The organism is Variovorax sp. V116 (assembly GCF_041154435.1).
Taxonomy (GTDB): Bacteria; Pseudomonadota; Gammaproteobacteria; order Burkholderiales; family Burkholderiaceae_C; genus Variovorax; species Variovorax paradoxus.
The window spans coordinates 3,966,448-4,191,546 of sequence record NZ_AP028661.1; the positions used below are offsets into that span (position 1 = coordinate 3,966,448).

Annotated in this window: 203 protein-coding genes, 1 tRNA gene and 1 pseudogene (2 of these 205 cut by a window edge); 100 read left to right on the forward strand and 105 right to left on the reverse strand. The window is 68.0% G+C overall.

Translation table 11 applies throughout. The features are described from left to right. From ACAM58_RS18840 to ACAM58_RS18870, 7 genes are all read left to right on the forward strand, one after another. A protein-coding gene (locus ACAM58_RS18840) for a PLP-dependent aminotransferase family protein (RefSeq protein WP_369663287.1) crosses the window boundary here: on the forward strand, positions 1-324 show its end. The gene continues 1,152 nt to the left of window position 1, outside the view; the window shows 324 of its 1,476 coding nt (coding positions 1,153-1,476); its start codon lies off the left edge, out of view; the stop codon is at positions 322-324. A gap of 341 nt (positions 325-665) precedes the next feature. Further along, positions 666-3,041 carry a type VI secretion system Vgr family protein gene (locus ACAM58_RS18845; RefSeq protein ID WP_369663288.1) on the forward strand — a complete coding sequence of 792 codons (2,376 nt, stop codon included), beginning with the start codon at positions 666-668 and terminating at the stop codon, positions 3,039-3,041. Then, positions 3,041-4,207, forward strand: a complete 1,167-nt coding sequence (locus ACAM58_RS18850; protein ID WP_369663289.1) for a DUF4123 domain-containing protein — start codon at positions 3,041-3,043, stop codon at positions 4,205-4,207. Before ACAM58_RS18845 ends, ACAM58_RS18850 begins: the two co-directional genes overlap by 1 nt. Positions 4,208-4,212: 5 nt before the next feature. Next, complete coding sequence (locus ACAM58_RS18855; protein ID WP_369663290.1) at positions 4,213-7,095, forward strand: T6SS effector BTH_I2691 family protein; 2,883 nt, start codon at positions 4,213-4,215, stop codon at positions 7,093-7,095. An 8-nt stretch (positions 7,096-7,103) separates the two neighbouring features. Beyond that, positions 7,104-8,225: an MFS transporter gene (locus ACAM58_RS18860; RefSeq protein WP_018907421.1), complete on the forward strand. Its 1,122-nt coding sequence runs from the start codon at positions 7,104-7,106 to the stop codon at positions 8,223-8,225. A gap of 274 nt (positions 8,226-8,499) precedes the next feature. Further along, a complete protein-coding gene (locus ACAM58_RS18865) occupies positions 8,500-9,396 on the forward strand; it encodes an MFS transporter (protein ID WP_369664501.1) in 897 nt (298 codons plus the stop codon). Between the two features lie 169 nt (positions 9,397-9,565). Further along, positions 9,566-9,856: a hypothetical protein gene (locus ACAM58_RS18870; protein WP_062365968.1), complete on the forward strand. Its 291-nt coding sequence runs from the start codon at positions 9,566-9,568 to the stop codon at positions 9,854-9,856. A gap of 43 nt (positions 9,857-9,899) precedes the next feature. On the opposite strand, the gene ACAM58_RS18875 is transcribed toward ACAM58_RS18870, so the two are convergent. The 8 genes from ACAM58_RS18875 to ACAM58_RS18910 all read right to left on the reverse strand — a co-directional run bounded on the left by ACAM58_RS18875 (position 9,900) and on the right by ACAM58_RS18910 (position 18,081). Then, positions 9,900-10,865 (reverse strand): ABC transporter substrate-binding protein, encoded by a 966-nt coding sequence (locus ACAM58_RS18875; RefSeq protein ID WP_369663291.1) that lies wholly within the window; start codon positions 10,863-10,865, stop codon positions 9,900-9,902. A 29-nt stretch (positions 10,866-10,894) separates the two neighbouring features. Next, positions 10,895-12,067 carry a cytochrome c gene (locus ACAM58_RS18880; RefSeq protein WP_369663292.1) on the reverse strand — a complete coding sequence of 391 codons (1,173 nt, stop codon included), beginning with the start codon at positions 12,065-12,067 and terminating at the stop codon, positions 10,895-10,897. A 1-nt stretch (position 12,068) separates the two neighbouring features. Next, positions 12,069-12,863, reverse strand: coding sequence for an ABC transporter ATP-binding protein (locus ACAM58_RS18885; RefSeq protein WP_369663293.1), 795 nt, complete (start codon positions 12,861-12,863; stop codon positions 12,069-12,071). Further along, complete coding sequence (locus ACAM58_RS18890; RefSeq protein WP_369663294.1) at positions 12,857-13,939, reverse strand: ABC transporter permease; 1,083 nt, start codon at positions 13,937-13,939, stop codon at positions 12,857-12,859. Before ACAM58_RS18890 ends, ACAM58_RS18885 begins: the two co-directional genes overlap by 7 nt. Next, positions 13,936-14,949, reverse strand: a complete 1,014-nt coding sequence (locus ACAM58_RS18895) for an ABC transporter substrate-binding protein (protein ID WP_369663295.1) — start codon at positions 14,947-14,949, stop codon at positions 13,936-13,938. Before ACAM58_RS18895 ends, ACAM58_RS18890 begins: the two co-directional genes overlap by 4 nt. Positions 14,950-14,971: 22 nt before the next feature. Continuing rightward, positions 14,972-15,796 (reverse strand): class II aldolase/adducin family protein, encoded by an 825-nt coding sequence (locus tag ACAM58_RS18900; protein ID WP_015866646.1) that lies wholly within the window; start codon positions 15,794-15,796, stop codon positions 14,972-14,974. Between the two features lie 149 nt (positions 15,797-15,945). Then, complete coding sequence (locus ACAM58_RS18905; RefSeq protein WP_015866647.1) at positions 15,946-17,055, reverse strand: LLM class flavin-dependent oxidoreductase; 1,110 nt, start codon at positions 17,053-17,055, stop codon at positions 15,946-15,948. A 36-nt stretch (positions 17,056-17,091) separates the two neighbouring features. Beyond that, positions 17,092-18,081 (reverse strand): ABC transporter substrate-binding protein, encoded by a 990-nt coding sequence (locus ACAM58_RS18910; RefSeq protein WP_015866648.1) that lies wholly within the window; start codon positions 18,079-18,081, stop codon positions 17,092-17,094. Between the two features lie 109 nt (positions 18,082-18,190). On the opposite strand from ACAM58_RS18910, the gene ACAM58_RS18915 reads away from it, so the two are divergent. From ACAM58_RS18915 to ACAM58_RS18935, 5 genes are all read left to right on the forward strand, one after another. After that, complete coding sequence (locus ACAM58_RS18915; RefSeq protein ID WP_015866649.1) at positions 18,191-19,426, forward strand: acyl-CoA dehydrogenase family protein; 1,236 nt, start codon at positions 18,191-18,193, stop codon at positions 19,424-19,426. Beyond that, complete coding sequence (locus ACAM58_RS18920) at positions 19,423-20,403, forward strand: ABC transporter substrate-binding protein (RefSeq protein ID WP_015866650.1); 981 nt, start codon at positions 19,423-19,425, stop codon at positions 20,401-20,403. Before ACAM58_RS18915 ends, ACAM58_RS18920 begins: the two co-directional genes overlap by 4 nt. Then, the gene (locus ACAM58_RS18925; RefSeq protein WP_015866651.1) at positions 20,400-21,023 is read left to right on the forward strand and encodes a cysteine dioxygenase; all 624 of its coding nucleotides are present in this window, start codon (positions 20,400-20,402) and stop codon (positions 21,021-21,023) included. The genes ACAM58_RS18920 and ACAM58_RS18925 overlap by 4 nt, the downstream gene beginning before the upstream one ends. After that, positions 21,020-22,645: a rhodanese-related sulfurtransferase gene (locus tag ACAM58_RS18930; RefSeq protein WP_015866652.1), complete on the forward strand. Its 1,626-nt coding sequence runs from the start codon at positions 21,020-21,022 to the stop codon at positions 22,643-22,645. Before ACAM58_RS18925 ends, ACAM58_RS18930 begins: the two co-directional genes overlap by 4 nt. A 128-nt stretch (positions 22,646-22,773) precedes the next feature. After that, complete coding sequence (locus tag ACAM58_RS18935) at positions 22,774-22,995, forward strand: hypothetical protein (protein WP_015866653.1); 222 nt, start codon at positions 22,774-22,776, stop codon at positions 22,993-22,995. A 15-nt stretch (positions 22,996-23,010) separates the two neighbouring features. Here the strand turns inward: ACAM58_RS18935 and ACAM58_RS18940 are convergent, their stop codons facing one another. The 8 genes from ACAM58_RS18940 to ACAM58_RS18975 all read right to left on the reverse strand — a co-directional run bounded on the left by ACAM58_RS18940 (position 23,011) and on the right by ACAM58_RS18975 (position 33,296). Continuing rightward, the gene (locus tag ACAM58_RS18940) at positions 23,011-24,471 is read right to left on the reverse strand and encodes a DEAD/DEAH box helicase (protein WP_015866654.1); all 1,461 of its coding nucleotides are present in this window, start codon (positions 24,469-24,471) and stop codon (positions 23,011-23,013) included. A gap of 131 nt (positions 24,472-24,602) precedes the next feature. Further along, on the reverse strand, positions 24,603-25,490 hold the full coding sequence (locus ACAM58_RS18945) for a neutral zinc metallopeptidase (RefSeq protein WP_015866655.1): 888 nt from the start codon (positions 25,488-25,490) through the stop codon (positions 24,603-24,605). Positions 25,491-25,589: 99 nt separating this feature from the next. Further along, complete coding sequence (dcd, locus tag ACAM58_RS18950; protein ID WP_015866656.1) at positions 25,590-26,156, reverse strand: dCTP deaminase; 567 nt, start codon at positions 26,154-26,156, stop codon at positions 25,590-25,592. A gap of 82 nt (positions 26,157-26,238) precedes the next feature. Beyond that, on the reverse strand, positions 26,239-27,525 hold the full coding sequence (guaD, locus tag ACAM58_RS18955) for a guanine deaminase (RefSeq protein WP_015866657.1): 1,287 nt from the start codon (positions 27,523-27,525) through the stop codon (positions 26,239-26,241). 96 nt (positions 27,526-27,621) lie between these two features. After that, on the reverse strand, positions 27,622-28,722 hold the full coding sequence (locus tag ACAM58_RS18960; RefSeq protein ID WP_015866658.1) for a BMP family ABC transporter substrate-binding protein: 1,101 nt from the start codon (positions 28,720-28,722) through the stop codon (positions 27,622-27,624). 108 nt (positions 28,723-28,830) lie between these two features. After that, entirely contained in the window at positions 28,831-31,359 is a 2,529-nt protein-coding gene (locus ACAM58_RS18965) for a penicillin acylase family protein (RefSeq protein WP_369663296.1), read from the reverse strand. 95 nt (positions 31,360-31,454) lie between these two features. Next, the gene (locus ACAM58_RS18970; RefSeq protein ID WP_015866660.1) at positions 31,455-32,261 is read right to left on the reverse strand and encodes a helix-turn-helix domain-containing protein; all 807 of its coding nucleotides are present in this window, start codon (positions 32,259-32,261) and stop codon (positions 31,455-31,457) included. An 87-nt stretch (positions 32,262-32,348) separates the two neighbouring features. Then, complete coding sequence (locus tag ACAM58_RS18975) at positions 32,349-33,296, reverse strand: LysR substrate-binding domain-containing protein (RefSeq protein WP_015866661.1); 948 nt, start codon at positions 33,294-33,296, stop codon at positions 32,349-32,351. A 97-nt stretch (positions 33,297-33,393) separates the two neighbouring features. Here ACAM58_RS18975 and ACAM58_RS18980 point away from each other — a divergent pair, with 97 nt between their 5' ends. Continuing rightward, on the forward strand, positions 33,394-34,707 hold the full coding sequence (locus tag ACAM58_RS18980) for an MFS transporter (protein ID WP_015866662.1): 1,314 nt from the start codon (positions 33,394-33,396) through the stop codon (positions 34,705-34,707). On the opposite strand, the gene ACAM58_RS18985 is transcribed toward ACAM58_RS18980, so the two are convergent. Next, the gene (locus tag ACAM58_RS18985; RefSeq protein WP_174545091.1) at positions 34,668-35,729 is read right to left on the reverse strand and encodes an adenosine deaminase; all 1,062 of its coding nucleotides are present in this window, start codon (positions 35,727-35,729) and stop codon (positions 34,668-34,670) included. The genes ACAM58_RS18980 and ACAM58_RS18985 overlap by 40 nt on opposite strands. Positions 35,730-35,885: 156 nt before the next feature. Here ACAM58_RS18985 and ACAM58_RS18990 point away from each other — a divergent pair, with 156 nt between their 5' ends. Further along, the gene (locus ACAM58_RS18990) at positions 35,886-36,173 is read left to right on the forward strand and encodes a c-type cytochrome (protein WP_015866664.1); all 288 of its coding nucleotides are present in this window, start codon (positions 35,886-35,888) and stop codon (positions 36,171-36,173) included. 21 nt (positions 36,174-36,194) lie between these two features. Here ACAM58_RS18990 and ACAM58_RS18995 read toward each other — a convergent pair whose 3' ends face one another. Continuing rightward, positions 36,195-37,097: a LysR family transcriptional regulator gene (locus ACAM58_RS18995; RefSeq protein WP_015866665.1), complete on the reverse strand. Its 903-nt coding sequence runs from the start codon at positions 37,095-37,097 to the stop codon at positions 36,195-36,197. A gap of 138 nt (positions 37,098-37,235) precedes the next feature. Between ACAM58_RS18995 and ACAM58_RS19000 the strand changes: the two genes are divergently transcribed. Then, a complete protein-coding gene (locus ACAM58_RS19000; protein WP_015866666.1) occupies positions 37,236-38,249 on the forward strand; it encodes a zinc-dependent alcohol dehydrogenase family protein in 1,014 nt (337 codons plus the stop codon). Positions 38,250-38,273: 24 nt separating this feature from the next. On the opposite strand, the gene ACAM58_RS19005 is transcribed toward ACAM58_RS19000, so the two are convergent. Together ACAM58_RS19005 and ACAM58_RS19010 are read right to left on the reverse strand one after the other, a co-directional pair. Beyond that, on the reverse strand, positions 38,274-39,458 hold the full coding sequence (locus ACAM58_RS19005; RefSeq protein WP_015866667.1) for a glycoside hydrolase 100 family protein: 1,185 nt from the start codon (positions 39,456-39,458) through the stop codon (positions 38,274-38,276). After that, positions 39,445-40,443, reverse strand: a complete 999-nt coding sequence (locus tag ACAM58_RS19010; RefSeq protein WP_015866668.1) for a DJ-1/PfpI family protein — start codon at positions 40,441-40,443, stop codon at positions 39,445-39,447. The genes ACAM58_RS19005 and ACAM58_RS19010 overlap by 14 nt, the downstream gene beginning before the upstream one ends. A gap of 41 nt (positions 40,444-40,484) precedes the next feature. Here ACAM58_RS19010 and ACAM58_RS19015 point away from each other — a divergent pair, with 41 nt between their 5' ends. Continuing rightward, a complete protein-coding gene (locus ACAM58_RS19015; protein ID WP_150106795.1) occupies positions 40,485-41,648 on the forward strand; it encodes a DJ-1/PfpI family protein in 1,164 nt (387 codons plus the stop codon). A 25-nt stretch (positions 41,649-41,673) separates the two neighbouring features. Here the strand turns inward: ACAM58_RS19015 and ACAM58_RS19020 are convergent, their stop codons facing one another. The 5 genes from ACAM58_RS19020 to ACAM58_RS19040 are packed head-to-tail and all read right to left on the reverse strand — an operon-like array spanning position 41,674 to position 46,664. Next, positions 41,674-42,648 (reverse strand): Bug family tripartite tricarboxylate transporter substrate binding protein, encoded by a 975-nt coding sequence (locus ACAM58_RS19020; protein WP_369663297.1) that lies wholly within the window; start codon positions 42,646-42,648, stop codon positions 41,674-41,676. Next, positions 42,645-43,538 carry an amidohydrolase gene (locus tag ACAM58_RS19025; protein WP_369663298.1) on the reverse strand — a complete coding sequence of 298 codons (894 nt, stop codon included), beginning with the start codon at positions 43,536-43,538 and terminating at the stop codon, positions 42,645-42,647. The genes ACAM58_RS19020 and ACAM58_RS19025 overlap by 4 nt, the downstream gene beginning before the upstream one ends. A gap of 9 nt (positions 43,539-43,547) precedes the next feature. Then, positions 43,548-44,741: a CoA transferase gene (locus ACAM58_RS19030; protein ID WP_015866672.1), complete on the reverse strand. Its 1,194-nt coding sequence runs from the start codon at positions 44,739-44,741 to the stop codon at positions 43,548-43,550. Between the two features lie 18 nt (positions 44,742-44,759). Continuing rightward, positions 44,760-45,758, reverse strand: a complete 999-nt coding sequence (locus tag ACAM58_RS19035; RefSeq protein ID WP_015866673.1) for a tripartite tricarboxylate transporter substrate binding protein — start codon at positions 45,756-45,758, stop codon at positions 44,760-44,762. Between the two features lie 33 nt (positions 45,759-45,791). After that, positions 45,792-46,664: a CoA ester lyase gene (locus tag ACAM58_RS19040; protein WP_015866674.1), complete on the reverse strand. Its 873-nt coding sequence runs from the start codon at positions 46,662-46,664 to the stop codon at positions 45,792-45,794. Between the two features lie 77 nt (positions 46,665-46,741). Here ACAM58_RS19040 and ACAM58_RS19045 point away from each other — a divergent pair, with 77 nt between their 5' ends. Next, positions 46,742-47,638, forward strand: coding sequence for a LysR substrate-binding domain-containing protein (locus ACAM58_RS19045; protein ID WP_041945545.1), 897 nt, complete (start codon positions 46,742-46,744; stop codon positions 47,636-47,638). A 48-nt stretch (positions 47,639-47,686) separates the two neighbouring features. Here the strand turns inward: ACAM58_RS19045 and ACAM58_RS19050 are convergent, their stop codons facing one another. The 13 genes from ACAM58_RS19050 to ACAM58_RS19110 all read right to left on the reverse strand — a co-directional run bounded on the left by ACAM58_RS19050 (position 47,687) and on the right by ACAM58_RS19110 (position 71,353). Then, positions 47,687-48,859, reverse strand: coding sequence for a BMP family ABC transporter substrate-binding protein (locus tag ACAM58_RS19050; protein WP_015866676.1), 1,173 nt, complete (start codon positions 48,857-48,859; stop codon positions 47,687-47,689). A 49-nt stretch (positions 48,860-48,908) separates the two neighbouring features. Further along, positions 48,909-49,829 (reverse strand): ABC transporter permease, encoded by a 921-nt coding sequence (locus tag ACAM58_RS19055; protein WP_015866677.1) that lies wholly within the window; start codon positions 49,827-49,829, stop codon positions 48,909-48,911. 193 nt (positions 49,830-50,022) lie between these two features. Next, a complete protein-coding gene (locus ACAM58_RS19060) occupies positions 50,023-51,174 on the reverse strand; it encodes an ABC transporter permease (protein WP_278879305.1) in 1,152 nt (383 codons plus the stop codon). Then, positions 51,167-52,702, reverse strand: a complete 1,536-nt coding sequence (locus ACAM58_RS19065) for an ABC transporter ATP-binding protein (RefSeq protein ID WP_062365911.1) — start codon at positions 52,700-52,702, stop codon at positions 51,167-51,169. Before ACAM58_RS19065 ends, ACAM58_RS19060 begins: the two co-directional genes overlap by 8 nt. Positions 52,703-52,802: 100 nt before the next feature. Further along, entirely contained in the window at positions 52,803-54,182 is a 1,380-nt protein-coding gene (locus ACAM58_RS19070; protein ID WP_369663299.1) for an NCS2 family permease, read from the reverse strand. Positions 54,183-54,265: 83 nt separating this feature from the next. Continuing rightward, positions 54,266-55,249: a LysR family transcriptional regulator gene (locus tag ACAM58_RS19075; protein WP_015866681.1), complete on the reverse strand. Its 984-nt coding sequence runs from the start codon at positions 55,247-55,249 to the stop codon at positions 54,266-54,268. A gap of 126 nt (positions 55,250-55,375) precedes the next feature. Continuing rightward, on the reverse strand, positions 55,376-57,826 hold the full coding sequence (gene xdhB, locus ACAM58_RS19080) for a xanthine dehydrogenase molybdopterin binding subunit (protein ID WP_369663300.1): 2,451 nt from the start codon (positions 57,824-57,826) through the stop codon (positions 55,376-55,378). A 2-nt stretch (positions 57,827-57,828) separates the two neighbouring features. Continuing rightward, on the reverse strand, positions 57,829-59,454 hold the full coding sequence (xdhA, locus tag ACAM58_RS19085) for a xanthine dehydrogenase small subunit (protein ID WP_369663301.1): 1,626 nt from the start codon (positions 59,452-59,454) through the stop codon (positions 57,829-57,831). A gap of 196 nt (positions 59,455-59,650) precedes the next feature. Beyond that, positions 59,651-59,860, reverse strand: a complete 210-nt coding sequence (locus tag ACAM58_RS19090) for an MbtH family protein (RefSeq protein ID WP_018905360.1) — start codon at positions 59,858-59,860, stop codon at positions 59,651-59,653. Positions 59,861-59,877: 17 nt separating this feature from the next. Beyond that, entirely contained in the window at positions 59,878-61,203 is a 1,326-nt protein-coding gene (locus ACAM58_RS19095) for a glycosyltransferase (protein WP_369663302.1), read from the reverse strand. Between the two features lie 17 nt (positions 61,204-61,220). Next, positions 61,221-68,720 (reverse strand): amino acid adenylation domain-containing protein, encoded by a 7,500-nt coding sequence (locus tag ACAM58_RS19100; protein WP_369663303.1) that lies wholly within the window; start codon positions 68,718-68,720, stop codon positions 61,221-61,223. A 366-nt stretch (positions 68,721-69,086) separates the two neighbouring features. Beyond that, on the reverse strand, positions 69,087-70,340 hold the full coding sequence (locus ACAM58_RS19105) for an Nramp family divalent metal transporter (protein WP_369663304.1): 1,254 nt from the start codon (positions 70,338-70,340) through the stop codon (positions 69,087-69,089). 92 nt (positions 70,341-70,432) lie between these two features. Continuing rightward, positions 70,433-71,353, reverse strand: coding sequence for a LysR family transcriptional regulator (locus ACAM58_RS19110; protein WP_278877382.1), 921 nt, complete (start codon positions 71,351-71,353; stop codon positions 70,433-70,435). A 78-nt stretch (positions 71,354-71,431) separates the two neighbouring features. On the opposite strand from ACAM58_RS19110, the gene ACAM58_RS19115 reads away from it, so the two are divergent. From ACAM58_RS19115 to mgtA, 10 genes and pseudogenes are all read left to right on the forward strand, one after another. Further along, the gene (locus ACAM58_RS19115) at positions 71,432-73,591 is read left to right on the forward strand and encodes a thiamine pyrophosphate-dependent enzyme (RefSeq protein ID WP_369663305.1); all 2,160 of its coding nucleotides are present in this window, start codon (positions 71,432-71,434) and stop codon (positions 73,589-73,591) included. 11 nt (positions 73,592-73,602) lie between these two features. Beyond that, positions 73,603-75,219 carry an indolepyruvate oxidoreductase subunit beta family protein gene (locus ACAM58_RS19120; RefSeq protein WP_369663306.1) on the forward strand — a complete coding sequence of 539 codons (1,617 nt, stop codon included), beginning with the start codon at positions 73,603-73,605 and terminating at the stop codon, positions 75,217-75,219. A 16-nt stretch (positions 75,220-75,235) separates the two neighbouring features. Then, a pseudogene (locus ACAM58_RS19125) lies at positions 75,236-76,446 on the forward strand (alpha-hydroxy acid oxidase). Positions 76,447-76,484: 38 nt separating this feature from the next. Further along, positions 76,485-77,540, forward strand: coding sequence for a TRAP transporter substrate-binding protein (locus ACAM58_RS19130; RefSeq protein WP_015866689.1), 1,056 nt, complete (start codon positions 76,485-76,487; stop codon positions 77,538-77,540). 3 nt (positions 77,541-77,543) lie between these two features. Continuing rightward, on the forward strand, positions 77,544-78,068 hold the full coding sequence (locus tag ACAM58_RS19135; protein WP_015866690.1) for a TRAP transporter small permease: 525 nt from the start codon (positions 77,544-77,546) through the stop codon (positions 78,066-78,068). Next, positions 78,065-79,366 (forward strand): TRAP transporter large permease, encoded by a 1,302-nt coding sequence (locus tag ACAM58_RS19140; protein WP_369663307.1) that lies wholly within the window; start codon positions 78,065-78,067, stop codon positions 79,364-79,366. The genes ACAM58_RS19135 and ACAM58_RS19140 overlap by 4 nt, the downstream gene beginning before the upstream one ends. Then, positions 79,366-79,797, forward strand: coding sequence for a thioesterase family protein (locus ACAM58_RS19145; RefSeq protein WP_015866692.1), 432 nt, complete (start codon positions 79,366-79,368; stop codon positions 79,795-79,797). The genes ACAM58_RS19140 and ACAM58_RS19145 overlap by 1 nt, the downstream gene beginning before the upstream one ends. A gap of 9 nt (positions 79,798-79,806) precedes the next feature. After that, positions 79,807-80,010, forward strand: a complete 204-nt coding sequence (locus ACAM58_RS19150) for a hypothetical protein (protein WP_018905350.1) — start codon at positions 79,807-79,809, stop codon at positions 80,008-80,010. Between the two features lie 350 nt (positions 80,011-80,360). Continuing rightward, positions 80,361-80,567, forward strand: a complete 207-nt coding sequence (locus ACAM58_RS19155) for a hypothetical protein (protein WP_015866694.1) — start codon at positions 80,361-80,363, stop codon at positions 80,565-80,567. Between the two features lie 209 nt (positions 80,568-80,776). After that, on the forward strand, positions 80,777-83,509 hold the full coding sequence (gene mgtA / locus ACAM58_RS19160; protein ID WP_369663308.1) for a magnesium-translocating P-type ATPase: 2,733 nt from the start codon (positions 80,777-80,779) through the stop codon (positions 83,507-83,509). A 361-nt stretch (positions 83,510-83,870) separates the two neighbouring features. Here mgtA and ACAM58_RS19165 read toward each other — a convergent pair whose 3' ends face one another. The 4 genes from ACAM58_RS19165 to xdhC form a co-directional block, all read right to left on the reverse strand. Further along, positions 83,871-85,313 carry an NAD-dependent succinate-semialdehyde dehydrogenase gene (locus ACAM58_RS19165; RefSeq protein WP_369663309.1) on the reverse strand — a complete coding sequence of 481 codons (1,443 nt, stop codon included), beginning with the start codon at positions 85,311-85,313 and terminating at the stop codon, positions 83,871-83,873. A gap of 188 nt (positions 85,314-85,501) precedes the next feature. Beyond that, positions 85,502-86,842, reverse strand: coding sequence for a glycerate kinase (locus tag ACAM58_RS19170; RefSeq protein WP_369663310.1), 1,341 nt, complete (start codon positions 86,840-86,842; stop codon positions 85,502-85,504). 78 nt (positions 86,843-86,920) lie between these two features. Further along, complete coding sequence (locus tag ACAM58_RS19175) at positions 86,921-88,126, reverse strand: urate hydroxylase PuuD (RefSeq protein WP_369663311.1); 1,206 nt, start codon at positions 88,124-88,126, stop codon at positions 86,921-86,923. Between the two features lie 224 nt (positions 88,127-88,350). Further along, positions 88,351-89,157, reverse strand: a complete 807-nt coding sequence (gene xdhC, locus ACAM58_RS19180) for a xanthine dehydrogenase accessory protein XdhC (protein ID WP_369663312.1) — start codon at positions 89,155-89,157, stop codon at positions 88,351-88,353. A gap of 53 nt (positions 89,158-89,210) precedes the next feature. On the opposite strand from xdhC, the gene ACAM58_RS19185 reads away from it, so the two are divergent. Then, complete coding sequence (locus ACAM58_RS19185) at positions 89,211-89,723, forward strand: hypothetical protein (RefSeq protein ID WP_278875260.1); 513 nt, start codon at positions 89,211-89,213, stop codon at positions 89,721-89,723. 4 nt (positions 89,724-89,727) lie between these two features. Here the strand turns inward: ACAM58_RS19185 and uraH are convergent, their stop codons facing one another. Beyond that, complete coding sequence (gene uraH / locus ACAM58_RS19190) at positions 89,728-90,078, reverse strand: hydroxyisourate hydrolase (RefSeq protein WP_369663313.1); 351 nt, start codon at positions 90,076-90,078, stop codon at positions 89,728-89,730. A 90-nt stretch (positions 90,079-90,168) separates the two neighbouring features. Here uraH and ACAM58_RS19195 point away from each other — a divergent pair, with 90 nt between their 5' ends. The 5 genes from ACAM58_RS19195 (at position 90,169) to ACAM58_RS19215 (ending at position 95,847) form a co-directional block, all read left to right on the forward strand. After that, positions 90,169-90,834 carry a GntR family transcriptional regulator gene (locus ACAM58_RS19195; RefSeq protein ID WP_230537845.1) on the forward strand — a complete coding sequence of 222 codons (666 nt, stop codon included), beginning with the start codon at positions 90,169-90,171 and terminating at the stop codon, positions 90,832-90,834. 10 nt (positions 90,835-90,844) lie between these two features. Continuing rightward, positions 90,845-91,816: an allantoinase PuuE gene (gene puuE, locus ACAM58_RS19200; RefSeq protein WP_369663314.1), complete on the forward strand. Its 972-nt coding sequence runs from the start codon at positions 90,845-90,847 to the stop codon at positions 91,814-91,816. Next, positions 91,813-93,591: a 2-oxo-4-hydroxy-4-carboxy-5-ureidoimidazoline decarboxylase gene (gene uraD, locus ACAM58_RS19205; protein WP_369663315.1), complete on the forward strand. Its 1,779-nt coding sequence runs from the start codon at positions 91,813-91,815 to the stop codon at positions 93,589-93,591. The genes puuE and uraD overlap by 4 nt, the downstream gene beginning before the upstream one ends. A gap of 11 nt (positions 93,592-93,602) precedes the next feature. Continuing rightward, on the forward strand, positions 93,603-94,838 hold the full coding sequence (locus tag ACAM58_RS19210) for an ArgE/DapE family deacylase (RefSeq protein ID WP_369663316.1): 1,236 nt from the start codon (positions 93,603-93,605) through the stop codon (positions 94,836-94,838). A gap of 97 nt (positions 94,839-94,935) precedes the next feature. After that, on the forward strand, positions 94,936-95,847 hold the full coding sequence (locus ACAM58_RS19215) for an alpha/beta fold hydrolase (RefSeq protein ID WP_369663317.1): 912 nt from the start codon (positions 94,936-94,938) through the stop codon (positions 95,845-95,847). Here the strand turns inward: ACAM58_RS19215 and ACAM58_RS19220 are convergent. Both ACAM58_RS19220 and ACAM58_RS19225 read right to left on the reverse strand, forming a co-directional pair. Further along, positions 95,810-97,126, reverse strand: coding sequence for an aminotransferase class V-fold PLP-dependent enzyme (locus ACAM58_RS19220; protein ID WP_369663318.1), 1,317 nt, complete (start codon positions 97,124-97,126; stop codon positions 95,810-95,812). The genes ACAM58_RS19215 and ACAM58_RS19220 overlap by 38 nt on opposite strands. A gap of 2 nt (positions 97,127-97,128) precedes the next feature. Further along, a complete protein-coding gene (locus ACAM58_RS19225; RefSeq protein WP_015866708.1) occupies positions 97,129-98,022 on the reverse strand; it encodes an amino acid ABC transporter substrate-binding protein in 894 nt (297 codons plus the stop codon). 142 nt (positions 98,023-98,164) lie between these two features. Between ACAM58_RS19225 and ACAM58_RS19230 the strand changes: the two genes are divergently transcribed. The 5 genes from ACAM58_RS19230 to ACAM58_RS19250 all read left to right on the forward strand — a co-directional run bounded on the left by ACAM58_RS19230 (position 98,165) and on the right by ACAM58_RS19250 (position 102,823). Then, positions 98,165-99,085: a LysR family transcriptional regulator gene (locus ACAM58_RS19230; RefSeq protein WP_062365868.1), complete on the forward strand. Its 921-nt coding sequence runs from the start codon at positions 98,165-98,167 to the stop codon at positions 99,083-99,085. Continuing rightward, complete coding sequence (locus ACAM58_RS19235; protein ID WP_015866710.1) at positions 99,082-99,561, forward strand: SET domain-containing protein; 480 nt, start codon at positions 99,082-99,084, stop codon at positions 99,559-99,561. The genes ACAM58_RS19230 and ACAM58_RS19235 overlap by 4 nt, the downstream gene beginning before the upstream one ends. A gap of 195 nt (positions 99,562-99,756) precedes the next feature. After that, positions 99,757-101,250 carry an NCS1 family nucleobase:cation symporter-1 gene (locus ACAM58_RS19240; protein WP_018905335.1) on the forward strand — a complete coding sequence of 498 codons (1,494 nt, stop codon included), beginning with the start codon at positions 99,757-99,759 and terminating at the stop codon, positions 101,248-101,250. A gap of 30 nt (positions 101,251-101,280) precedes the next feature. After that, complete coding sequence (locus tag ACAM58_RS19245; RefSeq protein ID WP_369663319.1) at positions 101,281-102,018, forward strand: aspartate/glutamate racemase family protein; 738 nt, start codon at positions 101,281-101,283, stop codon at positions 102,016-102,018. Positions 102,019-102,067: 49 nt separating this feature from the next. After that, entirely contained in the window at positions 102,068-102,823 is a 756-nt protein-coding gene (locus ACAM58_RS19250) for a GntR family transcriptional regulator (protein WP_015866713.1), read from the forward strand. A gap of 18 nt (positions 102,824-102,841) precedes the next feature. On the opposite strand, the gene ACAM58_RS19255 is transcribed toward ACAM58_RS19250, so the two are convergent. After that, positions 102,842-103,537: a TetR/AcrR family transcriptional regulator gene (locus ACAM58_RS19255; RefSeq protein ID WP_015866714.1), complete on the reverse strand. Its 696-nt coding sequence runs from the start codon at positions 103,535-103,537 to the stop codon at positions 102,842-102,844. Between the two features lie 119 nt (positions 103,538-103,656). Between ACAM58_RS19255 and ACAM58_RS19260 the strand changes: the two genes are divergently transcribed. The 3 genes from ACAM58_RS19260 (at position 103,657) to ACAM58_RS19270 (ending at position 107,602) form a co-directional block, all read left to right on the forward strand. Beyond that, entirely contained in the window at positions 103,657-104,715 is a 1,059-nt protein-coding gene (locus ACAM58_RS19260) for an SDR family oxidoreductase (protein ID WP_278881327.1), read from the forward strand. A gap of 17 nt (positions 104,716-104,732) precedes the next feature. Then, complete coding sequence (locus tag ACAM58_RS19265; RefSeq protein WP_369663320.1) at positions 104,733-105,989, forward strand: alpha/beta hydrolase; 1,257 nt, start codon at positions 104,733-104,735, stop codon at positions 105,987-105,989. Positions 105,990-106,114: 125 nt separating this feature from the next. Next, complete coding sequence (locus ACAM58_RS19270) at positions 106,115-107,602, forward strand: nucleobase:cation symporter-2 family protein (protein WP_369663321.1); 1,488 nt, start codon at positions 106,115-106,117, stop codon at positions 107,600-107,602. Positions 107,603-107,609: 7 nt separating this feature from the next. Here ACAM58_RS19270 and ACAM58_RS19275 read toward each other — a convergent pair whose 3' ends face one another. Then, positions 107,610-108,467 carry an aldo/keto reductase gene (locus tag ACAM58_RS19275; protein WP_369663322.1) on the reverse strand — a complete coding sequence of 286 codons (858 nt, stop codon included), beginning with the start codon at positions 108,465-108,467 and terminating at the stop codon, positions 107,610-107,612. 85 nt (positions 108,468-108,552) lie between these two features. On the opposite strand from ACAM58_RS19275, the gene ACAM58_RS19280 reads away from it, so the two are divergent. From ACAM58_RS19280 to ACAM58_RS19290, 3 genes are all read left to right on the forward strand, one after another. Further along, positions 108,553-110,733 carry a PAS domain S-box protein gene (locus tag ACAM58_RS19280; protein WP_369663323.1) on the forward strand — a complete coding sequence of 727 codons (2,181 nt, stop codon included), beginning with the start codon at positions 108,553-108,555 and terminating at the stop codon, positions 110,731-110,733. Then, on the forward strand, positions 110,730-111,344 hold the full coding sequence (locus ACAM58_RS19285; protein WP_369663324.1) for a response regulator transcription factor: 615 nt from the start codon (positions 110,730-110,732) through the stop codon (positions 111,342-111,344). Before ACAM58_RS19280 ends, ACAM58_RS19285 begins: the two co-directional genes overlap by 4 nt. Positions 111,345-111,491: 147 nt before the next feature. Further along, a complete protein-coding gene (locus ACAM58_RS19290) occupies positions 111,492-112,844 on the forward strand; it encodes an MFS family transporter (protein ID WP_018905325.1) in 1,353 nt (450 codons plus the stop codon). Between the two features lie 21 nt (positions 112,845-112,865). Here ACAM58_RS19290 and ACAM58_RS19295 read toward each other — a convergent pair whose 3' ends face one another. Beyond that, complete coding sequence (locus ACAM58_RS19295; RefSeq protein ID WP_244883722.1) at positions 112,866-113,717, reverse strand: hypothetical protein; 852 nt, start codon at positions 113,715-113,717, stop codon at positions 112,866-112,868. A gap of 101 nt (positions 113,718-113,818) precedes the next feature. Further along, on the reverse strand, positions 113,819-115,156 hold the full coding sequence (locus tag ACAM58_RS19300) for a glycosyltransferase family 2 protein (RefSeq protein WP_369663325.1): 1,338 nt from the start codon (positions 115,154-115,156) through the stop codon (positions 113,819-113,821). A 230-nt stretch (positions 115,157-115,386) separates the two neighbouring features. Between ACAM58_RS19300 and ACAM58_RS19305 the strand changes: the two genes are divergently transcribed. From ACAM58_RS19305 to ACAM58_RS19325, 5 genes are all read left to right on the forward strand, one after another. Continuing rightward, positions 115,387-116,715: a C4-dicarboxylate transporter DctA gene (locus ACAM58_RS19305; protein WP_369663326.1), complete on the forward strand. Its 1,329-nt coding sequence runs from the start codon at positions 115,387-115,389 to the stop codon at positions 116,713-116,715. Between the two features lie 9 nt (positions 116,716-116,724). Next, positions 116,725-117,429, forward strand: coding sequence for a GntR family transcriptional regulator (locus tag ACAM58_RS19310; RefSeq protein ID WP_018905322.1), 705 nt, complete (start codon positions 116,725-116,727; stop codon positions 117,427-117,429). Positions 117,430-117,516: 87 nt separating this feature from the next. After that, complete coding sequence (locus ACAM58_RS19315; protein WP_015866726.1) at positions 117,517-118,599, forward strand: AI-2E family transporter; 1,083 nt, start codon at positions 117,517-117,519, stop codon at positions 118,597-118,599. Between the two features lie 167 nt (positions 118,600-118,766). Then, the gene (locus tag ACAM58_RS19320) at positions 118,767-119,198 is read left to right on the forward strand and encodes a DUF2141 domain-containing protein (RefSeq protein ID WP_369663327.1); all 432 of its coding nucleotides are present in this window, start codon (positions 118,767-118,769) and stop codon (positions 119,196-119,198) included. A gap of 13 nt (positions 119,199-119,211) precedes the next feature. Further along, on the forward strand, positions 119,212-120,711 hold the full coding sequence (locus ACAM58_RS19325) for a carotenoid oxygenase family protein (RefSeq protein ID WP_369663328.1): 1,500 nt from the start codon (positions 119,212-119,214) through the stop codon (positions 120,709-120,711). Positions 120,712-120,724: 13 nt separating this feature from the next. Here ACAM58_RS19325 and ACAM58_RS19330 read toward each other — a convergent pair whose 3' ends face one another. Next, a complete protein-coding gene (locus ACAM58_RS19330; protein WP_278875855.1) occupies positions 120,725-121,627 on the reverse strand; it encodes a LysR family transcriptional regulator in 903 nt (300 codons plus the stop codon). A gap of 112 nt (positions 121,628-121,739) precedes the next feature. Here ACAM58_RS19330 and gcl point away from each other — a divergent pair, with 112 nt between their 5' ends. The 3 genes from gcl to ACAM58_RS19345 are packed head-to-tail and all read left to right on the forward strand — an operon-like array spanning position 121,740 to position 125,266. After that, a complete protein-coding gene (gene gcl / locus ACAM58_RS19335; protein ID WP_018905317.1) occupies positions 121,740-123,533 on the forward strand; it encodes a glyoxylate carboligase in 1,794 nt (597 codons plus the stop codon). Between the two features lie 16 nt (positions 123,534-123,549). Next, positions 123,550-124,329, forward strand: a complete 780-nt coding sequence (gene hyi / locus ACAM58_RS19340) for a hydroxypyruvate isomerase (protein ID WP_018905316.1) — start codon at positions 123,550-123,552, stop codon at positions 124,327-124,329. A gap of 28 nt (positions 124,330-124,357) precedes the next feature. After that, entirely contained in the window at positions 124,358-125,266 is a 909-nt protein-coding gene (locus ACAM58_RS19345) for a 2-hydroxy-3-oxopropionate reductase (protein ID WP_027730731.1), read from the forward strand. A gap of 3 nt (positions 125,267-125,269) precedes the next feature. Here the strand turns inward: ACAM58_RS19345 and ACAM58_RS19350 are convergent, their stop codons facing one another. Further along, complete coding sequence (locus ACAM58_RS19350; protein WP_369663329.1) at positions 125,270-126,604, reverse strand: NAD(P)/FAD-dependent oxidoreductase; 1,335 nt, start codon at positions 126,602-126,604, stop codon at positions 125,270-125,272. A 219-nt stretch (positions 126,605-126,823) separates the two neighbouring features. On the opposite strand from ACAM58_RS19350, the gene ACAM58_RS19355 reads away from it, so the two are divergent. The 8 genes from ACAM58_RS19355 to ACAM58_RS19390 all read left to right on the forward strand — a co-directional run bounded on the left by ACAM58_RS19355 (position 126,824) and on the right by ACAM58_RS19390 (position 135,585). Further along, on the forward strand, positions 126,824-129,127 hold the full coding sequence (locus ACAM58_RS19355; RefSeq protein ID WP_369663330.1) for an NADP-dependent malic enzyme: 2,304 nt from the start codon (positions 126,824-126,826) through the stop codon (positions 129,125-129,127). Between the two features lie 262 nt (positions 129,128-129,389). Further along, on the forward strand, positions 129,390-129,989 hold the full coding sequence (locus ACAM58_RS19360) for a TRAP transporter small permease subunit (RefSeq protein ID WP_018905313.1): 600 nt from the start codon (positions 129,390-129,392) through the stop codon (positions 129,987-129,989). Position 129,990: 1 nt separating this feature from the next. Further along, complete coding sequence (locus tag ACAM58_RS19365; protein WP_369663331.1) at positions 129,991-131,256, forward strand: TRAP transporter large permease; 1,266 nt, start codon at positions 129,991-129,993, stop codon at positions 131,254-131,256. 42 nt (positions 131,257-131,298) lie between these two features. Continuing rightward, positions 131,299-132,300, forward strand: coding sequence for a TRAP transporter substrate-binding protein (locus ACAM58_RS19370; RefSeq protein ID WP_018905311.1), 1,002 nt, complete (start codon positions 131,299-131,301; stop codon positions 132,298-132,300). Between the two features lie 123 nt (positions 132,301-132,423). Continuing rightward, a complete protein-coding gene (locus tag ACAM58_RS19375) occupies positions 132,424-133,458 on the forward strand; it encodes an ABC transporter substrate-binding protein (RefSeq protein WP_278875841.1) in 1,035 nt (344 codons plus the stop codon). Beyond that, on the forward strand, positions 133,458-134,315 hold the full coding sequence (locus tag ACAM58_RS19380) for an ABC transporter ATP-binding protein (protein WP_369663332.1): 858 nt from the start codon (positions 133,458-133,460) through the stop codon (positions 134,313-134,315). The genes ACAM58_RS19375 and ACAM58_RS19380 overlap by 1 nt, the downstream gene beginning before the upstream one ends. 12 nt (positions 134,316-134,327) lie before the next feature. Further along, positions 134,328-135,098: an ABC transporter permease gene (locus ACAM58_RS19385; RefSeq protein ID WP_015866737.1), complete on the forward strand. Its 771-nt coding sequence runs from the start codon at positions 134,328-134,330 to the stop codon at positions 135,096-135,098. Between the two features lie 10 nt (positions 135,099-135,108). Then, entirely contained in the window at positions 135,109-135,585 is a 477-nt protein-coding gene (locus ACAM58_RS19390; RefSeq protein WP_369663333.1) for a nucleoside deaminase, read from the forward strand. Between the two features lie 6 nt (positions 135,586-135,591). Here the strand turns inward: ACAM58_RS19390 and ACAM58_RS19395 are convergent, their stop codons facing one another. Genes ACAM58_RS19395 through ACAM58_RS19405 form a run of 3 tightly spaced genes read right to left on the reverse strand, consistent with a single transcriptional unit; the run spans position 135,592 to position 137,879 of the window. After that, positions 135,592-135,816: an oxidoreductase-like domain-containing protein gene (locus ACAM58_RS19395; RefSeq protein WP_369663334.1), complete on the reverse strand. Its 225-nt coding sequence runs from the start codon at positions 135,814-135,816 to the stop codon at positions 135,592-135,594. 48 nt (positions 135,817-135,864) lie between these two features. Then, on the reverse strand, positions 135,865-136,941 hold the full coding sequence (locus ACAM58_RS19400) for a low specificity L-threonine aldolase (RefSeq protein WP_369663335.1): 1,077 nt from the start codon (positions 136,939-136,941) through the stop codon (positions 135,865-135,867). Further along, positions 136,938-137,879 carry a Bug family tripartite tricarboxylate transporter substrate binding protein gene (locus tag ACAM58_RS19405; RefSeq protein WP_369663336.1) on the reverse strand — a complete coding sequence of 314 codons (942 nt, stop codon included), beginning with the start codon at positions 137,877-137,879 and terminating at the stop codon, positions 136,938-136,940. Before ACAM58_RS19405 ends, ACAM58_RS19400 begins: the two co-directional genes overlap by 4 nt. 175 nt (positions 137,880-138,054) lie before the next feature. On the opposite strand from ACAM58_RS19405, the gene ACAM58_RS19410 reads away from it, so the two are divergent. Further along, positions 138,055-138,939 carry a LysR family transcriptional regulator gene (locus tag ACAM58_RS19410; protein ID WP_369663337.1) on the forward strand — a complete coding sequence of 295 codons (885 nt, stop codon included), beginning with the start codon at positions 138,055-138,057 and terminating at the stop codon, positions 138,937-138,939. 13 nt (positions 138,940-138,952) lie between these two features. On the opposite strand, the gene lpxO is transcribed toward ACAM58_RS19410, so the two are convergent. Both lpxO and ACAM58_RS19420 read right to left on the reverse strand, forming a co-directional pair. Next, on the reverse strand, positions 138,953-139,849 hold the full coding sequence (gene lpxO, locus ACAM58_RS19415; protein WP_369663338.1) for a lipid A hydroxylase LpxO: 897 nt from the start codon (positions 139,847-139,849) through the stop codon (positions 138,953-138,955). A 71-nt stretch (positions 139,850-139,920) separates the two neighbouring features. After that, a complete protein-coding gene (locus ACAM58_RS19420; protein WP_369663339.1) occupies positions 139,921-140,793 on the reverse strand; it encodes an NAD(P)-dependent oxidoreductase in 873 nt (290 codons plus the stop codon). A gap of 127 nt (positions 140,794-140,920) precedes the next feature. Between ACAM58_RS19420 and ACAM58_RS19425 the strand changes: the two genes are divergently transcribed. Continuing rightward, positions 140,921-141,253, forward strand: coding sequence for a winged helix-turn-helix transcriptional regulator (locus ACAM58_RS19425; RefSeq protein WP_369663340.1), 333 nt, complete (start codon positions 140,921-140,923; stop codon positions 141,251-141,253). A gap of 13 nt (positions 141,254-141,266) precedes the next feature. Here ACAM58_RS19425 and ACAM58_RS19430 read toward each other — a convergent pair whose 3' ends face one another. Together ACAM58_RS19430 and ACAM58_RS19435 are read right to left on the reverse strand one after the other, a co-directional pair. After that, complete coding sequence (locus ACAM58_RS19430; protein ID WP_369663341.1) at positions 141,267-141,665, reverse strand: OsmC family protein; 399 nt, start codon at positions 141,663-141,665, stop codon at positions 141,267-141,269. A gap of 55 nt (positions 141,666-141,720) precedes the next feature. Continuing rightward, positions 141,721-142,188, reverse strand: coding sequence for a winged helix-turn-helix transcriptional regulator (locus ACAM58_RS19435; protein ID WP_015866742.1), 468 nt, complete (start codon positions 142,186-142,188; stop codon positions 141,721-141,723). Between the two features lie 129 nt (positions 142,189-142,317). On the opposite strand from ACAM58_RS19435, the gene ACAM58_RS19440 reads away from it, so the two are divergent. After that, complete coding sequence (locus tag ACAM58_RS19440; RefSeq protein ID WP_369663342.1) at positions 142,318-143,619, forward strand: D-amino acid dehydrogenase; 1,302 nt, start codon at positions 142,318-142,320, stop codon at positions 143,617-143,619. Between the two features lie 298 nt (positions 143,620-143,917). Here ACAM58_RS19440 and ACAM58_RS19445 read toward each other — a convergent pair whose 3' ends face one another. Next, positions 143,918-145,000: a Rieske 2Fe-2S domain-containing protein gene (locus ACAM58_RS19445; RefSeq protein ID WP_369663343.1), complete on the reverse strand. Its 1,083-nt coding sequence runs from the start codon at positions 144,998-145,000 to the stop codon at positions 143,918-143,920. 296 nt (positions 145,001-145,296) lie between these two features. Between ACAM58_RS19445 and ACAM58_RS19450 the strand changes: the two genes are divergently transcribed. The 3 genes from ACAM58_RS19450 to ACAM58_RS19460 are packed head-to-tail and all read left to right on the forward strand — an operon-like array spanning position 145,297 to position 147,733. Continuing rightward, positions 145,297-146,337: an ABC transporter substrate-binding protein gene (locus tag ACAM58_RS19450; protein WP_062365825.1), complete on the forward strand. Its 1,041-nt coding sequence runs from the start codon at positions 145,297-145,299 to the stop codon at positions 146,335-146,337. Further along, a complete protein-coding gene (locus ACAM58_RS19455; protein ID WP_369663344.1) occupies positions 146,334-146,864 on the forward strand; it encodes a nucleoside deaminase in 531 nt (176 codons plus the stop codon). Before ACAM58_RS19450 ends, ACAM58_RS19455 begins: the two co-directional genes overlap by 4 nt. Positions 146,865-146,902: 38 nt before the next feature. Beyond that, the gene (locus tag ACAM58_RS19460) at positions 146,903-147,733 is read left to right on the forward strand and encodes an urease accessory protein UreD (protein WP_369663345.1); all 831 of its coding nucleotides are present in this window, start codon (positions 146,903-146,905) and stop codon (positions 147,731-147,733) included. A 4-nt stretch (positions 147,734-147,737) separates the two neighbouring features. Here ACAM58_RS19460 and ACAM58_RS19465 read toward each other — a convergent pair whose 3' ends face one another. Then, positions 147,738-148,610: a LysR substrate-binding domain-containing protein gene (locus ACAM58_RS19465; RefSeq protein ID WP_369663346.1), complete on the reverse strand. Its 873-nt coding sequence runs from the start codon at positions 148,608-148,610 to the stop codon at positions 147,738-147,740. Between the two features lie 108 nt (positions 148,611-148,718). On the opposite strand from ACAM58_RS19465, the gene ACAM58_RS19470 reads away from it, so the two are divergent. The 4 genes from ACAM58_RS19470 to metC all read left to right on the forward strand — a co-directional run bounded on the left by ACAM58_RS19470 (position 148,719) and on the right by metC (position 153,293). Next, on the forward strand, positions 148,719-149,309 hold the full coding sequence (locus tag ACAM58_RS19470; protein WP_369663347.1) for a mercaptosuccinate dioxygenase: 591 nt from the start codon (positions 148,719-148,721) through the stop codon (positions 149,307-149,309). Positions 149,310-149,398: 89 nt separating this feature from the next. Continuing rightward, the gene (locus ACAM58_RS19475) at positions 149,399-150,985 is read left to right on the forward strand and encodes a rhodanese-like domain-containing protein (RefSeq protein ID WP_369663348.1); all 1,587 of its coding nucleotides are present in this window, start codon (positions 149,399-149,401) and stop codon (positions 150,983-150,985) included. A gap of 59 nt (positions 150,986-151,044) precedes the next feature. Continuing rightward, on the forward strand, positions 151,045-152,055 hold the full coding sequence (locus ACAM58_RS19480) for a Bug family tripartite tricarboxylate transporter substrate binding protein (protein ID WP_369663349.1): 1,011 nt from the start codon (positions 151,045-151,047) through the stop codon (positions 152,053-152,055). Between the two features lie 35 nt (positions 152,056-152,090). Further along, positions 152,091-153,293: a cystathionine beta-lyase gene (gene metC / locus ACAM58_RS19485; protein WP_369663350.1), complete on the forward strand. Its 1,203-nt coding sequence runs from the start codon at positions 152,091-152,093 to the stop codon at positions 153,291-153,293. Between the two features lie 18 nt (positions 153,294-153,311). Here metC and ACAM58_RS19490 read toward each other — a convergent pair whose 3' ends face one another. The 9 genes from ACAM58_RS19490 to ACAM58_RS19530 all read right to left on the reverse strand — a co-directional run bounded on the left by ACAM58_RS19490 (position 153,312) and on the right by ACAM58_RS19530 (position 161,463). Continuing rightward, positions 153,312-154,148 carry an alpha/beta hydrolase gene (locus tag ACAM58_RS19490; protein ID WP_369663351.1) on the reverse strand — a complete coding sequence of 279 codons (837 nt, stop codon included), beginning with the start codon at positions 154,146-154,148 and terminating at the stop codon, positions 153,312-153,314. A 14-nt stretch (positions 154,149-154,162) separates the two neighbouring features. Further along, positions 154,163-154,495, reverse strand: coding sequence for a DUF1161 domain-containing protein (locus ACAM58_RS19495; RefSeq protein WP_015866754.1), 333 nt, complete (start codon positions 154,493-154,495; stop codon positions 154,163-154,165). 124 nt (positions 154,496-154,619) lie between these two features. Then, the gene (locus ACAM58_RS19500; RefSeq protein ID WP_015866755.1) at positions 154,620-155,039 is read right to left on the reverse strand and encodes a hypothetical protein; all 420 of its coding nucleotides are present in this window, start codon (positions 155,037-155,039) and stop codon (positions 154,620-154,622) included. 122 nt (positions 155,040-155,161) lie between these two features. Further along, positions 155,162-157,321 (reverse strand): TonB-dependent receptor, encoded by a 2,160-nt coding sequence (locus ACAM58_RS19505; RefSeq protein WP_369663352.1) that lies wholly within the window; start codon positions 157,319-157,321, stop codon positions 155,162-155,164. A 234-nt stretch (positions 157,322-157,555) separates the two neighbouring features. After that, positions 157,556-157,762: a YbdD/YjiX family protein gene (locus tag ACAM58_RS19510; protein WP_015866757.1), complete on the reverse strand. Its 207-nt coding sequence runs from the start codon at positions 157,760-157,762 to the stop codon at positions 157,556-157,558. A gap of 13 nt (positions 157,763-157,775) precedes the next feature. Then, complete coding sequence (locus ACAM58_RS19515) at positions 157,776-159,842, reverse strand: carbon starvation CstA family protein (RefSeq protein WP_369663353.1); 2,067 nt, start codon at positions 159,840-159,842, stop codon at positions 157,776-157,778. Between the two features lie 126 nt (positions 159,843-159,968). Then, positions 159,969-160,373 carry a hypothetical protein gene (locus tag ACAM58_RS19520; RefSeq protein WP_015866759.1) on the reverse strand — a complete coding sequence of 135 codons (405 nt, stop codon included), beginning with the start codon at positions 160,371-160,373 and terminating at the stop codon, positions 159,969-159,971. 136 nt (positions 160,374-160,509) lie between these two features. Continuing rightward, positions 160,510-161,031 (reverse strand): C40 family peptidase, encoded by a 522-nt coding sequence (locus tag ACAM58_RS19525; protein WP_369663354.1) that lies wholly within the window; start codon positions 161,029-161,031, stop codon positions 160,510-160,512. Positions 161,032-161,040: 9 nt separating this feature from the next. Beyond that, positions 161,041-161,463, reverse strand: coding sequence for a DUF1801 domain-containing protein (locus ACAM58_RS19530; RefSeq protein ID WP_015866761.1), 423 nt, complete (start codon positions 161,461-161,463; stop codon positions 161,041-161,043). A gap of 116 nt (positions 161,464-161,579) precedes the next feature. Here ACAM58_RS19530 and ACAM58_RS19535 point away from each other — a divergent pair, with 116 nt between their 5' ends. Genes ACAM58_RS19535 through ACAM58_RS19545 form a run of 3 tightly spaced genes read left to right on the forward strand, consistent with a single transcriptional unit; the run spans position 161,580 to position 164,124 of the window. Beyond that, on the forward strand, positions 161,580-162,140 hold the full coding sequence (locus ACAM58_RS19535; RefSeq protein ID WP_015866762.1) for a hypothetical protein: 561 nt from the start codon (positions 161,580-161,582) through the stop codon (positions 162,138-162,140). Further along, positions 162,137-163,330, forward strand: a complete 1,194-nt coding sequence (locus ACAM58_RS19540) for a PrsW family intramembrane metalloprotease (RefSeq protein ID WP_018905292.1) — start codon at positions 162,137-162,139, stop codon at positions 163,328-163,330. The genes ACAM58_RS19535 and ACAM58_RS19540 overlap by 4 nt, the downstream gene beginning before the upstream one ends. An 11-nt stretch (positions 163,331-163,341) precedes the next feature. Then, the gene (locus ACAM58_RS19545; RefSeq protein ID WP_369663355.1) at positions 163,342-164,124 is read left to right on the forward strand and encodes an extensin family protein; all 783 of its coding nucleotides are present in this window, start codon (positions 163,342-163,344) and stop codon (positions 164,122-164,124) included. Positions 164,125-164,142: 18 nt separating this feature from the next. Here ACAM58_RS19545 and ACAM58_RS19550 read toward each other — a convergent pair whose 3' ends face one another. Both ACAM58_RS19550 and ACAM58_RS19555 read right to left on the reverse strand, forming a co-directional pair. Continuing rightward, a complete protein-coding gene (locus ACAM58_RS19550) occupies positions 164,143-164,538 on the reverse strand; it encodes a hypothetical protein (RefSeq protein WP_369663356.1) in 396 nt (131 codons plus the stop codon). Further along, a complete protein-coding gene (locus ACAM58_RS19555; RefSeq protein WP_369663357.1) occupies positions 164,538-165,089 on the reverse strand; it encodes a type VI secretion system amidase effector protein Tae4 in 552 nt (183 codons plus the stop codon). The genes ACAM58_RS19550 and ACAM58_RS19555 overlap by 1 nt, the downstream gene beginning before the upstream one ends. Positions 165,090-165,430: 341 nt before the next feature. Between ACAM58_RS19555 and ACAM58_RS19560 the strand changes: the two genes are divergently transcribed. Further along, entirely contained in the window at positions 165,431-167,014 is a 1,584-nt protein-coding gene (locus ACAM58_RS19560; RefSeq protein WP_369663358.1) for a serine hydrolase domain-containing protein, read from the forward strand. A 2-nt stretch (positions 167,015-167,016) separates the two neighbouring features. Here the strand turns inward: ACAM58_RS19560 and ACAM58_RS19565 are convergent, their stop codons facing one another. From ACAM58_RS19565 to ACAM58_RS19575, 3 genes are read right to left on the reverse strand one after another with little or no spacing between them, the layout of a single operon-like run. Further along, on the reverse strand, positions 167,017-167,640 hold the full coding sequence (locus tag ACAM58_RS19565) for a DUF938 domain-containing protein (protein WP_369663359.1): 624 nt from the start codon (positions 167,638-167,640) through the stop codon (positions 167,017-167,019). Positions 167,641-167,690: 50 nt separating this feature from the next. Continuing rightward, entirely contained in the window at positions 167,691-168,335 is a 645-nt protein-coding gene (locus ACAM58_RS19570) for a response regulator transcription factor (RefSeq protein WP_027730758.1), read from the reverse strand. Continuing rightward, the gene (locus ACAM58_RS19575; RefSeq protein ID WP_369663360.1) at positions 168,332-169,702 is read right to left on the reverse strand and encodes a cache domain-containing protein; all 1,371 of its coding nucleotides are present in this window, start codon (positions 169,700-169,702) and stop codon (positions 168,332-168,334) included. Before ACAM58_RS19575 ends, ACAM58_RS19570 begins: the two co-directional genes overlap by 4 nt. A gap of 84 nt (positions 169,703-169,786) precedes the next feature. Between ACAM58_RS19575 and ACAM58_RS19580 the strand changes: the two genes are divergently transcribed. Further along, on the forward strand, positions 169,787-170,203 hold the full coding sequence (locus ACAM58_RS19580; protein WP_369663361.1) for a hypothetical protein: 417 nt from the start codon (positions 169,787-169,789) through the stop codon (positions 170,201-170,203). Between the two features lie 16 nt (positions 170,204-170,219). On the opposite strand, the gene ACAM58_RS19585 is transcribed toward ACAM58_RS19580, so the two are convergent. The 8 genes from ACAM58_RS19585 to ACAM58_RS19620 all read right to left on the reverse strand — a co-directional run bounded on the left by ACAM58_RS19585 (position 170,220) and on the right by ACAM58_RS19620 (position 179,198). Continuing rightward, positions 170,220-171,158, reverse strand: a complete 939-nt coding sequence (locus ACAM58_RS19585) for a VTT domain-containing protein (RefSeq protein ID WP_015866771.1) — start codon at positions 171,156-171,158, stop codon at positions 170,220-170,222. A 40-nt stretch (positions 171,159-171,198) separates the two neighbouring features. Continuing rightward, complete coding sequence (locus tag ACAM58_RS19590; RefSeq protein ID WP_015866772.1) at positions 171,199-172,209, reverse strand: aldo/keto reductase; 1,011 nt, start codon at positions 172,207-172,209, stop codon at positions 171,199-171,201. A 68-nt stretch (positions 172,210-172,277) separates the two neighbouring features. Next, positions 172,278-173,819, reverse strand: coding sequence for an alkaline phosphatase (locus ACAM58_RS19595; RefSeq protein WP_369663362.1), 1,542 nt, complete (start codon positions 173,817-173,819; stop codon positions 172,278-172,280). Beyond that, positions 173,816-174,586: a glycerophosphodiester phosphodiesterase family protein gene (locus ACAM58_RS19600; protein ID WP_369663363.1), complete on the reverse strand. Its 771-nt coding sequence runs from the start codon at positions 174,584-174,586 to the stop codon at positions 173,816-173,818. The genes ACAM58_RS19595 and ACAM58_RS19600 overlap by 4 nt, the downstream gene beginning before the upstream one ends. An 18-nt stretch (positions 174,587-174,604) precedes the next feature. Continuing rightward, positions 174,605-175,525 (reverse strand): ABC transporter permease subunit, encoded by a 921-nt coding sequence (locus tag ACAM58_RS19605; RefSeq protein WP_369663364.1) that lies wholly within the window; start codon positions 175,523-175,525, stop codon positions 174,605-174,607. A gap of 24 nt (positions 175,526-175,549) precedes the next feature. After that, complete coding sequence (locus ACAM58_RS19610; RefSeq protein ID WP_369663365.1) at positions 175,550-176,458, reverse strand: ABC transporter permease subunit; 909 nt, start codon at positions 176,456-176,458, stop codon at positions 175,550-175,552. Positions 176,459-176,471: 13 nt separating this feature from the next. Then, positions 176,472-177,800, reverse strand: a complete 1,329-nt coding sequence (locus ACAM58_RS19615) for an extracellular solute-binding protein (RefSeq protein WP_369663366.1) — start codon at positions 177,798-177,800, stop codon at positions 176,472-176,474. Positions 177,801-177,845: 45 nt separating this feature from the next. Beyond that, on the reverse strand, positions 177,846-179,198 hold the full coding sequence (locus ACAM58_RS19620) for an iron-containing alcohol dehydrogenase (protein WP_369663367.1): 1,353 nt from the start codon (positions 179,196-179,198) through the stop codon (positions 177,846-177,848). Positions 179,199-179,372: 174 nt separating this feature from the next. On the opposite strand from ACAM58_RS19620, the gene ACAM58_RS19625 reads away from it, so the two are divergent. After that, entirely contained in the window at positions 179,373-180,332 is a 960-nt protein-coding gene (locus ACAM58_RS19625) for a sugar-binding transcriptional regulator (protein WP_369663368.1), read from the forward strand. Positions 180,333-180,340: 8 nt separating this feature from the next. On the opposite strand, the gene ACAM58_RS19630 is transcribed toward ACAM58_RS19625, so the two are convergent. After that, positions 180,341-181,597 carry a plastocyanin/azurin family copper-binding protein gene (locus ACAM58_RS19630; protein ID WP_369663369.1) on the reverse strand — a complete coding sequence of 419 codons (1,257 nt, stop codon included), beginning with the start codon at positions 181,595-181,597 and terminating at the stop codon, positions 180,341-180,343. A gap of 136 nt (positions 181,598-181,733) precedes the next feature. Here ACAM58_RS19630 and ACAM58_RS19635 point away from each other — a divergent pair, with 136 nt between their 5' ends. Both ACAM58_RS19635 and ACAM58_RS19640 read left to right on the forward strand, forming a co-directional pair. Next, the gene (locus tag ACAM58_RS19635) at positions 181,734-182,297 is read left to right on the forward strand and encodes a sigma-70 family RNA polymerase sigma factor (protein ID WP_062365801.1); all 564 of its coding nucleotides are present in this window, start codon (positions 181,734-181,736) and stop codon (positions 182,295-182,297) included. Continuing rightward, positions 182,284-182,949 (forward strand): anti-sigma factor, encoded by a 666-nt coding sequence (locus ACAM58_RS19640; protein WP_369663370.1) that lies wholly within the window; start codon positions 182,284-182,286, stop codon positions 182,947-182,949. Before ACAM58_RS19635 ends, ACAM58_RS19640 begins: the two co-directional genes overlap by 14 nt. A 5-nt stretch (positions 182,950-182,954) precedes the next feature. On the opposite strand, the gene ACAM58_RS19645 is transcribed toward ACAM58_RS19640, so the two are convergent. The 8 genes from ACAM58_RS19645 to ACAM58_RS19680 form a co-directional block, all read right to left on the reverse strand. Further along, positions 182,955-184,214 carry an MFS transporter gene (locus tag ACAM58_RS19645; RefSeq protein WP_369663371.1) on the reverse strand — a complete coding sequence of 420 codons (1,260 nt, stop codon included), beginning with the start codon at positions 184,212-184,214 and terminating at the stop codon, positions 182,955-182,957. 126 nt (positions 184,215-184,340) lie between these two features. After that, entirely contained in the window at positions 184,341-185,033 is a 693-nt protein-coding gene (gene urtE / locus ACAM58_RS19650; protein ID WP_369663372.1) for an urea ABC transporter ATP-binding subunit UrtE, read from the reverse strand. A 522-nt stretch (positions 185,034-185,555) separates the two neighbouring features. Next, positions 185,556-186,434, reverse strand: a complete 879-nt coding sequence (urtD, locus tag ACAM58_RS19655; protein ID WP_015866785.1) for an urea ABC transporter ATP-binding protein UrtD — start codon at positions 186,432-186,434, stop codon at positions 185,556-185,558. A 175-nt stretch (positions 186,435-186,609) separates the two neighbouring features. Beyond that, complete coding sequence (gene urtC, locus ACAM58_RS19660) at positions 186,610-187,827, reverse strand: urea ABC transporter permease subunit UrtC (protein WP_369663373.1); 1,218 nt, start codon at positions 187,825-187,827, stop codon at positions 186,610-186,612. Continuing rightward, on the reverse strand, positions 187,824-189,371 hold the full coding sequence (urtB, locus tag ACAM58_RS19665; protein ID WP_369663374.1) for an urea ABC transporter permease subunit UrtB: 1,548 nt from the start codon (positions 189,369-189,371) through the stop codon (positions 187,824-187,826). The genes urtC and urtB overlap by 4 nt, the downstream gene beginning before the upstream one ends. A 196-nt stretch (positions 189,372-189,567) precedes the next feature. Then, positions 189,568-190,836, reverse strand: coding sequence for an urea ABC transporter substrate-binding protein (gene urtA, locus ACAM58_RS19670; RefSeq protein ID WP_015866788.1), 1,269 nt, complete (start codon positions 190,834-190,836; stop codon positions 189,568-189,570). 118 nt (positions 190,837-190,954) lie between these two features. Then, entirely contained in the window at positions 190,955-192,427 is a 1,473-nt protein-coding gene (locus tag ACAM58_RS19675; RefSeq protein ID WP_369663375.1) for an MFS transporter, read from the reverse strand. 76 nt (positions 192,428-192,503) lie between these two features. After that, positions 192,504-192,890 (reverse strand): hypothetical protein, encoded by a 387-nt coding sequence (locus ACAM58_RS19680; RefSeq protein WP_015866792.1) that lies wholly within the window; start codon positions 192,888-192,890, stop codon positions 192,504-192,506. 114 nt (positions 192,891-193,004) lie between these two features. Between ACAM58_RS19680 and ACAM58_RS19685 the strand changes: the two genes are divergently transcribed. Beyond that, positions 193,005-193,931 carry an AraC family transcriptional regulator gene (locus tag ACAM58_RS19685; RefSeq protein WP_015866793.1) on the forward strand — a complete coding sequence of 309 codons (927 nt, stop codon included), beginning with the start codon at positions 193,005-193,007 and terminating at the stop codon, positions 193,929-193,931. Here ACAM58_RS19685 and ACAM58_RS19690 read toward each other — a convergent pair. Both ACAM58_RS19690 and ppk2 read right to left on the reverse strand, forming a co-directional pair. After that, positions 193,928-194,995: a PHB depolymerase family esterase gene (locus ACAM58_RS19690; protein WP_369663376.1), complete on the reverse strand. Its 1,068-nt coding sequence runs from the start codon at positions 194,993-194,995 to the stop codon at positions 193,928-193,930. The genes ACAM58_RS19685 and ACAM58_RS19690 overlap by 4 nt on opposite strands. A gap of 48 nt (positions 194,996-195,043) precedes the next feature. Next, positions 195,044-195,961 carry a polyphosphate kinase 2 gene (gene ppk2, locus ACAM58_RS19695; protein WP_369664502.1) on the reverse strand — a complete coding sequence of 306 codons (918 nt, stop codon included), beginning with the start codon at positions 195,959-195,961 and terminating at the stop codon, positions 195,044-195,046. 152 nt (positions 195,962-196,113) lie between these two features. Here ppk2 and ACAM58_RS19700 point away from each other — a divergent pair, with 152 nt between their 5' ends. The 7 genes from ACAM58_RS19700 to ACAM58_RS19730 all read left to right on the forward strand — a co-directional run bounded on the left by ACAM58_RS19700 (position 196,114) and on the right by ACAM58_RS19730 (position 202,466). After that, positions 196,114-197,148, forward strand: a complete 1,035-nt coding sequence (locus ACAM58_RS19700) for a transporter (protein ID WP_015866796.1) — start codon at positions 196,114-196,116, stop codon at positions 197,146-197,148. Positions 197,149-197,245: 97 nt separating this feature from the next. Then, complete coding sequence (locus ACAM58_RS19705; protein ID WP_062365789.1) at positions 197,246-198,103, forward strand: 3',5'-nucleoside bisphosphate phosphatase; 858 nt, start codon at positions 197,246-197,248, stop codon at positions 198,101-198,103. After that, complete coding sequence (locus tag ACAM58_RS19710; protein ID WP_369663377.1) at positions 198,100-199,077, forward strand: DMT family transporter; 978 nt, start codon at positions 198,100-198,102, stop codon at positions 199,075-199,077. The genes ACAM58_RS19705 and ACAM58_RS19710 overlap by 4 nt, the downstream gene beginning before the upstream one ends. A 15-nt stretch (positions 199,078-199,092) precedes the next feature. After that, complete coding sequence (locus ACAM58_RS19715; RefSeq protein WP_015866799.1) at positions 199,093-199,728, forward strand: L-threonylcarbamoyladenylate synthase; 636 nt, start codon at positions 199,093-199,095, stop codon at positions 199,726-199,728. A gap of 43 nt (positions 199,729-199,771) precedes the next feature. Beyond that, positions 199,772-200,443 (forward strand): site-2 protease family protein, encoded by a 672-nt coding sequence (locus tag ACAM58_RS19720; RefSeq protein ID WP_015866800.1) that lies wholly within the window; start codon positions 199,772-199,774, stop codon positions 200,441-200,443. A gap of 16 nt (positions 200,444-200,459) precedes the next feature. Then, complete coding sequence (locus tag ACAM58_RS19725; RefSeq protein ID WP_062365786.1) at positions 200,460-201,791, forward strand: tryptophan--tRNA ligase; 1,332 nt, start codon at positions 200,460-200,462, stop codon at positions 201,789-201,791. Positions 201,792-201,863: 72 nt separating this feature from the next. After that, positions 201,864-202,466 (forward strand): LuxR C-terminal-related transcriptional regulator, encoded by a 603-nt coding sequence (locus ACAM58_RS19730; protein WP_015866802.1) that lies wholly within the window; start codon positions 201,864-201,866, stop codon positions 202,464-202,466. Between the two features lie 140 nt (positions 202,467-202,606). Here ACAM58_RS19730 and ACAM58_RS19735 read toward each other — a convergent pair whose 3' ends face one another. From ACAM58_RS19735 to serS, 3 genes are all read right to left on the reverse strand, one after another. After that, complete coding sequence (locus ACAM58_RS19735) at positions 202,607-204,022, reverse strand: HAMP domain-containing sensor histidine kinase (RefSeq protein ID WP_015866803.1); 1,416 nt, start codon at positions 204,020-204,022, stop codon at positions 202,607-202,609. A 236-nt stretch (positions 204,023-204,258) separates the two neighbouring features. Continuing rightward, a tRNA-Ser gene (locus tag ACAM58_RS19740) sits at positions 204,259-204,348 on the reverse strand. A 58-nt stretch (positions 204,349-204,406) separates the two neighbouring features. Next, a complete protein-coding gene (gene serS, locus ACAM58_RS19745) occupies positions 204,407-205,738 on the reverse strand; it encodes a serine--tRNA ligase (protein ID WP_018905263.1) in 1,332 nt (443 codons plus the stop codon). A gap of 61 nt (positions 205,739-205,799) precedes the next feature. Here serS and ACAM58_RS19750 point away from each other — a divergent pair, with 61 nt between their 5' ends. Beyond that, entirely contained in the window at positions 205,800-206,201 is a 402-nt protein-coding gene (locus tag ACAM58_RS19750; RefSeq protein ID WP_015866805.1) for a VOC family protein, read from the forward strand. A gap of 112 nt (positions 206,202-206,313) precedes the next feature. On the opposite strand, the gene ACAM58_RS19755 is transcribed toward ACAM58_RS19750, so the two are convergent. The 3 genes from ACAM58_RS19755 to ACAM58_RS19765 are packed head-to-tail and all read right to left on the reverse strand — an operon-like array spanning position 206,314 to position 208,719. Further along, on the reverse strand, positions 206,314-207,276 hold the full coding sequence (locus ACAM58_RS19755; RefSeq protein ID WP_369663378.1) for a threonine/serine dehydratase: 963 nt from the start codon (positions 207,274-207,276) through the stop codon (positions 206,314-206,316). After that, positions 207,273-208,241 carry a 4-hydroxy-3-methylbut-2-enyl diphosphate reductase gene (ispH, locus tag ACAM58_RS19760; protein ID WP_015866807.1) on the reverse strand — a complete coding sequence of 323 codons (969 nt, stop codon included), beginning with the start codon at positions 208,239-208,241 and terminating at the stop codon, positions 207,273-207,275. The genes ACAM58_RS19755 and ispH overlap by 4 nt, the downstream gene beginning before the upstream one ends. A 34-nt stretch (positions 208,242-208,275) precedes the next feature. Next, positions 208,276-208,719, reverse strand: coding sequence for a peptidylprolyl isomerase (locus ACAM58_RS19765; RefSeq protein WP_015866808.1), 444 nt, complete (start codon positions 208,717-208,719; stop codon positions 208,276-208,278). 109 nt (positions 208,720-208,828) lie between these two features. Between ACAM58_RS19765 and radC the strand changes: the two genes are divergently transcribed. Further along, positions 208,829-209,506, forward strand: coding sequence for a DNA repair protein RadC (gene radC / locus ACAM58_RS19770; RefSeq protein WP_015866809.1), 678 nt, complete (start codon positions 208,829-208,831; stop codon positions 209,504-209,506). Beyond that, positions 209,506-210,162, forward strand: coding sequence for a Smr/MutS family protein (locus ACAM58_RS19775; RefSeq protein ID WP_015866810.1), 657 nt, complete (start codon positions 209,506-209,508; stop codon positions 210,160-210,162). The genes radC and ACAM58_RS19775 overlap by 1 nt, the downstream gene beginning before the upstream one ends. Positions 210,163-210,175: 13 nt before the next feature. Here ACAM58_RS19775 and ACAM58_RS19780 read toward each other — a convergent pair whose 3' ends face one another. From ACAM58_RS19780 to fabV, 3 genes are read right to left on the reverse strand one after another with little or no spacing between them, the layout of a single operon-like run. Further along, positions 210,176-211,399, reverse strand: a complete 1,224-nt coding sequence (locus ACAM58_RS19780; protein ID WP_369663379.1) for an NAD(P)/FAD-dependent oxidoreductase — start codon at positions 211,397-211,399, stop codon at positions 210,176-210,178. 29 nt (positions 211,400-211,428) lie between these two features. Next, positions 211,429-211,848: a group II truncated hemoglobin gene (locus ACAM58_RS19785; protein WP_015866812.1), complete on the reverse strand. Its 420-nt coding sequence runs from the start codon at positions 211,846-211,848 to the stop codon at positions 211,429-211,431. Between the two features lie 26 nt (positions 211,849-211,874). Continuing rightward, a complete protein-coding gene (gene fabV, locus ACAM58_RS19790; protein WP_369663380.1) occupies positions 211,875-213,071 on the reverse strand; it encodes an enoyl-ACP reductase FabV in 1,197 nt (398 codons plus the stop codon). Positions 213,072-213,258: 187 nt separating this feature from the next. Between fabV and ACAM58_RS19795 the strand changes: the two genes are divergently transcribed. From ACAM58_RS19795 to ACAM58_RS19815, 5 genes are all read left to right on the forward strand, one after another. Continuing rightward, positions 213,259-214,086: an ABC transporter substrate-binding protein gene (locus ACAM58_RS19795; RefSeq protein WP_015866814.1), complete on the forward strand. Its 828-nt coding sequence runs from the start codon at positions 213,259-213,261 to the stop codon at positions 214,084-214,086. Between the two features lie 90 nt (positions 214,087-214,176). Next, positions 214,177-214,872 carry an amino acid ABC transporter permease gene (locus ACAM58_RS19800; RefSeq protein WP_369663381.1) on the forward strand — a complete coding sequence of 232 codons (696 nt, stop codon included), beginning with the start codon at positions 214,177-214,179 and terminating at the stop codon, positions 214,870-214,872. A 13-nt stretch (positions 214,873-214,885) separates the two neighbouring features. Further along, complete coding sequence (locus ACAM58_RS19805) at positions 214,886-215,608, forward strand: amino acid ABC transporter permease (protein ID WP_278877261.1); 723 nt, start codon at positions 214,886-214,888, stop codon at positions 215,606-215,608. Further along, a complete protein-coding gene (locus ACAM58_RS19810) occupies positions 215,605-216,348 on the forward strand; it encodes an amino acid ABC transporter ATP-binding protein (protein ID WP_062365771.1) in 744 nt (247 codons plus the stop codon). Before ACAM58_RS19805 ends, ACAM58_RS19810 begins: the two co-directional genes overlap by 4 nt. A gap of 16 nt (positions 216,349-216,364) precedes the next feature. Then, positions 216,365-217,369 carry an isopenicillin N synthase family dioxygenase gene (locus ACAM58_RS19815; RefSeq protein WP_369663382.1) on the forward strand — a complete coding sequence of 335 codons (1,005 nt, stop codon included), beginning with the start codon at positions 216,365-216,367 and terminating at the stop codon, positions 217,367-217,369. Here ACAM58_RS19815 and ACAM58_RS19820 read toward each other — a convergent pair. From ACAM58_RS19820 to ACAM58_RS19830, 3 genes are all read right to left on the reverse strand, one after another. Further along, positions 217,312-217,647 (reverse strand): hypothetical protein, encoded by a 336-nt coding sequence (locus ACAM58_RS19820; RefSeq protein WP_015866819.1) that lies wholly within the window; start codon positions 217,645-217,647, stop codon positions 217,312-217,314. The two genes, ACAM58_RS19815 and ACAM58_RS19820, sit on opposite strands and share 58 nt — an antisense overlap. Further along, positions 217,644-218,330: an HAD-IA family hydrolase gene (locus tag ACAM58_RS19825; protein WP_027729935.1), complete on the reverse strand. Its 687-nt coding sequence runs from the start codon at positions 218,328-218,330 to the stop codon at positions 217,644-217,646. Before ACAM58_RS19825 ends, ACAM58_RS19820 begins: the two co-directional genes overlap by 4 nt. A gap of 82 nt (positions 218,331-218,412) precedes the next feature. After that, complete coding sequence (locus ACAM58_RS19830) at positions 218,413-219,753, reverse strand: MFS transporter (RefSeq protein ID WP_015866821.1); 1,341 nt, start codon at positions 219,751-219,753, stop codon at positions 218,413-218,415. A gap of 175 nt (positions 219,754-219,928) precedes the next feature. On the opposite strand from ACAM58_RS19830, the gene cyoA reads away from it, so the two are divergent. The 6 genes in view from cyoA to ACAM58_RS19860 are tightly spaced (at most 2 nt apart) and all read left to right on the forward strand, a layout consistent with a single transcriptional unit that may run on beyond the window. Further along, positions 219,929-220,957, forward strand: a complete 1,029-nt coding sequence (gene cyoA, locus ACAM58_RS19835) for a ubiquinol oxidase subunit II (protein ID WP_015866822.1) — start codon at positions 219,929-219,931, stop codon at positions 220,955-220,957. 2 nt (positions 220,958-220,959) lie between these two features. Beyond that, positions 220,960-222,966, forward strand: coding sequence for a cytochrome o ubiquinol oxidase subunit I (gene cyoB, locus ACAM58_RS19840; RefSeq protein WP_369663383.1), 2,007 nt, complete (start codon positions 220,960-220,962; stop codon positions 222,964-222,966). Next, positions 222,959-223,624 (forward strand): cytochrome o ubiquinol oxidase subunit III, encoded by a 666-nt coding sequence (cyoC, locus tag ACAM58_RS19845; RefSeq protein WP_015866824.1) that lies wholly within the window; start codon positions 222,959-222,961, stop codon positions 223,622-223,624. Before cyoB ends, cyoC begins: the two co-directional genes overlap by 8 nt. After that, positions 223,621-224,010 carry a cytochrome o ubiquinol oxidase subunit IV gene (gene cyoD, locus ACAM58_RS19850; RefSeq protein WP_015866825.1) on the forward strand — a complete coding sequence of 130 codons (390 nt, stop codon included), beginning with the start codon at positions 223,621-223,623 and terminating at the stop codon, positions 224,008-224,010. The genes cyoC and cyoD overlap by 4 nt, the downstream gene beginning before the upstream one ends. Continuing rightward, positions 224,007-224,864 carry an SURF1 family protein gene (locus tag ACAM58_RS19855; protein ID WP_369663384.1) on the forward strand — a complete coding sequence of 286 codons (858 nt, stop codon included), beginning with the start codon at positions 224,007-224,009 and terminating at the stop codon, positions 224,862-224,864. Before cyoD ends, ACAM58_RS19855 begins: the two co-directional genes overlap by 4 nt. Then, a protein-coding gene (locus ACAM58_RS19860; RefSeq protein WP_369663385.1) for an ATP-binding protein crosses the window boundary here: on the forward strand, positions 224,848-225,099 show its beginning. It continues 1,140 nt past the right edge of the window; 252 of the gene's 1,392 nt are visible here — the first part of the coding sequence; it begins with the start codon at positions 224,848-224,850; its stop codon lies off the right edge, out of view. The genes ACAM58_RS19855 and ACAM58_RS19860 overlap by 17 nt, the downstream gene beginning before the upstream one ends.

Here is a 225,099-nt window from a genome sequence, read left to right on the forward strand (position 1 = left end):
GGCCGCATGCGGCGCCTCTACCGCGAGCGGCAACAGGCGCTGCGGCTGGCGCTCGCACGGCACTTCAAGGTGCCGCACGAGATCGACGGCGGCCACTGCGGACTGCACCTCACGGTGCGGCTGCCGCCGAGCTTCGACGACCGACGCATTGCGGCCGATGCGCTGCGCCACCGGCTCGCGCCCACCGCGCTGTCGAGCTTTGCGATGCGGCCGCGGCCTTCGGACAACGGATTGGTGCTGGGCTATGGCAACACATCGGCGGAGCTCTTCGAGCCGCTGGTCAAAAGACTGTCGCAGCTGGCGCGTGCGGCGGAACGCAATTAAGAGTTCTTTTGTTTGAATAAAAACCGGATCGCGAATTCATTGACTACATACGTCGTATGAGTGCGTTTTTCCGGCAATTCAAATCGCTGCTGCAACTGCAACAAAATCCCCCAAATCGAAAGAGAACTTGCGCCTCGCCGCGCATTGAAATCGCATAATCGCGATCGCTTGAAACGTCTTGTCGCAGCGTACGACAACGACGCATCCAGAGCGGCCACGTCGCTCTCTTAAGCAAAAAGTAATCAACAAAAGCGACTGCAGGGAGTCCGCGTGAAACACGCCATTGCGACATCATCCGTCGCGTCCCCGGCGATCTTGCCGATCGCGTGGAGGCGCCATCCATGAAGCGCCGCGTCACCATCCAGACGCCGCTGGGCGAGGCACTGCAATTCCATCGGCTGGCGGGGCGCGAGGCGCTCAGCCAGGCCTACGCCTTCGACCTGGAATTGCTGGGTAGCAGCAATGCGCTGGACCCCAAGTCCATCCTGGGCAAGCCCGCCACCGTCGTGATGGAGACCGAGAGCGGCGCCCCGCGCCACCTGGCTGGCCTCGTCACCCGCTTCGGCCTGTCGCACGAAGACGACCGCCAAGCCTTCTACAGGATGCGGCTGCGCCCGTGGCTGTGGCTCGCCACGCGCCGAAGCGACTTCCGCATCTTCCAGGACCAGACCGTGCCCGAGATCGTCGCGGCCGTGCTGGGCCGCTACGGCCATCCGATGGAGCAGAAGCTCAGCCGCAGCTACCGCCCGTGGACCTACTGCGTGCAGTACCACGAGGACGACTTTTCCTTCGTGTCCCGCCTATGCGAGCACGAAGGCATCTATTACTACTTCCGCCACGAAGCCGAGCAGCACGTGCTGGTCTTCGCCGATGACATCGCCAGTTCGCACGCCCCGCTGCCCGACGGGGAGACCGTGCGCTACCACCCGCACGAGAAGGCTGGCATGACCGGCGGTATGGAGGCCAGCGAGCGCATCTACGAATGGGCGTCGTCGGATGAAGTGCGCCCTGGCCATTACCTCAACGACGACTACGACTTCGAGAAGCCAAGGGCCGACCTCACGAGCCTGCGGCAGATGCCGCCCGGGCACGACCACGACGACTTCGAAGGCTACGAATGGCCGGGCGGCTTCACCCAGCATGACGATGGCGAGACCTACGCGCGCATCCGCACCGAGGAACAGCTGAGTGAACGCAGCCGGGTCACAGGCCGCGCCAACCGGCGCGATCTGGCCCCGGGCTGCACCTTCACCCTCACCCACCATCCGCGCGAGGACCAGAACAGGGAACACTTGCTGCTCAGCGTGGCGTACGAACTGCAGGAGAACCTGCAGGCCAGCGAAGGCGCGGATGCTTCCGAAGGCTCCGTGCAGCGCTTCGCCTTCGAGGCCCAGCCCACCAGCTACGCCTGGCGTCCTCCGCGCACCACAGCCAAGCCGTGGACCGAGGGTCCGCAGACCGCATTGGTGGTCGGCCCGGCCGGCGAAGAAATCTGGGCAGACCAATATGGCCGCATCAAAGTGCAGTTCTTCTGGGATCGCATTGGCGAGCGCAACGAGAACTCGAGCTGCTGGGTGCGTGTGTCCACCGCCTGGGCCGGCGCCACCTTCGGCGCGGCCGCACTGCCGCGCATCGGCCAGGAAGTCATTGTCGACTTCCTCAACGGCGACCCCGACCACCCGATCGTCACCGGCCGGGTGCACAACGCCGACGAAATGCCCGCGTGGGAACTGCCGCATCAGAAGCACCTGTCAGGCCTGCGCAGCCGCGAGCTCGGTGGTGGCAAAAGCAACCACCTGGCTCTCGATGATTCGAGCGGCAAGGTGCAGGCCCAGCTCAAGAGCGACCACCAGAGCACCAGCCTGAGCCTGGGCCACGTCGGACGCATCGACGATGTCTCCGGCCGCCGGGACGACCGGGGCCAGGGCGCCGAACTGCGCACCGATGGCCACGGCGCCCTGCGGGCCGGCCAGGGCCTGCTGCTGAGCACCGAGGCGCGCCCCAACGCCCAGGCCCACATCACCGACATGCCCGAGACGGTCGCCCGGCTCACAGAGGGGCGCGATCTGCACGAAAGCCTGAGCCAGGCCGCGCAGGCGGCCAAGGCCCACGAGCCCGGCGACCAGGACGAAGTGACCAAGGCGCTGAAGGCGCAGAACGACGCCATCAAGGGCAGCGGCGGAGACAAGGCGCATGGCCTCTTCCCCGAATTCCAGGAGCCGCACCTCACGCTGGCCAGCCCCGTGGGCATCCAGACGACCGCGCAGGGCTCGACCCACATCGTGAGCGGCGAGCACACCGCCATCACCAGCGGCGCGCACACCAGCGTGGCCACCGGCAACAGCTTCCTGGTCAGCGCCAAAAATGCAGTGCGCCTGTCCGCGGCCAACGCCGGCATCCGCGTGACCGCCGCGAAGGACGACATCGACATCACGGCCATGAAAGCCAGCATCAACGCGCTGGCCAAGCTCAACATCAAGCTGGAGGCCAACCGCATCACCATCACGGCCAGGGACGAGGTGCTGATCAACGGCGGCTCCAGCTACACCCGGTGGAATGCGAATGGCATCGAGAGCGGCACCAATGGGCAGTGGCGCGCGCATGCGGCTTCGCATTCGATGGTGGGACCGAAGAGCCTGCCGACCTCCAAGGGCTACGAGGCCAAGTGCGACCTGCAGGACAGCGGCGCCGCGGGCGGCGCATCGGCCTCCCGTTAATGAACAGCGCGCTGCCCGTGCACCCGGATGCCTCGCTTCTGCTGCGCAGTCTGCAAAAGGGCTTTGCCAGGGCGCGGACGCAGGCGTCGCCTGCGCATACCTCCGTCGCCCGACCGTTGTCGGCCTTCCTGGTGCTCGAACGCTGGCGAGACAACCCGCTCGCCGAGCACCTGCAGGAGCACCATCCGCTGCTGGCCGACGAACGTGTCGACGTGCCCGACGAGATCTACCGCGGACGCCCCGAAGCAGCGCCCACCCTCGTGCCGCTGCCCGAAGACTGGGCGGTCGATGCGCCCGGTGCCAGCACCCAGGCTGTCCTGCACACGATGGCGCTCGCGCTGGCCGCGGCACGGCTGCAGAGCGAGCGCCGCCTGGTAGACCAGATGTTTTGCGCCGTCGTCTTCAGTCCGGCAACGCCTGCGAGCATTGCAGCCCACTGGACCCGCCTCGGCTTTCAGACCTCGCCCGCTGATGGGAAAGACAAACTGTTCCGCTACCAGGATGCACGCGTCATGCAGCGCGTGTGGCCACTGCTCGACGACGCGCAGCGTTTGCAGTGGCTCGGGCCGGTGACGGAATGGTGGGCGTTGAGCCAACCCTGGCAGCCTTGGCCATACGCTGAAGCATTCGCCACGGGTGGAGAAGCACCTGCCGGCAGTGGCGAAGATGCGCCCGAATGGTTCATTGCCACCCGGCCGGTCTTGTCCCAGGCTGCGGCTCCAGAACCACGGCACGAAACCATGCGCCATCTTCTGCGCCTCGATCAATGGCATGCGGCACACGGCGCAACGACGGGTACACGGCTGTGGCTGAGCATGGCTTCGCGACGAATCCCCGTTCAACGCCAACCCGATGGAGAGACGATGACCCGGCTCCTTCGCCAAGGGGTTGAATTGGGATTGAGCCAGGAATCGGATCTGTCCGAATTCGTGGACGCGTCATGGCGGGCGCATCACTACGATGACCGACTCATCGTGCGCGACTGGTCGACACCCCGGGACGCGGCCGTGTTGCGGCAGACGCTCGCCCTGATGCATCCGATGCGCGATCGCATGGGCCAGCCGGGCAACAGCCACGTTGCTTCACCTGGCTTTGCCAGCGCGCTGCATGAAGCCGAGCAAGCCCTCTCGATCTCGACCAAACCAAACACTCCGCGGAGAGACTGAAGCCCATGCCTTGCGCCACCCCCTGCCGAAACTGCGATCGCAAGGGCCTGCCGATCCTGTTCACCCGCTATGCCGCCGCCTTCAGCGCGCAGGAGCAGGGGCTCGCTGCGCTCAAGCAGTTGCAGCCCACGGGGAATTTCCAGGCCCAGCCCGGCGGCGTGGCCATGCGCACGGCCCTCTACGGCGTGCGCATGCTGCGGCCAGGCTATCTGTATGTGCGGATTCAGAACGTGTGCAAGGCCCACCCCGAGTGGCTTGCCTACATCGTGCACCCCCACGGCTACCTGGCGCAGTTCGACGTCGGGTTTCCGGAGGCCGCCAAGTCGAACCCCGCCTGTGAAATGGAAGTGCGCGGCGCCAATGCCTCCATGGTGTGGGTGGCGGACGCCAAGAACGTCACCGAGCTGCACTACATGTTCCACCCGGACCCCATCGTGCCCAAGCACCTGTTCGAGCACATCGAGCCCCAGCGCGACACCTACATGCAGAAGTTCGATGTCGCAGGATGGCTGGGCGGCAACACGAGCCAGAAAGACACCTGCCAACCCGGACAGCTCAACAGCCAGGTGATGGAATTTTCGGCACTGAAGGACACCGCCGTACAGACCGTGGGCAGCGAACAGCACTACGGCCTCATGGGCGTACACGGCGCTGAGCGCGAGTGGGGCACCTACGAGGAGGCGCGCACCGGCCGGCATTTCGAAAAGGTGCGCAACGAGACGCGCCGCGCCGACGGCAGCGTGGCCGTCACCGACACGAGCCCTGTCACCGGCATGGCGATTGGCCCCTACATCGCACGCATCACCGGCCCGCTCTACAAGGACGCGCATGGCCCCCGGCTGCGGAAGATGGCCGAGTTCCTGACGCAGCACAATGGTGCCGTCGTTGCATGCGACGACCCCATCGGCATTGCCCAGGAACTCAGCCTGCACCATCTCACCGCGGCCATGCCGTATGTGCAGTGGCTCAAGGAGGTCGATGCCTCGGACCCCGGCAACGCGACCGTGACGAATGCATGGAAGCACGCCGCCAGCGAGAGCATCAAGACCGTGCGCGGAGCCCTCTACAAGAAGGCCATGGGCTTGTACGACGCCGAAACGGACCGCCTGAAGAGCGTGCACGACGTCCTGGGCCAGCGGCGCGCCTACCCCGTGAGCACGACGATGGTTCGGCAAAAAGACGGGACCTATGCCGAGATGTCCGTCGAGGCGATGCGGGCGCAGCGCCGGGAAGCGCTGGAGGGAGAAATTGCCGCGCGTGAATCGGACCGGCGGCTCATCAGCGATGCGGAGTCCAAGGCCGCCCTCGAGACGACGCTTGCGCATGTCGATGAAGCCCGGCTCAACAAGTTCGACGCCGATCACATGGCGCAGATCGAGAAACGCGACAAGTGCATGGACAAGATCAGCGAAGACCTGATCGCCTGGCTCCAATGCGATGCCCTCCTGGTCAAGACACTCGGGCGATACGACCGCAAGCCGAGCGGCATCGAAACCCGCGATGGTGCGCGCTGCGCGGGCCAGTTGTGCGCCATTCTGGAAACCATGGACAGCAGCCCACGCGGGCGCAAGTGGTATGCCGATCTCCAGTTGTTCAAGGACGACCCGAAGAACCTCGTGTGGCGCATGGCGACGCTGAACAACGAGGCGATCTCGCAGGAGTTGACGCGCGTGCTGGACACACTGAAGGACACGCTGCCGCCGGCCACTGAGGTGACGGATGCTGAAACGGCCGAAGAGAGCGCGCGGCAGCAGCGCGCCTGGGCCGCGATGGCGGCAGCGCTGGAGAAGATCCCGAAGACGCTTGAGGGCAGCCAGACGCTGATCAAGGAGGCCAAGAAGCTCGGCGACCGCGGATCGAGCACGCTGGCAAGAGTTCAGTCGCTGCAGAAGATCGCCGAAACGGCGATGAAGAATGTTCACTCGGTATGGGGTATCGCAGTGGTGCAGGCAGCCCGGAATCTGGGGGCCTCGGCGTTGGAGTTGAACTTGGCAAAAGCGCAGATTGTGTTGCTGTCACACGGCCTGGGTGACAACGCCATCGAGTTCGTACGCCAGGAGAAACGTCTGCTGAACGAGAAGTTGGAGGCCGATGGAAAACGCGTCGCGTACAGCAACAAGCACAACCCCCAGCCAGGTGGTCGAACATGGAATCGGCGCTACGACCACAAGGCCGAGAAGCTACAGGCGCGTGTGGATCGGGCGCTGACCCTGGGCACGGAGAAAGCGGTGCAGAACATGCGCATTCCCTCGGTGATCGGTGGTCTCGAAATCTTCGGCCTGATTCCAACTCTGGGGCGAGCGAGCGAACGCAGCGATGATCCGAGGGCGGGCAGCCAGGGGGCTGGGGCAATCGTCAGTGCGATGGGAACCTGGAGTAGCTGGCGCTCCGATTACTACGAAAAGAACGTCTACGAAGCGATCAAGGCCGATATGCCACTGAAGGCACGCGAGAACCTGATGAAGGCGCTTGACCACGAATTGCGCATGCTGAAAATTGGCGCGGCCCATTGGGTGGCATCCGCAGCCGTGGTGGGGGTGATCTGGGATGTGATCGATGGCGTAACCGCGCATCGCGAGGAGAATCGCCTCTTGATGGCGGCCTATGTCGGACGCGCTTTCGCAGGTGGTGTCACTATCGGCACGGCGCTCACAGGCGCTTATTTCCACGATGTGGTCAAGATCGTCCGTATTTGCACGCGAATCAACCTTCTTGCGGGCGCCCTCACACTGGTTGCCAGCTATGCGATTGAAAAGCTCAAGGAAAAGGAATGGATCGACTGGCTCCAGGCCGAACCATTCCGAAAGTTGGACAGCAAGAAAACCCCGCACACCAGCGAGCGGCTCATGCTCAGTCAGCTGGCAAATGCGATTGCGGATATGGAGTGAGTTGAAGCATGTTTATCTCGGAGAATAGCTACAACAACGAGCGTCGCAGCGAGGGTGCTTCCAGGGCGGTGGCGTACTACGCCGACATCAACCAGCATACGCGGCTGTACAGTATCGACGAAGGCGCGCGCCCTCGCCAGGAGCAAGAGCCCAAGCCTTCGAGAAAGGAAAGGCTCAAGCAACAGGAAATCGCCCAGCCCCGGCTGTCTGGCATGCGGACCTTGTTGGACTTCAACGAACATTTCGTTGAATTGAGTAATGCGGGAGAGGAGAAGCGCTCACTCGGATTCATGCTTTTCGTGCTGTTCGGCTTGATCGCCCTGATGCCGGCCTACTTCATTGGCCTTCTGTTGACCGATCAGAAGCCGTATCCGCAGGATTGGTACATCGCCATGGGCATCTTGCTGGCCATTGGCTTTCTGGCCTTTCTTCTGATCTATTTCCTGATCTACCCGCACGTGCTCGCGCCGGCCTTTTTCACCAGCCTACGCGCGCGTTACCGCTTCAACCGGACGACCCGGAAGGTCTATGTGCTGCGTCCGAGGAAGTACGGCGGCAACGTAGTGCTCGACTGGGACCGTGTGCAAGCGCATGTAAGGTGGGCACCGCCCAAATCCTGGACGGCCGAGCAATTGGCATCGGATGCAACGGCACGCGAAGCACGTTTGCGCTCAACGGGGCGGGACAGTAATTTGCTGCTCTATTGGGCCCCGCTGGATGCCAACGATCCCGAGCGCAAGGGAGAAGACCTACTCTGGGTCGGGCCCACCGGCAGCGGCGAATCGTTGTGGCAGTACATCCGGACCTTCATGGAAGATGGAATGGACGCTGTGCCGAGGCCCTCCGAGCACGAGTGGCTGCGCAAAGGCTTCAGCGGCCCTGGCGAGCACTTGGAAGAAACCGTCATGCATGGCTCGCACATGCGTGATGACATCATCGGCAAAGGCACCTCGGGTGCGACCTTCACCAACTACGCGACGAACTTCCTCTGGGCGCCGCTGCACAGCCTGGCCGAGCGGCTGTGCTACTGGCCCACGTTCCCCGAAGAATGGAACAGCGACTGTGGCCAGAAGCGTCGCGAGAACGGCATCGGCCCCGAGGAGCCCATGCGATGGACCTGCAAACCTTGATGCCTAGAGCCACGCCAATCCACGGAAGGTTGCTTGGTGGACGCAATGGCGAACTCAAAGCGAGTTGATTGTGTTCCTCTCGGAGAGCGGTTATCAGAATGAGCGTCGCAGCCTGGGTGCCTCAAGGGCGTTGGCGTATTACGCAGACATCAACCAGCACACGCGGTTGTACGGAATCCATGAAGGGGAGACGTCTCGTCGAGAGGGTGGGCCCAAACCTACGAGAAAGGAAAAGCTCAAGCAGCAAAATCCCGCAAAGCCTCAACTTTACGAAATGCGCACGTTGTTCGACTTCAACGAGCACTTCATTGAGTTGAGCAATGCGGAAGAAGAAAAGCGTTCCCTTGGTTTCATGCTGCTGCTTCTGGGTGCGCTGATTCTGTCAGTACCGATATTCGGCGTCGCCACCCATTTCCTGCGACATGGAGTGCTGGATTGGGTTCTGTGCCTCATGGTCATAGGCGTTTTTGCCTTGGAGTATTTTTTCTTGTGGCCTCATTTTCTCGCCCCGGCTTTCTTCACCGGCTTACGCGCGCGCTACCGCTTCAACCGAACAACCCGCAAGGTCTACACACTGCGCCCAAAGAAGTACGGCGGCAATGTGGTGCTCGACTGGGATCGCGTGCAAGCGCATGTTCGATGGGCACCACCCAAGGCGTGGACGGCCGAGCAACTGGCAACGAGCGAGGCTGCGCGCGAAGAGCGTCTGCGCTCGGCCGGGCTGGACAGCAACCTGCTGTTGTACTGGCCCCCGCTGCACGGCAACGATCCCGAGCGCAAAGGAGAAGACGTACTCTGGGTTGGACCCACCGGCAGCGGTGAATCACTGTGGCAGTACATCCGCACCTTCATGGAGGACGGCATGCATGTCGTGCCCCCTCCTTCGAAGCATGAGTGGCTGCGCAAGGGCTTTAGTGGACCGAGCGAGCACCTGGAGGAAACCGTCATGCACGGCTCGCACATGCGCGACGACATCGTCGGCAAGGGAACCTCGGGGGCAACCTATGGGAACTACGCAGCGAATTTCCTCTGGGCGCCGCTGCACAGCCTGGCCGAGCGGCTGTGCTACTGGCCAACGTTCCCCGAAGGATGGAACAGCGACTGTGGCCAGAAGCGTCGAGAAAGCGGCATCGGCCCCGAAGAACCTATGCAATGGAACTGCAAGCCTTGATGCCCGGAAACACGCCAATGGATGCCCTTCCCCGGCTATGCGAGCAGCACCCGGACATCCATTCGGCGCAGATCGAAAGGGCCTGGTGGAGAGAGATCAACCAACACTGTTTTGCCGAGGATCCGCTGGCCAATGTGGGCCATGCAGGAACCAGATGTGAGGAATCGTCATGCGTTTGTCTACCGTCGGGATCGTTCTCGCTGTCATTGGCGCCATCCTGGCGAAAATCGGCTTTGTCGTCTTTCTAGGGGCTGCCGCTTCGATCTCTGGTGGAGGCGGAGGGCATGACCTGCTCCCGGAGCCAATGATGATGGGTTTCCTGCTCGGTGGACCCATCCTCTTCTTGCTGGGAGTGGCGATATGGCTCGGCGTGAAGATCAAGGCGGCCCTCGTGAAGGCAAAGGCACGCCGCGACGCCGCGACCATTGGCTGCAGCGACCCCGAATCACCTGCCTCGTGAGCCATAGCCGATAGCGGGCGTCGGTCGATAGCCGCGCTCCCACTCAACCCGCCACACCAAACCCTGTGTCGAAAGTCCCCTTCACATCCAGCGGCTGCCTGATGAGCCCCACCTGCCGATAGAAATCCGCCGTGCCCTGCTGGTCGGCGATGACCTGCGCATCGATGGGTATCCACTTCTGCTGGCGGCGCTCGAACTGCAGCTTGGCCGCCTCGGGTGGAATGCCGATGATGCGGGCCAGTGCAGCCGAGTAGGCATCGACGTTGCGGTACGACCAGAGTTGGGCCTTTACTACGCGCTGCAGAAAGTCCTGCAGCACCGGCCGCTTGGCGGCAATGGCGGCATCGGTGGCCGCGAGGTAGCTGAGGCCGGGCAGCAGCCCGCGTCCGCTCACGAGCACGCGCGCGTGGCGGCTGACCTCGGCCAGCGCGGTGTAGGGCTCCCAGGTGGCCCAGGCATCGACCGAGCCCTGCGTGAGCGCGAGCTTGGCATCGGCCGGGGCAAGGAAGCGGATGTTGGCCTCCTCGGGCTTGAGGCCGGCCGCGGTGATGGCCTTGAGCGTCACGTAGTGCCCGATGGAGCCGCGGTTGGTCGCGATGCTCTTGCCCTTGAGATCGGCCGCGGTCTTGAGCGGCGAATCGGGCCGCACCAGCACAGCCGTGCCGTACGAATCCGAACGGTTCGCGCCGATGGCCTTGACGCGCGTGCCGGCCGCAAGCGCAAAGATGAGCGGCGCATCGCCGATGGGTCCGGAATCGACCGCCGCGGCGTTCAGCGCTTCGGCCAGCGGCGCAGCGGCGGGGAATTCCGACCACTGGATGTCATAGCCAAGGCCTTCGAGCCCGCCGGCCGCTTCGAGCAGCGCGCGCAGCCCGCCCTTCTGGTCGCCGGCCTTGAGAACGGGGCGGCCCTGTGCGCGGGCCTGCAATGAGAAAACAGGCAAGGCCACGGCGGCGGCAAGGCCGCTTGCGAGGAGCTGTCGGCGCGATCGGTTGAGATGTGGGTTCATGGGTTCTCCGTGTTCAGTTAAAAAATCGATCAATGGATGAAGCCGCCCTTGACGACGCGCACCGGCTGCGCGTCCATGCGGGCGATCAGCGCGCCCAGGCCATCGGCAGGCAGTGCAGCAGCGCCCTGCCCCGCCGCCGTCGCAGCGGGAGCACGTTCGCTGCGGCACAGCAGGTCGTCGTCCGACCAGCCTGCCTTGCCGGGCGCACCGCGTGCGCGCAGCCAGCCGTCGCGATCGGCAATGAGCTGGGTGCCGGCGAGTTGATCGGTGCCGGCGATGAGCGCCAGCGCCTCCCATGCGGCGGCGGAGTCGGCCACGCAATCGTCGGCCGCTGCAACCGCGCTCGAAGGCGGCCGCAGCAGCACGGTGACGAGGCGCGGATCTTCGGTGGGCGCTGCATCGCCCGCCACGATGCGCACGCGCTGCCCGCGCCAGCTCGCGAGCAGGCGCGGCGGCTGCGAACCGCAGCGCACCGCCATGTCGGGCAGGCCGATGGGCTGCGGCCAGTTGCCGAGCGCGCGCAGGCTCTGCCCCGCGCCCTGCGCCTTCATGTAGTCCACCAGCGCCCAGGCCTCGGCCTCGCCGAGCTTTCCGGCGAAGCCGGGCATGGTGGGTTGGCCACCCCGCTGCGCATCGCGCGTGCCGTGGAGAATGCGCCAGAGCAGGTCGCCATCGGCGCGCCGCCACAGCAGCGGGCCGCTCAGGTCCGGCGGCCACACCGCCAGCGAGGCGGCGAGCGGGCCTTCGCCCTTGCCGTCTGCGCCGTGGCAGGCCACGCAGTTCTGCTGGTAGAGCACGCGGCCTTGCGCGATGGAAGCGGCCGTGAAGCCGGTCGGCGATGCGTGGAAGCTCGCGGGCGTCGCGGGCACCAGCACCACGTGCGACTCGGGCCAGGGCGCGGCGATCAGCAGCATCGGCACCAGCGCCAGCAGGTAGTAGCGCGGCCGCCGCCACAAGAAGGCCAGCAGCAACGCGAGCACCGCCACGGCGACGAACACCAGTGTCCACGCCAAGCTGCGCGCCTGCCCCAGGTCGATCAGCAGGTTCTCGCCCGACAGCCGCCGTGCCCATGGCCACGCCGGCTGGCCGTGCACATGCTGCGTGAGGCCGAGCGCATCGAGCACGCGCAGCAGTTGCAGCTGCGCGCCTTGCAGCAGGCCGATCAGCAGGTTGAGCCAATCGGCCTCGGGCGTGCTGCTCATCTCACCAGGTGGCGTCGAGCCCCAGATGCCGCAACGCTTCGTGCCGCAATTGCGCCAAACGCGCATGGCCGCGATGCCGCGGATACGGCAGGTCGACCACGATCTCCGCCGCAATGCGCGCCGGCCGGTCGCTCAGCACGATCACGCGGTTGGCGAGGAACAGCGCCTCTTCCACATCGTGCGTCACCAGCAGCGCCGAGAAACCCGCGCGCTGCCACAGGTTGACCAGCTCGCTCTGCATCGCAATGCGCGTGAGCGAATCGAGCTTGCCGAGCGGCTCGTCGAGCACCAGCAGCTGCGGATCGTTGACCAGCGCACGCGCCAGCGCCACACGCTGCGCCATGCCGCCCGAGAGCTGGTGCGGAAAGGCCTTGGCAAAGTCGCTGAGGCCGACAAGCTTCAGCGCCTCGTCGACGCGCCCGCGCTGCGCCTTGAGCACGCCGCGCGCCTGCAGGCCCAGCGCCACGTTGTCCCACACGCTGCGCCAGGGGTAGAGCGTCGGGTCCTGGAACACGACGATGCGCGACGGGTCGGGCCGCGTGATGGGTGCATCGTCCTGCGTGATGCGGCCGGCGGTGGCGGGCTCGAGCCCGGCCACGAGGCGCAGCAGCGTCGACTTGCCGCAGCCGCTCGGCCCCAGCAGCGCGACGAACTCGCCGGGCTTCACCGCAAGGTCGATGTCGTCGAGCACCTGCAGCGGCCCCGCGGGCACGTCGAACCAGTGGCTCACGCCGCGGATGTCGATGTGCGCGCCGGCCCGGCGCACGCCCGCTTCTGCAATGGCGGTGGCTACCATTTGACGGTCCCCTTCTGCCATGACAGCACGCGGTCGCGCACCTTGAAGAGCAGCGTGATCAGGCCCGAGCACAGCACCGCCATCACGATCAGCGCGGCATACATGTTCGAGTACGAGGCCCAGCCCTGCGCCCACGAAAGATAGAAGCCCAGCCCCGCCTTCACGCCCATCATCTCGGCCGTCACGAGCACCGAGAACGCCGCGCCCAACCCCATGAAAAGGCCCACGAAAACCTGCGGCAACGCAGCCGGAATGGCCACGCGCAGCACCAGGAAGCGCTCGCTCGCACCCATGGTGCGCGCCACGTCGTAGTAGTTGCGGTTGACGCCCGCCACGCCCGACCAGGTGAGCACCGCCACCGGAAATCCGGTCGCCAGCGCGATCAAAAACACCGCGGCCGCATAGCTCGACGGAAAGAAGAAGAACGCCAGCGGCAGCAGCGCCGAAGCCGGCACCGGCCCCACGAAGCGCAGCACCGGATGCACCCAGTAGCCTGCGATGCGCGACCAGCCGATGGTCACGCCCGTGAGAAAGCCCGCGAGCGCGCCCAGCACGAAGCCATGCGCGAGCAGCCGGGTCGAATGCAGCAGGCTTTCTCCGAGGCGGCGCCAGTCGTCGATGTAGGTCTCGACCAGGCTTTGCGGCGGCGCAAAGAACGGCGTGGGCAGCAGCGCGAGCTTGGCGGTCGCGATCTCCCAGATCGCGAACAGCACGGACAGCGCGACGAGCCATGGGCCCGCTGGCCGCAGTGCAATCGCGACGCGGCCGGCGCGCGGCCCGAGCGATGCGGCGGCCAGCAGCAGCGCGCCCACGGCGAGGGCGGCGATGCCGAACTCGTCGGTGTAGGCCCAGTCGCTGAAGCCGACGGCCTTGTTCGGCCAGTAGAGCGTGAGCAGGCCGAGGGCGAACCATGCGGCTGCGGCGGCGAAGCCGATGCGCCATGGGGGCAGGGCCGCTTGGATACGGGGCGATGTCGAAATGGGAGCCGGCGTGCGCTCGGGCGCCGCGGCCCCCACCCTGGCCCTCCCCCGGAAGGGGAGGGAATCGAAGCCCAATGCGGGGTCGGGGGTGCTCATGCGAGTGGATCGAAAGAGACGTGTTCGGCAAAGCGCACCGGATCGGTGGTCTTCTTGAGCACGCCGACGCCGCGGAAATCGCGCGCATAGAACTCCACCTCGTCGCGCAGGTTCTTGCCGAGCGGATGGTGGTTGTGCGTGAGCGTGCCAAGCAGCGCGCGCAGGTCCTCGATCGGCACCTTGGGCGAATACTTCGCAAACAGCTTGGCGGATTCGTTCGGGTTCTCGGCCACGTAGTCGGAAGCTTGCGCAATGGCGCGCACCAGCGCAGCCACGGCCGGCTTGTCCTTGCGCACGAGTTCGCCGCGCGCGCCGACGATGCAGCAGACCTTGTCTTTGTATTCGCCCGAGAGGTTGCTCGCAATCTCCACGAAGGCGCCCTTGTTGCGCTTCTCGATCAGGTAGACGTTCGGGTCGCCATCTGCAATCGCATGGATCTCGCCCTTCTGCACGGCAATGTCGAGCAGGTCGGCCGGATACTGGCGCCAGGTCACGTCCTTGTCGGCATCGATGCCGTTCTTCGCGAGCAGGATCGAGAAGAAGTTCTTGCCCGGGCTCGCGATGTCCGACACGCCGATGATCTTGCCCTTGAGGTTTGCGATGCTGGTCGCACCTGCGCTCCTGGCGCCCACCAGCCGCACGCAGCCGCCGTGCGAGCTGCCGACGATCTTCACGTCGAAGCCCGACTCCAGCGGCTTGAGCCAGCGGTGGATCATGCCCACCGCCGCATCGGCCTTGGCCGTGGCCAGCGACTCCAGCAGCTGGTCGGTGGAACCGGTGTAGTTGATCAGGTCCACCTGCAGGCCGTTGCGCTCGAAGTAGCCGCGCTCCTGCGCGACGACGACGGGCGAGAGGCAGAACGCGGCGGCGTTCCATGCAAAGGTGAGCTTGCGCGCCTGCTGCGAGAAGGCCTGCGAGGCGATCAGGCCGCCAGAGGCGACCACGGCAGCGGCGGCGCCTCCGCGCAGGACACCCCGGCGCGATACGGGGCGTGAGAAAGAAGCGGTCATCGAGAACTCCAGTGGTTTTTCTTCAGAGCAGCAGTTCGGGCTCCGCCTCGACCAGGCCTTGATAAAGGCTGTCGAAGGAATGGATGGCCCCCTCCGGCCCTCCGATCTGGCTGTGCGTGTGGCGCGCGGTTTCCTCGTCGATGGGCTGCGGCTTGCCGGCGGCCTCGGCGAGAAGTTGCGTGTGGCAGGCGTTGTCGAGCGCGATGTACCACCACGCGGCGGCCTCCACCGTCGGGCCCGCAGTCAGGATGCCGTGGTTCTTGAGAATCGCGCCCTTCTTGTCGCCCAGCGCCCGCGCGATGCGCTCGCCCTCGCTGGTGTCGACCACCATGCCGGTGAAGTCGTCGAACAGCGCCACGTCGCCGTGGAACACGCAGCTGTCCTGCGTGATCGTGTCGAGCTTGCGGCCGAGCGTCGACCAGGCCTTGCCGTAGGTCGAATGCGTGTGGGCGGCGGCAACGATCTTCGGGTTGTGCTCGTGGATCGCGGCATGGATGGCGAAGGCGGCCTTGTTGAGCGGCCGGTCGCCGATCACCGTCTCGCCCTTCGAATTGACGAGCAGCAGGTCCGAGACCTTGATGCGCGAGAAGTGGATGCCCAGCGGGTTGACCCAGAAGTGATCGCTGAGCTCCGGGTCGCGCGCGGTGATGTGGCCCGCGAGGCCTTGGGCGAAGCCAAAGCGCGCGAACAGGCGGAACGCGCCTGCCAAGCGCTCCTGCCGGTGGCGGCGCTCAGCCTGCACGCTGGTGCGCGGGGGGATGGGGTCGAACCAGTACTTCTGCTGCGGGTAGGGGTTGAGCTCGAGCGGCTGGGGGGCGTTGCGGTCGATGGAAAGAACGGCATTCATCGGAGATCTCTTGGGGTATTGGGTGTTGCTCCTTCCCCTTCCGGGGGAAGGCTGGGATGGGGGCACGACGGCTTCAAACGCCATGGCGGTGGTCGAGGCCGCTTGCCCCCACCCCTGCCCTCCCCCGCAAGGGGAGGGAGAAAGTCAGGTCACGCCGCTTTGCGAGCCGAAGCCGCACGCTGCGCCACCAGCTCGCGCACACGCGGAATCAGCTCGCGTCCATAGTCGACCGCGTCTTCCAGCGGATCGAAGCCGCGGATCAGGAAGGTGGTCACGCCCAGGTCGTAGTAGTCGAGCAGCGCATCGGCCACCTGCTCGGGCGTGCCGACCAGCGCCGTGCTGTTGGAGCGGCCGCCGATCTCCTGCGCCACCGCCGTCCACAGCCGCTTGTCGAGCCGCGTGCCCTTCTCGGCCGCGGCGAGCAGGCGCTTCGCACCTTCGCTCTGCTGCGGCCCGCCGCGGTTGTAGCCCTGCACCACGCGCAGGCGCTTCGTCTCGGCCAGGATGTTCTCGGCGCGCGCCCATGCGGCCTCTTCGGTCTGCGCCAGGATCGGGCGGAACGACACCGAGAAGCGCACGCTGCGCCCGTGCTTCGCGGCCTCTGCACGCACGCGCGCCGTGAGTTCGCGCGCCTGGTCGAGCGACTCGCCCCACAGCGCATACACGTCGGCGTACTTGCCGGCCACCGGAATCGCCGCCTCCGAGGCACCGCCAAAGTACACCGGCACATGCGGCTTGCCGTTGCGCGTCTGCAGCGGCTTCACTTCGGAGAAAGCGTTCTGGAAGCGGTAGTGCGCGCCTTCATGGTCGAAGGGCTTGTCGGCGGTCCACACCTTGTGCAGCACGTCGAGGTATTCGTCGGTGCGCGCATAGCGCTGGTCATGGCCGAGCCAGTCGCCGTCGCGGCGCTGTTCCTCGTCGGAGCCGCCCGAGATGTAGTGCACCGCGAGCCGGCCGCCGCTGAACTGGTCGAGCGAGGCGAACTGGCGCGCCGCGAGCGTGGGCGCCACGAAGCCCGGGCGGTGCGCAAGCATGAAGTGGATGCGCTCGGTGACCGATGCGGCATGGGCCACGGTCAGCGTGGCGTCGGGGCCGGTGGAATGGTGCGGCACCAGCACGCGGTCGAAGCCCGCGTTCTCGTGCGCCTGGGCAAAGGCGCGCACGTAGTCGCGGTCGATGGCCGGGCCCTTGGCCGCGTGGATCTCCGAGACCTTCTGGCCCTGGATCATGCCGATGAATTCAACGTCGTTCTGGCTCATGGTGTCCTCGTGTTTTCAGGGTGATATGTGTGTTGTTCAGGCGGCGGGCAGGCGCAGCAGGCTCTCGAAGCGGCGGTCCCACAGGGGCTTCACGTCGGCGGGCCCATCGAGCACGCCGATCTTCAGGAAGGTGTCGGCCACCTCCTGGTGGCTGCGCACCACCGCATCGGTAACCGGGCCCAGGCTGTAGTCGCCGCTGCGGCCGTTGAAGAGTTCGACCAGGTCGCCGACCGGCACGCGCGTCTCGGCCGACTGCGCACGCGCATAGGCCAGGAAGTTGCCGTTGATCCATGCGAAGGCGCGCTGCAGGCGCTGCAGCAGGTCGCCCAGCGCCGCGCGGCGCAGTTCGTCGTCGAGCGCACGCGGGTTGGCGTAGATCGGGAAGTTGCCCGAGAGGTAGCCCACCCCGGTCTTGATGGTGCGCGCGCCGTACTGCGTGCGCGCCAGCTGGCCGTTGTAGCCGTAGATGGCCCAGGCATCGAGGTCGCCGCGCGCGAAGGCCGAGAGGCCGTCCGAAGGCGTGAGGCTCACGGCCTGGATGTCGCTGAACGAAAGCCCCGCCTCGGCCAGCTGCCTGGCCAGGTAGTAGTGCGAGGTGGTGGCGCGCACGTAGCCCACGCGCTTGCCCTTGAAGTCGGCGATGCGGCGGATCGGCGAATCCTTGCGCGCCAGCGTGGCCTGGTTGTTGAGGTCTTCATGCGTCACGGCCACCAGCCGCACGCTGGATTTCTGGCGCGCCGCGAACACCGGCGGGATCTCGCTGCCCGAGCCCAGGTCGAGCGCATCGCCGTTGATGGCCTCGATGTGCAGCACGCCGTTGTTGAGCTCGCGCCAGTCGATCTTGTAGGGCGTATTGGCTTGGCCGGAGGCCTGCAGCAGCGGCCGCCAGAGCCCCTTGTAGGTGCCCACGCGCAGTGTCACGCCAGAAAGGTCGCGCGCCGGTGCCGCGCCCACCGCGCCCAGGGCGCTCCAGCCCGCGGCGGCCTGGAGCAGGCGTCGCCTGTCGATGGGGAAGTCAGATGTCATGCACCGGACCGTACCGAGGCAGCCGGCAAAAGCGAACGCAGAAAAACGAGTTTGCATATGCGGGATGCGTCGTTTCCGGTGCGGCGCGGCCCCGGTACCGTGCGCAGCCATGAGTGCACTCCCCTTGCGCCGCCCGCCGGCCACGAATGAAGACCATCCCACGCCTGCCACCGTCGATGCCGCATTGCTCGCGCATCTGTCGGCGCAGTTCGCCGCCACCGCGGCCGACCACGACCGCAGCGGCGCCTTTCCGCATCCGAACTTCGCGGCCTTGCAGTCGCACGGCCTCGTCGGCCTGGTGGCGCCCGCGGCGCATGGCGGCGGCGGCGCCACGCTGGCCACGGCACGGCGCGTGATCGCGGCCGTGGCGCGCGGCGAGCCGGCCACCGCGCTGATCCTGACGATGACCTACCTGCAGCACCACGCACTCGCGCGCAGCGACAGCCGCTGGCCGCCGCACTTGCGCGAACGCGTGCTGCGCAGCGCAGTGGAACGCGGCGCGCTCATCAATGCGCTGCGCGTCGAGCCCGCGCTCGGCTCGCCCGCACGCGGCGGGCTGCCCGCGACGGTCGCGCGCCGCGAAGGCGGCGGCTGGAGGATCGATGGCCACAAGCTCTACACGACCGGCATCGAAGGCTTGTCGTGGCTCGCCGTGTGGGCCCGCACCGACGAGGCCGTGCCGCGCACCGGCGTGTTCCTGGTGCCGCGCCATGCACCCGGTGTGCGCGTGATCGCGAGCTGGGACCATCTGGGCCTGCGCGCCTCGGGCAGCCACGAGGTGGTGTTCGAGAACGTGGCGATCGAGCTCGACCACGCGGTCGACCTTCGCGCCCCGGCCGACTGGGCACCCGATGCCGGCAGCCAGACCGACATCGACGCCCACGCCGCGCAGCAGGCCTGGATGACGGTGCTGCTCGGCAGCCTCTACGACGCGGTGGCGCAGGCCGCGCGCGGCTGGCTGGTGAGCTTCCTGAACCATCGTGCGCCCGGCAGCCTGGGTGCGCCGCTCGCGAGCCTTGCGCGCGTGCAGGAGCATGTGGGAGAGATCGAGGCGCTGCTTCGCACCAACCGCGTGCTGCTCGACGATGCGACGCGCGCCGTCGACGAAGGCCGCGCGCAGCCGGCCGCCGACAGCGGCCTGCTCAAGTACACCGTGACGGGCAACGCCATCCGTGCGGTCGAACTCGCGCTGCAACTCAGCGGCAACCACGGCCTCGCGCGGCAGAACCCCCTCGAGCGGCACTACCGCGACGTGCTGTGCAGCCGCATCCACACGCCGCAGAACGACGCGGTCCTGGTTGCGGCGGGCAAGCGCGCATTGCTTTCCGAGGGGGCCGCCGCATGACCGACCTGCTGTTCTCCAAGGCCTCGCGCCGCCATTGGCTCAAGCAGGGCGCGGCGCTCTCGTTCGCAGCCACCGCGCCGCTGGGCGCATGGGCGCAAGCGCAAACCACGCTGGTGCTCGGCGACCAGGCCGGCGGCCTGCGCGCGCTGTTCGAGGCCTCGAAGGCGCTCGAGGGCGTGCCCTTCGCCTACCGCTGGGCCAACTTCCAGGGCGCGGCGCCGCTGTTCGAGGCGCAGCGCAGCGCGGCCGTCGACACCGCGGTGGCCGGCGACCTGCCGGTGCTGGCGGCGGCGGTCGGCCGGACGCCGCTGAAGATCGTCGCCACGCGCGTCGGCAAGGCCGATGCGCTGGGCATCGTGGTGCAGCCCGATTCGCCGTTGCGCCAGGTGGCCGACCTGCGCGGCAAGACGGTGATCGTGTCGTCCGCGCGCGGCAGCATCTCGCAATACCAGCTCTACGGCGCGCTCGAGGAAGCCGGCGTGCGGCGCGACGAGGTCACGGTGAAGTTCGTGCTGCCGACCGATGCGGCCGCGGCCTTTGCCTCGAAGCAGATCGATGCCTGGGCTGTGTTCGATCCCTACTACACGATCGCGCTGCAGCAGGGCGGGCGCATCCTGCGCGATGGGCGCGGCATCAACACGGCGCTGGGCTTCATCACCGCGAGCGAGCCGTCGCTCGCCGACCCCGCCAAGCGCGCCGCCATCGTGCAGTTTCTGGACCGGCTGGCGCGCGCGGGCGAATGGGCGCTGGCCACCCCCGAGGCCTATGCGCAGGCCTACAGCCAGCTCACGCGCCTGCCGATCGAATCGGCCCGCATCATCACGGCGCGCGCCTCGGTCACGGGCCGGCCAGTGTCCGAAGCCGACATTGCCGCGCTGCAGACGGTGGCCGACCGCTCGGCGCGCGACGGCATCCTGCCGCTGCGCGTTGACGTGCGCGCCATCACCGATGCGCAGCTGTGGAAGCGTCCCGCGTGAGCCGCGCGTCTGGCGCCATCGCGCCGCTGCGTGAATTCATCGTCGCATTCGGCCGCCTGCTCGACAGCGGCCCCAACGAGCCGCGCATTCTTTCCGAAGGCGGCGCCCTGCTCCGCCGGCTGGTGGCGCAGGACGACTGGCTGCCCGATGCCTTTGCCCAGCCCGACCCGGCGCGCTACCAGCAGTTCTTGCTGCACGCCGACAGCACCGAGCGCTTCTCGGTCGTGAGCTTTGTCTGGGGACCGGGGCAGGCGACGCCGGTGCACGACCACACGGTGTGGGGCCTGATCGGCATGCTGCGCGGCGCCGAATACAGCCAGGCCTATGCCGTCGGCAGCGACCGCCAGGCTCGGCCGCAAGGCGAAGCGGTGCGGCTGGACGCCGGCAACGTGGAGGCCGTGTCGCCCGCCATCGGCGACCTGCATCGCGTGCACAACGCGCATGCAGACCGCGTATCCATCAGCATCCACGTGTACGGCGCCAACATCGGCGCCGTCCAGCGGCATACTTACCCGGCCGAGGGCGCACGCAAGCCCTTTGTCTCGGGCTACTCCAACACGCTGCTTCCCAACCTGTGGGACCGCTCATCCGAACCCAGATCGACGACGACATCCGCATGACGACCACCGCCTTCCCCCTGCTGCCCTTCGCCGCCGTGCGCGCGCGCCTGCTCGCACGCGACGAAACCGCGCTGCTCGACGTGCGCGAGGAAGACCCCTTCGCGCAGGAGCATCCGCTGTGGGCCGCCAACCTGCCGCTCTCGCGCATCGAGATCGAGGCCTGGCGGCGCATTCCGCGGCGGGACACCTTCATCGTGCTGTACGGCGCGCACAACGGCACCGAACTGGCGCCGCTCGCCGCGCGCACGCTGGCTGCAATCGGCTACACCAACCTGCACCTGCTCGAAGGCGGCCTCGAAGGCTGGCGCGCGGCCGGCGGCGAGCTGTTCCGCGACGTGAACGTGCCGAGCAAGTCCTTCGGCGAACTGGTCGAGCACGAGCGGCACACGCCCTCGCTCTCCGCGCCCGAGGTGAAGGCGCTGGTCGAGGGCCAGGCCGACGTGGTGGTGCTCGACGCGCGCCGCTTCGACGAATACCGCACGATGAGCATCCCCTCGGCCACCAGCGTGCCCGGCGCCGAGCTGGTGCTGCGCGTGCGCGAGCTGGCACCCGACCCGGCGACGCAGGTGATCGTCAATTGCGCGGGCCGCACGCGCAGCATCATCGGCACGCAGTCGCTGGTGAATGCGGGCATTCCGAATCCGGTGGCGGCGCTGCGCAACGGCACCATCGGCTGGAAGCTCGCGGGGCAGGTGCTCGACCATGGCGCGGACCGCAAGGCGCCGGCCGTGGTGTCCGATGCGCACCGCGTGCAGGCACAGGCCGATGCGCGGCGCGTGGCCGAGAGGGCCGGCGTGCGCCGCATCGGGCTCGATGCGCTGCACGCGCTGGAGGCCCCGGGGCGCACCGTGTACCGCTTCGACGTACGCACGCCCGAGGAATACGAGGCCGGCCACCTGCCCGGCTTTGCGAGCGCACCCGGCGGCCAGCTGGTGCAGGAAACCGATCACCAGGTGCCGGTGCGCGGCGCACGCATCGTGCTGGCCGACGACGACGGCGTGCGGGCATCGATGAGCGCGTCCTGGCTCGCGCAGATGGGCTGGGAGGTCTACGTGCCCGACGCGGTGCCGCCCGCCTCGGCCTTCACCGAGACGGCTGCGCCGCCGCCCGCCTACCCACCCGCCGCGGCCGCCGTGGCGGAGATCTCGCCCGTGGAGCTGGCGGCCTTGCTGAAGCAGCAGATCGGCACGGCGGTGATCGATGTGACCACCAGCGCCAACTACGTGAAGCGCCACATCCCGGGTGCCTGGTACGCCATCCGCGCGCAGCTCGCGGGTGCGATCGACGCGGCCATTCCCGCATCGCAACGCTATGTGCTGACCTGCGGCAGCAGCCTGCTCGCACGTTACGCCGCGGCCGACCTGCGCCTGCTGCTCGATGCGCGCGGCCAGCGCGACGTGGAAGTGCTGTCGCTGGCCGGCGGTAACGCGGCATGGTTTGCGGCAGGCCTGGAGGCGGAAACCGGCGAGACGCGGCTTGCGACGCCGCGCACCGACCGCTACCGCAGGCCCTACGAAGGCACCGATGCACCGGCGGAGGCCATGCAGGCCTACCTGGACTGGGAATACGGCTTGGTCGCGCAGCTGGCGCGCGACGGCACGCACCATTTCCACGTGATCTGAGGCGCGGTGCGACGGCCGGCTTGCAACCGGCCGGTCACATTATTTCGCGGGGGTAAAGGAGGTCATCCGCCGTTCGCGCGGGGCGTTTTCTGGGAATACCCATCACAACTCGTCCCAGGAGCATCGCCATGAGACTGCCTGTTCTCGCCCTCTCGGCCGCCGCGCTGGCGGCCACCCTGACCGGCTGCGTGGTCGCGCCGGCGCAACCTGTCTACACGGCGCCACCGGGCGTTGCCTACGTGGCCCCGACCTATGTGTCGCCGGGCGTGGGTTTCGTCTGGAGCTACCACCCGCGCTACGGCTATGGCTGGCACCACCCGCGCTACGGCTGGCACCGCGGATGGAGGTGAGCCCCGGGCGGGGCCTCAGCTGGTTTCGGCGCTCTTGAAGAGGGCCGCGACCTTGCGCTTGGTCTTGATGTTGCTCGAGATGCCGCGTGAAGGTGCTGCCTTGGCGGCGGCTTCCCAGGCCGGCGTGGCGTCGGCCTGGCCCGGTTCGTAGGGCTTGTCGAAGAACGGATCGCGCGGCGCGGAAGGTGCGCGGTGCGGGCGTCCGCCGCCGCGCCGGGCTTCGGTCTCGCGGCGCTCGCGCGGCTGGTCGAGCACGTCGCGCGCATCGCCGGCTTCGCCTTCTTCGCGCCAGTGGCGGCGTCCGTCGTTGATGCGGCCGCGCGGGCGGTCTTCCTCGAACTCGACGGGTTCGAGCTCGATCTTCTTCTTGATCAGCTTCTCGATGTCGGCCACCAGGCGCGCGTCGTTGCCGCCGCTCGCAAAGCTCACGGCCAGGCCCGAGGCGCCGGCGCGGCCCGTGCGGCCGATGCGGTGCACGTAGTCTTCGGCGTTGAACGGAATGTCGAAGTTGAAGACCGCGGGCACGTCCTTGATGTCGAGGCCGCGGGCCGCGACGTCGGTGCACACCAGCAGGTCGACCTCGCCGGCCTTGAACGAGGCGAGCGCCTTCAGGCGTTCGTCCTGGCTCTTGTCGCCGTGCAGCGCGGTGGTGCGAAGGCCGTCGCGCTCGAGCGAACGCGCCAGGCGCGCACAGCCGAGCTTGCTGTTGACGAACACGAAGGCCTGCGTGATGCCGCGCTGCTTCACGATCTGCTTGAGCGCGCGGCGCTTGTCGTCGTCGGTCACGCTGTAGAAGTGCTGCTCGACGGTGGAGGCCGTTTCGTTCGGCCGCGCCACCTCGATGGTGACCGGGTTCTGCAGGTAGCTGCCCGCAAGCCGCTTGATCTCGGGCGAGAAGGTGGCCGAGAACAGGAGCGTGGTGCGCTGCTTGGGCAGGTAGCTCAGGATGCGCTGCAGGTCGGGCAGGAAGCCGATGTCCAGCATGCGGTCGGCCTCGTCGAGCACCACGTACTCCACCTGGTTGAGCACCGCGTTCTTGGCCTCGATGTGATCGAGCAGCCGGCCCGGCGTGGCCACCAGCACTTCGACGCCCTTCTTGAGCTCGAGCGTCTGCGGCTTCATGTCGATGCCGCCGAACACCACCGTGCTGCGCAGGTTGGTGTACTTGGCGTACAGCTTGACCTGCTGGGCCACCTGGTCGGCCAGTTCGCGCGTGGGCAACAGCACCAGCGCACGCACCGGATGCCGCGCGGGCGAGGTGGAGGCGTTCTCGTGCTTGAGCATGCGCTGCAGCAGCGGCAGCGAGAACGCCGCGGTCTTGCCGGTGCCGGTCTGCGCGGCCCCCATCACGTCCTGCCCCGAAAGCACGACCGGAATGGCCTGTTCCTGGATGGGAGTCATGGTCTCGTAGCCCATTTCGGCTACGGCGCGCGCCAGCGGTTCCGCCAGCGATAGATTGGAGAAGGAGCTTGTCATTAAGCCTTCTATTGTCGCACTGCCGCAAAAAATGGCAGTGACAGCGGCGCGACAAACTCCGCGCCAGCTGTATTGCTACTTATTTCATAGCAACTTGTTCAACAACCACGGGCATTTGACGCCCTCGATGCTCAAAGATTGCGTGCATTGAAGGTGTCGCAGGACTTGACATCGCCGCTTTGATAGCCCGCGCCGAACCAGCGCTGGCGCTGCGCGCTCGATCCGTGGGTGAAGCTGTCGGGCACCACGGCGCGGCCCGCGGAACGCTGCAGCGCGTCGTCGCCGATCTTCTGCGCGGCATTCATCGCGGCCTCGATGTCGCCCGGGTCGAGCCACTTCTTCGACTCCTGCGAATGGTGCGCCCAGATGCCGGCAAAGCAGTCGGCCTGCAGCTCGACGCGAACGCTCAGCGCGTTGTTCTGCGACTGGCTCAGGCGCCCGCGCATGCCGTCGACCTTGGCGGTCACGCCGAGCTCGTCCTGCACGTGGTGGCCGACCTCGTGCGCAATGACGTAGGCCTGCGCGAATTCGCCGGGCGCGCCGAGCTGGTTCTTGAGCGTGTCGTAGAAGGCGAGGTCGATGTAGACCTTCTTGTCGCCGGGGCAGTAGAACGGCCCCATCGCCGCCTGGCCGGTGCCGCATGCCGTGGGCGTGGCGCCGCGGAACAGCACGAGCCGCGGCGGCTGGTAGCTGCCGCCGTTCTGCCGGAAGATGCCGCTCCACACCACCTCGGTGTTGCGCAGCACGGTCGAGACGAAGGCCGCTTCGCGGTCGTTCGAGGGCGGCTTGGGCGCAGGGCCTTGCTGCTGCTGCACCTGCACCTGTTCGCCACCGCCGCCGCTCAGCAGGCTCAGCACGGTCAGCGGATTGATGCCGAAGATCCAGCCTGCGATCAGCGCCACGGCAATGGTGCCGATGCCGATGCTGCGCCCGCCGATGAAGCCGCCGCCACCGCCGCCGCCGTCTTCACCGCGGCGGTCTTCCACGTTCTCGGATTGTTCGTTGCCTTCCCATCTCATCGCAGTCTCCTTGCCGGCCTTGCAGGGTTTTGCCGGATCGCCTCTGGATGGTACTTGGCCCGGCCGCCGGCTGCGTAACCGGCGGTCAGATTGCGCGGCTCAGGTCTTGGGCAGCGTGACGCCGCGCTGTCCCTGGTATTTGCCGCCGCGGTCCTTGTAGCTGGTTTCGCAGACTTCGTCGCTCTCGAAGAACAGCACCTGCGCGCAGCCCTCGCCCGCATAGATCTTGGCGGGCAGCGGCGTGGTGTTGCTGAATTCGAGCGTCACGTAGCCTTCCCATTCGGGCTCGAAGGGCGTCACGTTGACGATGATGCCGCAGCGCGCATAGGTGCTCTTGCCCAGGCAGATGGTGAGCACGTTGCGCGGGATGCGGAAGTACTCGACCGTGCGCGCCAGCGCGAAGCTGTTGGGCGGGATGATGCAGTAGTCGCCGTGCATGTCGACGAAGCTCTTCTCGTCGAAGTTCTTCGGGTCGACCACGGTGCTGTGGATGTTGGTGAAAACCTTGAATTCAGGCGCGCACCGGATGTCGTAGCCGTAGCTCGAGGTGCCGTAGCTGATGATCTTGTGGCCGGCGGCCTCGCGCACCTGGCCGGGCTCGAAGGGCTCGATCATGCCGTTCTGCTCGGCCATGCGCCGGATCCATTTGTCGCTCTTGATGCTCATATGCGGTCGCTGATGCTGCTGCGGGGAGGAATGGCGCGAATTGTGGCACGCGCCATGCCCCGGCCCTGCGGCGAGCTTGCGGCTATCCCGCCTGCGAGATCACCGTGCGCTCGACCAGCCGGTCGTCGCCCAGCACGATCATCGCGAACAGCAGCTCCTCGAGGCTGTTCGCGCGCGCGGCCTTGCGGGCCAGCAGCGGCGTGGCCTGGGGGTCGAGCACGAGGAAGTCGGCCTCGCAGCCGGGCTGCAGGTTGCCGACCGCGCCATCCAGCCCGAGCGCGCGCGCCGCGCCGCCGGTGTGGCGCCACCAGAGCTCGGAAGGCGCGATGCTCAGGCCGGCCTTGGTCTGGCCCTCGCGGCCCACGTAGTAGGCGGCCAGCATCGTGTGGAAGGGGCTGAAGCTGGTGCCGCCGCCCACGTCGCTGGCCAGGCCGTAGGGGTAGCCCACGCGGTCGGCCGCACCAAAGTCGAAGAAGCCGCTGCCCAAAAACAGGTTGCTGGTCGGGCTCACGGCCGCGGCCGTCTTGGTGTCGCGCAGCAGCGCGCGGTCGGTGTCGTCCAGGTAGATGCAGTGCGCATACACGGCGCGCTCGCGCATCAGCCCGAAGCCGGCGTACACGTCGAGGTAGGAGCGCGCCTGGGGATAGAGCTCGCGCACCCACGCCACCTCGTCGCGGTTCTCGGCCACGTGCGACTGGATCCAGGTGTCGGGGTACTTCGCGGCCAGCTCGCCCGCGCCGCGCATCTGGGCGTCGGTGCTCGCGGGCGCGAAGCGCGGGGTGATGGCGTAGCCCAGCCGGCCGGTGTTGTGCCACTTGCGGATCAGCGCCTCGGTGTCGATGAGGCTCTGCTCGGTTTCGTCGCGCACGCCGTCGGGCGAATGCCGGTCCTGCAGCACCTTGCCGCTGATCATGCGCAGGCCGCGGCGCTGGGCGCCCTCGAAGAACGCATCGACCGAGGCCACGTGCGAAGTCGCAAAGGCCAGCGCGGTCGTGACGCCGTTGCGCAGCAGTTCGCCGAAGAACACGTCGGCCACCTCGTTCGAATGCGCAGGGTCGGCAAACCTGGCTTCCGCCGGGAAGGTGTAGTTCTCGAGCCAGGGCAAGAGCCCCGGCGAGGGCGAACCGATGATGTCGGTCTGCGGAAAGTGGATGTGCATGTCCACGAAGCCCGGCGCGAGGATGCGGCCCGGCAGGTGGGTCAGCTCGGCATCGGGGTGGCGCGGCGACACGGCGGCATGGCTGCCGGCATCGAGCACGCGCTGGCGGCCGGCGCTGTCGGGCGCGACGACCAGCAGGCCGTCTTCATCGAAAACGGGCAGGCCGGCATCGTCGAATCGCAGGAGGGAGGCGCGGTAGGCTTTTTTCATCGTGGCTGCCGAGGGTAATCCAGGCCCGGGCCGCTGCAATTTCCATGCGCGTATGAGTGCTATATGCCAAAGCCACTCGGCAAGCGCCCGGCCGGGTCAACGCCCCACGCGCCCCTGCACGCCTTCCACGAGCCAGTTCATCTTCAGGATCTGCTCGTCGTTCAGTTGCGCACCCTTGGCGATGACGGTGCGGCCTTCGTTGTCGCGCACATCGGCCGCCACCGCGCGGAAGGGCTGCAGCCTGCCCGCCGCAATGTCCTTCTGCCGCGCCAGCACTTCCTGCTGCACCGCCTTGGGCACCTTGCGGCCGAAGTCGCCGACGCGGATCATTCCTTCCTTCACGCCGCCCCACACATTGCCGCTCTTCCAGCTGCCGTCGAGCACCGCGCGCGCACGCTCGGTGTAGTAGCCGCCCCACTGGTGCGTGACGGCGACGATCTGCGCGTCGGGCGCGATCTTGCGCATGTCGGAGTGGTAGGCCACGGCCAGCTTGCCGCGTTCCTGCGCCGCGGCCATCACCGCCGTGGAGCCGGTGTGGAAGGCGATGACGTCGGCGTTCTGGTTGAACAGCGCCATGGCCGCGTCGCGCTCCTTCGGCGGATCGAACCATTCGTTGAGCCACACCACGACGACCTTGGCATTCGGGTTCACCGAGCGCATGCCGAGCGTGAAGGCGTTGATGCCCTGCAGCACCTCCGGAATGGGAAAGCCCGCCACGTAGCCGGCCACGTTCGTCTTGGTCATGCGGCCAGCCGCGATGCCCGCGAGGTAGCGGCCTTCGTAGTAGCGCGCATTGGCGGTGGCAACGTTGGGCGCGGTCTTGTAGCCGGTGATCGACTCGAACTTCACGCCGGGAAAATCGCGCGCCACCTTGAGCGTCGGCTCCATGTAGCCGAAGCTGGGCGTGAAGATCAGCCGGTGGCCCTGCTGCGCGAGGTCGCGGATCACGCGCTCGGCGTCGGCGCCTTCGGGCACGTTCTCGACGAAGGTGGTGCTGACCTTGCCGCCGAGCGCCGCATCGACGGCCTTGCGGCCCTCTTCATGCTGGCGCACCCAGCCGGCATCGGTGACCGGCGTGACGTAGACGAAGCCGATCTTCAGCGGCTCCTTGGAAGACTGCGGCTGCGAAAAGGCGGGAGTTAAAAAACAAGCGGCTGCCCACGCCAGAATGGCGCGGCCCGCGAGGTTTTTGTACATGGTGTTCCTCTACATGGCCCCGGAAACGACAAACCCCGCAACGGGCCGGGGCGCCTGATGCGGGGTGGGGATTTTAGTGCGGTGCCGCCGGCGCGCCGCGCGCAAGGCCTATTCGCTCACCACCGCGCTGCGGTAGGCCGCGTCGGCCTTGATCTCGGCTTCGGAGAACGGCACCCTCTGCCACTGCCCCGCGCTGTAGGCGCGCGTGTAGTCGGCGTTGTGGGCCGAGGCCGGGTCGTCCGACAGAGAGAACGTGAGGAAGGTATGCGCCTCCACGCCGCCTTCGGGGAAGCGCACGACCTGCATGTAGCTGTTGCCGTTCGGGTTGCCGTCCATCGTGTAGCCGCCCTTGTCGAGCCGGTTCTCCGAGCAGGCGATGGTGAAGTAGCCCGGGCCGTGGCAGCCGCCGTACAGCGGTATCTTCTGGCCGCCGCGCGTGGCGAACAGGTAGTCGCCGCGCTGCGCATCGAGTGCGAAGCCGCTGGCTTCCACGCGCGCGATGGCTGCGCCGAAGGCCTGCTGCAGCGCGGCCTGCGCACCGGGCTTCAGGTCGCGCGGCGTGTGGATCGGATCGCTCGCGCTGAAGGGCACGTTGTAGAGCGTGGCCGATGGCTGCAGTGCGGCGCGGCTCCAGAACTCGTCCCAGACGTGGGCGCCGCGCGCACCGGTCACGCCGGTGTTGTTCCAGGCCTGGAGCGCCGCGCAGGCGGGGCCGGTGTCCACGTCGCGCCCGATGGCGGCGCCGCCTTGCGGATCGGTTGCCACGTTGATCGTTGGCGTGGCGCACACCATGGCCAGCGCCTGGTCCTTGAACAGCTCGGCCGTCAGCACGCGGCTGTTGAGCACCATCTGCTTGACGGTGTCGGCGGTGGCCGCCTTGCCGGCGTAGTTGTCGGTGCCGTCGATGCGACCCTGCGCCAGCAGGTTGCCCAGGCGCGTGCGGAAGCTCACGGCCTCCGTGCCGGCCGGACCCATGATGTCCGGGTAGCCGGTCATCGGCGCCTTCGGGTTCGCGAGCCAGTAGCTGTCGTTCGAATTCTCGACGTAGTCCTCGCGCATCAGGCTCGGCATGCGGGAGGCGCCGAGCGCGCCCTTCTGGGCGGAATCGGCATCGGTCTGCCAGTCGCAGGCACTCCTGGAGCCATCGAAGACCGGCACGCGCGGCAGCGAAGCGCCGATCGCCGCACCCAGCGGCGTCGTGCAGCTCGCCACCTGGGCGGGCGACACATTGGGGACCGCGCCGATGTCGGCATACCAGGCCTTGGGCGCGCCGCGGCCCACGGCCACGGTGTTGACCCACGGAATGGCCGACTCCTCGCGCTGGATGGCGATGAACTCGTCGAGCGACTTCGCCTGGTTCCAGCGCAGCCAGTTGCGGAAGGTGCGGTAGTTCTCGCCGTTGATGTCGCGGATCGCAAAGGCCGTGGTCTGGCTCCAGGCCAGCGCGGCGTTCAGCGGCGCCAGGTTGACCATCGGCCCGTACTCCGACTTGTAGAGCGTGCGCGTCACCGGCGCCATGCTGCCGTCGGCCTGCTTCACGTCGACCGTGATGTTCAGCGCCTGCATCTTCACGGCGCTGCCGTCGCGCATGTAGCGGGTCGGGTCGCCCGCCGCCAGCTTGAGTTCGAAGAAGCCGAAGCGGCGCGCGGTCGACACCGTGTGGCTCCATGCGATGTTGTCGTTGAAGCCGATCAGGATCACCGGAACGCCCAGGAAGGAGGTGCCGCTGATGTTGAGCTGGCCCGGGATCGTGAGCTGCGCCTGGTAGAAGCGGTCGGGCCCGCGCCAGTACCAGTGCGGGTTGCCGAAGAGCAGCGGGCTCGCGTCGCCGGTGGCCGCGGTGCCGAAGCCGATCATGTTGCTGCCGACGCCTTCGTGCCCGCCCACCTGCAGCTCGGGCATGCGCATGCCGGCTGCCGCGAGTTGCAGCCCCGCCTTGCCGAGCCTGCCGCGCGCGGCGGTCTTGGCGGGCGCAGCCGGTGCCGGAGCGATCGCGTTGGCGATGTTCGGCAGGAAGTTGCTGTAGCCGCCCGCGAGATTGGCCGCGTACATGCGGCGGTAGATGTCCTCGGCCGCGATCGGCTTCACCCAGGCTTCGCTCCGGCAGGCCTCGTGCGCCGCGCCGCCGGCCTTCAGGTCGCGCAGATAGCGGTTGTAGCCCGCGGCAAAGCCCTCGACCAGTTGCCGGAGGTTGTCGGGCTGCGCGGCAATCATCTTCTCGAGCACGTCGGCCGAGATCACGTGCCGGTGGAAGAAGTCGGAATCGATGTTCTTCGGCCGCCCGATGGTGCTGCCGGCCACCAGTTGCGCGTCGCCGCCAAGGTACTGCGAACGCTCGCCGCGGTAGGTGAGGAACGAGTCGGCCATGGTGCAGAGGTTGTCCTCGGCCTGCGCGTAGCCGTAGCCGTAGCCCGCGCCGGACCAGGTGTCGGCCTTGATGTGCGGCACGCCCATCGCGGTACGGCGGATCTCGGCCTTGTAGGCGCTGTCGGCCGGCGGGTTGCCGGGCGGCTGGCCGGTGACGGGGAGGAACGAGAACCCGTTGCCTCCACCGCCGCCGCAGGCAGTGAGCACGGCCGCGGTGGCCAACGCGAGCAGGGACAGCGGCATGGCGCCGCGCGAGGATGTCTGTCTCATGGATGTCTCCGGTTGATGCTCTCTTGATGGAGCACCTGCAGCCTACGCAGGGAGACAGGCCGCGGCTTGAACGCAGCCGCTGTCATGCGCGCCGCTCAGTGGACGGTCGCGTGGCCCCAGGCGTGCGAGGCCTGCGCGTCCGCCGTCACATGCACCCGGCTCGCGAGAAACGACGGCGGCAGCCCGAAGTAGCGCTGGAAGGTGCGGCTCATGTGCGCCGCATCGGTGAAGCCGCTGACCAACGCCACGTCGGTGAGCGGCCGATGCCCGGTGAACTGCTGCACCGTGCGCCGCACCTTGGTCCACAGCGCATAGCGCTTGACCGACACGCCCACCTGCTCGGCAAAGAGATGCGTCAGCCGGTCGGGCGAGAGGCAGGCCACGGCCGAGAGCTTCTTCAGCGGGATCTGGCCGGCGTGTTCGCGGATGGCCTGCAGCACGCGCTCGATGCGCCGGTCGATCGGCGCCACGAGCTCCGGGCATCCGGTGATCGCCTCGACCATCCTGGCGCTGAGCGACTGCAGCCGGGCGTCGCCAAGCAGCCCGCGCTGCGCGGGTTCGAAGTCGTCGCGCAGCTTGCCGAAGCAGCGCGCATCGATCGGCTCGATGCCGTGCCCGCCCATGCAGCGCGCGAGCATGCGGTAGGCGCTCGATGCCGGATCGAGGTTGAGCGACAGCAGCCCGCAACCATCGACGTCGAGCCGGCGCGACACATGCGGGGCCACCAGCGCGGCGGTGCAGTGCACGCGCGTGCCGTCGAGCGCCTCGAGCATGAACGGATGGCCGCTGACCGACGCCAGCAGCGTCGCCGACGAGCGCGCCGTGAGCCCCGACTGGATCGCCGGCGTGATGTAGAGAAACCTGTCGTCCCAGAGGTGCAGGAAGTTTTGCTGCGTGGTCATGCCGTGTCTCTTTTTTGTCTTGTCTCCGGCGACGAATTCTCATGCATCGGCACGGCGCGAGGGCTACGGGATTGTGCCCGGTGCGGCTCAATGAAGCTGCGCCGGCTCCGCCTGCACATGCTCGCGCACGGCCTCCAGCAGCAGCGCATCGAGCCGGGCGACCGGCGCCTCGGCCGCGGCCTGCGCGCGATAGAGCATCAGCGACATCTGCGGCAGCGCCGGCAGGCCGATGGCCGCGCGGTCGATGGCACGCACATGCGCGGGCAGGCCGAAGGGTGTGCGCACCGACAGGCCCAGCCCGGCCGAGGTGGCGGCCCACAGCGCGGCCAGGCTGGCGCTCGTGAACGCATGGCGCCACGGCGTGCCGGCGCGGTCGAGCGCGGCCACCACGATCTCGCGCAGCGGGCATGGCGCATCGAGCAGCACCAGCGGCAGCGGCTCCTTCGACTTGCGCACGCTGCTGCCGCGGCGCTCGCGCTCCTTCCACCAGGCCGCGTCGAGCGCATCGGGCGACCTCGGGCCGATCCATTGCAGCGGCAGCCGCGCCACGCGCTCGCCGTGCGGCGTCATCTGCTCGCCGGTGTCCCACATCAGCGCCAGGTCGAGCTGCCGAAGTTCGAGCCGTTCGCGCAGTTCGGCGCTGCGCGCCACGCAGGCCTCGATGCGCACCTTGGGATGCGCGCGCGCAAAGCGGCCGAGCACCGCGGGCAGCAGCGTTTCGCCGAAGTCTTCCTGCAGGCCGAGCCGCACCCAGCCCTGCAGGTCTGCACCGCGCATGGCGGCACCCGCTTCTTCGTTGAGTTCGAGCATGCGGTGGGCATAGGCCAGCAGCGTTTCGCCCGCGTCGGTGAGCTCCAGCCCGCGGCCGGCCTTGCGGAACAGCGCGGTGCCGGCCTGCGCCTCCAGTTTCTTGAGCTGCGCGCTCACGGCCGATGTGGAGCGGCCCAGCCGGTCGGCCGCGCGCGCATAACTGCCCAGCGCGATGCCAGTGGAAAAACTGCGCAGCACATCGAGATCGAACATCACCTGGGACATGGATCCACCCTTCGTTGATCGTCCTGTTTTTTGGGACGATTGGCTCATTATTTTCTGATTTTCAGGATCTTTGCAACGGCGGACACTGCACCGCAACATGATCCATTCGCCCTCCTCCCCTTCCTGTTCCCCGCGCCACCGCTGGAAGGTGCTGGCCGCCGGCGTGGCTGCCAACGCGGCGTTCTCCGTGGCCTTCAGCGGCATCCCGATGACCGCGGTGCTGATGCGCACCGGCTACCAGCTCGACAACGCCACGCTCGGCCTCGTGCTCGGCCTCATGGGCCTGGGCATCGCGGTCAGTGAGCTGCCGTGGGGACTGCTGACCGACCGCTGGGGCGACCGGCCGGTGCTGCTCACGGGTCTTGGCAGCACCGCCATCGCACTCGTGGCGATGGCGCTCTGGGCCGCGCCCAGCGCGCAGCACATCCCGGGCCTCGGCTGGCTCGGCGCCGGCCTGCTGCTGGTGGGCCTGCTGGGCGGCAGCGTCAACGGCGCGAGCGGCCGCGCGGTGATGACGTGGTTCGACGCCGGCGAGCGCGGGCTTGCGATGAGCATCCGCCAGACCGCGGTGCCGCTGGGCGGCGGCATCGGCGCGCTGGTGCTGCCGTTCGTCGCATTGCACTTCGGCTTTGCCGCGCTCTACGGCCTGCTGGCGGTGCTGTGCGCGCTGAGCGCAGCCATGAGCTGGGCCTGGGTGCATGAGCCCCCTGTTGCGCCGGACGCGCCGCGCACCAGGGCCGATGTTGCCGAAGCCGCGGCCATGCCGAAGAAGAGCGGCCCGCTGCGCGATGCCCGCGTCTGGTGCATCGTGCTGGGCATCGGCATCCTGTGCGCGCCGCAGTTCGCGGTGCTGTCCTTCGGCACGGTGTTCCTGCACGACTTCGGCCATGCGGGCCTTGCAACCATCACGGCCACCATGGTCTTCGTGCAGGTCGGCGCGATGGCGATGCGCGTATGGAGCGGCCGCTGGACCGACCGCCGCCGCAACCGCCCCGCCTATCTGCGCGCCTGCAGCGCCCTCAGCGTGCTGCTGTTCGCAGGGCTCGCGATGCTGGTGATGGCGGCGGGCACGCACGCGGCCGATTCAGCGGCGCTGCGCATGGCACTGGTGGGGCTGCTCGCGGCCAGCGGCGTCTGCGTATCGGCCTGGCACGGCGTGGCCTACACGGAACTGGCCACGCTGGCCGGCGCGGCCCGCGCGGGCACCGCCCTCGGCATGGCGAACACCAGCGTGTTCCTGGTGTGCTTCATCACGCCCTTCTCCATCCCGCACCTGCTCGCGCTGCAGGGCTGGCCGCTGGTGTGGCTTGCGGCCAGCGCCTGCGCGCTGGTGGCGATGCCGCTGCTGGTGCCGCGGGCCGCCGCGGCCGGTCAGAAGCTCGCGAAGACGGCGTTGAGCCGGTCGACGTAGGCGCGCTTGGCGGCGGCGTCGATGAAGCTGCCTTCGAAGCTGTTGGCCGCGAGCTGCCAGGCCTGCTGCACGCCGAGCCCGGTGGCAGCGAAGGTCTGGGTGAAGTTCTGGTTCATGTAGCCGCCGAAGTAGGCCGGGTCGTCCGAATTGACGGTGGCCACCAGCCCCGCGTCGAGCAGCGCGCCCAGGTTGTGCTGCGCCAGGTCGGGGAACACGCAGAGCTTGAGGTTGGAGAGCGGACACACGGTGAGCGGAATGCGGTCCTGCGCGAGCCGCTTCATCAGCGCCGGGTCCTTTGCGCTCTGCACGCCGTGGTCGACGCGCTCGACCTTGAGCACGTCGAGCGCGCTCCACACGTAGGCCGGCGGGCCTTCCTCGCCCGCGTGTGCGACAAGATGGAAGCCCAGCTCGCGGCAGCGCGCGAACACGCGCGCGAACTTCTCGGGCGGATGGCCGACCTCGCTCGAATCGAGGCCCACGCCGATGAACTTGTCGCGGAACGGCAGCGCCTGCTCCAGCGTTTCGAAGGCCTCTTCCTCGCTCAGGTGGCGCAGGAAGCACAGGATCAGCGCCGCGCTCACGCCGAGCTTCGCCTCTGCATCCGCGCATGCGCGGTGCAGGCCGTGGACGACCGTCTCCATCGGCACGCCGCGCGCGGTGTGCGTCTGCGGGTCGAAGAACATTTCGGTGCGCACCACGTTGTCGGCCGCGGCGCGCTCCAGGTAGGCCCAGGCCATGTCGTAGAAGTCCTGCTCCTTCAGCAGCACGCTGGCGCCGGCGTAGTAGATGTCGAGAAAGCTCTGCAGGTTGGTGAAGGCGTAGGCGCGGCGCAGCGCTTCGACGCTGGCGTACGGCAGGGCCACGCCGTTGCGCTGCGCGAGCGCGAAGATCAGCTCGGGTTCGAGCGAGCCTTCGATGTGCATGTGCAGCTCGGCCTTGGGCATGGCGCGCAGCAGTTCGGGCAGGCGCTCGGCGGCGATCTTGCCGAAGCTCTGGTCGAAGACGGGGCGGTAGTCGGTCATGGTGGGAAAATCGGCGTTGTGATTTCCGCACAGCATAAGCGCAGCCGCCCCGAGGGAGATGCGCCAGAACGTATAGGGCCCATGCCTCTCATTTCAAAACGTCCATCGCGCAACAGGCGGAAACTTCTGTCGCTCGCGCTGCGGGTTTCGCTGCTGATGTCCGCGCCGGCATTCGCCGGCACTGTCGACGGGGCGCAGGCACTGGCCCGCGACCACGGCTGCCTCGCCTGCCACGGCATGCTCCGAAAGCAGGTCGGCCCCGGCTTCGCGCAGATCGCCGAGCGCTACCGCGGCGACGCGGCGGCGCCCTCGCGGCTGGCCGCAAAGATTCAGGGCGGCAGCGTGGGCACCTGGGGGCGCGTCATCATGCCCCGCCAGCCGCAGCTGAGCGATGAAGAGGCGAAGGCGCTGGCCGGGTGGGTTCTTTCGCAGCCGCCGCCATGAAGCGCGGCCGCGGTCAGCGCGTCAGTCGTTGAACGCCCGCAGCATCGCCCTGCGCAGCCATGTCTCCGCCGCGTCCTTGTCGGTCACGGCGCGCCAGGCCAGCTTGATCTGGTAGCTCGGACTCTCGAACGGCAGCGCCTCGCAGCGAAGCCCGCCCTGCGCCGACAGCGCCAGCGCCACATGCTCCGGCACCGTGGCCAGGAGCTCGGTGCCCGCGAGCACGGCCGGCAGGCTGCCGAACTGCGGCACCGAGAAGGCCACCTCGCGCTGCCGGCCGAGTTCGTTCAGTGTCTCGTCGACGGTGCCGCACAGGTCGCCCGCGTAGGTCACGAGCACGTGCCGCCGCCGGCAATAGTCGTCGAGCGTCAGTCTTGCGGCCGCGGTGTCGGCGCGCAGCAGCGCAAAGCGTGCCGTGCGGACCTTGCGTATCTTGGCACCCGCCGGCAGATCCTTCAGGAAGGTCATGACCGCGCTGACCTGCCCTTCGTCGAGATAGCGCGCGGCGTTGCGGTAGCAGACCGTCAGGGTCACCAGCCTGGCGCGGGGTGCTTCCACGCTGAGCGCGCGAAGCAGCCGCGGCAGCATCGCGATCTGCAGGTCGTCGGTGAGCCCGATGCGAAACACCGGCGCGGCGCGCGCGGGCTCGAAATCCGCCTGCGCGCGGAACGTGGCCTCGATCTGCTCGAGCGCCGGACCCAGTCCCTGCATCAGCGCCAGTGCCCGTTCGGTCGGCTCCATCACCCGCCCCTGGCGCACCAGCAGCGGATCGCCCGTGAGCTCGCGCAGCCGCGCCAGCGCGTGGCTCACGGCCGGCTGTCCCAGGTGCAGCCGCTGCGCAGCCCGGCTGACGTGCCGCTCGCGCATGAGGGCCGCCAGCACGGTGAGCAGGTTGAGGTCAATCCGGCTGAGTTCGATCGGTTTCATCCAGGCGCCTTGAAGTCATCGATTCCATGCATAGCGAATATCCTATGAATCGATTTCCTTGATGGCGCTGCGGCTTCTAGATTGATGCCTTCGGCCGCTTCATTCGGGGCTGCCGGCTTTTTTCAAGGAGATTCTTGTATGGGCAGGATGGTTCGCTTTCACCGCTTCGGCGGCGCCGATGTTCTGAAGGTCGAACAGGTTGCGACGCCAGAGCCTGGCGCCGGCGAAGTGCGCATCGCGGTGCAGGCGATCGGCCTGAATTGGGCCGACGCGCTGTGGCGCCAGAACCAGTACATCGAGGACCCGATCCTGCCGGCCGGTCTCGGCAATGAGGCCGCCGGCCTCATCGAAGCAGTGGGCGCGGGTGTCGATGGCCTGAGCGTGGGCGACCGCGTCGCGCTGCTGCCCGGAGCCAACCAGGGCTTGTATCCCACCTATGGCGAGCGCATTCTTTTTCCGGCCTCGCATGTGGTGCGCTACCCCGGCAAGCTCTCGGCCGAGCAGGCCGCCGGTGCCTACATGGCCTACCTGACGGGCTATTTCCCGATGTTCGAGATGGCCCGCCTGCAGCGCGGCCAGACGGTGCTGGTGACGGGTGCGTCATCCAGCACGGGCATTGCGGCGCTGCAGATGGCGCGCGCGGCGGGCCTCCTCGCCATCGCGACCACGCGCACGGCGGCCAAGCGCCAGGCATTGCGGGATGCTGGCGCGGCCCACGTGGTGGTGACGCAAGACGAAGACGTGGTGGAGCGCGTCCTGGCGCTGACCGGTGGCCGCGGGGCCGACCTGGTGTACGACGGCGTGGGCGGTCCGCAGCTGGAACGGCTCGGCGGCGCCGTCGCACAGCGCGGCTGGTACGTGCTGTACGGGCTCTCCGGCGGCGCGGAGTTCAGCTACCCCGTGCTTGCGCAGTTCCGCAAGAGCTGGCGCTTCCATGTCTACACGGTGCTGGAATTCACCGGCTCGGCCACCATGGGCTTGCCGCGCGACGAAGCTGCGCTAGGCCGTGCGCTGGCCTTCGTCGATGAAGGCCTGACCAGCGGTGCCCTGCAGATGCGCATCGACCGCCGCTTTGCGCTCGACGAGGTGGTGCAAGCCCATGAGTATCTCGAACGCGCCGGTCACATCGGCAAGATCGTGCTCACGGTCTGATCGATCGGACCAGAGCGCAAGCCGTCACCAGGCCGCCCCGCTGCCCTCCAGCGCACGCCGGGCGAGCAGAAAGGCCGCGGCGTTCCAGCTCTGGCCGGCCATGCCCATCGGCACCAGCGTGCGGCCGTGGAACCACTCGGTAAATCGCCAGCCGCCGAGCTGGTTCACATGCGCAAGGCGCGCGAGCTCGGGCCAGGCCATGTCGTGCAGCCCGAGGCGAGCCAGCGCCATCACCCAGAAGCCGCCCACGAATGGCCAGATGCCGCCGTTGTGGTACTGGTGCACCACGTTCTGCTGGTGGCGCGCCATGTAGGGCCGCCACAGCGCATGCTCGCGCGTCAGCGGATGCAGCACCACGCGCACCGGGTACGGGTCGCAGGCGCGCGCCGCGGCAATGGTGCGGACGATGCGGTTCGCCATCTCCGAATCGGCCAGCCCGCCCTGGATGGCCAGCACGTTGCCGAACACGTCGCCCTCGTTGCCGACGAAGGACAGGTTGACGAAGCTCAGGTACAGGCCCGGGTCGGTCCGGCCGCGGCGCGCGTAGTGCCGCAGCAGCCGGGCGCGGTGGTATTCGGGCAGATCCTGCTGGAATGGATTGAACAGGTGGTTGAAGTGGTGCTGCGTCGCCTCGGCATCGTCCAGCGCGAAGCGGCGCTTCACCTCGTACCAGAGCGCGTTGGTGTAGAGCACATAGCCCGAGCGCGGCATGATGTCGGCCCAGTCGCTGGCCTCGTTCTGCTGCAGCAGCCGGAAGTGCTGGTGCTCCTGCGCCAGCAGCCAGCCGATCGCGCGCTGCACCTCGGCGTGCCAGTGCGTGGCGCCGACCTGGCCGTGGCGGCGCACGTGGTCCACCGCGATCAGCCACCACAGCGTGGCGTCGATGCAGCCCAGGTACCAGAAGTCGGCATCCTGGCCATCGGGGTCGACGTACTTGGGAATCTGGCCGTTGGCCGCCTGCTGCGCGGCCAGCGCGTCGAGGCTGGCGACGGCGCCCTGCTCCAGCGCGGGCACGGCGCTGCCGCACATGGCCATCACGCAGATGGCCGCGTCGCGCCCGAAGATGCGCGTGTAGCGCCGCGCCACGGCGGCCTCGGTGCGGGTGGCGGCCAGGATGCCGTGCGGCGTGAGGTTGCGTTCCAGCAGTTGCAGCGAAGCTTGGGAACAGTCGTCGATCAGTGCAAGGGAAGTGGCGTCAGGTGTCGTCATGGGTTCGATAGGCTTGCGGCGTCAGGCCGTGCTGCCGCGCGAAGGCGCGCTGCAGCGCGTCCACCGAGCGGAAGCCGCTGCGGCTCGCGATGCGGTCCTGCGGCCACCGCGTCTGGCGCAGCAGCTGCGCGGCGGCGGCCACGCGGACCTGTTCGACAAAGCGCGCCGGCGTGCAGCCGGTCTCGGCCGCGAAGGCGCGCGCGAAGTTTCTCGGGCTCATCTGCACGCGCTCGGCCAGGGCCTCGACCGACAGGTCGTCCTGCGGATGCGTGCCGATCCACGCCACCAGTTCGCGCAGGCGGTGGCTGGCCGAGGCCTGCGCCTGGAGCGCCTGCGTCAGCTGCGGCTGCGCCCCGCCGCGCAGCATCGGCAGCGCCAGCGTGCGGGCGATTTCCATCGACACGGCATGGCCGAGGTCGTCCTCGACCAGCGCAAGCGCAAGCTCGATGCCGGTGGTGACGCCGGCCGAGGTCCACACCGGCCCGTCGTGCACGTAGATGCGCTCGCGCTGCACCCGCACCTGCGGCCGCAGCGCCTGCAGCTGGTCGCACACGCGCCAGTGCGTGGTGGCCTCGCGGCCGTCGAGCAGGCCCGCCGCGGCCAGCGCGAAGGCGCCGCTGCACACGCTCGCCATGCGGCGCGTGCGCGGCGCCACTTGGCGTAGCCAGGCACCGATGCGCTGCTCGAGGATGGCCGCGCGCACCGCCGGCTCGTCGCCGCCGGCGACGATCAGCGTGTCGATCGACGCGGGCAGCTGCTGCAGGCTGCTGGTGCCCGAAAAGCTCAGGCCGCCGTTCGTCGACACGGTGCCGCCGGCCGGCGATGCGATGTGCAGGCGGTAGCTGCCGGGATGCATCTGCTCGGCCTTGCTGAACACGCTGGCCGGGCCGGCGACGTCGATCACCTCAACGCCGTCGAACACCACCAGCACCACGTCGCTGGCAGAAACCGCGGTTTCTTCGTCCTTGCGGGTCAGGGTGGGCATTCGTAATCTCTGGGCATCGTCATCATCAAGTCGACAGGGGAATGGCCATGTGGAGATCGATAGGAGCGCTGATCGGTGCAAGTATTGCAGCCTTTGCGCTGGCGGGCTGCACGGGGGGCGCGCCGCCGCTGCCGCCCGCGCCGGCCGATGCGGCGCGCAGCGAGCGCGAGAAGCAGGCCTTCGTCGAGGCGCTGAAGCCGCTTCGCGCCGGCCGGCCCGTGGTGGCCGTGCTCGCGCTGAACGAAGGCACCGAGATGACCGACCTGCTGCTGCCGCATGCGGTGCTCCGGCGCGCCGATGTGGCCGAGGTGCGGATCGTGGCGCCGCGCGCGGGGCGCGTGAGCCTGTATCCCGCACTCGAGGTCGATGGCGCGCAGGACTTTGCCGCATTCGACCGGCTTCATCCCGCAGGGCCCGACTACGTGATCGTGCCGGCGATGATCGCCGACGACAACCCTGAGGTGGCGGCCTGGCTCCAGCAGCAGGCGGCGCGCGGTGCACGGGTGATCGGCGTCTGCTCGGGCGCGCGCGTGGTCGGCCGCGCCGGCCTGCTCGACGGCCGGCGCTTCGCGGGCCACTGGTACGACCGCAGCACGCTGCTCGAACGCCACCCCGGCGCCAGCTACGTGCCGCACCAGCGCTACGTGGTGGACCGCGGGGTTGCCACCACCACCGGCATCACCGCCTCGGTGCCGGCCATGCTGGCGCTGGTGGAGGCGATCGGCGGGCCAGAGAAAGCCAGGGCCCTTGCAACGGAACTCGGCGTGGCTTCATGGACGCCGGTGCACGACAGTTCGCCGTTCTACCTGGACACCGGCCGCAGGGTGGATTTCCTGCTCAACAAGGCCGCGTTCTGGCGCGGCGAGCATTGGCGCGTGGATGTGCAGGACGGCGCCGACGACATCGCCCTGGCGCTGGCCGTCGATGCGTGGACGCGCACCGGGCACATCGGCGTCGATGCCGCATCGGCCGCGGGCCCGGTCAGGCTGCGCAGCGGGCTGGTGCTGCTGGCGCAGCCGCCCCGCGAAGGAACGGAGCGCCTGCCGCTCTCTTCGTCGCTGAAGCCGGTGCCGCAGCTGGACCGCACGCTGTGCGAGATCGGCGAGCGCTATGGCGCGGCGCGGCGCGACTGGGTCATGCTGGAGATGGAATACCCGGCGGCCTCGGTTGCAGCAGCCTGCGGGGGTGGGCGGCCGGCTGCATGAAGAGAAGAAGGGAAGAAGGCCGGATTCAATCGACCCGGATGTTGCGCGCCTTCACCAGCGCGCCCACGCGCCCCGTCTCGTTCTGCACGAACTTCGCAAAGGCCTCCGGCGTGGTGCCGGCGGGTTCCAGGCCAAGCTGCAGCAGCTTCTGCTTGACCTGCGGCTCGTTGACGGCAGCCTGCACCGCCTTGCCGAGCCGCTGCACGACGTCGGGCGGCGTGCCCTTGGGAAGAAACACGCCGTTCCACTCGACCACGTTGTAGCCCGGCAGGCCCGACTCGGCGAGCGTCGGCGTGTCGGGCAGGCCAGGCACGCGCTTGGCAGAACTCACGGCCAGCGCGCGCAGCTTGCCCGACTGCACGTAGCCGAGCGCCGACGCCACGTTGCCGAAGTAGGCCGACACCTGCTCGCCCATCACGTCGGTCAGCGCGGGTGCGCCGCCCTTGTAGGGCACGTGCATGAGGCTGAGCCTGGCCTGCTCGTTCAGCGCCTCGCCCGCCAGGTGCGAGCCGGTGCCGCCACCCGCCGAGGCAAAGCTCAGCTTGCCGGGGTTCTTGCGCGCGAAGTCGAGGAACTGCGCCACCGTCTGGTACGGCGCCGTGGCAGGCACGACGAGGATCTGCGGCGCGGTGGCCACCAGCGACACCGGGATGAAGTCTTTCGCGGCATCGAAAGGCAGCTTGCGCAGCGACGGGTTCACCGAGAACGCCGAGGCGTCGTAGAGCACGGTGTAGCCGTCGGCGGGCGCCTTGGCCACGTTGTCCTCGCCGATCACGCCGCCTGCGCCCGGCCGGTTGTCGATGACGATCTGCTGGCCGAGCGCGATGCTCAACTGCTGCGCGACGACGCGCGCGGTGTTGTCGGCGCCGCCGCCCGCGGCGTACGGCACCACCATGCGGATCGGCTTCTCGGGCCACGCGGCCCAGCCCAGCAGCGGCACGCAGGCAGCCAGTGCGGCCAGTGCGGCCAGCGATTTCAGGATGCGCTTCTTCTTCGTCATTCGGTCGTCTCGGTCTTCGTCGTTTCAGGAAAGTCGTACAGCAGCGCGGGGTTGTCGACGAGCACGCGGCGGCGCTGGGCCTCGTCCGGAACCCATTGGCCCAGCAGGTCGAACAGCAGCGCGTCGTCGGGCTTGGCGGCCGCAGGCTCGGTCGGATGCGGCCAGTCGCTGCCCCACACCACGCGCTCCGGCGCCTGGCGGACCCAGGCCTGTGCGATGGCGCTCGTGTCTGCATAGCCGCCTGCGGCGCCGGATTTCGAATCGAGGTAGGCGCCCGAGAGCTTGATCCAGGTGCGGCCGTTGTCGCGCAGCCGGCTCACGACATCGAACGCGGGATGCGCCATTGCACCGGGCAGCGGCAGCCGCGCGAGGTGGTCGAACACGATCGTGCAGGGCAGCCGCGCGAGCAGGGCCGCATGCCCGGCGATCTGGTCGGCGTTCCAGTGCAACTGCACATGCCAGCCCAGCGCATGCACGCGCTGTGCGAGCGGCTCGACCATTTCGAAGCCGGTCGCCGCATTGGCGGCCGTATAGAGCGTGAAGCGGATGCCGCGGATGCCGCCCGCATGCAGGCGCTCGAGCTCGGCATCGCTCACGTCGGGCCGGACCACGGCCACGCCGCGGGTGTGCGCCGCGCCGAGCGTGCGAATGGCATCGAGCGTCACGCTGTTGTCGGTGCCATGCACGCGCGGCTGCACGGCGACCGTGCGCTCGGTGCCGATGCGCTGCTGCAGCAGGCGGTAGTCGGCGGCCGTGGCGTCGTCGACCATCGCATCGCGCGAGCCGTGGAGTGCGAAGCGGCGGTCGTAGACATGCATGTGCGCATCGCAGGCGCCCGCGGGCGCGGTGCAGGCGGGCTTGCGCGTGCCGCTGCTGTGGGGAACTTGCATGCGCGTCGTTCAGCCGGCCGCGTCCGCGGCCTTGCGCGCCGCCAGCACCGCCTGCGTGTGCTGCCCCAGCGTGGGCGCCGCAAAGGGCTCCGGGCCGGGCGTGCGGCCGAACTGCACCGGCCGCGTGAAGCCGCGGTAGGAGCCGAGCGTGGGATGCGCGAAGGTCGCCACCATGTCCTCGGCCAGCACCTGCTCGTTGTCGAACATGTCCTCGACCGTGCGCGCTGCGGCGCAGGGCACCTCCTCGCCGAACAGTTCCTCCCACTCGAGCGCGCTGCGTGCGGCCAGCGCCTCGCGCAGCAGCGGAACGATCTCGGCAAAATGCTGCGCGCGCTTGCGCACCGAGTCGTAGCGCTCGTCGGCCGCGAGTTCGGACAGGCCCACCTTGTCGCACAGCGCGCGCCAGAAATGCGGCGTGTTGGCCGAGATGTAGAGATGCCCCTCGCGCGTCGGATGGATGCCGGTGATGCCGCCCGAGCGCATGTCGCGCCCCACGTCCTTGGGCTCGCCCTCGGCCCACACCATGCGCGCCGACTGCATCGTGAGCGCGGAGCGCAGCAGCGACACGCCGACGAACTGGCCCTGGCCGCTTTTCTCGCGCTCGTACAGCGCCGAGGCCACGCCCGCGGCCACCAGCGCGGCCGCGTAATAGTCGACCACCGAGCCATAGATGATCTCGGGCGGCTCGCCGCGCTTGCCCTGCAGCGCGCACATGCCGGTCATGGTCTGCAGCACCTGGTCGTAGCCCGCCTTCTCGCGCAGCGGACCGGTTTCGCCATAGCCCGTGAGGCTGCAATAGATCAGGCGCGGATTGATCTCCTTCAGCTGTTCATAGGCGATGCCCAGCCGCGGCGGCACGCTGGGCCTGAAGTTGTGCACCAGCACATCGGCCGTGCGCACCAGCGCCATCAGCGCGGCAAGGCCGTCGGCCTTCTTCAGGTCGAGCACCACGCCGAGCTTGCTGCGGTTCACGCCGATGAAGGCGCGGCTCTCGGCTTCGAGCGTCGACGGGTACTTGCGCAGGTTGTCGCCCGTGGGCGGCTCGATCTTGATGACTTCGGCCCCCTGGTCCGCCAGCAGCGAGCAGCCGTACGGGCCCGCGATGTAGGCACTGAGGTCGAGCACGCGCAGGCCGCTGAGCGGGCCGGTGGGGCCGCTGCGTGCGGGCAGGCGTGCGTCGTCGTTCGGGGTGTCGAAGCTCATGGATCGGTTCTTTCTTCCTCAGTCGGCGGTGATGTTCTGCTGTTTGGCGAGCTTCTTCCAGCGCTCGACGTCCTCGGCGATGACCGCGCCGAACTGCTTTGGCGTGAGCGGCGTGGCAATGGCGCCTTCGCGCAGGAAGTTGGCCGCGATCTCGGGCTTGGCCAGGATCCTGTTGACAGCGGCGTTGAGCTTGGCGACCACGTCGGCCGGCGTGCCGGCCGGTGCCAGCAGGCCCCACCAGAGCTCGAACTCGTAGCCCGGCACGGCGGTGGACATCGGGATGAGCTCGGGCGCGATCGGGCTCGGCTTCAGGCTCGTGATGCCCACGGCGCGCAGCTTGCCCGCGCGCACCATCGGCAGCAGCGAAGGACCGCTGGAGATCAAGAGCTGCGTCTGGTTGCCGACCAGGTCGGTCACGGCCGGGCCCATGCCCTTGTACGGGATGTGCGTGATCTGCATGTCGCCGACCTTGGCCTTGAGCAGTTCGGTGCCGAACTGGTTGACGCTGCCCGAACCCGACGACGCATAGTTGTACTGCCCCGGCCTGGCCTTGATGGCGGCGATCAGCTCGGTGGGCGTCTTGGCGGGAAACTCGTTGTTCACCGCGACGATGAAGGGGCCCTTGGCGAACATGGCCACCGGTGCCAGCCCGTTGATCGGATCGAAGGGCAGCTTGGACTGCACGGCCGCGTTGGTCGTCATGCTCGAGGACACGGCCACCAGCGTGTAGCCGTCGGGCGCGGCCTTGGCGACCTGGCCGGTGCCGGTGTTGCCGCTCGCGCCGGGACGGTTGTCGATGATCACCGGCTGCTTGAGCTCGTCGCCCAGTTCCTTGGCCACCTGGCGCGCGAAGGTGTCGTTCGAGCCGCCCGCCGGATAGGGCACCACGATGGTGACGGGCTTGCCCGGGTAGCCCGCGGCCTGCGCGAACGCGCCGCCGCTCAACAGCAATCCGCCGGCGAAGGCGGCCACGGCGAGCGAACGCAGGCGAAGGGGCGAGTGAGAGTGAATGTGCATCTGTCTTGTCTCCTGGTCTTGTTTGAAAAAGGCTCAGCCCGGCAGCAGGCCGAGGCTGCGCGCGCTCGCAACGATGGCGCGCGCGCGGATCACGAAAGGCATGTCGATCATCTTTCCGTCCACCACATAGGCGCCCACGCCGCCGGCATCGGCCGTGCGGGCGGCCTCGACCACCTTGCATGCGTGCGCGATCTCCTCGTCGGTGGGACGGAACACCTCGTTGGCGATCGCGATCTGGCTCGGGTGGATGCAGGTCTTGCCGAGGAAGCCGAGGTTGCGCGCGAGCATGGCTTCGGCGCGGAATCCGTCGGCGTCGCGGATGTCCGCGAACGCGCCGTCGTAGGCATAGACGCCCGCCTCGCCCGCGGCCATGCGCACCGCGAACATCGCCTGCTGGATCGCAGCCGGCTCGCGCCGCGCAATGCCCAGCGGCTCGAACAGGTCGCCCAGGCCCAGTTGCAGGCCCGCCACGCGCGGATGCGCGAGCGCAAGCTCGGCGGCGGTGCGCAAGGCCGCGGGTGCCTCGATGTTCAGCAGCAGGCCGATCGGCGTGCCCACGCCGTTGGTGCGCTCGGCGCGTTCGATCGCCTCGACCGCGCTGCGCACATGGGCCGCGCTCTCGGGCTTCGGGATGTTGATCAGGTGCACGCCGGGCTGCGCCACGGCCACAACGTCCTCCGCGAAATGCGGCGTGTCCATCGCGTTGACGCGAACGATCACGGTCTTGCCCGACGCGGCCGTGCCGCCGCCCTGCAGCAGCAGCTGCCGCACGGCGTCGCGCGCCTCGCCCTTGCGCGGCTCGGACACCGCGTCTTCCAGGTCGAAACAGACGCTGTCCGCCGCGCTGGCCAGCGCCTTGGCGAACAGCTCGGGGCGCGTGCCGGGAACGAAGAGTTTGCTTCTCATGCGCCGCAGTGTGTGCGGTTCACGAGGTCGAAAAAACACAGGCTCCCTATGATCAGATGATAGAAAATCTATCGTTCATGGAAACAGCCTACCTGCAAAGCTTTCTTCTGGTGGTGGAGTCGGGCTCCATGTCGGAAGCCGCGCGCCGCCTCGACCTGACGCCCGCGGCCGTGGCGCAGCAGATCCGCACGCTGGAGCGCGAACTCGGCGCCCCGCTCCTGGCGCGCGCCGGCCGCACGGTGCAGCCCACCGAGGCCGGGCACCAGCTGGTGCAGCGGGCGCGCAACCTGCTGCGCGAGGTGAACGACATCAAGGCGCTGCTCGGCAGCGACGCGGCCGGCGGCGAGTTGCTGGTCGGCACCATCAACACGGCCATCCACAGCCTGCTGCCGGACATCCTTGCGCGCTTCGTGAAGACGCATCCGGGCGTCAAGGTGTTCCTGCAGTCGGGCACCACGGCCACGCTCTACAAGGCAGTGCAGCAGGGCGATCTCGATGCGGCCGTGTGCCTCTATCCACCGTATGTGCTTGCCAAGACCTTCGACTGGTCGCTGCTGCGCGAGGAGCCGCTGGTGCTGCTGGCGCCCAGCCGCCTTGCGCGGCGCGATCCGCACGAACTGCTGCGCAGCTCGCCGCTGATCCGCTACGACCGCAACCTGGGCGGCGGCAAGCAGGCCGACCGCTACCTGCGCGCCGCGGGCATCGTGCCGCAGGAGCGCTTCGAACTGAGTTCGCTGCTGGCCATTGCCATGATGGTCGACCGCGGCCTGGGCGTCTCGCTGGTGCCCGACATCGCCTCGCCGCTGCTCGACGGCCAGCGCGTGGCGAAGATCGCGCTGCCGCTGCCTTCGGAGCCGCGGCGCTTCGGCGTCCTGTGGCAGCGCGCATCACCGCGCCTGCGATTGATCCAGGGCTTTGTCGACAGTGCGCGGAGGGTGGCCGAAGTGAAGCCGCGCGGCACGGCCCACAAATGAAAAGGGCCGCCCGCGGGCGACCCTTTGATGCAAAGCGCGCGCAGCGCTTTACTTCTTGTCCCCGCCCGGCACCTTGCCTTCCACGCCCTTGACGTAGAAGTTCACGCCCGACAGGAACTTGTCGTCGGCCACCGCATCCTTGGCGACCACTTCCTTGCCGTCCTGGCCCAGGATCGGGCCCTTCCAGATCGCGAAGCTGCCGTCCTTCAGGCCCTTCTTCACTTCCTCGACCTTGGCCTTGGTTTCGGCCGGCACGTCCTCGGCGATCGAGACGAGGTCGATGGCGCCTTCCTTCACGCCCCACCAGGCCTGGCCCGTGGCCCACTTGCCGTCGAGTGCGTCCTGCGTGGCCTTGATGTAGTACGGCGCCCAATTGATGGTGGCCGAGGCCAGGTGGGCCTTGGGGCCGTAGGCGGTCATGTCGGAATCCCAGCCGAAGGCGCGCTTGCCCTTTTCCTGCGCGGTCTTGAGCACGGCCGGCGAGTCGGTGTTCTGGAACAGCACGTCGGCGCCGCCGTTGATGAGGGCGGTGGCGGCTTCGGTTTCCTTGGGCGGGCTGAACCATTCGTTCACCCACACCACCTTGGTCGTGATCTTCGGGTTGACCGACTGCGCGCCCAGCGTGAAGCTGTTGATGTTGCGCAGCACCTCGGGAATCGGCACCGAGCCGACCACGCCGAGCGTGTTGCTCTTGGTCATGGCGCCGGCAATGACGCCGGCCATGTAGGCGCCTTCGTAGGTGCGGCTGTCGTAGGTGCGCATGTTCTCGGCGGTCTTGTAGCCGGTGGCATGCTCGAACTTCACGTCCTTGCTGTCGGCGGCCACCTTGAGCATCGGCTCCATGTAGCCGAAGGTGGTGCCGAAGACCAGCTTGTTGCCTTGGCCGACCATGTCGCGGAACACGCGCTCGGCGTCGGCGCCCTCGGGCACGCTCTCGACGAAGGTGGTCTTGATCTTGTCGCCGAATTCCTTCTCGAGCGCCTTGCGGCCGTTGTCGTGCGCGAAGGTCCAGCCGCCGTCGCCCACCGGGCCGATGTATGCGAATGCGATGTTGAGCGGCGCTGCCGGTGCCGGAGCGGCGGCAGCGGGTGCCGGCGCCGGCGCGGGGGTTGCAGCCGGTGCAGCCGCTTCCTCTTTCTTGCCGCAGCCGATCAGGGCCGCCGAAGCGACCGCCGTGAGGGCGGCCAGCTTGAGCAGGGAGCGCTTGTTCAGATCATTCATTGTCGGAAATCCTCAAAAAGGACAGGTTGGCGGAAATCGAGAAGCGAGATTATGAGCCGGGGTAGAACGGTTTTCCGATCGAAGCGGGCATGTTGATGCGGATGAAGGCCGGGTTGCGCGAGATCAGCGCCAGCACCACGATGGGCGCGATGTACTGCAGCATGCTGAGGAACTGCGGCGGCACGTCGACGCCGCTGCTCTGCAGGTGGAAGCCCAGCATCGAGACGCCGCCGAACAGGTAGGCGCCCAGCAGCACGCGGATCGGCCGCCAGGTGGCGAAGGTGGTGAGCGCCAGCGCGATCCAGCCGCGGCCCGCGACCATGCCCTCGACCCATAGCGGCGTATAGACGGTCGACAGGTACGCCCCCGCCAGGCCACAGAGCGCGCCGCCCGCGATCACCGCCATGAAGCGGATGCGCCGCACCGGATAGCCGAGCGCATGCGCCGACTCGGGCGACTCGCCCACCGAGCGCAGCACGAGCCCGGCGCGGGTGCGGTAGAGAAACCAGATGAGGCCGAAGGTCAGCACCACGGCGAAATACACCATGGGATGGTGGCGGAAAAGCGCGGGCCCGACGAGCGGGATGTCGCCGAGCACCGGCACCGCGTACGACACGCTTTCGGGCAGCTTGGCCTGCACGAAGTTGATACCCACGAAGGCGGAGAAGCCGACGCCGAAAAGGCTGAGCGCGAGGCCGGTGGCGTACTGGTTGGTGTTGAGCCAGATCACCAGCACGCCGAAGAAGGCGGCAAGCAGGGCACCGGCCGCCATGCCGGCCAGGAAGCCGAGCCAGGGGTTGTGGGTGATGACGACCGTCGCAAAGCCGGCGATGGCGGCGCAGAGCATCATGCCCTCGGCGCCGAGGTTGACGATGCCGGCCTTCTCGTTGATCAGGAGGCCCAGTGCCGCGATGGCGAGCACGGTGCCGGCGCTCAGCGTCGAGCCTAGGAGGAGTGCGTAGCTGTCCATGTCAGTGGCTTCCCCGTGCGTTTCGTTGTTCGGTTGTCTTCGGGCGCTCGTGTTCGGGGCGCGTGCACAGGCCACCGGGTACTCCCCTCCGCGAATGTCCCCCGGGGGCTGCGCCCCCTCCTCCTTGATTTCGCTGCGGGGAGCACCCGATGCCCTGTGCACCTGGGCACGCTGCTGTTGTGCGGCGGGCCATTCAAAGCACTCCTTCGGTCGAACGCACGGCCGGCGCCGTCAGCGGCGTGCTGGCTTGCAGCGAACTCGCCGTTCCCGTGGAAGCCGCCGTTTTTGCCGCGGCCTTGCGGCGGATGCGGTAGGCGATCAAGGTGTCGCAGGCCAGCAGCGTGAAGAGCAGCAAACCCTGGAACACGCCGGTCAGCGACTTGGGCAGGCCCAGGCGCGACTGCGCGAGCTCGCCGCCGATGTAGAACATGCTCATGAGGATGGCCGAGAACACCATGCCCACCGGATGCAGCCGGCCGACGAAGGCCACGATGATGGCCGCGAAGCCGTAGCCGGCCGGCACGTAGGGCGTGAGCTGGCCGAGCGGGCCGGCGACTTCGAGCGCGCCGGCCAGGCCCGCCGCGCCGCCCGAGGTCAGCAGCGCGATCCAGATGGCGCGCCGTGCCGAGAAGCCCGCATAGCGCGCGGCCGCGGGCGCGAGCCCGCCGACCTGCTGCGCAAAGCCAGCCCGCGTGCGGAACAGGAACACCCAGAGCGCGCCCACGCCCAGCAGCGCGATGATCAGCCCGATGCTCACGCGCGAACCCTTGAAGAGCCGCGGGATCTGCGTCACGGCCTCGAAGGTCTTCGACTGCGGAAAGTTGTAGCCCTGCGGATCCTTCCAGGGGCCGAACACCATGTAGCCCAGCAGCAGCGTGGCCACGTACACCAGCATCAGGCTCACGAGAATTTCGTTGGCGTTGAACCGGTCGCGCAGGAAGGCCACGATGCCCGCCCACACCATGCCGCCGACCGTGCCCGCAACGAGAATGGCCACCACGATCCACGAGCCCGTGCTCTTGTCGGCCATCAGCGCGACGCCGCCCGCGGCAATGGCGCCGAACACGAACTGGCCCTCGGCGCCGATGTTCCAGACGTTGGAGCGAAAGCACACCGCCAGCCCGAGCGCGATGATGAGCAGCGGCGTCGCCTTGATCGTGAGTTCGCCGATCGCGTAGCCGCTCTTGATCGGCTCGTAGAAGAACACCAGGAGGCCCTTGACCGGGTCCTTGCCGAGCGCGGCGAACAGCGCCACGCCGATCAGCACGGTGATCAGCAGCGCGAGGATCGGCGAGGCGAAGGTCCAGAAGCGCGACAGCTCCGGGCGCGGTTCGAGCTTAAGCATGGGTCGCCTCCTTGATGTTGTTGTTCTTTTTCTTCTCCCAGAGGCCGCTCATCCATTCGCCGATCTGCGGCAGCGTGGCGGCCGCGCGGTCGACGGAAGGCGACAGCCGGCCCTTGGCGATCACGTGCAGCCGGTCGCTGATGTCGAACAGCTCGTCGAGCTCTTCGCTCACCACCAGCACCGCGCAGCCGGCGTCGCGAAGCGCGAGGATCTCGCCGCGGATCAGCGCGGCCGCGCCCACGTCCACGCCCCAGGTCGGCTGCGACACGATGAAGAGCTTGGGGTTGGCGTCGATCTCGCGGCCGACGATGTATTTCTGCAGGTTGCCGCCCGAGAGCGATCGCGCCGCGGCATTCGGCCCGCCGGCCTTGACGTTGAAGCGCTCGATGATGGCCTTTGCATGCTTTTCGAGCGCCCCGGTGCGGATCCAGCCGCCCTTGCCTACCGCATTGCCGCGCGTGAGCAGCAGGTTGTGCGCAAGCCCGAGCGTGGGCACCGCGCCGCGGCCCAGCCGCTCCTCGGGCACGAAGTGCAGGCCCATTGCGCGCCGCGCGCGCGGCCGCAGCCGGCCGGCCGGCTTGCCGAACACCTGCACCATGGCGGACTCGGCGCGCACGTCCTCGCCCGAGAGCGTGTAGAGCAGTTCCTTCTGCCCGTTGCCGGACACGCCCGCAATGCCGACCACCTCGCCGGCGCGCACCTCGAACGAGATGCCGTCGAGGTCGACGCCGAACTGGTCCTCGCGCGCCAGCGTGAGCCCGTTCACGCGCAGCGCCACCGCGCCCGCGTGCACCGGCCGGTGCTGCAGCGGCGGCGGCTCGCTGCCGATCATCAGCCGCGAGAGCGATTCGTTGCTTTCGTCCTGCGGGTTGCACACGCCCGTGACCTTGCCGCCGCGCAGCACCGTGCAGGCCGTGCACAGCTCGCGGATCTCGTGCAGCTTGTGGCTGATGTAGAGGATGCTGCAGCCCTCTGACGCCAGCTTGTTGAGCACGCCGAAGAGCTTGATGACCGCCTGCGGCGTGAGCACCGAGGTCGGCTCGTCGAGGATCAGCAGCTTGGGGTTGGTGAGCAGCGCGCGGATGATTTCCACCCGCTGCATCTCGCCCACCGACAGCGTGTGCACCGGCCGCGAGGGATCGATGTCCAGGCCGTATTCGCTGGCCTTGGCCGTGATGCTGCGCGCCACCTCGGCCAGCTGCAGCGACTTGTCCAGGCCCAGCCACACGTTCTCGGCCACGGTCAGCGTGTCGAACAGGCTGAAGTGCTGGAACACCATGCTGATGCCCAGCGCCCTCGCCTGCTGCGGATTGCGCAGGCTCACCGCCTGGCCGTCGAAGACCACCGTGCCTTCGTCGGGCTTGACCGAGCCGTAGATGATCTTCATCAGCGTCGATTTGCCGGCGCCGTTCTCGCCGAGCACGGCATGGATCTCGCCGGGCGCCACGGCCAGCGAGATGTCGCTGTTCGCCACCACCGCGGGGTAGCGCTTGGTGATGTTCGCGAGCTGGAGTCTGGGGGTTGTCATGCCGGGTTCGTGGGTTTGTCTCGTTCAACAGCAACAAAGCGGAAGCAGCTATAAGTTTAATAGCAGCTTCCGCATCCATCGGCGCCCGACGGCGCGCCCCTCAGTGTCCGCCGATGTAGGCGAACTTGAACAGGAAAATCGCCGCGATCACCCAGACCATCGCATGCACTTCCCGTGCCCGGCCGGTGCAGAGCTTGAGCACCGCGTAGGTGATGAAGCCGAAGGCCAGGCCATTGGCGATCGAGTAGGTGAAAGGCATGGCCAGCGCGGTCACGGCCGCGGGGATCACCTCGGTGGTGTCTTCCCAGTCGAGCTCGACGAGGTCGCGCAGCATCAGGCAGCCCACGAAGAGCAGCGCCGGGGCGGTGGCATAGGCCGGCACCGATCCCGCGAGCGGCGAGATCATCAGGCAGGCGAGGAACAGCACCGCCACCACCACCGCCGTGAGGCCGGTGCGCCCGCCGGCCTGCACGCCGGCCGCGCTTTCCACGTAGGCCGTGGTGCTCGAGGTGCCGAGCAGCGAGCCCGCGAAGATCGCGCCGCTGTCGGCCAGGAGCGCCTTGTTCATGCGCTCCATCTTGCCGGGCACCAGGAGGCCCGCGCGCTTGGCCACGCCCATCAGCGTGCCGGTGGCGTCGAACATCTCGACCAGGAAGAACACCAGCACCACGTTCAGGATGCCGCCCTTGAGCGCGCCCAGGATGTCGAGCTGCATGAAGGTGGGCGCAATGGACGGCGGCGCATCGAACACGCCATGGAACTTGTTGCCGCCGAAGAAGAACGACAGCACCGTCACCAGCATGATGCCGATGAGGATGGCGCCGCGCACCTTGAGCCGGTCGAGCGTCACGATCACCAGGAAGCCCAGCGTCGCCAGCACCACCGGCGCCGAGTGCAGGTCGCCCAGCGTGACGAAGGTGGCCGGCGATGCCGCGACCACGCCCGCGCTCTTGAGCGCGATGAGCGCGAGGAACATGCCGATGCCCACGGTGATCGCCGTTCGCAGCGACTGCGGTATGCCCTGTATGAACAGCTCCCGCAGCCCCGTGACCGTGACGATCAGGAACAGCGTCCCCGAGATGAACACCGCGCCCAGCGCCACCTGCCACGTGTAGCCCATGCCCAGCACCACCACGTAGGCGAAGTAGGCGTTCAGTCCCATGCCCGGCGCCATCGCGATCGGGTAGTTGGCATACAGGCCCATGATCAGCGTGCCCAGCGCCGCGATCAGGCAGGTGGCCACGAAGACCGCGCCCTTGGGCATGCCCGCATCGCCGAGGATCGAGGGGTTCACGAAGATGATGTAGGCCATCGTCAGGAAGGTGGTGAGCCCTGCGATGACTTCGGTGCGCACGGTGGTGTTGTGCTCGGTCAGCTTGAACATGCGTTCAAGCCAGTTCGCGCCCTGCGGCGCGACGTGCGCGGCTGTCCCCGAGGCGTGGGGATCGGTGACCTTGGGCACCTCTTCAAACCTGTTCATGTCGCTTGTCTCCAGCTGTTGTATGTGGCGGTTCGTTCAAACATGCCTCGGCCGCGACGCCGGCGCGGCCAGAGGAAGAATCGTCAGGGCGGATCGGGGGCTTCGGCCGCGAAGGCGCGCGAGGCCGGCGTGGTGAAGGCGGGCCGCAGCGACGCCGCCACGTCCTTGATGCATTCGCGCAGCCAGCGCGCGGAACTCGACGAATGGGTGCGCTCGTGCCAGAGCTGGTAGTACATGAGGCGCGGCAGCGCCACCGGGCACTCGAGGATCTTCACCGGCAGGCGCGCGGCAAAGCGCTCGCAGTACTGGCGGCCGGTGGTGAGCACCAGGAGGCTCGACGCGACCATGTCCGGGATCAGGCTGAAGTGCGCGCAGCGCGCCGTGATGTTGCGCTGCCGGCCCAGCTCGTCGAGCATCTGGTCGATGATGCCGCGCCCGCCCGGGTGCATGGGCGTGGGGGCGATGTGCTCGGCCGCGAGCCAGGTCTCCAGGTCCCAGCCGCGGCGCACGGCCGGGTGGTCCTGGTTGACCAGCGACACCACCTCGTCGCCGAAGAGCCGCGCCATGTGCAGGTCTTCCGGCGGCTTGAGCCAGTTGCCGATCACCAGGTCGACCTGGCCGAGCGCGAGGTGGCCGTGGTAGTCGGAATCGGGCGTGAGCGCATGGATCTCGATCTGGCACAGCGGCGCCTCGCGCTTGACGTGCGCCACCAGCATCGGCAGGAACAGCGGGTCCATGTAGTCGCTTGCGGCGATGCGGAAGGTGGTGGCCGCCGACTGCGGCTCGAAGCCGCGCGCATCGGAAAAAAGCATCTCGGCCGCACGCAGGATGCTTGCGGCCGGCTCGATCATCCGCAGCCCCGCATCGGTCGGCACCATGCCCGAGCCCGATCGCACCAGCAGCGGATCGCCCGAGAGTTCGCGCAGCCGCTTCAGCGCGGCCGAGACGGCCGGCTGGTACATGCCCAAGCGAATGGCGGCGCGCGAGACGCTGCGGTCGGTCAGCACGGTGTGAAGCACCCTGATGAGATGAAGATCGATCTTGTCGAACAATGCCTGGTCACGCATGGCGTCCCCCCCGAGCAGCGGGCCGCACCAGCGGGCCGGCAAAGCCGGTTCCGCGGTGTTTCGCGAAGAGGACGAGGGCGTGGGGCATGGGGATGACTTTGGACATGCGCCAAAGTCTACGAGTGGCTAGGCGGACTGGACGGCCGTGATGGCGCGAAGGATCGATTCGCTCGTGGCCGGCGCCTTCAGCGGCGGATCGACCTTGTGCCCACCCGCGGCCGACACCGCATCGCGGATCGCGAAGAACACCGAGAACGGCAGCAAGAGCGGCGGCTCGCCCACGGCCTTGCTGCGGTGGATCGAGTCCTCGAAGTTCTGGCCTTCGAACAGGCGCACGTTGAAGACGGGCGGGCAGTCGTTGGCGGTCGGGATCTTGTAGGTGCTGGGCGCGTGCGTGGTGAGCTTGCCGCTTTGCGGATGCCACACCAGCTCCTCGGTGGTGAGCCAGCCCATGCCCTGGATGAAGGCGCCCTCGACCTGGCCGATGTCCACGGCCGGGTTCAGCGACTTGCCCGCGTCGTGCAGGATGTCGGCGCGCAAGAGCTTCCATTCGCCGGTGAGCGTGTCGACGATCACCTCGCTCACCGCCGCGCCGTAGGCGTAGTAGTAAAACGGGCGGCCCTGCATCCTGTCCTTGTCCCAGCTGAGGCCGGGCGTGGCATAGAAGCCGTCGGACCAGAGCTGCTTGCGGTCGAGATACGCCTCGCCCACCACGGTGCTGAAGGCCAGCGAGCGGCCGTTGACCTCGACCTTGTCGTTGGCAAAGCGCACCTCGCTCGCCTTGCCGCCATGGCGCTCGGCGGCGCTCTCGGCCAGGCGCTCGCGGATCTGGCGAGCGGCATCCTGCGCGGCCTTGCCGTTCAGGTCGGCGCCGGTCGATGCGGCCGTGGCCGAGGTGTTGGCCACCTTGGTGGTGTCGGTTGCCGTGACGCGCACGCGCTCGAAGCTCACGCCCAGCTCGTGCGCCACCACCTGCGCCACCTTGGTGTTGAGGCCCTGCCCCATCTCGGTTCCGCCGTGGTTCACGAGGATCGAGCCGTCGGTGTACACATGCACCAGCGCGCCGGCCTGGTTGAAATGCTTGACGTTGAACGAGATGCCGAACTTGAGCGGCGCGAGCGCGAGGCCGCGCTTGAGCACCACGCTCTTTGCATTGAACGCCGCGATCTCTTCGCGCCGCGCGCGATAGCCGCTGCTGGCTTCGAGGTCGGCCACCAGTTCGTGGACGATGTTGTCGGTCACGGTCTGGCGGTAGGGCGTGACGTTGTTCTGCGTCGTGCCGTAGAAGTTGACGCGCCGCACGTCGAGCGGATCGCGGCCCAGCGCGCGCGCCACCGAGTCCATGATGTTCTCGACGGCAATCGCGCCCTGCGGCCCGCCGAAGCCCCGGAACGCGGTGTTGCTCTGCGTGTTGGTCTTGCCCGAGTAGCCGTGCATGGCCACGTTGGGCAGCCAGTAGGCGTTGTCGAAGTGGCACAGCGCGCGCGTCATCACCGGGCCCGAGAGGTCGGCCGAGTGGCCGGCGCGCGACACCATGGTGATCTCCGCGCCGAGGATGCGGCCCTCGTCGTCGTAGCCCACGTCGTATTCGTACCAGAAGCAGTGGCGGCGGCCGGTGATCATGAAGTCGTCGTCGCGGTCGAGCCTGAGCTTGACCGGGCGCTGCAGCTGCCGCGCCGCGATGGCCGCCACGCAGGCGAACAGCGCCGACTGCGATTCCTTGCCGCCGAAGCCGCCGCCCATGCGCCGGCATTCCACATGCACTTCGTTCGACTGCAGGTGCAGCGCATGCGCCACCAGGTGCTGCATTTCGCTCGGATGCTGCGTCGAGCAATGGACGTGCAGCGCGCCGCCTTCCTTCGGAATGGCGTAGCTGATCTGGCCTTCGAGGTAGAACTGCTCCTGCCCGCCGACGTCGAGCGTGGACTTGTGGCGGTGCGGCGCCTTGGCGATGGCGGCGCGCACGGCGGCTTCGTCACCTTCGTTGGCGCTGCCGCCGCTGCGCACGATGTGCATCGGCGGCACCACGTACTGGCCGCGCGCATGCGCCTCCTGCGGCGTGATGACGGGCGGCTCGGCCTCGATGGTCATCGCCTCCTTGGCCCTGGAAGCGGCGCGGCGCGCGGCCTCGCGCGTCTCGGCGATCACGGCGAACACGGGCTGGCCAAGGTAGCGGATCTCGCCGCCCTCGTTCACGGGCAAGAGGATCGGATCGTCGTGAATGATCGAACCGCAGTCGTTGGTGCCCGGAATGTCGTCGGCCGTGAGCACCGCGATCACGCCGGGCATCGCGCGGATGGCGTCGAGCGACAGCGCCGTGATGCGGCCGTTGGCGGCGGGCGACAGGCCCAGCGCGCAATGCAGCGTGCCGGTGATTTCGGGAATGTCGTCGATGTAGGTCGCTTCGCCGGCCACGTGCAGGTGCGCCGATTCATGCGGCCGGCTGATGCCGACACGCGCGCCAAGGTCGTGCGCGATCGCCTCGGCCACGGGGTCGATGCGCGCGGCGGTGTTCTTCAGGTAGTCGGCAAAGGCCTCGGCGGGCTGCAGCAGGCGGGCGTCGATGGGTTTGTTCATGGTCAGGCTCCTTCGGCCGCGGCTTTGACGACGGCATGGGGCATCACGCTCCAGACACTGGTCTCCTCGAGCGACAGCGCATCTTCGGTGCGCGTTTCGAGCCAGAGGCGCTGGACGAGGTTCTGCGCCACCTGCAGCCGGTAGTCGGCCGAGGCGCGCATGTCCGACAGCGGCTTGAAGTCCTGGGCGAGCGCGAGCTTGGCGGCGGCAACACTGGCTTGGGTCCATGGCTTGCCGACGAGTGCGGCTTCGGCATTTGCGGCGCGCTTCACGATGGCGGCCATGCCGCCGAAGGCCAGGCGCACGGCCTTGACCGTGTCGCTGCCCGGCTCCAGTTCGATCGCGAAGCCTGCGCACAGGGCCGAGATGTCGCAGTCGAAGCGCTTGCTGATCTTGTAGGCGCGCACCTGGCGGCGCATGGCGGCCAGCGGCACCGCGAGCCCCTGCACGAACTCGCCAGGCTGCAGCTGGTTCTTCATGTAGTCGATGTAGAAGTCGGGCAGCGGCATGCGGCGCACTGCGTCGCCGCGGCGCAGCTCGATCTCGGCATCGAGCGACATCAGCACCGGCGGCGAATCGCCGATGGGCGAACCGTTGGCCACGTTGCCGCCCATGGTGCCGGCATGGCGGATCGGCGGCGAGGCAAAGCGCAGCCACACGTCCGCGAGGCTCGGCACGCGCTGCACCAGGGCTTCGAAGGCGGCTTCGAGCGAGGCGCCGGCGCCGATGTAGAGCTCGCCGCCTTGGCCGTTCTGCCGGGTCTCGATGGTCTTCATCTCGGCCACGTCGCCCACGTAGATGATGTCGCCGAGGTCGCGGAACTGCTTGTTGACCCAGAGGCCGACATCGGTCGAGCCGGCCAGCAGCTGGGCGCGCGGCTTCTGTTCGCGCAGCGCGGCCAACTGTGCCAGCGTCCGCGGCGCGTGGAAGTGGTCGATGCGGGCGCCGAGCGGCGCGGCGTAGTCCAGGCCGTCGTTCTGCAAGGCGGTGAGCGCCGCCACCACGGGCTTCGTGTCGAGCCGCACGGCCGGCAGGTCGAACATGCGCTGGCCGGCATCGAGGATCGGCCGGTAGCCGGTGCAGCGGCACAGGTTGCCCGAGAGCTCGTCGGCCAGCTGCTGCCTCGTGGGCTGCGTGCCCTCGGCCTGGTGGTGCTCGTAGGCGGACCACAGCGACATCACGAAGCCCGGCGTGCAGAAGCCGCACTGCGAGCCGTGGCAGTCGACCATCGCCTGCTGCACCGGATGCAGCGTGTGGACGGCGTGCTTCTTGCCGCTGTCCTGCGGCTGGGCCGCCGCGCACTGCGCCTTCAGGTCCTCGACCGTGAACAGCGCCTTGCCGTGCAGCGTGGGCAGGAACTGGATGCAGGCGTTGACCGTCTGCAGCTGCAGCCCGCCGACCGTGCCCGGCGCGTTGGCGTCGCTGGCCAGCTCGCCGATCACCACGGTGCAGGCGCCGCAGTCGCCCTCGTTGCAGCCTTCCTTGGTGCCGGTGCAGTGCGCGTCCTCGCGCAGCCAGTCGAGCACCGAACGGGTCGGATGGACGCCGCTGACGTCGACGATCCTGCCGCGGTGGAAGAAGCGGACGGGTTGCGTGCTGTTGTTGTTGCTGCTGCTCTCTGTGCTCATGCTCTTTGGCCTCGTGGGCGGCTCGGTTTCCCGGCCAAGCCTGGACGTTAGCCGCTTGTGCCCCTGCCCACATACCGCAGGCGCCATATTGCGTATGTGGACGCGGGTATGCGGCCTAGGGGGAAACCCTGGAGAGCGAGAGCAATTCCCGGGCCATGGGCCTGAGCGCGCCCATGGTGGCGAGCGCCGGGTACCGTCAGCCGCCGCCCGCCGCCGCCAGCGAGCGCGGCCGCATGTCGACCCAGTTCGCGTCGATGAAGGCATTGCAGGCGGCCCGGTCGGTCGCTGCCAGCGCCACCTGCCAGCCGGCGGGCACGGCGATGAAGGCGGGCCACAGCGAGTGCTGGCCCTCGTGGTTCACCAGCACCAGGAAGCTGGCGCTCTTGTCGTCGAACGGGTTGCTCATGTCGATTTCCTCGGGGTTCAGGCCACGGCCGCGGATGCGGGAGTTGTGGTGGTGCGGCGCAGCGCCGCCAGCGCCTCGGCGATGCCGGCGAGCGCCTGATGGCGCGCGAAATCCTCGCGCAATGCGGCCGCGCGCTGCCGGTAGCTGGACTCGCCCAGCACCTTGCGCACGGCGTCGCCGATCTGGCGCGCGCCCGGCTGGCCGCTGCCCAGGTTGATGCCCGCGCCCGACCAGGCCACGCGCGCGGCGATCTCGGGTTTCTCTTCGCTGGTGCCGGCCACCACCAGCGGCACGCCGAGGCTCAGTGCATGGTTGACCGAGCCGTAGCCGCCGTTGGTGACCATCGCATGCACCTTGGGCAGCAGCCGGTCGTAGGGCAAGAACGGCAGCACGCGCGCATTGGCGGGCAGGTTCGCAGCCAGCGCAGGCGGCACCGGGCCGCCGGTGGTGGCGATGGCGAGGACGTTGCTGTCGCCTGCCAGCGCCTGCAGCGCCGGGCCGATCAGCTGCGCCGGGTTCTGGTTGGCCAGCGTGCCCTGCGTCACCAGCACGACCGAGCGGCCGTCGTCCAGCTCGGGCCACCAGTCGGGCGGGGTGAAGCCGCGGCTCGCGGGCGCAAGCAGCGGCCCGACGAAGCGCACCGATGCGGGCAGGTCGCTGCGCGGGTATTCGAAGGAAGGCGCGGTGAGCTGCAGGTACAGGTCCGGCAGCTTGACCATCGCATCGACAAAGAACTCCGGCAGCGCGGGCAGGCCTGAGCGCGCCAGCAGGCCGTCGAAGTGGCGCTGCACCTCGCCGAACATCGCCTGCTTGAGGTTGGCGTTCATCGCCCGGTTGCGCGCGCGCCCTTCCGGCGTGCTCGACGGCGGCAGCGCAGTGCCGAAGAAGGCGGTGTCGCAGCTCGACAGCGGCAGCGCCGAGATGCCGATGGCGACGACGGCCGGACGCTTGTCGCGCGGGCCGAGCAGCAGCGGAAAGGTGCCGCAGAACATGGTGTCGACCACGATGGCATCGGCCTCGAATTCCTCGAGGATCGAACGCAGCCCCGCGTGCTGCGCGGCCATGGCATCGGCAAAGAAATGCTTGAGGCCGAAGCACAGCTGCGCATGCGCGGACGACAGGCGGCGGCGCTCGGGAAAGCGCTGGTCGAGGTCGCGGTAGTCGTGGTCGATCGCGGGTGCGAACGGCGTGAAGCCTGCGCCGGTGGCCTCGGCCTGCGCCCTGAACTGGCTCGCGGTGTGCACCCGCACCTCGTGCCCGAGGCCCACGAGATGCTGCGCGATCGCGAGCATCGGCAACACGTGGCCTGGCAAGGCGGTGGCCGCGATGAGATAGCTTGCCATTGCGTTCTTGCTCCTTCCTATGAAGTGGTGGTTTCCGCGGCGCGGCGCGCCTTGGTGTCGATGCCCAGGTCGACGAAGTAGCGCTGCAGCAGCTCGCGGTCCACCGGCCGGATCGGCGCGCCGATGGCTGCGAGCTGCGCATGCGTGGCGGCGCCGCTCACCTGCGGCGGCGTGGCCGCCGTGTCGTAGCGGTCGAGAATCGCGAGCACCGCGGCCAGGTCGCGGTCCTGCACGGTGGCCAGCCTCTGGTGCGCGCGCTGCAGCCAGGGCTCGAGCCCCACGGGCTCCAGCCGCATGCCCATGCGCTCGAAGACCGGCGGAATGTCGCGCACCCGCAGCGCCTCCTGGCTCGTCAGGTGGAACACCTGGCCCCATGAGGCCTGCTGCCCCGCCAGGCCGAGGATGGCGCGCGCCACGTCGTCCACCGGCGTGAGGTTGAGCGGCAGATCCATGTCGGGAATCGCTTCCAGGTCGGCATAGAGGTGCGCCACGCGCCAGATCAGGTCGTCGGCGTTGCAGATCGCATGCGCGTGGTCGCCGGTGACGGCCCCGAGCCGGTAGATCGCCACCGGCATGCCCCGCGCCTGCGCCTCGCGGGCCAGCGCATCGCCGACCCACTTGCTCTGGCTGTAGCCGTCGACCAGCCCGCTCCAAGAGGCCAGCGCCGATTGCTCGGTGATGGTGTCTTCCTTGTTGTTCTGGTCGATCACCGCGAGCGTGGAGACGTAGTGCATGCTCTTCGCGCGGCCTTGCGCCGTCCATTCGAGCAGCGTGACCACGCTGTCGACGTTCGCGGGCTTGAGGCTCGCATAGGGATGCAAAAAGTCGACCTGCGCGGCGCAGTGGTAGATGGCGTCGCAGCCGTCCTGCACCAGCTGCACGGCGCGGTCGTCCAGGCCCAGGCGCGGCTTGCCGAGGTCGCCGGTCACGACCTGGATGCGCGCGTCGTCCCACACCGCGCCCAGCCGGCGCTGGACCAGCGTGCGCTTGAGGCGAAGCTCGCCGGCCTGCGCGTCCTCGGCGCGCACATGGCACACCACGCAGGCCGTGGTGCCGCGCAGCAATGCGGCCAGCAGGTGGCTGCCGACGAAGCCGCTCGCGCCGGTGAGGAACACGCGCTTCGGTTTCAGCGCCGGTGCAGCAGTGCCCTGCGGGCGGATGTGCGCGGGCAATTCGAGTTCGCGCGACAGGTCCAGCGCCTCGGCCCCACCGCCGGCGTTGTCGTCGATCCATGCGGCCAGCTCGGCAATCGAGGGGCGGTTGTAGACCTCGGCATGCGGGAAGTCCGCGCGCAGCTGCTGGCGGATGCGCATGCCGAGCTGGATCGCCATCAGCGAATGGCCGCCGATCTCGAAGAAGTTGTCGTGGATGCCGATGCGCTGCAGCTGCAGCGTCTCGGCCCACAGGTCCGCAAGCAGATTCTCGGTGGCCGTGCGCGGTGCCACGTACTGCGCGCCGGCCTGCTGCTGCTCGGGTGCGGGCAGCGCCTTGCGGTCGAGCTTGCCGCTCGGTGTCAGCGGCAGCGACGGCAGGTGCACGAAGGCCGAGGGCACCATGTAGTCGGGCAGCGCCTTCGCCATGTGCGCGCGCAGCTCGACCGGCTGCGGATCGGGGGCGGCGGCAAAGTAGGCCACCAGGCGCTTGTCGCCCGGGATGTCCTCGCGCACGACCACGGCGGCCTGCGTCACCTGCGGATGCTTCAGCAGCACCGACTCGATCTCGCCGGGCTCGATGCGGAAGCCGCGGATCTTCACCTGCTGGTCGGCGCGGCCCAGGAAGTCGAGGCTGCCGTCGCTGCGCCAGCGCGCGAGGTCGCCGCTGCGGTACATGCGGCTGCCGGGCTCGCCATACGGATTGGCAATGAAGCGCTCGGCGCTCAGCACGGGCCGCTTGAGGTAGCCGCGCGCCACGCCGCTGCCGGCGATGTACAGCTCGCCCGCAACACCGGGCGGCACCGGGCGCAGGCTGTCGTCGAGCACGTACATGCGCGTGTTCCAGACCGGCTGGCCGATGGAGGGCGGCTCCGTCGCATCCATCGGCGCGCTCATGCTCGCGCAGATGGTGATCTCGGTCGGGCCGTAGGCGTTGACCATGCGGCGGCCCTGCGACCAGCGCGCGGCCAGCGCCGCGGGGCAGGCGTCGCCGCCCACCACCAGCGTCTGGAACCGCGGAAATTCGCCTGGCGGCAAGGTAGCCAGCGCGGCAGGCGGAATCAGCGCGTGGCTGATGGCTTGCCTCTCGAGCAGCTCGGCCAAGTCCGTGCCCAGCAGCGGCTGCGCCGCGGGAAGCACCAGCGCGGCGCCGGCGTGGAAGGCCATCAGCTGGTCCATCACGGAAGCATCGAAGCCGCTGGAGGAGAACTGCAGCACGCGCGAAGCCGGCGTGATCGCAAGTCGCTCCATCATCGCGGCGCCCAGGCTGGCGAGGCCCGCATGCGGCACCACCACGCCCTTGGGCAGGCCGGTGGAGCCCGAGGTGTAGATGACGTAGGCGGCCTGCTGAGGATCGGCAACTTGCGCCGGCGCCGGATGATCGTCCGGCTGGATTGCCAGCGCGGCGACCGTCTCGTCGCCATCGAGCGCCACGCAGTGCGGCACGCCAGCCAGCTGTGGCAGGAGCGCGGCATGGGTCAGCACGGCGGCGGGCGCGGCTTCCTCGAACACGAAGGCGCTGCGCCCGGCCATGTGGGCCGGGTCGATCGGCAGGTAGGCCGCGCCAGCCTTGACGATGGCCAGGTGCGTCACCACGAGGTCGAGCGAACGCGGCAGCACCGTCGCGACGATGGCACCGGCGCCGATGCCCCGGCCGCGCAGCAGCTGCGCGAGCCGGTTGGCGCGCAGGTCGAGCTCGGCATAGCTCACGGTCACATCGTCGAGCACCACCGCCGCGGCCTGCGGTCGCTCGGCGGCGTGAGCCTGAACCATGGCGGCCAGGGTGAGCGGCGCCAGCTCGCGCGTGCGGCCGCTCCAGTCCTCCAGCACACGGCGGTTTTCCTCGGCGCTCAGGATGGCCAGGCTGGCGATGGGTTCGTCGGGCGCATCGCAGGCCTCTTCGAGCAGGCGCGCGAGCCGCGCCGCGATGGCCTCGACCGTGCCGCGGTCGAACAGGTCGGTGCTGTACTGGATGCCGCCGGCAATGCCGCCCGGCAGGCCGTCGGCACCGCGCTGCTCGTCGAGAATGAAGGACAGGTCGAACTTCGCGGTGTCCACGGCCACCGGCTGCGGCGTGATCGACAGGCCCGGCAGGCTGAAGGACAGCCGGTTGCTGCCCTGCTGGAAGCCCAGCATGACCTGGAACAGCGGCAGGTTGGCGCCCGAGCGGCCCGGCCGCAGCAGCTCTACGATGCGGTCGTACGGAAGCTCCTGGTTCGCATAGGCCGCCAGGTTGGTGCTGCGCACGCGCGCGATCAGCTCGCGCAGGCTCGGCTGCCCCGAGAGGTCGGTGCGCAGCACCAGCGCATTGACGAAGCAGCCGATCAGCTCGTCCAGCGCGTGGTCGCTGCGCCCGGCCACCGGCGTGCCGATGGCGATGTCGTCGCCGGCGCCGAGCCGGTGCAGCAGCCCCGCGAGTGCGGCCTGCAGCACCATGAAGACGCTGGCCTGGCCGTCGCGCGCCAGCTGCAGCATGCGCTCGTGCACGCGCGGCGCGATCTGCATCGGCACCACGTCGCCGCGGTAGCTGGGCACCGCCGGATGCGGGCGGTCGACGGGCAGGCTCAGCCGCTCGGGCAGGTCGCCCAAGGTCTCGCGCCAGAACTCGCGCTGGCGGCCGGCCATGCTCTCGGGGTCGTCTTCGCTGCCGAGCAGTTCCTGCTGCCACAGCGCGTAGTCGGCATATTGCAGCGGCAGCGGCGCCCAGCCCGGCGCCTTGCCTTCGCAGCGTGCGGCATAGGCCACGCTCAGGTCGCGCGCCAGCGGCAGCAGCGAGGCGCCGTCGCCGACGATGTGGTGCGTCAAGAGCAGCAGCACGTGTTCGTCGGCCGCCAGCCTGAACAGGTGCGTGCGCAACGGCGGCGTGGTGCCGAGCGCGAAGCCGCGGTGCGCCGCGGCATGCAGCTGCGTGGCGATGTCTTCCTCGCTGCTGTCGGCTTCGATCACCGCTGGCCACGCCTCAGCACCATCGAGGATGTGCTGGTAGGGCAGCCCGTCCTCGTTCGGGTAGATGGTGCGCAGGCTCTCGTGGCGCTGCACCAGGTCGCCCAGCGCCTCGTGCAGTGCCGCGCGGTCCAGCAGGCCGGAAAGCCGCAGCGCGAGCGGCATGTTGTAGGCCGGGTTGGCCTCTTCGAGCTGGTTCATCAGCCACAGGCGGCGCTGCGCGAAAGAAAGCGGAATGCGCGCCGGGCGCGGCATCGGCACGAGACTGGGGCGCGCCACCGTCTCCTGGTCGAGCAGCTCCGCGAGGCCGGCGATGGTGGAGACCTGGAACAGCGTGTCCAGCGGCAGGTCGATCATGAACTGCTGACGGATCATCGAGATCAGCTGCACGATCATCAGCGAGTGCCCGCCGAGCTCGAAGAAGTTGTCGTGGATGCCCACGCGCGGCAGGTGCAGCGTCTCGGCCCAGAGCCCCGCCAATATTCTTTCGGTGGGCGTGCGCGGTGCCGCATACGGCGTGGCGGCCTGCAGCTCGGGCGCCGGCAGCGCCTTGCGGTCGAGCTTGCCGCTCGGGCCCAGCGGCAGCGCCGGCAGGCTCACGAAGGCCGAGGGCACCATGTACTCGGGCAAGGCCTGCGCCAGGTGCGTGCGCAGCTCGGCGGCCTGCAGATCGGCCGCATCGGCAGCCACCACGTAGGCCACCAGGCGCTTCTCGCCCGGCACATCCTCGCGCGCAAGCACCGCGGCCTGCGCCACCTGCGGATGCCGCAGCAGCACCGACTCGATCTCGCCGGGCTCGATGCGCAGGCCGCGGATCTTCACCTGCTGGTCGGCGCGGCCCAGGAAGTCGAGGCTGCCGTCGCTGCGCCAGCGCGCAAGATCGCCGCTGCGGTACATGCGGCTGCCGGGCTCGCCGTACGGGTTGGCAATGAAGCGTTCGGCGCTCAGCAGCGGCCGCCCGAGGTAGCCGCGCGCCAGGCCGATACCCGCGATGTAGAGCTCGCCGGTCACGCCCGGCGGCACGGGCTGCAGGCCGCTGTCCAGCACATGCATCTGCGTGTTCCAGATCGGGCGGCCGATGGGAACGCTCGCCAGTGCCGCTGCGGCTTGCGGCTCGCGCGGGCATTCCCACGAGGTCACGTCGACGGCGGCCTCGGTCGGGCCGTAGAGGTTGTGCAGCTCGCAGGACAGGCGCTGCTGGAACTGCGACACCAGCGCGGGCGACAGGGCTTCGCCGCTGCAGATCACGCGCCGCAGCGTGCTGCAGGCGGACGCGGCGGGCTCGCGCAGGAAGACCTCGAGCATCGACGGCACGAAGTGGATCGTGGTGATGGCTTCGCTGGCAATCAGATCGGCCAGGTAGGCCGCATCCTTGTGGCCGCCCGGCTTTGCGAGCACCAGCGTGGCGCCGTCGATCAGCGGCCAGAAGAATTCCCAGACCGACACGTCGAAGCTCGACGGCGTCTTTTGCAGGACGCGGTCGTCGGCCCGCAGGCCGTAGCGGTGCTGCATCCAGCGCAGGCGGTTGACGATGGCTCGGTGCGACACCACCGCGCCCTTCGGCGTCCCGGTGGAGCCCGAGGTGTAGATCACATAGGCCGGATGGTCGGGGTCGATCGCCACGGCGGGATCGCTGTCGGCGCAACTCCCCAGTTCGGCAATCGTTTGCGGCAGGTCGAGCAGCAATTGCCCTGCGCCGCCCGGCAGCGTCTCCGCAAGCGCCATGGTCGTGATGAGGCACACCGGCTGCGCGTCGCCGAGCATGAAGGCGATGCGGTCCTGCGGAAAGTCGGGGTCGACCGGCAGGTAGGCGGCGCCCGTCTTCAGCGTGGCGAGCAGCGCCACCATCAATTCCATCGAGCGCGGAATGGCCAGCGCCACGGTGCGCTCCGGCCCCGCGCCGCGTGCGCGCAGCAGGTGCGCGAGGCGGTTGGCGCGGCGGTTCAGTTCGCCGTTGCGCATCGCCTCGCCTTCGAAGCGCAGCGCAATGCCTTGCGGGTCGGCTGCAAGCTGCGCCTCGATCAATGCGGTGAGATGGCTGGCGGGCACCGGGTGCGCCGTGCCGTTCCACTCCACCAGCAGTTGCGTGCGCTCATGCATGCTCAGCAGGTCGACATGGCCGATGGCCTGGTCCGGCTCGCGGATCACCGCGGCCATGAAGGCGAGCAGCCGGCGCTGATGGTCGGCCAGCCCTTGCGCGCTGTGCACCGCGGGGTTGGCGTCGAAGTCGATCTGCAGGTCCTGCCCGTTGCCGCGTTCGTACAGGAAGATGCCCAGGTCCTCGGCCGTGCCGTTCGACAGGTTGCGCGGCTTCGCGGCATGGCCCGCAAAGCGGAAGTCGTAGTCGAAGGGCTCGACGTTGACCACCGTGGTGAACAGCTGCCGGTTGGCAACCAGCATGTTGAGATCGCTGCGCAGGTGCTCGTAGCGGTAGCTCTGGTGCCTGAGGATCTGCCGCATCTGCCGGCCGACCTCGCGAATCAGTTCCGGGATCGGCAGGTCCGCGCGCATCGCCAGGCGCAGCGGCAGCGCGTTGGCCACCATCGCCGGCACGCGCCGCATGCGGTCGTTGTGGCGCGCCGTCACGGGGATGCCGATCACCATGTCCTCGATGCCGGTGGCGCGGTACAGGTAGGCCGCGGTGGTGGCGATGAGGATCTGCGGCAGCGTGGTCCCGAGCTCTTGCGCAATGGCCTGCAGGGCCTGCACGCTGGCGGCCGGCAGATGCACCGTCTGGCGCAGCAGGCCGCCGATGTTGACCGAACGCTGCGAGGCCAGGCTCAGCGGATCCGGTGCATCGCCGAAGCGCTCGACCCAGTACTGGCGGTCGCGCGGAAAGCGGCCCGACGCGCGGTAGGCGTTGTCTTCCTCGGCCAGCTGCGAGATCGGCGCGAGGCGCGATTCATCAGGCACTGCCGCGCTGCCTTCGGCCATGGCGCTGTAGACGTCCGCGAAGCGGCGCGCAATGAGCCCGCCGCCAAAGCCGTCGAGCACGATGTGGTGGCTTCGGTGATACCAGATGTGGCGCGCGGGCGAGAGGCGGATCAGCGCCGAGAGCCACAGCGGCCCCGTCGCCAGGTCGATGTTGCGCGTGAAGTCGGCGCGCATCCAGCGCTCGGCCTCGGCCTGCGGATCGCGCTCGTCACTCAAGTCGAGGTACGGAATCTCGCCGGTGAAGGTGGGCGCCACGACCTGGCGCGGCCCTGCGTCGGTATCGACAAAACTCAGCCGCGTGGCTTCGGCTTCATCGGCCACCTGGCGCATGGCGGCAACGAAGATGGCGCGGTCGATGGGGCCATCGATCTCGATGGCTTCGGCAAGATTGAAATTGGTGTCGGGCGACGCGAACTTTGCGCCGAGCCACATCGCCATCTGACCCGAGGTAAGGGGCGCGGTGCGGCCCAGGTGATCGGCGGTAGTCATGCACTTCTCCAGCTCTTGAATGAAATCGGCAACGCAACGCTGCATGGGCGCGTGGGATGAACGCGCCAAACCACTCTACAAGTGGTTGCAACAATTTCAGTGACGCTTTTCCGGGCACGAAAATTTCACGCGCGGCCTTGAGCGAGAAAGGTTTCAGCGGGAAGTGAACATTCGATCGGCGATGGTCGAATGCGAAGGCTTTCATCGTATTTCCGGGGCCCGACACCCGGAAAACCGTTGTTGCAATGCAGCAACTTGGTACAAATTCCGTAGGGGCATCCATCGGCGTGCGAACGGCCGCGCAAAAAAAACGCGCCCCGCGGCGCGTACTTTCGATGGATGCCCGGGCTGCGGGCGCGGTCCGCGTCAGCGCACCATGTCCCATCCCATCATCAGCGCCGCGAAGCCCATCAGGGCCGTGCCGCCCCACCCGAGCCAGCGCGTGCGGCGCCCCGAGGTGAACAGGCCCATCACCTTCTCGCGCGACACCAGCACCATCATCGCGGCCATGATCGGCACGGCGACCACGCCGTTGATCACGGCGCTCCAGTACAGCGCCTTCATCGGATCGATCGGGGTGAAGTCGAGCGCGGTGCCCACCAGCGTGGCCACCGCGATGATCCCGTAGAACTCCTTGGCTTCGCGCCAGTGCCGCTCCAGCCCTTCTTCCCAGCCGAAGGCCTCGGCCACCGCATAGGCAGCCGACGAGGCCAGCACGGGCACCGCCAGCAAGCCGGTGGCGATGATGCCGCCCGCGAAGAGCCAGAACGCGAAGTCGCCCGCCAGCGGCCGCAGCGCCTCGGCCGCCTGCGCCGCCGAAGACACGTCGTGCACCCCCGCCGCAAACAGCACCGCCGCGCCCACCACCATCACGAAGAAGGCGATCACGTTCGAGAAGGTCATGCCCAGCCAGGTGTCGAGCCGCACGCGCCGCAGGTCGCGCCACACCTCCTGGTCGGTGCCGCGCCGCCCGCCCCTGAGCCGGAGCTCCTCGACTTCCTGCGAGGCCTGCCAGAAGAACAGGTACGGCGAAATGGTGGTGCCCAGCAGCGCCACGATCATCATCCAGTAGCTGCCGTTCCACTGCAGCCGGGGCACCACGAGGTCGTGCAGCACATGGCCCCATTCCACCTGCACCGCGAACACCGCGGCCACGTAGGCAAATAGCGTGAGCGTCAGCCACTTGAGGATGTGGGCCAGCTTGCGGTAGGGCACGAACACCTGCAGCAGCACCGTGACCACGCCGAACATCAGCGAATGGAAGTGCGCGCCGCCGCCCACCACCAGCTGCAGCGCCTCGCCCATGGCCGCGATGTCGGCCGCGATGTTGATGGTGTTGGCCACCACCAGCAGCGACACCAGGGCGAACAGGAAGCCGCGCGGCATGTGCTCGCGCAGGTTGGCCGCCACGCCCTTGCCCGTGACCCGGCCGATGCGCGCCGACACCAGCTGGATCGCCACCATGAACGGTAGCGACAGGAACACCGTCCAGAGCAGGCCGGTGCCGAACTGGGCGCCGGCCTGGGTGTAGGTGGCGATGCCGGAGGGGTCGTCGTCGGCCGCACCGGTGACGACGCCAGGCCCCACGTGGCGCAGGAACGACGGAATACGTTTCTTCATGTGGCCCGATCGTGGCACGCCGAGCCTGACCGCCAGATGATCTTGCGCAGGCTTTTCACCGAAAAGATGCGCGAAGATCCTGCGCCTTTCCCCTACCCCGCCCGCTCGGAGAACAGCGCCGTGATCACCTGGCGCAGCCAGCGGTTCGCCGGATCGGCCTCGAAGCGCCTGCTCCAGTGCAGCGACACCGTGAAGTCGCGCAGCGGAAACGGCGGCTCGACGATGGCGTAGCCGCCTTCCTCGGCAAAGCCGCGCGCGATGTTGCGCGGCATCACCACCGCCAGGTCGGTGGCGCGCACGATGGCCGGCAGCACCATGAAGTGCTCGGTGGTCAGGCGCAGCCGGTCTTCGAGGTTCAGCAGCTGCAGGATGCGCAGCGTCTCGGCGTGCGTGCGCACCGCCACGTAGTCGAGCTCCTGCAGCGCCTCGAGCAGCGCCTGCCCGCTGCGGCGCCGCTTCGTCACGAACGGGTGGCCCTTGCGCAGCAGCACGATGTAGCGGTCCTTCAGCAGCTGGGCGCGCTGCGTGTCCTTCACCTTGGGCAAAAAGCCGAAGGCGAAGTCGATCCGGCCGCTGTCGAGCGCGGCGGCAATGTCGCCGGTGGCCAGCGGCATGGTCTCGACGCGCACGCCCGGCGCCAGCTCGCGCAGCCGCGCCATCAGCGCGGGCAGGAAGCGGCCTTCGCCGATGTCGCTCATGTGGATGCGGAACAGCTTGCGCGAAGCGGCCGGGTCGAAGCGCTCGGGCTCGGCCAGCGCCTGCTGCAGCATGGCCAGCGCCGCCTGCACCGGCACCGCCAGCCGCTCCGCCCGCGGCGTGGGCGCCACGCCGCCGGGGGTGCGCGTGAAGAGCGCATCGCCCAGCAACAGGCGCAGCCGCGTGAGGCCATGGCTGGCCGCCGGCTGCGTGAGGCCCAGCGCGTCGGCCGCGCGGCTCACGCTGCGGGCGCGGAAGACCGCATCGAAGAGCCGCAGCAGGTTGAGGTCGAGCTTTTCGATATGCATGGCGTTCATGTTGGATAGCTTGCTTATTTTATTGATGTATGGCGGCGCGCCGACCACACTGCGAGACCCCCAGAAAAAAGAGACACGATGGAAGTTTCATTCAGCAAGGAAGTCGAGCTGCTGCGCCTGGGCGCCGGCGACACCTTCCACGGCGAGGGCATCCTCGCGATCACCAAGGGCCTGCTGCAGTCGGGCGTGGCCTACGTGGGCGGCTACCAGGGGGCGCCGGTGTCGCACCTGCTCGACGTCATGGTGCAGGGCAAGGCCTACATGGACGAGCTCGGCGTGCACGTGGAAGCCTGCTCCAACGAAGCCTCGGCCGCGGCCATGCTCGGCGCCTCCATTCATTACCCGCTGCGCGGCGCCGTCACCTGGAAGTCGATAGTCGGCACCAACGTGGCGGCCGATGCGCTCTCCAACCTGTCGTCGCCCGGCGTGACCGGCGGCGTGCTGGTGGTGGTGGGCGAGGACTACGGCGAAGGCGCCAGCGTGATCCAGGAGCGCACGCATGCCTATGCGCTCAAGTCGAGCATGTGCCTGCTCGATCCGCGGCCCGACCTGGGCGTGATGGTGCGCATGGTGGAAGAAGGCTTTCGCCTGTCGGAAGCCTCCAACATGCCCTGCCTGATGGAGCTGCGCATTCGCACCTGCCACGTGCGCGGCAGCTTCGAGTGCAGGGACAACATCGCGCCCGCCGTCTCGACCCGCGCGCTGATGAGCGAGCCCGCGGGCTTCGACTACATGCGGCTCGCGCATCCGCCCGTCACCTTCCGCCATGAAAAACTCAAGGGCGACGAGCGCATTCCGGCGGCGCGGCGCTACATCGTGGAGCACGGGCTCAACGAGCTGGTGCCGGGCGGCCGGCATGCCGACCTCGGCATCGTGGTGCAGGGCGGGCTCTACAACGCGCTCATCCGCAGCCTGCAGCAGCAGGGCCTGGCCGATGCCTTCGGCGAGACCGACATTCCGATCCTGGTGCTCAACGTGACCTACCCGCTGGTGCCCGAGCAGGTGGCCGACTTCTGCCTGGGCAAGCGCGCCGTGCTGGTGGTGGAGGAAGGCCAGCCCGAATACATCGAGCAGGACATCGCCACCCTCTTGCGCCGGCGCGACATCCAGACGCCGCTGCACGGCAAGGACATGCTGCCCGCGGCCGGCGAATACGGCGTCGAGGTGCTCGCGGGCGGCCTCGGCGCGTTCGCCGCGAAGTACATCGAGAGCGGCGAAGCTTCGTCTTCCGCAGAGGCCTGGCTGGCCGGCAACCGCGAGCGCCGCGAGGCGGTGGCGCGCCAGCTCGAGACGCTGCTGCCCAACCGGCCGCCGAGCTTCTGCGTCGGCTGCCCCGAGCGGCCGGTGTTCTCGGCGCTCAAGCTCGCGCAGCAGGAGACCGGGCCTGTGCACATCGCGGCCGACATCGGCTGCCATGCCTTCGGCACCTTCGAGCCCTTCTCGATGGGGCATTCGATCCTCGGCTACGGCATGAGCCTGGCAAGCCGCGCGGGCGTGGCGCCCATGATGAACCGCCGCACCCTGTCGATCATGGGCGACGGCGGCTTCTGGCACAACGGATTGCTCACCGGCGTGCAGAGCGCGCTCTTCAACGGCGACGACGCGGTGCTGCTGATCTTCAAGAACGGCTACACCTCGGCCACCGGCACGCAGGACATCATCTCCACGCCCGACGACGAGACGAAGGAGCGCGCCGTCGACAAGCAGCAGAGCCTGGTCGACAAGAACCAGACCATCGAGGCCACGCTGAAAGGCCTGGGCGTGCAGTGGATGCGCACCGTCACCACCTACGACGTGGAGCGCATGCGCAAGACGCTGACCGAGGCGCTCACCAGCGACTTCAACGGCCTCAAGGTGGTGATTGCCGAGGGCGAATGCCAGCTCGAGCGGCAGCGCCGCATCAAGCCCTGGATTGCCGGCCTGCTCAAGAAGGGCGAGCGCGTGGTGCGCGTGAAGTACGGCGTGGACGAGGACGTGTGCAACGGCGACCACGCCTGCATCCGCCTGTCGGGCTGCCCCACGCTCACGCTCAAGGACAACCCCGATCCGCTCAAGGTCGACCCCGTGGCCACCGTGATCGACGGCTGCGTGGGCTGCGGCCTGTGCGGCGAGAACGCGCATGCGGCCACGCTGTGCCCGAGCTTCTACCGCGCCGAGGTGGTGCAGAACCCCAAGTGGCACGAGCGCCTGCTGCACACGCTGCGCGGCGCCGTGGTGCGCGTGCTGCAACCCGCATGAGAGACGACCACATGGAACAGAACCGCCCCATCTCCCTGCTCGTCTGCGCCCTGGGCGGCGAAGGCGGCGGCGTGCTCACCGAATGGCTGGTCGACATCGCGCGCCATGCCGGCCATGCCGCGCAGAGCACGTCGATTCCGGGCGTGGCGCAGCGCACCGGCGCCACCACCTACTACATCGAGGTGTTCCCGGTGCCGCTCGCGCAGCTGGCCGGCCGGCGCCCGGTGTTCAGCCTGAGCCCGGTGCCGGGCGCGCTCGACGCCATCGTGTCGTCGGAGCTGCTCGAGACCGCGCGCCAGATCGGCAACGGCATGAGCGCGCCGCTGCGCACGCTGGTCATCAGTTCGTCGGCGCGCATCTTCACCACCGCCGAGCGCATGCAGCCCGGCGACGGCCGCGCCGATGCGCAGCGCCTCGTCGACGTGGTCAAGGCCTTCAGCCGCGAACACCATGTGTTCGACATGAACGCCATGGCGCGCGAAACGGGCACGGTGGTCAGCGCGGTGATGCTCGGCGCCATCGCGGGCAGCGGCCTGTTCCCGTTCCCGCGCGAGGCCTATGAACACGTGGTGCGCGGCGGCGACGCCCGCGCGCCCGAGAAGCTGGGCAGGATGGCCGCGGCCAGCCTGCGCGGCTTTGCGGCCGGCTTCGAGGCCGTGGGCACGCCGCGCGCGCAGGCCGCCTTCGTGAGCAGCGTGCTGGCCGCCGACACCCGCGACGCGCCGCCACCGCCGCGCGCATTGCCGGACGAACTGGCGCAGCGCTTTCCGCCCGCCGTGCACGACATGCTCGCGCTCGGCCATGCGCGCGTGCTCGACTACCAGGACGCCGCCTACGCCGCGCTCTACGCCGAGCGGCTGGGCCGGGTGCTCGATGCCGAACGCGCGGCCGACCCGGCCGGCGCGCAGGGCTTTGCCACCACCCGCGAAGCCGCGCGCTGGCTCGCGCTGTGGATGGCCTTCGACGACATCGTGCGCGTGGCCGCGCTCAAGGGCCGCGCCAGCCGTGCGCAGCGCGTGCGGCATGAAGTGCGCGCGGCCGAGGAAGACATCGTGAAGGTCTACGACCATTTCAAGCCCGGCGCGGCCGAGTTCGCCGCGCTGCTGCCGCCGGGCCTGGCGCGCCGCGTCACCGCATGGGACCGCGGCAGGCAGGCCCGCGGCCTCGTGCCCTGGGCGCTGCCGTTGAAGGTGGGCAGCCATTCGGTGGCCGGCATGGCGTCGCTGCGCCTCTTGTCATCGCTGAAGTGGCTGCGCCGCCGCGGCCAGCGCTTTGCCGAGGAACAGGCACTGATCGAGCGCTGGCTCGCGGCGGTGGAGGCCGGCACGCGCGAGGCCTGGGCACTGGGCCACGAGCTTGCGCTGTGCGGCCGGCTCATCAAGGGCTATGGCAGCACCAACGAGCGCGGCAAGGAAAACCTGCTGCACCTGGCCGGCCATCTGGCGGCGCAGCCCGGCGTGGCGCCGGCCGAGCGCGCCCAATCGGTGGCGGCGGCGCGCACCGCCGCGCTGGCCGACGATGCCGGCCGCGCGCTCGATGCCGCGCTGGTGGCGCACGGCGCGCCCGCCCGCCCGGTCAAGGCCCAGCCGATCCGCTGGATGAAGCGCAAGCCCGCGGGCAGCGCCTGAGGCCGAGGCACCCACGATGCCGCTGCTCAATGTCGAAGACCACCGGCGCCGTGCGCGCCGGATGTTGCCGCGCCTCGTGTTCGACTATGTCGACGGCGGTGCCGAGGACGAGCGCTGCCTGCAGCGCAACCGCGATGCGCTCGAACAGCTGCCGCTGATTCCCGAATGCCTGCGCGACACCAGCACGGTGGACATCGGCATCGAACTGTTCGGCCGCCGCTGGCGCGCGCCTTTCGCGGTCGCGCCCATCGGCCTGGCCGGCCTGGTGCGCCCCGGCGCCGACGCCCTGCTGGCCCGCGCGGCCCAGGGCGCGGGCGTGCCCTTCGTTCTCTCAACCGCATCGAACACGCGCATCGAGGACGTGCGCGCGGCCGCGCCCGACGCCACGCTGTGGATGCAGCTGTACGTGATGGGCGAGCGCGCCATTGCCGAGCGCATCGTGCGGCGCGCACGCGCGGCCGGCTTCGAGGCGCTGGTGCTCACGGTCGACGTGCCGGTCAGCGGGCTGCGCGAGCGCGACCTGCGGCACGGCTTCCGGTTGCCGATGCGCCTCACGCCCGCCACCGTGCTCGACATGGCGCGCCATCCGGCGTGGCTGATGCGGCTCGCACGCAGCGGCATGCCGCAGTTCGCGAACCTGCTGCCGGACGACGACGGCGCGCCCGTGTCCGCGCAGGCGCAGGCGCAGGCCGCGCTGCTCTCGCGCACCATGGACCGCCGGCTCACCTGGGAAAGCCTCGCCTGGCTGCGCAAGCTCTGGGACGGCCCGCTGCTGGTCAAGGGCCTGCTCGGCGCCGGGGACGCGCGGCGCGCCGTGCGCCACGGCGCGGACGGCATCGTGGTGTCGAACCACGGCGGCCGCCAGCTCGATGCGGCGCCCGCGAGCATCGCCGTGCTGCCCGCCATGGTGGATGCCGCCGGCGGGCGCATTCCGGTGCTGATGGACGGCGGCATCCGGCGCGGCAGCGACGTGGTGAAGGCGCTGGCACTGGGCGCGCGCGGCGTGCTGGCCGGACGTGCGCCGCTCTACGGCCTGGCCTGCGGCGGCGAGCAAGGCGCGCTCTCTGTGCTGCAGCTGCTGGCGCAGGAAATCGAACGCACCATGACGCTGCTCGGCGCCACGCGCGCGGCCGAACTCGGGCTGCGCCACGTCGGCCGGCCCGAGCCGCCGCCCAAGGAAACCCTGCAAGGGAAACCGCCATTTACGCGGCGCGCGCCGCTGCCTAGATTGCACGGATTAGTTCAGAAACATAACGAAGGAGACCATGAAAACCCACCGCCACCCCCATCATCCGAAGCGCCCCGCTGCGCCGGCCCTGATCGCCATCTGCGCCGCCCTTGCACTCGGCACGCCCGCCGTGCAGGCGCAGGACAAGGCCGTGCAGATCAAGCTCTCGAGCTGGGTGCCCGCGCAGCATCCGCTCAACCCCGCGCTGCAGGCCTGGGCCGACGACATCAAGAAGGCGTCGAACGGCAGCATCACCGCGATCCTGTTTCCATCGGAGCAGCTCGGCAAGGCCTTCGACCACTACGACATGGCGCGCGACGGCATCGCCGACTTCGCCTACGTGAACCCCGGCTACCAGCCCGGCCGCTTTCCGGTGATGGCGGGTGCGTCGCTGCCCTTCCTGTTCGCCAACGGCAAGGAGGGCTCGGCCGCCATCGACGCCTGGTACCGCAACTACGCGGCCAAGGAAATGAAGGACGTGAAGTACTGCTTCGCGTTCGTGCACGACCCCGGCACCTTCCACTCGCGCAAGAAGATCACGCTGCCCACCGACATCAAGGGCATGAAGGTGCGGCCCGCCACCAGCACCGTGGGCCAGCTGATCACCTCGCTGGGCGGCACCAACGTGCAGGCCTCGGCGCCCGAGTCGCGTGACATGCTGGAGCGCGGCGTGGCCGATGCCATCACCTTCCCCTGGGGATCGATCGGCCTGTTCGGCATCGACAAGGTGGTCAAGTACCACATGGACGCGCCGCTCTACGTCACGCCCTTCGTCTGGGTGATGAACAAGGGCAAGTACGACGCCATGTCCGCCGGCCAGAAGAAGGTGATCGACGAGCACTGCACCAGCGAGTGGGCCCAGAAGGTGGCCGGGCCGTGGGCCGACTTCGAGTTCGGCGGGCGCGCGAAGATCGCCGCGCAGCCGGGCCACGAGGTCTACAAGCTCACGCCGGAGCAGCTCGATGCCTGGCGCAAGGCCGCAGCACCTTCCGAGGCGCAGTGGGCCGACACCGTGAAGAAGGCGGGCGAGGATCCAAAGGCCGTGATGGATGCGCTCAAGGCCAGCCTCGCCAAGTACAAGTCGGCGCTCTGAGCGATGGCTGCCCGGTCCGTCCGCTACATGGACCGCGCGATCAACACGATCGAATGGCTTGCCGCCATCTTCGTGGGGATCGTCGCGCTCAACATCTTCGTGGCCGTGGTGCTGCGCAAGTTCTTCGACACCTCGATCCCCGACGCCTACGACTTCGGCCGCATGCTGCTGGGCATCCTGATCTTCTGGGGCATTGCGGCCACCAGCTACCGCGGCGGCCACATCACGGTCGACCTCGTGTGGACGGCCGCGGGTCCGCGCATGAAGCGCGTGATCGACGTGTTCGCCACGCTGGTGCTGCTGTTCGTGGTGGCGGTGCAGACGGCCATGCTGTTCGACAAGGTGCGCGGCACCTACGTGGACAACGTGCTGACCTACGACATGAACATTCCCACCTGGCCGTTCTATGCCGTGGCCTGGGCCGGCGACGTGTGCGCGGTGCTGCTGATCGCCATCCGCACCTATCGGCTGATCTTCCATCCCGAGCAGCTGGAAGAAGTCCACGCTGAACAGAAAGCCGATGAATGAGCCCCGATGCAGTTGCGATTCTTGGCTTCGTGGTCCTCTTCGCGCTGATGCTCTTGCGGGTGCCGGTGGGCATGGCGATGGGCCTCGTGGGCGTGGCGGGCTACAGCTATCTCGTGGGCCCCGGGCCCGCGCTCAAGCTGGTCGGCCAGACCTCCATGCGCACCGTGACCGACTACACCTTCGGCGTGATCCCGATGTTCATGCTGATGGGCGCGCTGGTGTCGGTGTCGGGCGTGAGCCGCGAACTCTTCAAGGCCGCCAACTCGATGATCGGCCACATGCGCGGCGGGCTCGGCGTGGCCACCGTGGTGGCCTGCGGCGGCTTCGCGGCGATCTGCGGCTCCTCGGTGGCCACGGCCGCCACCTTCTCGGCGGTGGCCTATCCGGAGATGCGGCGCTTCAACTACCCGCAGTCGTTCTCCACCGGCGTGATCGCCGCGGGCGGCACGCTGGGCGCCATTCTTCCGCCTTCGACGGTGCTCGCGGTCTACGCCATCCTCACGCAGCAGGACATCGGCAAGCTCTTCATGGCCGGCATCGTGCCCGGCATCCTGGCCATGGCGATGTACGTGCTGACCATCGCGATCATCGTGAAGGCGCGGCCCGGCTGGCTGCCCGGCGGCGAGGTCAAGCCGTGGTCGGAACGCCTCGATGACCTGAAGAACGTGTGGGCGCCGCTGGTGCTGTTCGTGTTCGTGATCGGCGGGCTCTACGGCGGCTTCTTCACGCCCACCGAGGCCGGCGGCGTGGGCGCGAGCGGCGCCTTCATCCTCGGGCTGCTGCGGCGCAAGCTCGACGGCCCGAAGATCCGCGAGGCGCTGCTGTCGGCCACGCGCACGGCGGCGGCGGTGTTCACGGTGCTGATCGGCGCGCTGCTGTTCGGCTACTTCCTCACCATCACGCAGAGCCCGCAGAAGCTCACCGAATTCCTCACCGGCCTGGGCATCGGCCGCTACGGCGTGCTTGCGCTCATCATGCTGATGTACCTGGTGCTGGGCTGCCTGATGGACGCCATGGCCATGATCATCCTCACGGTGCCGATCATCTTTCCGGTGATCGTGCACCTGGGCTTCGATCCGATCTGGTTCGGCGTGATCATCGTGATGACGGTGGAACTGGGGCTGATCCATCCGCCGGTGGGGATGAACGTGTTCGTGATCAAGAGCGTGGTGAAGGACGTGAGCTTCACCACCATCTTCAAGGGCGTGCTGCCGTTCATCGTGACGGACATCGTGCGCCTGGTGATCCTGATCGCGTTCCCCATCATTGCCCTGTGGCTGCCGACGAGAATGAACTGATGAGCATGGCCAAGGAAATCATCTACACCGCACGCGTCGAGTTCGGCGACTGCGATCCCGCCGGCATCGTCTGGTTCCCCAACTTCTTCCGCTGGATCGATGCGGCGTCGCGCCACTTTTTTGCCGAATGCGGCGTGCCGCGCTGGGAAGAAACGGCCGAGACGCTGGGCGTGATCGGCACGCCGCTGGTCGACACGCACACGCGCTTCGTCAAGGCCGCGAGCTACGGCGACACGCTGCAGATCGCGGTGCGCGTCACCGAGTGGCGCGACAAGAGCTTCGTGCAGGCCTACCGCGTGCTGCGCGGCGACGAGCTGATCCTCGAATGCGAGGAGGTGCGCATCTTCGCGGCCAGGCGCGAAGGCGGCGGCATCCGCGCGGTGCCGATTCCGCCGTCCATCCGGGCGCTCTGCGACGAGGCCGCGTCTTAGAATGGCCCGATGAACTGGCGCACTCTTCTTCCGCTCGCTTTGCTCGTCACCGGCTGCTCGACGCTCCCCAACGAGGTGGTGCCCGTGCGCGAAGGCGTGCTGCGCGCACCCACGTACACGCAGGCCGCCGACCATTGCAGCGCCAAGGGCCAGACGCCGCGCTGGCTCGGCAAGGCGCCCGCGGAGGCCGGCGTGCTGTTCCAGTGCTACTGAGCCAGTTCGGCCGCGGCCCGGCAACGACCCGGCGCCGCCGCGGGACATAGCCAAAAAGGTTGACGCTCGTTGTGGTGCGGTGCAACAATCCCGCATCTTTATTTCGGAGCCCCGTGCGTGGACAGTGCCAGTTGGATCAGTGACAAGACGCGTGCCTCGGCAGGCGTGACACATCCGGCCCTCTAGCGCAGGCTCTTTTGCGCTGCGGCCGCCGTGCACGCAGCCTGACCCGTTCGCCATCCGAGGCGGGCGGCTCCCTCTTCCGAATCCCGCCGTTCTTCGTCACTGACTTTTTCAGTCAGCTTGCGTGTGTCCGTGCACGGGGCCCTTCATTGCGAAGGAGCCTTGCCATGCGCCAATTCCAGTCTCGTCAGCAACAGCTAAAGCAGCCGGTGCAGGAAACCGCTCGCCCGTCTGCGTCTGCGCCTGCGCGCGCGGTCACGGCGCAGGACATCGACAACGAAATGCTGGATCGCGCCGCCGCGCTCTGGACCACGCGGCGCATCCGCAGCTTCTTCCTGCTGCTCGAGCGGCCGCCGCGCGCCGGGCAGCGCTGACGCGCCGCACTGCCACCTCCCGCCGCACGACACGCAAGAAACAAGGAGGCCCGATGGACCCCGCTTCTCATGGGCGCCCCTGCGCGCCACCCCTCTTCCGCCCGACCGGCCACACCGAAATGCAGCGCGCCGCGCCGCAAGGGGATTCCCACGCCTGATTGACGCGGGAGGTTCTTCCCTTCGCGGCCGGCGCCGTGAAGGAATAAAAAATGAAGAACGTCCTGAAGTCCTTTTTCGAGAGCTTCCTGCGCAGCCGCCGCATGCTGCATCACTTCGAGCGCTGGCAGGCACTGCTGGGCCCGAAGCCCGCGGGCACCGCCTCGGCGGCCATGCCGTCCGGCATCGCCCAGGCACTGTCCGCCGCATCGCGCGCCGATGCCGCCGCACTGCTCGCAAGCCTCCACAGTTCGCCGCAAGGCATGGCCGAAGACGAGGCCCTGGCGCTGCGCAGGCAGTTCGGCGGCAACGAGGTGCGCCACGAGCAGCCGCTGCCGTGGTGGACGCACCTGTGGCAGTGCTACCGCAATCCGTTCAACCTGCTGCTGACCGTGCTGGCGCTGGTCTCCTACGTGACCGAGGACATGAAGGCCGCGCTCGTGATCGGCAGCATGGTGGTGCTGTCGACCGTGCTGCGCTTCCTGCAGGAATCGCGCTCCGGCAAGGCCGCCGAGCGGCTCAAGGCGATGGTGAGCAACACCGCCACCGTGCTGCGGCCCACGCCCGGCGCTGCGAGCGCGCTGCGCATCGAAGTGCCGATGCGCGACCTGGTGCCGGGCGACGTGATCGCGCTCTCGGCCGGCGACATGATCCCGGCCGACTGCCGGCTGCTCGCGGCCAAGGACCTGTTCATCAGCCAGTCGGCGCTGACCGGCGAAGCGATGCCCGTGGAGAAGTTCTGCATCGACCGCGGCAGCCATGAAGCCGGCGTGCTCGAGCGCGACAACCTGCTCTTCATGGGCACCAGCGTGGTCAGCGGCACCGCCTCCGCGCTCATCGTGCACACGGGCAACCGCACCTTCTTCGGCGCGCTGGCGCAGCGCGTGACCGCCGCCGACCAGGGCACCAGCGCGTTCCAGGCCGGCATCAACCGCGTGAGCTGGGTGCTGATCCGCTTCATGCTGGTGATGGCGCCGCTGGTGCTGGTGATCAACGGCCTGGCCAAGGGCGACTGGTGGGAGGCGGCGCTGTTCGCGCTGTCGATCGCGGTGGGCCTCACGCCCGAGATGCTGCCGATGATCGTGACCGCTGCGCTGGCCAAGGGCGCGGTCGTGATGTCGCGGCAGAAGGTGATCGTGAAGCGGCTCGAAGCGATCCACAACTTCGGCGCCATGGACGTGCTGTGCACCGACAAGACCGGCACGCTGACGCAGGACCGCATCGTGCTGGAGCGCCACACCAACGCCTGGGGCGAGGCCTCGGACCACGTGCTGCAGATGGCCTACCTGAACAGCTTCCATCAGACCGGCCTGAAGAACCTGCTCGACAAGGCGGTGCTGAACCATGCCGAGGTGCGGCTGGAAACGCGGCTGCAGACGGCCTGGCGCAAGATCGACGAGGTGCCCTTCGACTTCGCGCGCCGGCGCATGTCGGTGGTGGTCGAGAACGGCGGCAGCGAGCACCTGCTGGTCTGCAAGGGCGCACTGGAAGAGATCCTCTCGGTCTGCAGCTCGGTCGAGCGCGGCGACGACGTGCTGCCGCTCGACGCCGGCCTGCTCGCACGCATCCACGCCATCGCGTCGGAGCTCAACACCCAGGGCCTGCGCGTGGTGGCCGTGGCCAGCCGCGTGCTGGCCGCCGGGACGCAACGGCAGGCCCAGGTGGCCTACGGCGTGGCCGACGAAACGGCGCTCACGCTGCTGGGTTATGTCGCCTTTCTCGATCCGCCGAAGGAGTCGACCGCACCCGCGCTGCGCGCGCTGGCCGAGCACGGCGTGGCCGTGAAGGTGCTGACGGGCGACAACGAGCTGGTGGCGCGCAAGGTCTGCGGCGACGTGGGCATCGAGGTTGGCCGGGTCGTGCCGGGCCGCGAGATCGAAGAGTTGGACGACGCCGGCCTGTGCGCGCTGGTCGAGCGGCACCAGGTGTTCGCCAAGCTCACGCCCGCGCACAAGGAGCGCATCGTGCGTGCGCTGCATGCGAACGGGCACGTAGTGGGCTTCATGGGCGACGGCATCAACGATGCGCCCGCGCTGCGTGCGGCCGACATCGGCATCTCGGTGGACGGCGCGGTGGACGTGGCCAAGGAATCGGCCGACATCATCCTGCTCGAGAAGAGCCTGATGGTGCTGGAGCAGGGCGTGGTGGAAGGCCGCCGCACCTTTGCCAACATGCTGAAGTACATCAAGCTGACGGCGAGCTCGAATTTCGGCAACGTGTTCTCGGTGCTGGTGGCGAGCGCGTTCCTCCCCTTCCTGCCGATGCTGCCGCTGCATCTGCTGGTGCAGAACCTGCTGTACGACGTGTCGCAGATCGCGATTCCGTTCGACAACGTCGACGCCGAGTTCCTGCGCAAGCCGCAGAGCTGGAACCCGGCCGACCTGGGCCGCTTCATGCTGTTCTTCGGGCCGCTGAGCTCGGTGTTCGACATCCTGACCTACGCCGTGATGTGGTTCGCGTTCTCGGCCAACACGGTGGCGCACCAGGCGCTCTTCCAGTCGGGCTGGTTCATCGAAGGCCTGTTGTCGCAGACGCTGGTCGTGCACCTGATCCGCACGCGCAAGATCCCGTTCCTGCAAAGCCGCGCAGCCTGGCCGCTGCTGGCGATGGGCGCGGCGATTGCGGCGGCGGGCATCTGGCTGCCGATGGGGCGGCTCGCGCACTACTTCAGGCTGCAGGCGCTTCCGCTGGCCTACTTTCCATGGCTCGCAGCGATGCTGGCGGGGTATGCGACGCTCACGCAGGCGGTCAAGGGGTGGTATGCGCGGCGGTTTGGGTGGCAGTGATGTTTTGCTTTGTTCTTGGCGCTGTTGTTCAGGGCGCGTGCACAGGCCACCGGGTACTCCCCTCCGCGAATGTCCCCCGCCTTCGGCTCCTCCTTTATTTCGCTGCGGGGAGCACCCGATGCCCTGTGCACCTGGGCACGCTCGTGGTGCACCGCTGATCAACCAGTGCTCTGATCACGCTCCCGTCGATGGGGTGCCTTGCGCAGCGAAATCAAGGGGGAGGCCGCAGGCCGGAGGACATTCGCGGAGCAAGGTACCCCGTCGGCGGGAGCGCGCCCCGAAAAAACAAGGACAAAAAAAAAGCACCGCCGCAAAGCGATGCCGTTTTTTATAAGAACCGGAGCGGACCGAACGGGGCCGCTCAGACGCTCATGATCGAGACAGCCTTGGTGTTCAGGTAAGCCTCGAGCGCCTCCGGGCCGCCTTCCGAGCCGTAGCCCGAATCCTTCACGCCGCCGAAGGGCATTTCGGGCGAGGGCGCGGCGGGCTGGTTGATCCACAGCATGCCGAGCTCGAGCTTCTGGCTCAGCAGGTGCGCGTTCTTGATCGACCGGGTGAAGGCATAGCCGGCCAGGCCGAACGGCAGGCGGTTGGCTTCGGCGATGGCTTCTTCCAGCGTGTCGAAGCCGCGGATCGCCGCGATCGGGCCGAAGGGCTCGTTGTTGAACACGTCGGCATCGAGCGGCACGTCGGTCAGCACGGTGGGCGCGAAGAAGTTGCCGGTGTCGCCGACGCGTTCGCCGCCGGCCGCCACGGTGGCGCCCTTCTTGCGCGCATCGTCCAGCACATGGGCCATGGCCGTGAGGCGGCGCGCGTTGGCGAGCGGGCCCAGGGTCGTGCCTTCGGCCAGGCCGTCGCCGAGCTTCAGGCCTTCGGTGTACTTGACCAGCGTGCGGGCGAATTCCTCGCGCAGGCTGTTGTGCACCAGGAAGCGGGTCGGCGAAATGCAGACCTGGCCCGCATTGCGGAACTTGGCGGCGCCCGCGGCCTTCACGGCCAGCGCCACATCGGCGTCCTCGGCCACGATGACCGGCGCGTGGCCGCCCAGCTCCATGGTGACGCGCTTCATGTGCGAGCCGGCCAGCGCGGCCAGCTGCTTGCCGACCGGAGTGGAGCCCGTGAAGGTCACCTTGCGGATGATCGGATGCGAGATCAGGTAGTTCGAGATTTCGGCCGGGTTGCCGAACACCAGGCCCACGGTGCCGGGCGGAATGCCGGCATCGACGAAAGCCTGCAGCAGCGCGGCCGGCGAGGCCGGGGTTTCTTCGGGTGCCTTCACCAGGAACGAGCAGCCGGTGGCCAGCGCGGCGCCGAGCTTGCGCACGATCTGGTTGATGGGGAAGTTCCAGGGCGTGAACGCGGCGACCGGGCCCAGCGGCTCCTTGATCACCAGCTGCTGCGCGGCCAGGTTGCGCGAGGGCACGATGCGGCCGTAGACGCGGCGGCCTTCATCGGCGAACCACTCGATGATGTCGGCGGCAGCCAGCGTTTCGCCCTTGGCTTCGGCCAGCGGCTTGCCCTGCTCCTGCGTGAGCAGCCTGGCGATTTCAGGGGCGCGTTCGCGGATCAGGCCGGCGGCGCGGCGCATGACGGCGGCGCGCTCGTTGGCGGGCGTGTTGCGCCACTTTTCGAAGCCGCGCTGGGCGGCGGCCAGGGCGCGGTCGAGGTCGGCGATGCTGGCATGCGCCACCTTGCCGATGGCCTTGCCGGTGGCGGGGTTCACGACGTCCAGCGTCTTGCCGCCGGTGGCGTCGACCCATTCGTTGTCGATCAGCAGGCGGGTGTCGGTGTAGGTGGCGGTCATGGCGAACTTTTCCTTCGAGGACTGGATGATGGTGAAAAGGGGAAATCTGGGTGCGCGGCGCGGCACCCGGAAGGTGCGCTTGCGACAACGGCGGCAAATTGCCGCCGGGTGCATAGATTAACCCGAGTTCGCCAAACCCGCCGGCGCCGGGAAACCGGCCCCTTTTGCCGTTGCCGCCGTGACGGCCGCTACAGGATCAGCAGCGCGCGGAAGTCGTTGACGTTGGTGTTGGTGGGGCCGGTCACGAACAGGTCGCCGATCGCGTCGAAGTAGCCGTACGCGTCGTTGCGGTCGAGGTGGTCCGACAGCTTCCTGCCGGCCGCGCTGGCACGCGCCAGCGTGTCGGGCGTGACGAAGGCGCCGGCGTTATCTTCCACGCCGTCGATGCCGTCGGTGTCGGCCGCCAGCGCCCACACCTGCGGCTGGCCCATGAGCGCGCCGGCCAGGCCCATGCACAGCTCGCCGGCCCGCCCGCCCCGGCCCTTGGCCTGGCCAGGCTGGCGCGGGCGAATGGTCACCGTGGTCTCGCCGCCCGAAAGAATCACGCAGGGCCGCGCGAACGGCTGGCCGCGGTGGGCCACGGCGCGCGCCAGCGCGGCATGCACCTTGCCGACCTCGCGCGATTCGCCTTCGATCTCGTCGCTGAGGATGTGCGCCTCGATGCCGGCCGCGCGCGCCGCCTTGGCCGCGGCTTCGAGCGATTGCTGGGGCGTGGCGATCAGGTGGACTTCATGGCCGTTGAAGACCGCGTCGTCCGGCTTCGGGGTTTCGAGCTCGCCGCTTTCGAGCTGCGCGCGCACCGGTGCCGGCACTTCGATGCCGTAACGGTCGAGGATGGCCAGCGCGTCGGCGCAGGTGGTGGCGTCGGGCACCGTGGGGCCGCTCGCGATGACGGCCGGATCGTCGCCGGGCACGTCGCTGATGGTGAGCGTCACCACGCGCGCCGGCGCGCACGCCGCCGCAAGACGGCCGCCCTTGATGCGCGAGAGGTGCTTGCGCACGCAGTTCATCTCGCCGATGCCGGCGCCGCTGTCGAGCAGCTGCTTGTTGATGCGCTGCTTGTCGGCCAGCGTGAGGCCTTCGGCCGGCAAGACGAGCAGCGAGGAACCGCCGCCCGAGATCAGGCACAGCACGAGGTCGTCGGCCGTGAGGCCTTGCGCGAGCGCGAGGATGCGCGCCGCCGCCTGCTGCCCCGCCGCATCGGGCACCGGATGCGCGGCCTCGACGAGCTCGATGCGCTGCGGCACGCCCTCGGGGCGCGGCGGGATGTGGTCGTAGCGCGTGACGACCAGGCCCGACAGCGGCGCATCGGCCGGCCACAGGGCCTCGAGCGCCTGCACCATCGAACCGCCCGCCTTGCCGGCGCCGAGCACCAGCGTGCGGCCCTTGGGCGGCTTGGGCAAATGCGCGCCCAGCGTGGACAGCGGCAGCGCGCGGTCCACCGCCACGCGGTAGAGATGTTCGAGGAAGGCGCGCGGCGCTTCGCGCGGATCGGGTGCGGGGCCGAAGGAAGGGTTCGATGCGGTCATGGCTTGCTTTGTCTCCATCGGGCGATTGTGCGGCGAACGGCGGCCGGCTCTCTTGACCGCGGTCACTGTCCAATCCAGCTAGTTGGTCTTGGCGCCGGCCTGGAACCAGCGGCCGATCAGCGCGCGTTCTTCGTCGGTGATGCCGGTGGCGTTGTTCATCGGCATGATCTTCGTGACCACCACCTGCTGGTAGATGGCCTGCGCATGCGCCGCCACCTGCTCGGGCGAATCGACGCGCACGTTCTTCATCTGCACGGCCTCGCCATGGCACATGAAGCAGCGCTGCTCGAGCACCTTCTGCACGTCCTTGAATGCCACGGCGGGCGCTGCTGCCGCAGCCACAGGCGCGGCCGCCGGCTCGGGCTTCATCCAGACGATGGTGAGCCCCAGCACCACGATGCCGATCAGCGCATAGGGCAGCGGGTTGCCCGCGTTGCCGAGCTTGAAGCGGTGCCGCACCACGAAGAACTGGCGAATGGCCGCGCCGCCCAGCATGATCAGCAGCAGCACGATCCAGTTGTACTTGTTCGTGTAGGTGAAGCTGTAGTGGTTGCTCAGCATCGCGAACAGCACCGGCAGCGTGAAGTAGGTGTTGTGCACGCTGCGCTGCTTGCCGCGCTGGCCGTGCACTGGATCGACCGGCCGGCCTTCGCGCAGGGCCTGCACGTTCTTGCGCTGGCCCGGAATGATCCAGAAGAACACGTTGCCGCTCATCGTGGTGGCCATCATCGCGCCCACCAGCAAGAAGGCCGCACGGCCCGCGAACCACTGGCAGGCCAGCCAGGTCGCAAACACGATGAAGAGCGCGATCAGCACGCCCACGATGGTGTCGCCGTTCTTGCGGCGGCCGAAGATCTGGCAGATGCCGTCGTAGACCATCCAGAACACCACGAAGAAAGCCAGCGCCACGCCAATGGCGGCGCCCGGCTGCCAGTCCATCTTCGACTTGTCGATCAGGTAGGTGCTGGCGTTCCAGAGGTACGACATGGTGAAGAGCGCGAAGCCCGTGAGCCATGTGGAGTAGCTCTCCCAGTACGACCAGTGCAGGTGGTCCGGCAGCCGCTTGGGCGCCAGCGCGTACTTCTGCATGTTGTAGAAGCCGCCGCCATGCACGGCCCATTGCTCGCCGCCCACGCCCTTGTCGAGCGACTCGGGGTCTTGCGGCTTCTCGAGGCTGTTGTCCAGCATCACGAAGTAGAAGGAGGCGCCGATCCAGGCGATGGCGGTGATGACGTGGACCCAGCGCAGCAGCAGGTTGGCCCAGTCGAGGTAATAGCTTTCCATGTGTGGTGCTCTCTCTCAACCCCGTCGGCGCGTGGGGGCGCCGCGAAGGGGTTTCTTCAGCCTGCTCACCACTGCGGGCGCTGTAAGCAGAGAAAGTGCCGCGAACGCAGGCTCCATGAAATGGGCCTCGCTCCGCTGCGGCTTGTTGTGGACCGAAAGTGTATACAGTTTTGGCAAGTGGCGGGATGCTTTTTTTGAAGGCGTCGCCGCCGGGAAAACCCTGTTCAGCCCAGTGATTGCAACAACTGTGCCGCCACTGCCACCGCGATCACCTCGGGCTCCTTGCCGGTGATGCCGGGCACGCCGATCGGGCAGGTGATGCGCGCCAGTTCCTCGGGCCTGAAGCCGCGCGCCTCGAGCCGGTGGCTGAAGGTGGCCCACTTGGTCTTGCTGCCGATCAGGCCGATGTAGGGCAAGTCGCCATGCGTGCGCAGGCGCTTGAGGCAGGCGATGACGATGTCCAGGTCTTCGGCGTGGCTGAAGCTCATGATCAGCACGCGGCTGCCCGGCGCGAGCGCGGCCACGGCGTCCTGCACGGGCTCGGAATGCTCGGTCTCGATCTGCGCCGGCAGCGCATCGGGAAACACGCCGTCGCGGCTGTCGATCCAGCGCACCGTAAACGGCAGCCCCGCCAGCAGCCGCGCAAGCGCAGCGCCCACGTGGCCGCCGCCGAACAGCGCCACCGGCTGAAGCTGCCCGACCAGTTCGCGCTGCAGCACCGGCGCATCGGCCGCCGTGATGCGCCGGTAAGAGAGAAACATCACGCCGCCGCAGCACTGGCCCAGGCTCGGGCCGAGCGGGTAGCGCTCGATGCCGTCGATGGCGCGCCGCCCCGCGAGCAGTTCGCGCGCTTCCCGCGTGGCCTGGAATTCGAGCTGGCCGCCGCCGATGGTGCCCGTGAGCCCTTCGGCCCACACCGCCATCCAGGTGCCCGCCTCGCGCGGCGCCGAGCCCTGCGTGGATTCGACGCGCACCAGCACCGCGTCTTCGCGGGCGAGGCGCGCCAGCAGCTGATCGACCAAGCCGTTCATTCTCGATACCTTCGGTTGCGGGGATGCGCGCGACTCACTGTATAAACCCGGCGATGAACCGTCAGCTTACGCCGCGCCGCCTCGCCCTTCTTGCCTCTTCCCTCTGCGCCCTCTGGATCGCCGGATGCGGCACCACCGGCCCCGGCGCCGGTTCTGTGCCGGGCCAGCTGAGCGGGGCCACGGCCGACCGCAGCGCCAGCGGCCCCGCGCCGCGCGCATCGAATGCGGCCACCGCGCGCGACTATCGCCGCGATGCCGCGCGCCACATCTACGAGATCAACCGCTCGCGCATCTACGGCGGCCAGCTGCCGCCGCTGCTCTATGCCGTGGGCACGCTGCAGGTGAACCTCGATGCCGGCGGCCGCGTGGTGTCGATGCACTGGATGCGCGCGCCCAAGCATGCGCCCGAGGTCATCGCCGAGATCGAACGCGCCGTGCTGCAGGCCGCGCCCTTCCCCGCCGCCACGCGCCTCGGCCCGGTCACCTGGACCGACACCTGGCTGTGGGACAAGAGCGGGCGCTTCCAGCTCGACACGCTGACCGAAGGCCAGTCCCAGGGGGATTGACACCTCAGGACCCGCGGTAGGTCGAGTAGCTCCACGGGCTCACGAGCAGCGGCACGTGGTAGTGCTGGTCGGTGTGCGCCACACCGAAGTCCAGCGACACCTTGTTGAGGAAGTTCGGCTCGGGCAGCTTCACGCCGCGCACCTTGAAGTAGCCCGCCACGTCGAACACCAGCCGGTAGGTGCCGGCCTTGAGCGAGTGGTTGTCGTAGAGCGGCGCATCGCTGCGGCCGTCCGAATTCAGCGTGAAGCGCTTCACCAGCGTGGCGTCGTCGCCTTGGGTGGTGTACAGCGCCACCTCCATGCCGGCCGCGGGGCCGCCGTGCATCGTGTCCAGTACGTGAGTGCTCAAGCCCATGGGGCGCTCCTTCGAAGGTCGATCAGCTGCGGGAAATTCCGGTGGACAAAAGTGTATACAGTTACCGGCTTTGGGTCTATCATGAAAAACATGGAGTCCTCCACCACCCGTTCGATCGTCGACGCGCTCACCAAGGCGATCGTCGACCACCGGCTGCAGCCCGGCACCAAGCTGGCCGAGCAGAAGCTGGCCGACCACTTCGGCGTGTCGCGCACGCTGGTGCGCCAGGCGCTGTTCCAGCTGTCGCAGAACAAGCTCATCCGCCTGGAGCCCGCGCGCGGCGCCTTCGTGGCGGCCCCGGCCGTCGACGAGGCCAGGCAGGTGTTCGCGGTGCGCCGCATGCTCGAGGCCGAGATGACGCGCGAGTTCGTGCGCACCGTCACGCCGGCCAAGATCAAGGCGCTGAAGGAGCACGTGGCGCTCGAAAAATCCGCGGTGTCGGGCGAGGACATCTCGGGCCGCACCGAACTGCTCGGCGACTTCCACGTGCGCATGGCCGAGCTCATGGGCAACCAGGTGCTGGCGCAGATCCTCGGCGAGCTGATCTCGCGCTGCGCCCTCATCACGCTCATGTACCAGAGCACCAGCGCGGCCGAGCACTCGAACGACGAGCACGCCGACATCGTGAAGGCGCTGGCCGCGCGCGACGAGGAGCGCGCCGTGCGCCTCATGACCGAACACCTGGAACACGTCGAAGCCAACCTCACCTTCGACCGCAAGGTGCCCACCAACGACATCTCGCTCGCCCTGTCCTGAACGAACGCCCATGACCGTCTACGACACCACCCTGCCCTACCCGCGCGACCTCGTCGGCTACGGCCGCAATCCGCCCCATGCCCAGTGGCCCGGCGGCGCGCGCATCGCGGTGCAGTTCGTCCTCAACTACGAAGAGGGCGGCGAGAACGCCACGCTGCACGGCGACGCGGGCTCCGAGCAGTTCCTTTCCGAGATGTTCAATCCGGCGAGCTTTCCGGACCGGCACATCAGCATGGAAGGCATCTACGAATACGGCTCGCGCGCCGGCGTCTGGCGCATCCTGCGCGAGTTCGAAAAGCGCGGCCTGCCGCTCACCGTGTTCGGCGTGGGCATGGCGCTCGCGCGCTACCCCGAGCTGGCCGCGGCCTTCAAGGAACTCGGCCACGAGATCGCCTGCCACGGCTGGCGCTGGATCCACTACCAGAACCTCGACGAGGCCACCGAGCGCGAACACATGCGCCTGGGCATGGAAGCCATCGAAAAGCTCACGGGCGAACGCGCCCTGGGCTGGTACACCGGCCGCGACAGCCCGCGCACGCGCCGCCTCGTGGCCGACTACGGCGGCTTCGAATACGACAGCGACTACTACGGCGACGACCTGCCCTTCTGGATGAAGGTGCAGAAGACCGACGGCAGCGTGGTGCCGCAGCTCATCGTGCCCTACACGCTCGACTGCAACGACATGCGCTTTGCGCTGCCGCAGGGCTACTCGCATGCCGATCCGTTCTTCCAGTACATGAAGGACAGCTTCGACGCGCTCTATGCCGAAGGCGATCCGCAGGGCGACAACAGCCCCAAGATGATGAGCATCGGCATGCACTGCCGCCTGCTCGGGCGGCCCGGCCGCATCACCGCGCTGCAGCGCTTTCTCGATCACATCGGCCAGCATGAAGGCGTGTGGATCTGCCGGCGCGTGGACATCGCGCGCCATTGGAAGCAGGCCCATCCCTTCGAAGCGGCCGCCACCGGAGACCCGTCATGAGCCTGACCCTCGACCAACTGAATGCAGCAACGCCCGGCGATGCCGTGGCGCTGCTCGACGGCACCTACGAACATTCGCCGTGGATCGCCGAGCGCGCGCTCGCGGCGCGCCCGTTCCGCTCGCTCGCGCACCTGAAGCATGCGCTCGTGCAGGCGGTGGCCGCGGCCTCGACCGACGAAAAGCTGGGCCTGATCCGCGCCCACCCCGAGCTCGCGGGCAAGGCCATGGTCAGCAAGACGCTCACGGCCGAGTCGACCCATGAGCAAGGCAAGGCCGGCCTCACCGACTGCACGCCCGAAGAGTTCGCGAAGATCCAGCAGCTCAATGCCGACTACAACGCGAAGTTCGGCTTCCCGTTCATCCTGGCGGTGCGCGGGCCGCGCGGCACCGGGCTTTCCAAGCGCGAGATCATCGACACCTTCGAGCGCCGGCTGCACCATCACCCGGACTTCGAGCTGGGCGAGGCGCTGCGCAACATCCACCGCATCGCCGAGATCCGGCTCAATGACAAGTTCGGCGCCGACGTCTCGCTCGGCAACGACGTGTGGGACTGGCACGAAGCGCTCTCGGCGCACACCGACCCGGGCTACGCCGAGAAAGGCCAGCTCACCGTCACCTACCTGACCGATGCGCACCGCGCCTGCGCCGCACAAATTTCCGGCCTGATGCGCGACTGCGGCTTCGACTCGGTGCACATCGATGCGGTCGGCAACGTGGTCGGCCGCTACGAAGGCAGCACGCCCAATGCGAAGGCTTTGCTCACCGGCTCGCACTACGACACCGTTCGCAACGGCGGCAAGTACGACGGCCGCCTGGGCATCTTCGTGGCCGTAGCCTGTGTGCGCGAACTCAAGCGCCAGGGCCGGCGCCTGCCGTTCGCGTTCGAGGTGGTGGGCTTTGCCGAAGAGGAAGGCCAGCGCTACAAGGCCACCTTCCTGGGCTCGGGCGCGCTCATCGGCCACTTCGACCAGCGCTGGCTCGACCAGAAGGATGCCGACGGCATCACGATGCGCGAGGCCATGCGGCATGCCGGCCTCGACGAAGCCGAGATTCCCAAGATCCAGCGCGACCCGGCGCGCTACCTCGGCTTCGTCGAGGTGCACATCGAGCAGGGCCCGGTGCTGACCGAGCTCGACATCCCCCTGGGCATCGTCACCTCCATCAACGGCGGCGTGCGCTACGTGGGCGAGATGATCGGCATGGCCAGCCATGCCGGCACCACGCCGATGGGCCGGCGCCGCGATGCCGCCGCCGCAGTGGCCGAACTGATCCTCTTCGCCGAGCAGCGCGCGGCAAAGGACGGCGACTCCGTCGCCACCGTGGGCATGCTCGAAGTGCCGAGCGGCTCGATCAACGTGGTGCCCGGACGCTGCAAGTTCAGCCTCGACATCCGTGCGCCCAACGATCCGCAGCGCGACGCCGTGGTGCGCGACGTGCTGGCCGCGCTGCAGGAGATTGCCGACCGCCGCGGCGTGCGCTTCGTCATCGAGGAAGCCATGCGCGCGGCCGCCGCACCCAGCGCGCCCGCATGGCAGCAACGCTGGGAAAAGGCCGTCGAATCGCTCGGCGTGCCGCTCTTTCGCATGCCCAGCGGCGCCGGCCACGACGCAATGAAGCTGCACGAGGTGATGCCGCAGGCCATGCTCTTCGTGCGCGGCATCAACTCGGGCATCAGCCACAACCCGCTCGAATCGAGCACCAACGACGACATTCAATTGGCTGTGCAGGCCTTCCAGCACCTGCTGGACAGCCTCGCCGCCGAACAAGCCCACTGAAAAGAAAAACCATGACCGACTACGCCAAGCTCGACGCCTGGATCGACGCCCACTTCGACGAGGAAGTGCGGTTCCTGCAGCAACTGGTGCAGGTGCCCACCGACACGCCGCCCGGCAACAACGCGCCGCACGCCGAGCGCACGGCAGAGCTGCTGAAGGACTTCGGCCTGGACGCCGAGAAGCACGCGGTGCCGGAACAGGAAGTGAAGGACTACGGCCTCGAGTCGATCACCAACCTGATCGTGCGCCGCAAGTACGGCAAGGACGGCGACGGTGGCCGCACCGTGGCCCTGAACGCCCACGGCGACGTGGTGCCCCCCGGCGAAGGCTGGACCCACGACCCTTACGGCGGCGAGATTGCCGATGGCAGCCTCTACGGCCGCGCCGCCGCCGTGAGCAAGAGCGACTTCGCGAGCTTCACCTTCGCGCTGCGCGCGCTCGAAGCCGTGGCCAAGCCCGCCAAGGGCAGCGTCGAGCTGCACTTCACCTACGACGAGGAATTCGGCGGCATCCTCGGCCCGGGCTGGCTGCTCAGGCAGGGCCTGACCAGGCCCGACCTGATGATCGCGGCCGGCTTCAGCTACGAAGTGGTCACCGCGCACAACGGTTGCCTGCAGATGGAAGTGACGGTGCACGGCAAGATGGCCCACGCCGCCATTCCCACCAGCGGCATCGATGCGCTGCAGGGCGCGGTGAAGATCCTCAACGCGCTCTATGCGCAGAACACGCTCTACCAGCAGGTGACCTCGAAGGTCGAGGGCATCACGCACCCCTACCTCAACGTGGGCCGCGTCGAAGGCGGCACCAACACCAACGTGGTGCCCGGCAAGGTGGTGTTCAAGCTCGACCGCCGCATGATCCCCGAGGAGAACCCGGTCGAGGTCGAAGCCACGATCCGCAAGGTGATCGCCGATGCGGCCGCGGAAAGCACCGGCATCACGGTCGAGATCAAGCGCCTGCTGCTCGCCAATTCGATGAAGCCGCTGGCCGGCAACAAGCCGCTGGTCGATGCGATCCAGAAGCACGGCCAGCAAGTGTTCGGCGAGCCCATCAAGGCCATGGGCACGCCGTTGTACACCGACGTGCGCCTCTACGGCGAAGCCGGCATTCCGGGCGTGATCTACGGCGCCGGCCCGCGCACGGTGCTCGAATCGCATGCCAAGCGCAGCGACGAACGCGTGGTGCTCGAAGACCTGCGCCGCGCCACCAAGGTGATCGCGCGCACGCTGAGCGACCTGCTGGCCTGATCCGAAGCGGCAGGCGGCGCCCGCATTGCGGGCGTCCGACGCCGCGCATCAGTCGCCGCCTACATCGGTCCGCGCGCCGGCGCGCAGCATCGGCTGCATGACCGAACGCAGTTCCACGCCCACCCTCACGGCCGATGCCCATGCGGTCGTGCATCGCTTCGCCGAGCTCGACGGGATGCAGGTCTTCTACCGCGAAGCCGGCCCGCGCGACGCGCCGGTGCTGCTGCTGCCGCACGGCTATCCGTGCTCGTCGTTCCAGTACCGCCGGCTCATGCCTTTGCTGGCGGACCGGTGGCGCCTGGTGGCGCCGGACTACCCGGGCTTCGGCCTCAGCGACACGCCCCCCGCCGAGGCCTTCGGCTTCGACTTCGATGCCTATGCGGGCTTTCTCGAAGCCTTCTGCCGCAAGCTGGGCCTTGATCGCTATGCGCTCTACCTGCACGACTACGGTTCGCAGATCGGCCTGCGCCTGGCCATCCGGCATCCGGAGCGCGTGGCCGCGGTGATCATCCAGAACGGCGACATCTACGAAGACACGCTCGGCCCCAAGTACCGCGCCATCCAGGCCTTCTGGCGCGATCCGTCGGCCAGCAACCGCGCGGTGCTCGAGAAGGCGGTGAACGAAGAAGGCTTTCGCGCCGAGTTCGTCGGCGAGGTTTCCGAGGCCCAGGCGGCGCAGATTCCACCCGACCTATGGAAGCTGCACTGGCCGCTGATGAACACGCCGCAGCGCAGGGAACTCGCGCGCCAGCTGATGGAGGGCCTGAAGGAAAACCTCGAATGGTTCCCGCGCTACCAGGCCTTCCTGCGCGAGCACCAACCGCCCGCGCTCATCGTCTGGGGGCCGAACGACGGCTACATGCCCGAGGCGTCCGCGCGCGCCTACCTGCGCGACCTGCCGAAGGCCGAGCTGGTGCTGACCGACGGCGGCCACTGGCTGCTCGAGACGCACCTCGCGCAGGTGGTGCCGGTCATCCGGCGCTTCCTGTCCGCGGCCCACTCGCGCTGAGCGCAATCTCCCGCGTCACGCGCAGGAACTTCTCCATGTCGGCCGCCGAGTGGCAGTGCAGCGGCGAAACCCGCACGGTGCCTTCGAGGCCAAAGGAGTCGAGCATGCGCTTGGAGTAGATGCTGCTCGCCACGCGCTCGTAGACCGTCACGCCGCGCAGGCCGTACTCGACCACGGCTTGCGTGCAGTCGAGGTGCTCGAAGCCGATGCCGATGATCAGGTCGCGCTTCGTCAGGTCCGGATGGTCGAGGAAGACCTTCACGCCCTCGATGCTGCGCAGGCCGGGCACGCCGCCGCTTCCGTCCAGCAGCGCCGACAGCAGCGCCCGCTCGTGCAGTTCGATGTGCGTGATGCCGGCTTCGAACAAGGCGCGGCGCCCGGTGGCCTGCGTGAAATGGCCGCCGAGCCAGCACACGTAGTCGACGATTTCGGTGAGCACGGCAAACTGCCACGGGGCCGAGCTGCCCAGGTCCCAGAAGTCGGGCTTCTTGCCCGCGAGCTTGTGGTGCGGCAGCTGCGCCGCGCGCTCCGACACCCACGACAGGCCCGAGCCGCGGCAGCCGAAGAACTTGTAGGGCGCCATGTTGATCCCGTCCACCGGCGTCTTCTGCAGGTCGATCAGGCCGTGCGGTGCGTGCTGCACGGCATCCACCACGATGTAGAGATCGGGCTTGATCTCGCGCGCGCGCCGCACGATCTGCTCCAGGTCGAGCTTGGCGCCGGAGATGTTCGAGGCATGGATCACGTTGAGCAGGCAGGTGTCCTTGTCCACCAGCCGCACGATCTCGTCGGCATCGACGCCGCCGGTCTCGCGGTTGCTCCTGGCCACCCGCAGCTCGCGGCCGGCCTTCTGGGCATAGAGGCTCATCGCATCGAAGGACGAGGGATGCTCGAGCACGGTGGTGACCATGTTGGTGCCCGGCACGTTCTCGGCCACCGCGCGCACCATGTCGAACATCGCGCCCGATGCCGTCAGCGACGCATAGACGCTGCCGCCCTGCGCGTTGAGGATGGTGCGTACGTCGTCGGTGCCCCGCGCCTGGATCTGCTGCAGCTCGACGGCGGTGGCGTGGATGCGCTCGGCGTTGTCGGGAATGGCATCGACCTGCGCGAAGCGCTCGGCCGCCGCCTTGAGCCGGAACGAGCCGCCGGCATTGTCGAAGTAGAGGCGCTCGCGCCCGTGGTGGTCGTGGTCGACGTGGAGAAAGCGCTGCTTCACCTCGCGCATCAGCGCATCGGGGAACGCCAGGCCACTGGCGTGTCGTGTGTTGGCCGGCATGCTCAAACGCCCTTGTTGTTGGGGTTCCTGTAGGCCTCGCGCACCGCGTCGGACATCGGGAAGTTGAGGTTCACGTTGCGCGGCGGAATGGGCGACATGAACCACTTCGCGTAGAGCTTGTCGATGGAGCCCGACTTCATCATCTCGGTCACGGCCTGGTCGACGATTGCCTTGAACTCGGGGTCGTCCTTGCGCATCATGATGCCGTAGGGTTCCTGGCGCAGCACGTCCTTCAGCAGCTTGTAGTCGGCGGCATTGGGCTGGTTGGCGATGAGGCCGGCCAGCTGCACGTCGTCCAGCACATAGGCCGCGGCGCGGTCGCTCGCGAGCAGCAGGAAGGCATCGGCCGTGTCCTTGCCCGCGATTTCCTGCACTTCGATGTTCTCGGTCTTGCGGAAGCCGCGCAGCAGCTGCATCGAGGTGCTGCCCGCCACGGTGGCCACGGTCTTGCCCTGCAGGTCGGCGATCGAGTTGATGCCCGAGTTCTTCTTCACCGCGGCCGTGATGTTGGTGACGAAGTGGCTCGGCGCAAAGTCGACCTGCTGCTGGCGCTGCACGGTGTTGGTGGTGGTCGCGCAGTCGAGGTCGACCGTGCCGTTCTGCACCAGCGGAATGCGGTTGGTCGAATTGAGGAGCGTGTAGCGCACCTCGATCTTCGAAAGGCCGAGCTTGGCCTTGATGGCGTCGACCACCTTCAGGCAGATCTCGTTGGTGAAGCCGATGGGCGCGCTCTCGGCGCCGGTCTTGTAGGAGAACGGGATCTGCGTGTCGCGGCTGCCGATCTGCACCGTGCCCGTTTCCTTGATCTTGCGTAGCGTGGGGCTCTCCTGCGCGGCCGCGGCGCCGCACAGCAGCGCAATGCTGGCGCCGAAAGCGAGGGACAGTTTGAAGTTCATGGAATGTTCCTTTGAAGATGAGGCCGGAAGTACGCGGGACTGCACGGGGCGAATCTTCGGCGCCACTTCAAATTTCCAAAAGCGATTTTTTGTAATGGAATAAGATGAATAAAAGTATTCAATCCAAGGCGCGTGCACCGTGATGACCTTCAAGCAGCTCGAGGCCCTGTACTGGATCGCCAAGCTCGGCGGCTTCGCGCAGGCGGCCAACCAGCTGCATACCTCGCAGTCGGCCGTGTCCAAGCGGGTGCATGAACTCGAGCTGCTGTTCGACACCGAGCTGTTCGACCGCAGCCAGCGCACCGCGCGGCTCACCGAAAAGGGCGAGGAGATGTTCGTGCTGGCGTCCCGGCTGCTCGAGCAGCGCGATGCCGCGGTCGAGCAGTTCAGCAAGCCCGGCGTGGTGCAGCGGCGGCTGCGCATCGGCGTGACCGAGCTCACGGCCATGACCTGGCTGCCGCGGCTGGTCGGCGTGATCCAGCGGCACTACCCCAAGGTCGTCCTCGAGCCCGACGTGGACGACAGCCTGCAGCTGCGCGACAAGCTGCTGGCCGACGAGCTCGACCTGGTGATCGTGCCCGACACCTTTGCCGATTCGCGCATGCAGAGCAAGGCCATCGGCAAGGTGCAGAGCGCCTGGATGTGCAAGCCCGGCGTGGTGGCCGCCACCGGCACCGTGCGGCTGCACGAGCTCGCGCGCCACCGCATGCTGGTGCAGGGCAAGAACTCGGGCACGGGGCGTGCCTACGACGCCTGGATGAAGGACCAGGGCGTGCAGCCCGCCGACACCATCGTGGTGAGCAACCTGGTGGCGCTGACGGGCCTCACGGTCTCGGGCCTGGGCGTGAGCTATCTTCCGCGCCGCTGCCTGGACCCGCTGGTTTCGGCCGGCATGCTCGCGGTGATCGACGTGCAGCCCGCGCTGCCGGTGGTGCGCTACGTGGCCATGCACAAGGGCGAGCACCGCAGCGCGCTGACGTCGTCGATCGTGATGCTGGCGCAGGAATGCTGCGATTTCACGCGCATGTTCCAGGCGCAGCAGGACGAAGAGCCTGCAGAATGAGCGGCATGAAAACCCGCAAGCAGACCTCGTCCACGCCCTTCATCCGTGTCGGCCCCAGCGGCGTGCACGGGCTCGGCGCCTTCGCGACGCGCGACCTGCCCGCCCAGGCCTTCCTCGGCCTCTACGAAGGCCGGCGCTACACGCAGCAAGAGATCGCCGCCAGGACGTGGAACGACCAGCTCACCTACCTGTTCACGCTCTCCAACCAGGAAACGATCGACGGCGCCAAGGGCGGCAACGGCACGCGCCACCTGAACCACGCCTGCGACCCCAACTGCGAAGCGGTCGAGGAGTACGACGAGGCGGGCGAGTTGATGCTCAAGTTCCAGACCCTGGTTGCCGTGGATGCCGGCGACGAGCTGTTCATCGACTACTCGCTGACCGCGGACGACGGCTCGACCGCCGACAAATACCCCTGCCACTGCGGCTCGCCCCACTGCCGCGGAACGATGCTGTCCCCGGCCGAGGCCGACTGACCGCCCACCGGCTCCGCTCGCCCTCGAAAGGCGCCACGGCCACGGGCCAGGGCGCCTTTTTTCGTTGGCGCCGCCGGCCGTCATCTCAGGGAATCTACGGATATATGATTTGCCGGATGGGCTTGATTGCACACGGTTTTTGTATACAAATAACGCACCCGATCACCCATCCACCCATTCGCACGAGGAAAGACCATGAGCACAGTCGTCAGCCAGGCTCCCGCGGGGGCAAGCGAAGCCGGCCATGCGCCGCATGCCGAATCCAATGCGCTGATCAAGCCCGGCTACCACCCGCGGCTGACCAACGAAGACCTGGCCCCGCTGCGCAAGCAGACCTGGGGCCAATACAACATCTTTGCGTTCTGGATGTCCGACGTGCACAGCGTGGGCGGCTACATCACGGCCGGCAGCCTGTTTGCGCTGGGCCTGTCGAGCTGGCAGGTGCTGGTGTCGCTGCTGGTGGGCATCGTGATCGTGCAGTTCTTCTGCAACCTCGTGGCCAAGCCGAGCCAGGTGACGGGCGTGCCCTACCCCGTGGTGTGCCGCGCGCCCTTCGGCGTGCTGGGCGCCAACATCCCGGCCATCATCCGCGGGCTGATCGCGGTGGCCTGGTACGGCGTGCAGACCTACCTGGCCTCGGCCGCCTTCATGGTGCTGGCGCTGCACTTGTTCCCGAACCTCGCGCCGTATGCCGACGTGGCGCAGCACGGCTTCGTGGGGCTCTCGGCGCTGGGCTGGGTGGCGTTCATGGTCATGTGGGTGCTGCAGGCCTTCGTGTTCTGGCACGGCATGGAAGCGATCCGCAAGTTCATCGACTGGGCCGGCCCGGCCGTGTACGTGGTGATGGCCGTGCTTTGCGGCTGGCTGGTGTGGAAGGCCGGCTGGAGCAGGATCGACCTGAACCTGGGCGGCATCAAGTTCCAGGGCTGGGACGCGCTGCCGGTGATGCTCTCGGCCATTGCGCTGGTGGTGAGCTACTTCAGCGGCCCGATGCTCAACTTCGGCGACTTCTCGCGCTACGGCAAGAGCTTCGACGCGGTGAAGAAGGGCAACTTCTGGGGCCTGCCGATCAACTTCGTGTTCTTCTCGCTGCTGACGGTGATCACCACCGCGGCCACGCTGCCGGTGTTCGGCGAACTCATCACCGATCCGGTGCACACCGTGGGCAAGATCGACAGCACCACCGCCGTGGTGCTGGGCGCGCTGACTTTCATGATTGCGACCATCGGCATCAACATCGTCGCCAATTTCGTCTCGCCGGCCTTCGACTTTTCGAACGTGGCGCCGCAGCACATCAGCTGGCGCACGGGCGGCATGATCGCGGCGGTGGGCTCGGTGTTCCTCACGCCGTGGAACCTCTACAACAGCCCCGAGGTCATCCACTACACGCTCGACGTGCTGGGCTCCTTCATCGGCCCGCTGTTCGGCATCCTGATTGCCGACTACTACATCGTGCGCAAGCAGCGCATCGACGTGGACGCGCTCTACACCATGAGCCCCAAGGGCGAATACTGGTACAGCGGCGGCTACAACCCGAAGGCGATCCAGGCGCTGATCCCCTCCGCGCTGGTGCCGATCCTCTGCGTGATGGTGCCGGTGCTGCGCGGTGGCGCGAACTATGCATGGTTCATCGGCATGGCACTGGGCTTCGTCATCTACGCCCTGCTGAACCGCAGCAACAAGACTTGAAACACTGAAAGAGAAAGAAAGGGCCGCGCCGTGCGCATCAAGATCATCAATCCCAACACCACCTGGAGCATGACCGAGAAGATCGGCGCCTGCGCCCGCGCGGTGGCGAGCGCCGGCACGCAGATCGTCGCGGTCAGCCCGGCCATGGGGCCGGCTTCCATCGAAAGCCACTACGACGAGGCGCTGGCCGTGCCCGGCCTGCTGCAGGAAATTGCGGCCGGCGAGCGCGAAGGCTTCGACGGCTACGTGATCGCCTGCTTCGGCGATCCGGGCCTGAAGGCCGCACGCGAACTGGCGCGCGGCCCGGTGGTGGGCATCGCCGAAGCCGCGATGCACCTGGCCAGCATGGTGGGCAGCCGCTTCAGCGTGGTGACCACGCTCGGCCGCACGATGGGCCAGGCCTGGCACCTGGCCGAGGTCTACGGCATGGAGCGCTTCTGCGCCCAGGTGCGCGCCTGCGAGCTGCCGGTGCTCGAGCTCGAGGAGCCCGGCTCCCAGGCACGCGAGCGCATCGTCGACGAATGCCGCCGCGCGCTCGAGGAAGACGGCGCCGACTGCATCGTGCTGGGCTGCGCCGGCATGACCGACCTGTGCGAGCACATCGGCGGCCTGCTCGGCGTGCCGGTGATCGACGGCGTGGCTGCGGCCACCCGGCTGGTCGAATCGCTGGTCGCGCTGAAGCTCTCGACCAGCAAGCGCGGCGAGTTGGCCCATCCGCTGCCCAAGGCCATGAAGGGCGCGCTCGAGGGCTTCACCTTGCGCGGCTGACCACGCCCAGCGCGAGCGCCGCAGCCATCCGCTGAGCCACAATCTGCGCATGCCCCGCGCCAGCACCAAATCCATCGCATCCCCTGCCACCGCCGCTGTGGCCGGGAACGGCCCAGCCGCCACCGACAAGGGCAGTTCCATCGAAAGCATCGCGCAGGACATCGCCACCGCCATCGTCGAGAAGCGCCTGCCGCCCGGCACCTGGCTGCGCGAGGAGGCGCTGGGCCGCGTCTATTCGGTGAGCCGCACCAAGATCCGCGCGGCCTTGCTGATGCTCTCGAAGGACAAGCTCATCGAGATGATTCCCGACAAGGGCGCGTTCGTCTGCCAGCCCACGGTGCAGGAGGCGCGCGAGGTGTTCGCGGTGCGCCGCATCCTCGAAAGCGAGGTGGTGCGCCTGTTCATCGCCAATGCACGGCCGCGCGACTACCAGGTGCTGGAGCAGCACATCAAGTTCGAGCGCACGGCGCTGCGCCAGACCACCACCACGGGCACCGTGCGCGAGAAAGTGCTGGGCGATTTCCATGTGGCGCTGGCGGAGGCCACCGGCAACAAGACGCTGGCCGAACTGGTGCGCGAACTGGTCGCGCGCAGCTCGCTGATCGCGATGCTCTACCACTCGTCGAACGACCCGCATTGCTCGTCGGACGAGCACTCGGACTTCCTTCGCATCTGCCGCAAGGGCGACGTGGAAGGCGCCGTGCTCTGCATGATCGACCACCTGGAGCGCATCGAGACCAGCCTGGAACTCGGCACCGAGAAGCCCGACCGCCAGCTCGACCTGGTGAAGGCGCTGCTCGCCTAGAGGAAGCCTGGGGACGATTCAGCGCCCGGCTTTCGGAGCGCGCTTCGTTGGCGCGCGCGCAGGAGTGCCGGCCGGTGCGGCTGCAGCCGTTCCCGGAGCTTCCGCCCCTGCGATCAGTCCGCGCAGGAACACCATGATCAGCCGTCCCGAGGGATCCGGGCGCGTGCTCATTCTCTGCAGCGCCAGCCCATGCGACAGGGCCATGAAGGCGGCGGCCAGTTCGTCCGGTGCGGCAGGAGGCGTGCGCCCGAGCTTGCCGAACAACTGGCCGATCACGCCGCCGAGCTCGGACCGGTGCTTGTTCCACACCTTCCGGTATTCCGCAGCGAAGCTTCGGCTGCGGTTGGCATGCAGCTGAAGTTCGATGGAAAGCATGCACCAGTCGGCATCGTGATTGAGCGTGGAAGCCCAGGCTTCCAACTCGGCCAGCATCTGCCCGGGCTCCTGCTGCTCGTTGCCCATCACCTTGAAGAGCTGCGTCGCTTCCGCCTCCATGTGCCGCCGCAGCAGCTCCAGGAGAACGTCTTCCTTGCTCGAGAAGTTCGAATAGAAGGCGCCTTGGGAGTAGCCCGCCTTGTCCGCGATGTCGCGGATCGATGCACCCCCATAGCCGTTCGAGACGAACAGCTGCTGCGCGGTTTCGACCAGGCGCTCGCGCGTCTGCGCGCGGCTTTCCTCGCGGGTCAGGCGCGTTCTTGCTGTCGTCGGGCTCATGCCTCAAAAGATATCACATGAACTTTGGATATCGTCCATCCAATATTCAGAAATCACTTGATATTTGAAAATGCCGCGGCTACATTCAAAACTCGTTTGATTTTTGAAATTCGATTGATATGGAAAAACCCAAGGCCTTGAGGTCCGCGTTCGTCACCGGCGCGACCGGCCTTCTCGGCAACAACCTGGTGCGCGAACTGGTCGCGCGCGGCGTCTCGGTCAAGGCCCTTGTCCGCTCGAAGGCCAAGGGCCAGCAGCAGTTTGCGGGCGTGAAGGGCGTCGAACTGGTGCTGGGCGACATGGCCGATGTGCCCGCCTTCGCCGGCGCGCTGCAAGGCTGCGACGTGGTGTTCCACACCGCCGCGTTCTTCCGGGACAACTTCAAGGGCGGCAGCCACTGGCAAGAGCTCAAGCGCATCAACGTGGACGGCACGCGGCAGCTCATCGAGCAGGCCTACGGTGCGGGCATCCGGCGCTTCGTCCAGACCTCGTCCATCGCGGTGCTCAACGGCGAGCCGGGCGTGCCCATGGACGAGACCTGCCTGCGCGAGCTGGCCGACGCCGGCGACGACTACTACCGCAGCAAGATCATGGCCGACCAGGTCGTGTCGGCCTTTCTGGGCACGCACCCGGATATGCATGCGAGCTTCGTCCTGCCCGGATGGATGTGGGGACCGGCCGATATCGGCCCCACCTCGTCAGGACAATTCGTCAATGACGTGGTGCTCGGAAAACTGCCCGGGCTGGTGCCCGGCAGTTTTTCCGTCGTCGACGCCCGCGATGTGGCCAGGGCGCAGATTTCGGCCGCGGAGCACGGTCAACGCGGCGAACGCTACCTGGCGGCCGGCCGCCACATGACGATGCAGGAACTGGTGCCCCTGGTGGGAAAGATCGCAGGCATCAAGACGCCGACGCGCCACTTGCCCTTTCCGCTCCTGTACCTGCTGGCGGCGGTGCAGGAACTCTACGCACGGACCACCGGCAAGCCCATCCTGCTCAGCCTGGCCACCGTGCGGCTGATGCGCAAGGAGGCGGGGCGCAGCCATTTCAATCACACGAAGAGCGAGCAGAAGCTTCAGCTGAAGTTTCGCCCGGTCGAGCAGACCGTTGCCGACACGCTCGCCTGGTATCGCGGCAATGGCTGGCTGCCCGGTGTGCCGGCCCGAACCGAATCCTGAACAAGAGAAAAAAAACCGTGACCCACAGATCGATCCTGAACCTCTCCGCGGCCTTCGCAGCCGTTCTTTGCATCGCGGCAGCGCCGCAGGAATCCGCGGCCCAGGGCCTCCCTGCCGCGAGGACCGCGGGCAGCATGGCCGAGTTCTGCAGCAAGGGGCAGGCGGAGTACCCGGGAGGCATCGCCCGCATGCACCCTTCGTTCAAATTCAACATCTGCTGGTGGCTCGAGGATGCCGGCATCGAAGCACGCAGCTTCGACGAAATCGCCGCGGCGCTGCCGGAACACGCCGGGCCGTCGCAGGCAGCCTGGCAAGCGATCTTCGACAAGCCTGCCCAGGTGCACCTGGAACGGGCCCGCGCATTCGAAGAGCGGGGCAACGGCGCGGCTGCATCGGCCGAGTACAAGAAGGCCGCTTTCTACCTTCGGATGAACCGGCTTCCCAAGCGCGTCCCCATGGCGGACCTGCAGGCGACCGAACGAGCCCATGCGCTCCTGGGAAGGCCGCTGCAGCGGATCGCATTCAAGACCGGCGCCAAGGAATTCATCGGCTACTTCCGGGCGCCGCCGGCACGGCTGGGCGGCAACGAGAAGCTGCCGGTGCTGGTCATTCTTGGCGGCCTCGACAACATGAAGACCGAGATGATCCGGCACAGCGACTACTTCATGGGCCGCGGCTTCGCCACCATCATTGTGGAGAACCCGGACACCGGGGAGAACCAGCTCGGCTTCCGTCCGGAGTCCCATGCGATGTTCGACACGGTGGCGGACTACATCAAGACCCGCAGCGACCTGGACGCGAACCGCGTGGCCGTGTACGGCTGGAGCATGGGAGGCTACCTGGGAACGCTGGGCGGCCTTGGCAACGACTTCTACAAGGCGATCGTCAATGTGGGCGGCCCCAGCGATTCGAGCTTTGGGCAGGCGCATTGCAAGGTGGCTCCTGCATGGATCGTCGCGCCCTACACGATGTTTGCGAACATGAATCCGCAGACCACGCCGCGCGAAGCGATGTGCGAGTACTACGAAGCATTCCAGCTCTCGCGCCAGCTGAAGAAGCCGACCGCGGTGCAGCTGCGCAAGCCCATTCTCATGGTGAACGGCGCGCGCGAAGACCTCGTCTCCCGGGACGAGCCCGCATCCCTTGCGGCGCTGGGCTTCAACGTGACGCAGCTGGTGTTCGGGGAGGACGGCCACACGGCGGAGTCGAACATGAGCGAGCACTTCGAGTTCACCGCGAACTGGCTCATGCGGCGGCTGAAGATGGAAAACTGATCCGGGTTTTCCTGCATCCGGATCGCCGCATAAATTGTATACAGTTTGGCGTACACAACGAGTGGACGCCACGGGCACCGCGCCGTCCACGCACCCTTTCCCCTTGCCGCTGCAGGAGAAACGCAATGACGGCCGACACCCTTTCCACAGTCCATCCGGTGGACCAGCGGCTGCCTTCGGGCAAGCTCGCGGCCCTGGGCCTCCAGCATGTGCTGGTGATGTACGCGGGGGCCGTTGCGGTGCCGCTGATCGTCGGCCGCGCGCTCAAGCTCTCGCCCGACGAGGTGGCGCTCCTGATCTCGGCCGACCTGTTCTGCTGCGGCATCGCCACGCTGATCCAGGCGCTGGGCGCCACGCAGTGGTTCGGCATCAGGCTGCCGGTGATGATGGGCGTGACCTTCGCATCGGTTGCGCCGATGGTGGCCATTGCCAACGCCAACCCGGGCCGGAACGGCGCGCAGCTGCTGTTCGGCGCGATCATCGGCGCGGGCGCGGTGTCGATATTGATCGCGCCGCTGGTGAGCCGCATGCTGCGCTTCTTTCCGCCGGTGGTCACGGGCACCATCATCGCGGTGATCGGCATCAGCCTGATGCGCGTGGGCATCAACTGGATCTTCGGCAACCCGGTGGGGCCGACGGCGCCCGCGCTGGTGGACCCGGTGTATGCCAAGTGGCTCGCGGAGGTGACCTCGCCGGGCAGCTCGATCCCGGCTGTGCCCAAGGGCTTTGCGATCATGCCGACGGTTCCCAACCCCAAGTACGCGGATCTCTCGGGCTTTGGCGTGGCCGCGCTGGTGCTGGTGTCGATCCTGCTGATCGTCAAGTACGCCAGGGGCTTCGTCGCCAACATCTCGGTGCTGCTGGGCATCGTGATTGGCGCGGTGGTGGCCTCGATCACCGGCCTCATGACCTATGAAAAGGTGGGCAAGGCCGCGTGGGTCGACATCGTGCTGCCCTTTCACTTCGGCATGCCGCAGTTCGACCCGATCCTGATCCTCACGATGACGCTGATCATGATCGTGGTGATGATCGAGTCGACCGGCATGTTCCTTGCGCTCGGCGAGATGACCGACCGGAAGATCACGCAGAAGGACCTGGCCAAGGGCCTGCGCACCGACGGCCTGGGCACGCTGATCGGCGGCATCTTCAACACCTTTCCGTACACCAGCTTCTCGCAGAACGTGGGCCTGGTGGCCGTCACGGGCATCAAGAGCCGGTACGTCTGCGTGGCCGGCGGCGTGATCCTGATCGTGCTGGGGCTGCTGCCCAAGATGGCGGCGCTGGTCGAGTCGCTGCCCACGGTGGTGCTCGGCGGCGCGGGCCTGGTGATGTTCGGCATGGTGGCGGCCACGGGCATCCGCATTCTCTCGGGCGTGGACTTCAAGACCAACCGCCACAACGCGATGATCGTGGCGGTGTCGATCGGCGTCGGCATGATTCCGCTCATTGCGCCCAACTTCAAGCAGTGGATGCCGCATGCGATCCACTCGCTGATCGAGTCGGGCATCCTGCTGGCGTCGATCAGCGCGGTGCTGCTGAACCTGTTCCTCAATGGCGCGAAGCACGATGAAGAGGCGGTGATTGCGGCAGCCAAGCAGGCCGAAGCCCACTAGAGCCTGCTCAGATCATCGCGAGCGGCGCCTTGCGGCGCGGCGGCGGATGCAGGCGGTCGAGTTCGGCGAGGGTGGCCGCATCGAGCTTCAGGTCGGCGGCGGCGAGGTTCTCTTGCAGGTGCGCGCTGCGCACGGCCTTCGGGATCGCGGCGACGCCGGGCCGCGCGAGCACCGCGGCCAGTGCGAGCTGCGCGGCGCTCAAGCCGAGCTGCGCGGCCAGCGCTTGCAGTGCGTCGTCCGAAGCCAGAGCGCCCTGGTCGATCGGGCTGTAGGCCATCAGCGGCATGCCGCGTTCGCGCAGCCAGGGCAGCAGGCTGAACTCCGGGCCGCGCTCGGCCAGTGACAGGTACACCTGGTTGGCCGCGCAGCCAGGACCCGACCCAATGAGCGGCACCAGCTCCTGCATGTCGTCGATGTCGAAGTTGCTCACGCCCCAGCGCGCGATGCGCCCCTTGGCCACCAGCGCCTGCATCGCATCGACCGTTTCGCGCAGCGGGTGGCTGCCGCGCCAGTGCAAGAGGTACAGGTCGATCGTGTCGAGGCCGAGCCGCTTCAGGCTGCGCTCGCAGGCCTCGGGCGTGCCGCGCCGGCTCGCGTTGTGCGGGTAGACCTTGCTGACGATGAAGAGCTCCTCGCGCCGCACGTCGCCCGCGCGCAGGGCCTCTGCCAGGGCCTGTCCGAGCACGGTTTCGGCGCCGCCCTCGCCGTACATCTCGGCGGTGTCGATCAGCCGGTAGCCCATTGCGATGGCTTCGCGCACCGCGGCAACCTCGGCCGCACGGCGGCCTGCGGCTTCGCCCATGCGCCAGGTGCCGAGGCCGAGCACCGGCATCTCGCCGCCGGCCGGGAGTGAAAGGGTTCGCATGGGCGCGATGGTACGGCGGCCCCGGCGGCCGATCCGGGGATCAGGGCAAAATCCCCGCTCGCCGCCCGGTCGGCCGTCCCCTGCCATGCCTCCCCTGCCTTCCCTCCCACCCGACACGCCCACGGCTCGCCCGCACCGCAGCCGCTGGCGCGCGCTGCTCGCGTGGACGGCCGCCGTGGCCGTGGCGCTGCTGCTGATCGGCGCGGCGGGCCAGTGGGCCGCGGCCCGCGAGGCGAGCTTCCAGGCAGACTCGATCCGCCGCGCGATGGAGGTCCACGTGCTGGGCCTGCGCGATGCCGCCGGCAAGTACGGCTACCTGCCGCGCACCGCGGGCATGCACCCGGACGTCTTCGAGGTGCTGGCGCATCCGCGCGACCCGGCGGCGCAGCAGCGCGCCAACCGCTACATCGAAGAGGTGAACCGCCATGCGGGCTCCGATGCGCTCTACCTGATCGACTTGCAAGGCCTCACGTTGGCGGCGAGCAACTGGGCCACGCCGCAGAGCTTCGTCGGCGAGTCCTATGCCAACCGGCCCTACTTCATCGACGCGCGCGCGGGCCGCAGCGGCCTGTTCTATGGCGTGGGCCAGACCACCGGCGAGCCGGGGCTCTTCATGTCCGCGCCGGTGCGCTCCGAGGCCGGCGCCGTGCTGGGCGTGCTGACGGTCAAGATCAGCCTGCGCCAGCTCCAGGAGGCCTGGACCTTCGCGCGCGAGCCGATCCTCTTGGCCGATGCGCGCGGCATCGTGTTCCTGAGCTCGGTGCCGGCCTGGATGTACCAGGCCAAGCGGCCGCTCGCCGCCGCCGACCTCGACCGCCTGAAGCACGAGCAGCAGTACGGCGCCCGCACCGGCTTCCCGCCGCTGCCATGGACGGTGGCGCGCGAGAAAGGGCATCCGGGCTACCTCGTGCGCACCGACATCGGCGGCCAGGCGCGCCGCTTCCTCGCGCTGGACGAGCCGCTGCCCGACCTGGGCTGGACGCTGACCGTGATGGCCGACCATTCGGAGGTCACCCGCGCGCGCGAGCGCACCTGGATGCTGGGCCTGCTGTGCGCGGGCGTGCTGCTGCTGGGCGGGCTCTACTGGCAGCTGCGCGAGCGCCGCTTTGCCGAGCAGCGCGACGCGCGGCGCGACCTGGAGCTGCGGGTGCGCGAGCGCACGCACGCGCTGGACGAGGCCCACGCCTTCCGCAAGGCGATGGAAGACTCGCTGCTGGTGGGCATGCGCGCACGCGACCTCGAAGGCCGCATCATCTATGTCAACCCCGCCTTCTGCGAGATGACCGGCTACGGCGCCGACGAACTGCTCGGCCGGCTGCCACCCTACCCCTACTGGCACCCCGACGACGTGGCGCAGCACTGGCTGCATTACCAGGCGATGATGAGCGGGCAGCCCGCGCGCTCGGGCTTCGAATCGCGCCTGCGGCACCGCGATGGGCACGAGGTGATCACCATGGTCTACACCGCGCCGCTCATCGATGCCGATGGCCGCCACAGCGGCTGGATGAGTTCGGTGGTCGACATCACCGATCAGAAGCGCGCCGAGCTGCGCCAGCGCCAGAACGACGAGCAGCTGCAGCATGCGCAGCGCCTCGCCAGCCTGGGCGAGATGGCCTCCACGCTGGCGCACGAGCTGAACCAGCCGCTGATGGCGCTGAGCAATTTCGCGAGCGCGGCCAAGGCCTTCGCGGAGCAGGGCAACCAGGCGCTGCTGGCCAGCAGCCTCGACGAGACCATGGCGCAGGCCCGGCGCAGCGCCGAGATCGTGCGGCGCATCCGCGGCTTCGTGCGCCAGCGCACCATCGGCACCGAGGATTGCGCGGTGGCGTCGCTGGTCAGCAACGCGCTGGCGCTGCTGCAGGGCGAGATGCGGATGCGCCAGGCGCGCGCCGAGGTGCGCCTGCGGCCAGACCTGCCCGAGGTGCGCGGCGACCGCGTGCTGCTGGAGCAGGTGCTGCTGAACCTGCTGTCCAACAGCCTGCACGCCATGCAGGCCGCGCCGCCCGAGCAGCGGCTGGTGGAAATCGACGCCGAGGTGAGCGAAGGCCGCATGCACATCCACGTGGCCGACCGCGGGCTGGGCATCGACGCGGCGCTAGCCGAGCAGGTGTTCGCGCCCTTCTTCACCACCAAGACCGGCGGACTGGGCCTGGGCCTGAACATCTGCCGCACCATCGTGGAGGCCCACCGCGGCCGGCTGTCCTTTGCCAACCGGGCCGGCGGTGGCACAGTTTTCACCCTCGAACTGGAAATCTCGGCACCGTGACCGCCCTTGCCAACCACCTGTGCATCGTCGACGACGACGAGGCCGTACGCCGCTCGCTGGGCCTCCTGCTGCTGTCGCGCGGCCATGCGGTGCAGGCCTTTGCCTCGGGCGAGGCCTTCCTGGCCGGCGCCGACCTGCAGCGTCCGGGCTGCGTCGTGCTGGACCTGCGCATGGAGGGCATGAGCGGGCTGCAGGTGTTCGATGCGCTGCGCGCGCAGGACAGTCCGCTGGTGGTGATCTTCCTGTCCGGCCACGGCGACATCCCGATGGCCGTGGAGGCGGTGCAGAACGGCGCCTTCGGCTGGCTCGAGAAGCCGTGCAGCGACGAGCGCCTGCTCGAGAGCATTGCCAAGGCGCTGCAGAAGGCCGAAGAAATCGCCGTGCGCCGGCAGGCCCGCCAGGCCGCCGAGGCCCTGTGGGCCAAGCTCACGCCGCGCGAGATGCAGGTGGCCCGGCTGGTCGCCCAGGGCCTGCCCAACAAGCGCATTGCGCTGGAGCTCGCGCCGCTGGAGCAGCGCACGGTGGAAACGCACCGCGCCCACGTGTTCGCCAAGCTCGGCCTGTCGAACAGCCACGAGCTCGACCGCTTCCTGCGCGAGCACGGCCTGTAACGCTTTCTAGGTATTTACCCTTGCGTACAGGTACGTAGCGGCGCGGCGGGCGCCTACGGACGACAGCGCGGCCACGGGCGGACAGACTCGCCGGCACGGCTTTCCGCGGCTCCGCGGGGGGCCCCAGCCAGAGACAAGGACCCCCGAATGACCGCCATTGCCAGCGCCACCGCCGGTGCCTCCAGCCCGGACGCGACCAGCGCCCACGCGCCCAACACCACGCCCTACACCTTCGAGGAAAAGCGCAAGCGCATCTTCGCCATCTTTGCCGCTTCGTCCGGCAACCTGGTGGAGTGGTTCGACTTCTACGTCTACGCCTTCTGCGCGATCTACTTCGCGCCCTCGTTCTTTCCCAAGTCGGACCCCACGGTCCAGCTGCTGAACACGGCGGGCGTGTTTGCCGCCGGCTTCCTGATGCGCCCGATCGGCGGCTGGCTGTTCGGCCGGCTGGCCGACCGCAAGGGCCGCAAGACCTCGATGGTGACCTCGGTCGTCATGATGTGCGTGGGCTCGCTGGTCATCGCCTGCCTGCCCACCTATGCGCAGATCGGCGCCTGGGCGCCCGCGCTGCTTTTGGCCGCGCGCCTCTTGCAGGGCCTGTCGGTCGGCGGCGAGTACGGCACCACCGCCACCTACATGAGCGAGGTGGCGATGCGCGGCCAGCGCGGCTTCTTCTCGTCGTTCCAGTACGTCACGCTCATCGGCGGCCAGCTCCTGGCCGTGGTGGTCGTGGTGGTGCTGCAGCAGCTGCTCGACGATGCCGAACTCAAGGCCTGGGGCTGGCGCATTCCCTTCGTGCTCGGCGCCGTGGCGGCCATCGTGGCGCTGATGCTGCGCCGCACGCTGACGGAAACCGCCAGCACGCAGACCCGCGCCGCCAAGGGCGCCGGCAGCGTCGCCGAGCTGTTCAAACACCACAAGCGCGCCTTCTTCGTGGTGCTGGGCTACACGGCCGGCGGCTCGCTGATCTTCTACACCTTCACCACCTACATGCAGAAGTACCTGGTGAACTCGGCCGGCATGTCCATCAAGACCGCCAGCAACGTGATGACCGCCTGCCTGTTCATCTACATGTGCATGCAGCCGCTGTTCGGCGCGCTGTCGGACCGCATCGGCCGGCGCAGCAACATGCTGCTGTTCGGTGCGCTCGGCGCGCTGATGACGGTGCCCGTCTTGAGCAACCTGCAGAGCGTGGGCAGCCCGCTGATGGCCGGCGTGCTGATCACGCTGGCGCTGGCAGTGGTGAGCTTCTACACCTCGATCAGCGGCATCGTGAAGGCCGAGATGTTCCCGCCCGAAGTGCGCGCGCTGGGCGTGGGCCTGTCGTATGCCGTGGGCAACGCCATCTTCGGCGGCAGCGCCGAATACGTGGCGCTGGGCCTGAAGTCGATCGGCCACGAGTCGTACTTCTACTGGTACGTGACCGCGATGATGGGCGTGGCCTTCCTGGTGAGCCTGTTGCTGCCCAAGCAGGCAAGCTACCTGCACCACGACAAGTAGCCGGGCAAGCGACGCGCGGCCTCAGAAAAGGATCACCCACTCCCCGCGCAGGTAGCGGTACTGGTAGCTGGGCCCCGAGAAGGTGGTGCTGCGGCTGTAGCCGGCGCCAAAGCGAAAGACCTGCGATCCCCTCACGGGGCTTTGCAGGTTCACGTCCAAAAGCCGCGTCGGCTGCCGGAACTCGTGGTTGATCGTCTCGGTGCCGAGCCCCGCCGTGACCGCGAGGGTCCAGCCCGAAAAACGCTGCCGCCAGCCCACGGCCAGCATCGCCTCGCTGTAGTTCTTCGGATTGAAATAGGCCCGGTCCACGTCCTCGTGGCTGCTGCGGTAGGTCCGATAGCGCGCCTGCAGGGTCAGGCCCAGGTCGAGCGACGGCTGGTAGATCAGCCGCAGGCGGCCGTGGTCGCGCCGGTTGCCGTCCGAGAAATACTGCTGCGCCGCGAGACCGACCAGGGTCACGTGGCTTCCAAGCCCCTGGTCGACGGCCACGCCGACAAAGGAAAAATCGATGCCGCGGTCCAGCGACTTCGGCGTTTCGACCCAGTCGCGCGTCACGAGGAATTCCACCGCCGTGCTCTTGGTGGGCGACAGGCGGTAGCTGCCGTCGAGCGTGAGCAGCGTGTGCCCGCCCTGCTCGAACGCGCCGACCTCGATTGCGCCACCGTCCGTGGTCTTCGTTTCGACCGAGCGGGCCAGGAACGAGATCTTCTTGCCGGCCCTTTGCCAGTTGCCTTGCTTGTATTGGTAGTCGCCGAGCCGGAACCCCAGGTAGCGGTCGGCGTTTTCAAACGCGGGAAAGAACTCCACCGACACCCGGCGCGACTGGAAATTGTCGCTGTCGCCGGTGATGAAGAATTCCGGGCCAAAGGCCATGCCGGCCGGTTTTTCGTTTGCCTTTTCTTCCTCCGCCCTGCAGGGAGCGGCCAGCACCAGGCAACCCAGGGAAGCGGCGGCAAGACACCTCGGCAGCCCCTTCATTTGGTTCCCCAGGCCTTGGGCTTCCTGAACAGTTCATCGAGGTAGCCGAGCACGCTGGCAGGCTGCAGGATCAGGCTGTACAGCAGCACGTAGACGAAGAAGCCCTGGACGTTCTTTCGCACCACGAGGCCCGTCTTCCTGAACATCCGGCGTTCGATCCGGAACATGAGCAGGCTCAATGCGAAGGTGGCCGGGATCAACGCGAGGGTCATGATTCCGACGATCCAGTAGTGGCCGAAGAACGCGAGAATGATTCCGGGAATGAAGCCGATGGTGCATGCCAGGTCCAGCCACGGAAACAGCAGGTTCCAATAAATGAAGAAGGTCGACAGGCGCGGCTTGACCAGGATCCCCGGGTGCTTGATGAAGGCTTCCGCCATGCCGCGCGCCCATCGCTGGCGCTGCTTGACCAGTTGCTTGACGGTGGTGGGCACATTGGTGAACAGGCACGCGTCCTCGCAGTGGCCCACCCGGTAGCCGGCTTTCAGCAGGGCCCAGGTGAGCACGATGTCCTCGCCCACGCATTCGGGCCATCCGCCCACCTCGATCAGCGCAGCCCGGTCGTAGATCGAAAACGCACCCTGCGCAACCAGCGTGCCCTGGAACAGCGACTGCACGCGCTTGATGGCGGCAATGCCATGGAAGTAGTCCCATTCCTGGCAGCGGGTGATCCAGTTCAGCCGCGAGTTGCGGACCAGGATTTTTCCCGCCACGGCCCGCGTATGGGGCGGGTCGGCGCGATAGCGCTCGACGATGCTGGTCAAAGCGCCACGGTAAAGGAAGGAGTCGGCATCGACGGTGATGACCAGGTCGTGCGCGACTTCCTTGAACCCGATGTTCAGCGCGCGTGCCTTGCCGCCGTTTTTTTCCAGGTCCAGGAAGGTCAGCCATGGGTACCGCTCCCGGGCACGCTGAACGACAAGCGACGTGCCGTCCGCGGACCCGTCGTTGATCACGATCACCTGCAGTTCGCCCGGGTAGTTCTGCCGATCGATGCTGACCAGCGTCTCGTCGATGGACGCTTCCTCGTTGTAGGCGGCAATCAGGATGGAGATCGGGGGATAGACGGCCAACGCGGGATGCGCCGGCCTCCTGTCCAGCAGCAGGCTGATGGCCAGGAACGCATTCATGAAGCCCGGAACAACGGCAATGCCATACACCAGGAAAATGGCCAGGGCCATCCCCACCCGATCCGTCAGGTCGGCCAGCCAGGGGCCCGCGGCCCATATCGAGAACCACATCCAGGCGCTGGCGCCAATCAACGCAATGACAAACTTGCCCGACACGGGCAGGTAAATCATTGGCTGCAGCGCCTTCTGGCCTTCTTCGTTCATGTCGCTCTCGAGTGTTCCATCGAATGTAACTCTCGACAAACGACGAGAACAGTCTGGTTACATTCTTGGAGACTGTTAACAACACTGGGAGACGCTGCGCCCCGGCCCCTTCAACCCAGGAGCCCGGGAATACCCTCTGGCTCGCTCGAAGTCTTCTTGCCTACATTGCTTGTATGCAAGAAAAGCGATCCTTGCATGCAAACACCGCCAAGACATACAAGGAGACTTCCATGCCTCGCTTCGCCAAATCGCTCTTCGGCCAGGTCGTCATTGCCCTGGTGCTCGGCGTGCTCGCCGGCCTCTTCTTGCCGGAGTTCGCCGTCAAGCTCAAGCCGCTCGGCGACGGCTTCATCAAGCTGATCAAGATGATCATCCCGGTGCTGGTGTTCTGCGTGGTGGTGCACGGCATCGCGGGCGCGGGCGACCTGAAGCGCGTGGGGCGGGTCGGCGTGAAGGCGCTGATCTACTTCGAGGTGCTCACCACCGTTGCGCTGGCGCTGGGCCTGGTGCTGGCCTTCGTGTTCCAGCCCGGCGTGGGCATGAACGTGGATCCGGGCAAGCTCGACGCCACGGCCATGAGCGCCTATGCCTCGAACGCCGACAAGCTCACCAGCGGCGGCACGGTCGAGTTCCTGATGAAGCTGATCCCCACCACGGTGGTCAACGCCTTTGCCACCGGCGACGTGCTGCAGGTGCTGCTGTTCGCGGTGCTGTTCGGATGCGCGCTGTCGCTCCTGGGCGAGCGTGGCAAGCCGGTGGCCGCGGTGGTGGATGCGCTTTCGCTGGTGCTGTTCAAGATCATGGGCATCCTCATCAAGCTGGCGCCGCTCGGCGTGCTGGGCGCCATTGCCTTCACGGTGGGCAAGTACGGCATCGGTTCGCTCAAGCAGCTGGGCATGCTGGTGGCCCTCTTCTACGGCGCGGTGCTGGTCTTCGTGTTCGTGGTGCTCGGGCTGGTCATGCGCATGTCGGGCTTCAGCCTGTGGAAGCTGCTGCGCTACCTGCGCGAGGAGCTGGCCATCGTGTTTGCCACCACCTCGTCGGACAGCGTGCTGCCGCAGATCATGGCCAAGCTGCGCCGCATGGGCATCCGCGACTCGACGGTGGGCCTGGTGATTCCCACGGGCTATTCGTTCAACCTGGACGCCTTCTCGATCTACATCACGCTCGCGGCGGTGTTCATCGCGCAGGCCACCAACACGCCGATCTCGATGGCGGACCTGCTGACCATCCTTGCGATTGCGCTGGTCACCTCCAAGGGCGCGCACGGCGTGCCGGGCTCGGCCATCGTGGTGCTGGCCGCCACGCTGCACGCGATTCCCGCCATTCCGGCCATCGGGCTGGTGCTGGTGCTCTCGGTCGACTGGTTCATGGGCATCGCGCGCGCGCTGGGCAACCTGATCGGCAACTGCGTGGCCACGGTGGCCATCGCGGCCTGGGAAGGCGACATCGACCGCGAGCGCGCCCATGCGGTGCTCGACGGCTCCTACTCGCCGGACGACGAGCCGCTGGCCGAGCCCGAGGTGCCGGCCGTCCCCGTGGGCGCCGTCGGCCGCTGAAAACGCGCGATGGCGACCGACGTCAACCCCACCTCCATCGCCGAGCGCGTGGTCGAGGCCATCCTGGCGCAAAAGCTCGCGCCGGGCGAGCGGCTGGGCGAGCAGGCGCTGGCCGAGAACTTCGCGGTGAGCCGCACCATGGTGCGCGAGGCGCTCATGCAGCTGCAGGCGCGCGGCTTCGTCGAGGTGCAGTCGCGCCGCGGCTGGTACGTGGTGGAGCCCTCGGCCGAGGAAGCGCGCGACGCCTTCTCGGCGCGGCGCATCGTCGAGGCGGGCATCCTGGCCGAAAGCGAAGGCCGGCCGCTGCAGCAGGCCATCCGCAAGCTGCGCGACCACATTGCCGACGAGCAGCGCGCCATCGAGGGCGCCGACGCCGCCACGCGCGCCTTCCTGCTGGCCGACTTCCATGTCTGCCTGGCCGAGCAGATGGGCCACCAGCTGCTGGTCGACGTGCTGCGCGACCTCACGGCCCGCACCACGCTGGCCGCCACGCTCTACCAGTCCAGGCACGAGGCCGGCCAGTCCTGCGCGGAGCACGGCGCCATCGTGGCCGCGCTGGAGGCCGGCGACACGGCCCGGGCGCGCCAGCTGATGATCGAGCACATCGGCAACGTCGAGCGCTCGCTCGAGGTCGAAACCACGGCCGGGCCCGACGCGCCCGCCCGGCTGCGCGCCACGCTGGCGCCGGTGGCGCTGCCGCGCGCCAGGCGCTGACCTCCGGGCGCCCGGTGGCGCCACCGCACAAGGGCGTGCCGACCGACACGGCGGTGCATTCAGGCTCGGCTACAGTCCGAATCACCTATGAATTCACCCCAACTCCAGCGCGGCGTGTTCCTCGCCCTGCTCGCCGCCGTCACGGTCGCCTTCCTCTGGGTGCTGATGCCGTTCTTCGGCGCGGTGCTGTGGGGCGTGGCCCTGGCCATCCTGTTCACGCCGCTCTACAAGCGGCTGCTCAAGGCCATGCCCGGCAAGCCCAATGCCGCGGCGCTGTCGACGCTGGCCATCTGCCTGTTCATCGTGATTCTCCCGCTGGCCATGGTGGGCGTGTCGCTGGTGCAGGAGATCGTGCAGGTCACGCAGAGCATCCGCTCGGGGCAGATCAATTTCGCGGCCTACTTCCAGCAGATCCTCAACGCCGTGCCGCAATGGCTGCTGAACCTGTTCGACCGCTTCAACCTCGGCGACATGGAAGCCTGGCAGGCCCGCATCTCCGCGGGCGCGGCACAGGGCAGCCAGCTCATCGCGGGCCAGGCGCTGACCATCGGCCAGAACACCTTCGACTTCGTCATCAGCTTCTTCGTGATGCTGTACCTGCTGTATTTCCTGGTGCGCGACGGCTCGGCACTTTCGAAGTCGATGCGCGAGGCCGTGCCGCTCGCCAGGCCGCACACGCACTACCTGCTCAACAAGTTCACCACCGTGATCCGCGCCACCGTCAAGGGCAACGTGGCGGTGGCCATTGCGCAGGGCGCGATCGGCGGGCTGGCCTTCTGGCTGCTGGGCGTGCAGGGTGCGCTGCTGTGGGCCGTGCTGATGGCCTTCCTGTCGCTGCTGCCCGCGGTGGGCGCGGCGCTCATCTGGGGGCCGGTGGCCATCTATTTCCTTGCCACCGGCCATTTCTGGCAGGGCGGCATCCTGGTCTTCGTGGGCGTGTTCGTGATCGGCCTGGTCGACAACATCCTGCGCCCGGTGCTGGTGGGCAAGGACACGCAGATGCCCGACTACATCGTGCTGATGTCGACCATCGGCGGCATGGCGATCTTCGGCATCAACGGCTTCGTGATCGGTCCGGTGATCGCGGCGCTGTTCATGGCGGCGTGGAGCCTGTTCGTGGAGTCGGGCCAGCTGGAGACCAGCCCCGGCGAGGACAAGAAGGGCAGCTGAAGCCCGGCTGACTCGCGGCCGCGGGCCGGACGGCCGAAGCGGGCGCGCCCTGCGCCGGCCGGGCGCATTTCGCGCGGGTGTTGGCGCGCTTCGTCGCATCGCGCTGGGCGGCGCGCGGCGCTTGCGGGATCGTCGGGGCCTCCAACTTCCGACGAGGCCTCTGTCCCATGAACTTTCTACAGCCCCCAGCGAGCCTGCGCGCCCTTTGCGCCGCGGCGCTGCTCTCCCCGCTGGCCGCGCTCGCGGCCGACCTGAACGTGAACGTGGCCGACGGTCCGGCCGGCGTAGCCACGCTGTACCTGGCGCTGTACAACGACGCCGCGAGCTACGCCGACAGCAAGGCCGTGGCCTCGCAGACCGCGCCCATGCAGGGCGGCAAGGCCCGGCTCGTTTTCACAGGACTGGCGCCGGGCCGGTACGCGCTGCGGGCGTTCGCCGACGAGAACGGCAACGGCAAGCTCGACACCAACCTCATGGGCATGCCGACCGAGCGCTACGGCTTCTCGAACGACGCGAAGGGCAACCGCGCCGCGCCCGCCTTCGAGGCCGCGGCGATCAGCGTCGATGCCGACCTGCAGACCGTCATCCATCTGCGCTGAGGAGCAAACCGCCATGGAACGACGCGAACTCCTGCGCCTGCTGGCTTCGGCCGGCGCCCTGCACCTCTTGCCACCGCTGGCCCGCGCGGCCGGCACCGCCGACGACTGGCAGGCCCGGTTCGAAGCCGCCGGTGCGCCCTGGAAGACCGGCTTCGCCACGCCCCCGGACGACCTGCCGCTGACCCGCGCCACGGTGCGCGGGCGCTTTCCCGATGCCGTGGCCGGCACGCTCTTTCGCATCGGCCCGGCCGGCCACGACCTGGGCGGCGAGCGCTACCACCACTGGTTCGACGGCGACGGCATGGTGCACCGCTTCGTGATCGAGGGGGCCGACGTGCGGCACCAGGGCCGCTATGTCGCCACGCCCAAGCGCGTGGCCGAGGTGCGGGCCGGCCGCCGCCTGTTCGAGGCCTTCGGCACCATGCCGCCGGGCGTCGAGCCGCCGACCTCGGCCGACAGCATCAACGTCGCCAACACCAGCGTGCTGCCGATGCAGGGCGAGGTGCTGGCGCTTTGGGAAGGCGGCTCGGCCACGCGCGTCGATGCGCGCACGCTCGACACGCTGGGCGTGAAGACCTGGCGGCCCGACCTCGCGGGCATGCCGTTCTCGGCCCATCCCAAGGTCGATCCGGACGGCACGGTGTGGAACTTTGGCGTGAGCTCCGGCCAGGGCCTGCTGGCGCTGTACGAGATTGCGCCCGAAGGCACGCTGCGGCGCGCAGCCGTGGTGCCGGTGGCCGACATGCCGATGGTCCATGACTTCGCCGTGACCGAACGGCACCTGGTGTTCCTGATGCCGCCGCTGGTCTACGACGGCAAGCGCAAGGAGGCAGGTGCGAGCTTTCTCGACGCCCACGTCTGGCGGCCGGAACTCGGCATGCGCGCCCTGGTGGTCGACAAGCAGAACTGGAAGCGGCGCCAGATGCTCGCGCTGCCGGCCGGCTTCCTGTTCCACGTCGGCAATGCCTGGGAAGAAGACACGCCGCGTGGCACCCTCGTCCACATCGACTACGTGCGTTCGGACAACGCCGATTCGGTGTTCACGACCAACCGCGAAGTGATGCGCGCGCGCCGCGTGAAGAGCACCCACCCGCGGCTGACGGTCGCCACGCTGAACCTCGGCACCGGCCGGGCCACGCAGCAGGCGCTGGCGCAGGAGGCCGAGTTTCCGCGCATCGACCCGCGGCGCGTCGGCCTGCGCCATCGCCAGGTGGTTCATGCCACCCAGACGCGTCTCGATGTGCCGGGCTTCGGCGCGATCGCGCGAACCGATGTCGAAAGCGGCCGCAGCCAGCGCTTCAGCTACGGCACGCAGGCCATGGTGGAAGAGCACGTCTTCGTGCCGGACGGCACCAGGCCGGGCTGGGTGCTGGGCACGGTGCTCGATTTCGGCCGGCAGAAGACCGTGCTGTCGTGCTTTGCGGCCGACCACCTGGCGGCGGGCCCGGTGGCGCAAGCCACCCTGCCCTACGCCCTGCCGCTGGGCCTGCACGGCGCCTTCGTGCCGGCCTGAAGGAAAGGCGTCCTCAGCCGCCCCACCAGCCCTCGGCAAAGCGCCCCTGCAGGAAGGCCACGAAGCCCGACACCTTGCCCGGCACCAGCTTGGGCGAGGGAAAGACGGCGTGGATCTCCTGCTCGGGCAGCTTGTGGTCGCCCAGCACTTCGAGCACCTTGCCCGAGGCCAGCGATTCGCTCGCCACGTAGCGCGGCATCAGCGCAATGCCCAGGCCGTCGCGCGCCGCCGCCAGCACCGCGGAAAGGTTGTTGGACCGGAAGCGCCCCGAGACCGGCACTGTCACCGGATCGCCCTTGGGCGTGTGCATGCGCCAGAACTCGTCGCCCACCACGCTGCTGTAGATGAGCGCCACGTGCGCGCTCAGGTCCTGCGCGCGTTTGGGCGTGCCGTGCTTCTTCAGGTAGCCCGGCGCCGCGACCATGGCCCACGGGTTGGTGCCGAGGTAGCGCGCGCCCAGCGACGAATCGGCCAGCTTGCCCATGCGGATGGCCACATCGATGCCCTGCGCGATGAGGTCGACATAGCGGTCCTCGAAGCTCAGGTCGAGCTGCACCTGCGGATGCCGGCGCATGTATTCGAGCGCCAGCGGCACCACCACGCGGCGGCCGAAGGCCACCGAGGTGCCGATGCGCAGCAGCCCCTGCGCCTGGTTCTGGCGCAGCTGCACGATGCTCTCGGCCTCCTCGGCCTCGCGCACGATGCTCTTGCACTTCTCGTAGTAGAGGGCGCCCGGCTCCGTGAGGCTCACGCCGCGCGTGTTGCGGTTGAGCAGCCGCACCTTCAGTCGCGCCTCGGTGGCCGCGACCTGCTTGGTCACGGTGGGCTGGGTGGTGTGGAACTCGAGCGCCGCCTTCGAGAAGCTGCCGGTCTCGACCACGCGCACGAACATTTCCATTGCCAACAATCTGTCCATGGCCGGCATCGTAATCACTTATTCCAGGTTGGAATAGGCTTTATGGTCCGCAGCCGTCTTCTTCGAATGGCCCGCGCTTCCTACAGTGGACGCCACTCAAGGAGACAGTCCCATGGCAAAAATGAAAGCGGTCCAGGCCGCCGTGCTGGTGATGGAAAAGGAAGGCGTGACGCAGGCCTTCGGCGTGCCCGGCGCGGCCATCAATCCGATGTATTCCGCGCTGCGCCAGCGCGGCACCATCTCTCACATCCTCGCGCGCCACGTCGAGGGCGCCTCGCACATGGCCGAGGGCTACACCCGTGCCGTGGCCGGCAACATCGGCGTGTGCATCGGCACCTCGGGGCCCGCGGGCACCGACATGATCACGGGCCTGTACTCGGCCTGGGCCGATTCGATTCCCATTCTTTGCATCACCGGCCAGGCGCCGCGCGCGCGGCTCTACAAGGAAGACTTCCAGGCGGTCGACATCGAGTCGATCTCCAAGCCGGTCACCAAGTGGTCGGTCACGGTGCGCGAGCCCGGCCAGGTGCCACAGGTGTTCCAGCAGGCCTTCCACCTGATGCGCTCGGGCCGTCCGGGCCCGGTGCTGGTCGACCTGCCCTTCGACGTGCAGATGGCCGAGATCGAATTCGACATCGACGCCTACCAGCCGCTCACCCCCTACAAGCCCGCCGCCACGCGCGCCCAGATCGAGAAGGCCATCGGCATGCTCCAGGCCGCCGAGCGCCCGCTGATCGTGGCCGGCGGCGGCGTCATCAACGCCGATGCGGCCGACCTGCTGGTGCGCTTTGCCGAGACCACCGGCGTGCCGGTGATTCCCACGCTGATGGGCTGGGGCGCAATCCCTGACGACCATCCGCTGATGGCCGGCATGTGCGGCCTGCAGACCAGCCACCGCTACGGCAACGCGACCATGCTTGCGAGCGACTTCGTGCTGGGCATCGGCAACCGCTGGGCCAACCGCCACACGGGTTCGGTCGACGTCTACACCAAGGGCCGCACCTTCGTGCACGTTGACATCGAGCCCACGCAGATCGGCCGCGTGTTCACGCCCGACTTCGGCATCGTGTCCGACGCCAGGGCCGCGCTCGAGCAGTTCGTGGCCGTGGCCGAGGAGATGAAGGCCGCCGGCAAGCTGCGCGACCGCCGCGAGTGGGCCAGGTCGTGCATCGAGCGCAAGAAGACCATGCTGCGCAAGACCAACTTCGACGAAGTGCCGATGAAGCCGCAGCGCGTGTACCAGTGCATGAACAACAACTTCAGCAACGACACCTGCTACGTGAGCACCATCGGCCTCTCGCAGATCGCGGCCGCGCAGTTCCTGCACGTGTACAACCCGCGCCACTGGATCAACTGCGGCCAGGCCGGCCCGCTGGGCTGGACCATTCCGGCCGCGCTGGGCGTGCGGGCGGCCGACCCTTCGCGCAAGATCGTCGCGCTCTCGGGCGACTACGACTTCCAGTTCATGATCGAGGAGCTCGCGGTGGGTGCGCAGTTCAAGCTGCCGTACATCCACATCGTGGTCAATAACTCCTACCTTGGCCTGATCCGCCAGGCGCAGCGCGGCTTCGAGATGGACTACTGCGTGCAGCTCGCGTTCGACAACATCAACGCGGGGCCCGATGCAGGCATCGAAAGCAGCTACGGCGTGGACCACCTGAAAGTGGTCGAGGGCCTGGGCTGCAAGGCGATCCGCGTGAACCGGCAGGAAGAGATCGCGCCGGCCATCCAGCGCGCCGAGGCACTGATGGCCGAGTTCAGCGTGCCGGTCGTCATCGAGGTGATGCTGGAGCGCGTGACCAACATCGCAATGGGCACCGAGATTGACAACATCACCGAGTTCGAGCCGCTGGCCGAGCATCCGGCCGATGCGCCGACCGCCGTCGCGGCCGAGATGCTGGACTGAAGAGGAGCGATACACCATGCCCAAGTTCGCAGCCAACCTCACGATGCTCTTCACCGAGCTGCCGTTCATGCAGCGCTTCGAGGCCGCCGCCAAGGCCGGCTTCGAGGCGGTGGAATACCTGTTCCCCTACCCCTTCGAAAAGAAGGAGCTCGCAGCCGCGCTGCGCGCCAACGGGTTGCAGCAGGTGCTGCACAACCTGCCGGCCGGCGACTGGGACAAGGGCGAGCGCGGCATCGCCTGCCATCCGGAGCGCACCGGCGAGTTCCGCGAAGGCATTGCCATGGCCATCGACTACGCCACCGCCCTGGGCTGCCCGCAGCTCAACTGCCTGGTCGGCAAGGTGCCCGAGGGCGCCGACATCAACGTAGTGAACCGCACGGTGATCGACAACCTGCGCCTGGCCGCGCGCGAACTCGAGGCCGCGGGCCTGCGCCTGCTGGTCGAGCCGATCAACACCTTCGACATCCCGGGCTTCTACCTGAACCGCACCGACAAGGCGCTCGCGCTCATCGAGGCGGTGGGCTCGCCGAACCTGAAGGTGCAGTACGACATCTACCACGCGCAGCGCATGGAAGGCGAGCTCGGCAACACGCTCTCGAAGCATCTTGCGCAGATCGGCCACATCCAGCTGGCCGACAACCCCGGGCGCGGCGAGCCGGGCACGGGCGAGATCAACTACCCGTGGCTCTTCCGGCACATCGATTCGATCGGCTACGAGGGCTGGATCGGCTGCGAATACAAGCCGCGCAGCGACACCGTGGACGGCCTCGGCTGGCGCGAAGCGCTCACGCAATAAAAGACAACTTCAGATCGGAAACAAAGACATGTCGCAATCGCAAAAGATCGGATTCATCGGCCTCGGCATCATGGGCGCGCCCATGGCGGGCCACCTGCTCGACGCGGGGCACCAGCTCTTCGTCAACACCCAGGGCAACACGCCCGAGCCCTTCATCTCGAAGGCCACCATCTGCGCCTCGGCGGCCGAGGTGGCGCGCCAGGCCGACGTGATCTTCATCATGGTGCCCGACACGCCCGACGTGGAAAAAGTGCTGTTCGGCGAACCCGGCACGCAGGGCGTGGCCGAGGGCCTGAAGGATTCGCGCGGCAAGATCGTGGTGGACTGCAGCTCCATCGATCCAATTGCCACCAAGGGCTTTGCCAAGCGGATCATTGCGCTGGGCTGCGGCTACATCGACGCGCCGGTCTCGGGCGGCGAAGTGGGCGCCAAGGCCGCGAGCCTCACCATCATGTGCGGCGGCGACGAGGGCACCTTCGGCCAGGTGCGGCCGCTGCTCGAGAAGATGGGCAAGAACGTCACGCTCGTGGGCAACGTGGGCGATGGCCAGGTCTGCAAGGTGGCCAACCAGATCATCGTGGCGCTGAACATCGCTGCGGTGGGCGAGGCGCTGCTGTTCGCCTCCAAGGCGGGCGCCGATCCGGCCAAGGTGCGCCAGGCGCTGATGGGCGGCTTCGCGAGCTCGCGCATCCTCGAGGTGCACGGCGAACGCATGATCAAGCGCACCTTCGCGCCGGGCTTCCGCATCTCGCTGCACCAGAAGGACCTGAACCTGGCGCTGCAGAGCGCACGGGCGCTGGGCGTGGCGCTGCCGCAGACGGCGGGCGCGGCGCAGCTCATGAATGCCTGCGCCGCATTGGGCCATGGCCAGCAGGACCATTCGGCGCTGGTGCGTGCGCTCGAGGCCCTGGCTCAGCACACGGTCACCCCGGACTGAGGCTCAGGTCTTCGCTGCTTCCAGCGATTCCTTCAGGTTGCGCCGGCGCCATGCCCAGGTCTTGATGGCCTGCGGCAGGATGCCGATGCACGAGGCGTAGTAGGTGATCTTGAAACCCCAGAAGCGCGGGCCAATGGGCGTGTTGCGGAACAGGTCGCCCGCCAGGATGGACAGCAGCGCCTCCTGCATGCGCCAGATGTTGCGCGGGTTCATGAACAGCCGGCGGATGGCCGGCGAGGTGATGCGGTAGATGAACCACGAGAACATCTTGGGGCCATGCTTCATCACCTTGTCGAAGCGGCGGAAGGCCTTCTCGGCTTCCTTCATCTCGCCCCTAAGCCAGAGGTCGGCCGCGGCAGCGCCCTCGAAGGCGCTGTTCATTGCCAGGTACACGCCCGACGAGAACATCGGGTCGACGAAGGCATAGGCGTCGCCGACCATCATGAAACGGTCGCCGCGGCAGAACTTGGAGTCGTAGGCGTAGTTGCCGGTGGTGGTGGCGCCTTCCATCAGCGTGGCGTTCTTCAGGCGCGCGGCCAGCTTGGGCGCGAGCGCGATGGTCTCCATCAGGAACTCCTCGAGCGTGCCCTTGCGCCGCTTGAAATACGCGGGCGACGCCACCGCGCCGACGCTCACGGTGCCGTCCTTCAGCGGGATGTACCAGAACCAGCCGTGGTCGAACCAGAAGAGCGAGATGTTGCCTTCGTAGCGGCCGGGCCGGCGCTCCGCATTGGCAAAGTGGCCGAACAGGGCCGCGCTGGCGTGCTTGCGGTTGCGCTGCTTGGCGTCGAACTGGTTCGACAGCACCGTGTCGCGGCCGCTCGCATCGATCACGAAGCGCGGGCGCCAGCTGGTTTCGCTGCCGTCCTCGGCCTTGATCTTCACCAGCGCGCGCTTGTCCGCGCCCTTGCCGGCGTCCATGTCCACGCCCATGACGCGCTGGCCCTCAAAGGTGCGCGCGCCGCGCTTGGCGGCATGGCGGAACAGCAGCTCGTCGAACTCCGAGCGGCGCACGTGCACCGCATACGGAAAGCTCTTGTCCATGGCCTCGCCGAAGAAGAAATGGCTGGTGTGGTCATGCCAGGGCGAGACGAACTCGGCGCCGTGCTTGGCAATGCCGATGGCCTCGACCTCGGTGCGCACGCCCAGGCGGTCGAACAGCGGCATGTTCATCGGCAGCAGCGACTCGCCGATGTGAAAGCGCGGATGGTGCGCCTTCTCGAACAGCACCACGTCGTGGCCCTTGTCCGCCAGCAGCGCGGCCACGGTGGAACCCGCCGGGCCCCCGCCGATGACCACGACGTCGGGCTCTGTACTCGTGAAAGGTCCGGGCGTCATGCGCTCCCCTCCTGGTCGTTCTTCGTTGTGGATGGTGACGGCCGCAAGGCCGATGCACGGGCTCTTGGCCAAGCGTTAAATCCTGGTAACAGCCGGGAGTTTAGCGAGTCGGCATGCAGGAAATTCACGCCTGGAGCACCAAAACCCGTGCCCACCCGGAGAAGAGGCAGCCGTTTTTTGGGGTAGCCTCATTGCCCGTCAGAAACAAGGAGACTTTTCATGGCTGCTAACCTGTCACCCGCCGAAGAAGCACTTCGCGAAGCAGCGCGCGAATACCACCGCTCGCCCGTCAAGGGCAAGATTTCCATCAGCCCGACCAAGCCGCTCCTGAACCAGCGCGACCTGTCGCTGGCCTATTCGCCCGGCGTGGCCTACCCGTGCCTGGACATCGCGGCCGATCCGTCGGTGGCGGCCGAGTTCACCGCGCGCGGCAACCTGGTGGGCGTGGTCACCAACGGCACCGCGGTGCTGGGCCTGGGCAACATCGGCCCGCTGGCCGCCAAGCCCGTGATGGAAGGCAAGGGCTGCCTCTTCAAGAAATTTGCCGGCATCGACGTGTTCGACATCGAACTGGCCGAGAACGACCCCGACAAGCTGGTCGAGATCATCGCGGCGCTCGAGCCCACGCTGGGCGGCATCAACCTGGAAGACATCAAGGCGCCCGAGTGCTTCTACATCGAGAAGAAGCTGCGCGAGCGCATGAACATCCCGGTGTTCCATGACGACCAGCACGGCACGGCCATCATCTCGGCCGCGGCGCTCATCAACGGCCTCGAACTGGTCGGCAAGAAGATCGAGGAGGTCAAGATCGCCGTCTCCGGTGCCGGCGCGGCCGCCATTGCCTGCCTGGACGTGATGGTGGGCCTGGGCGCCAAGCCCGCCAACATCTATGCCTGCGACTCCAAGGGCCTGATCTACATGGGCCGCGCGGGCGGCTTCGACGACTCCAAGGCGCGCTACGCCCAGAAAGACACCGGCGCCCGCACCCTGGCCGACGTGGTGAAGGACGCCGATGTGTTCCTGGGCTGCTCCGCGCCCGGCGTGATGAGCGCCGACATGGTCAAGACCATGGCCGGCCAGCCGATCATCCTGGCACTGGCCAACCCCGAGCCCGAGATCCGGCCCGAGCTCGCCAAGGCCGTGCGGCCCGACTGCATCATTGCCACCGGCCGCTCGGACTACCCGAACCAGGTCAACAACGTGCTGTGCTTCCCGTACATCTTCCGCGGCGCGCTCGACTGCGGCGCCAGCAAGATCACGGAAGAAATGAAGCTGGCCTGCGTGCGCGAGATCGCCGAGCTCACCAAGGCCGACATCAGTGAGGAAGTGGCCACCGCCTATGCCGGGCAGGAACTGTCCTTCGGGCCCGACTACATCATTCCCAAGCCCTTCGATTCGCGGCTCATCCTGCGCATTGCGCCGGCCGTGGCCAAGGCGGCGGCCGCCTCCGGCGTGGCCGCGCGCCCGATCGAGGACCTGGAGGCCTACCGCCAGCACCTCACGCGCTTCGTGTTCCAGACCGGCATGTTCATGCGCCCGGTGTTCAGCGCCGCCAAGATCGCGGCCGCCAAGCGCGTGGCCTATGCCGAAGGCGAGGACGAACGCGTGCTGCGCGCCGCGCAGTGGGCCATCGACGAAGGCCTGGCCCAGCCCATCCTGGTGGGACGCCCGGCGGTGATCGAGGCGCGCATCCAGAAGGCCGGCCTGCACATCCGCGCGGGCACCGACTTCGAGATCGTCAACCCCGAGGACGATCCGCGCTTTCGCACCTACTGGGAGACCTTCCACAAGGTCATGGGCCGCCGCGGCGTCACGCCCGAGGCCGCCAAGACCATGGTGCGCCGCTCCAACACCACCATTGCCGCGCTGATGATGCACCTGGGCGATGCCGACGCGATGATCTGCGGCCTGGTCGGGCGCTTCGACGTGCATCTGGAGCACATCCGCAACCTGATCGGCCTGAAGCGCGGCGCGCCGGGCTTCGCCACGCTCAATGCGCTCACGCTCGAGAAGCGCACGGTGTTCATCACCGACACCAACGTGAACGAAGACCCGAGCGCCGAGCTGCTCGCGAGCATCGCCATGATGGCCGCCGAAGAGGTGCGCCGCTTCGGCCTGCCGCCGAAGGTGGCTTTTCTCTCGCACTCGAACTACGGCACCTCGAGCCGCGGCTCGGCGCGCAAGATGCGGCTCGCGCGCGACCTGTTCGCGCAGATGGCGCCCGACATCGAATGCGACGGCGAGATGCACGGCGACGCGGCGCTGTCCGAAGAAGTGCGCCGCACCGCCCTGCCCGAGAGCACGCTCACCGGCGAAGCCAACCTGCTCGTGTGCCCCAACCTCGACTCGGCCCACATCCTCTACAACGTGCTGAAGATGACGGGCGCCAACGGCATCACGGTCGGCCCGATCCTGCTCGGCGCCGCGGGCTCGGCGCATGTGCTCACGCCCTCGTCGACGGTGCGGCGCGTGGTCAACATGACGGCGCTGGCAGTGGCGAACGCGACGACCGCGCTCAAGTAGCAGGCCGCTTGCGCTTCCCCTGAACCAACGCCCCGCTGCAGTACGCCGCGGGGCGTTTTTCATTGCGGGCCGGGCGGTGCACGCACCGTTTTCGCCCGCTCATCATTTTTTCGGCTGGCATGCAATCTGCTAATACCCTGATCGGATATTTCAAATATCTTATTAATATATTTACAGAATCGCAGCCTCCGGGCCCTTCGCCAATCTTCCCTTTCAACCCTCCCTTTCTCTTCTCTTCTCTTCTCACATGGAAGAACATGCCTTGGAACGCGGGAGCTTCTCCCGCCGGGTGCTCGATGCGTCCGACTTCGTGCTGCACTGCGAACGCCGGCTGCTCTCGGGCCTGATGGGCCTGCTCATCGCGCTGGTGCTGCTGAACGTGGTCACGCGCTACGCCGGCGTGCCGCTCTACTGGGTCGACGAAGCGTCCGTCTACTGCGTGGTGTGGCTCACCTTCATCGGCGCCTCGGCCATGACGCGGCTGCGGCTGGACTTTGCGGTGACGCTGCTCACCGACAAGCTCGGCGAGAAGGCCGTGCGCATCGCCAAGGCCAGCGCCTCCGGCGGCGTGCTGCTGCTGGGCCTTGCGCTGCTGGCAATGTGCTGGCTCTACATGGACCCTGTGGGCATCGTGCGCTATGGCTTCGATGCCAAGGAGTACGCGGCCGAATCCTTCAACTTTCTCTACACCGAGCGCACGCAGACGCTGAACTGGCCGACCTGGGCCGTCCAGCTGATCCTGCCGGTGTTCTCCCTCACACTCAGCCTGCACGCGCTGTCCAACCTCGTCGAGGACCTGGGCCTGCAGCCGCGGCGCACGCACGCCGAGTTCCACGTGACCAATGCAGACGCGGTGAACTGACATGCTGACTTCCGCATTCTTCCTGTTGATCATGCTGGTCGGCGTGCCGATCGGCGCCTGCCTGTGCCTGGCGGGCATCGTGTACATCCTCGACGCCGGCGACGCGGTGCTGTTCCAGTCGTTCCCGGTACAGATGTTCGGCGGCGTCGACAGCTACAGCCTCATCGCGATTCCGCTGTTCATCCTGATCGGCGAGATCATGAACGGCGGCGGCATCACCAAGCGGCTGGTCGACCTCGCGCTGGCCTTCATCGGCTCGGTGAAGGGCGGCCTCGCCTACGTGAACATCCTGGCCAACATGCTGGTGTCGTCGATCATCGGCTCGGCCACCGCGCAGGTGGCCATCATGAGCCAGATCATGGTGCCCGAGATGGAGAAGCAGGGCTACGACAAGACCTTTGCGGCCGGCATCACGGTGTACGGCGGCATGCTGGGGCCGATCATTCCGCCCTCGGTGATGTTCGTGGTGTACAGCGTGCTCGCGCAGGTGGCGGTGGGCGACATGCTGATTGCCGGCATCATCCCGGGCGTGATCCTCACGGTGCTGTTCTTCATCGTGATCGCGTGCATGGGCTTCTTCTACAACTACCCGCGCACCGCAAGGCGCACCATCCGGCAGCGCCTGCACACGGTGCTCACGGCCTGCCCGACGCTGCTGATTCCCATCGTGATCGTCGGCTCGATCCTCGGCGGCTTCGCCAACCCCACCGAAGCGGCCGCCGTGGGCGCGGTGGCCGCGGTGCTGGTGGGCCGCTACGTCACCAAGGAATTCCGCTTCGCGACGATTCCGCAGATCCTGCTCAAGTCTGCGATCTACTCGGCCGTGGTGCTGTTCCTGGTGGCCGCGGCGGCCGTGTTCTCGTGGCTCCTGATCTACGGCAAGGTGCCGCAGGCCACGGCCGCATGGATCCAGACCGTGGCCAAGGATCCGATCGCGTTCTTGCTGCTCGTGAACCTGATCCTGCTGGTGATCGGCACCGTGATCGACGGCATTCCGGGGCTGATCATGACGGTGCCCATCCTGCTGCCGATTGCCACCGATATCTACGGCGTCGACCCGCGCCACTTCGGCGTGGTGGTGGTGATCAACCTCGTGCTCGGGCTGATGACGCCGCCCGTGGGGCTGAGCTTCTTCGTGGCCTCCGCCGTGACCGGGGCCAAGCCCGGAAAGATGTTCATCGTCACGCTGCCGTTCTTCCTGATCTGCTGCGCGGCGCTGGTGCTGCTGTCGCTGTTCCCGAGCCTGTCGCTCGCGCTCATCAAGTAAGTCCCGCCGCCTTCCTTTCCCTTCACACAACCGGAGCCCCGCATGTCCCTTTCTCGCCGCAATTTCGTCGTCCAGGCTGCAGCCGGTACCGCTGCCGTGTCGTCCGCCCTCTTTGGCACCGTGTCGCGCGCGGCGGCCGCCAAGGAATTCCGCCTCGGCCTCATCACGCCGGCCGGCCACTCGTGGAACCGCGCCGCGCTCGCCTTCGGTGAAGCGCTCAAGAAGGCCACCGACGGCCGCCTGAGCGCGACGGTGTTCCATTCGGGCCAGCTGGGCAACGAGTCGGCCATGATGCAGCAGCTGCAGTCGGGCGCGCTGGACATGGGCTGGATCCAGGCGGCCGAACTCGGCTCGCGCGTGTCCAGCGTGGCGGCCATCAACGCACCCTACCTCGTGCGCTCGACCACCAACGTGGCCTCGCTGGTGCGCACGCCCGCCGCGCTGAAGCTGCTCGAGGTGCTGCCGCGCGAGACCGGCACCATCGGCCTGGGCTGGGGCATCACGGGCATGCGCGTGGTGTTTGCCACCAAGCCGATCTCCACGCCCACCGACCTCAAGGGCATGAAGCTGCGCATCAACCCGACGCCCGTGTACCGCGACTTCTACCAGTTGCTGGGCGCCGCGCCCACGCCGATTCCGACGCCGGCCGTTTTCGACGCCATGTCCAACGGCCAGGTCGACGGGCTCGAGGCGGACATCGAGTTCTCGTGGAACCAGCGCTTCGACCGCGTCGCAAAAACAATGCTGCCGATGAATGCGCTCTTCATGCCCTTTGCGCCGCTGGTGTCGGGCCGCATCTGGAAGACGCTCGACGGCAAGGACAAGGCGCTGATCACCGACCTGGTCAAGCAGTCGCTCGACGCGCAGATCAAGGACATCGTGACCACCGAGCTCGGCCTGATCGACAAGTTCAAGGCGAGCGGCATCACGATCAAGAGCGACGCCGGCTACAACCCCGCGCCGGTCATCGCGGAGTTCGACAAGATCTGGCTGCCCAAGGCGCCGCAGATCGCGGAGTTGCGCAAGATCGGCGCGGCGCTCTGAACCAGGCCGGTGCGCCGCCGACCCATTGCGCACCACAACAGTTCCGCGGAAGGGTTCGCACCAATCGCGTGCGGGCACCGTTTTTGCTTGAATGCAGAAGCATTCACCTCCAACGGATCCCGCATGAACAAGCGCCAATTGCTCCAGTCCTTCCTCGCCGCCTCGGCCCTCAGCTTCGGCCTTTCCCCGGCCCTGGCCCAGACCATGACGCCGATCAAGTTCCAGCTCGACTGGCGCTTCGAAGGACCGGCCGCGCTGTTCCTGCACCCCGCCGCCAAAGGCTACTTCAAGGCTGCGGGCCTGGACGTGACCATCGACGCGGGCAACGGCTCGGGCGGCACGGTCACGCGCGTGGCCTCGGGCGCCTACGACATGGGTTTTGCCGACCTCGCGGCGCTGATGGAATTCCACGCCAACAACCCCGACAGCCCCAACAAGCCGGTGGCGGTGATGATGGTCTACAACAACACGCCGGCCTCGGTCATGGCGCTCAAGAAGAGCGGCATCGCCAAGCCGGGCGACCTCGCGGGCAAGAAGCTCGGCGCGCCGGTGTTCGACGCGGGCCGCCGCGCGTTCCCGATCTTCGCCAAGGCCAACAGCATCGGCGCCGTGAACTGGACCGCCATGGACCCGACGCTGCGCGAGACCATGCTGATCCGCGGCGACATCGACGCGATCACCGGCTTCACCTTCACCTCGCTGCTGAACCTCGAGGCGCGCGGCGCCAAGGCCGCCGACATCGTCGTGCTGCCCTACCCCGACTACGGCGTGAAGCTCTACGGCAACGTGATCATCGCCTCGCCCAAGCTCATCAAGGAGAACCCGGAAGCGGTGAAGAAATTCCTCTCGGCCTTTGCCAAGGGGGCGAAGGAAGTGATCGCCAATCCGGCGGTGGCCATCGAATCGGTGAAAGCGCGCGACGGCATCATCGACAGCAAGCTCGAAACCCGCCGCCTGCAGCTGGCCATCGACACCGTGATCAACAGTGCCGACGCGCGCAGCGAAGGCTTTGGCGTGGTCAACGCGGGCCGCATGTCGCTGATGGCCTCGCAGGTGTCGGACGCGTTCAACACCAAGACCCGCGTGAGCCCCGATGCCGTGTGGACCGCCGCGCTGCTGCCGCCCGCGGCCGAACTGAGCGGCGTGCTGCGCAAGTGATGGCGGACGCATCGAACGCGGCCGCTGCTCCCTTCGTCGACTTCCAGGACGTCTGGCTCGCCTACAACGAGGAGCTGCTGCGCGCCAACCACTTTGCGGTGGAGGCCATCGACCTGAAGGTCAAGCGCGGCGAATTCATTGCCATCGTCGGACCCTCGGGCTGCGGCAAGTCGACCTTCATGAAGCTCACCACGGGCCTCAAGATGCCGTCGATGGGGAAGATCCGCATCGACGGCCAGCCCGTGACCGGGCCGCTCAAGATCTCGGGCATGGCGTTCCAGGCGCCGTCGTTGCTGCCGTGGCGCACCACGGTCGACAACGTGCTGCTGCCGCTCGAGATCGTCGAGCCCTACCGCTCGAGCTTCAAGGCCAAACGCAAGGAATACGTCGAGCGCGCGCGCAAGCTGCTGCAGAAGGTCGGCCTCGCGGGCTATGAAGACAAGTTTCCATGGCAGCTTTCGGGCGGCATGCAGCAGCGCGCCAGCATCTGCCGCGCGCTCATCCACGAGCCCAAGATGCTGCTGCTCGACGAGCCCTTCGGCGCGCTCGACGCCTTCACGCGCGAGGAGCTCTGGTGCATCCTGCGCGACCTCTGGACCGAGCAGCAGTTCAACGTCATCCTGGTGACGCACGATCTGCGCGAGTCGGTGTTCCTGGCCGACACGGTGTACGTGATGAGCAAGAGCCCCGGCCGCTTCGTGGTCAAGCGCGAGATCGAGCTGCCGCGCCCGCGCGAACTGGAGCTCACCTACACCAAGGAATTCACCGACATCGTGCTGGAACTGCGCGGCCACATCGGCGCCATCCGCAACACGGGCATCAGCGCGGCGCAAACGGCCGCTGCGGTGTCTCACTGAGGACCAAGCGCCATGAAGAACACCAAGCAAATCGAACGCTGGTCGCCCTGGCTGCTGCTCGTGGCCGTGATCCTGCTGTGGCAGGTGATCTGCGCGGGCTTCGGCGTGTCGGACTTCATCTTTCCGAGCCCGCTGCGCATCTGGACCCAGTTCTGGGAGTTCAAGGAAATCATCGCGGGCCACGCGTGGCGCACCTTCTGGGTCACGATGGCCGGCTTCGGCCTGGCCATCGTGGTGGGCGTGCTGCTGGGCTTCGTGATCGGCAGTTCGCGCATCGCGTATGCGGCGATCTATCCGCTCATGACGGCCTTCAACGCGCTGCCCAAGGCGGCCTTCGTGCCGATCCTCGTGGTGTGGTTCGGCATCGGCGTCGGGCCGGCGATCCTCACGGCCTTCCTGATCAGCTTCTTCCCGATCATGGTCAACATCGCGACCGGCCTTGCCACGCTGGAGCCCGAGCTCGAGGACGTGCTGCGCGTGCTCGGCGCCAAGCGCTGGGACGTGCTCATGAAGATCGGCCTGCCGCGCTCCATGCCCTACTTCTTCGGCTCGCTCAAGGTGGCGATCACGCTGGCCTTCGTCGGCACCACGGTGAGCGAAATGACCGCGGCCAACGAAGGCATTGGCTACCTGCTCATTTCGGCCGGCTCGGCCATGCAGATGGGCCTGGCCTTCGCGGGCCTGATGGTGGTGGGCGCAATGGCCATGCTGATGTACGAGCTCTTCAGCGTGATCGAGAAGCACACGACCGGCTGGGCGCATCGCGGCTCCCAAAACCAATGAGGCGCCACGGATGACACGCGACCAGATCATCCGCGCGCTGCGCCGGGCCGACGAAGTGGCCCGGCGCGCCATGGCCATGGGCCGCCACCCCTTCGGCGCCGTGCTCGTCGCGCCCGACGGCGAAACCATCCTGGCCGAGCAAGGCAACATCGACACGGTCAACCACGCCGAAGCCACGCTGGCGCGCCATGCGGCGCAGAACTGGTCGGCCGACTACTTGTGGCAATGCACGCTGGTCACGACCTTCGAGCCCTGCGCCATGTGCGCGGGCACCAGCTACTGGGCCCACATCGGCCGCATCGTCTACGGTGCGGAAGAAGGCGCCCTGCTCGCGCTCACGGGCGACCACCCCGAGAACCCCACGCTGAGCCTGCCCTGCCGCGAAGTGTTCGCGCGCGGGCAGAAGAAGATCGAGGTGATCGGCCCCGTAGCCGAGGTGGCGGAAGAAATGATCGCCACGCACCGCGGGTTCTGGGAAGCGCGTTAGGTAGCGCTAGGCCAGCAGCAGCGTGGCCTCGTCGCGCCAGTAGGCAACGGCCGCCAGCCAGCCTTCCCACACGCAGCCGTTGCAGCCGCGTCCGCAGCAGGTGGTGGGCTCGGGCGGCGGCATGCGCAAGGCGATGCCTCGGGCCTGGAGGAGCGACTGGACGTTCGCGATCAGCGCCTGGGCGCTGGCGAGATCGGTCGGAGGAGCGAGGTCTTGTTCGGAAAGAAGCATGGCAGGCACCGGCCGATTGTCGGCGCTTCATCAGCAGGCCTGCCGGGATCAAGCCCTGGCCGGCGCCGATGCGGCAACCGCGGCGAAAGCCTCCAGGGCAAGATCGACCTCATGCTCGCCGATGTGGCGATGGGTGACGCAGCGCAGCCGGTGCCTGCTCCACGGACGGACCAGGACGCCCAGGCTCTTGAGCGCGGCCTCCCATTGAACGGCATCGAGCCCCGTGGCCTTCACGTCGACCTGCACGATATTGGTCTGGGGCGCGTTGACTGCGAGGCCTGGAATCCGGCCTGTCCCGCGGGCGAGCCGGCTTGCGTTGGCGTGGTCCTGCGCGAGCCGTTCCACCATGGTGGTGACGGCCACCAGCCCTGCAGCCGCGACGATGCCCACCTGCCGCTGGCTGCCCCCGAGCAATTTCCTGAGCCACCGGGCACGTTCGATGGTGGCGGCAGGCCCCGCGAGCACGGCACCCATGGGCGCACTCAGGCCCTTGGAAAGGCAGAGCGAAACAGTGTCGGCGAAAGCTGCAATACGCGCCGCCGGCACGTCCAGGGCCACGGCCGCATTCATCAGCCGCGCACCGTCGAGGTGGACGGCAGCTCCCGCTTGCCTGGACGCCTCGAACACGGCCTGCATGTGCGCAAGCGGCGGCACCGCGCCGCCGGCGTTGTTGTGGGAAGTCTCCAGGCACACGACGCTGGTTCGCAGCTTGTTGCGGCCCGGCGCGAGGGTCTCCTGGAGCAGGTCCAGGTCCATGGCGCCGTCGACGCCCGCAATGCCCTGGTAGAACGCCCCGGTCAGCGCCGCGGCGCCCCGCTCGGCCACGTAGATGTGCGATGCGGCTTCGGCAAGCACGAGCTCCTGGCGCTGGGCCTGCGCGAGGATGGCCAGGAGGTTGGCCATCGTGGCGCTTGGCGCATACAGCGCGGCCTCTTTTCCGAGCATGGCCGCGGCCGTTGCCTCCAGCTCTTGCGCGGTCGGGTCGCCGTCGAGTCCGTCGTCGCCCAGCGGTGCCGAGGCCATGCGCTCGTACATCTGCGGCGTGGGCCGCGTCACCGTGTCGCTGCGAAGGTCCACCGGCGGTTGTCCCGCCCCGCCCGCCATCGTTGCTGCGGCCTGCGTCATTCGGCGGTCGCTCCGGTGGCCTTCACGAGCGCTGCCCACTTTTTTCTCTCGCCGTTCAGGAACGCGTCGAAACTTTCGGGCGTGCCGGTACGCACATAGACGCCGCGCGCCGCCAGGTTGGCCCGGACCTCCGCCGAATCGAGCACGCGATTGATTTCCTTGTTCATGGTCTGCACGATGTGCGCCGGCGTCTTCGCAGGCACCACGACGCCATAGAGGGTGTAGTACTCGAATCCCTTGAAGCCGCTTTCGACGAAGGTGGGAACATCGGGCAGCAACACGTCCCGGGCGCCCGAGGTCACCGCGAGCGCGCGCAGCTTGCCGCTCTTGATCAACGGCAACGCCGAAACCAGGGACGAGACGTAGAAGTCGACCTGTCCTCCCAGCATGTCCGCCATCGCCGGGCCGCCTCCCTTGTAGGGAACGTGCAGCAGGTCTGCCCCCGCCGTGACGCGCAGGTTCTCGGACACCAGGTGCCCGACGGTTCCGTTGCCGGACGAGGCGTAGGCGAGTGGCTTCTTCTTCGAGCGCGCCAGCAATGAGGCCAGGTTGTCGAACGGACTGTCGGACCGCACGACCAGCACCGACACGCCAGTGCCCACCAGCGCCACCGGTGCGAGATCCTTGACCGGATCGAAGCTGAGCTTCTTGTAGAGAAACTGGTTGACCGTGAGGTTGCTGGTTTCGCCCAGCACGGCGGTGTAGCCGTCGGGCGGCGATTTCGCGCCGAAATCCAGGCCAATGTTGTTGCCCGCACCCGGCTTCGTATCGACGACGACCTGCCATCCGGCCTGCTCACCGAGCTTGGCCGCAAGCAGGCGGCAGACGGCATCGGTGCCGCCGCCCGGCGGGCTCGGCGAGACCAGGTGGATGGTGCGCTCGGGTACCCACGCATCGGCCGCGTGCGCCTGCCACGCGGCGAGCGCGAGCCCCAGCATGCATGCCAGCCGCCTGGCGCGTGCGAAAGAGTGGTGTCGGGTGTCGTTCATGGTGAGGGTGTCGGTCGTGCAAGTTGAAGGATCGGGACGAAGCCGGAGCAGAAGCCGTTCGATCCTAGGCACCTCATACAATGAGTAAAGCGATATGTCCAAATATCAACTGTGAGGTTTTCTCATGAATCTCGCGATGCTTGTCACGCTGAGAACCATCCTCGAACAGGGCAGCTTCACTGCAGCCGCGGGCGTCGTGGGCTGCAGTCCGAGCGCAGTGAGCCTGCAGGTCAAGCAACTGGAGCAGTATTTCGGCAAGCCGCTGTTCGATCGTTCGACCCGCGTGGTGGTGCCCACGGCCTTTGCCCGCGAGGTGGTGGACGCCGTGGGCGATTTTTCCCATAGGCTCCAGATGCTGCGCTTCCGTCCGGTCGTGGAAGTGGCGGGCCGCATCAAGGTGGGCGTGATCACCAGCATGCAGAGCGACGTGCTGCCGCAGGCACTTCATGCGCTTCGCCAGCGGCATCCGTCGCTGGAAGTCGTGGTGCCGCCGCTGAACGACAGCGGCGAGCTCATCTCGGAGCTGAAGGCGGCGCGGCTCGACCTTGCCTTGCTTGTCCGGCCGGAATCCGGCGGTTCGCGCCGACTCGTCTGGCGGGAGCTGCACCGCCAGCCCTACGTGCTGCTGGCGCCGCCGAATACCTCCGGCAAAACGGCCAGGCAACTGCTGGAGGCCCATGACTGGATCGGCTACGACCTGTCTCTTGCGGGAGGCCGCGTGGCCGCGCGCTACGTGCGCAGCCAGATCCCCAATGCACGCTGCGCCATGGAACTGCGCTCGATGGACGCGATCGTCGCGATGGTCGCCCAGGGCCTGGGGGTTTCCGTCGTTCCCCAACCCAGGCGGCCGCTGGTCGAGGCCTATGCGGTGCGAGAGGTGAGCCTCGGAAGCCGCGCCCCGGTCCGCAAGCTCTCCCTGGTCTGGCGCAACTCGGACGCCGGCAACCGCAATGTCGAGGCCGTGGCTGGAGCGTTCACAGCGGCCTTCGGCATGCGGCCACAGCGATGAGGTGGCTTGCGCCTTACCAGAAGATCCAGAGCGCCAGGCCGCCGAAGATGGCCCACTTCACAAGGTAGTACACCCGCTTGTCCCAGGCCTTGAGCCGCTTGCCGATCACGCGGATCTGGTAGATGTACTTGAACGCGCGGTTGATGCCGCCCGTCTTGTCGCCGGCGTCGTTGGGGGAACTGGCGGCGGCGAGCAGGTTCTTGGCGAACCAGCGGTTCACGGCGCTGGCCCAGCGGTACTTCAGCGGGCGCTCGATGTCGCAGAACAGGATCACGCGGTCGTGGTCGGTCGTGTTCTCGGCGTAGTGGATGTAGGTTTCGTCGAACACCACGGCCTCGCCGTCGCGCCAGTGGTAGCGCTGGCCGTCCACGTCGATGTAGCAGCCCTCCACGCCCGGCGTCCACAGGCCCAGGTGGTAGCGCAGCGAACCGGCGAAGGGGTCGCGGTGGCGCACCAGGCGGCTGCCCGGCGGCAGCTCGGCGAACATGGCCGCCTTGATGGTGCCGATGCCCTTGAGCAGCTCGGTGGTGCGGGGACACAGGATGGCGGCCGAGGGATGGGCCTCGTCGTACCACTTGAGGTAGAAGCGCTTCCAGCCGCTCTTGAAGAAGGAGTTGAAGCCCACGTCGTTGAACTGACTCGAGGCCTTGATGCTGCCGCCGTTGCGCATGGCGAGCGCCTCTTCGCGGATGACCTGCCAGTTTTCCTCGAGCACGCGCATCTCGGGAAATTGCGCGGGCGACAGGTACGGCGTGCTCGGCACCTTCGAGAAGATGTACATGAAGGCGTTCAGCGGCGCGAGGAAGGTCGAGTGATCAGACAGCTGCCTGAAGAAACGATGCCGGACCTGGCCGCGGAAATGAACGTAGAGCGCGCTGAGCGCGAAGATGGCAAGAATGACCCACTTCATTATCGAAAGTGTCCTGTAAAGCGGGCAGATAGTGTAATTCTTCGCCCTTGATCCGGCTTTTGGCGGCCTTTTCAGGGCCGCAGCAGCTTGATCAGCGCGGCCACTTCCTCCCCGCCCAGCCCGGCCGCGCCGGCGCGCCTGAAAAGACCCGCCGCGAACGCCGGGAATTCGGTGTTGATGCCCGCCTGCTGCGCCGTCTGCAGGATGCGCTCGGTCGCCTCGATCGAAATGCGCATCGGGCTTTGCGAAATGGCGAAGTCGCCCGACTGGATGACGCCGCCTTCGTGCTGCAGGAAGCCGGCGAAGGTGGGCATGATGCCGGCCACGATGCGGCCGTATTCCGCCACGTCGAAGCCTTCGTGCTCGGCCACGCGCGCGCCATGCAGGAAGCCCAGCAGGGTGCCGTAGATGGTGGAGAGCGTGGCCAGGTCCATGGCGGCGGCCGCGCTCGCCTTGCCGCCGAGGTAGACGATGCCGCCGCCGAGCACCTGCAGGAGCGGCTCGGCCGTGCGAAAGACGGCCTCGGCGCCCGACACGAGGATCGGCGTGTCGGGCAGCCCCATCTGGTCGGGCGCGGCCTGGATGGCGCCTTCGAGGTAGCTGGCGCCCTGGCGGTGCGCCCAGGCCTCGGCCTCGCGCGCGTCCTGCGGGCTGCCGGTGGTCAGCTGCACCAGCAGCCGGCCGTCCAGCGCGGCCGCCACGCCCTCCATCGCAAGAATGGCATCGGCCGCGCGGTAGTCGTAGACGCACATCAGGGCCACCGGGCTGGCACGCACCGCTTCGGCGGCGCTGCGCGCGGCCACGGCGCCGCGGGCCGCCAAAGCATCGGCCTTGCCGGCCGTGCGGTTCCAGACCGTGACCTCGTACCCCTTGTCGAGGTAGAGGCGCGCAAGGGTCTGGCCCATCGATCCCAGTCCCAGCACGGTGATTTGCTTGTTGTCCATGGCGGTTCATTCGCGAGTTGTGAAGAGGCCTGCATCGTAGGAATTGCACTCTCCAACGGTCAAGTACCTACAATAAAGTGAGGTACTTACCAAAACGTATGTAATGAAGCCAGAGAAGGATCGGCGAGTGAAAGCAAAAAAGCCCTACTCCTGCGGCATCGGCCCCGCGTTCGAAGTCATTGGCGGCAAATGGAAGGCGGTGATCCTGTGGGAGCTGCATGTGCAGGCCCGCCGCTTCGGCGAGCTGCGGCGGCTCTTGCCCGACATCAGCGAGAAGATGCTGATCCAGCAATTGCGCGAGCTGGAGGCGGACGGCCTCGTGCACCGCGAGGTGTTCCACGAAGTGCCGCCGCGGGTGGAATATTCCGAGACGAAACTCGGCGCGTCGCTCAATGCGGCGCTGGGGCCGCTGGCCGATTGGGGCGACCGCTATGCGAAGCGCGCGAAGGCCGCGCGCTGAATGAGAGGCCTCTTCAGGCCCAGCCGGTCTCGATCTCGGTCTTCACCTCGGTCATGAGCCGGTGCACCGGGCACTTGCCGGCCACGCGCAGCAGTTCGTCCCGCTGCGCCGCGGTCAGCTCGCCGGTCACGCGCAGGCTCGACTTGAGCCGGTAGACGCCCTTGCGCTCCTCGCTGTCGTCGCGGTCGATGATCACTTCGATGTCTTCCACCGGCATGCCCTTGCGGCGCGCGTAGATCAGCACGGTGAGCGCCTTGCAGGCGGCCAGCGATGCGTCGTACAGGTCGTGCGGCTGCGGCCCCGCATCGCTGCCGCCGCCGGCCGGCGAGGCATCGATGGGAATCTCGTGGTTGCGGATCTTGAGGATGTGACGCGTACCCGTGATGCCGTCGCGCCGGACCGTGATGCTCATGCCGATGTCCTTGTGGGGTGTGGATGCCGGGCGCGATGGTAGCCCGCCACCCGCTTCAGCGGTCGACCGCGAGCATCAGCGTTTCCTTGATCTCCTCCATCACCACGTAGCTGTGCGACTCGGCCGCCACGGGCAGCTTCTTGAGGATGTCGCCCAGCAGGTGCCGGTATTCGCTCATGCCGCTCAGGCGCGCCTTCACCAGATAGTCGAAGCTGCCCGAGACCAGGTGGCACTCGAGCACCTCGGGCATGTGCAGCAGCTCCTTGCGCACCTTGTCGAACACCTCGCCCGACTTGGCCGAGAGCTTGATTTCCACGAACACCAGCAGCGTCTTGCCCAGCGCCTCGGGCGACACATGCGCGTGGTAGCCGCTGATGACGCCCTCGCGTTCCATGCGCTTCACGCGCTCGGCGCAGGGCGATGCCGACAGGCCGATGCGCTCGGCGAGTTCGGTCATGGAAATGCGGCCCTGGCGCTGCAGCAGGTCGAGGATCTTGCGGTCGATACGGTCGAGTTCGGGCATTTCACTCCGGGGCTGGCAATTGGCTCGCTATCTGCAGCGAATTCCACTGTGAATCTTAGAAAAACAATGAAATCCACTGGATTGTGCGCTTTAGATTCCATGCATTCACCTTCATTCGCGTAAATACCCATGAAAGTCATCGTTCTCGGCGGCGGCGTGATCGGCACCACCACGGCCTACTACCTGGCGCGCTCCGGCGCCGACGTGACACTGCTCGACCGGCAGGCCGGCCCCGCGGAGGAAACCAGCTTCGGCAACGCCGGGCAGGTGTCGCCGGGCTACTCGACGCCATGGGCCGCGCCCGGCATTCCGCTGAAGGCGATCAAGTGGATGTTCCAGAAGCACGCGCCGCTGTCGATCCGCCCCGACGGCACGCTGTTCCAGCTGCGCTGGATGGCCGCCATGCTGCGCAACTGCTCGCCCGAACGCTACGCGGTCAACAAGGAACGCATGATGCGCGTGGCCGAATACAGCCGCGGCTGCCTGCAGCAGCTGCGCGCGGAAACCGGCCTCAGCTACGAGCACCGCACCGGCGGCACGCTGCAGCTGTTCCGCACGCAGGCGCAGCTCGATGCGGTGCAGCGCGACATCGCGGTGCTCGAGGAATGCGGCGTGCCCTACGAACTGCTCGACCGCGATGCGCTCGCACGCGTGGAACCCGCACTGGCCGGTGCGCGCGACCGGCTCGCGGGCGGCCTGCGCCTGCCGAACGACGAGACCGGCGACTGCCACCTGTTCACGCGCGGGCTGGCCGACATCGCACGCAGCCTGGGCGTGGACTTTCGCTTCGGCCAGTCGGTCGAAGGCCTGGAGATGGCGGGCGACCGCATCACGGGCGTGCGCACCGGCGCCGGCAAGATCCTCACGGCCGACCGCTACGTGATGGCCTTCGGCAGCTATTCGCGCGCCGCCATCGCATCGCTGGGGCTGGACATTCCGGTGTACCCCGTCAAGGGCTACTCGCTCACGGTGCCGCTGGTCGATGAATCGCTGGCACCGCAATCGACCGTGCTCGACGAGACCTACAAGGTGGCCGTGACGCGCTTCGACAACCGCATCCGCGTGGGCGGCATGGCCGAGCTCGGGGGCTTCGACCTGCGCCTGAACCCGCACCGCCGCGCCACGCTTGAGAAGGTGGTGAGCGACCTGTTCCCCGGCGGCGACCTGCCGCGCGCCACCTTCTGGACCGGCCTGCGCCCGATGACACCCGACAGCACGCCCATCGTCGGCGCCACGCGCTACGCGAACCTGTTCCTCAACACCGGCCACGGCACGCTCGGCTGGACCATGGCCTGCGGCTCGGGCAAGCTCATCTCCGACCTCGTGACGGGCCAGCGTCCGGAGATCCGCACCGATGGCCTGGCGATGGACCGCTATGCGCAAGGTGCGCCGCGCACTGGGCGTTCGAATCCCACGACTGCGCCGGCCTGACGCCTACGTTTCGGGGGGTCTATTCGGGGCGCGTGCACAGGCCACCGGGTACTCCCCTCCGCGAATGTCCCCCGGCTTCGCCTCCTCCTTTATTTCGCTGCGGGGAGCACCCGATGCCCTGTGCACCTGGGCACGCTCGTGGTGTACCGCTGATCAACCAGTGCTCTGATCACGCTCCCGCCGATGGGGTGCCTTGCGCAGCGAAATTAAGGAGGAGGGCGAAGCCCGGGGGACATTCGCGGAGCAAGGTTCCCCGTCGACGGGAGCGCGCCCTGAACGACAACAACAAAAACCCCGCTCAGGCAGCCTTGGCAATCGGAATCGTCCCGCTGCTCATCCCGCGGTAGACCTCCGCCTCGCCATGCTTCGCAAGCAACTGCATCAGGTGCTTGCGAATCAGCATCCCCGGCCGATCGGACTCCATCGAATATTCGACGCCGCGCCGCCGCGTGTCGACCAGCGCATCAGGGTCGGTCGATTCGAGGATGTCCTTGTCCTCGCGCGTGACCGCCTCGTCGAAGTCGATCAGCATCTGTGCCGTGCAGTCGGCCTCGGTGTCGTTGCGGAACAGCCATTGGCACAGCTGCATGCGGCCGTCGTCGATGGGCGTGAAGCAGTTGATGATGATGTGGCGCACGCCGCTCGGGTATTCGATGTCGAGCCGGCGCGAGAACGGCAGGAAGTAGGCGTTGCGCATGTGGCGCGTGGTGATCGCATCGGTCACGCCGCTGATCGCGTGGAACTTCACCGGGTTGGCCGCTTCGATGATGGTCTCCGCGTAGAAGCCGTTGTCGTTCTCCACCAGTTCGTACTTGCTCGGCTTCGGGCTCGCGGCCACGCCGAAGGTGGCGCGGTGCACGAAGCTGAAGTGCGAGTTGTCGAACGAGTTCTCGAGCGCGCGCATCGGGCTGGTCTGCCACTCTTCGTAGAACTGGAAGATCGTGCGGTAGCCCGGGTCGTCGAATTCCGGAATCGCGGGAATGTCGGCGATGGGTTCTTCCAGCGCCACCCAGGCGTAGCCGTAGCGCGCGGCGCAGCGGTAGGCAGTGGTGCGGTACTCCGGCGAGATCTTGCGCTCGGCCTCGTACTGCGGAATGCGGATCACCTGGCCGCTGCGGTCGTAGGTCCAGCCGTGGTAGCCGCACTGGATGGCGCCCTGCCCGCAGGCCCGGCCTTCGGCATCGACGCACCAGCCTTTCGACAGCTTCGCGGTGCGATGGCAGCAGCGGTCGCGCAGCGCGGCGGGCTGGCCGTCCGCATCGATGAAAAGAACAATGTCTTCGCCAAGCAGCCTGAAGGGCTTCGGGCCGTTGGCCAGTTCGGTGAGCGGCATGACGGCATGCCAGAACTTGCGGAAGACGGGTTGTTGGGTGACGAGCATGCGTGGACTCCTTCTGTTGTTGCGCGTGGGTACGAACGAACCTGAAAGAGCAATTTCCTGCCGCAAGGGCTGAACGCTTCTACTCTGCGCCACCTGCCATGCAAATTGCGCGCCTGCATTGTGGCTTGGGTCCGCCACGCATTCAAGCCCTGGCATGGCTCGTGCATCGACTCCCGCAAGAGTAGAAGCGTTCAGCAGCGCACGCACCACCCTTGTGCGCCCGCCCGGAAATTGCTCTTGAAGTGCCTTCCGCCCTGCGCGGAGGGATTCAAGACCCGAGGATTCCGAGGCCCACCATGCAACGTCGTCGATTCTTTTTTCTTGCGGCCAGTGCCGCCGCCAGCACCCTTGCCGCTCCCGCCGTCTTCGCCCAGGGCGGCGGCAAGCCGACCCCGCTCAAGTTCACGCTCGACTTCCGCATCAACGGCCAGACCGCGCCCTTCTTCCTCGCACACAGCAAGGGCTACTACCGGGACGAAGGCCTGGACGTGGCCATCGACACCGGCGCCGGCTCGGTCGCGTCGATCACGCGCATCGCGAGCGGCGTCTACCAGATGGGGCTGGGCGACATCAGCTCGCTGGTCGAGTTCAATGCGCAGAACCCCGGCACCCCGATGGTGCAGGCGGTGTACCAGTACTACAACCGCGCACCCTTCGTGATCATCGGCCGCAAGGACCGCGGCGTCACGGCCGACTTCAAAAGCCTCGCGGGCAAGAAGGTGGCCGCGGCGGCCGTCGAATCGACCCGCCGCGCATGGCCGATGGTGGCGCGCAAGCAGGGCATGCGCAGCGACGCCTTCCAGTGGCAGACCACCGACTTCAGCGCGCGCGACAACGTGATGGTGCGCGGCGACGTCGATGCCGCGACCTACTTTCACGACTCTGCCATTTCGCTCTTCGCGCGCATGAAGGCGGAGGAACTGTCGGTGCTCAAATATGCGGACGCGGGGGTCAACCTGTACGGCAACGCCATCCTCGCGAGCAGCAACCTGATCGCGCAGAACCCCAGGGTGGTTGCGGCCTTCCTGCGCGCCACCAACCGCGCCATCGTCGAGACCTTTGCCAATCCGGCGCCCAGCATTGCGGCCATGCGCCAGCGCGAACCGATCCTCGATGAGAAAATGGAGCTTGAACGCTGGGGTGTCACGGCGCAATATGTAGGTGCCGCCGACACGCGCGGCCACGGCCTGGGCGACATCCGCAAGCTCACGCTCGAGCAGCAGGTCGACGAGGTCGCCGACGTATTCGGCCTCAAGGTCAAGCCCTCGTCCGACGCCATCTTCAACACGTCGATGCTGCCATCGCGCAACGAACGCATGATTCCCACCAAGGCATGAACTTCAGCAACAGCAATCTCCATTCCATCCTCCCCGAAGAAGCCACGCTCGACGAACGAGACGGACGCTACCTGCGCAAGGCCATCGTCTGGTCGCATGCGGCGCGCCGCCGCGGCAACCGGCCCTTCGGATCGGTCATCGTCTCGGCGGCCGGCGAAGTGCTGGCCGAAGCGGCCAACAGCAACACCGAGACCGGCGACTGCACGGCCCATGCGGAGATGAACGCGCTGCGTGCGCTCGCGGGGCGCGGCCTCACGCGCGAGGAACTTGCCGGCGCCACCATCTATGCATCGGGCGAGCCCTGCGTGATGTGCGCGGGCGCGATCTTCTGGTCGAACATCGGCCGCGTGGTGTTCGGCATCGATGCCGAGCGGCTGCGCGTGTTCCGCGGCGAGCGGCAGGACCAGCGCGATGCCGAGCTGTCGTGCCGCGACGTGTTCCGCGCCTCGCCGCATCCGATCGAATGCATCGGGCCCGCGCTGCTCGATGAAGCGAGCGCTGCGCACGACGGCGCCTGGGGCAGCTAGCCGCCGCGCGGGCGGTGCCGGGCGAATAGACTCGTTGGATGTCCTGGCAGGCCCATCTTCATCTCGACTACCGACAGGAAGCCGCCCGCAGCGTCGCGCGCTTTCGCCACGACGGGCCGCTGCGCATCCTGCAAAGCCTCTACCCCGAGGGCGATGCGATCTGCCACAACGTGCTGGTGCATCCGCCGGGCGGGCTGGTGGGCGGCGACACGCTGGACATCGACATCGAGGCGGCCGACGCAAGCCATGGCCTGATCACCACGCCGGGCGCGTCGCGCTTCTACCGCTCCGAAGGCGAGCTCGCGCTGCAGCGCACGCGCATCCGGCTTGCCAAGGGCGCGCGGCTCGAGTGGCTGCCGCTGGAGGCCATCTGCTACAGCGGCTGCCGCGCGGAGAACCGGCTCACCATCGAGGCCGAGCCCGGCGCCGAGATGATCGGCTGGGACGTGACGGCCCTCGGCCTGCCGAATGCCAACCAGCCCTTCGAGCGCGGCACCTACCTGCAGCACATCGAAGTGCCGGGCGTGTGGCTGGAGCGCGGGCGCATCGACGCGGCCGACCATCGGCTGCTGCAGAGCCCGCTGGGCTTCGGCGGGCATCGCTGCATCGCGTCGCTGTTCTTCGTGTCGGGCACGCCGGCCGCGCGGGCACGGCGCGAGACGCTGCTTGCGCTCGCACGCACCGCCATCGATGCGCACGGCCTGCAGGAAAGCGCCGGCGCGACCAGCCCGCATGCGGAGATCGTCGTACTGCGCGTGCTGGCGCCGGTGGTCGAGCCCGCGATGCAGCTGCTGCGGCAGGTGTGGCAGGCGTGGCGCGCCGAGCTGTGGCAGTTGCCGGCGAGTTCGCCGCGCATCTGGGCGACCTAGCGTTTCAAGCCGGCATGTCGGTGCGCGGCAGCCGCAGGTGCTTCTTCAAGGTCTCGAACACCTGCCGCGTGACCGGATTCACCACGTGGCTGCGCACGTACAGGTAGTACGCCAGGTCGGGCAGGCGCGGCATGCCGTCGCCGGCGCCCAGCACGCGCAGGCCGGCGTCGAGCTGCTCCACGCCGCGCGCCGTGACGCCGAGGCCCGCGCGCAAGGCGGCCTTGATGCCGATCAGGCTCGACGAGGTGTAGCGCGGCGTCCAGGCCACGCCTGCGGCGTCGAGCGCCTCGTGGCCGATGCGGCGGAAGATGCTGGGGCCGTCGGCCATGATCAGCGGCACCGGCTTGGATGGGTCGTGCACGTAGCTGGCGGCGCAGAGCCACACGGTCGGCGAATTGCGCAGCACCACGCCGTCGAACTGCGGGTCGGCGCGGTTCGAGATGATCATGTCGACCTCGCCACTCTTGAGCGAGGTCATGAGATAGGGGCTGCGGCCGATGTGGATGTCCAGTTGCAGCAGCGGCGAGGTGCGCGCCACCTCGGTGAGCAGCAGCGGCAGCATGGTCTCGGCCACGTCGTGCGGCGCACCGATGCGCAGGTTGCCTTCGAGCTCGCCCTGGCGCAGGCTGCGCAGCGCCTCGTCGTTGAGCGCGAGCAGGTGGTGCGCGTAGGTCAGGAGCCGCTCGCCATGTTCGGTGAGGCGCTTCTGCCGGCCCTGCTTGGCGAACAGCGCGTGGCCCACCTGCTCTTCGAGCCGCTGCATCTGCTGCGTGATGGCCGACTGCGTGCGACCCAGGTGCACGGCCGCCGCCGCAAAGCTGTGGTGGCTGACGACGGCCGCGAAGGAGCGCAGCAATTCAAGATCGAGCGTGGACATACATTAATTTTATTGATGTATTACTTGCGCCGGCTGGATTGTCGGGTCACGCTCCGGTCACTACAGTGAATGCACACCAAGACACGCATCCCCACTGGAGAACCCTGCATGAGCACCCTGTCCGACCCACGCCGCGAGGCGGTCGCCGCGTCCATCGACCGGATGAAGAAAGCCATTGGCGGCGCTGAACCAACCCGCGAAAAGCTCGATGCGGTGCTCGACGCGCTGCAAGGGCTGGCCGCGCGCACCGACTACTGGGGCCCCGCCGACTTTCCGGCGCCCGAGGCCGGCGAGCACCAAGCCCGCTACCTGATTGCCGAGGACCCGGACCAGAGCTATGCGCTTTATCTCAACGTGATGCGCCCGGGCAAGAAGATCGTGCCGCACAACCACACCACCTGGGCCTGCATTGCCGCGGTGGAAGGCACCGAGCACAACCGCGTGTACGAGCGGCGCGACGACGGCTCGGCGCCGGGCGTCGGCAAGCTCGAGCAAACCGCGCTGGTGGTGGTCGCGCCCGGCAAGGGCATTGCGCTGATGCCCGAGGACATCCACTCGGTCGAGATCCAGGGCGACCAGGTCATTCGGCACCTGCACATGTATGGCCGCGCGCTCGAGACGCTGAACCAGCGCACCGCGTACGACCTGGAAGCCGGCACCTGCCAGACGATGGGCATCGGCGTGCAGACGCGCCGCTAGCCCCCTCTTCTTTCAACCTCGTTTCTTTCATGCGGGCCGCGCCGGGCGCGGCCTCGCAGGACCGCGTTCGTTCCAACGGCTTGCTTTCCATGACCTCTTTCATCGATCCGAAGACCCTCAAATCCTGGCTGCACGACGACGGCGAGATCGCGCTGCTCGACGTGCGCGAGCACGGCCAGTACGGCGAGGCGCACCTCTTCTACGGCATTCCGCTGCCCTTCAGCCGGCTCGAACTCGATGCGCCGCGCCTCATGCCGCGCCGCAGCGTGCGCGTGGTCGCGTATGACGGTGGCGATTCCGACGTGGCCGAGCGCGCCGCCCGCCGCCTCGCCGCGCTGGACTACACCGACGTGCACGTTCTGCAGGGCGGCACCCGCGCCTGGAAGGCCGCAGGCCATGCGCTCTTCGCGGGCGTCAACCTGCCGTCGAAGACCTTCGGCGAACTGGCCGAAGAGGCCTATCACACGCCGCGCGTGAGCGCCGACCAATTGGCCGAGATGCTGGCGCGCAAGGACAAGGTGGTGGTGCTCGACGGCCGGCCGGTGAGCGAGTTCCACAAGATGAACATCCCCACGGCCACCTGCTGCCCCAATGGCGAACTCGCGTATCGCGTGCGCCGGCTGGTGCCCGACACCACCACGCCCATCGTCATCAATTGCGCGGGCCGCACGCGCAGCATCATCGGCGCGCAGACGCTCATCAACCTGGGCCTGCCCAACCCGGTCTATGCGCTGGAGAACGGCACGCAGGGCTGGTACCTGAACGACCACGCGCTGGAGCACGGCGGCACGCGGCGCTATGCGCCGGACAGCGGCAACACCGACCTGCGGCCGGCCGCCAAGGCACTGGCCGAGCGCTTCGGCGTGCCCACGGTCACGGCGCAAACGGTGCAGCAATGGGCCGGCGATGCCAACCGCAGCCTGTTTCTCTGCGACGTGCGCACGCCCGAGGAATTCGCGACCCGCACGCTGCCCGGCGCGCAGCACACGCCCGGCGGGCAGTTGATGCAGGCCGGCGACCAGTACGTCGGCGTGCGCGGCGCACGGCTCGTGCTGTTCGACGACGACGGCGTGCGCGCGCCCACCATCGCGCACTGGCTGCGGCAGATGGGCCACGAGGCGAGCGTGCTCGAAGGCGGACTCGCGAGCGGGCTGTCGCTCGCGCCCGCCGCAGCGCCCGCTGCACCCGCGCTGGCGACGATCGATGCAGAGGCGCTGTCCGCCCGCCTTGCGCAGGGCGAGGTGGCGCTGGTCGACCTGCGCCCGAGCATGCAGTTCCGCGCCGGCCACATCCCGCAGGCGCGCTGGTCGATACGCCCGCGCCTCGCCCAGGACGTGAAGAGCGAAACGCGCCAGCTCGTGCTGGCGGCCGACGACGCTGCGCTCGCGGCATGGGCCGCGGCGTCCGAGCTGGCCGGCCTCTCGCCCGCGCCGCTGCTGCTCGAAGGCGGCATGGCCGCATGGCGCGATGCCGGCCTGCCGGTGCAGGCCACGCCCGCCCTGCCCGCGGACGCGGACTGCATCGACTACCTGTTCTTCGTGCACGACCGCCACGACGGCAACAAGGAAGCGGCGCGCCGCTACCTCGCCTGGGAGACCGGCCTGGTCGCGCAGCTCGATGCGCAGGAGCGCTCGGCCTTCAGGCTGCCCACCGCTTCCGCCGCGCGGCACGCCTAGCTCACCCGGTTTCGCTTTCTCCGTTCGCCGTTGTCAGTTCCTATTCCAGGAGTTTCGTCATGTCGTCTGCCTTTCGCATTCCGAGCCTTGCCCGTCTTTCAATCGCTGCCGCATGGCTCGCGGCCATGGCGCTGCAGCCGGCCTCGGCCCAGCCGCTGCCGGCGCGCAACGGCTTTCCGTCGCAGCCGGTGAAGTTCGTCTCGCCCTTTCCCCCGGGCGGCGGCAACGACGCCACGGCGCGGCTGGTCACCACGCGGCTGCCGGAGATCATGGGACAGGCCGCGGTGGTGGACAACCGCGGCGGCGCGGGCGGCAACATCGGCGCCAAGTCGGTGGCCGAGGCCAAGCCCGACGGCTACACGGTGCTGACCTCGCAGGTGTCGATCATGGCGGTGAACCCATCGCTCTACGCCGCGCCCGGCTTCGATCCGATCAAGAACTTCGTGCCGATCACGCAGATCAACGCGGCGCCGCTCGCGCTGGTGGTGGAAGCCAATTCGCCCTACAAGACCTTCGCCGACCTGGCCGCGCGCGCCAAGGCCAGCCCCGGCAAGGTCACCTATGCCACGCCGGGCAACGGCACGCTCTCGCACCTGGTCGGCGTGGTGCTGCAGAAGGACAGCGGCGTGGACATGACGCATGTGCCCTACAAGGGCGCCGGCCCTGCGCTCACCGACCTGCTTGGCGGACAGGTCGACGTGCTCGTGACCTCGACCTCCTCGGTCGCGGGCATGGTGCAGAACGGCAAGCTGCGCGTGCTGGCCGTCACGAGCCCGCGCCGCATCGGCGTGTTCGCCAAGGCACCGACGCTCGAGGAGCTGGGCTATGCCAATGCCCGCTTCGAGGACTGGTACGGCTTCTTTGCGCCGGCCGGCACGCCACCCGAACGCGTGGCCTACCTGAACGAAGCCATCGTGCGCACGCTGCGCCTGCCCGAAGTGACCAAGCTCGTGACCGACGGCGGCAGCGAGGTGGTGGCCAACACGCCCGAAGCCTTTGCCGGGCAGCTGCGCCAGGACATCGACCGCTGGTCGCGCATCGTCAAGCTTTCCGGCGCCAAGGCGGATTGACGCACCATAGAGGCCCGCGCTCGCTGGAACACACCATGTCCGATTCGCCCCAAGACACCGCTGGCCACTCCCTCGACACCCGGCTCGCCCATGCCGGCAAGGCCCCGGCCTACTTCGGCGGCTCGCCGGTCAACACGCCGCTGGTGCGCGCGAGCACCGTGCTGTTCGACAGCGTGGCCGCCATGCGCGAGACGCGCGCGCGGCGCGGCGAAGAGCGCGCCTTCAGCTACGGCGCACGCGGCACGCCCACCACCTTCGCGCTCGAGGACGCGGTGAGCGAACTCGAAGGCGCCCACCGCACGCGCCTCTTTCCCACCGGCCTGGCCGCCATCGGCATGGTGCTGCTGTCGTACCTGAAGCCCGGCGACCATGTGCTGATGTCGGACAGCGTGTACGAGCCGGCGCGCAAGCTCGTGCATTCCTTCCTCGATCCCTACGGCATCCGCTGCAGCTTCTTTGCCGCGGACGGCAGCGGCATCGAGGAACTGTTCGAGCCCAACACGAAGCTCGTGTATGCCGAATGCCCCGGTTCGCTGGTCTACGAGATGTGCGACCTGCCGAAGCTGGCCGAGCTGGCCCATGCGCGCGGCGCGCTCGTTGCCGCGGACAACACCTGGGGCTCGGGCGTTCAATACCGGCCGCTTGCACTGGGCGCCGACATCTCGCTGATGGCCGCCACCAAGTACCTCTCGGGCCACTCCGACGTGATGATGGGCACCGTGGCCACCACGCGCGAAGCCTGGCAGCCGCTCAACGAGCGCTGCGACGCCTTCGGCATGACGGTGAGCCCGGACGATGCCTGGCTGGTGCTGCGCGGCATGCGCACGCTGTCCGCGCGGCTGCAGATGCACGAGCGGCATGCGATGGAGGTGGCGCACTGGCTGCAGGCGCGGCCCGAAGTGGCGGCGGTGTTCTGCCCCGCGCTGCCGCAGCACGCGGGCCACGCGCTCTGGAAGCGCGACTGCCGCGGCACCAACGGGCTGGTCTCGTTCGAGCTGCAGCCGGGTATCGGCAACGCCTCGGTCGAGCGCTTCGTCGATGCGCTGTCGCTGTTCGGCCGGGGCTCGTCCTGGGGCGGCTATGAAAGCTTGGTGGCTTGGGCCGACATGCGCGCGGCGCGCAGCGTGACCGACTGGAGCACGCGCGGCGCTGTCGTGCGGCTGCACGTGGGGCTGGAGGCGCCCTCGGACCTGCTGCGCGATCTTGAATGCGGCTTCGCGGCGCTCGGTGCCGTCTGAAGGCGCCTGCGCAGCAGCTCAGGCCGCGATCGGCTCGGGAAGGATGGCCGTCAACGCAAAGTCGACCAGATGGAGCCAGGTCGCCTCGAGCCCCATGATGCTGTGGTGGTCCGAGGCAGGCACGGTCTGCACGCTGATGGGCGTGGGCCAGGCCGCGATCAGCTTCTGCGAGCGCTCGGGCAGCACCACGTCGTCGCGCTCGGCCAGCAGCACCTGGGTCTTGGCGGCCACTTCCTTGCAGTGCGTGAGCGAGTCGAAGCGGTGCCGCAGCAAGAGCGCGAGCGGAACCAGCGGAAAGCGCTTCTTCGCCACTTCGAGCATCGAGTCGTAGGGCGTGACCAGTTGCAGGCTCGAGAAGTCCTGCTGCGCCACCAGCTGGATGGCCACGCCTGTGCCCAGGCTGCGGCCGACCACGTGCAGGCGCGCCTGCGGAAAGGCCTTGCGCAGGTGGTTGGCAAACTGGATCGCATCGGCCACCGAGGCAATCTCGGAGGGATGCCCTTCGGAGTCGGCCACGCCGCGGTAGTTGACCGCCGCAAATCCGAAGCCCTCCGGCAGCCAGTGCAGCGCCTGCGCGGTGGCGCGGACGTCCTCGCCCCGGCCGGCAAAATAGATGAACAGGTCCTGCAGCGCTTCTTCGCCCTGCGGGTGGTAGACGTAGCCGCGCACCATGCCGCCCGGCACGGTGTGGGAGTAGGTGGAAAAGTCGTCGGACAGGTGGACGACCGGAAGCTTCCTGGCGTTGAAGAGGATGTGCCCCTGCCGCGTGGCAAGAAGGGTCCAGTACGCCGCCATGCCGCCAATGGCGGCGGCCGAGGCCGAGAGTGCAATGCGAAAGGCTTTGGAAGATGACAAGGCTTGGCTCCTGCTTACTTCTTGCAGTCGCCGCCGACGGACACCGTGCCGTCCTTGCACTCCGTCAATATCTCTTCGCCGGCCGGGCCTGCGCTCGGACGCGCCGGGGCCGCGCCTGCGGCGGGAGCGTCTTCGCGCTGGTAGACGATCTTCTTGCTGCCGAGATCGCAGCTGCCCACCACCTGCCCGGGCGCCTCTGCGTTGGCATCGACGGTGATGACGGCGAAGCGCGTCACGCCGGCCGCGGCAATCTTCGCTTCGATCTGGGTGCGCAGGGCTTCGCAGTTTTCGGCGCCGTGGGCGGTGCCCGCCAGGGCAAGCGCCATGGGAATCAACCAGGGTTTCATGATGAGTCGGCCTCGCAGCGGAGGGTTTGGCAAACAAAGAGTCTAGCCCTTCATTTTCCGGCGACGCATCCTCGCGCACGATGCGGTAACCAGGCGTCACTGCCCGTACCGCGCACTCGCAGGCTCAGCCGCAGGCGTTCCTGCCGGCCGGAGACTGGCGCAGCCTGTTGAGGAAGGCAAGCTGCACCCTGGCCGTCTCGCTGCCCTGCGAGGCGGCGCGCAGCATCCACTCGCGGGCCTCGCAGCGGTCGGCCCTGATGGCGGCGCCGTACAGCGTCGGCCCCGCCAGCAGCACCATGCCCAGCATCTCCTGCGCCTCGGCGTGGTCCTCGGCCGCCGCTTGCCGAAGCTGTTCGAGCATCGCGCGGTAGTCGCGGGCGGCCTGCGCTTCCAGTGCCAGCTGGAAACGCTGCTCGGCGTGCAGCACGACGCCCGCATCGGGCGGCTGCGCCGCAGAGAGCGCCGCCGCAAGGCACAGGGCGCCCGAAAGGCCGATGCGCCAGCGCAGCGACCAGCTTGCGATTTGATTCAATTCGGAGGCCATCGATGTTCTCCACCACTCGTTTGCGTGGAGGCCATCGTGGCAGCAGGCGGCGGCCGCGAGAAACTGGATTTCGCGCAGCCAGGCTCAGCCGGCGCCTGAGCCCTTGCGCGTCGTCATGCGCTTCAGAACTTTGCGGTCAGTGCCACCTGCAGCTCGCGCCCCGGTCCCGGCATGATCAGGTTGTCGACGCTGCCGTGCGCGGACACGTAGTACTTCCTGCCCGTGATGTTCTTCAGGTTGACCGAGAGCTCGTAGCGCTCGGTCCTGTAGCTTGCGGCCAGGTCGGCCGTGACATACGAAGGCAGCGTCACCAGGTTGCTGAGCGAGGCATAGCGCGCGGCCACGTAGTTCACGCCGCCGCCCGCGCTCAGGCCATGGCCCAGGTCCTTCATGAGCCACACGAAGGCCGAGTGCCGCGGCGTGAGCGGCGCCACCTTGCCCTGCACCGGCATCGCGGCGCCGATGGGCAGCTGCAGCGAACTCACGGTGGCCAGCGACTTGACCATGCGGCCGTCCAGGTAGGCGTAGCCCGCGCTGACGTCCCAGCGCCCCGGCAGCTTGCCGGCCAGCGCCAGTTCCATGCCGTTGGTGCGCTGCGTGCCCACGTTGATCTGCCGCGCCGGGTTGGACGGGTCGGTGTTCTTGATGCCCGAGCGCTCCAGGTTGAAGAGCGCGGCCGTGAGGTTGAGCGCGCCGTCCAGGAAGTCGAGCTTGGCGCCGATCTCCTTGTTGACGGTGATCTCGGGATCGTTGGCGGCGTTGTTGGCCGACAGCGCGAAGGTCTCGGCCGAAGGCTGGAACGAGCGGCTGTACGAGACGTAGTAGGACTGCGAGTCGCTCGGCTGCCAGACCAGGCCCGCGCGCGGGCTGAACTTGCGGTCGGTGCGCGAGAAGGGAGCCAGCGTGCGCTCGAAGGAAGTCTCCTGGCGGAAGTCGTCGTAGCGTCCGCCGACGAGCGCCTTCCACTGGGGCGCCAGCGTGATCTGGTCCTGCGCATAGAGCGCGGCCGTCTTGAAGGTGGAGTTGCTCGGAATCGCGCTGTTGGCCAGGTAGCTGGCGAGCGGGATGGGCGGCGGCGCGGAGACCGGGTTCAGGATGCTCACGCGCTCGAAGCCGGTGGCCGAGGACACCGTGTACGCACGCTTGTCCTGCTTGCCGAGTTCGGCGCCGATCAGCCACTCCTGCTTGAAGCCGCCAAGCTCGTTGCGCCATGTCAGGTCGGTCTGGTTGAACCAGCCGCTCTCGTCGCGGTCGACGAAGCCGCGGGTGCGGCCGACGGTCATGCGCACCGGGTCGGTGGTGCCGCTGGGCAGCGTGTTGAAGCGGTCGAGCTTGTAGCTGTAGTAGCGCGTGGTGTTGCGCAGGCTCAGCGTGTCGCTGAAGCGGTGGATGAGCGTGGCGGTGAAGGACTGCACGCGGGTGGTGGTGGTGTCGTCGCGCTTCGCGAAGGCCGAGCCGTAGTAGGTGCCGATCGGCACGTTCACCGGGCGGCCGTTGAGCGCCGGAATGCCGAAGTCGGTCAGCCGCTGGTCGTAGGCGTTGGTGTATTGCAGCAGCAGGTCGGTCTGCGGGCTGAACTTCATGGCCAGCGAGGGCGCGATGCTGTAGCGGTCGATGAACTGCTGGTCGCGCCAGCTGCCCGACTTTTCGCGCGCCACGTTCAGGCGGAAGGCCATGTTCTCGCCGATGGGGCGGTTGAGGTCGGCGGTGAGCCGCTTGAAGTCATGGGTGCCCAGGCCGAGCGACACCTCGCCGAAGGGGCGCTCGAAGATCGGCTTCTTCATCACGCGGTTGATCAGCCCGCCCGACGAGCCGCGGCCGTACAGCACCGCGGCCGGGCCCTTGAGCACCTCGATGCGCTCGGTGTCCGACAGGTCGCGGAAGTACAGCGCGTCGTCGCGCACGCCGTCCACGAACCAGTCGGCAATGGCTGTGAAGCCGCGGATCACCACCTGGTCGCGCTGGCCGTCGCCCGCATTGAAGGAAACGCCGGGCGCATTGCGCAGCGCGTCCTGCATGGAGGTGGCGCCCTGGTCCCGCAGCAGCTGCGCGGGCAGCACGTTGACCGCCTGGGGAATGTCGCGCAGCGGCGCACTGCCTTTCGTGGCCGTACTGCCGACCGAGGGTGCATAGCCGGGCTCCTGCTCGGAGGTGACGGTGATCTCCTGCAACGTGCTGGCCGAGGTCTGGGCCTGGGCCGCGCAATGCAGTGCGGCAAGGGTGGCAAGGAAGAGCGGCGTGCGGCGAAGGCGGCGACGCACGGCAGGCGGGCGAGCGGACATGGAGAATTTCCCTCAGGGCGATTTTTTGGGATCGCGAAGCGCCATGCCGCTTCTTCCATCGACCGATGGAGAAACCGCATGCGCCCTGCCTGGAGAAAAATCTGGGTTGGGTCCTTTGCCCGGTTCGCCCTGGCGCGTGGCCGGGGCTTCCTGCAACAAAAGTTCGCTTCGCGCGAACGGCGGGATTGTAAACACAGCCGCGCGGTTTGCGCGCGGCGCCGCCGCCGCCCCTCTTCAGCAGCAGCGCCCCTTGCCCCCGCCGTAGCGCGCCTCGAGCCGCTCGCGGAAGAAGGCCTCGTAGCTCATCGGCGGCTGCTCGGGGTGCGTGGCCGCCATGTGGGTCAGGTAGGCGTCGTAGTCGGGCAGCCCGACCATGAGCCGCAGCGACTGCTTGAGCGAGCGCGCGAAGTAGCGCCCGGCTTCCGGCAATGCGAGAGCCATGGCACCCTCCCGCTCAGCGCGCCGCCGAGGCGGCGAGCGGTTCGAACGGCGTCTCCTGTGCGGTCGGCCGGTGGGCCGCGCGTGCCGCGAGGCAGGCCTTGATGCTGTAGACCAGCACGCTCAGCACCACGAACATGAAGAGCGCGCACAGCGCCGCGTCGAGCCGGTCGTTGAAGACGATGCGCGACATGGCCTCGGGCGTCTTGGCCGGCGCCACCAGCACGCCGTTGGCCAGGCCCTCGGTGTAGCGGGCCGCGTGCGAGAGGAAGCCGATCTTCGGATCGGGCGAGAAGATCTTCTGCCAGCCGGCCGTGAGCGTGCACGCCAGGAGCCATGCGGCCGGCGCAATCGCCACCCAGGCATAGCGCTCGCGCTTCATGCGGAACAGCACCACCACGCCCAGCAGCAGCGCCACCGCGGCCAGCATCTGGTTGGAGATGCCGAACAGCGGCCACAGCGTGTTGATGCCGCCCAGCGGATCGACCACGCCCCGGTACAGGAAGTAGCCCCAGGCCGCCACGCACAGCGCCGTGGCAAACAGGTTGGCCGCCAGCGAATCGGTGCGCTTGAGCGCGGGCACGAAGCTGCCCAGCAGGTCCTGCAGCATGAAGCGGCCGGCGCGGGTGCCGGCGTCCACGGCCGTGAGGATGAAGAGCGCCTCGAACAAGATCGCGAAGTGATACCAGAAGGCCATCATGGCCTGCCCGCCGATCACCTGGTGGAGGATGTGGGCCATGCCCACGGCCAGCGTGGGCGCACCGCCCGCGCGGCCGAGGACGGTGCTTTCGCCCACGTCCTTGGCGGTCTGCATCAGCATCTCGGGCGTGACCACGAAGCCCCAGCTCGAGATGGTCTGCGCGGCCTGCTGCGCGGTGCTGCCCACCAGCGCGGCCGGGCTGTTCATTGCAAAGTAGATGCCGGGCTCGATGCACGAGGCCGCCACCAGCGCCATCACCGCCACGAAGGATTCGGCCAGCATGCCGCCGTAGCCGATGAAGCGCGCATGGCGCTCGTTGTCGAGCATCTTGGGCGTGGTGCCCGAGGAGATCAGCGCATGGAAGCCCGACACCGCGCCGCAGGCGATGGTGATGAACAGGAACGGGAACATGCTGCCCGACCACACCGGCCCGCCGCCATTCGCAAACTGCGTGAGCGCCGGCATCTGCAGCGTGGGCATGACGAACACGATGCCCAGCGCCAGCGCGATGATGGTGCCGATCTTCAGGAAGGTCGACAGGTAGTCGCGCGGCGCCAGCAGCAGCCACACCGGCAGGCTCGCGGCCACGAAGCCGTAGCCCACGAGCATCCAGGTGAGCGCCTTGCCGTCGAAGGTGAAGAGCGGCGCCCATGCGGGGTCCTGGCTCACGGCCTGGCCGCCGAAGATGGCGAGCATCAGCAGCACGAAGCCGATCAGCGACACCTCGCCGATGCGCCCCGGCCGGATGTAGCGCAGGTACACGCCCATGAAGAGCGCCACCGGAATGGTGGCCGCCACGGTGAAGGTGCCCCACGGCGATTCGGCCAGCGCCTTCACCACGATCAGCGCCAGCACCGCAAGGATGATGATCATGATCATGAAGGTGCCGAACAGCGCGATCATGCCGGGCACCGTGCCCATCTCCTGCTTGACGAGGTCGCCGAGCGAACGGCCGTCGCGCCGCGTGGAGATGAACAGGATGATGAAGTCCTGCACCGCGCCCGCGAACACCACGCCCGCCAGCACCCACAAGAGCCCGGGCAGGTAGCCCATCTGCGCAGCGAGCACCGGGCCCACCAGCGGACCGGCGCCCGCAATGGCCGCGAAGTGGTGGCCGAACAGCACGTTCTTGTCGGTCGGCACGTAGTCCAGCCCGTCGTTGTGCCGGTGCGCCGGCGTCTTGCGGTTGCCGTCCAGTCCCAGCACCTTCTCGGCGATGAACAGGCTGTAGTAGCGGTAGGCGATCAGGTAGGTGCAGACCGCGGCGGTCACCACCCACAGGGCGTTGACGCTTTCACCGCGCGTGAGGGCCACGGTGCCGAGCGCGAATGCGCCGGCCACGGCCACGACGAGCCACACCAGGTGGCGGCGGATGCTGTGCATGGGAATGTCTCCTGGGAATGAACCCGGGAGTTTTGCCGCATGGGCGCGCGGGCGCATCCGTCGGACCGCGCGGCCCGCGTGCGTGGCTTTGCGTAATGGAAAACCCTGAAGGGCCTGTGAACAGCCCTAGCGCACGGTCGACATCACCGTCGCGCGGCAGCGGGGCTGGTCGCGCGGCGCCAGCAGGTTGCAGTTGTCCAGCGCGCGCTGCTGCATGTCGCTGAGCCGGGGCTGCTCGCCGGGCGGCGGGCCGTCCCACTGGCGGTAGGCCGGCGGCGGAGGCGGCTGTTCGGCCCAGCGCTCGCGGCGTTCGTATTCGCGCCGCTGCTCGCGTTCGTAGGCGCGCTGCTCGCGGCGGTCATAGCGCTCTTCGCGGTCGCGCTGGATGCGCCACATGCAGGTGTTGAAGTCGACGCCGGAACGGCCGCTGGCGCAGTAGCGGCGGTCGTTCTCGTAGAAGTCGCCGCGCTGCGCGAACGCCGGGAGGATGGTGGCAATGCCCAGGACGGCCAGGGCTAGGATTTTTTTCATGGGGGGACCTCTCCGAGCTTCGGTGATACCGGCACAGCATGCCACACCGGCCAGGCCGTCCCAACGCAGGCATCCCCGTAGAACCAACGGCAACACCCGCGCGTTGAGTGGGATTCGGGCCGCTTTTTTTTCCGGGCTAGAGCCGGCGCGCCTGCATCGGCTGGCGCGACCAGTAGATGCCGTCCAGCCGGTCGAGCCGCACCTCGCCGCCCGTCGAGGGCGCATGCACGAACTGCCCGGCCCCCACGTAGATGCCCGCGTGCGACGGCGTGGAGGCGCCGAAGAGCACCAGGTCGCCCGAGCGCAGTTCGGACGCGGGCACGGGACGGCCGAAGCCGGCCATGCGGGCCACCGTGCGCGGCGTGGCCTGGCCTGTGCTGCTTCTGTACACGTAGCCGATGAGCCCGCTGCAATCGAAGCCGCCCTCCGGCGTGTTGCCGCCGTAGCGGTACGGCGTGCCGACCAGGCCCAGCGCATGGATCGCGACGCTGCTCGATTGCTCGGCCGTCAGCACGGCAGGCGGCGCATAGGCAGCCCCGGGCTGCGGCGCCCGCGGTCCTGCACAGCCCAGCACCAGCAGGCAGGCGCCGATCGGGAGCAGCCGAAGCAGCGCCAGCGGCATGCGGGGAGGTGGCGTGGGTGCGGAGGCGTCGTGCATGTGGTTCCTTCAGGACTTGGCGGTCTTCTTCGCGGGCTTGGGCTTGCCGGCGCTGTTGAGCGCCACCGCCTCGCGCACGAGCGCCTTGAAGGCGGCCCCATCGATTTCGTCGCCTTCGAAGATGTCGATCGCGCGGCGCATGTTGCCGTCCAGGCTCGCGTTGAAGAGGCCGGCCGGGTCCGGCAGCGAGGCGCCCTTGGCGAAGGTGAGCTTCACCTTGTCCTTGTAGGACTCGCCCGTGCAGATGATGCCGCCGTGCGACCAGACCGGCGTGCCCATCCACTTCCATTCCTCGACGACTTCCGGGTCCGCCTGCTGGATGAGCTTGCGCATGCGGCCCAGCGTTTCGCCGCGCCAGCCGCCGAGCTCGGCGATGCGTTGCGAGATGAGTTCCGATGCCGGCTGGCCGGTGCTCGCGTCCGACTTTTTCATGTTCTGTCCTGGAGGTTCCGAAGCAGCTTCATTGCAATGACCGTGGAGGATAGCCATGCATCGAAGCAATGCAAGCATGGCCCGTGTCCCGCCCGTTCATATGGCACGATCGCCGCATGCCAGAGCCCTCCCGCCGCATACCGTACCGCACCTGGCCAGGCGCGCTCGCGGTGCTGCTCGCCATTGCCGCCTACGTGGGCGGCCTGAGCTTCTGGGACAGCCGCACGCCCGGCAGCCGGCCGCTGGCCGCGGGGGAAACAGTGTCCGTCGGCCATGCGAGGTTCGTTCCCGCCAGCGGATGGGAGATGGACGTGTCGCGCTCCAGGGCCGGCCAGTCGCTGATGCTGTTCAAGGGCGGCCACAAGTTCCTGGTGACCACGCGTGCCTGGGCCGGCGGGCCCGACGGTCCGCTGGTGCGCCAGCAAAGGCTCATGGAGCGCGGCCAGCGCCTGAACATCGATGGCGACGTGTCCGACTTCGTCACCTCGTGGGGCCTGCAGGGCAAGACCTTTGCGTACTATGGATCGAAGCTGGCCGGCCGCTTCTGGCAGGTGGTCGACCTGCAGCGCCGCTCGCTCGTGCAGATCGATTGCTACGGTGCCAGCGAAGGCCTGAACGAGGCAATGGCCGATGCGCGCAGCATGCTCGAATCGATGGACCTGGAGGCACCGCAGTGAGCCCGCCCGCCTTCGAGGGCCAGCAGGACCGCGGCGACTGGCCGATCGGCACCGATTCGTTCTTCCAGCCGCAGCGCGCGGCCTTCTGGCTGCTGGCGGCGCTGATCGTCAACGGGCTGTTCTACACGGTCAACATGGTCTCGATGGGGTTCCGCGTCGTGCCCGTCACGGCCCTGCTGGGCATCCTGGTGTGGGGCATCTACACGCTGCTTTTCCTCCTGGTCTTCCGCACGCTGGACCTGCTCGAGCAGCACCCGCCGGAAGCCTTCGTGCTGGCCTTTGCCTGGGGCGGGCTCGGCGCCGTCTACTTTGCCGCGCCGGCGAACATCGCCATCCAGAGCCTGTGCGCCAAGCTGGTGTCGCCGGATTTCGCGGCGCTCTGGGGGGCCGCCGTCGCGGGGCCGGTCACCGAGGAGTTCCTGAAGATCGCCGGCGTCATCCTGCTGGTGCTGGTGGCGCGCAACCAGTTCCAGACCTACCTGTCGGTACTGATCGTGGGTGCCATGGCAGGGCTGGGCTTCCAGGTGGTCGAGAACCTCACGTACACCGTCAACGCCTCGATGCACTTTCCGCTCGAGAACCAGGTGTCTCCGGTGCTCGTCAACCTGCTGACGCGCGGGCTGCTGAGCGGGCTGTGGAGCCATGCGGCCTACACGACGATCGCGTCCTTCGGCGTCGCCTGGTTCCTGCTGCATCCGGAGCGTTCGCTGGCGGCGAGGATCGCCTGCGCCCTGCTGTGCTTCGCGCTTGCGTGGGCGATGCATTTCATCTGGAACTCGCCGTGGCTCGAAGACCTCTTCGACGGCGGCTACGGCGACATGGCCGTGATGCTCGCCGTCAAGGGCATTCCCGCGATGGTTGCGGCCGGGCTCTTCTGGCGAGTTGCCGCACGCGAGAACGGCGCCTATCTGCATGCGCTGGCCGCCTACTTCGTGCCGGAGCGCGAGCTGATCCGCGACGACGAGTGGATCCGCCTGGGCGCGCCCTTGCAGCGCTACAAGGTTCGCCGGGAAATGGGCTGGACCTTCGGGCTGCGGGCCAGGCGCCTGAAGACGCAGTTGCAGCGCGAGCAATTGCGGCTGATCCGCAAGGCCATGACCTACGGACGCGGCGCCCAGACGCTGCGGCATGAAGTGGCGATCCGGCGCGTGCGGGCCGAACTCGATCCGCTCATTGCCGCAAAGCCCTGAGGATCGGGACCATGGCCGTGGATCCTCCGGAGCGTCCGGCAGAGCCCGCGCCTTCGCACCGCAGGCGCTGGCTGCTCGCCGCGGCCGCGGCGGGCGCCGCGCTCGCCGCAGCTGCATGGGCCGTCGCCACCGGCACCGTCGAGATTCCCGAGCGCTTCAATCCGTGGGCGCCGCTCGACGTGGCGGCGGCGCCCAACTGGCTGACCGGCTTCAAGCTCGAGCGGGCCCGCCGCGAACCCGCGCGCTGCCTTGCGGCGCTGGCGCAAACCGGCATGCAGTACGACCTGCTGCCCGACCGCGTCACCGGCCCCGGCTGCGGCTTCGAGAACGCCGTGCGGCTGCGCTCCGCCGGCGTGCGCCTGGGCACTTCGCCTTCGCTGAGCTGCCCGATGGCACTGTCCTTCTTCATGTGGGAGCGGCACGCGCTGCAGCCAGCCGCCAGGCAGCGCTTCGGCCAGCCGGTGGCGGCCATCGAGCATCTCGGCAGCTACGCCTGCCGCAACGTGAACCGCGGCGAAGGCGCCGTGCCGGGCGCTTCGCGCAGCCGGCATGCCACGGCCGATGCGCTGGACGTCGCCGGCCTCACGCTGGCCGACGGCCGCCGCATCACGGTGCTGCATGACTGGCCCCGCGACGGCAGTGCCGCAAGCACGGACGATCCGGCGCCGCTGCTTCTGCGCGATGCGCACCGCGGCGCCTGCCGTTTCTTCAATGGCGTGCTGGGCCCCGACTACAACGCCGCGCACAAGGACCACTTCCACCTGGAGACCGGCGGGTACGACATGTGCCGCTAGCATCCCGAAGCGCTGGCATTACGCAGAGGTTTCGCTCTTCTTGCGTGCCGCCAACGCGGCGAGACCTGCGCTGACGATGGCCCAGGCTCCAATGCCAACAGCCATCGCGTTCTCGGGCTTCATCGGCAATTGGATCGGAACGATGCCGAAGGCGATGCTGGCGGCCGCAATGGCAGCAAGCATTCCAAGCGCCCGCCGCGGACTCGTCGCGGCGACGCCGCCGACCCAGGCACCCAACGCGGCAGAGGCCGCGCCACCCATGACGACATACACGCGCAGCATCCGAGCGGCTTCATCTTCGCCGTGATGCCCGATCCCCGTACCTGGAAACGCGAGCGAAAAGAGGATGGGCAAGCCCAGGAACAGAGCGACGCCGAGCAAAGCCCCGCACAGGGTGAAGATCGGGCGCTTCATCAGCTTATCGGCCAGAAGACAACTCGACGCGACGCGTGCAGATCGGAGTAGAGGTATCCGTTGCCGCTCCACGGTGATCGCAAGGTATCAATGCCGAGCGAGAAGCGAAGGAACGTCGTCCATGACGGCGTCAATCGATTTCGATCCCACAGGTCGATGTGATCTCCAGTGGGAAACATCGCCTCAGCGGTACGCAACCAGTAGTCCTCGAAATAGATGATGCCCGTGCGACCGGAGGGACTCTTGTCGAAGCTTTTTCCCTGGTGTGTTTCCGCATCTGGACAGCCAGCGAACGGACGACGCATCAGCCAGTTGGCCAATTCGGTCGCGCGCAGCACCATTCCGTTTCCGGAAGGGCCAAATTCGCAGCGTGGGCCGGGAAATGACTTGAAACTGACACCCGACTTTTCCAACGCAATGCCGACCCGTATTGCGCATTGATCGTCATACGCCTTCTTGCCCGTGCGGGGGTTCACGCAAGGGTCATCACTGGGGTAGTTCTTCCATATCGCTTCGAACGATATCGGCTTTGCCATTTCGGGAAGTGGCATCTGTTTTTCCTTCCTGTGCCTATCTAGCTTGGCCCAGCGAACTGACCATGGACCACTGTGAGTCCGCCGCATCTTATCGACTCAAGTTCGTGCTGCCAGCCACCCGAAAGGCTACGTTCACACGGGCCGTCTCCTGCGATCATGGAATATTGCCGCGTCCTGCAGGCAAGCACGATGCGGGGACTCCGCAATCATCGAATCCAGTGGTGAGAACCTTGGCGCTACATCGCACGCACTGCACTCGAAAGCGCTGGCCGCCCTTCCGGGATTCACCCACAATCCCGCCGGTGTCGAAAGTTGCACACCGCCATCGACTCTCGCGAAAACCCAAGGACCGCCAAATGAAGTGCTCGATCCGCCGCTCCCTCGCCACCACCGCCGCGGCACTGGGCCTGGCGGCTGCATTGGCCTCCTGCGGTGGGGGCGGCGGCGGCGGGGGTGGAGGTGGCGGGGGTGGAGGTGGCGGGGGGATCGGCATCGGCGCACCCTTGCCGCCGACCACGGCGCAGCTGCCGGAACGCGAAGCGCTCATTGCCCGCGCACGGCCCCTCGAAATCAACACGCCCTACGTGCCGCCGCCCGGCAACGTGCTGGAGCACCACACCTCCGGCTATGCCAAGACGATGTGTTCCGCCGTGTTCATCACCGGCATCGCCCCCGACGTCGCCGCCGAAAGCCTGGGCTATTTCGTGGGCCCTTATGACCAGCGCAAGAACGTCGGCAAGCCCGTGGTCGACCGCGTGAAAAAGGAGGTTCGCATCTCGATTCCCAATGGCCCGACGCTGGTGGCGCGCCACTTCGGTTCGCAAGGCTGCGTCACGCTGCCGGCCGGCCGGGACGACGTGTTCTTCACGCCCGTCGAAGTCCGGAGCACGCTGCCCGACCCCGCGACGCAGCCATGGCCGATGGGCGACGTGCTGCCGGGCGATGCGCCGCCCGCAGAGGTCGACATGGCCAAGGTGAACCAGGCCGTCGATGCCGCGTTCGCCGTGCCCGAGGCCTACACATCGGCCTTCGTGGTCACGCACAAGGGCCGCATCGTCGCCGAGCGCTACATGAGCGGCATCGGCCCGGCGACGCCGCTCGAATCGTGGTCGATGGGCAAGAGCGTCGTGGCGACGATGATGGGCGTGCTCATCAAGCAGGGCGTGTACAAGCTCGACCAGCCGGCGCCGATTCCCGAATGGCAGGGCGCCGGCGATGCGCGGCAGCAGATCAAGATCTCCGACATCCTGCAGATGTCGAGCGGCCTGCGCATCAAGGCGCCGGACGATCCGGACTTCGACCCCAACGGCACCTACCCCGACCACATCTACTACTACACGGGCCGCATCAACGCCTTCAACTACGCCGCCACCCGGCCGCAGCAATGGCCGCCCGGTGCCGTGGGCCGCTACCGCAACACCGATCCGGTGCTGGCCAACTACCTGGTCCGCCTCGCGGTGGAAAAGCGCGGCGAGGACTACCTGTCGTTTCCGCAGCGCGCGCTCTTCGACAAGATCGGCATCCGCTCGATGGTGATCGAGACCGACCCCTACGGCAACTTTCTCACGCAGGGCTACGACTTCATGTCGGCGCGCGACTGGGCACGCCTGGGCAATCTCTATCTGCAGGACGGCATGTGGAATGGCGAGCGCATTCTTCCCGAGGGCTTCGTCAATTTCGTGAGCAGCGTGGCGCCGGCCTGGGCCGCGGACAAGCGCCCGATCTACGGCGGCTTCTTCTGGATCAATGGAATGGGCTCGCTCGCGGTGCCGGCGTCTGCCTACTACATGCTCGGCGCAGGAGGCCAGTTCGTGCTGGTGATTCCGTCGCACGATCTCATCGTGGTGCGGATCGGGCATTCGAAGGGAGAGCGCTTCGCGGGCTCGACGCTGAACCAGGCATTGGCGCTGCTGACCACCGCGGTGCCCCGCGTGCGCTGAGCCTAGAAGCCGAAGACCAGCAGCAGGTTGTTCGCGGGCATCGCATGCCGCTCGCGCAGCGCGAGCCCTGCGCGGCGCGCCTCGGCCACCACGTCCTCCAGGCGGCGAATGCCCCATTCGGAATTGCGGGCGCGCAGGTCTTGGTCGAACGCCAGGTTGCTCGGCGCCGGTGGGGCTTCTTCTTCGAAGTAGGGGCCGTAGGTGACCAGCAATCCATCGGCAAGCAGATGCCGTGCGGCGCCTTGCATCAACGCGGCGCATGCGGCCCAGGGCGCGATGTGCAGCATGTTGGCGCAGTAGATCGCATCGAACTTTTCTTCTGCTCGAGCGAACGCGGCGCCTTGCGACGGCCATCGAGGCGCCATCACGTCGAGCAGCAGCGGCGCACGGAGATTGGGCAGCGCGGCCTGCGCGACGCGGCTTGCAATCGCGGGGAGCACGCGCGCGTCTGCGTCGGTGGGCTGCCAGGCCCACTGGGGCATCGCTGCGGCGAACCAGGCAGCGTGCTGGCCTGTGCCGGATGCGATCTCGAGCGCGCTGCCGCGCTCGCCGAGGATGCGGCCCAGCGCTTCGAGGATGGGCTGCTTGTTGCGGTCCGCGGCGGGGCTGTGAGGAAGGTCGGACATGTGAAATGGACCTGGATAGGTATGGTTTGACTGGAGAAGGACAGCGCGGTTCAGCCCTGCCCGAACTCCCGCGCATGCTCCACCGCATACTTGATGAGTTCCGCCTGCCCTTCGATGCCCAGCCGCCGCTTGATGCTCTGCCGGTGCGCCTCCACGGTGCGCACGCTCAGGCCCAGGTCGCGCGCGATCTGCTTGCTCGATTCCCCGCGGCCCAGCGCGCTGAGGATCTCGCTCTCGCGCGGCGTGAGCAGCGGCCTGGGCGCCTGGTTGCGGAACAGCTTCTTCGACACGGCCGGGCTCAGGAAGGTGCCGCCGGCCGACACCGCCTCGATGGCCGCGACGATCTCGGCCGCGGGCGCGTCCTTCAGCACATAGCCGCGCGCGCCCACCTGCAGGGCCTTCTGCACGTATTCGGGGTTGTCGTACATGCTGAGCATCACCACGTGCGGCGCGGGCTGATGGCGCTGCAGCACCAGTGCGGCCAGGTCGATGCCGTTCATGTCCTTCATGCCGACATCCATCAGCAGCAGGTCGGGCTGGAGCGTTTCGATGAGCGCCAGCGCCTCGGCCGCGCTCCCGGCCTCGCCGACGATCTCCAGCCCCGGCATGGCGCCGAGCCGCGCGCGCAGGCCGTCGCGCACCAGCGGATGGTCGTCGACCAGGAAGAGGCGGACGGGGGCGGCGTCGTTCTTCATGCCGGCTCGGGCCTCGCGCTGCGGGCCGGCACTTCGGCCACGATGGTGGTTCCGCCTTCGCCCGATTGCACGTCCAGGCGCCCGCCGATCGACTCCATGCGCTCGCGCATGTTGCGCAGGCCGATGCCGCGCCGCGCATCGAGCTGCATCGCCTCCACGTCGAAGCCGATGCCGTCGTCGCCGATCGAAAGCCGCACGCCGTCCTCGTCGGAAAAGCCCAGCGCAATGTGCACGCGGTGCGCCTGCGCGTGCTTGCGCACATTGGTGAGCGCCTCCTGCGTGACGCGGAAGAGCGCGGTCTTGGCCTCCTGCGAGAGCTCGAAGGCCTCGCCCTCGATCATGATGGAGGCGTCGATGGCGCCCTCTTCGGCGAATTCGTCGCCCAGGCGCTCGAGCGCGGCGGGCAGGCCGAGCGTGTCGAGCAGGGCCGGCCGCAGGCGGTGCGAGATGCGGCGCACCTCGATCAGCGAATCGTTGAGCCGTTGCAGCGCCTTGCTCAGCGCGGGCGGCGCGGGCTGGCGCTCGCGGTCGAGCGCATCCACGGCCGATTCGATCAGCAGCTTGGCCGAGACCAGCGTCTGGCTGGTGCCGTCGTGCAGCTCGCGCGCGAGGTGGCCGCGCTCTTCTTCCTGCGACTGCACCACGCGCCGCGCCAGCAGCCGCAGCTTGGCCTCGGCCGTGCGGTGCTCGCTGAGGTTGAGCAGCAGCCCGGTGGCGCTCACCACGCCCAGGCACAGCGCCGCGATGCCGGCGATCCACAGCAGCGTGGTGGTGACGTTGGCGCTCATCTGGCGGTCGAGCGCCTGCATGGTGGCCTCGATGTCGTCCAGGTACAGGCCGGTGCCGACCATCCAGTTCCAGCGCGGCAGCGCAGTGACGTAGCCGAGCTTGGGCGCCATCTGCTCGCTGGAGGGCTTGCGCCATTCGTACTCCACATAGCCGCCGCCCGCGCGCGCGCCCGCGATCAGGTCCTGGATGGTGAAGCGGCCGCGCGAGTCGCGCATGTCCCAGAGGTTCTGGCCCACCAGATCGGGCTGGCGCGAATGCATGAGCGAGCGGCCCTGCATGTCGTAGACGAAGAAGTAGCCGTCGTCGCCGTAGTCGAGCGCGGCCAGGCGGCGCAGGGCCTCGCTGCGGGCTTGCTCGTCGTCCTGGCCGGCGTCGTACAGCGGCCGCACGGTGCTCACGGCAAGGTCGACGTAGCTGCGCAGTTCGCTGCGCCGCTGGGCCATGTAGCTTTTCTCGATCAGCGCGCGCTCGCGCTGCGCCAGGTCATGCTCCTGGTGGCGCACCGCCAGGGCCACCAGCACCAGTGCAACCAGCAGCGGTGCAACGGCCAGCGCGACGATCTTGGTGCGGAGGTTCATCGGGAGGCAAGACTACCACCGGGCGGCGCCGAGAACCTTAAGATCGCAAGGGCACGGGGGACGCAACACACGGGAGCAGATCGCATGCAGAACCGCTGGATGGCCGCACTGGCCCTTCTTGCCCTGGCTGGCACGGCCATTGCCGCGGCGCCCTTCACGGCCGTGTTCAGCGGCACGGGGCGCGCATGTTCGGGCGGGCTGTACGTGCGGACGCAAACCATCGAATGGAATTCGAGCTTCAGCATCTGCAAGCCCGGCCGCTACAGCGTGCTGGAGAAAGACCTTGCCTCGGAGCATGGCCGCATCGTCTTTCGCCTCATGGCGCGCAGCCGGCAGTGCCGCTACGAAGTGGTCGAGGCGGAGCAGATCAGCACCTACGGCTGGAGCGTGCAGGGCTACCCATCGCTCGAGGCGTACCAGAAGCGCGCCCTGCCCGGCTGGCGCCACTCGCCCCGCGATGAGCGAATGGTCCTGTCCTGCCCGATGGTGCGGCTGGACTGAGCGCCGCCGAACGGCCTCAGTGCAGGCTCGTCGGCCGGCCCGAGGCCACCCAGGCGTCGAGCCCGCCCGTCAGCGGCAGTGCGCGCCGCGCACCGCGCGCCAGCAGCACGCGCGCAGCCAGCGCGGCCGACACCTCGTTGGGGCAGTTGCAGTAAAGCACCACGTCGCGCCCGCCGACCAACGGCAATTCCGGATGCCGCTGCTGCAGTGCCTTGAGCGTGTACGGCAGCGCCCCGGGAATGCGGCGCGGATCGACCTGCACGCCGGCCTCCCCGCGCACGTCGATCACCAGCGGCGGCGCCTCGCTCGCGAGCAGCTCGTGCAGCTCGTCCACGCTGATGCGCGGCATGCCCGTGAGCCGCATGAAGGCGCGCCGGCGCCAGTAGCGCACCGCCAGCATCACGGCCAGCACCACCACCAGGGCCGCGGTCGCGATGCCGCCGGCCTGGGCCAGCATCGCCAGCACCTCCTGGATCTGGTCGCGAAAGGCCCAGCCCAGCCCGAGGAAGACGACGGTCCAGACCAGCGCGGCGCCGATGTCGAAGCCGATGAAGCGCCACACCGACATGCCCAGCGCGCCGGCCATCGGCGGCGCGACCACCGAGACGCCCGGCACGAACTTGGCGGCCACCAGCGAGAGGCCGCCCCACCGGCCGATCAGCGATTCGCCGCGCCGCACGCATGAATCGGGCGACAGCGAGATGCGGCACAGAAGCCGCATGAAACGGTAGCCGAAGCGGCGCCCGGCATAGAACCACGCGCCATCGCCCAGCACGTTGGCCAGCACCGCAGCCAGCACCACGCCCGCCACCGAGACATTGCCGGCCGCCAGCAGCGCACCCGACACCACCAGCACCGCGGCCGCGGGCACCGGCAGTCCGAGGCGCGCGGCAAAGCTCGCCGCGAAGACGATCGCGATCGCGTTCTGCACCAGCAGCGACATCAGCTGTGCCATGGCAGCAGCGCGAGTTGGGGGGTGTTCACTCCTTGGCTGCCTACCTGGGCGCGTCGCCCTTGCGGTATTCGGCCGTGAGCTCGTCGAGCTTCTGCTTGAGCGCGGGGTCCAGCCTGTAGCTGGCCGCGGCCAGCGTGGCGTCGAGCTGCTCGGGACGGCTCGCGCCGAGCAGCGGCGCGGTGATGAGCGGGTTGGCCATGACCCAGGCCACCGCCAGCGTGGCCAGCGGCACGCCGGCTTCGTCGGCCAGCTTGTGCAGCTGGGTCACGGTGTTGAAGCTGCGCTCGTTCCAGTAGCGGTCCTGGTACATGCCGCCGGCCGTGCCGAGCGTGAAGCGGGTGTTTTGCTCGGGCGCGGCGCCGGGCTTGTACTTGCCGGTGAGCAGGCCGCCGGCCAGCGGGTTGTAGGGAATCACGCCCAGGCCCTCTTCGCCCGCGAGCGGCAGCAGCTCGCGCTCGATCTCGCGGAACAGCAGGCTGTAGCGCGGCTGCACCGACACATAGCGCGTGAGCTTGTGCAGCTCGGCCTTGCCGAGCGCGCGTGCCAGCCGGTAGGCCAGGAAGTTGGAGACACCGATGTAGCGCGCGCGGCCCGACTTGACGATGACGTCGAGCGCCTCCAGGCTCTCTTCGAGCGGCGTCTCGCGGTCGTCGCTGTGCAGCTGGTACAGGTCGACGTGGTCGGTCTGCAGCCGCTTGAGCGAGGCATCGATGGCGTCGAGCAGGTGCTTGCGCGAGGCGCCCTGGTCCCAGCTGCTGGGGCCGACCTTGCCGACGGCCTTGGTGGCCACCACGAAGCGGCGGCGGCCCGCGGCGCCCTGCTTGTGCAGCCAGCGGCCGATGATCTCTTCGGTGCGGCCCGTGGTTTCGACGGTGCCGCCGAGCGGATACACGTCGGCGGTGTCGAGAAAGTTGATGCCGCCCTCGGCGGCCTTGTCGAGAATCTGGTGCGACACGGCCTCGTCGGTCTGCAGGCCGAAGGTCATGGTGCCGAGCGCAAGGCGCGAGACGGTGAGGCCGGTGCGGCCGAGTCGGGTGGTCGGAATGCTCATGGGGGTGTCGCTCCGGGCGATGGAAGTGCGACGGCCATCATAGTCACGACGGCGCAAGGCTGCAGCGATCAGGTGCTTTCAAGATGCACGCCGGGCGCGCCGCGCTCCACCGCAAAGCGCGCCATCGGCGCGACAGCGGCGTCCTCGGCCTTTTCGTCGTCCACGGCGCGGAACTCGACCGTGCAGCCGCGCGCATCGAGCGCCATCTGCGCATAGCCGCGCTTGTCGCCGCGGCCGTAGCGCAGGTGCTCGTTCTTGGCGAGCATGTTGGCCACGCCGGCGGCGCTGGGGCCTTCGGAGGTGATGGCGCCGCCGACGAATTCGGTGGCCACCGCCGGCCCCTGCGGCTCGCGGCGCAGGTCGGCGGCCCAGAAGGCATGCACGTCGCCGCTGATGACCAGCGCATCGCCGCCGCGCGCCTGGTTCGCGGCCAGGCCGTCGAGCAGGCGCGTGCGCGAGGCGGCGTAGCCGTCCCAGCCGTCCATCCAGTAGCCGTGCTCGGGGCCGCGCTTGCGGTCGGCCTCGGCCAGCAGCGTGGGCTGGGCGATCACGGTCCAGCGGGCCGGCGGTGCGGCCAGTTCGTTCGCGAGCCAGGCCTCCTGCCTGGCGCCGAGGAAGCTGCGCTCCGGTGCCAGCCGGTCGGCGCAGTCGGCCAGCGGCGAGGCGCTGCGGCCGGCCAGGCAGGCATGGTGCGAACGGTACTGCCGCCCATCGAGCAGGAACACGTCGAGCATGCGGCCGAAACGGTGGCGGCCGTAGATGGTGGCCGCGGCGCCGGTCGGCCGCATGCTGGCGGGCACGGGCATGTGCTCGTACCAGGCCTGATAGGCCGCGGCGCGGATCGCCAGGAACTGCGCGGGATCGATGCTGCGCGGCGAAACATCGTCGGTGTAGTCGTTCGCCACCTCGTGGTCGTCCCAGGTCACGAGCCAGGGGAAGGCGGCGTGCGCGGCCTGCAAGTGCGGATCGGTCTTGTAGAGCGCATAGCGGTCGCGGAACTCGCCGAGCTGCGTGGGAATGCCGCCCTGGTGATGGCGCACATGGCGCGAGCCCCAGGAGCTTTCGTAGATGTAGTCGCCCAGGTGCACGACGAAGTCCAAAGGCTGCATCGCCATGTCGCGGTAGGCCGCGTAGTAGCCCTGCTCGTACTGCTGGCATGACGCGAAGGCAAAGCGCAGCGGCTGCGGTGCGGCATCGGTTTCGGCCGGCGCGGTGCGGGTGCGGCCGGCGGGGCTTCGCGCGCCAAGAGCCGTGAAGCGGTACCAGTAAGGCCGGCCGGGCGCGAGGCCCTGCACCTCGACATGTACCGAATGCGCGAGCGCCGCGGTGGCCGTCGCCCTGCCCCTTGCCGCGATGCGTGCAAAGCCCTCGTCGTGTGCCACTTCCCACTGCACGTCGACCGGGGCCTCGCCCATGCCGCCGCCCTGCAGCGGATCGGGCGCCAGCCGGGTCCACAGCACCATGCCGTCGGGCCTGGGGCTGCCGGACGCCACGCCCAGCGTGAACGGAAACCCGCGCGCGGCCTGCTGCGCGTGGAGCCGGAGGAACGGGTGGCCCAGCGAGGCAGCGGCCATTCCGCCGAGCAGCAGGCGGCGGCGCGAGACCCTCATGTCCTTGCGCGCGCGGCCAGCGCCAGGTCGGGTCGGTCGGTGGTGATCTGGCGCAGGGGCATGGCGAGCCATTGTGCAATTTCATCGGGCTCGTTGACCACCCAGGCACCCAGCCGCTCGCTGCCGAGCGCGGCCAGGCATTGCGGCCAGGTGGCGGCCAAGAGCTTTTTCTCGACCGCGACGATGCAGCCCGGCAGCGCCGCGTAGCGCGCCAGCGCACGCGTGATGCCGCCCAGCATTTCAGCCGAACGGTGGTCGAGCGAAGCCAGCACGCGTCCGCGCGGCCAGTGGGCGAGCACCTGCGCCAGCACCTCGGGCACGAAGCAGGTCAGGATGCTGCGCTCGGCCACGCCCGCATCGTGCAGCGCCTGCACCGTGCGCGCGATGGCGCCGGGCGGCAGCTCGCCGGCGGCGTCGGTCTTGATCTCGACGTGCAGCTCCATGCGCGTGGGCGCGAAGAGCTTGAGCACCTCGGCCAGCGAGGGCACGCATTCGCCGGCTTCATCGGCCCGCTGTTCTTCCTGCGCGCCCTGCCCCTTGCGCAGGCGCGTGGCCAGCACCTCGGCCGCATCGTGCTCGCGCACCGCGCCCGTGCCTTCGGTGGTGCGGTCGAGCAGCGGATCGTGGATGACCACGGCCTTGCCGTCGCGCGTTTCCTGCACGTCGAATTCGACCGCATCCGCGCCCAGCGCGATCAGGCGGCGGAAGCCGCCCATGCTGTTCTCGGGCCAGAGGTTCCGCGCGCCGCGGTGTCCGACGATGATCATTTCTGCAATGTCCTTTGCCTATTTGCTGCTGTCCACCAGCCCCTTGACGAACGAGCGCTGCAGCGCCACCACCACAATGATGGGCGGCAGCATCGTGAGGAGCGCGGCGCTCATCGCCACGTTCCAGGCGGGCTGCGAATCGGCGCGCGGGATCAGGTGCTTGAGGCCGATCACCGCGGTGGCCATGTCCTTGTCGGTGGTGAAGAGCAGCGGCCAGAGATACTGGTTCCAGCCGTACAGGAAAAGAATGATCGCGAGCGCCGCGATGTTGGAGCGCGACAGCGGCAGCAGGATGGTCCAGAAGAAATGCATCGGCGAAGCGCCGTCGATCCGCGCCGCCTCGCACAGCTCGTCGGGCACCGTGAGGAAGAACTGGCGGAACAGGAAGGTGGCCGAGGCCGAGGCGATCAGCGGCAGGATGAGGCCCGGGTAGGTGTCGACCATGTTCCACTGCAGCTGGATGTCGATGGTGTGGCCCGTGATGGCATTCCACGCCGACGAAAGGTGCAGCGCCTCCACCAGCCACTGCAGCGGCAGCGCCGCGTTCGCCACCGATTCGTAGGTGGGCGAGATGCGCACCTCGATCGGCAGCATTAGCGACACGAAGATGAGCCAGAACGCCGTCATGCGAAAACGGAAGCGGAAGTACGTGATGGCAAAGGCCGACAGCAGCGACACCGCGATCTTGCCCACCGTGATGCCCGCCGCCACGATGAACGAATTGAAGAACAGCCGGCCGAAGTTGGCCTGCATCCATGCGGTGCGCAGGTTCTGCACGAACTGGTCGCCGGGCAGCCAGGGCAGCGGCACATGCTGCACTTCTGCGATGGTGAGCGAGCCCGCGACGAAGGCCAGGTAGAGCGGCACGCAGACAAAGGCCACGCCCACCAGCAGGATGGCGTGGCAGATGCCGTCGAGAACGGGAGCGCGTTCAATCATGCGATGAGTCCTTTGCGCCGCGCGTCATACGTCGTAGCTCACGCGCCGCTCCACGTAGCGGAACTGCAGCAATGTCATCAGCAGCGCGAAGATCATCAGGATGACCGACTGCGCCGCTGACGAGCCAAGGTCCAGGTTGATGAAGCCGTCGACATACACCTTGAACACCAGCACGTTGGTCGCGCCCGCCGGTCCGCCCTGCGTGACCGCATCGACGATGGCAAAGATCTCGAAGAAGCCGTAGACGAAGTTCATCACGGCCAGGAAGAACATCGTGGGCATCAAGAGCGGCAACCCGATGGTGAAGAAGCGCCGAAGCGGCCCCGCGCCATCGACCGCCGCCGCCTCCATCAAGGAAGAAGGCACCGCCAGCAGACCGGCCAGCAGAAAGATGTAGTCGTAGCACACGTGCTTCCACGAGGCCGCCAGGATGACCAGGATCATCGCGTCCGAGCCCACGCGGTTCGGGTCCCACGCGAGGCCGATCGCATGCAGCAGCTGCGCGAGCGGACCGACTGCCGGATTGAAGAGAAAGGCCCACAGGATGCCCGCGATGACCGGCGCAATCGCATAGGGCAGCAGGATGATCGCCTTGTAGACGCCGCGGCCGCGGATCACGCGGTCGCTCGCAAAGGCCAGCACCAGCGCCACCGCGATGGTCAGCAGGTTCTGCAAAATGGTGAACACCACCGTGACCTGCACCGACTCGTGGTACGTGGCGCTTTGCAGCAGCTGCGCAAAGTTGTCGAAGCCGACGAAGTGCACCGTGTTGCCGAACGGATCGGACAGGAAGAAGGCCTGCCCGAGCGCGCGGAACGACGGAATGAAAAAGAAGAACAGCAGGATCGCGAGCTGCGGCAGCAAAAGCAGCGCCGGCAGGCGCACGTCCTTGAAGTGCGCACGCTTCAGGCCCGCTTCGATCGCTGCCGCCATGGGTACCGCCCGCTCAGTAGCGGCCCTTGTTGAGCTTCTCGTACTGCCGCAGGATCTCGTTGCCGCGCTTGACGGCATCGTCCATGGCCACCTGCGGCGTCTTCTTGCCGGCCACCACGTTCTGGAACTCGTCGCGCTGCGCCATCATGGTCTGCGTGAAGTTGCCGAAGTGAAAGCCCGTGGAGTTGGCCGTGGGCGTGCCGCGCGTGAGCTGCAGGATCGCAATCTCGCGCGTCGGATGCTCCTTGTAGTAGCCCTGCGACTTGGCCAACTCGTAGGCCTTGTTGGTCAGCGGCACGTAGCCCGTGGCCTTGACCCACCAGAACTGCGTCTCGGGCTTGGCGATGTAGTCGAGGAAGGCGGCCACGGCCTCGTACTCGGCCGGCTTCTGGCCCTTCATCACCCAGAGCGACGCGCCGCCGATGGTGCTGTTCTTCGGCTGCTTGCCCTCTTCCCACGGCAGGTAGGTGGCGCTCCAGTCGATCTTGGATTCGCGCTCGATGCCGCTGTGTGCAGCGGTCGAGGCAAAGTAGGTGGAGCACTTGCCCGAGGTGAAGAGCTGCTCGGGGCTCAGGCCCTGGCCGGCGATCTGCATCACGTCGTCGTCGATCCATTTCTTGATGCGCGCCACCTGCGAAACCACCGAGGTCTTGTTGTAGACGAACTCGGTGTCCAGCCCCTGGTAGCCGTTGGCCTTGGTGGCATAGGGCAGGTCGTTGATGGCGCTGTAGTTCTCGAGCAGGCTCCAGTGGTAGTCGCCCGCGAGCACCGAGCCGCAGGCCGAGATGCCCTTCTGCTTGATGGCGTAGAGCTGCTTCTCCAGCTCCTGCCAGGTCTGCGCGGGCCCGGCGAAGCCGGCCTTCTCGAAGTGCGCCTTGTTGTACCAGAGGATCGGCGAGGACGAATTGAAGGGCATCGTCATCAGCTTGCCCTTGTAGCTGTAGAAGCCGGCCACCGGCTTCACGAAATCGGCCCATTCGACCTTGTAGCCGCGCTGGTCGAGCAGGTCCTGCACCGGCATGGTTGCATCGGACAGCAGCATGGTCATGAAGCCGCGCTCGTAGATCTGCACGAGCGCCGGCGCGCGCTTGGCGCGGTAGGCAGCAATGGTGCCGTTGATGACCTCGTCGTAGTTGCCCTTGTAGACGGCGGTGACGGCGTACTTGTTCTGCGAGCTGTTGAAATTCTTCACCAGTTCTTCCACGCGCTCGCCGAGCGCGCCGCCCATCGCGTGCCACCACTGCACCTGCACCGGCTGCGCGGCGGCGGGTGTGCCGCTCGCGAGCCAGAGCGTGGATGAAAGGGCCAGCATGGCCAGCGTGCTGCGTCGTTGGATCTTCATCGCGTTCTCCTGTGGGGTGTGTCGATGCCGGGGGTGTTCTTGCGTTCAGGCGGTCCAGAAACCGCCGGGCGCGAACTGCCCGGCGATTGCGCGGTCGAGCCAGCCCAGGTCGTCGAGCAGGTCGAGCAGCGTGTAGCGGCGCCGGATGAGGCGTGCGCGGCGGTGGTCGGCGGCGAACCTGGCGGCGCCGATGCCGAGTTCTTCGGGATGGCTCGCGCCGCCGACGGTGGCCAGCCGCTGCTGCATGTCGCGCGCGCCGATCAGCTGGCGCTTCAGCTGTGCGCGCAGCGCGGGCCAGGTGCGCACCAGCTGGTCGAGGCGGGCGCGGCGGCTGCCGAGTGCGGCCTTCGCATTCATCTCGCCGCGCGCAGCGGCCCTGAATTCCTCATTGCCGAAGGCGGCCTCGATCTCGCGCGACAGCGCGGCCTCGTCCTGGCCGTCATGCGCCTGCGCTGCGGCAGCCGCGATTGCGGCCGCGGGCTGCGCAATGAGCCATTCGTACATCGCCAGCATGGCGACGCAGCCGACGCCCACGCAGGCGCCATGCGCCGCGGGCTCGCCATCGACCTGCAGGTTTTCCATTTCCCACAGGTGCGAGAACTGGTGGTCGCTGCCGCTCGCGGGGCGCGAGTTGCCATGCGCCTGCATGGCGAAGCCGCTGACCAGCAGGCCGGCCAGCAAGCCGGCCAGTGCCTGCGGCTCGTGCACGGCCAGGCGCTGCGGCGCGCCGAGCCAGTCGCCGAGATGGTCCTGCACCAGCGCGTAGGGACGCGGATTGATGGGCTCCACGCCGAGCGCGTCGGCCAGCAGCCAGTCGGCGCCGGCCACGGCCTTGCCGGCCAAGTCGCCGTAGCCCCAGGCCGTCATGCGCGCCGGCGCGGCGCGCAGCACGTCGAGGTCGGCCAGCACCGCCACCGGCGGCGGGCATGCGAGCGTGCGCTTGAAGCCGTCTTCATCGAGCAGCGCGGCGCCGGAGGCCGCGTAGCCATCCATGGAGGCGGCGGTTGCAAGGCACACATAGGGTTGGCCGGCGAGCGAGGCCGCATGCTTGGCCAGGTCGCTGACGACGCCCGAGCCCACCGCGATCGGCGTGGCCGCCTGCGCGGAAAGCTGCTGTGCGATGGCCGCCGAGCGCGCCACGCGCGGCTTCAGGCGAGGCTTCGCAGGAAAGACCAGCGGCGGCGCACAGGACACGCCCTGCGATTCGAGCAGGGCCTGCGCCGACGCGCCCACCGCATCCCAGGTGTTCTCGTCGGCCACCAGCATCCAGCGCCGGCCCGGCGCGCAGCGCTGCAGCACGCCGGGCAGCGAGCGCACCGCGGCGTGCTCGATGACGACTTCCTTGGTGACCGCCGCATCGCGCAGCGCGGCCTTCAGGGGGGATGACGAATCGCTCATGTCTCCTGCAATCTGGACGCCGTTTTCCGGTCGATGAACAAGTGTATAGTTTGAAAGACATTTGTTTCAACCACGTGACTACCCGTAGATCGGCGGGCCCGCGGCGCGGAATCCGCCACACCCGTGCCACCATCGCGGCCGCAGAATCGACGACGACAACCACGGAGAATTCGGATGGCTGAGGAAGATCAGGTGGCGGTGCGCGTGGCCTGGCTCTACTACATGGAGGGCCTGACGCAGGACGGCATCGCCACGAAGCTCGGCCTCACGCGGCTGCGCGTGAACCGCCTGCTGGGCGAGGCGCGCGAGAGCGGGCTGGTCAGCATCAAGATCAACTCGCGCCACGAGAGCTGCCTGCGGCTGGAAGAAGAACTGCGCAGCGTCTGCGGCCTGCGCGAGGCAACGATCATTCCCACGCCCGAGAGCCCCGATCTCATTCCCGTGCTGCTGGGGCGAACGGCCGGCGAATACCTGTCGAGGCACATCGAGACGAACCGCGTGCGCGGCGTGGGCGTGGGCTGGGGCGCCACCCTGCGCGAGGCCATACGCCACGTCGCGCCGGGCCAATGGCCCGAGGTGCACGTCAACTCGATGATGGGCGGCCTGACGCGCGGCCTGGAGATCAACACCTTCGAGACGGCCAGCGCACTGGCCGCGAGGCTGGGCGCGCAGTGCAGCTACCTGGCCGCGCCCCTGTACGCGGGCAGCGCCAGGTCGCGCGACACCATCGTCTCGCAGGATGTCTTCAAGGAAGCCTTCGGCCAGATCGCGGCCAACGACGTGGCGCTGCTGAGCGTGGGCGACCTGAGCACGCGCTCGCTGCTGGTGCGCTACGGCCTGCCGAAGGACGTGCAGGTGGCCGAGCTGCGCCAGGCCAAGGCGGTGGGCGACATCATCGGCCAGTTCCTCGACCGCCACGGCAACCCGGTGAAGCATGCGCTGAACCAGCGCGTGGTCGCGCCCTCACTCGAGGAGCTGGCGCGCATCCCGACGGTGATCGTCGCCTCGGGCGGCGAGAACAAGGCGCCGATCATTGCGGCGGTGCTGCGGGCCAGGCTGCTGTCGGTGCTGATCTGCGACGAGCAGACGGCGCGCACGGCGCTGAAGCTCTACCAGGCGCTGCAGGAGCGCTGAGCCTTCCCTCAGGGCGCGAGCACCGTCACGCGCGCCGTCATGTAGGAATGCACCGAGCAGGCGTAGTCGTGCACGCCCGGCTTGTCGAAGGTCCGGGTGAAGCTCTTGCCGGGCAGCATGAGGTCCATGCCCGCGGTGCCGTCCTTGAAGGCCACGCCGTGCGGCGCGCCGTCGTCGTTCTTCCAGGTCACGCTCTGGCCCGCCTTGACGGTGATCTGCGCCGGCTCGAAGGCGAAGTTGCGGATCGCCACCACCTGCGCGGAAACGCCGGCCTGCGATGCATGCGCGGTGCCTGCGGACGGGGCGCGCTGCACCGCCACCTTGCGCGGCGCGTTGCCGACCGGCACGGTGTGCATCGGGCCGCCGGCAAGGTCGACCACGCTGACGTCGTTGGAGCCTTCGTTGCTCACCCACAGCTTCTTGCCGTCGGCCGACAGGTCGAGCCAGTGCGGCTGCTTGTCCACGCCGATGCTGCGGCCCGGCGCCCGCGTGGCCGGGTCGAAGAGCAAGACCTCGCCCGGCCCCTGCACGACCACCACGCCGCTCGCCATGCCGGCGAAGTGCTGGGCGATGTGGGGCGATACGCCGGTCGGTATCGGCGCCAGCCACTGGTTCGTCGCCGGGTCCAGCACCTGCACGGCGGGCACGCCCGCCAGGGTCAGGTACAGCGCCTTGCCGTCGTGGCCGAACTCCAGGTCGCGCGGCGCTTTCTCGAGCGGGATCTCCGCGACCACCGTGCGCGCCGCCAGGTCGACGACCACCAGTGCGAAGTGCCCCGGCTCCTGCGAGGCGACGTAGGCCTGCCGGCCGTCGGGCCGCACGGCGATGGTGTGCGGCTTGGGCACGGGCACGGTGGCGCTGACGGCGTGCGTCGCGGTGTCGATGAAGGCCACGCGGTCGTCGCCGTTGACGGCCACCAGCAGCCAGCGTCCGTCGGCCGTGGCGGCGAGGCCCTGCGGGCCCTTGCCGACCTCGATGGTGCGCGCCACGCCGTCGCTGGCTGCGTCGATCTCGCTCACCGCCGAGGCGCCGGAGCCGCTGACGAACACGCTGCGCCCATCCGGCGAGATGACGATGCCGTCCGGCCCCGTGGCCACCGGCACGGTGGCGAGCACGCGCTCGGTGCCGGTGTCGATCACGCTGACCGTGCTGTCCTTGAAATTGCCGACGTAGGCCTTGGGGCCGGCTGCGAATGCGCAGAAGGCCGAAGCGCCCAGCGCCGCGAGAACGACGAGGATGCGCACAAACCCGGGAATGGCGATCATGATGAAGAACTCCTGAAAGAGTAGGAAGAGAATCGGCACAGGGCATGACGCATGGCGTGCCCTGCTTATTCCCCGGTCCAAAAAAAAGATGGAATAGAACGCGCAGCTGCCACGTCATGCAGGAAGAAGAAGCCCGTTGACCGACCGCACACGCCAGTTCGAAGCCGCCGCGCTGCCGCATCTCGATGCGGCATGGAACCTTGCGCGCTGGCTGCTGCGCGACGACCAGCTGGCCGACGATGCGGTGCAGGAGGCGTACCTGCGTGCCTTCCGCTTTTTCGACGGGCTGCGCGGCGAGAGCGCACGGCCGTGGCTGCTCGGCATCGTGCGCAACGCCTGCTACGACTGGATGCGGCAGAACCGGCAACTGGCCGACCAGCTCGAGTTCGACGAGTTGCGCGACAGCGGGGCCATGCCACCCGCTTCCGCGGAATGCGCCGACCCGGCCCGGCAGTGGGAGCAGCGCGCGCAGGGCGAGCGCATCAACGCCGCCATCGACGCCCTGCCCGCGGCCTATCGCGAAGTCATCGTGCTGCGCGAGCTCGAAGAGATGCGCTACGAGGACATCGCACGCATCGCGGGTGTCCCCCTGGGCACGGTGATGTCGCGGTTGTCGCGTGCGCGGGCATTGCTGCGCGAAAGCCTGCGCGATGAACGCCCCGGGGACGGGACCGAAAGGACACAGCATGCAAATTCATGACGACGAGCTGGGGCCGCTGATCCGGCGCCACGCCGTGCGGCACGCGCCGCCCGCGGGGCTGGCCGAGCGCATCGCGCAGTCGGTGCGGTCCGAGGCCGGAGCGGCTGCCGCGCCTGCCGCTGCAGTGCCCGGCCGGCACGGCTGGTGGCGGGGGCTCGCCTGGTTCGGTACGGGGGCGGCAACGGCCTGGGGTCTCGCGCTCGTTCTGCTGGCAGCGCCGGTGCCGCCGCAGGACGCGCTCGGCGAGGCGGTCACGGCCAACCACGTGCGCTCGCTGATGGCGGCGCACCTGGCGGACGTAACCTCGTCCGACCAGCACACGGTGAAGCCCTGGTTTGCCGGCAAGCTCGACTTCTCGCCGCCGGTGGTGGACCTGGCGTCCGACGGTTTTCCGTTGGCGGGCGGGCGGCTCGACTACCTCGACGGGCGGACCGTGGCGGCGCTGGTCTATCGCTCAGGGCCGCACGTCATCAACCTGTTTGTCTGGCCCGCGGCCGATGCGAAGGTGCAGCCGCCCGCGTTCTCCACGCGGCAGGGCTACCAGCTCGCGCACTGGGCCGAGGGCGGCATGCAGGCGTGGGCGGTGTCGGACCTGAATGCGGCCGAGCTGCGGAAGTTTGCCTCGCTGATGCGCGAGCGCACCGGGCCGTAGCAGCCCTAGCCCGCCGAACCTTCGCAGGCGATCTTGCCCGGCCGCGCCTCGGCACGCGCGCTCGCGATCGCCCAGCCGAACACCCCCATGCCCGCGAGCGCGAGCAGCGCACCCACCCACCCGGTCGAGGTCCAGCCCAGCCCGGCCGCAATGGCCACGCCGCCGAGCCAGGCGCCCAGCGCATTGGCCATGTTGAAGGCCGAGTGGTTGAGCGCCGCGGCGAGCGTCTGCGCGTCGCCGGCCACGTCCATCAGGCGGATCTGCAGCGCCGGGCCGATGGCCACGGTGGTGCCGATGAGAAACACGTTGACCGCCGCGGCGACCACGTGGTGCGCTGCGAACGAGAACATCGCGAGCACCAGCGCCGCATAGACGAGCAGGCCGCCGATGGTGCGCATCAGCGACTTGTCGGCCAGCCGCGAGCCGACGAGGTTGCCGGTGACCATGCCCAGGCCGAACAGCGCAAGCACGAAAGGCACGCCGCCCAGCGGCAAGCCGGCCACTTCGATCAGCGTGGGCTTGATGTAGCTGAACACCGAGAACATGCCGCCGAAGCCGATGGCGCCGATGCCGAGCGTGAACCACACCTGCTTGCGCTTGAGCGCGCCGAGCTCGCGCCAGGGGCTGGCGCCTGCGGGCGGCGCCAGGTCGGGGATGTCGCGGCGCAGCAGCGCCACGGCCGCCAGCGCGATGAGGCCGACGAACACGAAGGCGGCGCGCCAGCCGAACAGCTGGCCGAGCCATGCCGCGATGGGCACGCCGACCAGCGTGGCGCCGGTGAGCCCCAGCATCACGAGGCCCACGGCGCGCGCCCGGCGCCCGGGCGGTGCGAGCGTGGCGGCCACCAGCGCGGCCACGCCGAAGTAGGTGCCGTGCGGCAGCCCGGTGGCAAAGCGCAGCAGGTTGAGCGACAGGTAGCCGGGCGCCATCGCGCTCGCGAAGTTGCCCGCGGCAAACACGGCCATGAGGGCGATCAGCAGCGCGCGTCGGCCCCAGCCGGCCGCCAGCACCGCGAGCACCGGGGCGCCGATGACCACGCCGAGCGCATAGGCGCTGATGACGTGGCCGGCCTGGGGAATGCTGACGTCGATGTCCTTGGCCACTTCGGGCAAGAGGCCCATGATCACGAACTCGCCGGTGCCGATGGCGAAGCCGCCGACGCCGAGCGCAAGCACGGCGCGCAGGAAATTCACGGGCCGTGCGGCGGGGGAAACAACGGAAATGTCGGTGTCCGCGCCGTCCAGCGCGGGTGGGGAGGCGTTCAAGGCCAGGCTCCTGGGGGGGTGCCCGGCGGCAGCGGGCAGAGGACTGATTTTAGGGTAAACCCTGAATTTCTGCCGATACGGCGATGCTGCAAGGCTGATACCGGGATGCCGGCCCGTGGCCCGTTGTCAGATCGCGACGAGCTGGCGCACGCCCTGCGCTTCCATGTCCTTGCCGAGGCCGCGCGCAATGACCTCGCCGCGCTCCATCACGAGGTAGTCGTCGGCCAGTTCCTGCGCAAAGTCGTAGTACTGCTCGCACAGCACGATGGCCATGTCGCCGCGGTCGGCCAGCATGCGGATGACGCGGCCGATGTCCTTGATGATGCTGGGCTGGATGCCTTCGGTGGGCTCGTCGAGGATCAAGAGCTTGGGCTTGGGCGCGAGCGCGCGGGCGATCGCAAGCTGCTGCTGCTGGCCGCCGGAGAGGTCGCCGCCTCTCCGGTTGATCATCTGCTTGAGCACGGGGAACAGGTCGAACAGCTCCGACGGAATGGGCGTGCTGCCGCTCTTGTAGGCCAGGCCCATGCGCAGGTTTTCCTCGACCGTGAGCCTGGCAAAGATCTCTCTGCCCTGGGGGACGAAGCCGATGCCTGCTCTTGCCCTGTCGTAAGGCGTGGCCTTGTGGATTGGCTTGCCTTCGAGTTCGATGCCGCCGCTCTTGATGGGCACCAAGCCCATGAGCGACTTCAGCAGCGTGGTCTTGCCTACGCCGTTGCGGCCCAGCAATACGGTGACCTTGCCCAGCGTGGCCTCGAAGCTCACGTCTCTGAGGATGTGGGAGCCGCCGTAGTACTGGTGGATGTTTTTGACTGTCAGCATTTTGTTGGCGCCTTCCTTTGTTCTTTTTGGAGGCGCCCGGTATGCGGCACGGCGCGGTCGGCCCCACTATGCCGGCCCTTCGGGCTGCCCTGCGGTGCTCGCGTTTCGCGGGGTCTCGCAGAACTCGCTTCGCTCAAACAGCTGCGAGCCCTGATCCGCGAAACGCTGCGCTCCTCGGCGGCACAGAGGGGCCGCCCACGCCGCGCCGCATACCGGGCGCTGGTCGTCGTGCTGAGGCCGTCGGCCCTCACCCCTGCCCTCTCCCGGAGGGAGAGGGAGGAAGTCAGGGGGTGCACCGCGGCTCTGACCACGGCGACGGGGGCTGTGCCCTTGGGCGGCCGTTGAGGCACCGCCGAGCAGCGCAGCGACGGGCGGATCAGGGCTCGCAGCTGTTTGAGCGAAGCGAGTTCTGCGAGACCCCGCCCGTCGCGAGCAGCGCAGGGAAGCCCGAAGGGCCGGTGACGTCGGCCGCTCAAGGGCACAGCCCCCGTCGCCGAGCCCCGGACACCAACAGCGACCCATTCACCGCCCAAGATAAACCTCGATCACGCGTTCATCCGCCTGCACCTCGTCCAGCGTGCCCTGCGCCAGCACGGACCCGTCGCACAGCACGGTGACGATCTCGGAAATGGTGCGGATGAAGCTCATGTCGTGCTCCACCACCATCAGCGAATGCTTGCCCTTGAGCGTGAGGAACAGCTCTGCGGTGCGCGCCGTTTCCTCGTCGGTCATGCCGGCCACGGGCTCGTCGAGCAGCAGCAGTTTCGGGTCCTGCATCAGCAGCATGCCGATCTCGAGCCACTGCTTCTGGCCATGGCTCAGGTTGCCGGCCAGGCGCGACACACTGTCGGCCAGGTGAATGGTCTGCAGCACCTCGGCGAGGCGGTCGCTCTGCGCCGAGTCGAGCCTGAACAGCATCGAGGCGCGAACGCCCTTGTTGGTCTTGAGTGCGAGCTCGAGGTTCTCGAACACCGTGAGATGCTCGAACACCGTCGGCTTCTGGAACTTGCGGCCGATACCCAGCTGCGCGATGTCGGCCTCGCGATGGCGCAGCAGGTCGATGGTGCTGCCGAAGAACACCGTGCCCTCGTCGGGCCGCGTCTTGCCGGTGATGATGTCCATCATCGTCGTCTTGCCCGCACCGTTCGGGCCGATGATGCAGCGCAGCTCGCCCGGCGCAATGTCGAGCGACAGCTTGTTGATGGCCTTGAAGCCGTCGAAGCTCACGCTCACGTCCTCCAGGTAGAGGATGCGGCCGTGCGTCACGTCCACTTCGCCCGGCGTTGCGATGCGGCCGAAGTCGGCGGAGCGGCCGCCCGATTCGGTGCTGCCGCCCGCGTGGTGCATGCCCTTGGCGCGGGCGGCGCGCTCGGCGCCGGCTTCCATCAGGTCGGGTGTCATTCAGAAACCTCCGCGCTTCGCGCTGCGGTATTCGCCTTGGGAGCGGCCCGGCGGCTCATTTCAGAAACCTCCGCGCTTCGCGCTGCGGTATTCGCCTTGGGAGCGGCCCGGCGGCTCATTTCAGAAACCTCCGCGCTTCGCGCTGCGGTATTCGCCTTGGGAGCGGCCCGGCGGCTCATGCACGCGCTCCCTTCACTTCGGCCACCAGCGGTGCGTGCAGCGCCTCCGGCTCCACGCCTTGCGCGGCAGCCATGGCGCGCTGTGCTTCCTCTCGGCCGGCGCTCGGCGCCGCCTTTTCACGCGACAGCCATTTCTTCACCAGGCCCACGATACCGTTCGGCAGGAACAGCGTGACGGCAATGAACAAGGCCCCCAGGAAGTACAGCCAGTACTCGGGGTAGGCCACCGTGAGCCAGCTCTTCGCGCCGTTGACGATGAAGGCGCCGATGATCGGCCCGATCAGCGTCGCGCGCCCGCCCACCGCGGCCCAGATCGCGATCTCGATGGAGTTGGCCGCGCTCATCTCGCCGGGGTTGATGATGCCCACCTGCGGCACATACAAGGCACCGGCCACGCCGCACATCACGGCCGAGATGACCCAGATCGTGAGCTTGTAGGGCAGCGGGTTGTAGCCCGAGAACATCACACGCGTTTCGGCGTCGCGGATGGCCTGCAGCACGCGGCCGAACTTGCTTGCGATGAGCCACTTCGCAAACAGGAAGAAGCCCAGCAGCGTGAGGCCTGTGAGCGCGAAGAGCGTCATGCGCATTTCCTGCGTGGCGATCGGAATGCCCAGGATGCGCTTGAAGTCGGTAAAACCGTTGTTGCCGCCAAAGCCCGTCTCGTTGCGGAAGAACAGCAGCATCGCGGCAAAGGTCATGGCCTGCGTGATGATCGAAAAATACACGCCCTTGATGCGCGAGCGGAACGCGAAGAAGCCGAACACGAAGGCAATGAGGCCCGGCACCGCGACGATCAGCACCAGCGTGGCAATGAAGCCGTCGCTGAAGGTCCAGTGCCAGGGCAGCGTCTTCCAGTCGAGGAACACCATGAAGTCCGGCAGGTCGCTCTTGTAGTTGCCGTCGCGGCCGATCTGGCGCATCAGGTACATGCCCATCATGTAGCCGCCGAGCGCAAAGAAGAGGCCGTGGCCCAGCGAGAGGATGCCGGTGTAGCCCCAGATCAGGTCCATGGCCAGCGCGCAGATCGCGTAGCACATGATCTTGCCGACCAGCGCCACCGCGTAGTCGCTCATGTGCAGCGGGCTGCCGGGCGGCACCATCATGTTGAGCACCGGCGCCACCGCGCACACCACGATCAGCGCGACGAAGAAGGCCGTCCAGCCCTTGCCGCTCAACAGCGGACCTTTGGTTGGCAACACAACCTTGCTCATGCTTCTGCGCTCCGGCCCTTCATGGCGAAGATGCCTTGAGGTCTCTTTTGAATGAAGATGATGATGAAAACGAGCACCGCGATCTTCGCGAGCACCGCACCCGCCCAGCCTTCGATGAACTTGTTGAGAATGCCCAGGCCCATGGCCGCATACACCGTGCCCGCGAGCTGGCCCACGCCGCCCATCACGACCACCATGAAGCTGTCGACGATGTAGCTTTGGCCGAGGTCGGGCCCGACGTTGCCGATCTGGCTCAGCGCGCAGCCCGCGAGGCCCGCAATGCCGGAGCCGAGCGCGAAGGCGTAGGTGTCGATGCGCGCGGTGTTCACGCCCATGCACGATGCGATCGGCCGGTTCTGCGTGACGCCGCGCACGAACAGGCCCAGCCGCGTGCGGCCGATGAGCCAGCCCATCGCAAGCAGCACCAGCACCGCAAAGACGATGATGCAGATGCGGTTCCACGGCAGCGTGACGTTGCTCAGCATGGTGAAGCCGCCGCTCATCCAGCCGGGATTTTCCACGCCCACGTTCTGCGCGCCGAACAGCGAACGCACGAGCTGCTGCAGCATCAGGCTGATGCCCCAGGTGGCCAGCAGCGTCTCGAGCGGCCGGCCGTAGAGGAAGCGGATCACGCCGCGCTCGAGCACCGCGCCCACCAGCGCGGAACTCAGGAAGGCCACCGGAATGGCCGCCACCAGGTACCAGCCGAAAGCCGCCTCGGGCATGTAGCGCTGGAAGATGCCCTGCATCACGTAGGTGGCGTAGGCGCCGATCATCATCAGCTCGCCGTGCGCCATGTTGATGACGCCCATCAGGCCGTAGGTGATGGCCAGGCCCAGCGCGGCCAGCAGCAGCACCGAGCCCAGGCTGATGCCGCTGAACACCGCGTTGATGCGGTCGCCCCAGACCAGCGAGCCGTCGATGCTCGCGATGGAGGCGACGATGGCGGCCTTGACGTCGGGCTCGGTCTCGTCGGCCAGGCGCTGGTTGAGCAGCAGCTTGGTGTCGGGGCTGGTGTTGGCGCCGAGCTCCTTGGCCGCGGCAAGGCGCCTGGCCTTGTCGGCGCTGGTGAGCATGCTGGCGGCGCGCACCAGCTGCAGCTGCGCCTTGATGCCGGGGTTGGTCTCGGCGGCCAGCGCCTTCTCGACCATCGGCACGCGCGATTCGTCGGGCTCCTTGAAGAGCGCCTGCGCGGCTTCGGCGCGCACCGCGTCGTCCTTGCTCGTGAGCTTGAGCGCGGCCTGCGCGGCATCGAGCGCGCCGCGCATGAGGTTGTTGTTGACCACGTCCTCGGCCGTGTCGGGCACCTTCAGCTCGGCGCCGGTCACGGGGTCGTAGCCCTTGTCGTCCTTCATCACGAAGACCTTGTCTTCGGTGTACTTGACCGCGTCCTCGGACATCGCCTGGATGAACGCGGCGGTCTTGTCGTCGGCCGTGAGCACGGCCTTGTTGAGCGCGCTGATGCGCGCCTCGGATTCGCCCGAGGCGATGGCGCGGGCTTCGTCGGCGGTCAGCGCGTGGACGGCCGATGCCATGAACAGCATGGCGGCGAGTGCACAGTGAAGGGGTCGTCGAAGCATCGTGAGTTTCGTGTTGCCCCTCTCCCCTGGGGGAGAGGGTTGGGGTGAGGGCCGGCGGCCTTCCAACAGACGCGGCGGCCAGATCGACCGCCGCTGCCCTCACCCCTGCCCTCTCCCCGAGGGGAGAGGGAGCAAGAGAAGGAGCTTGGCAATGAGCCAGTTACAGCGACTTGCCGGCCGGCTGATCCGGCTTCTTGTCATTGCCTTCGATGTACGGGCTCCACGGCTTGGCCTTGACCGGGCCCGGCGTCTTCCACACCACGCTGAACTGGCCGTCGGCCTTGATCTCGCCGATGAACACGCTCTTGTGCAGGTGATGGTTCTTCTCGTCCATCTTCGAGACGATGCCCGAGGGGGCCGTGAAGGTCTGGCCGGCCATCGCCGCGATCACCTTGTCGGTGTCGGTGCTCTTGGCCTTCTCCACGGCCTGCTTCCACATGTGGATGCCGATCCAGGTGGCTTCCATCGGGTCGTTGGTGAGCGGCTTGTCCTTGTGGCCGGCGATGTTCTTGGCCTTGGCGTAGTCGCTCCACTGCTTGATGAACGCGGTGTTGGTCGGGTTCTTGATCGACATGAAGTAGTTCCATGCAGCCAGGTGGCCGACCAGCGGCTTGGTGTCCACGCCGCGCAGTTCTTCCTCGCCCACCGAGAAGGCCACCACCGGCACGTCCTTGGCCTTGAGGCCTGCGTTGCCGAGTTCCTTGTAGAAGGGCACGTTCGAGTCGCCGTTGATGGTCGAGACCACCGCGGTCTTGCCGCCCGAGGAGAACTTCTTGATGTCGGCAACGATGGTCTGGTAGTCGCTGTGGCCGAAGGGGGTGTACTTCTCGTCGATGTCGGTGTCCTTCACGCCCTTGCTCTTGAGGTAGGCGCGCAGGATCTTGTTGGTGGTGCGGGGGTAGACATAGTCGGTGCCCAGCAGCACCCAGCGCTTGGCGCCGCCGCCTTCCTTGCTCATCAGGTAGTCGACCGCCGGAATGGCCTGCTGATTGGGCGCGGCGCCGGTGTAGAACACGTTCTTGCTGAGCTCTTCGCCCTCGTACTGCACGGGGTAGAACAAGAGGCCGTTCATTTCCTCGACCACCGGCAGCACCGACTTGCGCGACACCGAGGTCCAGCAGCCGAAGATCACCGAGACCTTGTCCTGGCCGAGCAGCTGCTTGGTCTTTTCTGCGAACAGCGGCCAGTTGGACGCCGGGTCGACCACCACGGGCTCGAGCTGCTTGCCCAGCACGCCGCCCTTCTTGTTGATGTCGTCGATGGCCATCAGCACCGTGTCTTTCAACACGGTTTCCGAAATGGCCATCGTGCCCGACAGCGAGTGCAGCACGCCGACCTTGATGGTGTCGGCGGCAAAGGCCGGCGCAGCGGAGATGCTGGCCAGGGCGACGGCGGCGGTGAGCGCCTTGAGTGTGAAACGACGTTGCATGTGGACTCCTGCTCCGGGGGTGGTTGAAACCTGGTCGCCGGTCGAGCCGGACGATGGAGGAGAGTCTGCGGATTCGCCCGTCCGCGAGAAATACGCCGGGTGGCGTACACGGAGGTACTCAGGACGGCAGCCGGCTGCCGCGCCGATGCAGCAGGGCCACCACCAGCGCGGACACCATCAGGTACACCAGCGCCACACCGAACGCGCTGGCATAGGCCGCCGCATCCGGTGTATCGCCCAGCCGCCCATAGAACAGGATTCCGATCAGCGCCACGCCCAGCGCATTGCTCGCCTGCTGCACCATCGACAGCACGCCCGACGCCACGCCCGCATGCTGCGGCGGCAGGCCGGCCAGCACGGTGGACACCAGCGGCGCCATCACCATGCCGAGCCCCGCGCCCTGCACCAGCAGCAGCGGCACCATCCACGCGGCCACGTGCGTGTGTCCGGCCCACCCCGCCACGTTGACGAACTGCAATGCATGGCCCGCGGCCAGCACCAGGGCGCCGAGCGCGATCGGAGGCTTGCCGCCGGAGCGGCGTGCCAGGCGCGCGCCGGCCATCGAGGTTGCGAAGAAGCCGACCGCCAATGAGGTGAAGACGATGCCCGAGCTCAGCGGGCCGAGCGCCAGGCCTTGCTGCAGGTAGAGCGCCAGCACGAAGTAGAGCGAGGCATTGCCGACATAGAAGGCCAGCGTGGTGAAGAGTCCCATGACGAAGCGACGGTTCGCGAGCAGCACGGGCGCCACCAGTGGCGCACCGCCGTGCGCGGCCAGCCGGCGCTGCTGGAAAGCGAACGCAGCGAGCAGCGGCAGCGCGGCGGCAAGGCACAGCCAGCTCCACAGCGGCCAGCCTTGCTGGCGGCCTTCCACCAGCGGCAGCACCACGGCGACCGAACCCGCTGCCACCAGCAGCATGCCGGCAAGGTCGAGCTTGCTGTTGCTGCCACTGTTCGCAAGCGGCGGAATGAGGCGCGGTGCCAACGCCAACGCCAGCAGCCCGATCGGCACGTTGATGAGAAAGCAGCTGCGCCAGCCCAGCCCCGCCAGGTCCGCATGGATCAGCAAGCCGCCCACCAGCTGCCCCAGCGTGGCGCCAAGCCCCAGCGTGAGCCCGTAGGCCGCAAAGGCGCGCGCGCGGTCTTCGCCGGTGTAGGCCAGGCCGATCATCGCGAGCACCTGCGGCTGCAGCAGCGCACCGGCCAGCCCCTGCAGCACGCGCGCCGCCACCAGCAATTCGGCATTCGGCGCAAAGCCGCAGGCGGCCGAGGCCAGCGTGAACAGCAGGAGGCCGAGCATGAACATGCGGCGGCGGCCGAAAAGGTCGCCCAGGCGGCCGCCGGTTATGAGGCCGGCGGCAGTGGCCAGGCCGTAGCCCGCCACCACCAGTTGCAGCGTGGCGGTGCTCGCCAGCAGTTCGCGCTGCATCGAGGGCAGCGCGACGTTGACGATGAAGAAGTCCAGCACCACCAGGAAGGTGCCGCTGAGCACGACCCACAGGGCCAGCGGGCCGGGCTTCGTTGCGCCCGTGCCGTGGATGCCAGGGGAGGAGGAAAGCGATGCGGCGGGAACAGCGGGATTGGACTGGGTCATGATGGCCTCGAGTGTTGGGGTGGCGGCGTATGGCGGCAATGACCTCGCAGGTCATGGCCGGCCTTTGTCCAAGCGATCAGGCGGCGGGCGTCGGCAGGATGAACTGGTAGTCGATGGCGATGCGGCCGTCCTCGGCCAGCAGCAGGAACTCCAGCCCGAGCGCAGCGACCGGGCCGCCCGCGGCAGGGACCATCTGCCAATGGAACATCACGGTGTCGCGCAGCAGCTGGGCATCGCCGGTGGCAATGAAGCGAAAGCCGTTGCCGCGCACATTCTTTTCGTGCGAGCTGGCGACGCGTTGCTCCAGCGCCTCGTAGCCCTTGGCCTGCAGCGTGCGCACGTAGTGCTCGCCCTGCGGCACCCAGAGGCTGGCGATGGCGTCGCGGCGGGCGCCGGCGTCCGGCAGGTTCCAGAGGGCGACGTAGCGTTCGGCGAGCTCTGCGGCGTGGGTGTCGGCATGCATGTGTCTGCTCCTGTGCGGTGAGAGTGAAGTCGCAGTTTCCGCCGCGGCGAGTGGACAGTGAATGCCCGCAAAGCCGACAATCTTGTCCATTCGTCCACTGCCACCGGAGCCTTCATGGACCCACTCGACGACGTTTTCGCCGCCATGCGCGTGCGCAGCGCGCTGTACGCCCGGCTCGAGGCCGGCGCGCCCTGGGGCGTGAGCCTGGCTGGCGGAGAGAGCGCCCGCTTCGGCCTCGTGGTGCGCGGCAGCTGCCTGCTCGAGGCGCCGGGCGTCGCACAGCCCGTGCCCCTGGCCGCGGGCGACTGCTACGTGCTCGCGCACGGCACGCCCTATGTGCTGCGCGACCACCCGAACACGCCCACGGTGAGCTGCGCCTCGGTGGTGCGCGACCGCATCGGCGGCGTGGTCGAGCTGGGCGGCACGGGCACCGCGGCCTCGGTGATCTGCGGCTGGTTCCACTTCGACCAGCGCGCCGCGCGTCCGCTGCTCGACCTGCTGCCGGTGCTGCTGCACGTGAAGATGGAAGAGGCGCGCGCCTTGGCGCTGCAGGGCACGCTGCAGCTGCTCGCGATGGAAACCGGCGAGCCGGGCCTGGGTTCGGGCCTGCTCGTGAGCCGGCTGGCCGACATCGTGTTCGTGCAGGCGGTGCGTGCCCACGTGGCGGCCCATGGCGAATCGCAGACGGGCTGGTTGGCCGCGCTGGCCGACGCGCGCATCGGCCCCGCGCTGCGCGCCATGCACAAGGACATGGCGCGCGACTGGACGGTGGAAGCGCTGGCCTCGACGGCGAGCCTGTCGCGCTCGGCCTTCGCGCAGCGCTTTCGCGAGCGCGTGGGCCAGGCGCCGCTCGAATACCTCACGCAGTGGCGCATGTTCAAGGCCGGCAACATGCTGGGCCAGGGCCATGCGGCCGTGGGTGCGATCGCAGGCGCGGTGGGCTACGAATCGGAAGCTGCCTTCAGCAAGGCCTTCAAGCGCCGCATGGGCATGGCACCGGGCGCATGGCGCGCCGCGGCGCGCGAGGGCGCTGCCGCCTAGGCGCCCGCCGGAAGGCCCGCCTTGATCTTGGCCGCGTGCTTGAACTGCGCCGCCGCAAAGGCCCACACCATGCGCGTGGCATCGGGCCCGGCCGGGTCGCTGAAGAGCAGCTGGGCGGCACCGCCGCTCCAGGCATGGCCGAGTCCCGCGATCTCGCACAGCACGACCAGCGTGCGGCCCTTGCGCCGGAACTCGGTCAGCCGCATGGCGTGCCGCTTGCCGCGCTGCAGCGTGCGCGCGGCCCCCGGCTTGGCGCCCACGGCCGTGGCCCACACGGCCGCGCTGTTGACGGCATTGCTCGGCGCCACCACGGCATCGGCCTCGCCATGGATCACCAGCATCGGCGGCAGGGTCGCGAACACGGCGGCCGCGCCCATGGCCTTGCCGACCGCGGTGGTCGGCATCGGCGGCGTGTGCTGCCCGCGCATCGCGCCCAGGGCCGTGGCCGAGGACTTCGCTGCGCCCGGCGCCACGCCCGAATGCATGGCCACGGCGCGAAAGCGGGCCGGATAGCGCGTGGCCAGCAGCGCCGCCATGCTGGCCCCGGCCGACAGGCCCGCCAACGCGATGCGCTCGCGGTCCACCGGATAGAGCATCGAGGCCTGGTCGATGGCCGCCATCAAGGTGGCGGCCTCGGCGTCGGCCTTGCCGGAGCGCCGCTCGTACCAGTTCCAGCAGCCCTGGGGGTGGGCCAGCCTGTCCTGCTCCAGGTAGAGCACCAGGAAGCGCTGGCGCACCGCAAGCGCGTTCATTCGCGTGCTGGCCGCGAAGTCGCGCCCGGTCTGGCCGCAGCCGTGCAGCATGACCATGAGCGGCAGCTTCTCGCCGGGCTGCAGTTGCAGGCCGGCCGGGCGGAACAGGTGGTAGCCGCGCGCACCGCCGGGCCCCAGCGCCATGCCGCCGAGCCAGTCGCCCTTGCCCGGCGGCGGCTTGAGCCGCTTGGCGGTTGCGCGCTGCACCTGGCCCGCCACGCGCTTGCTGTTGCCGAGCGTGATCTTCGTGAGGGCCTTCAGGTTGCGCTCATACGCGCGGGCGAACAGGGAAGCGGTGGAACGGCGGGCCATGGCGCAGTGTGACGCAAAGCGCCGGCCATCCAAACAGCGGCCGAGGCCCTAGTAGATTTCCGGCACGATCATGCTGGCCGGCACCGGCTGGCGCAGGTAGTCGGCATGGCGCTCGCGCGCGGGCAGCTCCACCGGCGGATGCGGCACCTCCTGGTAGGGCAGCTGGCCCAGCAGGTGGCTGATGCAGTTCAGCCGCGCCTTCTTCTTGTCCACCGCCTGCACCACCCACCACGGCGCCTCCGCAATGTGGGTGCGCTCCAGCATGATTTCCTTCGCCTTGGTGTATTCCTCCCATCGGCGGCGGCTTTCCAGGTCCATGGGGCTGAGCTTCCATTGCTTGAGCGGATCGTGGATGCGGCCCAGGAAGCGCATGTGCTGCTCGTCGTCGGTGATGGAGAACCAGTACTTGATGAGCTTGATGCCCGATCGCACCAGCATCTTCTCGAACTCCGGCACGGTGCGGAAGAACTCCTCGTACTCGTCGTCGCTGCAAAAGCCCATCACGCGTTCCACGCCGGCGCGGTTGTACCAGCTGCGGTCGAACAGCACCATTTCGCCGGCGGCCGGCAGGTGCGCCGCATAGCGCTGGAAGTACCACTGCGTGCGTTCGCGGTCGTTGGGCGCAGGCAGCGCGGCCACGCGGGCCACGCGCGGGTTCAGGCGCTGCGTGATGCGCTTGATGACGCCGCCCTTGCCCGCCGCGTCGCGGCCCTCGAAAAGAATGACCACCTTCTGCTTGCTGTGCTGCACCCAGTCCTGCAGCTTCACGAGCTCGCCCTGCAGCCGGAACAGTTCCTTGAAATAGGCCTGGCGCGCGGCCTTGTCGTCCGTGCGCGACGCGGGGTCGAGGCCGTCGATGTTGCGGTCCTCGATCTCCAGTTCGAGCTCCTCGTCGTAGCTGTCGATCAAGTCGCGGGCGATGCGTTGCATCAGCTCCTCGTGGTCCGGAAGTGCGCTCGTCAGCATCATGGGCAAAAAGAAGGTGTGGGGTGGAACGGGGCATGCTGCCCGCCGCAGATGACGGTTGCGTGACGGGCCGCATGGCGCCGACACGAAGTTGTCACATATGGCGAACACCATCCGGTGCACACCCTCCGTCCTTCCTGATCCAACGCACCTTGCCGGCACTCCATGACCTGGCCGCCAATTCATATGGCGGCGACGAAGCCGGACTGATCTGCGGCTACCTGTTCGACGCCGCGGCGCCGGAACCCGTGCGCGCGATCGACTCGGCGCAGGCTGCGGCCTGGCTGGACGCCGCTGCGCCCTCTTCGCCGGAGTCTTCCTTCCTCTGGCTGCACTTCAACCTGAGCCACGCGCAAGCGGAGCGCTGGCTGCTGCGCCATGCGCGCCTGTCCGACACCTTCTACGAAACGCTGCACGAAGGCCTGCCCTCCACGCGCATCGAGCGCGCCGACGATTCGCTGATCGCCGTGATCAATGACGTGCACTTCGAGTTCAGCTTCGAGCCCTCGGACATCTCCACGCTCTGGATCAGCGTGGGGCCGCGGCTGGTGGTCACGGCGCGCACCAAGCCGCTGCGCTCGGTCGACGCGCTGCGCACGGCGGTCAAGGCCGGCGACGCGCCGCGCTCGAGCACCGAACTGCTCGAGCACCTGCTGCGCGCGCAGGCCGACGTGCTGGTGAAGATCGTGCGCGGCGTCACTTCGCGCATCGACCGCATCGAGGACGAGCTGCTGGCCGGCCGGCTCGACCACAAGCGCGCCCGGCTCGGCGTGCTGCGCCGGCTGCTGGTGCGGCTGCAGCGCCTCTTGGCCCCCGAGCCCGCCGCCCTCTTCCGCCTGCTGCAGGGCCCGCCGGCCTGGATGGCGGAGCCCGATGCGCAGGAGCTTCGGGGTTCGACAGAGGAGTTCTCGGTGGTGCTGCGCGACATGCAGGCGCTGCAGGAGCGCATCAAGCTGCTGCAGGAAGAAATCGCCGCCAACGTGAACGAGGACAACAACCGCAGCCTGTTCGTGCTGACGGTGGTGACCGTGCTCGCGCTGCCGATCAATATCCTGGCGGGCCTGTTCGGCATGAACGTGGGCGGCATTCCGCTGGCCGAGCACAAGCACGGGTTCTGGATCGTGGTGGCGATCGTCGCGAGCTTCACCGCGGTGGCTGCTTGGGCGGCTTTTCGCAAGAAGCGCTGAGCCGCGCCGGCCGCCGCAGTAATGCTATTTATTTAATAGCAACCACAATAGCATCCATGCGCCCGCATCGATGTTCCAGACCCAATAGAATGCAAATGTGTCCTCCATTCTCAATGCCGATCTGCACTGCCATTCCGTGGTTTCCGACGGCACATTGACGCCCGAAGAATTGGCCGCGCGCGCCGCCGCCAACGGGGTCGAGCTCTGGGCGCTCACCGACCATGACGAAGTCGGCGGCCAGCACCGCGCGGCCGCCGCGGCGCGCGCCAACGGCATCCGCTATCTCACGGGCACCGAGATCTCGGTGACCTTCGCCAACGAGACCGTGCACATCGTCGGCCTGGGCTTCGACCCCGACGACGCCGCCATGACGCAGGGCCTCTACGACACGCGCGGCGGCCGCGGCAAGCGCGCGCAGGAAATGTCCGAGGGGCTGGCCAAGGTCGGCATCCACGGCGCCTACGAAGGCGCGCTCAAGTTCGTCGGCAATCCCGAGCTGATCTCGCGCACCCACTTCGCGCGCTTCCTGGTCGAGCAGGGCCACTGCCGCGACACGCCCGAGGTGTTCCGCAAGTACCTGACCGAAGGCAAGCCCGGCTACGTGCCGCACCGCTGGGCCTCGCTCAAGGATGCGGTGCACTGGATCACGGCCGCCAAGGGCATGGCCGTCATCGCGCATCCGGGGCGCTACAAGTTCACCGCCAACGAGGAATACGCGCTGTTCCTCGAATTCAAGGCGCATGGCGGGCGGGCGATCGAGGTCGTCACCGGCAGCCACACGACCGCCGAATACGTCGAGTACGCCGACAAGGCGCTCGAGTTCGATTTCGCCGCCTCGCGCGGCAGCGATTTCCACAGCCCCGACGAAAGCCATTGCGATCTCGGCAAGCTGCCACCGTTGCCCGGTGCGCTCACGCCGGTGTGGGAACTGCTCAGCCACCGTATCCAGCAGTGAGCCAGAGCCCCGGGTCCGGCAGCGACAGCGCGGCAACGGCGGCACTGGCGAACGCCCGCGCCGCGGCACGCCAGACGCGCGACCTCGAGTCCGAACGCATCCTCGCGGGCATCGGCATGGTGCTGGTGGCGGTGGCCTGCTTTGCCACGCTCGACACCGCCACCAAGACCTCCACCGCCGCCGTGCCCATTCTGATGGGCGTGTGGTTCCGCTATGCCTTCCAGGCCGTGGCCACCACCGCGGTGCTGCTGCCGCGGCATGGCACGGCCCTGCTGCGCACGCGGCATCCGCGCTACCAGCTGCTGCGCGGCGCGCTGCTGCTGGTGTCGAGCACGCTGGCCTTCCTGAGCCTGCGCTACATGCCGCTGGCCGAGTTCACCTCCATCGTGCTCATTGCGCCGCTCGTCATCACCCTGCTTGCGGCCACCACGCTCAAGGAGCAGGTCTCTGCGCTGCGCTGGGTGCTGGTGGCCGGCGGCTTCGCCGGCACGCTGGTCATCCTGCGTCCGGGCGGCGATGCGTTCAGCTGGGCCGTGCTGCTGCCCATTGGGCTGGTGCTGACCAACGCCTGGTTCCAGGTGCTCACGAGCAAGCTGGCGCAGACCGAGAATCCGCTCACGATGCATTTCTATACCGGCTGGGTGGGCGCGCTGATCGCCTCGCTGGCGCTGCCCTTCGTGTGGACCGCCCTGCCCTCGTGGCACTGGTGGGCCTTGCTGTGCCTCATGGGGTTCATGGGCACGGTGGGACACTTCATCCTCATCCTGGCCTACCAGCGCGCACCGGCATCCACGCTCACGCCCTACCTCTATGCGCAGATCGCGTTTGCCATGTTCGGTGGCTGGCTGGTCTTTTCCCACGTGCCCGACCGCTTCTCGCTCATCGGCATGTCGATGATCGCGGTGTGCGGCGCGGCCGGCGCCTGGCTCACGGTGCGCGAGCGCCGCGTGCCGATCGAGCCGGCCGAATCCTGATCAGGAGTCTTTTGTATGGCCCAGTATTTCGAAGTCCACCCCGAGAACCCGCAGCAGCGGCTGCTCAAGCAGGCCGCCGCGCTCTTGCAGCGCGGCGAGATCGTGGCCGTGCCCACCGATTCGAGCTACGCGCTGGCCTGCCACCTCGACGACAAGGACGCGGTCGACCAATTGCGCCGCATCCGCCAGGTCGACGAGAAGCACCATCTCACGCTGCTGTGCCGCGACCTGAGCGAGCTGGCCAACTACGCGCGCGTCGACAACAAGCAGTACCGGCTGCTGAAGGCCGCGACGCCCGGGCCCTACACCTTCCTGCTCGAGGCCACCAAGGAAGTGCCGCGGCGCGTGAGCCATCCGCAGCGCAAGACCATCGGCCTGCGCGTGCCCGACCACAAGGTGCTGCTCGAGCTGCTGATGCTGCACGGCGCGCCGCTTCTGGCCACCACCTTGATCGCGCCTGGCGAGACCGAGGCGCTGAACGACGCGCAGACCATCCGCGAGCGCTTCGAAAAGCAGATCGGCGCCGTCATCGACGCCGGCGCCTGCCCTTCGCAACCCACCACCGTGGTGGACCTCACGCCCATGGGCACGGGCGACGATCCGGTGGTGGTGCGGCAGGGCCGCGGCACGCTGGCGGTGCTTGGCCTCTGACAAGCGGCACCGCAGCTTTCACTCCGTCTGACACAATCGCCCAGTGGATATTTCCAACCTGATACAGACCGTACTTATTTACGCTTTGCCCGTGGTCTTTGCGATCACGGTGCACGAGGCGGCGCATGGCTATGTGGCGCGCCACTTCGGCGACAACACGGCCGAGGCCATGGGCCGCGTCACGCTCAACCCGATCAAGCACATCGACCCCATCGGGACCATCCTGATGCCGCTGATGCTGTACTTCGCAACCTCCGGAGCCTTCCTGTTCGGCTATGCCAAGCCGGTGCCGGTGAACTTCGGGCGCCTTCGCCATCCGAAGCGCGACATGATCTGGGTGGCTCTGGCAGGGCCTGCGTCCAATTTCGTGCAGGCCATCCTCTGGGCGCTGGTGCTCGTGGGGCTGGTAGCGGCCGGCATCGATGAAACCTTTTTCATCAAGATGGCGCAGGGCGGTGTGCTGGTCAACCTCGTGATGTGGGCCTTCAATCTCTTTCCGCTGCCTCCGCTCGATGGCGGCCGCGTTCTTGCAGGCCTGCTGCCCAACGGACCGGCGCAGAATTTCCTCGCGCGCATCGAGCCCTTCGGTTTCTTCATCGTGATGGGCCTGGTGCTCGCGGGCATCGTCAGCACCTTCTGGCTGCGTCCGCTGATGGACTTCGGCTACATGGCCATCAACCTGCTCATCTCTCCGCTCACGGCTTTGCTGCGTTAAGTTCTCCTCTCCTGCCATGGCTTCGTCTTCCCCCGCTCCCCTGCGCGTCCTGACCGGCATCACGCCGTCGGGCACGCCGCACCTCGGCAACTACGTCGGCTCGATCCGCCATTCGGTACGCCAGAGCGTCGCGCCGGGCGTCGAGAGCTTCTTCTTCCTGGCCGACTACCACGCGCTCATCAAGGTGCAGGAGCCGGCGCTGATCCAGCGCTCCACGCTCGAGATCGCCGCGAGCTGGCTGGCCTGCGGGCTCGACCCGGAACGCGTCACCTTTTACCGCCAGTCGGACATCGTCGAGATCACCGAGCTCACCTGGTTCCTCACCTGCGTGACCGGCAAGGGCGTGCTCAACCGCGCCCACGCCTACAAGGCGCAGCTCGACAAGAACATCGCCAAGGGCGAAGACCCAGACGCCGACGTCACAGCCGGCCTCTTCATGTACCCGGTGCTGATGGGCGCCGACATCCTGATGTTCAACGCGCACAAGGTGCCCGTGGGGCGCGACCAGGTGCAGCACATCGAGATGGCGCGCGACATGGCGCAGCGCTTCAACCACCAGTACGGCGAGCACTTCACGCTGCCCGAAGCCGAGATCGACGATGCCGTCGCCACCCTGCCCGGCCTCGACGGCCGCAAGATGAGCAAGAGCTACGGCAACACCATTGCCATGTTCGCGCCGCGCGCGCAGCTGCAAAAGCAGATCGCCAGCATCGTGACCGACTCGCGCGCGCCCGGCGAGCCCAAGGACACCGAAGGCTCGGCGCTGTTCCAGATCTACCAGGCCTTTGCCAGCGCCGAAGAAACCGAGGCGCTGCGCAAGGCGTACGCCGACGGCATCGGCTGGGGCGACGCCAAGCAGATGCTGTTCGAGCGCATCGACCTCGAGGTGACGCCGCTGCGCGCGCGCTACGAAGCGCTGATGAACGACCCGGCGGAGATCGAGCGCATCCTGCTCATCGGCGCCGAAAAGGCCCGCAAGCTCTCGCGCCCCTTCATGGCCGAGCTGCGCCACGCGGTGGGGCTGCGCAACCTTGCATCGGGCCGCGACAAGGGCGGTGCCCGCAAGGCGGCCAAGATAGCCAAGCCGAGTTTCAAGCAGTACCGCGAGCGCGACGGCCTGTTCTATTTCAAGCTGCTCGACGCCCACGGCGCCACCTTGCTGCAGAGCCGCGGATTCGCCTCGCCGCAGGAAGCCGGCCGCGCCATCGCCGCCCTGCAGCAGCAGCGCGGCGCGGCACTGGCCGCGCTCGCCGAACAGCTCGAGCCGGCCGGCCCGGAAGAATTGCGCGCCGCGAACGAGGCGCTGGAAGCACTGGCGGAGACAACAACCTCTACCAACGGAAGTTGATCCGGCAATATCCATCGGCTTACCCGCCGAGGACTGACGAGAGAAGACCGTGCGATCACTAAGGAAGAAAACATGAGCATTTATGTCATCGACGACCACCCCCTGATGCGCGACGCGATCGTGATGGTGCTGCGGCGTCTGCGGCCGGCCGAAAACATCGTCGAGCTCGAGCGCCTCGACAAGCTCGCGAGTGCGGTCCAGCAGCGCGGCGAGCCAACGCTTTTCTGCCTCGACCTGAAGCTGCCCGACACCAATGGCGTCTCGGGCGTGGTCGCTGTCAAGCAGGTCTATCCGAACGTGCCGATCGCCGTCTATTCGGCAGCACCGGCCGGGGACATGGAAGACGCCTGCATCGAAGCCGGCGCCGACACCTACATCGAGAAGTCGGCCAGCTCGGCCGAACTGGCCGCCGCGCTGCGCGGCCTGCTGATGGCGGGCTCGGAAGAAGCGGACGAGCCGGCGCTGGCCAGCAACAGCAAGCTGTCGAAGCGCCAGACGCAGCTGATCGCGATGCTCGACAAGGGCATGAGCAACCGCGACATCGCCACCGACCTCGAGATCAGCGAGCACACCGTGAAGGTGCACCTGTGGCGCCTGTTCCGCCGCCTGGGCGTGAAGAGCCGCACGCAGGCGCTGCATTACGCGCGGACCAACGGGTTGCTTTCCGGTAGCTGAGCCCACCCCCGAAGCGGCTCACTTCGTGTAGCCGCCTCCCCCTCAAGGGGGCAACACCGGAGGCCCGGCAAAGCCGGTTCCTCGGTGTTTCTGGAAGGGTTGAACCGCGCCTTATGCGCGGTTTTTTATTGGCCGCCGGCTCAGCCGCCGGAGGCGCTGACGCGGGCTTGGGCCACGGCTTCGTCGGCGTCGTGCAGGGCGACGCGGAACACGCTGCCGCTGCCGAGGCGGGAGCGCACGCTGACGGGATGGCCCAGCACGTGCGAGAGGCGCGCGACGATGGCCAGGCCCAGGCCGAAGCCGTCGGACGTGCCGGCGTGGTCGGCCACCTTGTAGAACTCCAGGAACACGTCGCGCAGGTGTTCGGGCGCAATGCCGATGCCGGTGTCCCACACCTCCACGCGCAGGCCGTCGCGCGTTTGCCGCGAGGCCAGCAGCACGCCGCCGTCGGTGGTGTACTTGATCGCGTTGGCCAGCAAGTTGCCGAGCATGCGGCGCACCCGGATCGGGTCAGTCAGGAAGCTGCCCTCGGTCACGTGCACGCGGAAATCGAGCCCCCGGCTTTCCGCTACCGGGCGGTATTGCAGTTCCAGGTCATGCAGCAGTTCGGCCACGTCCACACGCTCGATGTGCAGGCGCACCTGGCCCGAATCGATGCGCGCGAGGTCGAACATCGAATCGAACAGCGCGTTCACCGCGTGCGTGGCGCGAACGATCTTGGGCGCGAGTTCCAGCACCAGTTCGGGCTCGTTGCGCAGCCAGTCGGCGTAGAGCGACAAGGCCAGCACCGGCTGGCGCATGTCGTGCGCGGCGCTCGCGAGAAAGCGGTTCTTCATGGCCACGGCCGCCACCGCGGCCTGCCGCTGCTGCGTGAGCGACTTGATCAGGATGTGGTTGTGGAACAGCAGCTCCAGGCTGTTGCGCGCCGTCTCGTGGATGTGGCGCCCCGCGCGCAGCAGCAGGAACCAGTGCAGGATCGGCAGGATCGGCATCAGGAAGCCGTACTGGAAATGCGGCTCCACGAGGTTGATGCTCACGAGCCGGATCAGAACCGCCCCCAGCATCGTGATGAACAGCGTGTTGACGTAGCGCTTGAGCAGCGGTGGATGCAGCGCCAGCCCGTTGAGCGGAAAGGTGCCGACGCCGGCCACGATGAGCCAGCTCATGAACTGGTTGACCTGCGGCGTGCGCTCGAAGAACAGCAGGATCGACAGGCCCCAGACCACCGCGCTGGTGCTCCAGATGAAGCCATAGCGTTCGGTGAACTGCTGCTGCGCCGCCGCGCTCCGGCCGGCGTAGCGCACGGCATAGACCCTCGCGCCCCAGGCCCGGCAAGCCGTGGCAATGAGGCCCGCGGCAAGCCAGGTCAGCAGTTCCCATCGGGGCACATAGCTCCAGTTCAGGCCGACCATCCCCGGCATGAGCGCCGCCGAAACAATGTAGGACCCGCGCGCGGAGCGCATGAGGCTGCGGATCAGCTCGCCGCGTACCCAGGATTCAGCTTCGTCGGCCGAAGCCGGGACCGGTGTCACGCTCGCGATCGACGGATTGGCCATGTGGCGCGGAGCCTCTTGTTCATTCGGGACTACAAGGAAAAAATCCCGGCATGCGGGGGGCATGGGGAGGTGCGATCTTAACGGCCCGATACAGTTGCTTCGAAGCTTGCCCGGACGCCTTGAGCAGCGGCCGCGAAAAACGCGAAGGCATGGGAAACGAAAGGCTCCGGTTTCGCCGGCGCGGATGGCCGGGCCGTGCAACGGGCAAAAAAATAGCCCCTTTGCGGGGCCATTCTTGGAGGAGAGGGAGGGATTCGAACCCTCGGTACTATCGCTAGTACGCCTGATTTCGAGTCAGGTACATTCGACCACTCTGCCACCTCTCCGGTGCTGTCGAGCCTGCGATTATAGCAGACCAAAACCGGGCTTTTGAAGCCCGCTCGTTCAGCCGCGCAACAGTTCCAGTCCGCCGAGGTAGGGCCGCAGCGCCGCGGGCACGTTGATCGAGCCGTCCTCGTTCTGGTGGTTTTCCAGCACCGCGACCAATGTGCGGCCCACCGCCAGGCCCGAGCCGTTGAGGGTGTGGACGAGTTCGTTCTTGCCCTGCGCGTTCTTGAAACGGGCCTGCAGGCGGCGCGCCTGGAAGGCTTCGCAATTCGAGACCGAGCTGATCTCGCGGTAGGTGTTCTGCGCCGGCAGCCACACCTCGAGGTCGTAGGTCTTGGTGGCGCCAAAGCCCATGTCGCCGGTGCACAGCAGCACCACGCGGTACGGCAGCTCGAGCGCCTGCAGCACGGCCTCGGCGTGGCCGGTCATCTGCTCGAGCGCGTCGTAGCTCTTTTCGGGGTGGACGATCTGCACCATCTCGACCTTGTCGAACTGGTGCTGGCGGATCATGCCGCGCGTGTCGCGCCCGGCGCTGCCCGCTTCGGAGCGGAAGCACGGCGTGTGGGCCGTGAGCTTGATCGGCAATTGGGCCTCGGCCACCACCTCGTCGCGCACGAAGTTGGTGAGCGGCACTTCGCTGGTCGGAATGAGGTAGAGCGCCGAATGGTCGGGCGCGGGCTCGCCCTCCTGGCCGCCCTTCTTGGCAGCGAACAGGTCGCCTTCGAACTTGGGCAGCTGGCCGGTGCCGCTGAGGGTGGCGGCGTTGACGATGTAGGGCACGTAGCACTCGGCATAGCCGTGCTTCTCGGTCTGGGTGTCGAGCATGAACTGCGCGAGCGCGCGGTGCAGCCGGGCGATCGGCCCCTTCATGACGGTGAAGCGCGAGCCCGCGAGCTTGGCGCCCATCTCGAAGTCGAGCCCCAGGGGCGCGCCCAGGTCGACGTGGTCCTTGGCCGCGAAGGGCAGCGGCGCGGCATTGGCGCCGGCACCGCCCTGCGGGCTCCAGCGGCGCATCTCGACATTGCCGGTTTCGTCCTCGCCGACCGGCACGCTGGCGTGCGGCAGGTTGGGCACGGCCAGCAGCAGTGCCTGCAGTTCGGGCTGGATCTGGTCGAGCCGCGCGGACTGCGATTCCTGCTCGGCCTTGAGCGCATTGACCTCGGCCATCAGCGCATCGACCGGCTCGCCCTTGGCCTTGAGCGGGCCGATCTGCTTGTTCAGCGCGTTGCGCCGGGCCTGGATCTCCTCGGTGCGGGTTTGCAGCGTCTTGCGCTCGGCCTCGAGCGCGGTGAACGCCGACACATCGAGGTAGGGCTGGTTCTTCTTGCGTTTTTCGAGGCCGGCCACAGCGGAGGCCAGGTCTTTGCGGAGCAGAGTGATGTCAAGCATGGGGGGATTTTAGGTGGGCGTAGCATCGCCCTCCCGCAACTTCAACCGAAGGGAAAGAGCGATGCAAGCCTATCTGACATTCAACGGCAACGCGGCCGAGGCGCTGGCCTTCTACGCGAAGGCGCTGGGCGGCAAGGTCGTCTTCAGCATGAGCTTCGGCGAAAGCCCGATGGGTGCCGAAACGCCGGCCGCCTACAAGGACAAGATCATGCACGCCACGCTGGAGGCCCGTGGCCACCAGCTGATGGCCTCCGACATGCCGCCCGGCATGCCCTTCGAGGGGCACAAGGGCTTTTCGCTGTCGGTTCAGGGCAGCAGCGTGGACGAGGGAAAGAAGCTGTTCGATGCGCTGGCCGAAGGCGGCGAGGTCACGATGCCGTTCGGCCCGCAGTTCTGGGCCGCGGGCTTCGGCATGCTGAAGGACAAGTTCGGTGTGCCTTGGATGGTCAATTGCGAGAAGTAAATAGAGCCCCCCGGCTTTTCACTTCGCTGCGCTGCGTGTAATTCGCCACCCCCCGGGGGGGAGGCGCGGCTCGCCTTGGGGCGGCCCGGCGGCGGCCGCCTCGCTGTCCGCCTCAGGCCACGGTGGCCGGGTCGACATTCGCGCCGCAGACGATCAGGCAGACCTTCTCGCCTTCGCGCGGCACGTAGGCACCGGTCTGCAGCGCCGCCAGCGGCAGCGCGGCGGCCGGCTCCACGGCGAGCTTCAATTCCTTCCACAGCCACTGCTGCGCGGCGCGGATGGATTCGTCGGACAGGAGCAGTGCGTCCTGCACGTATTGCTGGGTGATGTCCCAGGAAATGGCGCCGATGCGGCGCGCGCCGAGCGAATCGGCGGCAATGCCGCCCACCTCGACGTCGACCGGCTCGCCGGCCTGGCGGGCGCGGTACAGCGTGGGCGCCTTTTCGGGCTCGAGCGCCACCACGCGGGCGCGCTTTTCGAACCAGCCGGCAAGGCCGCCGATCAGGCCGCCGCCGCCCACGCTCACGAGCACGGAATCGGGCAGGCCGCCCTCTGCCTCGATCTCCTGGCCGAGCGTGCCCGCGCCGGCCACGACTTCGGGCTGGTCGTAGGCATGCGTGAGCAAGGCGCCGGTTTCCTCCTGGCGCGCGAGGCAGGCCGCCAGCGCGTCGGGATAGAGCTCCCCGACCACCACCACCTCGGCGCCGAGCGCCCTCAGGCGGGCGCGCTTGGCTTCGGGCGAGACGCCCGGCAGGAACACCTGGCAGCGCACGCCCAGCGCCTTGGCGGCCGCCGCGGTGGCAATGCCCGCGTTACCGCCCGAGGCCACGATCACGCCGCTTTCGGGAATGTCGTTGGCCAGCAGGCGGTTCATCATGCCGCGCGCCTTGAAGCTGCCGCTCACCTGCATGTGCTCGAGCTTGAGCCACAGCTCCACGCCCGGCGCCGCGAGGCCGAAGGCCGCGGACGGCAATTTCCAGAGCGGGGTCTGGCGCAGGAAGCCGCCGGCGCGCTCGCGCAGCCTGCGGGAGGCGCTCTCGGTTTCAGAGCGCCAGCGGGTGTTTTCGTTGTTCAAGAGATGTGTCCAGGAGGGGGAATGTCGTCGAGCTTGAGGCCCTTGGGGAGCGGAAACTTGATGGTTTCCTCGATGCCGTCCATCTTGCGGACCGACACCGCGCCCAGCGCCCTCACGCGCTCGACCACTTCGCGCACCAGCACCTCGGGAGCGGAAGCGCCGGCCGTGAGGCCGACCCGGCCCTTGCCCTCGAACCACTCGGGCTTGAGCTCGTCGGCCGAATCGACCATGTAGCTTTCGGTGCCCAGGCGCTCGGCCAGCTCGCGCAGCCGGTTGCTGTTGGAGCTGGTGGGGCTGCCGACCACGATCACCAAGTCGACCTGCGGGCTCAGGATCTTGACCGCGTCCTGGCGGTTCTGCGTGGCATAGCAGATGTCCTGCTGTTTGGGCTCGCGCACCTTCGGAAAGCGCGTGCGCACGGCCGCCGCGATCTCGGCCGCGTCGTCCACGCTGAGCGTGGTCTGCGTGACCACGGCGAGCTTCTCGGTCTGCGCGGGCGCCACCTTCGCCACGTCTTCCACGTCTTCCACCAGGTGGATGCCGCTCGAAAGCTGGCCCATGGTGCCTTCGACCTCGGGGTGTCCCTTGTGGCCGATCATGATGAACTCGTAGCCCTCCTTGGCGAGCTTGGCGACCTCGACGTGCACCTTGGTCACCAGCGGGCAGGTGGCATCGAAGACGTCGAAGCCGCGGTCGCGCGCCTCCTGCTGCACCGCCTTGCTCACGCCATGCGCGCTGAACACCAGCGTGGCGCCGGGCGGCACGTCGGCCAGGTCCTCGATGAAGATCGCGCCCTTGGCCTTGAGCTCGTTGACCACGTAGGTGTTGTGCACGATCTCGTGGCGCACGTAGATCGGCGCGCCGAACTTGGCAATGGCGCGCTCGACGATCTCGATGGCGCGGTCCACGCCGGCGCAGAAGCCGCGCGGCTCGGCAAGGATCACTTCCTCGATGTTCGGGTTCATGCCAGGGATCCTGCGGTTCTTGCAGCCGGGCCGCTCATAGGACACCGATCAGCCGGACCTCGAAGGTCACGGGCTGCCCGGCCAGTGGATGGTTGAAGTCGAAGCGCACCGCGGTTTCGTTCGATTCGACCACCGCGCCCGCATAGCTGCCCGCGCCATCGGGCGTGGGGAACTGCACCACGTCGCCGACCGCGTACTGCTCGTCGGGGTCGCCCATCTGCGCGAGCAGCTTGCGGGCCACCCATTGCTGCATCTCGGGATTGCGCTCGCCGAAGGCCTCGCCGGCGGGCAGCTCGAAGGTGGCGTGGGTGCCCTCTTCCAGGCCCATGAGCCGCTGCTCCATGGCGGGCGAGAGCTCGCCGGTGCCCAGCGACAGGGTCGCGGGCTTGTCGGCAAAGGTGTTGATGATGTCGCCCGCCGGACCGGCCAGCCGGTAATGCAGGGTCAGGAACGAGCCGGAAGTCACAACGTGGGACATGGGTGCAGCGGAGGTAGGCAAAGACAAGGTGGGTGTCCCGATAAACTGGACTGCATTTTAAGGAACGGGGGCTTCCACCCGCTCTTTCAAGGTTTCACCCAGGTTTTCGATGGCATTCAAGGATCTCCCCGCCCACGCCCGCCCGCGCGAAAAGCTCATCGCGCGGGGCGCCGCCGCGCTGGCCGACGCCGAGCTGCTGGCGTTGCTGCTGCGCACCGGCGTGGCGGGAAAAAACGTGCTCCAGCTCGCGCAGGAGCTGCTCGACCACTTCGGCGGCCTTTCGGGCCTGCTGCAGACGAGCGCCGAGGACCTGAAGGTGATCAAGGGCATGGGCGGCGACGCCAAGCGCGCCGAGCTCATCGCCGTGCTCGAACTGGCGCGCCGCGCCATGGCCGAGCGCCTGAAGGAGCGCACGGTGTTCGACTCGCCCGGCACCGTCAAGCAGTACCTGCAGCTGCACATCGGATCGCGCCCCTACGAGGTGTTCGCGGTGCTGTTTCTCGATGCGCAGCACCGGCTGATCGTGCTGGAGGAGCTGTTTCGCGGAACGCTCACCCAGACCAGCGTCTACCCGCGCGAAGTGGTCACGCGTGCGCTGCACCACCAGGCCGCGGCCGTGGTGCTGTCGCACAACCATCCGAGCGGCAGCATCGAGCCCTCGCGGGCCGACGAGTCGCTCACCCAGACGCTCAGGGCCGCGCTTTCGCTGATCGACGTGCGCGTGCTCGACCATGTGATCGTCAGCGCCGGCCAGAGCTATTCGATGGCCGAGAAAGGGCTGCTCTGATGGCTTCCCGCACGCCGCCCATCAAGAACCTGGCCGACCTGAAGCAGGTGCAGCGCACGCTGGCCGAGACCCGCGAGCGCGAAGCGGCAGCGGCCGCCGCCAAGGCCGCGGCCGAGCGCAAGCGCATGGCCGAGAAAGACCTGTTCGCGCGCGCCATCGGCGCGACCGAGCCGCTGCGCCGCAAGGCCGTGGTGCCGCTCGCGCCCGAGCCGCCGGCGCCCATTCCGGTGCAGCACCAGCTCGACGAGCAGCGCGTGCTGCGCGAGTCCCTGTCCGACGAGTTCGACGTGACCACCCTGCTCGACGTCGACGACGCCATGAGCTTTCGCCGCCCCGGCATCGGCACCGACGTGACCGCGCGGCTGCGCAAGGGCGACTGGAGCATCCAGGCGCAGGTCGACCTGCACGGCCTGCGCAGCGACGAGGCGCGCGAGGCGCTCGGCGGCTTCATCCGCAATGCCTACAAGCAGGGGCTGCGCTGCGTGCGCGTGGTGCACGGCAAGGGCCTGGGCTCGCCCGGCAAGCAGCCGGTGCTCAAGACCAAGACGCAGCGCTGGCTGATCCAGAAGAACGAGGTGATCGCCTTCGTGCAGGCCAAGCCGGCCGAGGGCGGGGCCGGCGCGCTGGTGGTTCTGCTGGCCCCTGCGCGGCGCTGACTGCGGCAGGCCGTCAGGCCAGGTGGTTCTTCAGCGGGATCGAGACATCCGCCACCGCCGCCGCATCGGGGCTGCGGCCCGCCTCGAGCAGCTTGCGGCTCATCATGTGATCGACCGGCGCATTGACCGATTCGACGCATGCGAGCTGCCCGTCGACATAGTGGAACAGCGAGAACGCCTCGGGCTTGGGGCCGGCGCGGCGCACGCTGGACAGGCCCGGCGTGCCCTCGGCCGGCATCAGGCCGACCATCTGCAGGCGCATGCTGCCCTGGTCGGACCAGAACCATGGCACCGCGTCGTGCGGACGCGGCGCGCCGGTCAGCGTGGCTACGGCGGTGCGCGCCTGGTCGTTCGCGTTCTGCACCGATTCGAGCCGCAGCGCGCGGCCCGCGCGGCGGTCGGGAAAGCGCGTGCAATCGCCCACGGCGAGCACGTCGGGCGCGCTGGTCTGCATGTGGCCGTCGACCACGATGCCGTCGGCGCACTCGATGCCCGCGGCCTGCGCCAGCGCGGTCTCGGGCACCGCGCCGATGCCCAGCAGCAGCAGGTCCACCGGCTGCTTCACGCCGTTGACCTGGATCGACAGCAGCCGCTCGCCCTCGACCTCGAAGGCGCCGGTGCGCGCGCCGAGCACGATGTCGATGCCCGCCGCACGATGCGTGGCGAGCACGTGCGCCGACAGCTCGGGAGACACGGCGCGGCCCAGCAGCCGCGGCGCGCTCTCGATCACCTGCACGCTCTTGCCGAGCGCCTTGGCGGTGGCCGCCACTTCGAGCCCGATGAAGCCGCCGCCCAGCACCGTGACCTGCTGCGCGGCAGCCAGCCGAGAGCGCAGGCGATGCGCTTCGTCGGCGGCGCGCAGGCTGGCCACGTTCTCGAGGCCGGGCTGCAGGTCGGGCATCTGCCGCGCGCGCGTGCCGGTGGCCAGCACCAGCCGCTCCCACGGCAGGATCGCGCCCGAGCGCAAGGTGACGGTGTGCGCCTCGCGGTCGATGGCCACGGCCGCATCGCCCAGATGCAGCGTGATGCCCGCTTCGCGGTACCAGTCGGCGGCCTTGTGCGGCTGCGTGGTTTCCTCGGCGCTCTTGAGAAAGGCCTTCGACAGCGGCGGCCGGTGGTACGGCTCGCAAGCCTCCTCGCAGACCAGGTGCACGCGCGCGCCCTGCCCGGCTTCAGCCAGCCCCGCGCAAAGCTGGGCCGCGGCGTGGCCGCCGCCGATGATGACGATGGAATTCATGGAAGAGGATCTTTCGTTGTCTGTTTTATTTATTCGCCGCGATTGCGCATCCAGTCGGCCGTCTGGAAAAACGAATCGCGCAGGCGTGCGCGCAATCCCTCGGGCACGCCGGTCTCGCCCATGGCCTGGTCCATGCAGGCCAGCCACTGGTCGCGCTCCTTGATGCCGATGCTGTGGCCGCCGATGCTTTGCGGCAGATGCCGCGCGCGCAGCATCGGATGGCCGAAACGGTCGGTGTAGTGCTGCGGGCCGCCGAGCCAGCCGCACAGGAACCAGAAGAGGCGCTGGCGTGCGTTGTCGAGGCTCGTGCCGTGGACCGCGCGCAGCTGCGCATAAGCCGGTTCGAGCTCCATCAGGTCGTAGAAGCGGTCGACCAGCGCCTGCACCCGGGGTTCGCCCCCGATCCATTCGAAGGGGGTATCGGCGGGAGGCTTTTCGTGAATCTGCATGGCGGGAGTATCCCTCTGTGCGCCTGTCAGGCCTGGACGAGGTTCGGAATTCCCACGTCGGGATTCACGTCGGCCTCGTAGTCCACGCCTTCGATGCCGAAGCCGAAAAGGCGCAGGAACTCCGCCTTGTAGCCGGCGAGATCGGTGAGTTCACGGACGTTCTGGCTCGTGACCTGGGGCCAGAGCGCCGTCACGCGCGCCTGCACTTGCGGGGACAGTTCCTTGTAGTCCGCGCGCAGCCGGCCCTCCTCGTCGAGGTGCGGCGCGCTGCCATAGAGGCTGTCGGCAAAAAGCCCGTGGACCTGCTCGATGCAGCCCTCGTGCGTGCCCTCGGCCTTCATCACCTTGAACAGCAGCGACAGGTACAGCGGCATCACCGGAATCGCCGAGCTCGCCTGCGTGACCACCGCCTTCAGCACCGAAACGCGCGCATCGCCGCCCTTCGCGGCCAGGCCCGCGCGGATGCCGAGCACCTTCTGGTCGAGGTCCTTCTTGGCGGCGCCGATGGAGCCGTTCCAATAGATGTCGTGCGTGATCCGCTCGCCCAGGTAGGTGAAGGCGGTGGTCTTGGCGCCATCGGCCAGCACGCCGGCGGCCTGCAGCGCGTCGATCCACATCTGCCAATCTTCGCCGCCCATCACCGCCACGGTGTCGTCGATCTCTTTCTGCGTGGCGGGCTCGAGCACGGTGTCCTTGACGACTTCGTTGTCGGTGTCGAGGCCGCGCAGGCTCACGGCCTTGCCGATGGGCTTGAGCGTCGAGTTGAAGACTTCGCCGGTCTTCGGATGGGTGCGCCGCGGCGCGGCCAGGCTGTAGACGACGAGGTCGACCTGGCCCAGCTCCTCGCGGATCGCCTCGATGGTTTTCTGCTTCACGTCGTCGGAAAAACCGTCGCCGTTGATGCTCTTGGCGTAGAGGCCCTCTTGCGCGGCGGCGCGGTGGAAGGCGGCCGTGTTGTACCAGCCGGGCGAGCCGGGCTTGCTCTCGCTGCCGGGCCGCTCGAAGAAGACGCCCAGCGTGCCGGCGCCGCAGCCGAAGGCCGCGGTGATGCGTGCGGCGAGGCCGTAGCCGGTCGATGCGCCGATGACCAGCACCCTCTTCGGTCCGCCCGCGATCGGTCCCTTCGCCTTGACATGGTCGATCTGCTGCCTGACGTTGGCCTCGCAGCCCGCAGGATGGGTCGTGACGCAGATGAAGCCACGCACGCGCGGTTTGATGATCATGAAGAGCTCGCTGAAGAGGGATGCCGCGGGGGCCGGGGGCGCGGGTTTTTGCGCCGCGAATTTAACCCAGGCCGTGCCAGGGCCGATCCTGCAAGGCCATATGCATATGTCGATTGAGGATTTAATAATCGCGGGTTTTGTTGATAGGGTCCAGCCCTTCGTCTTTTCATCCGGAGTGAGAACAACCATGCGCCACACCCTGCTTGCCGCGGCCCTCGCCGCCTCCACCCTGCTGACGGGCATCGCCGCCCACGCCGACCAGCTCGCCGACATCAAGAAGAAGGGCGAGCTCGTGGTCGGCGTGCTCGGCACCGACGAACCCGCCACCTTCATCGACCCGAAGACGCGGCAGATCGTCGGCTACGAGGTCGACCTGGTGAACGCCATTGCCAAGAAGATCGGCGTGAAGCCGGTGCTCAAGCAGATTGCCGTGGCCGCGCGCATTCCCGAACTGCAGCAGGGCCACGTCGACCTGGTGGCCGCCGGCCTCACGCACAACAAGGAGCGCGAGGCGCAGATCGACTTCTCGTTGACCACCTTCGTCACCGGCCAGAAGGCCATCGTGAAGAAGGACAGCGGCATCACCGAGGTGCCGCAGCTCGCCGGCAAGAAGGTGCTGACCATCCGCGGCGGCACGCAGGAGCCCAACATCCGCAAGGCCGTGCCCACCGCCGAGGTCGTGACCTTCGACACCAGCCAGCAGGCCTTCCAGGCGCTGCAGCAGGGCAAGGGCGTGGGCTACGTGGACGACGAGGCCGCGCTGCTGCGCAGCTACGCCAAGCTCGGCCCGCAGAAGGCCCAGTACGTGGTGCTCAAGCAGAACCTGAGCACCGAGGCGCTGGCCATCGGCATCAAGAAGGGCGAAAGCGCGCTCAAGGCCGTGGTGGACGACACGCTGCGCGAGCTCGAGAAGTCGGGCGAAGCGCAGAAGATCTTCGTCAAGTGGTATGGGCCGAATACCGCCTCGGGCTTCCAGACGCGCGACTTCAAGCTCGAGAGCGACAAGATCGACTGACATGGTATTTCTCCTTCCCCTTCCGGGGGAAGGCAGGGATGGGGGCTTGCGGCCTCTGAACAGTCCTCGGCAGTGATACTGTCGCCCCCCATGCCCCTGTTCGACTATTCGCTGCTCTTGACCGGCAAGTACCACGACATGCTGGTCGCGGGCCTGTGGCTGTCGCTGCAGCTGCTCGCGGCCTCGCTCGTGCTGGCGCTGCCGATTGCACTGGTGGTGGCGCTCTTGCGCCTTTCGCCGCTCGCGCCGCTGCGCTGGCTCGGCTTTGCGTATGTGGAGAGCATCCGCAACATCCCGCTGCTCGCGCACATGCTGTTCTGGTACTTCGGCGCGCCCGAGCTGCTGCCCGAGGGCATCAAGCAGTGGCTCTATGCGGGCCACATCGAAGCCTACAGCGCCATCATCGCGCTGTCGCTCTACACGGCCGCCTTCATGGCGGAGGACATCCGCAGCGGCATCCGCGCGATTCCCACGGTGCAGTTCGAGGCCGGCCGCGCGCTGGGCTTCAGCTTCCTGGGCACCATGCGACGCGTGGTGCTGCCGCAGGCGCTGCGCGTGACGGTGCCGCCGCTGATCTCGCAGACGCTGAGCCTGTGGAAGAACACCTCGATCGCCACCGTGATCGGCGTGGCCGAGCTGATGTACCAGGCCGGGCAGGTCGAGAGCGCGAGCTTCCGCAGCTTCGAGTCGTTCGCGTTCGCGAGCGCGGCGTACCTGACGGTGTCGCTGGCCATCACGGGGCTGGCGACCTGGTACCACCACCGGTTCCCGGTGCGGACCATCTAGGGCTGTCGACGAGATGTTAGAGATCATCCACGACTACTGGGTCTACTTCCTGATCGGGCAGTACCCGAACGGGCCGCTCGGCGGACTCGTGCTCACGTTGCTGCTCGCCTCCTGCGGCCTGGTGCTCGCGCTGCCGCTGGGCATCGTGCTCGGCCTGGCGCGCGTGAGCCCGTGGCGCTGGCTGCGCTGGCCGGTGACGGGCTTCGTCTTCGTGGTGCGCGGCCTCCCCTTGCTGATGGTGATCTTCTGGGCCTACTTCTTCCTGCCCAGCGTCACGGGCGTGAAGACCGACCAGTTCACCACCATGCTGATCGCGCTCGTGGTGTTCGATGCGGCCTACCTGGCCGAGATCGTGCGTGCGGGCATCCAGGGCCTGCCGCGCGGCCAGATGGAAACCGCCCGCGCGCTGGGCCTGGACTATGGCCGCGCGATGCGCCTGGTGGTGCTGCCGCAGGCCCTGCGCAGCATGCTGCCCTCGCTGGTGAACCAGTTCGTCTCGACCATCAAGGAGACCTCGCTCGGCTACATCATCGGGCTGGCCGAGGTGTCGTTCATTGCGACGCAGATCAACACGCAGGTGTTCACCAAGCCCGCGCAGATCTACCTGATCCTGGGCCTGACCTATTTCATCCTGTGCTTCGGCCTCTCGCGCTTCGCCTACTGGCTCGAACGCCGGCTCGCGCGGCGCGGCATGTCCACCGCCAGCTCCGTCTCGGCTCCCAAGGTATCCGCATGATCGAACTCCAGAACGTCAACAAGTGGTACGGCAGCTACCACGCACTGGTCGACATCGACGAGACCATCCGCAAGGGCGAAGTGGTGGTCGTCTGCGGGCCTTCGGGCTCGGGCAAGTCGACGCTGATCCGCACCTTCAACCGGCTGGAGCCGATCCAGTCGGGCCGCATCCTCATCGACGGCAAGGACATCCATGCGGCGGGCACCGACGTGAATGCGTTCCGCTCGCGCATCGGCTTCGTCTTCCAGCAGTTCAACCTGTTTCCGCATCTCACGGTGCTGCAGAACTGCACGATGGCGCCAATGCAGCTGCGCGGCCTCTCGCGCAAGGAGGCCGACGAGCGCGCCATGGCCCTGCTGCAGCGCGTGGGCCTGGCCGGCAAGGCCAACGCATGGCCGAGCGAGCTCTCGGGCGGCCAGCAGCAGCGCGTGGCGATCGCGCGCGCCCTGGCCATGCAGCCGCCGCTGATGCTGTTCGACGAACCCACCAGCGCGCTCGACCCCGAGATGGTGGGCGAGGTGCTGCTCGTGATGCGCGACCTCACGCGCGACGGCATGACCATGGTCTGTGTGACGCACGAGATGGGCTTTGCGCGCGAGGTGGCCGACCGCGTGCTCTTCATGGACGAAGGCAAGGTGCTCGAACGCGCGACGCCCGACGACTTCTTCAACCGGCCGCAGCATCCGCGCGCGCAGCAGTTTCTTTCGGACATCCGCTCGCCCTTCGCGCGCGGCGCATGAGATGCTCTCCACGCCCATGACCGACACACAGACGCTTCCCGTGATCGACGTCGCCCCGCTCGTGGCCGGCGCCCCTGGCCGCGAAGGCGTGGCCGCGCAGATCGGTGCCGCCTGCCGCGCGCACGGCTTCTTCTATGCCACGGGCCACGGCGTCGACGCGGCGCTGGTGCGGCGCCTCGAAGAGCTGAGCCACCGCTTCTTCGAGCTGCCTGAAGAAACCAAGATGCGGTGGCGCATGGCGCTGGGCGGGCGCGCCTGGCGCGGCTACTTTCCGCTCGGCGGCGAGCTGACCTCGGGCCGGCCCGACTGGAAGGAAGGCCTCTACCTCGGCACCGAGCTGCCCGCCTCGCATCCGCTGGTGCAGGCGAAGACGCCGGTGCACGGGCCCAACCTGTTTCCCGACGTGCCGGGTTTTCGCGAAACCATCCTCGCCTACATGGCGGCCGTCACGCAGCTGGGCCACCGGCTGATGGAGGGCATCGCGCTGAGCCTCGGCCTGCCGGCCGCGTATTTCGCCGAGCGTTACACCGCTGACCCGCTGATCCTGTTCCGCCTGTTCAACTATCCCTCCCAGCCCGTGCCCGAGGGCCTGGACGTGCAATGGGGCGTGGGCGAGCACACCGACTACGGCCTGCTCACCATCCTGCACCAGGACAACGTGGGCGGCCTCGCGGTGCACACGCCCGGCGGCTGGATCGATGCGCCGCCGGTTCCGGGCGCCTTCGTCTGCAACATCGGCGACATGCTCGACCGCATGACCGGCGGGCTCTACAAGTCGACGCCGCACCGCGTGAAGCGCAACACCTCGGGCCGGGACCGGCTCTCGTTTCCGCTGTTCTTCGATCCGAACTTCGAGGCGCGCGTGCAGCGCATCGAAGGGCTCGCGGGTGCCGAGGCACGCGACGACAGCGCCGAGCGCTGGGACCGCGCCAACGTGCACGCCTTCAGCGGCCGCTACGGCGACTACCTGCTCGCCAAGGTGTCGAAGGTGTTTCCGCAGCTGCGCGACGAGGTGCTCTGAGGCGCTTTCGACGGAGGGCCGGCGGGAACGCCGATGAATTCGTCCTCCCAGTGGCCGACATCCGCATCGGGATCGGAGATGGGCACGAGCTTGTCGCTGCGGCAGTAGAAGGTCCAGCCCTCGAACAGCACGTCGTAGTAGGTGCCGGGCAGGTAGCGCTCGCTGGGCGCCTCGTAGGGCGCCGAGACCACCTCCACGATGCGCCCCACCGCGCGCTCGGTCATCGGCGACGCGAGGCAGCTGTCGAGCACGTGGCAGAGGGTCCCGATCTTGATCATGTGCGCATCACCTGGCCGGGAAACCATCGCGGCACGTGTGCCACGGCCTCATGCAGGGAGTCGAGCACATGGAACGCCCGCTCGATGATCGCAGCAGGCGGGTGCTTGAGGTCCGGCACGATCACGACCCGAAGGCCCGCCGCCAGCGCGGCCTTGGCGCCGTTCTCGCTGTCCTCGAAGGCCACGCATTCCGCGGGATCGACGCCCAGGCGCTCGGCCGCGAGCAGGTAGAGCGCCGGATCGGGCTTGGCGCGCGCCACCTCGTCGCCGCCCGCGAAGGCCTCGAAGTGATGGAGCACGTCGAGGCTGCCGAGGCAGGCCGCGATCTGGCCGCGCCCCGACGACGAGGCGACCGCGCAGCGTATGCCGCGCCCGCGCAGGGCCGTGAGCAGCTCGGCCGCGCCGGGCTTGATGGGAAAGAGCGGCCGGGCGTCGCCGTCGGCGCGTTCCAGCTGCAGCGCGGCGGTCACTTGCGCCGCCGCATGCTGGTAGGCGGCCGCGCCGCCGAGCAGCGCCGCAAGGATCTGCTTCGACTCGGCCATGGCCAGCCCCACGCATTGCAGGTACTGGGCGTGCGAAAGCTCGATGTCGAGCGTGCGGGCCGCTTCGATCCAGGCGGCCATGATGGGCCGCTCCGAATCGATGAGCAGCCCGTCCATGTCGAAGATGGCGGCGGTGAACATGGGGTGATCCTAAGCCCGTGCGGCGGAAAGCAAAAAGGGGCCGACGGCCCCTTTTTTGAATGAGCGGCTGCGATCCGCCTCGTCAGTCGCGCACCAGCGCCCGGTTGAGCCCCAGCGCCGCCAGCGTACCGACCGCGCCGGACAGCAGGTACACGCTCACATAGGCCAGCCCGAAATTCGCCGACAGCCCCAGCGCCACTAGCGGCGCGAAGGCGGCACCGATGAGCCAGGCCAGGTCGGCCGTGAGGGCCGCGCCGGTGTAGCGGTACTTGGGTTCGAAGTTCGAGGTCACGGCGCCGGCCGCCTGGCCGTACGACAGGCCCAGCAGCACGAAGCCCAGCAGGATGAAGATGTCCTGCCCGAGGCGGCCGCCGTCGAGCAGCGTGGGCGCAAAGCCGCTGAACACCGCGATCATCGCGGCCAGGCCGCCCAGCGTGAAACGCCGTCCCACGCGGTCGGCAACCACGCCCGAGGCCACGATGCCGCCGGCGCAGAACACCGCGCCGATCATCTGCACCACCAGGAACTCGGTGATCGACTGGTCGGAGTACAGCGTGATCCACGACAGCGGGAACACCGTGATCAGGTGGAACAGCGCATAGCTGGCCAGCGCCGCGAACGCGCCGATCAGCAGGTTGGCGCCCTGCGAGCGGGCCAGCTCGACCACGCTGGTGGGCTGCAGCTCGCGCTCCTCGAGCAGGCGGGAATACTCTTCGGTGGCCACCAGCCGCAGGCGCGCGAACAGCGCCACCACGTTGATCGCGAAGGCCACGTAGAAGGTGTAGCGCCAGCCCCAGTCGAGGAAGTCCTTGAGCGGCAGGTTGGCGTAGAGGTAGGCGAACAGCGCGCTGGCCACGAAAAAGCCGAGCGGCGCACCCAGCTGGCCCAGCATGGCGTACCAGCCGCGGCGGTTCTCGGGCGCATTGAGCGCCAGCAGCGACGGCAGGCCGTCCCACGAGCCGCCGAGCGCCAGGCCCTGGGCGAAGCGGAACACCGACAGCAGCACGATCGACGTGAAGCCGAGGCTCGCGTAGCCCGGCAAAAAGGCAATGCCCGCGGTGGAGGTGCCCAGCACGAACAGCGCAATGGTCAGCTTGGCTTCCCGCCCGAAGCGCCGCTGGATGGCCATCGAAATGACGGTTCCGAACGGCCGTGCGAGGAATGCGAACGAAAAAACCACGAAGGCGTAGAGGGTTCCCTCCAGGCGCGCCTCGAACGGAAAGAACACCGCCGGGAACACCAGCACCGAGGCAATGCCGTAGACGAAGAAATCGAAATATTCCGACGCGCGGCCGATGATCACGCCCACGGCGATCTCGCCGGGTGCGATGTGTGAATGTTCGTCGCCCTGCCGGGCGGCGTTTTCGGACGTGTTCGGCACAGGCTGTGCGCCTTGCGGACTGATGCTGGACGTCGTCGTCATTGCGTTTTTTAATTCGGGTGTCACCGGCAGTGACAGAGGTAGACCATTGAACAGGTTCCAAGCGTCTCACCGAATGAGGATTCCCGCCATAGGACAAAACGTCCAATAGGCGGCGAAGGCCTTTGGTCGTAGATTGTGGAGTCTTTGCGCAGCCCACGCACTTCTTTCTTTCGGCATGCCCACCCTCAAATCTCTTCGCCGATGGCCCCTGTTGCTTCCGCTTGCCTTGCTGGCAGGCTGCAACACGGTGCTCATGAACCCTTCCGGGGACATCGCCAACCAGCAGGGACGCCTCATCGTCGTCTCCACCGTGCTGATGCTGATCATCATCATTCCGGTGATCGCGCTGACCCTCTTCTTTGCCTGGCGCTATCGCCAGTCGAACAAGGAGGCCGACTACAGCCCCGACTGGGACCACTCCACCCAGCTCGAACTCGCGATCTGGGCCGCGCCGCTCCTGATCATCATCGCGCTGGGCGCCATCACCTGGATCAGCACCCACACGCTCGACCCGTACCGGCCGCTCAGCCGGCTCGACGCCGAGCGCCCGATTCCCGCCGAGGCCAAGCCGCTGGTGGTCGAAGTGGTGGCGCTCGACTGGAAATGGCTCTTCATCTACCCCGAGCAGGGCTTTGCCACGGTGAATGAAATGGCCGCGCCGGTCGACCGGCCGATCACCTTCAAGATCACGGCCTCCTCGGTGATGAACTCCTTCTTCATTCCCGCGCTGGCCGGCCAGATCTACGCCATGCCGGGCATGGAAACCAAGCTGCATGCGGTCATCAACAAGCCGGGCGAGTTCGAGGGCTTCTCGGCCAACTACAGCGGTGCGGGCTTCTCGGGCATGCGCTTCAAGTTCCACGGCCTGAGCAACACCGACTTCGACCAGTGGGTGCAGAAGGTCAAGTCCGGCAAGGACGGCGAACTCACGCGCGAGCAGTACAAGAAGCTCGAAGCGCCGAGCGAGCGCGAGCCGGTGCGGCACTACGCCGCGGTGGCGCCCGACCTGTACGACGCCATCCTCAACCTCTGCGTCGACCGCAACAAGATGTGCATGAAGGAAATGATGGCCATCGACGCGGACGGCGGACTGGGCAAGCCCGGCGCGTTCAACATTGCCACCAGGAAGGCCTGGCAGGCTGACACCCTCACCAATTCGCCCACGCGCAAGTACGTGACGGCGATGTGCACCACCGAAGAATGACGATGTTCGAGAACCTTGACCTGACGAAGCTCATCTTCGGCCGCCTCACGTGGGAGGCGATTCCCTACCACGAGCCGATCCTGCTCGTCACCTTCATCGCGGTCGTCCTCGGCGGCCTCGCACTGCTGGGCGCCATCACCTACTACAAGGTGTGGGGCGTGCTGTGGCGCGACTGGATCACCAGCATCGACCACAAGAAGATCGGCATCATGTACATCATTCTTGGCCTGGTGATGCTGCTGCGCGGCTTCTCCGACGCCATCATGATGCGGGCCCAGCAGGCCGTCGCCTTCGGCGACAACGCCGGCTTCCTGCCGCCGCACCACTACGACCAGATCTTCACCGCCCACGGCGTGATCATGATCTTCTTCGTGGCGATGCCGCTGGTCACGGGCCTCATGAACTTCGTGGTGCCGCTGCAGATCGGCGCGCGCGACGTGGCCTTCCCGTTCCTGAACAACTTCAGCTTCTGGATGACCACCTTCGGCGCCGGCCTCGTGATGGCGTCGCTCTTCGTGGGTGAATTCGCCAAGACCGGCTGGCTCGCCTACCCGCCGCTGTCGGGCCTTCTCTTCAGCCCCGACGTGGGGGTGGACTACTACATCTGGTCCTTGCAGATCGCGGGGGTCGGCACGCTGCTCTCGGGCGTCAACCTGCTGGCTACCATCGTGAAGATGCGCGCGCCCGGCATGACGATGATGAAGATGCCGGTCTTCACCTGGACCGCCCTGTGCACCAACGTGCTGATCGTGGCCGCCTTCCCGGTGCTCACGGCCGTGCTCGCGCTGCTGTCGCTGGACCGCTATGTCGGCACCAACTTCTTCACGAACGACCTCGGCGGCAACGCCATGATGTACGTGAACCTGATCTGGATCTGGGGCCACCCCGAGGTCTACATCCTGATCCTGCCGGCCTTCGGCATCTTCTCGGAAGTGGTCTCCACCTTCTCGGGCAAGCGCCTCTTCGGCTACGCCTCGATGGTCTACGCCACGGTGGTGATCACGATCCTGTCGTACCTCGTGTGGCTGCACCACTTCTTCACCATGGGCTCGGGCGCCAGCGTGAATTCGTTCTTCGGCATCACGACGATGATCATCTCGATCCCCACGGGCGCGAAGATCTTCAACTGGCTCTTCACCATGTACCGCGGCCGCATCCGCTTCGAGCTGCCCATGATGTGGACCATCGGCTTCATGATCACCTTCGTGATCGGCGGCATGACGGGCGTGCTGCTCGCGGTGCCCCCGGCCGACTTCGTGCTGCACAACAGCCTCTTCCTGATCGCCCACTTCCACAACGTGATCATCGGCGGCGTGCTGTTCGGCATGCTGGCGGGCATCACCTACTGGTTCCCCAAGGCCTTCGGCTACAAGCTCGATCCGTTCTGGGGCAAGTGCTCGTTCTGGTTCTGGATCGTCGGCTTCTGGTTCGCGTTCATGCCGCTGTACATCCTGGGCCTGATGGGCGTCACGCGCCGCATGAGCCACTTCCAGGACATGTCGCTGCAGATCTGGTTCCAGGTGGCGGCCTTCGGCGCCGTGCTGATTGCGCTGGGCATCGCCTCGTTCATCATCCAGCTGGTGGTGAGCTACATCCGGCGCGATTCGCTGCGCGACACCACGGGCGACCCGTGGAACGGCCGCACGCTCGAATGGTCGACCTCGTCGCCGCCGCCGGCCTACAACTTCGCGTTCACGCCGCGCATCCACGACAACGACGCCTGGACCGACATGAAGCGCCGCGGCTACAGCCGCCCGGTCGACGGCTTCACGCCCATCCACATGCCCAAGAACACGGCTGCCGGCTTCATCATCGCGGCCCTGGCCGGCACCTGCGGCTTCGCGCTGATCTGGCAGATGTGGCTGGTGGCGGGCGTGGCCTTCTTCGCCATGCTGGCGGCCGTGATCATCCACACCTTCAACTACAAGCGCGACTACCACATCCCCGCGGAAGAGGTCGTTCGCACCGAGGACGAACGCACCCGCCTCCTGGCAGCAGCCCATGTCTGATACCACCGCCCTCCACTCCCCCGCGGCCGGCCACGCCCACAGCGACGCCACGGGCAAGCCGCCCGTGTTCGAGCTGTTCCACGTCGGCAACGACCACCACCCGGAAAACGGCACGCTGCTCGGCTTCTGGCTCTACCTGATGAGCGACTGCCTGGTCTTCGCCTGCCTGTTCGCGGTGTACGGCGTGCTGGGCCGAAGCTACGCGGCCGGCCCTTCGGGCGCCGACCTGTTCGACCTGCCGCTGGTGGCGGTCAACACCTCGCTGCTGCTGCTGTCGTCGATCACCTATGGCTTCGCAGTGCTCGAGATGCAGAGAAAGCGCATGGGCGGCACGCTCGCCTGGCTGGCCATCACCGGCCTTTTGGGCGCAGGCTTCATCGGCCTGGAACTCTATGAATTCGCGCACCTGATCCACGAGGGCGCGGGCCCGCAGCGCAGCGCGTTCCTGTCGTCGTTCTTCGCGCTGGTGGGCACCCACGGGCTGCACGTGACCTTCGGCATCGTGTGGCTCATCGTGCTGATGATCCAGTTGCCCAAGCACGGCTTCACCGCCGCCAACCGCCGCCGCCTGATGTGCCTGTCGATGTTCTGGCACTTCCTGGACGTGGTGTGGATCGGCGTCTTCACCTTTGTCTACCTGATGGGATCGATGGCATGAGCACCGCCCACACCGAAACCGCAGCGCACGACGACCATCACGACGATGGCCCCGTCAGCCACAGCACCTTCAAGGGCTACATGACCGGCTTCGTGCTGGCCGTGGTCCTGACCGCGATTCCGTTCTGGCTCGTCATGGGCAACGTGCTCGGCAAGCCGAGCACCACCTCGCTCGTGATCCTGGGCTTTGCCGCGGTGCAGATCGTGGTCCACATGATCTACTTCCTGCACATGGACGCCAAGTCCGAGAGCGGCTGGAACATGCTGGCGCTGATCTTCACGATCGTGCTCGTCGTCATCACGCTGGCCGGATCGCTCTGGGTCATGTACCACATGAACGCCAACATGATGCCCATGTCGGTGCACGACATGAAGAACATGCCTTGACGCCCCCGCCGCCAGACTCCAGCACCCGCAACGGCACACCAGCCGGCCGCCCGCGCGGCGCGGCGGCCCGGGTGGCTCTGGCGGTCTGCGCGGCCCTGGCCTTTGCGGGCTTCTTCGCGCTCGGCACCTGGCAGGTCGAGCGCCGGGCCTGGAAGCTCGATCTGATTGCCCGCGTCGAGCAGCGCGTGCATGCCCCGGCCTCCGAAGCGCCCGGGCGCGAGCGCTGGCCGCAGGTCAACGCGGCCGACGACGAATACCGCCGCGTGCGCATCGTCGGCCGCTTCCTCCACGACAAGGAAACCCTGGTGCAGGCCAGCACCCGGCTCGGCGCCGGCTTCTGGGTGCTGACGCCGCTGCAGGCCACAGGCGGCCGCATCGTGCTGATCAACCGCGGCTTCGTGCCGCCCGAGGCGCGCGAGCGCGCCGCCCGCGCGGCCACCGAACCCCAGGGCGAAAGCAGCGTGACCGGCCTCTTGCGCATGAGCGAACCCAAGGGCGGCTTCCTGCGCAAGAACGAGCCGGCCGCCGATCGCTGGTTCTCGCGCGACGTGCAGGCCATTGCCGCGGCACGCGGCCTCTCCAACGTGGCACCGTACTTCGTCGATGCCGAGGCCGCGCCCTCCTCGCCCGGCGCAGCGCCTGCCTGGCCGGCCGCGGGCCTCACGGTCATCGCCTTTCCCAACAGCCACCTGGTCTATGCGATCACCTGGTACGGCCTGGCGCTGATGGTCCTTGGCGCGGCCTGGTTCGGCTGGCGCGAGGGGCGCCGGCGCGCCGGCGAAGCCGATGGCGGCACAGGCGAAAATACGGCCCATGCCAACGCCACCGCCCGCCCCGATGCCCGCCGCGACTGAAGCCGTCGCGGTCGCGGGGGAACTGCATCCACCGCGTGCGGGCGTGGCAAGCCTGGACAACGCCACCGGCCACAAGAACATGCAGCAGCTGATCGAGCTGCGCTGGTTCGCGGTGGTCGGCCAGGTCGCCACCATCCTGGTCGTGCACTACGGCTTCGGCATCCGGCTGCCGCTGGAGCACATGCTGCAGGTGCTGACCTGCCTCGCGCTCTTCAACGGCGTGAGCCTGCTGCGC

Bases quoted from the DNA above. Each gene is read 5' to 3' on its own strand.
- ACAM58_RS18845 (WP_369663288.1), top strand. From the start codon at position 666: ATGAAGCGCCGCGTCACCATCCAGACGCCGCTGGGCGAGGCACTGCAA.
- ACAM58_RS18850 (WP_369663289.1), top strand. From the start codon at position 3,041: ATGAACAGCGCGCTGCCCGTGCACCCGGATGCCTCGCTTCTGCTGCGC.
- ACAM58_RS18855 (WP_369663290.1), top strand. From the start codon at position 4,213: ATGCCTTGCGCCACCCCCTGCCGAAACTGCGATCGCAAGGGCCTGCCG.
- ACAM58_RS18860 (WP_018907421.1), top strand. From the start codon at position 7,104: ATGTTTATCTCGGAGAATAGCTACAACAACGAGCGTCGCAGCGAGGGT.
- ACAM58_RS18865 (WP_369664501.1), top strand. From the start codon at position 8,500: ATGCGCACGTTGTTCGACTTCAACGAGCACTTCATTGAGTTGAGCAAT.
- ACAM58_RS18870 (WP_062365968.1), top strand. From the start codon at position 9,566: ATGCGTTTGTCTACCGTCGGGATCGTTCTCGCTGTCATTGGCGCCATC.
- ACAM58_RS18875 (WP_369663291.1), bottom strand. From the start codon at position 10,865: ATGAACCCACATCTCAACCGATCGCGCCGACAGCTCCTCGCAAGCGGC.
- ACAM58_RS18880 (WP_369663292.1), bottom strand. From the start codon at position 12,067: ATGAGCAGCACGCCCGAGGCCGATTGGCTCAACCTGCTGATCGGCCTG.
- ACAM58_RS18885 (WP_369663293.1), bottom strand. From the start codon at position 12,863: ATGGTAGCCACCGCCATTGCAGAAGCGGGCGTGCGCCGGGCCGGCGCG.
- ACAM58_RS18890 (WP_369663294.1), bottom strand. From the start codon at position 13,939: ATGAGCACCCCCGACCCCGCATTGGGCTTCGATTCCCTCCCCTTCCGG.
- ACAM58_RS18895 (WP_369663295.1), bottom strand. From the start codon at position 14,949: ATGACCGCTTCTTTCTCACGCCCCGTATCGCGCCGGGGTGTCCTGCGC.
- ACAM58_RS18900 (WP_015866646.1), bottom strand. From the start codon at position 15,796: ATGAATGCCGTTCTTTCCATCGACCGCAACGCCCCCCAGCCGCTCGAG.
- ACAM58_RS18905 (WP_015866647.1), bottom strand. From the start codon at position 17,055: ATGAGCCAGAACGACGTTGAATTCATCGGCATGATCCAGGGCCAGAAG.
- ACAM58_RS18910 (WP_015866648.1), bottom strand. From the start codon at position 18,081: ATGACATCTGACTTCCCCATCGACAGGCGACGCCTGCTCCAGGCCGCC.
- ACAM58_RS18915 (WP_015866649.1), top strand. From the start codon at position 18,191: ATGAGTGCACTCCCCTTGCGCCGCCCGCCGGCCACGAATGAAGACCAT.
- ACAM58_RS18920 (WP_015866650.1), top strand. From the start codon at position 19,423: ATGACCGACCTGCTGTTCTCCAAGGCCTCGCGCCGCCATTGGCTCAAG.
- ACAM58_RS18930 (WP_015866652.1), top strand. From the start codon at position 21,020: ATGACGACCACCGCCTTCCCCCTGCTGCCCTTCGCCGCCGTGCGCGCG.
- ACAM58_RS18935 (WP_015866653.1), top strand. From the start codon at position 22,774: ATGAGACTGCCTGTTCTCGCCCTCTCGGCCGCCGCGCTGGCGGCCACC.
- ACAM58_RS18940 (WP_015866654.1), bottom strand. From the start codon at position 24,471: ATGACAAGCTCCTTCTCCAATCTATCGCTGGCGGAACCGCTGGCGCGC.
- ACAM58_RS18945 (WP_015866655.1), bottom strand. From the start codon at position 25,490: ATGAGATGGGAAGGCAACGAACAATCCGAGAACGTGGAAGACCGCCGC.
- dcd (WP_015866656.1), bottom strand. From the start codon at position 26,156: ATGAGCATCAAGAGCGACAAATGGATCCGGCGCATGGCCGAGCAGAAC.
- guaD (WP_015866657.1), bottom strand. From the start codon at position 27,525: ATGAAAAAAGCCTACCGCGCCTCCCTCCTGCGATTCGACGATGCCGGC.
- ACAM58_RS18960 (WP_015866658.1), bottom strand. From the start codon at position 28,722: ATGTACAAAAACCTCGCGGGCCGCGCCATTCTGGCGTGGGCAGCCGCT.
- ACAM58_RS18965 (WP_369663296.1), bottom strand. From the start codon at position 31,359: ATGAGACAGACATCCTCGCGCGGCGCCATGCCGCTGTCCCTGCTCGCG.
- ACAM58_RS18970 (WP_015866660.1), bottom strand. From the start codon at position 32,261: ATGACCACGCAGCAAAACTTCCTGCACCTCTGGGACGACAGGTTTCTC.
- ACAM58_RS18975 (WP_015866661.1), bottom strand. From the start codon at position 33,296: ATGTCCCAGGTGATGTTCGATCTCGATGTGCTGCGCAGTTTTTCCACT.
- ACAM58_RS18980 (WP_015866662.1), top strand. From the start codon at position 33,394: ATGATCCATTCGCCCTCCTCCCCTTCCTGTTCCCCGCGCCACCGCTGG.
- ACAM58_RS18985 (WP_174545091.1), bottom strand. From the start codon at position 35,729: ATGACCGACTACCGCCCCGTCTTCGACCAGAGCTTCGGCAAGATCGCC.
- ACAM58_RS18990 (WP_015866664.1), top strand. From the start codon at position 35,886: ATGTCCGCGCCGGCATTCGCCGGCACTGTCGACGGGGCGCAGGCACTG.
- ACAM58_RS18995 (WP_015866665.1), bottom strand. From the start codon at position 37,097: ATGAAACCGATCGAACTCAGCCGGATTGACCTCAACCTGCTCACCGTG.
- ACAM58_RS19000 (WP_015866666.1), top strand. From the start codon at position 37,236: ATGGGCAGGATGGTTCGCTTTCACCGCTTCGGCGGCGCCGATGTTCTG.
- ACAM58_RS19005 (WP_015866667.1), bottom strand. From the start codon at position 39,458: ATGACGACACCTGACGCCACTTCCCTTGCACTGATCGACGACTGTTCC.
- ACAM58_RS19010 (WP_015866668.1), bottom strand. From the start codon at position 40,443: ATGCCCACCCTGACCCGCAAGGACGAAGAAACCGCGGTTTCTGCCAGC.
- ACAM58_RS19015 (WP_150106795.1), top strand. From the start codon at position 40,485: ATGGCCATGTGGAGATCGATAGGAGCGCTGATCGGTGCAAGTATTGCA.
- ACAM58_RS19020 (WP_369663297.1), bottom strand. From the start codon at position 42,648: ATGACGAAGAAGAAGCGCATCCTGAAATCGCTGGCCGCACTGGCCGCA.
- ACAM58_RS19025 (WP_369663298.1), bottom strand. From the start codon at position 43,538: ATGCAAGTTCCCCACAGCAGCGGCACGCGCAAGCCCGCCTGCACCGCG.
- ACAM58_RS19030 (WP_015866672.1), bottom strand. From the start codon at position 44,741: ATGAGCTTCGACACCCCGAACGACGACGCACGCCTGCCCGCACGCAGC.
- ACAM58_RS19035 (WP_015866673.1), bottom strand. From the start codon at position 45,758: ATGCACATTCACTCTCACTCGCCCCTTCGCCTGCGTTCGCTCGCCGTG.
- ACAM58_RS19040 (WP_015866674.1), bottom strand. From the start codon at position 46,664: ATGAGAAGCAAACTCTTCGTTCCCGGCACGCGCCCCGAGCTGTTCGCC.
- ACAM58_RS19045 (WP_041945545.1), top strand. From the start codon at position 46,742: ATGGAAACAGCCTACCTGCAAAGCTTTCTTCTGGTGGTGGAGTCGGGC.
- ACAM58_RS19050 (WP_015866676.1), bottom strand. From the start codon at position 48,859: ATGAATGATCTGAACAAGCGCTCCCTGCTCAAGCTGGCCGCCCTCACG.
- ACAM58_RS19055 (WP_015866677.1), bottom strand. From the start codon at position 49,829: ATGGACAGCTACGCACTCCTCCTAGGCTCGACGCTGAGCGCCGGCACC.
- ACAM58_RS19060 (WP_278879305.1), bottom strand. From the start codon at position 51,174: ATGCTTAAGCTCGAACCGCGCCCGGAGCTGTCGCGCTTCTGGACCTTC.
- ACAM58_RS19065 (WP_062365911.1), bottom strand. From the start codon at position 52,702: ATGACAACCCCCAGACTCCAGCTCGCGAACATCACCAAGCGCTACCCC.
- ACAM58_RS19070 (WP_369663299.1), bottom strand. From the start codon at position 54,182: ATGAACAGGTTTGAAGAGGTGCCCAAGGTCACCGATCCCCACGCCTCG.
- ACAM58_RS19075 (WP_015866681.1), bottom strand. From the start codon at position 55,249: ATGCGTGACCAGGCATTGTTCGACAAGATCGATCTTCATCTCATCAGG.
- xdhB (WP_369663300.1), bottom strand. From the start codon at position 57,826: ATGAACAAACCCATCGACGCCCGCCTGCTGCAGCCCGCCGAGGCCTTT.
- xdhA (WP_369663301.1), bottom strand. From the start codon at position 59,454: ATGAGCACAGAGAGCAGCAGCAACAACAACAGCACGCAACCCGTCCGC.
- ACAM58_RS19090 (WP_018905360.1), bottom strand. From the start codon at position 59,860: ATGAGCAACCCGTTCGACGACAAGAGCGCCAGCTTCCTGGTGCTGGTG.
- ACAM58_RS19095 (WP_369663302.1), bottom strand. From the start codon at position 61,203: ATGGCAAGCTATCTCATCGCGGCCACCGCCTTGCCAGGCCACGTGTTG.
- ACAM58_RS19100 (WP_369663303.1), bottom strand. From the start codon at position 68,720: ATGACTACCGCCGATCACCTGGGCCGCACCGCGCCCCTTACCTCGGGT.
- ACAM58_RS19105 (WP_369663304.1), bottom strand. From the start codon at position 70,340: ATGAAGAAACGTATTCCGTCGTTCCTGCGCCACGTGGGGCCTGGCGTC.
- ACAM58_RS19110 (WP_278877382.1), bottom strand. From the start codon at position 71,353: ATGAACGCCATGCATATCGAAAAGCTCGACCTCAACCTGCTGCGGCTC.
- ACAM58_RS19115 (WP_369663305.1), top strand. From the start codon at position 71,432: ATGGAAGTTTCATTCAGCAAGGAAGTCGAGCTGCTGCGCCTGGGCGCC.
- ACAM58_RS19120 (WP_369663306.1), top strand. From the start codon at position 73,603: ATGGAACAGAACCGCCCCATCTCCCTGCTCGTCTGCGCCCTGGGCGGC.
- ACAM58_RS19130 (WP_015866689.1), top strand. From the start codon at position 76,485: ATGAAAACCCACCGCCACCCCCATCATCCGAAGCGCCCCGCTGCGCCG.
- ACAM58_RS19135 (WP_015866690.1), top strand. From the start codon at position 77,544: ATGGCTGCCCGGTCCGTCCGCTACATGGACCGCGCGATCAACACGATC.
- ACAM58_RS19140 (WP_369663307.1), top strand. From the start codon at position 78,065: ATGAGCCCCGATGCAGTTGCGATTCTTGGCTTCGTGGTCCTCTTCGCG.
- ACAM58_RS19145 (WP_015866692.1), top strand. From the start codon at position 79,366: ATGAGCATGGCCAAGGAAATCATCTACACCGCACGCGTCGAGTTCGGC.
- ACAM58_RS19150 (WP_018905350.1), top strand. From the start codon at position 79,807: ATGAACTGGCGCACTCTTCTTCCGCTCGCTTTGCTCGTCACCGGCTGC.
- ACAM58_RS19155 (WP_015866694.1), top strand. From the start codon at position 80,361: ATGCGCCAATTCCAGTCTCGTCAGCAACAGCTAAAGCAGCCGGTGCAG.
- mgtA (WP_369663308.1), top strand. From the start codon at position 80,777: ATGAAGAACGTCCTGAAGTCCTTTTTCGAGAGCTTCCTGCGCAGCCGC.
- ACAM58_RS19165 (WP_369663309.1), bottom strand. From the start codon at position 85,313: ATGACCGCCACCTACACCGACACCCGCCTGCTGATCGACAACGAATGG.
- ACAM58_RS19170 (WP_369663310.1), bottom strand. From the start codon at position 86,842: ATGACCGCATCGAACCCTTCCTTCGGCCCCGCACCCGATCCGCGCGAA.
- ACAM58_RS19175 (WP_369663311.1), bottom strand. From the start codon at position 88,126: ATGGAAAGCTATTACCTCGACTGGGCCAACCTGCTGCTGCGCTGGGTC.
- xdhC (WP_369663312.1), bottom strand. From the start codon at position 89,157: ATGAACGGCTTGGTCGATCAGCTGCTGGCGCGCCTCGCCCGCGAAGAC.
- ACAM58_RS19185 (WP_278875260.1), top strand. From the start codon at position 89,211: ATGAACCGTCAGCTTACGCCGCGCCGCCTCGCCCTTCTTGCCTCTTCC.
- uraH (WP_369663313.1), bottom strand. From the start codon at position 90,078: ATGGGCTTGAGCACTCACGTACTGGACACGATGCACGGCGGCCCCGCG.
- ACAM58_RS19195 (WP_230537845.1), top strand. From the start codon at position 90,169: ATGGAGTCCTCCACCACCCGTTCGATCGTCGACGCGCTCACCAAGGCG.
- puuE (WP_369663314.1), top strand. From the start codon at position 90,845: ATGACCGTCTACGACACCACCCTGCCCTACCCGCGCGACCTCGTCGGC.
- uraD (WP_369663315.1), top strand. From the start codon at position 91,813: ATGAGCCTGACCCTCGACCAACTGAATGCAGCAACGCCCGGCGATGCC.
- ACAM58_RS19210 (WP_369663316.1), top strand. From the start codon at position 93,603: ATGACCGACTACGCCAAGCTCGACGCCTGGATCGACGCCCACTTCGAC.
- ACAM58_RS19215 (WP_369663317.1), top strand. From the start codon at position 94,936: ATGACCGAACGCAGTTCCACGCCCACCCTCACGGCCGATGCCCATGCG.
- ACAM58_RS19220 (WP_369663318.1), bottom strand. From the start codon at position 97,126: ATGCCGGCCAACACACGACACGCCAGTGGCCTGGCGTTCCCCGATGCG.
- ACAM58_RS19225 (WP_015866708.1), bottom strand. From the start codon at position 98,022: ATGAACTTCAAACTGTCCCTCGCTTTCGGCGCCAGCATTGCGCTGCTG.
- ACAM58_RS19230 (WP_062365868.1), top strand. From the start codon at position 98,165: ATGACCTTCAAGCAGCTCGAGGCCCTGTACTGGATCGCCAAGCTCGGC.
- ACAM58_RS19235 (WP_015866710.1), top strand. From the start codon at position 99,082: ATGAGCGGCATGAAAACCCGCAAGCAGACCTCGTCCACGCCCTTCATC.
- ACAM58_RS19240 (WP_018905335.1), top strand. From the start codon at position 99,757: ATGAGCACAGTCGTCAGCCAGGCTCCCGCGGGGGCAAGCGAAGCCGGC.
- ACAM58_RS19250 (WP_015866713.1), top strand. From the start codon at position 102,068: ATGCCCCGCGCCAGCACCAAATCCATCGCATCCCCTGCCACCGCCGCT.
- ACAM58_RS19255 (WP_015866714.1), bottom strand. From the start codon at position 103,537: ATGAGCCCGACGACAGCAAGAACGCGCCTGACCCGCGAGGAAAGCCGC.
- ACAM58_RS19260 (WP_278881327.1), top strand. From the start codon at position 103,657: ATGGAAAAACCCAAGGCCTTGAGGTCCGCGTTCGTCACCGGCGCGACC.
- ACAM58_RS19270 (WP_369663321.1), top strand. From the start codon at position 106,115: ATGACGGCCGACACCCTTTCCACAGTCCATCCGGTGGACCAGCGGCTG.
- ACAM58_RS19275 (WP_369663322.1), bottom strand. From the start codon at position 108,467: ATGCGAACCCTTTCACTCCCGGCCGGCGGCGAGATGCCGGTGCTCGGC.
- ACAM58_RS19280 (WP_369663323.1), top strand. From the start codon at position 108,553: ATGCCTCCCCTGCCTTCCCTCCCACCCGACACGCCCACGGCTCGCCCG.
- ACAM58_RS19290 (WP_018905325.1), top strand. From the start codon at position 111,492: ATGACCGCCATTGCCAGCGCCACCGCCGGTGCCTCCAGCCCGGACGCG.
- ACAM58_RS19295 (WP_244883722.1), bottom strand. From the start codon at position 113,717: ATGGCCTTTGGCCCGGAATTCTTCATCACCGGCGACAGCGACAATTTC.
- ACAM58_RS19300 (WP_369663325.1), bottom strand. From the start codon at position 115,156: ATGAACGAAGAAGGCCAGAAGGCGCTGCAGCCAATGATTTACCTGCCC.
- ACAM58_RS19305 (WP_369663326.1), top strand. From the start codon at position 115,387: ATGCCTCGCTTCGCCAAATCGCTCTTCGGCCAGGTCGTCATTGCCCTG.
- ACAM58_RS19310 (WP_018905322.1), top strand. From the start codon at position 116,725: ATGGCGACCGACGTCAACCCCACCTCCATCGCCGAGCGCGTGGTCGAG.
- ACAM58_RS19315 (WP_015866726.1), top strand. From the start codon at position 117,517: ATGAATTCACCCCAACTCCAGCGCGGCGTGTTCCTCGCCCTGCTCGCC.
- ACAM58_RS19320 (WP_369663327.1), top strand. From the start codon at position 118,767: ATGAACTTTCTACAGCCCCCAGCGAGCCTGCGCGCCCTTTGCGCCGCG.
- ACAM58_RS19325 (WP_369663328.1), top strand. From the start codon at position 119,212: ATGGAACGACGCGAACTCCTGCGCCTGCTGGCTTCGGCCGGCGCCCTG.
- ACAM58_RS19330 (WP_278875855.1), bottom strand. From the start codon at position 121,627: ATGGACAGATTGTTGGCAATGGAAATGTTCGTGCGCGTGGTCGAGACC.
- gcl (WP_018905317.1), top strand. From the start codon at position 121,740: ATGGCAAAAATGAAAGCGGTCCAGGCCGCCGTGCTGGTGATGGAAAAG.
- hyi (WP_018905316.1), top strand. From the start codon at position 123,550: ATGCCCAAGTTCGCAGCCAACCTCACGATGCTCTTCACCGAGCTGCCG.
- ACAM58_RS19345 (WP_027730731.1), top strand. From the start codon at position 124,358: ATGTCGCAATCGCAAAAGATCGGATTCATCGGCCTCGGCATCATGGGC.
- ACAM58_RS19350 (WP_369663329.1), bottom strand. From the start codon at position 126,604: ATGACGCCCGGACCTTTCACGAGTACAGAGCCCGACGTCGTGGTCATC.
- ACAM58_RS19355 (WP_369663330.1), top strand. From the start codon at position 126,824: ATGGCTGCTAACCTGTCACCCGCCGAAGAAGCACTTCGCGAAGCAGCG.
- ACAM58_RS19365 (WP_369663331.1), top strand. From the start codon at position 129,991: ATGCTGACTTCCGCATTCTTCCTGTTGATCATGCTGGTCGGCGTGCCG.
- ACAM58_RS19370 (WP_018905311.1), top strand. From the start codon at position 131,299: ATGTCCCTTTCTCGCCGCAATTTCGTCGTCCAGGCTGCAGCCGGTACC.
- ACAM58_RS19375 (WP_278875841.1), top strand. From the start codon at position 132,424: ATGAACAAGCGCCAATTGCTCCAGTCCTTCCTCGCCGCCTCGGCCCTC.
- ACAM58_RS19380 (WP_369663332.1), top strand. From the start codon at position 133,458: ATGGCGGACGCATCGAACGCGGCCGCTGCTCCCTTCGTCGACTTCCAG.
- ACAM58_RS19385 (WP_015866737.1), top strand. From the start codon at position 134,328: ATGAAGAACACCAAGCAAATCGAACGCTGGTCGCCCTGGCTGCTGCTC.
- ACAM58_RS19390 (WP_369663333.1), top strand. From the start codon at position 135,109: ATGACACGCGACCAGATCATCCGCGCGCTGCGCCGGGCCGACGAAGTG.
- ACAM58_RS19395 (WP_369663334.1), bottom strand. From the start codon at position 135,816: ATGCTTCTTTCCGAACAAGACCTCGCTCCTCCGACCGATCTCGCCAGC.
- ACAM58_RS19400 (WP_369663335.1), bottom strand. From the start codon at position 136,941: ATGACGCAGGCCGCAGCAACGATGGCGGGCGGGGCGGGACAACCGCCG.
- ACAM58_RS19405 (WP_369663336.1), bottom strand. From the start codon at position 137,879: ATGCTGGGGCTCGCGCTCGCCGCGTGGCAGGCGCACGCGGCCGATGCG.
- ACAM58_RS19410 (WP_369663337.1), top strand. From the start codon at position 138,055: ATGAATCTCGCGATGCTTGTCACGCTGAGAACCATCCTCGAACAGGGC.
- lpxO (WP_369663338.1), bottom strand. From the start codon at position 139,849: ATGAAGTGGGTCATTCTTGCCATCTTCGCGCTCAGCGCGCTCTACGTT.
- ACAM58_RS19420 (WP_369663339.1), bottom strand. From the start codon at position 140,793: ATGGACAACAAGCAAATCACCGTGCTGGGACTGGGATCGATGGGCCAG.
- ACAM58_RS19430 (WP_369663341.1), bottom strand. From the start codon at position 141,665: ATGAGCATCACGGTCCGGCGCGACGGCATCACGGGTACGCGTCACATC.
- ACAM58_RS19435 (WP_015866742.1), bottom strand. From the start codon at position 142,188: ATGCCCGAACTCGACCGTATCGACCGCAAGATCCTCGACCTGCTGCAG.
- ACAM58_RS19440 (WP_369663342.1), top strand. From the start codon at position 142,318: ATGAAAGTCATCGTTCTCGGCGGCGGCGTGATCGGCACCACCACGGCC.
- ACAM58_RS19445 (WP_369663343.1), bottom strand. From the start codon at position 145,000: ATGCTCGTCACCCAACAACCCGTCTTCCGCAAGTTCTGGCATGCCGTC.
- ACAM58_RS19450 (WP_062365825.1), top strand. From the start codon at position 145,297: ATGCAACGTCGTCGATTCTTTTTTCTTGCGGCCAGTGCCGCCGCCAGC.
- ACAM58_RS19455 (WP_369663344.1), top strand. From the start codon at position 146,334: ATGAACTTCAGCAACAGCAATCTCCATTCCATCCTCCCCGAAGAAGCC.
- ACAM58_RS19460 (WP_369663345.1), top strand. From the start codon at position 146,903: ATGTCCTGGCAGGCCCATCTTCATCTCGACTACCGACAGGAAGCCGCC.
- ACAM58_RS19465 (WP_369663346.1), bottom strand. From the start codon at position 148,610: ATGTCCACGCTCGATCTTGAATTGCTGCGCTCCTTCGCGGCCGTCGTC.
- ACAM58_RS19470 (WP_369663347.1), top strand. From the start codon at position 148,719: ATGAGCACCCTGTCCGACCCACGCCGCGAGGCGGTCGCCGCGTCCATC.
- ACAM58_RS19475 (WP_369663348.1), top strand. From the start codon at position 149,399: ATGACCTCTTTCATCGATCCGAAGACCCTCAAATCCTGGCTGCACGAC.
- ACAM58_RS19480 (WP_369663349.1), top strand. From the start codon at position 151,045: ATGTCGTCTGCCTTTCGCATTCCGAGCCTTGCCCGTCTTTCAATCGCT.
- metC (WP_369663350.1), top strand. From the start codon at position 152,091: ATGTCCGATTCGCCCCAAGACACCGCTGGCCACTCCCTCGACACCCGG.
- ACAM58_RS19495 (WP_015866754.1), bottom strand. From the start codon at position 154,495: ATGAAACCCTGGTTGATTCCCATGGCGCTTGCCCTGGCGGGCACCGCC.
- ACAM58_RS19500 (WP_015866755.1), bottom strand. From the start codon at position 155,039: ATGGCCTCCGAATTGAATCAAATCGCAAGCTGGTCGCTGCGCTGGCGC.
- ACAM58_RS19505 (WP_369663352.1), bottom strand. From the start codon at position 157,321: ATGTCCGCTCGCCCGCCTGCCGTGCGTCGCCGCCTTCGCCGCACGCCG.
- ACAM58_RS19510 (WP_015866757.1), bottom strand. From the start codon at position 157,762: ATGGCTCTCGCATTGCCGGAAGCCGGGCGCTACTTCGCGCGCTCGCTC.
- ACAM58_RS19515 (WP_369663353.1), bottom strand. From the start codon at position 159,842: ATGCACAGCATCCGCCGCCACCTGGTGTGGCTCGTCGTGGCCGTGGCC.
- ACAM58_RS19520 (WP_015866759.1), bottom strand. From the start codon at position 160,373: ATGAAAAAAATCCTAGCCCTGGCCGTCCTGGGCATTGCCACCATCCTC.
- ACAM58_RS19525 (WP_369663354.1), bottom strand. From the start codon at position 161,031: ATGCACGACGCCTCCGCACCCACGCCACCTCCCCGCATGCCGCTGGCG.
- ACAM58_RS19530 (WP_015866761.1), bottom strand. From the start codon at position 161,463: ATGAAAAAGTCGGACGCGAGCACCGGCCAGCCGGCATCGGAACTCATC.
- ACAM58_RS19535 (WP_015866762.1), top strand. From the start codon at position 161,580: ATGCCAGAGCCCTCCCGCCGCATACCGTACCGCACCTGGCCAGGCGCG.
- ACAM58_RS19545 (WP_369663355.1), top strand. From the start codon at position 163,342: ATGGCCGTGGATCCTCCGGAGCGTCCGGCAGAGCCCGCGCCTTCGCAC.
- ACAM58_RS19550 (WP_369663356.1), bottom strand. From the start codon at position 164,538: ATGAAGCGCCCGATCTTCACCCTGTGCGGGGCTTTGCTCGGCGTCGCT.
- ACAM58_RS19555 (WP_369663357.1), bottom strand. From the start codon at position 165,089: ATGCCACTTCCCGAAATGGCAAAGCCGATATCGTTCGAAGCGATATGG.
- ACAM58_RS19560 (WP_369663358.1), top strand. From the start codon at position 165,431: ATGAAGTGCTCGATCCGCCGCTCCCTCGCCACCACCGCCGCGGCACTG.
- ACAM58_RS19565 (WP_369663359.1), bottom strand. From the start codon at position 167,640: ATGTCCGACCTTCCTCACAGCCCCGCCGCGGACCGCAACAAGCAGCCC.
- ACAM58_RS19570 (WP_027730758.1), bottom strand. From the start codon at position 168,335: ATGAAGAACGACGCCGCCCCCGTCCGCCTCTTCCTGGTCGACGACCAT.
- ACAM58_RS19575 (WP_369663360.1), bottom strand. From the start codon at position 169,702: ATGAACCTCCGCACCAAGATCGTCGCGCTGGCCGTTGCACCGCTGCTG.
- ACAM58_RS19580 (WP_369663361.1), top strand. From the start codon at position 169,787: ATGCAGAACCGCTGGATGGCCGCACTGGCCCTTCTTGCCCTGGCTGGC.
- ACAM58_RS19585 (WP_015866771.1), bottom strand. From the start codon at position 171,158: ATGGCACAGCTGATGTCGCTGCTGGTGCAGAACGCGATCGCGATCGTC.
- ACAM58_RS19590 (WP_015866772.1), bottom strand. From the start codon at position 172,209: ATGAGCATTCCGACCACCCGACTCGGCCGCACCGGCCTCACCGTCTCG.
- ACAM58_RS19595 (WP_369663362.1), bottom strand. From the start codon at position 173,819: ATGAGGGTCTCGCGCCGCCGCCTGCTGCTCGGCGGAATGGCCGCTGCC.
- ACAM58_RS19600 (WP_369663363.1), bottom strand. From the start codon at position 174,586: ATGATCATCGTCGGACACCGCGGCGCGCGGAACCTCTGGCCCGAGAAC.
- ACAM58_RS19605 (WP_369663364.1), bottom strand. From the start codon at position 175,525: ATGATTGAACGCGCTCCCGTTCTCGACGGCATCTGCCACGCCATCCTG.
- ACAM58_RS19610 (WP_369663365.1), bottom strand. From the start codon at position 176,458: ATGGCGGCAGCGATCGAAGCGGGCCTGAAGCGTGCGCACTTCAAGGAC.
- ACAM58_RS19615 (WP_369663366.1), bottom strand. From the start codon at position 177,800: ATGAAGATCCAACGACGCAGCACGCTGGCCATGCTGGCCCTTTCATCC.
- ACAM58_RS19620 (WP_369663367.1), bottom strand. From the start codon at position 179,198: ATGAGCGATTCGTCATCCCCCCTGAAGGCCGCGCTGCGCGATGCGGCG.
- ACAM58_RS19625 (WP_369663368.1), top strand. From the start codon at position 179,373: ATGGCTGAGGAAGATCAGGTGGCGGTGCGCGTGGCCTGGCTCTACTAC.
- ACAM58_RS19630 (WP_369663369.1), bottom strand. From the start codon at position 181,597: ATGATCGCCATTCCCGGGTTTGTGCGCATCCTCGTCGTTCTCGCGGCG.
- ACAM58_RS19640 (WP_369663370.1), top strand. From the start codon at position 182,284: ATGCAAATTCATGACGACGAGCTGGGGCCGCTGATCCGGCGCCACGCC.
- urtE (WP_369663372.1), bottom strand. From the start codon at position 185,033: ATGCTGACAGTCAAAAACATCCACCAGTACTACGGCGGCTCCCACATC.
- urtD (WP_015866785.1), bottom strand. From the start codon at position 186,434: ATGACACCCGACCTGATGGAAGCCGGCGCCGAGCGCGCCGCCCGCGCC.
- urtC (WP_369663373.1), bottom strand. From the start codon at position 187,827: ATGAGCAAGGTTGTGTTGCCAACCAAAGGTCCGCTGTTGAGCGGCAAG.
- urtB (WP_369663374.1), bottom strand. From the start codon at position 189,371: ATGCTGTTCATGGCATCGGCCGTCCACGCGCTGACCGCCGACGAAGCC.
- urtA (WP_015866788.1), bottom strand. From the start codon at position 190,836: ATGCAACGTCGTTTCACACTCAAGGCGCTCACCGCCGCCGTCGCCCTG.
- ACAM58_RS19675 (WP_369663375.1), bottom strand. From the start codon at position 192,427: ATGACCCAGTCCAATCCCGCTGTTCCCGCCGCATCGCTTTCCTCCTCC.
- ACAM58_RS19680 (WP_015866792.1), bottom strand. From the start codon at position 192,890: ATGCATGCCGACACCCACGCCGCAGAGCTCGCCGAACGCTACGTCGCC.
- ACAM58_RS19685 (WP_015866793.1), top strand. From the start codon at position 193,005: ATGGACCCACTCGACGACGTTTTCGCCGCCATGCGCGTGCGCAGCGCG.
- ACAM58_RS19690 (WP_369663376.1), bottom strand. From the start codon at position 194,995: ATGGCCCGCCGTTCCACCGCTTCCCTGTTCGCCCGCGCGTATGAGCGC.
- ppk2 (WP_369664502.1), bottom strand. From the start codon at position 195,961: ATGCTGACGAGCGCACTTCCGGACCACGAGGAGCTGATGCAACGCATC.
- ACAM58_RS19715 (WP_015866799.1), top strand. From the start codon at position 199,093: ATGGCCCAGTATTTCGAAGTCCACCCCGAGAACCCGCAGCAGCGGCTG.
- ACAM58_RS19725 (WP_062365786.1), top strand. From the start codon at position 200,460: ATGGCTTCGTCTTCCCCCGCTCCCCTGCGCGTCCTGACCGGCATCACG.
- ACAM58_RS19730 (WP_015866802.1), top strand. From the start codon at position 201,864: ATGAGCATTTATGTCATCGACGACCACCCCCTGATGCGCGACGCGATC.
- ACAM58_RS19735 (WP_015866803.1), bottom strand. From the start codon at position 204,022: ATGGCCAATCCGTCGATCGCGAGCGTGACACCGGTCCCGGCTTCGGCC.
- serS (WP_018905263.1), bottom strand. From the start codon at position 205,738: ATGCTTGACATCACTCTGCTCCGCAAAGACCTGGCCTCCGCTGTGGCC.
- ACAM58_RS19750 (WP_015866805.1), top strand. From the start codon at position 205,800: ATGCAAGCCTATCTGACATTCAACGGCAACGCGGCCGAGGCGCTGGCC.
- ispH (WP_015866807.1), bottom strand. From the start codon at position 208,241: ATGAACCCGAACATCGAGGAAGTGATCCTTGCCGAGCCGCGCGGCTTC.
- ACAM58_RS19765 (WP_015866808.1), bottom strand. From the start codon at position 208,719: ATGTCCCACGTTGTGACTTCCGGCTCGTTCCTGACCCTGCATTACCGG.
- radC (WP_015866809.1), top strand. From the start codon at position 208,829: ATGGCATTCAAGGATCTCCCCGCCCACGCCCGCCCGCGCGAAAAGCTC.
- ACAM58_RS19775 (WP_015866810.1), top strand. From the start codon at position 209,506: ATGGCTTCCCGCACGCCGCCCATCAAGAACCTGGCCGACCTGAAGCAG.
- ACAM58_RS19780 (WP_369663379.1), bottom strand. From the start codon at position 211,399: ATGAATTCCATCGTCATCATCGGCGGCGGCCACGCCGCGGCCCAGCTT.
- ACAM58_RS19785 (WP_015866812.1), bottom strand. From the start codon at position 211,848: ATGCAGATTCACGAAAAGCCTCCCGCCGATACCCCCTTCGAATGGATC.
- fabV (WP_369663380.1), bottom strand. From the start codon at position 213,071: ATGATCATCAAACCGCGCGTGCGTGGCTTCATCTGCGTCACGACCCAT.
- ACAM58_RS19795 (WP_015866814.1), top strand. From the start codon at position 213,259: ATGCGCCACACCCTGCTTGCCGCGGCCCTCGCCGCCTCCACCCTGCTG.
- ACAM58_RS19800 (WP_369663381.1), top strand. From the start codon at position 214,177: ATGCCCCTGTTCGACTATTCGCTGCTCTTGACCGGCAAGTACCACGAC.
- ACAM58_RS19805 (WP_278877261.1), top strand. From the start codon at position 214,886: ATGTTAGAGATCATCCACGACTACTGGGTCTACTTCCTGATCGGGCAG.
- ACAM58_RS19810 (WP_062365771.1), top strand. From the start codon at position 215,605: ATGATCGAACTCCAGAACGTCAACAAGTGGTACGGCAGCTACCACGCA.
- ACAM58_RS19815 (WP_369663382.1), top strand. From the start codon at position 216,365: ATGACCGACACACAGACGCTTCCCGTGATCGACGTCGCCCCGCTCGTG.
- ACAM58_RS19820 (WP_015866819.1), bottom strand. From the start codon at position 217,647: ATGATCAAGATCGGGACCCTCTGCCACGTGCTCGACAGCTGCCTCGCG.
- ACAM58_RS19825 (WP_027729935.1), bottom strand. From the start codon at position 218,330: ATGTTCACCGCCGCCATCTTCGACATGGACGGGCTGCTCATCGATTCG.
- ACAM58_RS19830 (WP_015866821.1), bottom strand. From the start codon at position 219,753: ATGACGACGACGTCCAGCATCAGTCCGCAAGGCGCACAGCCTGTGCCG.
- cyoA (WP_015866822.1), top strand. From the start codon at position 219,929: ATGCCCACCCTCAAATCTCTTCGCCGATGGCCCCTGTTGCTTCCGCTT.
- cyoB (WP_369663383.1), top strand. From the start codon at position 220,960: ATGTTCGAGAACCTTGACCTGACGAAGCTCATCTTCGGCCGCCTCACG.
- cyoC (WP_015866824.1), top strand. From the start codon at position 222,959: ATGTCTGATACCACCGCCCTCCACTCCCCCGCGGCCGGCCACGCCCAC.
- cyoD (WP_015866825.1), top strand. From the start codon at position 223,621: ATGAGCACCGCCCACACCGAAACCGCAGCGCACGACGACCATCACGAC.